Here is a 225,861-nt window from a genome sequence, read left to right on the forward strand (position 1 = left end):
AGCTCCGCGGTCGTCGGGGAGGAGAAGCCCCCGGAGATGCCGAGGTCGAAGTCCTCGCCGGCGAACAGACCCTTGGCCACCGCCGACGTCGCCAGCAGCGCCCCCGACCGCTCGGCGAGGGCGGTCAGCTCGGCGCGGGCGCCCCGGGCGCCGCGTCCCGCCACGAACACCGGCCGGTGCGCGGCGGCCAGCATCCCCGCCAGGCGCGCAGCGGCCTCGTCGTCCGGGCGCACCCGCGGGGCGGGCGGGAGCGCGGGCACCACGGCGCCCTCGGGAGCGGGGGCGGCCTGGACGTCGAGCGGGACGCTGAGCACCACGGTGCGGCGGTCGTTGCGGGCCCGGCGGACGGCCCGGGCGACGTCGGCCGCGGCGCTCGCAGGGGAGTGCACCCGGTCGGCCACCGCCCCCACCGCCAGGGCGAGGGCGTCCTGGTCGATCCGGAAGTTGGAGTGCACGGAGGCGGCCTGCGTGTCGGCGGTCAGCACGATCAGCGGGGTGCGGGACTTGGCGGCCTCGCCGATGCCGGTGGTCGCGTTGGTCAGCCCGCAGCCCTGGTGCGTGGTGACCACGGCGACGCGCCCGCTGGTGCGGGCCCAGGCGTCGGCCATGGTCGCGGCGCCGTTCTCGTGCCGGGCTGCCGTGAAGGGCACGCCCGCGGCGATCAGCGCGTTGGTGAGGTGGAAGTTCCCGCTGCCCACCACGCCGAAGGCGTGCCCGACCCCCAGCTCCGCGAGCGCACGGCCCACGAGCTGCGCGACCGTGCCGGTCACGTCCCGGTCCTCTCGACGAGGGCGAGAACCCGGGCGGGGCTGCCCGTGCCGCCCACGACCGGCAGGGGCGCGACCACGAGCTGCGCCCCGAGGACCGGCAGCCGGTCGAGACGGCGCAGCGAGGTCAGCCCGTACTTGTCGTGGCCCAGCAGGTGGTGGTGGGCGGGGAAGGGCGGGTCGAAGCCGCCGGCGACGCCCGCGTCGATGCCGACGGTCTCCACGCCGAAACCGCTGACGTGCGGATGGGCGGCGAGCCACTCGGCGGCGGCCACCGACGGACCCGGGGCGTGCAGGCCGTGCTCGTCGGCGTTGAGGAAGCGCTCGGGGTCGTCCCCGCGGGCGGACCAGCCGGTGCGCAGGAGCACCCAGCAGTTCTCGGGGAAGCGGCCGTGCTCGGCCTCCCACCGCTCGAGGTGCTCGGGCTCCAGCAGGGCGTCGGCGTCCGCCTCCGTCTCCGCGGTGAGGTCCAGGACGGCGGCCGGCCCCACGAGCCGCGCCGGCTCGATCCGGTCCACCGACCTCCCGTCCCGGCCGGTGATCCAGTGCACGGGCGCGTCCAGGTGCGTGCCGGCGTGCTCGCCCAGCGTCAGGTCGTTCCACGCCCAGACGGGCCCGGCATCGTCGAAGGCGCTCACCGGGGTCATGGACAGGCCCACCGTGTTGGCGAACGGTTCCGGCAGACGCAGGATCGGGGTGTTCCGGTCCAGGGGAGTGGTCAGGTCCACGACCTCCACGGTCCCGGCGGCCAGCGCCGCCCCCAGTTCGCCCAGCACGCTCATGATGTCACCCTCCGCAGTTCGGGAGCCCCGTCGGCGGGGCCCTGGCACATGCCTCGTCGCCCATTGTGCCCCGCGGCGGGCCCGGCCCCTCGGCGCCGGGCGGAAGCGTCGCCGCCGGGAGCAGGCCGCGGAACCGCCCGACCGGCGCCGCAGCAGGTGCGGCAGGAGCGCGTCCCCCGGCTGCGCCCCGGATCCGCTCCCACCTCGTGGCATTAGTGTTCACAGAGTGAGTGCGCAGAGGGTCTCGGGCGCCCTCCCGGTGTACTGTGATGGGCGTCCCAACGGCTCGTGATGCCCTCCCCGCAACCGGCAGCCGGTTCTGCTCCGAGGGCGGTCGGCGCAGCCGCGTCCTGCCCGCATCCCGCAAGGAGCCCTGCATGAGCACCACCTCCGAGTCCTATCTCGTGGGCCTGATCGGCGACGGCATCACCCGCAGCCTCACCCCGCCGATGCACGAGACCGAGGCCCGGAACCACGGCCTGCACTACCTGTACCGCCCGGTGGACCTCGAGGTGATCGGCCGCCCGGGCGAGGACGTCGGGGAGCTGCTGCGGGCCGGGCGCGACCTCGGGTTCAATGCCTTCAACATCACGCACCCGTGCAAGCAGCTGGTCCTGGCCCACCTCGACGAGGTCGCCCCGGAGGCGGCCGCGCTGAGGGCCGTCAACACGGTGGTGATCCGCGACGGGCGGTTCGTCGGCCACAACACCGACGTGTCCGGCTTCGCCGCGGGGTTCCGGGCCGTGCTCCCCGGCGCGGCCAAGGACCGTGTGGTCCAGGTCGGCACCGGCGGCGCCGGCTCCGCCGTGGCCTCCGCGCTGCTGAGCGCCGGCGTGCGGACCCTGCACCTGTTCGACGTGGACCCCGCCCGGGCGGCCGAGCGGGCCGCCGCCATGGCCGAGCTCTTCCCCGGGCAGCAGGTCGAGGCCGCCACTGCCGAGACCCTGCCGGAGCTGGTGCGCGCGGCGGACGGGGTGGTCAACGCCACCCCGGTGGGCATGCACCACCACCCCGGCACGCCCGTGGACCCCGGCCTGCTGGAGGCCCGGCAGTGGGTGGCCGACGTCGTCTACCTGCCGGTGGAGACCGAGCTCATCGCCGCGGCCCGGGCCCGGGGGTGCCAGGTGCTCGACGGCGGCCACATGGCCGTCGGCCAGGCGGTGGACGCGTTCCGTCTCATCACCGGTGTGGAGCCCGACCGGGCCCGGATGCGCGCCCACTTCCTCGACCTTCTCGGGGCCCAGCGGAGCTGAGCGCGCGCCCGCGTCCCGGCCGCCCCGGGAAGCCGGTGCCCGCCGGGCTCCGGCCCGCTCCGGCGGACGGGGTCACTGCCGCTCCTGCCGCGGGACGGCCGCGAGGTGCTCGGGCCGCACGGGCACGGCGTGCTGCTGGTGATCAGGGTGCTTGCCCAGCCACTTCTTGATGTAGGGGCACACCGGGACGACCGTCAGCCCGGCGCCGACGGTGTCGTCCAGGGCCCGGCGGGCCAGCACGGAGGCCAGGCCCTGCCCGCCGTAGGCGTCGTCCACGGTGGTGTGGTGGAAGATCCGCTGCGGCCCGCCGGCGCCCTCGAAGGGGACCCAGTGGGCCGTGCCGATGACGGTCTCCCCGTCGAGGAGCTCGTAGCGATGCCGGTCGGGGTTGTTCCGGACCGTGACGGCGGAAGTGTCCATGGTGATCTCCTGGGGACGGGCTCAGCCGCGGGGCCGCAGCTGGACGGTGGGCAGCGGCGGGGCCGGCAGCGGGGCGGGCTGCTCCGACGGGTAGGGCCCGAAGCGCGGGTACGGGGCGCCGTCGTCGTAGCTGCCGTCGGCGGGCGCGGGAGCCGGTTCGGCGTCGATCTCCGCCTGCCAGGCGGCGCGGTAGGCGACGATCTCCTCGTGGGTGCGGCCCACGAAGTTCCACCACATCACGATCTGCTCGCCCAGCGGCTCCCCGCCGATGAGCAGCAGCCGGACCGGGCCGAGACCGGCCTCCAGCACCACGGAGTCCTGCCCGACCGGGAGATAGGCGAGGTGGTCCACCGGCACGGGTGCGCCGTTGAGCGACAGGTCGCCGGTGTCCAGCAGCACGCCGTGCTCGAGGGCCGGGTCCAGCTCCAGCTCCAGCCGCGCGCCGGGCCGCAGGACGGCCTCGGCGGCCAGCAGCGGCGGCGTGAAGGTGTCCACCGGGGACGTGCTGCCGGCCAGGGAGCCCAGGAAGACGCGCAGCTCCGTGCCCTCGCCGACGACCGGCTCGGGGGCGTGGTGCTCGAAGGCCGGGGCCATGTGGCGGGTCGCCTCCGGCAGGGCGTACCACAGCTGGATGCCGTGCAGGAGCGTGGTGCCGGGGGTGGAGAACTCCTGGTGGGAGATCCCCCGCCCGGCGATCATCAGGTTGACCTCACCGGGCTGGACGATCGCGTCGTAGCCGGCCGAGTCCCGGTGGGCGATCCCGCCGGTGAACAGCAGGCTCACGGTGGCCAGCCCGGTGTGCGGGTGCCGGGCCACCCGCATGCCCCCGGACTCCGAGACCAGGTCGGGGCCGTAGTGGTCGACGAAGCACCACGCCCCGATGAGGCTGCGCTGCCGCTGGGGCAGGGTGCGGCGCACGGTCATGGCCCGGGGCCCGCCCAGGGGCACCTCGCGCGGGGCCAGCAGCTGCGCGCCCGCCCCGACGGCCTCGGTGCACAGGAGCTCCTGCGGGTCCACGTCCAGGTTGGTCACGCCGTGCCTCCCGCGACCGTTGACGGGGTGCGCGGCGCTTCCGCCACCGGCGCCTCCGCGGCCTGCTTCCCCGGTCCCTGGTCCTCCGGTGCCTGGTTCTCCCGGCCCTGGTCCTCCGGGGCGGCCCCACGGGGCCGGACCCGGTGGCGGGAGAGGACCGAGATCCGGTTGAAGGCGTTGATCGCCACCGCCGTCCACTGCAGCGCGGAGTACTGCTCGTCGGTCAGCTCCGCCCGGGCCACGGCCAGTTCCGCCAGCCGGGTCTCCTCGTCGGGCAGCAGGGCCACGACCTCCCCGATGGCCAGCGCGGCCTGCTCCAGGTCGTCGAACAGCTCCGTCTCGCGCCAGGCGGGGAGCACGGCCAGCTTCTGCGCGCTCACCCCGGCCTCCACGGCGTAGCCGGTGTGAAGGTCGAGGCAGTAAGCGCACCCGTTGAGCTTGGAGACCCTGACGCTGAGCAGCTCCACGAGCGCCCGGGACAGCCCGGCGTCCTCGGCCGCAGCGGCGACCTTGCGCGCCAGGCCGTTGAGCGCCCGCCAGCTGCCGGGATCCGCCTTGTCGAGGTAGAAGTGGTCGCCGGCGCTCATGGAGTCTCCTCGTGGTCGTCGCGGCGCCGCCGGGCGGCACCGCCGTGCTTCCAGCGAATACCCCCGGCGGGGCCCCGTCAAGTGCGGTGCCGCACTGCTCGTGGGCCGGCCGCAGGACATTGGGGGACGAAAAAATGCGCTATTCATCGTCGCTGGTGAGGCGCATCCTGGAAGAGCTTGTTCAGGCCGGGGCAGCAGGCTCCGGCCCGGAGTTCCTCCCGGAGGAGAAGTCATGGCCACCACCGAGTTCGTTCCCGTCTCCGACTGCACCGTGGGGCAGTGCTCGTTCAACCACGACCACGAGTGCACGGCCCACGCGATCACCGTGACCGGCAGCTCCGGCCACGCGCACTGCGGCACGTTCATCTCGCTGGGCCCGGACGGCGGCCTGCCCACCGTGCACGCGGAGGTGGGCGCCTGCCAGCGCGGGGAGTGCGTGCACAACTCCCGCCTGATGTGCACGGCCCACGACGTCAAGATCGGAGCCGGCGCCGACGAGGCCGACTGCCTGACCTACCAGGCCGCCTGACGCCCGCCGGCGGCCCCGTCCCCGGCCCCCGGGCACGTGCCCGAGGGCCGGGGTCTCCGCCTGCCCGGGCTCGGACGTGCCACGGCGCCCGGGGCGCGGGACAATGGAGGGGACCGGGCAGGAGCGCCGGAGCATCGAGAGGACGGTACGCCATGGACGAGGAGATCCGGCTCAGCGGGGCGGACCACCCGCACGTGCAGATCCCCCGGCTCGGGGAGCTCGACGCGGTCTGGGCCCGGCGGATCGTGCTCGCCCTCGTGTCGAGCCTGGTGGTCGGGCTGCTGGGCGGCATCGCGGCCGCGCTGCTGCTGGGCGGGGGCCGGCTGCTGAGCCCCGCCCAGTGGGGGCTCATGGTGGGCGGGGCGGCCCTGCTGGTCAGCGGCATCATCCTCTCGCTCACCCGCGCGGACGACGCGCCCCGCAACGACCTCATGGACGCCCGTGCACGCGCGAGCAAGGGGCTGCGGACCTCGGTGCGCCGCGGCGCCGTCCCGCGGGACCCGGTCCTGCGGGAGATGCAGGACTACATGGCGGTGGAGATGGTGCAGTACGCCTGGCCGATCCTGCTGACCGTCCCCGGCATGGCGCTGGTGGTGTGGGCGCTCTTCGTGCCCGTCCCGGCCGTGCTGGTGGCGCTGCTGCTCGTGCTGGTGTGGGCCGTGGTCCGGGTCAACGGGACCGTGGTGGGCCGGCGCTACTACAAGCTGCGGGGCCTGCTGTGAGCGGACGGGCCGGCGGCGCACGAACGGGTGGCGCCGGTCGAGCGGGGCCGGGCCGGCCGGGCGTCAGCGCCGCGGCAGCCGGACGAGCTCCACGTCGGTGAGCCGCCCGCCGTCGGCGACCGCCGTCAGGTAGGTGCAGTACGGCTGGCGCCGCCGGTCCGTGGGGGACCCGGGGTTGAGCAGCCGCAGACCCGCCGGGGTGGTGCTGTCCCACGGGATGTGGCTGTGGCCGAAGACCAGGACGTCGAGGCCGGGGAACGCCCGGTCCATGCGGGCCTCCCGCCCGGTGGCGGCCCCGGTCTCGTGGACCATGCCGAAGCGCACGCCCCCGAGCGTCGCGCGGGCCACCTCGGGCAGCCGCTCCCGCAGCCCCGGCCCGTCGTTGTTCCCCCAGACCCCCACGAGGCGCACGGCCCGCTCCTCGAGCCGGTCGAGGGTCGCGAGGTCGATCCAGTCGCCCGCGTGCAGCACCACCTCGGCGTCGTCGACGGCCCGCCACACTTCGGCGGGCAGGTCGCGGGCGCGCTTGGGGACGTGCGTGTCGGCGAGCAGGAGGAGTCGGACCATGATGATCAGCCTCGCACAGGGACCGGCCGTCCGTCGCGGCGGATCCGGTCCAGGCCCCGCGAGCCCAGCCAGACGACGCCGAAGAAGACGATCACGGCGATGCCGAGGAAGTCGAGGTCGACCGCCGCCACGAGAGCGAGCGCGCCGCCGGCCGGCTGCAGGAGCTCGGCGAGCACCGACAGCAGGCTCGTCCCGCCGATCACGAAGGCGATGACGACCGAGACCGTGGTCACCGTGACGTCGTAGTCCAGCTTGCGGCGGACGTCCCCCGAGGCCCAGCCGTAGACCCGGTTCATCAGGATGCCGTCGGCGCTGTCGAACATCGTCATGCCCGCGGTGAAGAGCACGGGCAGCACGAGCACCGCGTACCAGGGCAGCTCGGGGGCGAGCCCGCCGGCCGTGACGAACAGCCCGATCGAGGCCGCTGTGTCGAGGCCGAGGCCGAAGAGGAAGCCGACGGGGTACATCTTGGCCGGGCGGTCCACCGCGCGGGTCACGGGGTGCAGCACGCGGTGCAGCACGCCCCGGTCGGCGAGGTGGGCGTCCAGCTCGGCGGCCTCCAGGGCGCCGGTGCGCGCGGCGCGGCGGGCCCGGCGCAGCCGCAGCAGCACGGCGAGGTTGAGCACCCCGGCGGTGACGAGGAACAGCCCGGAGACGGTGCCGCCCCAGATCCCCGCGGCCTGCCGCAGCCCGGAGCCCTCGTCGGCGAGGCCGCCCGCGAAGGCCTCCAGGCCGAGGGCCAGCAGCAGCACGGAGACGAGGACCACCGACGAGTGGCCCAGGGCGAACCAGAAGCCGGTGGCCGCGGACTCCCGGCCGCGCGCCATCAGCGAGCGCGTCGCGTTGTCGATCGCGGCGATGTGGTCGGCGTCGAAGGCGTGCCGCACGCCCAGGGCGTAGGCGCTGAGGGCCAGCCCCACGAACAGTCCCGTGCTCCCCTGAGGGGTCTCGGTGGCCAGGACGAGGGTGAGCAGCGCGCCCCAGCCCACGAGGTGCAGGAGGACGACCGCGGCTCCGACCACGGTGACGCCGCGCCGCCCGGAGGCGGACGGGGGGACGGTGTGGGAGCTGCTCACGGCGGGCCTTTCGCTGGGTCGGGTCGGGTCGGGGCGGGGTCGGGGCGGGTTCGGGGAGGGACCGCGGGGCCGGGTGCGCGCACCCGGCCCCGCGTCGGCGTCAGCTCTCGAGCGGGACGCCGTCCTGCTCGGCCTCGTCGAACAAGGCGTCGACGTGGACCGCGTCCCGGCCCGCGCGCTCGAGCAGGCTGGCGGCCACGCCCGATCGGTAGCCGGAGCCGCAGTGCACCCACAGCCGGCCCGCGGGGACCTCGTCCATCCGGGTCAGCAGCTCGTGCAGCGGGATGTTGACCGCGCGGGGGAGGTGCGACTCCTCGTACTCGTCCACCCGGCGGACGTCCAGGACGGTCTCGTCCTCGGGCCGCTCGGCGAGCATGCCCTTCCAGTCGACGCGCGGATAGGAGGAGACGGCCGCGCCCGGGGCCAGCTGCCGCGGGTCCTCGCCCAGCGCCGCGTCGGGGGAGTCGATGCCGATGCGGGACAGGTCCCGGATCGCGTTCTCGACGTCCTCGCGGGAGCCGACGAGGGTCAGCTGACGGTCGTAGGGGAAGATCCAGCCCAGGAAGGTGGTGAAGCTCGAGCCGTCGCCGTACTCGAAGCTGATGGTCCCCGTCAGATGGGTGCTCGAGTAGGCCACGCGGTTGCGCAGGTCCACCACCCACTCGCCGGCCTCGAGGCGGGACCGGAGCTCTTGGGGGTCGAGGGAGTCGGGCACGGACAGGTCCGGCTCGGCGGGTCCGGCGGTGTTGGCCGGGCCCATGTGCGCGTAGTAGTTCGGGTACGCCGTGAGGTTGGCGATCAGCTCCCGGACGAAGTGCTCCTCGTCCGGGTCGGTGTAGACGTGATTGGTCTCGATCTGCTCGCCCAGGGTGGACTCGCTCGCGCCGGTGGCGGGGCCGGAGGAGCAGAAGGAGCCGAACCCGTGCGTCGGGTACAGGGCGGCCTTCTCCTCGGCCGCCTGCGCGAGGCGGCGGGCGGAGGCGTACTGGTCGTGGGTCAGGCCCACCATGTGCTCGCGGCCCAGCAGGTCGGTGCGGCCCACGGAGCCGTAGAGGACGCTGCCGCCGGAGAACACGGCCTGCTCGTCGCCGTGCTCCACCACGAAGGACAGGTGGTGGTGGGTGTGGCCGGGGGTGGCCACGGCCTTCACGGAGAGCTCGCCGACCCGGACGGTGTCGCCGTCGGCGATCGGGGCGCGCTCGAAGGAGACGTCGTCGGCGGCGTTGACGAGGTAGGCGGCGCCGTGCTTCTGGGCGTAGACGCAGCCGCCGGTCACGTAGTCGTTGTGGATGTGGGTCTCGGCCACGTGGGTGACCCGCACGCCGGCCCGCTCCACGGCGGCCTCGACGCGGTCGATGTCGCGCTGGGCGTCGATGACGAGGGCGACCTCGCCGTCGTGCACGAGGTAGCTGCGGTCCCCGAGCTGGGGGGTGTCGATGACGGTGACGTCCATGATGCGTTCCTCCTGGTGGGGCCTCGCAGCGCACCGCGGGGCGTTGTGACGGTATCGGCGGTCTGTTACGGGAGTGTTCCAGGGCCGGGGGGCGACGACGGAAGCGGTGTGCCGACGGTCCCCGTCGCGGCTCAGGCCTGCTGCCCGGCCTGCTGCCGGGCGAGCTCGGCGTGCACCTCGGCCATGTCGAGGCCCTTCACCGCGGTGATGACCTGGTCGAGACCGGCGGCGGGCAGGGCACCCGGCTGGGAGAACACGAGCACGCCCTCGCGGAAGGCCATCAGGGAGGGCATCGAGCTGATGCCCGCGGCGGCGGAGAGCGGCTGTTCGGCCTCGGTGTCGACCTTCGCGAAGACGACGTCCTCGTGCTTGGTCGACGCGGCCTCGTAGGTGGGGGCGAACATGCGGCAGGGGCCGCACCAGCTCGCCCAGAAGTCCACGAGGACGATGTCGTGGTGCTGGACGGTCTCGGCGAAGGTCTGCTCGGTGACGTCGACGGTGGCCATGGGGATCTCCTGATCGGTGTGCGGTGTGGCGTGGGGTATGCGGTGTGGCGGGGAGCGTGCGGTCAGGCGGTGAGGGGCGTGCGCAGGGGGCATCTCGGGACCGCGTACCAGCAGACGACCGCGGCGACGCCGGCGGCCGCCGCGGTGATCCCGACGGCGGGACCGGCCGCGCCGGGCAGCTCCTGGACCAGGACGAAGACGCCCATGACCAGGACGAAGACGCCGAAACTCTTGCGCAGTGCGGCCTCGGGGATGCGGCCGGCCAGGCGGGCGCCGGCGAACGAGCCGGCGACCGCGGCGACGGTCACGGCGCCGACCAGGGCCCAGCCCAGGGAGACCGTGGTGAGATAGCCGGCGAGCCCGGCGAAGGACTTCAGGGCGATGACCACCAGGGAGGTGCCCACGGCCACCGGCATGGACAGCCCGCCCAGCAGGGCCAGGGCCGGGACGACGAGGAAGCCACCGCCGGCGCCCACCAGACCGGTGACGAGACCCACGACGAGGCCCTCGGCGACGACCTTCAGGACCGGCAGCTCACCGTCGTGGGCCTGGGCGGGCCCGTTCCTCCGGCCGCGGATCATGGCGAGGGAGGTCGCGACCATCATCAGGGCGAAGGCGACCATCAGCACGGTGCCCGGGATGTAGCCCCCGGCCAGGCCCCCGAGGAAGGCCCCGGCCATGCCGGCTGCGCCGAAGACGAGGCCGGTGCGCCACTTCACGCGTCGGTTGCGGGCGTGGTTGACGGCGCTGACGGCGGAGGTCACCCCGACGACGAACAGGGAGGCCGCGATGGCCTCCCTGGGGTCCAGGCCGGCGACGTAGGTGAGGATCGGGACGGTGAGGATGGACCCGCCGCCGCCGAGGAGACCGAGCGAGAGGCCGATCAGCACCGACAGCAGGAGGGTCAGTACGAGGGTGACGGTCATGGTGCGTGTCCTTCTGCTCACCGGGGCGGGGCGAGGTGGTCGGATCGAGGAGGGTGCCGGGGGCCGTCCGGCGTTCGTCCCGAGTATGTCAGATACCCCCAGGGGTATTCAAGTACCCCAGGGGGTATCAGGGGCGGATCTCGGTATCGCCCAGCGAGAACCTGGCCGTTCCGCACTTCCCATTCCGCTCCCGGCGTGCCAACAGTGGAGTCCTGACCGTCAGATCCACCGACCGAGGAGACCTGTCATGACCACCGACATCACCGGCAAGAAGATCGCGTTCATCGCCACGAACGGCGTCGAGGAGCCCGAGCTCACCGAACCCTGGAAGGCCGTCCAGGAGGCCGGCGGCACCCCCGTGCTCCTCTCCCCGGAGCAGGGCAGCATCACGGCGATGCAGGGGGACTGGGACCGCGCCGGCAGCTACGACGTCGACGGCACCCTCGCCGCGGCGAAGGCCGAGGACTTCGACGCCCTGGTCCTGCCCGGCGGCACCCTCAACGCGGACAGCGTGCGCACGGACCAGGACGCCCTGCGCCTGGTGAAGGAGTTCGACGCCGCGGGCAAGCCGATCGCGGCCATCTGCCACGCGCCGTGGATCCTCATCGAGGCCGGGCTCGCGCAGGGCCGGCGCCTCACGTCCTACACCTCCCTCGCCACCGACCTGAAGAACGCCGGGGCGGACTGGGTGGACGAGGAGGTCGTCGTCGACGGCCGGCTCGTCACCTCCCGCAACCCCGGTGACCTCGAGGCCTTCAACCGGGAGACGCTGAAGCTCGTCGCGGGCTGACCCGCTCCCCGGCCACAGCCCAGCCCACCGCGGGGCCTCACGGCGCCGCGCGCCGAGGGGGCGCTCCCGGGCGACCGTCGTCCCCGACGCCGTCCGGGAGCGCCCCCTCGGCGGTGCCGGCCCGCCGGTTCAGGCCGGCAGGTCGCGGCGGCGGAACCCCGCGGCGGCCGCGGCCAGGAGCGCGAGCGCCAGCGCGGCGAGGCCCAGCAGGGGGGCCGCCTCCCAGTCCTCGGAGGGCACGAGCGGCGTCAGCTGCACCGGGGAGAGGTTCATCGCCGGATCGGGCAGGTCGAGCAGCAGGCCGAACCACGACACGAAGACCAGGTGGGCGACCACGACCCAGCTCAGCGCGGCGAACCGCGGGACGAGTCCCACCAGCGCGGCGGCGACCCCGGCCACGACCAGCACGGCCGGGAAGTAGGCCAGGGCCGCCAGGGCGAGCTCGCCGGTCCAGCGCAGGTCCCCGGTGGTGGCGGTGACCCCGGCGCCCAGCGCCGCCCCGGCCAGCAGCAGGGCCAGGAGGGACTCCACGACGACGACGGTGAGCCAGCCGAGCACCCAGCGCACCCGGTCGAGACCCGTGGAGAGGACGAGAGCCGTGCGGCCGGCCTCCTCCTCCGCGCGCAGCCGCAGCACACCCGAGACGGCGAACGCGACCACCCCGAGCACGAGGTAGGACAGCGTCGCGGCGGCGAAGGACTCGGTGAGGGCGTCGAGGTCCATCACGAGCCACTCGGTGATCGACGGGATGTCCGCGATGCTGTCCTCCAGGGAGTCGGCCAGCGAGCCGAAGGCCAGGCCGAAGAGGACGAGTCCCGCGGTCCACCCGAGGAACGTGCCGCGCAGCAGCCGCCGCGCCAGCCCGGTCGCGGAGAGCAGGGACGCCCCGGCCGTCGCGGGGCCCGGGCGTGCCTGCCGCAGCCCGGCGCCCAGGTCCCGCCGCTGGGCCAGGAGCACGGCCGTGACCAGCAGCACGGCCGTGAGCGCCCCCGAGAGCGCCAGCGGCCACCAGCGCAGGTCCACGTAGAGCCGGGTCTGCTGGGCCCACGCGATGGGCGAGAGCCAGGACAGCCACGAGCCGCTGGGCTCGATGACGTCCCCGATCCCGCGCACCAGGAAGGCCGCGCCGAGCACAGCCATCGCCGTGCCGGAGGCGGCCCGCGCGTGCTCGGTGAGCTGGGCGGTCACGGCCGCCACGGACCCGAACACCAGGCCCGTGAGGGCCGTGGCCAGTCCCCACGCCACGGCGTCGACCCCGCCCAGGCCCGCCGCGAGGAGCCCCGCCGTGATCCCCGCGCCGACCGCCGCGTCCGCCACGGCGACCGCCCCGAGAGCGGCCGCCGCCGGGGCGAAGCGGCCCACCGGCAGCGCGCGGACCACCTCGAGCCGCCCCGACTCCTCCTCGGCCCGCACGTGCCGGCTCGCGAGCAGGATGCTCATGATCGCGGTCGCCACGAGCACGGACAGGCTGAGCTCGTTGACCGTCATGGCACCCAGCGTGTAGTCGTCCGCGCCGAAGGCCGGGCCGGTCATCATCACGGCGGACGGGTTGTCCAGCAGCGCGGCCCGGGCCTGGCGGGCCTCGCCGTCCGGGAACGTCTCCTCCAGGGCGAGCACCGTCGCGTACACGGTGCCGGTCAGCGCGAGCACCCACACGAGGATCCGCACCCGGTCCAGGCGCAGGTTGAGCCGGAACAGGCGGCCGGTCGCGGCCCACGGCTCGGCGGTCCTCATCGGGGCGCCCGCACGTCCCGGACGGGGCCGCGCCCGGTCCCGTCCGGGGCCGCGGGGTCGGTCCCGTCCTGGGCGGCGGGTGCGGCCGGGCGGTCACCGTAGTGGCGCAGGAAGAGCTCCTCGAGCGAGGGCGGGGTCACGGTCAGGTTCTGCACGCCCAGGTCGGCGAGCGCCCGGAGCACCTCGGGGACCCGGGCGTCGTCGACGTCGAAGCTCAGCCTCCCGTCCTCGTGCACGAGGTGGTGCACGCCCGGCAGCCCGCCCAGGCGGCCGAGGCCGGCGGGAGTCGTGGCCGTGACGGCGGAGCGGGTCAGGTGGCGCAGCTGGGCGAGGGTGCCGCTCTCCACGTCCCGGCCGGTGCGGATGATGGTCACGGTGTCGCACAGCTTCTCGACCTCCGCCAGGATGTGGCTCGAGAGCAGGACCGTGCTGCCCTGCCCGCTCAGCCGGCGCACCTCGTCCGTGAACACGGCCTCCATGAGCGGGTCCAGCCCGGAGGTCGGCTCGTCCAGGACGTACAGCTCCGCCTCGGCGCTCAGGGCGGCCACCAGCGCCACCTTCTGTCGGTTGCCCTTCGAGTAGCTGCGGGCCTTCTTCGTGGGGTCCAGCTCGAAGCGCTCGATGAGCTCGTCGCGGCGGCGGCGCCGTCGTCGTCCGCCGCGGATGCCGGTGAGCAGGTCCACGATCTCGCCGCCGGTCAGGTTCGGCCACAGGTTCGTGTCCCCCGGGACGTAGGCGGTGCGGCGGTGGATCTCCACGGCGTCGCGCCAGGCGTCCAGGCCCAGGACCGTGGCCGTCCCCGCGTCCGCCCGGAGCAGGCCCAGCAGCACCCGGATCGCCGTGGACTTCCCCGACCCGTTGGGGCCCAGGAAGCCCGCGACCTGCCCCGGCGCCACGGTGAGATCGAAGCCGTCGAGGGCCGCGGTGGGACCGAAGGTCTTGACGAGCCCGCGGGCCTCGATGACCGGGGTGTCCATGGGTGCTCCTGACGGGTCGGGGCCGGCGGCGTCACACCCGCCTGCTCCTCACGGTAGGCACCGCCCGGGCGGCGGACAAGGCGGGCCCGGGTCGGCGCGAGCGTCGTCCCGGGCCCCGGGAACAGGGGTGTCCGGGTCAGCCCGGACGGGGCCCCTGCACGGCCGAGGAGGTCGGGCCCTGCACTCCGGCGGTGGGGAGCCGCCGGTCGGACCGGTCGCGGGGATCGAGCCACGCCTTCGCCCGCAGGGCGGGCTTCTCGACGAGCGTCCACGACAGCAGCGCCAGGGGCAGCGTCAGCGCGACGACGAGCAGGGAGTTGACGGCGACACCCCACGACGCCGTCCCGAGCAGCACGAGGAGCTGCTGCACCGGATACGCGTAGATGTAGACGCCGTAGGAGAGGTCCGTGCGCGTGGTCCAGTTGTGGGACGGGGCGGCGCCGAGGCCGAGGAGCAGCACGGCGAGCGGCAGCTGCCCGTACAGGTCCGCCCAGCCGAGGTCCGTCAGGACGGCGTAGACGACGGCCGCCCCCGCGGTGTGCACCCAGGTGGGGCGCCACGTCCCCGCCCAGGCCCAGACCGCCGCGCCCGCCAGGAAGTAGCCCATCAGCCGGGCGCCGTTGAGGTAGAGGTGGGTCGTGACGTCCAGCGGCCCCTCGACCAGGGGGCGGAGCACGAGCGCGGCGAGGAACATCCCCGGGAGCACCCACCGGGCGTGCCGCGCCGCGACGGCGAGGCTGAGGACGAGACCGAGGAGCACGTAGGCGAGGGCCTCGTAGAACAGCGTCCAGAGCGAGCCGTTCCAGGAGTCGGGAGCCGGGACCTCGGTCAGGGTCCCGTCGATGCCCCACTGCGAGATCCTCAGGTCGCCGTTGCTCAGCACGAAGCCGGCCGCGGAGCCGAGGTCGAGGGACGTGCCCTCGATGGCGGCGGCGAGCGGTGCGAGGACGACGGCCACCACGAGCAGGCTCACCAGGAAGGCCGGGTAGATGCGCAGGAACCGTCGCCAGAGGTACGGCACCAGGGTGGTCCGCACCCTGCTCTCGGCGATGAGGTAGCCGCTGAGGGCGAAGAAGCCGTTGACGGCCATGTCGGACAGGAGCTCGAGGCTCGGACCGTCCGCGCCGGTCAGCGGCCACGCGTGGCCGAGGATCACCACCGACGCCAGGACCAGGCGAACGACGTTGAGGCGGTTGTGGCGGTCGCCCAGGCGTTCCCGGAGAGTCGTGGCCAAGAGAGGTGCCTTCCGCAGAGTGGGCAGCGCGGCCGGGGGCGGTCAGCTGCTGGACGCGGGGCCGGTCCCCGGGGTGGGGAGCAGCCGTGACGCCGTGCCGTCACCCGTCCTGACCCAAGTTTAGGTATGCAAACACATGTTCTCGCCACTGTTCCGCCGAAGTGGGGACGGACGTCCGGGCGGGCCCGGCGCGCCGGTCGTCACAAAATGCCGTGCTGCCCGCGGTGCTAACGCCCAGGTCAGGAGCCGTGCCAGGCTGGCAGCAGAGCCGCTCGAGGAAGGGGAGTCCCGTGCTGGAGATCCGCAGTGCCGCCCAGGACCGGGGTGCGGGCGACGGGTGGCGCGGTGCCGCCCGCGCCGCGCCGGCGCGGCGCCCCGTCACGGCGCCGGTCGTGCTGGTCGGCCTCGGCGCGGCGCTCGTCGTCGTCGCCCTGGCGGCCGGACGGGTGTGGTCGGAGGTCCTCCTCGACGCCGGGGCCGTCCTGCTCACCGTGGGCGGCGTGGGTCTGCTCCTGGACGCCGGACTGGCGCGGTGGCGCGGGTCCTGGCCCGTCGAGGCGCAGCGTCCCCCGGTCCCCGCGCCGCCGGCGCCCCGCGACGACCAGCTGGGCCTCGTGGGGGTCCGCGAGGAGCTCGACGCGGTCGACGTGCTCCGCGGCGTGCGGCCCGGGCAGGAGCTGTGGTGGATGGACACCTTCCCGCTGACCCTGGCCGGTGACCTGGACGCCATCCACAAGGCGCTCGACGCCGGGGTCCGCGTCCGGCTGCTGGTCCTCGACCCCAAGTCGCCCGCGCTCGCGTCCCGGCTCCGCGAGATCCGCCACCACTACGGCCTCTCGCCCATGGACCTGCGGCGCAGCTTCGACACGCTGGTCCACCAGCTCCGGGCCCTGGGGGAGCTGGACCCCGTGGTGGCCGAGCGCCTGGAGGTGCGGGTCTACGACGGTCTGCCCGGAGCCCCGATCTACCTGGTGCTCGGGCCTCCCGCCGCGGCGGAGGACCCCGCGGCGGACCCGGGCGCGCCGCAGGTGCTCCGGGCGTTCAGCAGCTACTTCCTGCTCGACGCCAGCCAGGACATGCCCTACCTGGAGTGGCGGGACGGGTCCTTCGCCGCCCGGCTGCACTCCTACGCGCGGCACAAATGGGAGGAGGGGCACACGGTGTTCCCGACCGAGCCCGCCGACCGCTCGGCCTCGGCCTTCAACGTCGGGCCCGAGGCGGCACCGCGCGCGGCGCGGGACAACACTCAGGGCTCCTGACGCGCGACCTCCGCGTCCCGGGTGCTTCCGGGGCGTCGGAGCCTGTGGCGGCGAGATCGCAAGTCTGCTGAGATGGCGGCATGGACGTTTCGGATTTCAAGACCCTGTTCGGCGACGACATCCGGGCCTGGCTCGACTGGGACGCGCTCGACGACGAGAACTCCCGGATCGAGGACCTCGTGGTCTCCTCCGGGGAGGAGCTCGGCGGGCTCTACACGGTCTGGCACGTGGACCCCGAGGGCAATCCGGGGGAGTGGTCGCACCCGCAGCACCGGCCGCAGACCCTCGCCCAGGCTGCGGCGAAGCAGTGGCCGGAGGACCGGCAGGGAAAGATCGAGCACCTGCGGCAGGAGTTCTCGGCGGAGTCGGGGCCGGTCCAGCTCACCGTCCCGGCCTACCGGACCGAGGGGTCCCTCGTGGTCCTCGACTCCAACCACCGGCTCGTGGGCGCCTATCTCTCCGGGGCGGACCTGCGCGTGCTGCTGGTCGTGCTGGACGGGCCCTCGTCCTCCGTGATCCTCCCCGCCACGGCACAGATCGAGAACGACCAGGCGGACCGGATCTGAGACGCCCACCGCGGCCGGTCTACGCCGCGGAGAGCGCCAGAACCTCGCCCTGGCGCACGAGCCGGCCGTCGCGCGCCATCAGGTCGAGCACCTGCTCGTAGCGTTCCCGGATCTCACGGCCGGTCCGGTTGAACCCGAAGACGTCGTTGAGCGCCTGCATCACGTCCACGGCGGGGGACGGGCCGTCGGAGCGCAGCACGTCGAGCACCGCGTTGCCGATCTCCTGCGGGGCGATCTCGGTGACGCGCCGCTTCTCCCCGTCGGCCGGGGTCCTGCGGTAGCCGGTGTAGTCGTCCGGCGTCATGCCCTCGGGCCAGTAGAAGGTGCCGAGAACCGACCTGCTGCGCCGTTTCTTCGGCAGGCAGCCCAGGATGGTCTCCTGCCGCTGAGCCTGTACCCGTTGCAGTCCGAAGCGGTTGGCGAGCAGACGCGCCAGGCGCTGCGCCTCGATCGGGCCCTCCACGGCGACGATTTCCTCGAGGTGCTCGCGCACCAGCTGCTTGTTCGCCGAGGCCGTGATGGTGTCGAGCACGGCCCTTTCCCCGGCGACCCGGTGCGGAGCAGGCCGATAGGAGTCCTCCGCCGAAGCCGTGCCCGTGGACGGGCCCGGACTGACGCCGACCAGATCGTCGACCACGGCCGGATCGACCGGTGCCGGTGATGGCCTCGCGGCTGTCCCGGCCCTGCCGGCCACGAGGACGTGGTCCTCGTCCGGACGCGGTGCGGCGGCCGGTGCGCCGACGGGGACGAGCTCGCGGTCGGTCCCGCCGCCACCCTCGGCGGCATCGGGCAGGGTCCGCGGAGTGTCGGTTCCCTGCGCGTCCTCGGCGACGAGCTGTGCGGGCGGCTCGTCAGGCTGCCTGACCGCTCGCTGCGCGGCGTCCGCGATCTCCTGGACCACGGTGCTGCGGGAGCGGATCCACGCGGGCAGCCACACCCTCTCGAGGTGCCGCCACCCCATGGCGCCGGTCAGCACCTGGCTCGGGAGGGCGTCCCGGTCGGAGACGATGGTGCGCCGAGCCCAGGCTGGACCGTCGAGGAGGAGGCCGACCCACTCGTGCTCGGGGGACACGCGTGCGGCGAGGTCCACCCGGAAGTTCGACATGCCGATGTCCTCGGCGACCTCCAGGCCGGCTGCACGGAGGGCCGCCGCGACGTCCTGCCGGTGCAGGTCCCAGGACTCGCCGGTCGGGCGGTGGACGTCGTCGTGCCCGTGCTCACGCGCGAAGACCAGGTACTCCCGCAGGTGCCGCAGGCCCTCTGACGAGGTGCGCGCGAGATCGATGTCCTCCGGGCCGAACGAGCTGTAGATCTTGATGGCGCGGCGGGCACGGGTGATCGCCACGTTGAGCCGCCGCTGACCGCCGGCAGCCGTGAGCGGACCAAAGTTCAGGCGGAGCGTTCCGGTGTCCTTGTTCCGCGAGAAGGCGAGGGAGAACAGGATGACGTCGCGTTCGTCGCCCTGCACGTTCTCGAGGTTCTTCACGAACAACGGGTCCTCCGTGCGCACCAGGGCGTTCTGGACGACGCGCACGGTGGACTGCTCGAGCTTGTCGAGGACGAGGTCCCGCTGCTGGGTGTTGAAGGTGACCACGCCGATCGACGCGTCGGGGTCCTTGCGCAGCAGCTGGACGACCTCCTCGACGATCCGCTGCGCCTCGACCTCGTTGGTGCGGGTTCCGCCGGCGCCGCCGTCGTACTCGCCGTCCAGGCATTCCCAGCTGACGCCGAGGCCGGGCCGGGGCTCGGGCGGGGCGGGGAAGCTGGAGAGCTCCCCACGGTAGTAGCGGCGGTTGGAGAACGCGATGAGGGACTCGTCCTGGCTGCGGTAGTGCCAGGTCAGGCCGAGGCTCTGCACGTTCGAGTCGACGGCCTCGGTGAGGATGGAGTCCTGGTCCGCGACCGTGAGCCCATCCTCCTCGGCACCGGCGAGGTCGTCGTCGCCTGCTGTGGACGCGAACATCGAGCTGGGTGGCATCTGCTGGGAGTCGCCGACCACCACGACCGCCTTGGACCGGCCCATGGCCCCGATGGCGTCGGCCACACGGATCTGCGAGGCCTCGTCGAAGACCACGACGTCGAAGTCCACGGACCCCACCGGCAGGTACTTGGAGACCGAGTGCGGGCTCATGAGCAGGCAGGGCGTGAGGTCCAGCAGGACGGGCCCCGTCTTCTCCATGATCTCCCGGATGGACCCGCCGCGCTTCCGATGGATGAGGCGGTTGAATTCGACCTGCTCCTTCGTCAGCTTCTCGCCGTTGATGCCGGTGGCGGCGAGCACCTGCGCCGGCAGGTCCGAGCGCAGACGGCGGCGCACCTGTCCGGAGAGGTCGAGGTAGCTCTCCACCTGGCGGTCACGCACGGCGGCGTCGAAGGAGGTCAGGTTCGCCTCCTCGAGCGTGTCCGCCCGCACCTCGTACGCCACGGCACGCTGGAGCCGCTCGGTGAGTCCGGTGACCGGCATCGTGCCCGCCCGCAGGTCATGGGCCAGGCCGCCGAAGCCGGCGTGCTCCAGCTCCTGGAGCAGTGATTCCACGGCACGGTAGCTCCGCAGCCGCCGATCACGCTGCCGATCGACCTGGTCCTGCCACATGGGTGCCGTCGCCGCGAGCCGGTCGAGGACGGAGGTGTCCTTGCGCCACCGGGACACGGAGGCTTCCGTGGCGCCCAGGAAACCTGCGGCCGACGACCACGCCTCCACGAAGGCGGCTGTCGTCGGGCCGAGCTCGATCCGGGCGGTGGCACGGCCGGTGGTGGAACCGCCCGTCGTCGAGAACAGCGCGCTGAGGGCATCGTCCTGGTCCGGGAAGGAGTCCAGGACGGGCTCCAGTGCCTCGGCGAAAGCCAGGACGGAGGCCGGTACCGCGAGCGGGTCGGGCGCGGTCAGTGACCACTGGAGGTCGGCGGGCAACAGGGTTCCGATGCGGTACCGGAGGCCCTGCTCGGCGTGCTGCACGGCGTGGAGGGCGTCCAGGAAGGTGGAAGGGTCGTCCAGGCAGCTCGTGTCGGCCGAGACGACGAGGGGACGCAGACCGTCGACGACCGCTTGCACGGCCTTCCGCTTCCCGAAGAGCTTGCCCCGCGCTTCGGCCAGGGCCTGCCGGTGGGTGTCGAGGTCGGCGGTGAAGGCGGCCGGGTGCAGCGACCGCAGGAGCGGCTCGTGCTGGGCGAGCACCTTCCGGATGTCGTCGAGAGCCTGGTGCAGTTCCTGGTGCCACGTCACGGTGAACACCTCACGGTAGTGGGCCGGGGGCATCGCCCGGTTCGTGTCGACGTCCCGGAGCCAGGTGGCGAGGGCCCTCCAGCGGTCGACGTCGTCGGTCGTGCGCAGCAGCGCAGCAACGCGCTCGTCGAGGCCGTGGAGCGCCTCCAGGAGCTGCTGGACCGGCTGCAGCACCGGGCCGCCGTGCTCGTCGTCCGACGTCTCCTCCGGACCGGCCAGCGACCACTCGTCCTGGTCCGGGACGTGCCCGAGGTCGGGGAGCAGCTGCTCGAGGGCGCTCGCGGTGCGGAACACTGTCTCCGCGCGCTCGGGATCGGCCACCAGCGTGCCGGGAACGACGATGTCGTCCTGCACCCCGGTGTCCGCCGAGGAACCGGTGAGTGCGAGAACGTTCTGGTGGGCCTCCCAGACGCTGCGGCCACGGGTCGGCCGGTGCAGGGCGTGCGGGTAGCGGACGAGGTCCTCGACGGCGGCGGCGTGCTGGTCCCGGAGGACGCCGAACGCCGACGACGGTGTGCGGACCCGGGAGTCCCACGAGTCCACGAGCTGGCTCCGGACGCTCTTGATGCTCTGCTGCCTCCCGTGCAGCTCGAGGGTCAGAGGTCCGAGGCCGACCTTCTCGAGCCGCTCCCGGACGACCTGCAGCGCCGCCTGCTTCTCCGCGACGAACAGCACCTTGCGTCCTGCGGCGAGGCTGTCCGCGATCATGTTGGTGATCGTCTGCGACTTGCCGGTGCCTGGAGGGCCCTCGAGCACGAAGGTGCGCCCGGCCGTGGCCCAGGTGACAGCCTTCAGCTGCGAGCCGTCAGTGGGGACGGGCAGGTACCGGCGTGCTTCGTCGTGCTCATCGGTCTCGGGAGCCTCGATCGGGTCGTCGAACGGTGCCGTGGGGGTGTTCACGAGGTGCCCGACCAGGGGGTTGTCCAGGAAGGACTGCCAGTTCTCCGAGAGGTCTCGCCACATCTCGAGCGTCGAGAACTGCAGCATGGCCAGCCGGACGTCCGGCTCCACGGTGAACGGCAGGCTGTTCAGGGCCAAGGTCCGGCGGAGCTCCTCGAAGACGTAGGCCACGTCCATGCCGCTGTCGTCGGCCGGGGGCTCGGCGAGCACGGGGATCTCGAGGCCGTAGTCCTGCTTGAGCTTCTCGATGAGGCAATAGTTGGGCCGGGCCTCCGCGCCGTCCTCGACCTGGACGTGGAACGGCTGGTTCTTCCGGCCGGTGAGGGTGACGGGCAGCAGGAAGAGTGGGGCAAGGCCTTCTTTGTCCGTCCGGTCCTTCCAGGACAGAGCGCCGATGGTCACGAACAGGTTGTTGGCGCCGGTCTCCTCCAGGACGACCTTGGCCTTGCGACGCAGACCGTCCAGCGTCCCCTCGTGCCGAGATGCCGTGTGGTCGGTGTGCACGACCAGCTCATTGCGCAGCACCGCCTCGAGCATCTCCTCCGGCAGCTGTGCGGCAGAGTGCCGGCCCTGGGCGTTGTCGATCTCGGACAGGTCGTCGGCGGGACGCAACCGCAGCCGCTCTCCGCTGGCGAGGGTGTCCTCGAAGTCGGGCAGGGCACGCTCGGGCACGATGAAGGACACCGAGCCGGTCTTCTTCAGTTTCAGCAGCGGGTTGCGCATGCTCAGGTCCAGCAGCGCGGAACGCCACCGGGCCACCCGAGCCGGGTACACGGTGCGGTCGACGGCGGCACCCGTCCCACCCGCCGAGCGGCGTCCGGAACCGGCCCCCGGGAGCGGCGCCGCGGGGACGGTCTCGACCTCGACGACGATGGTGCCGCTCTCCACCCGCACCCGGGGCAGCGGCCGGATGCGGCGGTGCGCGGCGGCGACGTCGAGCACGTGCAGCACTTCACCGTCAGTACCCCAGTGTCGGGCGGTGGCCTGGCTGGCATCGTCGAAGCTGATGTCCTTGCCCTCGACCAGGGCCGTGGTCTCGACGGGCAGCAGGATGCCGCCGCGCACGAAGTTCTGGAGGAGGCCGCGGTCGGCGAGCGCCAGCTCCGGAAGCTGCGCCTCGGCGGTGAGGAACCCGGCGAAGGCGTGGCCGGGGACCCGGACGACGACGGGGTTCAGGCCGGCCTGCTCCAGCGCCGCGGCGTAGGCGACCGTCAGGTCGAGACACGTACCCCACCGCTCGGAGAGCATCCGGTCCACGGGGCGGATCTTCTGCCCCGTGGACTCGAAGGACGCCGGGGGCTCGGTGTAGCGGATTCCGAAGGAGGCGAGGGCATCGTAGACCGCGCGGCCGATCTCCACCGCTCGTTCGGGCCCGCCCTGGTAGCCGTCCAGTGAGGGATCACCGGTGCGCTCCCTCAGCAGATCGGAGGCGCGGTCGAGGACCTGCCGGACCGCCGGCGCGTTGGGCGTGATAAAGGCGGCCAGCAGCTCGGGGATCGACCGGGCGTACCACTCGTCCCGGGCCAGCAGCCGCACGCCCGTGGTCTCGGTGGCCACCGCGCCGTCGACCGTGGCGTTGATCCGCAACGACGCGGTCCGTGCCTCGTCGAGGGCGGCGAAGGCGGTGTGGTCCAGCGGCCAGGCGACGTCCGCGCCGTCGAGCAGGACCTCGCCGCCCGGGCCGACCGTCAGAGGCTCGAAGCGGCACGGAGTCCCCAGCCCCTCCGAGGAGTCGTCGAGGACCAGGACCAGCTGCTCGAGCACGTGCGGAGCGGCCTGGTCGGTGTTGCGAACCCGCACCTCCAACAGGGGGCTGACCCCGTTGTTGACCAGGGCGTAGTTGACGGCCTCGCGGAACAGGACGGTGACGGCCAGGGGCCCGGCCGTGACGGTCGCCGCGCGGGTGCCGGGCGGCAGGTCGTCCCGGTCCGCGAGGACACCCTCGTGCACATCCCGCGCGGACTCCTGCTCGATCGCCTGACCGCTGATCCGATCCGGAACGTTCCCGGCGGGCTCGTGCTCCCCGGCGCCCGCGGGCGTCCTCTCTACCGCGGAGGCACCGGTCTCCTCGGCCGCGGCGGGGGCCGCCAGGCCGAGACTCTCCAGCAGCAGACGCATGGTGTCGAGGGCTCGCTCTGCATCGGCCTCCGTGAGCGTCAGCGGCTCGTGGGCGCAGACGTTGAGGGAGTGCGTCAGCTCGCGCGCGTAGCTGCTCTGCAGGGGAGTGACCTGGTGGTCGAACTGCTTCCACTCCTGGATCAGCAGGCGCAGCAGGAAGCGGGGATCACCGAGGGTGTACCTCCGGAGGGGGCGGCCGTTGAGCTCGTCCGCGCGCTGCGCCTGCGTCACCCACGACTGCGGATCCCCCGGTTCGGGGGCGTGGCCCGCGACCCAGGGGCCGAGGGTGCGAGCCATGACCAGAGCGGCGCGCTGGATCGCTTCGGACGGAAGGGTTTCGGGCACGGTCCGGCTCCTCGAGGTGTGTGCAAAAGCAGATGCTTGAAAGTGTATGAGCGGCCCTTGCCGCATTCGCGGTCCGAGTCGTACGGCCTGTGGGCGAGTCGGCCCACAACGGGCCGCGCCTGCCCGCCGTCGCACCCCGCGACTAGCATGAGCCCATGAGCGACGACGCCCGTCCCGAGCCCCGCTGCCCCGTCCCGCACGGCGACCGGCGCAGGACCGCCCCGCCCGGCGAGCGCAGCGCGCCGCCGGTGGAGGTGCTCGACGGCGTCTGGCACGTCCGGTCCCTGCCGATGGTCCGCCAGGTGCTGCGGGAGGCCGACGGCACGGTGCAGGCCGGCTTCAGCGCGGAGACCGCCCGGCAGGGCCTGACCGGCGACCACCCGCCCGTGCTCTACGCGGACGGCCCCGAGCACCGGCGCCAGCGCACCGCCACCGCGAGGTTCTTCACCCCGGCCACGGTGAGCCGCCGCTACCGGGCCCTGATGGAGGAGCGCGCCGACGAGCTGGTGGAGCGGATCCGGCAGGACGGCGGGGCCGAGCTGTCCGCGATCACCCTGCGCTACTCCGTGGAGGTCGCCGCCCAGGTGGTGGGGCTGACGAACTCGGACATCGACGGGATGTCCCGGCGCCTGGAGCGCTTCTTCAGCGGCCCCGTCACCGGCTCCACCGGTTCTCCGCGGCGCCGCCTCCCGGCCCGGCTCGGCGCCGTCGCCGGGTCGCTGCGGCCGATGTGGGCGATGACCGCCTTCCAGCTCCGGGACGTGCGCCCGGCCGTCCGGGCGCGGCGCCGGCAGCCCCAGGAGGACGTCGTGTCCCACCTGCTCGCGGAGGGATGCACGGACCGGGAGATCCTCGTCGAGTGCCTCACCTACGCCGCCGCCGGCATGGCCACCACCCGCGAGTTCATCGCGGTGGCCGCCTGGCACCTGCTGGAGGACGACCGGCTGCGCGAGGAGTACCTCGCGGCCGACGAGTCGGCCCGGCACGGGATCCTGCACGAGATCCTGCGCCTGGAGCCGGTGGTGGGCCACCTCTACCGCAGGACCACCCATGAGCTGGTCCTGGCGGACGGCGACGAGCGCCACGAGGTGCCGGCCGGGGTCCTGCTCGACCTCTACGTCCGTCAGGCGAACACCGACGAGCAGGCGCTCGGGGAGGACGCCCGGCAGCTGTGCCCGGAGCGGCCCCGGCCGCGGGGGATCCGGCCCGAGGTGATGTCCTTCGGGGACGGAGCCCACCGGTGCCCGGGCGGATCCCTCGCGATCCAGGAGACCGACATCTTCCTGCAGCGCCTGCTGCGGCTGCCCCTGGCGTTCGCGCACCCGCCGCGGGTCTCCTGGGTGGAGCTGATCGCGGCCTACGAGGTGCGCGACGTCGTCCTGCGGACGGGCGCCGGTCAGGGGTGGCGCACGCCCTCCCCGGCGAGCACCGCCCGGTAGCCCTCCCGGTACGTGGGGTGGCGGAGCTCCACTCCGGCCTCCCGCAGCCGCCGGTTGGACAGCCGCTTCGAGCCCCGGTGCGGCGCGTCCGCCTCCGGGACGTCCTCGGGCCGGGGGACGCCGAGCTCCTGCGCCAGGAACTCCAGGACCTGGAGCTCGGGCACGGGCTCGTCGTCCGTGCCGAGATACAGCGTGAGCGGCTGGGCGTCCATGGTCAGCAGGTGCACGGCGGCCGCGGCGGCGTCGTCCCGGTGGATGCGGTTGGTCCAGGCGGCCCCGGCCGCGACGTCCCCGGAGCGCACCTTGTCGATCAGCCGGGTCCGGCCCGGACCGTAGATGCCCGACAGCCGCAGGACCGTGCCGTGCGGGAACTGCTCGTGGAACAGCTCCTCGGCCTCCAGCAGGATCCGGGCGGTGGGGGTCGAGGGGTCCGGCGGGGTGTCCTCGGTGACCTCCCCGCCGCCGGCGTCCCCGCAGACGGCGGTCGAGGAGACCAGCAGGGCACGCCGGGGGAGGGCCCCGGCGGTCCGCAGCCCGTCGGCCACGTGGCGCAGCCCGTCGAGGTAGGCCGCACGGTAGGCCTCGGGCGTCCGCCCGTCCGCGGCGGTGGCGACGACCAGCAGCTCGACGTCGCCCGGCAGCTCCGGCACCTCCGTGCTCAGGTCCACCGCGATCCCGATCAGGGGCGGCGGCACCAGCTCCGCACGGCGGCGCAGTCCCAGCACCTCGTGCCCCTGCTCGGCCAGCCGCAGTCCGATCTCCGTGCCCAGGTCTCCGCATCCCGCGATCACCACGCTCATGCCCCGATCCTCCCACGTCCTGCTCCGCGCACCACAGCGGCGCGGGCCGGTCCGGTTCCCCCGGCGTGCGCGGCACCGTAGGTTGGAGGTGGTGACCGGGCAGCCGAGGCGCACGGGAAGGGGACGCCGGTGGACTGGTACCGCAAGGACGTGGAGGAGCTCGCGCCCGAGGACTGCTGGGATCGGCTGCGGGCGGACGGCGTCGCCCGGCTGGCCGTGGTGGCGGACGGGGCGCCGGAGATCTTCCCGATCAACTACGTGGTCGACCGCGGCACGATCGTCTTCCGCTCGGGCGCGGGGACGAAGGTGAGCGGCGCGCTCGCGGGCCGGGCCGTGGCCCTCGAGATCGACGGGCACGATCCCGCGACCGCCACGGCGTGGAGCGTGATCGTCAAGGGCGACGCCGAGAGCGTCCGGCCCGGCCACGCCCTGATGGAAGCCCTGCAGCTGCCGCTGTTCCCGTGGCAGGAGGGCGTGAAGGACCGGTTCGTCCGCATCGTCCCGACCACGGTGACGGGCCGCCGCTTCACCATGGCCGACCACGAGGCGTGGAACTCCCCGGCCGCCGTCGGCCGCCGTACCCCCGGCGGATCCGCCCGCTGGACCGACGCAGGCTCCGGCGGGTCGTGACGCCCGGGGCCCGGCTCCCGCGGAGCGGGCCGTGTCGGGCCGGGGAGGCTTCCGTGCCCGGTCAGTAGGGTGGGGGCATGACCTCGCACACCGTCTACACCGTGGGCCACTCCACGCGCTCCGCCGAGGAGTTCGTGGAGCTGCTGCGCGAGACCGGAGTGCAGCGGCTCGTCGACATCCGCACGGTGCCGCGCTCGCGGACGAACCCGCAGTTCAACCTCGACGCGCTGCCGGGCACGCTCGCGGCGGCCGGCATCGAGCACAGCTACTGCAAGGGACTGGGCGGGCTGCGCCCCACCTCGAAGGACTCGGTGAACACCGCCTGGCGCAACGAGTCCTTCCGCGGCTACGCCGACCACATGCAGACCGAGGAGTTCCGGGCCGCGCTGGCCGAGCTCGAGCAGCTGGCCGAGGCCCTGCTGGTGCGCGGGCACGACGTGCAGCACATCATGGTCCCCAGCAAGCTGACCCCCGCGACGCTGCGGGACTTCGCCGTGGTCGACGGACACCGGATCACCTACCCAGGAGGATGACCATGCAGCACCTGAACGAGATCGCCCTGCAGCACCTGAACGAGGCACGCCACGCCCCGCACGGGCGCAGCGCCGAGCAGCTCCTGCACCAGAAGGTGCTGCGCCAGACCATCCTGGCCCTCAAGGAGGGCGCGGTGCTCGCCGAGCACAACGCCCCGTACGCCGGGAGCCTGCAGGTGCTGCACGGGCGGATCCGGATCAGCTCCCGCGAGGACCTGGTGCTCGAGGCCGGGCACCTGCACGTGATCCCCGCGGAGCGGCACTCGGTGGAGGCCCTGGAGGACTCGGTGTTCATCCTCACCGCGGTGACCGGCATCGAGGACGCCGCCGAGTAGCCGCGGCGCCGGAGCGGTCCCGGAAGAGAGCGGAGCGGCTCAGCGCCGGCCCAGGTGCTTCTCCCGGCGGTAGGCGATGAACACGCCGGACACCGCGATCATCAGCATCATCGCGGCGATGAGCGCGAGCGTCCACGCGCCGTCGATCAGGGCGACGACCAGCAGGACGAGGGCGATCGCGGACAGCAGGAACTGGAAGATCAGCACGGGGCGGCCTCCGGTAGGGGGCAGGGGTCCCGTCGAGGCTACCGGAGGCCTGGAGGGCCCCGGACGCCGGGGGCGGGCGCATTCCCGGTTTCGCCCTCCGCGTGAGCGGTGTCCCAGCGCCCGGGAGGGGGCTAGCGTCGAGGGAGAGCACCACGTCCCCCACGTCCCCTCTGCACCAAGGAGCACGAACATGACCCGCACAGCCATCATCGGCGGCCACGGCAAGGTCGCTCTCTCTCTCGCCCGGCTGCTCACGACCGGCGGCCAGGACGTCACGAGCATCTTCCGCAACCCGGACCACACGGAGGACGTCGAGAACACCGGCGCGTCCCCCGTGGTGGCCGACGTGGAGCAGCTGTCGGTCGCCCAGCTCGCCGACCTGCTCGAGGGCCAGGACGCCGTGGTGTGGAGCGCCGGCGCCGGCGGCGGCAGCCCCGAGCGCACCTACGCCGTGGACCGGGACGCGGCGGTCCGCACGATGGACGCGGCCGTGATGGCCGGCGCCAAGCGCTTCGTCATGGTCTCCTACCACGGGGCCGGCCAGGACCACGGCGTCCCCGAGGACGACCCCTTCCACGCCTACGCCCAGGCCAAGGCCGACGCCGACGACCACCTGCGCGCCTCCTCGCTGGACTGGACGATCGTGGGCCCCGGCGCCCTCACCGAGGACGAGGCGACCGGCAGGATCGACGTCTCCACGGGCGAGCGGGACGGCGAGCACCGGACCTCCCGGGCCAACGTGGCGCTCGTGGTCGCGGCCGTGCTGGACGACCCCTCGACCATCGGGAAGACCATCGAGTTCTCCGACGGCCACACGCCGATCTCCGACGCGCTGGAAGTGCAGCCGTGACCCTCTGAGCGCGCACCTCACGAGGGGCGGCCGCCGTGCACCGGGTCCCCGGTGCACGGCGGCCGCCCCTCGTCGCAGGCGCTCTCAGGCCAGGAAGTCGGCCGGTCCCAGGACCCGTGCGGGCGCGCCGGCTCCGGGCGTCTCCAGGGCGGCGATGCGGCGCTCGGCGATCCGCCAGCCGTCCGGGGTGCGCACGAACAGGTCCAGCTGGTCCCCGCCGTGCGCAGACCCGTCCGCGCACACCACCAGCCACTTGCTCCAGGCCCGCACGCGGTCCGGGGCGAGCCGGCGCAGCACGGTGTCGGTGACCAGGTGCGGGTCCCCGGTCTCGGCCAGTAGCCGCTCGGCGATCTCGGCCGGTCCGCGCGCCGTCCCGCCCGGGGACACGACCACGGCGTCCGCGGTGAACACCCGGTCCAGGTCCAGCCAGGCCCGGGCGTCCACCACCCGGGCGCACCGGCTCAGGACGGTGCCGATCTCGAGGGCATCGGCGGCGGGCACGCGGTCCCACCCCGAGCCCGGTGCGGGGCTCATCGGCGGGCCCGGCCGGCGGCCGCGAGCACGGCCTCGTCGAACATCGCGTAGGCGTACGGGTCCGGTGCGTATCCGCCCTCGGCGAGGGCCACGGAGGCGGAGTCGTTGCGGGGCGCCACGGTGCGCCGCTCGATCCGCCACCCGTCGGCGGTGCGGCGGAACGTGTCGATGTAGTCGCCGCAGGCCACCCTGCGGTCCCAGGTCAGCAGGAGCATCCTGGACCAGGCCACGGCGGTGTCCGCGTCCACGGCCTCCACGATCGAGTTCAGGGTGTGCGTGGCGGGGAAGCGGGCGAGCTCGGCCGTCTCGACGAAGCGCCGCACGCCCGCCGGGCCGTCGAACTCGCCCTGCGGCGCGCTGAGGCGGATCTCCGGCACGAACACCTCCCCGAACATGTCCCACTGGCGGTTGTCCAGCAGGTGCGAGGAGAAGCTCAGGATCTCGTTGATCTCGATCCGGTCCTGGGGGCTGATCGTCCCGGGGCCGCTCCCGGGAGACTGCGCCGCGGTCTGCGCGGTGGTGTTCTCAGCGGTCTGCTCCGAGACCTGTCGGTCGTCCATCTGCCTGCTCCGGTCCTCTCGGGGGTCGGCCGGACCGGACCGTTCCGGCCCGCCGGCGGATGCGCGGTTCCGCCCATGATGAATTCTCGGGCGCGGCCGTGCCACGAGGCCCGGTCGTTCTCTAATCTGACCACATGAACACCCACCAGGATGACATCCAGCACATCGTCGACTTCGTGAACCGCACCCGCGTCGGCATGCTCAGCACCCGTGAGGCCACCGGCAAGCTCGTCAGCCGCCCGATGACCGTGGTCGACGTCGCCCCGGGGGAGGACCTCAACTTCTTCACCAGCCGGGACACCTCCTCGGTCCGGGACGTGGCGGCCAACGACGCCGTCAACGTCGCGTTCGTGGGGGACCACGAGTGGATCTCGATCTCCGGCGCCGCCGAGGTGGTCGAGGACCGGCAGGTGCTCGAGGGGCTCTGGTCCGACGCGCTGAAGGCGTACTACCCGGAGGGGCCGTCCACCCCCGGCCTCGTGGTGCTGCGCGTCCGCACGGAGACCGCCGAGCACTGGCGCAGCCCCGGGACGGTGGCCACCGCGCTGCGCTGGGCGAAGGCCCGGGCCACCGGCGAGCAGGTCGACCCCGGCCGGTCCACGGTGGTGGACCTGTGAGCCTGCCTCCGATCCACCAGGGCGCCTCGGCCGGACGGGACCCCGACCGCCTGGACCTCGAGGAGGTCCTGCGCCTGACCGCCGTGGTGCACGGCTCCGTGCAGGGCGTCGGGTTCCGCTGGTGGACCGCGCGCCACGCCGAGCAGCTGGGCCTGCGCGGTTCGGCGGTCAACAACACCGACGGCACCGTGGGGGTGATCGCCGAGGGGCCCCGGCGCGCCGTGCGGGACCTGCTCCGGGCCCTCAACGGCGGCGGCGCGCCCGGCGTCGTGATGAAGGTGGACTCCCACTACGGTCCCGCCACCGGGGAGTTCCACGGGTTCGTCACCGGCTGAGCCACGCCGCCGTGCCCGAGCCCTGCGTTCTACGATGGAGGCATGGCTCACGACCACGCCGGGGACCGCGGGCGCGCGGAGGACGGGCACGACCACGGGCCCGGGCACTCGCACGCCGGTCCCGGGACCGACCGGTGGCGGATCGCCACCGCCTTCGGGATCACCGTGGCGCTGTTCGTCGTCCAGCTGGTCGGCGCCCTGTGGACGGGCTCCCTGGCGCTGCTCATCGACACCGCCCACGTGCTCACCGACGCGGGCGGGCTGCTGCTCGCGCTGATCGCCGCGCAGCTGACCCTGCGGCCGCCGAGCGCACGGCGCACGTGGGGCTGGCGGCGCGCGGAGATCGTGGCCGCGGCCCTGCAGGCCGGGGTGCTGCTGGCCGTCGGGCTGTTCGTGCTCGTGGAGGGCGTGCGCCGGTTCTTCGAGCCGCATCCGGTCGCCTCTGCCGAGATGCTGGTCTTCGGCGTCCTGGGCCTGGCCGGCAACCTCGTGGCGATGGCCGTGCTCTTCGGGGGCCGGCGCTCCAACCTGAACCTGCGCGCGGCGATGCTCGAGGTGCTCAACGACGCGCTGGGCTCGGTCGCCGTGATCGTCGCGGCCGTGGTCATCACCCTCACCGGCTGGATGCAGGCCGACGCCGTCGTGGCGCTGCTCATCGGAGCGCTCATCGTGCCCCGCACCATCCGGCTGCTCGTGGAGTCCCTCTCCGTGCTCATGGAGAGCGTGCCCCCCGGGCTCGACATGGACGACGTCCGCGGGCACATCCTCGAGCTGCCGCACGTGGTGGAGGTCCACGACCTGCACGCGACCCGGATCTCCTCGGACCTGCCCGTGCTCACCGCCCACGTGGTGCTCGAGGAGGAGTACTTCTACTCCGGCGGCTCGGCCGAGGCGCTCGGCCGGATCCAGCGGTGCGTGGCCGAGCACTTCCCGGTGTCCGTCCAGCACTCCACGATCCAGCTGGAGCCCGCGGACCACGACGAGCCGGAGGTCTGCGCGCCCCATGAGCACTGAGCCCCGGAGCACCGAGCACCACTGCCTGGTGGTGTTCGTCCCCGCCGCCCACGCCGAGCAGGTCCTGCAGGCCCTGGGCGACGCCGGGGCCGGACGATCCGGCCACTACTCCCACACCGCGTTCGTGAGCCGCGGCACCGGCCGGTTCACGCCGCTCCCCGGGGCGCACCCCACGATCGGGGAGGTCGGGACGCCGCAGGAGGTCGACGAGGTCCGCATCGAGACGCTGTATCCGGCGGCCGAGCGCGAGCGCGTGCTGCGGGCGATGGCCGGGGCCCACCCCTACGAGGTCCCGGCCTTCACCACGTTCCCGGTCCACGACCGGGGCCCGTCCTTCGACGAACAGGGCCGGCTCAGGAGACGGCCGGATCCTGCATGAGCGCCGAGCGGATCAGGAACCGCTTGCCCTCCGGCGCCTCCACCGAGAACCCGGAGCCACGGCCCTCCACCACGTCCACCGTGAGCAGGGTGTGCTTCCAGTACTCGAACTGCTCGCGGGACATCCAGAACTCGAGCTCGGCCGTGGCCGGGTCCCCGGGCAGCGCGAACACGCCCAGCAGCACGTCGGCCGGACCGGTGAGGAAGTCCCCGGCCGGGTAGCACATGGGCGCGGAGCCGTCGCAGCACCCGCCGGACTGGTGGAACATGAGCCGCCCGTGGAGCTCCCGCAGCGTCCCGAGCAGCTCCACGGCGGACGGCGTCAGGGCCACGCGGGAGAACGTCTCGCCCTCGACGGCGGGGGCGGACTCCAGGACGGCGGTGCTCCCGGTGGTGCTCTCGGCTGCGTTCTCGGTGGTGCTCACGGCGCGCTCCTCGGCTCGGGGGTGTGATCCACGCTACAGCCGCGCGAGCAGTTCCTCCAGGCCGAGGCCGTCCAGGACGCCCGCCGGGTGCGGTCCGGCCGCGGCGAAGGCGTCCGCCCACTCCCGGGGCAGGGCGCGGCGCCCGCCCACGAGGACCAGGTTGCCCGGGTAGCGGCCCGTGAGCAGCCGCTCCTCGGCCAGGCACCACACGTCGGCGAGCGCCTTTCGCAGGGCCCGCGCCTGCTCGGCGAAGAACACCAGCCCGGGGTCGTCGCCCACGTTGACGACCAGCACCCCGCCGGGCGCCAGCAGCCCGGCGGCCTCGGCGTAGAAGGAGACCTCCGTGAGGTGGGCGGGGGCGTCCCGGCCCGAGAAGACGTCGAGGACCACGAGGTCGGCGGTCCCGGGGGCGACGACGTCCGGCAGCGCCGCCCGGGCGTCGTCGACGACGACCCGCACGTCCGCGCCCGCGGGCAGGGGCAGCGCCTCCAGCACGAACGCGGGCAGCTCCCGCTCGAGCTCCACGGCGGCCTGCGCGGAGCCGGGCCGGGTCGCGGCCACGTACCGGGCGAGCGTCAGGGCCCCGGCGCCCAGGTGCACCGCGGTGACCGGCGCGCCCGGCGCCGCCACGACGTCGACGACGTTGGCGATCCGCCGGAGGTACTCGTAGAAGATCTCCTCCGGGTGGGCGAGGTCCACGTGGGACTGCTCGGCCCCGCCGATGGAGAGCACGAACCCGCCCTCGGTGAAGCCGTCCGGGGTGATCTCGGCGTGCACGCCGGCGTCCTTGAGGTATCTGCGCATGAGCCCATTGTCACTTCCCGGATGGGAATGAACCGGGGTCCGGGGCGGCTGCACCGGTGTATCACTGCTGCGTCCCGAAGGATCCCCCGCCCATGACCCCCGACGTCCCCGTGTCCGAGACCGTGCCGGTCCCCGCCCCCGCCCCCTCCGCCCGTGTCCCGGACACCGGCGGCCCCGCCGTCGTCGCGGACACCGACCACTCCGCCCGCAACCGTCTGGTCATCGCGCTGCTGCTGGTCTCCACCTTCGTGGTGATCCTCAACGAGACGATCATGGGCGTGGCGCTGCCCCGTCTCATGTCCGACCTCTCCGTCACGGCGGTCGCCGGCCAGTGGCTCACCACCGCCTACATGCTCACCATGGCCGTGGTCATCCCGGTGACGGGGTTCCTGCTGCAGCGCCTGCACACCCGGCCCGTGTTCCTGACCGCGATGACCCTGTTCAGCCTCGGCACGCTCGTCTGCGCGGCCGCGCCCGGGTTCGGGACGCTGCTCGCGGGGCGGGTGGTGCAGGCCTGCGGCACCGCCATCATGATGCCCCTGCTGATGACCACGGTCCTGACCCTGGTGCCGCCGGCCGGGCGCGGGCGGGTCATGGGCAACATCTCCGTCGTCATCTCGGTCGCCCCCGCCGTGGGGCCCACCATCTCGGGCGTCATCCTCAGCATGCTCGAGTGGCGGTGGATGTTCATCCTGGTGCTGCCGATCGCGGTGGGCTCCCTGCTGCTGGGCGCGTGGCGGATGCAGAACGTCACCGAGCCCCGCCCGGCGCCGCTGGACGTGGTCTCGGTGGTGCTCTCGGCCCTGGGCTTCGGCGGCCTGGTCTACGGCCTGAGCACGTTCGGCGAGGGCGGGGACGCCGCCGTCCCGGCGTGGGTGCCGCTCGCGCTGGGCGTGGCGGCGCTGGTCGTGTTCGTGCTGCGCCAGGCGCGGTTGCAGCGCGCGGACCGGGCCCTGCTGGACCTGCGGACCTTCCGCTCCCGGGTGTTCACGATGTCCACGGCGGTGCTCGCCGTCAGCATGATGGCCCTCTTCGGCACGCTGATCGTGCTGCCCATCTACCTGCAGACCGTGCACGGCCTCGATCCCCTGGGCACGGGCCTGCTGCTGCTGCCCGGCGGGCTCGTCATGGGCCTGCTCGCGCCCGTCGTCGGGCGGGTCTACGACCGTTCGGGGCCCACCGTGCTGCTCGTGCCGGGCTCCGTCCTGCTGAGCGCGTCCCTGTGGTACCTCGCCTCCACCTCGGGGGCCACGCCCGTCCCGATGGTGCTGCTCGCCCACGTGGTGCTCAGCACGGGCCTGGCCCTGATGTTCACCCCGTTGTTCACCGCCGGGCTGGGCTCCCTGCCGACACGGCTGTACTCGCACGGCTCCGCCGTGGTGGGCACCCTGCAGCAGGTGGCGGGGGCCGCGGGCACGGCCCTGTTCGTCACGGTGCTGACCCTCGCCGCCGCCGCCGCCACGGCCTCCGGGGCCCCGGGGCCCGAGGCCACCGAGGCGGGCGTGCGGAGCGCCTTCCTGTGCGGTGGGATCATCTCGCTGCTGGCGGTCGTCGGATCCTTCGGGGTGCGCCGCCCCGCCGCCGAGCGCGCGGACGGCTGAGGGGACGCGGGCCGGCCCGTCAGTCCTGGACGCGCTCGCGGATCCGCCGCGTGAGCTCCGCGGCGTCCTCCACGGCCTGCTCGCCCTGGGCCAGCCCCGCGCGCAGCTCGTCCCGGGTCGCGGCGTCCTTGAGGGAGCGGACGTTGATCTCGAGCGTGACCATGGCCGTGGCCACGGCGGCCCGGGCCGCCTCGGAGGCCGCCGCCAGGTCGCTGAGGACGTTGGGGTTGCACCAGCCGGTCAGCTCGCGCGCGAGCTCCACGACCTCGGCGCCCACCCCGATCAGCTCCCGCGGGGGCTGCGCGGCGCCGGCCGTGGCCTCCTGGACCGCCCGCGAGCGCTCCGTCTTCTCCTCGTCGGTGTCCTTCGGCAGGGTGTAGGCGGCCGAGAGCGCGCCGAAGGCCTCGGCGTCGGCGTCCGCCAGGCCCAGCGCGCGCGGGATCAGCTCCTCGGCGCGGTCGGCCGTGCGCTCGGCCCGGGCCGCGTGCTCGGCCCCCGTGGAGTAGCGGGCGGACATCGCGATCAGGGCCGCGCCCAGCGCCGCCTGCAGCGCTCCCGCGGCGCCGCCGCCGGGGGCGGGCTCGCCCGAGGCCATGCGCTCCACGTAGGCCCTGACGTTCTCCGAGTTGATCACAGCGGTTCCTTCCGGTGGCGGGACCTGTCGCCCGCCGCGGGGGCGGGCGCAGGCGTCGACGTCCGCACGAGCCTAGTCCTCCGCCGGTCCCCGTGGTGAGTCCCACAGTCCTCGCGGGACGAATGCACGGCCCGTCCACCGCACGGAAACGTGCCGGCCACATCCGCCGACGATCCTGGGAGTGTCCGAGGGCCCCACCCCGGACCCCACCCCGAGAGGAAGTGCCGCCATGACGATCCCCGACGCGACCACCGTCGACGCGACCACGGCTGACGCCTGGGTCCACGACCCCGCCCGGATCCGGCCCGGCGACCGGATCGAGGTGTGGGAGCAGGACCACCTCCGCCACGTCGGCACCGTGGGCCAGTGCGCGCCCCACCTCCGGCTCCTCTGGATCCTGGAGGCCGGCACCGGCTCCCGCCGGCTGATCCCCGTGCACGGCTACCGCCTGCGCCTGTCCCCGTCCGTCCGCGCCGCCTGAGGCCCCGGACTCCTCGCGTTCAGCCGCTGTTCGCCCGGGCCGACTACGGTCGGCGCTGACAGCCGGACCGACGAGGAGGATCATGGGGAGTCAGCAGATCGACGGAGCTCGCGACCGGGGTGCACCCGGCCGCGACCGCGGGAGGGAGCACGGCATGGTGGCGACCGCCCGGCAGGAGTGCGCCGGGCAGCTGCACGACCGGGTCTCGGCCCTCGTCGACGTGGTGCTCCGGGCCCGCCGGGCGGCCGTGCCGCAGCTCGAGCGCGTGAACCCCCGCCACCGCCGGTCCGCGCTGAACCTCGTGGACTACGTGGCCGTGCGCAGCCAGGACGTCCGGGACCTGCAGCGGGACCTCAGCGGCCTGGGCATGTCCTCCCTCGGACGGATGGAGGCCGGCGTCATGAGCCACCTGGGCGCCGTGCTGGAGACCCTCCGCGTGCTCGCCGGCCGGGCGGAGGAGGACGCCGAGGCGCCCGGCCCCGAGTCCGACGAGCCCGGCGAGCCCGGAGCGGAGATCCTGCGCCGCAACACCGCGGCCCTGCTCGGCCCGGGACGGGAGGGGCGCAGCACCCGGATCATGGTCACCTTCCCGTCCGAGGCCGCCGGGGACCCCCGGCTCGTCCAGGACATGGTCCGCGCCGGGATGGACGTGGCCCGGATCAACTGCGCGCACGACGGCCCGGAGCAGTGGGCGGCCATGATCGGCCACGTCCGGGCGGCCGAGCAAGCGCTCGACCGGGAGGTCCGCGTGGCCATGGACCTCGCGGGGCCCAAGCTGCGCACCGGGCCGATCGAGCCCGGTCCGCAGGTCGAGAAGATCAAGCCCACCCGGGACAGCAGCGGCCGGGTGACCGCCCCGGCCCGGCTCTGGCTGGGCGAGGCGGACCCGGCGGTCGACGACGACGCCCCGGCCGTTCCCGTGGCCGGCGCCGCCTGGACCGCGGCCCGCATCCCGGGGGAGAGGCTGCGGCTCAAGGACGCGCGCGGCTCCGGCCGGACGCTGCGGGTGCTCGAGGCCACCGGTCCCGGTGTGCTCGTCGAGTGCTCCAAGACGGTGTACTTCGCCACGGGGCTGGCCGTGCGGGCCGAGGACGGCACGGAGGGCGTGCTCGGCGAGCTGCCCGCCGTCGAGCAGTCCCTGCGCGTGCGCACGGGGGACACCGTGGTGCTGACCCGGGACCTCACCCCCGCCCCGGTCCGGGCCGAGGGGCCCTTCCGGATCGGCTGCTCGCTGCCCGAGGTGTTCACGGACGCCCGGGAGGGGCAGCCCGCGTGGATCGACGACGGGAAGATCCGCTGCCGGATCTCCTCCGTGGGGCCCGACGAGATCGCGCTGGAGGTGCTGCAGGCCGGCCCCGGCGGCACCCGGCTCAAGGCCGGGAAAGGCATCAACCTGCCCGAGACGGACCTGCGGATCTCCGCGCTCACCGAGGAGGACCGCTCGCACCTGCCGTTCGTGGCCGAGCACGCCGACATCGTCAACATGTCCTTCGTGCGTTCGCGGGAGGATGTGACCGACCTGCTGCGGGAGCTCGACCGGATCGGCAGCACCGCCCTGGACGTCAACCTCAAGATCGAGACCGTGGGCGGCTTCGAGTCGCTGCCTCCCATGCTCCTGGAGGCCATGCGGTGGCAGGACGTGGGGGTCATGATCGCCCGCGGGGACCTGGCGGTCGAGGCCGGGTTCGAGCGGATGGCCGAAGTGCAGGAGGAGATCCTGTGGCTCTGCGAGGCGGGGCACGTCCCGGTCGTCTGGGCCACCCAGGTCCTCGAGTCCCTCGCCAAGAAGGGCCTGCCCTCCCGGGCCGAGGTCACGGACGCGGCGATGGGCCAGCGCGCCGAGTGCGTCATGCTCAACAAGGGCCCGTTCGTGGTGGACGCGATCGAAGCCCTCGACGACATCCTCGTGCGGATGGAGGGGCACGCCCGCAAGAAGTCGGACATGCTCCGCCGGCTCAACGCGTGGGCGCCGCTCGTCGAGTGAGCCGTGGAGCCGGCCGTGGACCACCCCGTGGAGCCTTCGTGGAGCCCCCGTGGAGCGGACCGCCGAGCCGGCGGTGCCGTGGCCCGTGCCACACTGGGGGCATGGCCGCACGCGACACCGCCGTTCTCCGCTTCCTCGCCGCCCCGACCGACGCCGGGCGCACCGGCACCGTGGACGGCGGACGCGTCCTCGAGTGGATCGACAAGGCCGCGTACGCGTGCGCCGTGGGCTGGTCCCGGGCCTACTGCGTCACGGCGTACGTGGGCAACATCCACTTCGACCGCCCGGTGTGCGTGGGGGACATGGTGGAGGTCTCCGCCAAGATCGTGCACACCGGCCGGTCCTCGATGCACATCCGGGTGGAGGTGGCCTCCGCCGATCCCCGCGAGCACGGGGTGACGCTCAAGGACACGTGCCTGATCATCATGGTGGCCGTGGACGGGGACGGCCGGCCCACCCCCGTCCCGCAGTGGGCGCCCGAGACGGAGCACGAACGGCAGCAGTCGGCCATCACGCAGCGGCGGATCGAGCTGCGCAACAGCATCGAGGCGCTGATGGCCGAGCAGCGCTACACGGACGAGGGCACCGCCGAGGAGACCGTGCTGCGCTTCCTCGCCGCCCCCACGGACATCAACTGGGGCGGGAAGGTGCACGGCGGCACGGCCATGCGCTGGATCGACGAGGCCGCGTACGTGTGCGGGGCCCGGTGGGCGGGCCGCCCGGTCATCGCCGTCTACGCCGGGGGCGTCCGGTTCTACCGGCCCATGCACATCGGCCACCTCGTGGAGGTCCGGGCGCGGCTCATCCACACCGCGGCCCGCGGCCTGCACATCTCCGTCAACTGCTGGTCCGGGGACCCCGCGACCGGCGAGCTCGCGCTGACGACCAACTGCCTCATGGTCATGGTCGCCCTCGACGACCAGGGGCACGCCCTGCCGGCCCGGCAGTGGCAGCCGGTCAGCCAGGAGGACCGGGACCTGGACGCGTTCGCCCGGGAGCTGGTCCGGCTGCGCGCCGAGTTCCCGGACTCCTTCCAGCGGGTCGACCCCTCCGTCTCCCGGCTGCCTGGGAGCTGACCGGGCCCCGTCCTCCGCCGACGGCGAATCCCGGGACCCGATCAGCCTGCTGTGCATATAGTGGGCCGAGACCCACCGTCCCGGCACCCCACAAGGAGAGCACGCCATGGACCTGAATCCCCTGAACAACGCGTTCGACGACGAGGGCAGGCCGAAGCCCGCCATGAACAAGCTCCTCGACACCGTGCTGCGCGTCCAGCGGCCCGTGGTCCTGGGCTTCGTCCGGAAGGAGCGCGCCGACCACCCCGACGAGACGCCCGAGGAGATCGCCAGGCGGCTCGAGAAGATCTACGTCCGGTCCGTCACCATGGGCGGCGGGGCCGTCGGCGCCACCGCGGTGGTCCCCGGCATCGGCACCGTCGCGTCCCTCGGCCTGTCCTCCTTCGCGGTGGTCGGCTACCTCGAGGCCACCGCCCTGTACGCCCAGGCGATCGCCGAGCTGCACGGGGTGCACACCGAGGACCCCGAGAAGACCCGCACCATGGTCATGGCCCTCATGCTCGGCGAGGACGGCCGCCAGGTGATGAACCAGATCCTGGCCAGCGGCACCAAGGGCAAGGGCATGATGTCGTCCTGGGGCCTGATGATGGGCAAGGACGACTCCAAGGCCTTCGACGTCAGCCGGATCATCCGCAACATGTTCGTCAAGCGCTTCCTGCTCAAGCAGACCGGAGCCGTGTTCGGCCGCGCCCTGCCGTTCGGCGTGGGCGCGATCGTCGGCGGGGGAGCGAACCTGGCCATGTCCAAGCAGGTCATCTCCGCGACCCACGAGGCGTTCGGACCGCTGCCCACGACCTTCCCCGCGGAGCTCGGCCTCGAGGAGCGGGCCCCCCGCTTCGACGACCGGAAGTCCCGGAAGGGCAAGCGGGACCGGAAGGCCGACGCGGCCCACGGCGAGATCACCGGCGAGCAGTAGGCCCCGCGCCGCGCTCCCCGCTGCACTCCCAGCACGACGACGCCCCGCGCCCCGCGGGGCGTCGTCGTCGTTCACGACAGGTCCGCCGGGGCGTGGCCCCGCGTTCACCGCGTCTCCCTAGCGTGGTCCGTGAGCGGGGCCCACCGCGCCCCGACCGACAGCCGAGGGAGCGCCGTGCGGCCGATCGTCTACGCGCACCGGGGAGCCAGCGCGGCCTTCCCGGAGCACACCCGGGCCGCCTACGTGCAGGCGCTGCTGGACGGCGCCGACGGCGTGGAGTGCGACGTCCACCTCAGCCGCGACGGCCACCTCGTCCTGCACCACGACGCCCAGCTGGGCCGCACGAGCGACGGCCGGGGCCCCGTCTCCGCCCGCACGCTGGCCGAGCTGCGCCGCCTCGACTGGACCTCCTGGAAGGGCGTGCCCATCCCGCCGGGCCACGGGGCGCCGGACCGTCAGCTGCTCACCCTGCCCGAGCTGCTGGACCTGCTGCGGGGAGCGGGACGGCCCGTGGGCCTGGCCGTGGAGACGAAGCACCCCAGCCCGTTCGGCCACCGGCTGGAGGAGGAGGTCCTGGGCCTGCTGATGCGGGAGGGCTGGGACCCCGAGACCGGGCGGCTGGACGACGTCACGGTCTCGCTCATGAGCTTCCACCCCGACGCCGTCCGGCACTTCCTGGAGACGGTGCCCGCCCGGCACGTGTGCCAGCTGGTGGAGACGACCACCCGCCGCACGGTCCGGGACAGCCTGCGCGTGGGCCGCACGGCCGCGGCGGTGCTCCACGCCGGCATGCGGTTCGTGGTGCCGCCCGCGCTGCCCGTGATCTCGGCGGGTCTCGTGGACCTGGTGGGCCCGGGACTGGGCTTCGTCAGGGCCCGCCCCGACCTGGTGCGGCAGTGGCGGGCCGAGGGGCGCGTGCTGCGGGTCTGGACGGTCGACACGGCACGGGACGTGGACCTGTGCAGCGCACTCGGCGTCCAGCAGCTCACCACGAACCGGCCGGCCGACGTGCTGCGCTGGGCGGGTGCTCCGGCCGGGGTCCCGCTCCGCGTCCCGGCAGGGGTTCCGGCCGGCGTGGCGACCGGCGCGCCGGGACCGGTGACCGCCGCGGGCCGGTCCCGGTGCGCGGCGGCGACGGTCGGGTAACAGACGGTCACGTCACCGCGCGCCGGGACGCGGCGCGCGTATGCTCGTCAGCACCGGTCCGTGTCCCCCCGCACACCGTCGCCGCTCGCCTCTCCCCCCACCACCAGGAGACGGTCATGCCCACCCCGATCCCGCCCCGCGCCCCGGACGCCGGCGCCGTGCGCGCCCCCGTGCCGGACCTCCAGGCCGAGGCCGTCCGGCTGGCCGAGCGCGTGCGCCGGGAGGTCGCCGGGGCCGTCGCGCCCGAGCGCATCGACTCGGAGCTGTCCCTGCTGAACCGGTTCGCCGAGCACGAGGACGTCGACGTCGTCGTCGGGCCCGTCCTGGCCGGGATCATCGCGGCCGCCCTGCTCTCCGCCCGCCTCACGAGCGGGCTCGTCGACCCCACCACCGGCGCGGCGGCCTGGCGGGCCCTGGACGGGCTCGCCCCGCACCCGGCACCCGGCATCGGGCGCCTCGAGCTGGACGAGTCCACCCGGCGGCTGCGCATGGGCCGCGGCACGGTGCTCGACCTCGCGCCGGTCGCCGACGCGTGGGCGGCGGACCGCATCATCCAGGTCTTCGCGCAGGCGCACCCCGGTCACGCGCTGGTCGCCGAGGTCGGCGGAGCGTGCGCCGTGGGCGGGCCGCCCGCCGCAGCCGCCGCCCTCGTGGGCGCCGCGCCGACGGCACGGACCGCGTGCTCCCGGACCGGCGTGGAGCCCGGGGTCCGGGCCGCCCTCGTCGAGCGCGGCCGGCGGGGCCTTGCCGTGGTGGAGGGCCCCGGGAGCGCCGTGGTCAACCCCGTGACCGGTGCCGCCGCGGCCAGCCCGTGGGACCGGGTCGTGGTCGCCGCACCGAGCGCGGTCGAGGCCCACGCCTACGCCCGTGCCGCCCACCTGCTGGGACGGGACGCCCCCGGCTGGGTCGCGGCGTGCGGCGCCGACGGCGAGTTCACCGGTTCCCGGCCCGGCAGCACCCTCCGGCGCCGGCTCAGGACACCGGGCTGGCCCGGGCGGGCGGGCCACGCGGCGGCCTGAGCGGCGCCGGTAGCATGACCGCATGAGAATCGTCATCGTGGGCGGCGTCGCCGGCGGGATGTCCGCGGCCACCCGTCTGCGCCGACTGCTGGAGGACGCCGAGATCACGGTGTACGAGCGCAGCGGCCACGTGTCCTTCGCCAACTGCGGCCTGCCCTACCACGTGGGCGGCGTCATCGAGGAGCGCTCCGCGCTGCTCCTGCAGACCCCGCAGTCCCTGGGCGCCCGGTTCGGCCTCGACGTCCGGGTGGGCCACGAGGTCGTCGACGTCGACCGGGACCGGCACGTGCTGCGCGTCCGGGACCTCGCCTCCGGCCGGGAGGAGGAGCGGGGCTACGACGTCCTCGTCCTCTCCCCGGGCGCCGTCCCCGTCCGCCCGCCCGTGCCCGGCATCGAGCGCGCCCTCGTCCTGCGCGACATCGAGGACACCGACGCGGTCGTGGCGGCGGTCGAGGGCGCCCGCTCCGCCGTGGTCGTCGGCGGCGGCTACGTCGGCCTCGAGGTCGCGGAGAACCTCGTCCACCGCGGCCTGCAGGTCTCCCTCGTCGAGGCCGCGCCCCAGGTCATGGCCCCCCTCGACCCCGAGATGGTCGAGCCCGTCCACGCCCTGATGCGCGAGCACGGCCTCGACCTGCGGCTGGGGACCACGGTCACCGAGGTGGGGGAGCGCACCGTGACGCTCGACGACGGCACGGAGCTGCCCGCCGACGTGGTCCTCGCCGCGGTCGGCGTCCGTCCCGACAGCACGCTGGCCCGGGCGGCGGGGCTGGAGGTCGGCGAGCGCGGCGGCATCGTCGTCGACGAGCACCTGCGCACCTCCGACCCGGACGTCTACGCCGTGGGGGACGCCGTGCAGAAGCGCGACGCCCTCGACGGGTCCGCCACGCTCGTCGCCCTGGCCAACACGGCCAACCTCCAGGGCCGGCTGGTCGCCGACGTCATCGCCGGCATGGACGTCTCCGACCGGCCGGTGCTGGGCACCTCCGTGGTCGGGGTGTTCGGCCTCACGGCCGCGGCCACGGGCTGGAACGAGAAGCGGCTGCGCGCCGCGGGCCGGCCCTACCGCGCCATCCACACGCATCCCGCGAACCACGCCGGCTACTACCCCGGGGCGGAGGGGATGACCCTCAAGCTGCTCGTGGACCCGCAGGACGACGCGATCCTCGGCGCCCAGGGCGTGGGCGGGGCGGGCGTGGACAAGCGCATCGACGTCCTCGCCACGGCCATCACCGGCGGGATCGCCGCCGCCGACCTCGCCGGGCTCGAGCTGGCCTACTCCCCGCTCTACGGCTCCGCGAAGGACCCCGTGAACATGCTCGGCTACATCGACCGCAACCACCGGGACGGGCTCGTCGAGACCGTCCAGTGGCACGAGCTGGACGACCGCCTCGCCTCCGGCGCGACCCTGCTGGACGTCCGCACCCCGGGCGAGCACACGGCGATGCCGATCCCCGGCGGGATCAACATCGAGCTCGACCGGCTCCGGGACCGTCTCGACGAGCTGCCCGAGGGCGAGATCGTGGTGCACTGCCAGGCCGGCCTGCGCGGCTACCTCGCGGCCCGCGTCCTCGCGCAGCACGGGCGGGACGTCGTCAACCTCGACGGCGGCTACCTCACCTGGGCGGCCCGGCCGGACGGCGCGGCGACGACCCCGTCCGGCGACGACGAGGACCGTGGCTCCCCGGCCGGCTGAGCGGCCCCCCGGGACGCACCGCAGCACGAGGCCCCCGCGCGGGGACGGGACCGTCCGGTTCCTGCACCGCGCGGGGGCCTCGTGCGTGCCGGACCGTCCCCGCGAGCGTTCACGAAAGGTAACACGGGGGAGATCCCCTGTCCCCGGAGCTGTGGCCGGAGCGGTCGACCGGTCGACCGTCCCCCACGGCCGTCGCGCACGGACGCAGACCCCGCGACCGGGGCCGCCGGCCCAGGACCCGCGTGATTGCAGTCGAAAACGTCTCGCGGAGCGAGATGCGGGCTGTGATCTTCACCACTGTAAACCGACCGGGCGGTCGGCATCGCCCCTGGCAGCTCCGGAGACGAACGCATCGATAACGCGGGAATAACGCCAGCGTGACGGATCCGTGAGGAGGCCATAACGCCCCGCTCCGTAGAACGGACGTGCCGGTAACACCCGGTGTCCGTGCATCGAAAGGAGTTGGACATGACCTCAGTGCCACATCGCTCTCACCGTCGCGACCAGGCCGCGGCGGCAGAGCGCGTGCTGTGGGACGAGGCTGCGGCGAAGGGAGGCCCCGCGGGAGCGCTCCCGTGGACGGAGCCCTCGACCCGAGGCGTCCGGAGCACGGAGACCAAGCCCACCCGGCTGCACCACTTCTTCGAGCGCAGTTGCGATCTGACCCCCGACGCCCAGGCGCTGCACGCCGACGGCCAGGCCTACACCTACGCGGAGCTCGACGAGCTCGCCAACCGCCTCGCCCACCTGATCGCCGGCTACGGCCTCAGCGCGGGGGACCGCGTCGGGATCCTGCTCCAGCGCTCGACGATGCTCTACGCGTCCCTCCTGGCGATCCTCAAGACGGGCGCCACCTTCGTCCCGATCGACCCGAACCTGCCCGCGGACCGCGTGCAGTTCATCGCCGAGGACTCGGACCTGTCCCTCATGCTGACCTCCGCCGAGTTCGTGGCCCTGGTCGAGGACGCGCCCGCCGACGTCGTCGACGTCGGCCGGATCGGCGAGCGGCTCGAGGAGGCTCCCGCGCACCGCCCGGCGCTCCGCCACGAGGGCGACCCCACGTGCTACATCATCTACACCTCGGGCTCGACCGGCCGCCCCAAGGGCGTCGAGGTCGCGCACTCGAGCATCTGCAACTTCATCGAGATCGTGCCCGAGGTCTACGACGTCCGCCCCGAGGACCGCGTCTACCAGGGCATGACCATCGCGTTCGACTTCTCCATCGAGGAGATCTGGCCGACCTGGGCCGTGGGCGCCTCCCTGGTGGCCGGCCCCACCGACGACGCCCGACTGGGACAGGGCCTCGCCGAGTTCCTGCAGCGCATGGAGATCTCCGTGCTCTACTGCGTGCCGACCGTCCTGGCCACCCTGGAGCACGACCTGCCCCGCATCCGCAGCATCCTGGTGGGCGGCGAGGCCTGCCCCGCCGACCTCGTGGAGCGGTGGTCCACCCCCGAGCGCCGGATGCTCAACACCTACGGCCCCACCGAAGGCACCGTGACGGCCACGTGGGGCGAGCTGGCCCCCGGACGGCCCGTGACCATCGGCAAGCCCCTGCCCACCTACGAGGTGCGGATCCTCGACGAGGAGATGAACGAGGTCCCCGACGGCGATCCGGGCGAGATCTGCATCGCCGGCCCGGGCGTGGCCCGGGGCTACGTCAACCTCCCGCACGTCACCGAGGAGCGCTTCCGCCCGCACCCGGACGGACCCCGGGCCGGGCGGATCTACCGCACCGGCGACCTGGGCCGGTTCATGCCCGACGGCGAGATCGAGTACCTCGGCCGCGCCGACAGCGAGGTGAAGATCCGCGGCCACCGCGCGGACCTGCAGGAGATCGAGAACGTGCTGCGCCGGGAGGACGCGGTGGCGGACGCCGCCGTGAAGCTCACCTCCGGCGGCGACGACGTCGTGGCGTTCCTCACCCTGCGCGCCCCGGTGCGCGACGAGCGCGCCCTCTTCGAGCTGCTCCACGACTCCGTGGTCGCGGCGCTGCCGCCGTACATGGTGCCGTCCTTCTACGAGATCCTGCCCGCGATGCCGATGATGGTCAGCGGCAAGGTGGACCGGAAGAACCTGCCGGACCCCAGCACGCCCCGCTTCGTGACGACGATGGGCCTGGTCCCGCCGCAGACGGACACCGAGTGGGGGATCACGGAGGTGTGGTCGAAGGTCTTCCGCATCCCCGAGGACCAGCTCTCCGTCGAGGCGGACTTCTTCATGGAGCTCGGCGGGCACTCGCTGCTCGCCGCGACCGCCACGTCCGAGCTGCGCCGCGCGCACCCCGACCAGGACATCTCCATCGCGGACATCTACACCTACCCGACCGTCCGGGACCTGGCGCGCCAACTGGACGCCGCCCCGGCGGTCGTCCCCGCCGCGGCCGCCCCGGACGACCGCCCCGCGCCGCTGCACCACACCAGCGGACGCGTGGCGCTGTGCGGCCTCGCGCAGGTGACGACGATGGTCCTGGCGGCCATGCTCGTCGGCTCCCCGCTCGCCGCGGTCCTGTACTCCTACGGCGGACGGTTCAGCTACGCCCTGATGTGGGACATGCTCCTCGTCGGCGTCCTGGTCTCCGTGCTCGCCCGCTTCTTCCTGCCGTTCCTCGGCTCCCGGGTGCTGGGGCGCCTCGTCAGACCCGGGCACCACGCCCTCTGGGGCAGGCAGTACTTCCTGCTGTGGTGCATCGACGGGCTGACCCGGCTCTCCCCGCTCAACCTCCTGACCGGCACCCCGATGGCGGCCGTCTACCTGCGCCTGCTGGGCGCCAGGATCGGCCCGGACGCCCACGTGGGCACCGCAGCCATCGGCCTGCCCTCGCTCGTCACCATCGGCTCCCGCGCCAGCATCGGCTACAACTCCTCCGTGCAGACCGCCCAGGTCGAGGAGGGGTGGGTGACCATCGCGCCGGTGCACATCGGCGACGACGCGTTCGTGGGCGCCAACGCCCTCCTGCAGCCCGGTGCCCGGGTCGAGGACGGTGCCCGCCTGGCCGAGCAGTCCCTGGCCTCCCGCAACCAGACGATCCCCGCCGGCGAGCACTGGCTGGGCTCCCCGGCCCGGCCCGGTGACGGCGACGACGAGCTGCTCGAGCGGATGGAGCGGCGCCCGCTGCCCAGCGGCCGCTGGCCCGCCCCGCTCGCGGCCGGGCTGCTCCTGGGCTGGATGGTCCTCGAGCTGATGCCCTTCGTCCTGGTGCTCCCGTCCTTCCTGATGATCTGGATCGCGGCCCTCGAGTTCGGCCTCCCCGCGGGGCTCGCACTCACCCCGGCGGTCGGCATCGTCTACGTGCTCACCGTGTGCGCCGTGGTCGCGGTCGGCCGGAAGATCGTCCTGCGCCGGACGCCCACCGGCATCCACCCCGTGCGCAGCGGACTGGGCGTGCGCAAGTGGATGGCCGACCAGCTGCTCTCCACCAGCCTGGAGAGCACGAACGCCCTGTACGCCACGCTGTACACCGTGCCCTGGCTGCGCGCCCTGGGCGCCAAGGTCGGTCCCCGCTCCGAGGTCTCCACGGTCGGCCACATCGACCCGGACCTCCTCACCCTCGGCGAGGGAAGCTTCGTCGCGGACATGGCCAGCGTGGGCAGCGCCGTCTACCACCACGGCCACCTGTACATGGAGCGCACCGTGGTGGGCGACCGCTCGTTCGTGGGCAACGCCGCGTTCGTGCCCTCGGGCACCCGGATGGGCGAGGACTCCCTGGTGGGCGTCGCCTCGGTGCCCCCGGCCGACGTGCCGGACGGCACGTCCTGGCTGGGCTCGCCCGCCATGTTCCTGCCGCGCCGGCAGGACAGCGGCAACTACGACGAGAGCCTCACCTACCGGCCGAAGCGCGGCAAGGTGGCGGCCCGCCTCGTCATCGAGGCGCTGCGCATCACGGTCCCGCCGGCCCTGATCGGGCTGATCGGCTACCTGGGCCTGCTCGCGTCGGTGGCCCTGGTGCCCGAGCTGACGCTGCTCGGCTTCGTCGCGGTGCTGCCGCTCATCGCGCTGGCCACCGGCCTGACCGTGGTCCTCGCCGTCGTCGTCCTGAAGTGGGCGATCGTGGGCCGGTACCGCCAGCGCGTCGAGCCGCTGTGGGACAACTTCGTCCGGCGCAGCGAGTTCGTCACCGGCGTGTACGAGTCCGCGGCGGTCCCCGCCCTCATCGGCGGTCTCGTGGGCACGCCCCTGATCGGCCCGGTCCTGCGGCTGTTCGGCGCCCAGATCGGCCGGCGGACCTACATCGGCACCACCTACCTGACCGAGTTCGACCTCGTCCACATCGGCGACGACGCAGCCGTCTCGACGGACGTGTCGCTGCAGACGCACCTCTTCGAGGACCGCGTGATGAAGATGTCCCACGTGGAGATCCTGCCCGGGGCCAGCGTCGGGGCGCGCTCGATCGTGCTCTACGACACGACGGTCGGCGCGGGCGCCTCGGTGGACGCGCTGTCACTGGTCATGAAGGGCGAGCAGCTGCTGCCGCACACCGCCTGGCGCGGCATCCCGGTGCGGTCGGCGGCGGCCGCGCTGACCTCGGGACGATGACCCGGCCATGAACGCCGAGCCGGTGTCCCCGCGACCCGTTCCCGGGTCACGGGGACACCGTTCCTCCTCCGACCGGAACGCTCCGGGCGGGCGCGCGTCAGGCGCTGCGCATGTGGCCCATCAGCTGGGTGATCTGGGGGGAGGGCGGCGCTCCGAGCTCGTCGGCCATCGTGCTGCAGAAGCTGCGGAAGGTCTGCAGGGCCGGCGCGTTGTTGCCCAGGCCCAGGTCCGCCTCGATCGAGACGCGGACCGCGCTCTCCCGCAGGGGGTCGAGGGCCCGGACGTTGTCGGCGAGCACGTGGGCCCGGTAGAAGTGCCCGTGCTCCAGGGAGAGCCGGGCGAGGTGCTCCACGGCGTTGACGTACAGGGTCCGGAGCCGGTCCTGCTCGGCCATGACCCAGCCGTCGTACCAGCCGGGCAGCAGCTGCGCGCCATCGGGGGACAGGAACCAGGGGTCCTCTTTCACGGGTTCCGTGGCGGTGGCCGCCCGGTGCAGGGACTCGCGCAGCTCGTGCAGGTCCACGGTGACCCACTCCGCCAGCGCGATGTTGTTGCCGCGGGCCCCGACGGCCCCGGGCACCTGGCGGGAGATGTTGAAGACGGTGGTGCGGAGGCTGCCCATCGCCCGCTCCGCGGTCCGGTCGGGCCACAGCAGCTCGCCGAGGAAGCGGCGCGGCTTGGGACCGAGGACGGCGAGAGCGGCCAGCAGGCGCTGCTGCCGGTGGCCCAGGGCCAGCACGGTGCCGTCGAGCTCGACCTCGACGTTGCCGAGAAGCCGCAGCCTGATCGAGTGTTCCCCATCCATTGTCATGATCCCCCACTGTCATGATCATTTTCCCCGGTGCGCCCGGCGCCTGCCTTCCCCCGAAGGCCGTGGTCCGAGCACCGTCCTCTCCGGTCCCGCGGACCAGGATCCAGGTCCGCCGCGAGAGAGGGTTCAGGCACCGATGATCCCGGGCGACGGCCCGTGAGTCAAAAGCGAACGCCCGGAGGGCGTCAAAAGCAAACGAAGAACGCCGTGGCCGGCACGCGACCCTGCTGCAGGGTGGCGCGCAGGCCCACACAGTGGTATACGACTGATCCCCGGCCGGTGGCACCGGCCGGGGCACGAGTTCAGGAGTTCTGCCGATGACCGACCAGCGACCCGTCACGGGCGTCCGCACGGACCCCCTCGGGAACATCGTCGCGCTGTGCAATCCCGCCGAGGTGTGGTCCCCGCGGTCGACCACCCGGATCATCCGGGACATCGAGAGCGGGGTCCACCTCTACTACGTCCCGGGATCGTCGGGGCAGCTGCGCGTCCGCGTGGTGTCCGCCGGGTGCGAGAAGCGGCTGTGGGCCGCTTCGGAGGACACCGTCTGCAACAACCTGCACGACCTCCCGTCCGTCTGACCTGCGCGGTCCGGTCCCCGGGTCCGCGCCGCACGGCACGGAACCGGACGGACCGCACGGCACGGGACCGGACGGACCGCACGGCACGGACGGCTGCCTGCGGCACGGGGTGCCCGAGGACGGACGCGCTCCGGCACCCCGTGCCCGGGCCCCCCGTCGTCGTGCGGGGCGCGGGCTCAGAGGAAGCGCACGAGCTCCGCCGCGATGCCCGTGTAGGTGGCCGGGGTCAGCCCGGACAGGCGCCGCTCCGCGGCCGGGGACAGGCCCAGGCCCGCCACGAACTCCTGGAGGCGCGCCGCGTCCACCCGGCGGCCCCGGGTCAGGTCCTTGAGGCGCTCGTAGGGGTTGTCCATGCCCTCGACACCGGCGATCGCCTCGGCGCGCATGACCATCTGGACCGCCTCCGCGAGGACCTCCCAGTTCGCGTCGAGATCGGCGGCCAGGACCGCCTCCGCCACGTCCAGGCGAGCGAGCCCCTTGCTCACGTTGGAGACGGCGAGCAGGGAGTGCCCGAAGGCCACCCCGATGTTGCGCTGGGACGAGGAGTCCGTGAGGTCGCGCTGCCATCGCGACGTCACGAGGGTGGCGCCGAGGGCGTCCAGCAGGGCGTTGGAGAGCTCGAGGTTCGCCTCGGCGTTCTCGAAGCGGATGGGGTTGACCTTGTGCGGCATGGTGGAGGAGCCCGTGGCGCCCTCCACCGGGACCTGCTGGAAGTAGCCGATCGAGATGTAGGACCACACGTCGGTGCAGAAGTTGTGCAGGACCCTGTTGAACCGGGCGAGGTCGGCGTAGAGCTCGGCCTGCCAGTCGTGGGACTCGATCTGGGTGGTCAGCGGGTTCCAGGTCAGGCCCAGGCCCTCCACGAACTCGCGCGAGACCACCGTCCAGTCCGCGTCCGGGACGGAGGCGTAGTGGGCGGCGTAGGTGCCCGTGGCGCCGTTGATCTTCCCCAGGTACTCGGTGCGCTCGATCCGGGACAGCTGGCGGCCCAGGCGGTGGGCGACCACCGCCATCTCCTTGCCCAGGGTGGTGGGCGTGGCGGGCTGGCCGTGGGTGCGGGAGAGCATGGGGGTCTCGGCCGCGGACCCGGCCAGCGCCGCGACGTCGGCCACGAGCGCCCGGGCGGCGGGCAGCCACACGTCGGTCGTGGCGTCCTTGACGCCCAGGGCCCAGGCCAGGTTGTTGATGTCCTCGGAGGTGCAGCCGAAGTGCACGAGGGGGACGAGGTGCTCCAGCCCCAGGGCGGGCAGCCGGCGGCCGATGTAGTACTCCACGGCCTTGACGTCGTGGACCGTCACGGCCTCGATCTCCGCGAGCTCCGCGACCGAGTCGGTGTCGAAGTCCGTGACGATCCGGCGCAGCCCGGCGGTCTGCTCCTCGGTCAGGGGCGCGAGGCCCGGCAGCACCGACCGCTCGGCGAGGTGCACGAACCACTCGACCTCCACGTGCACGCGGTTGCGGTTGAGGGCGGCCTCGGAGAGGTGGTCGACCAGCGGCGCGACCACGGGCTGGTAGCGGCCGTCGAGGGGCCCCAGCGCGACGGGCGGGACGGCGGCGGCGAGCGCCGCGCGCCCTGAGGACAGGATGCGATCGGTGTTGGGCATGGGCACATTCTTCCACGGCGCCCGCGCGCCCCCGGGCGGACGAATTGTCGTCCGCCGCCAACTTTCGCGGAACCCGGTTGTAGCTTTCGCCCCGAAAAGCAGCGGGTCGTCCGGAGGGGCGTCATCCACCGGGAGAACCCCGGGGGTGCGGGGATAGCATGACCTCCATGAGTACCAGCGACGCTACCCGCACCCTGGCCGGCACCGCCCCGGCCTCGGGCCCGGCCACCGCCACCACCCCGGCGGTCCGGCCGCGCCCGGCTCTGTCCCGACTTCCCCGCTACGCGGCCGGCAAGCCTCCGGTCGTGGTGGACGGGCTCGTCTCCTACAAGCTGTCCTCCAACGAGAACCCGTTCGGGCCCGTGCCCGCCGTCAAGGAGGTCCTGGCCGACTGGGACGCGGTGCACCGCTATCCCGAGACGACCTCCGCGGAGCTGCGGGAGGTCCTCGGCGAGTTCCTCGGCGTGCCCGCCGAGGACATCGTCACCGGCGCCGGCAGCCTCGGCGCTCTCAACCAGCTGCTCGGCGCCTTCGTGGGCGCCGGCGAGGACGGCACCCCGGACGAGGTGGTGCACGCCTGGCGCTCCTTCGAGGCCTATCCGATCAGCATCGGGCTCTCCGGCGGACTGGGTGTCCCGGTCCCGAACCGCCGGGACGGCTCCCACGACCTCGAGGCCATGGCCGCCGCGGTCACCGGGCGGACGAAGGTCGTGCTGCTGTGCACGCCGAACAACCCGACGGGCCCCAGCCTCACCACCGCGCAGGTCGAGGAGTTCCTCGCCGCCGTGCCGCGCGACGTCGTCGTGGTGATCGACGAGGCGTACCACGAGTTCCAGCGCCGCGTCGACCTCGTCAACGGCGTCGACCTGTACCGCCGGCACCCCAACGTCGTCGTGCTGCGGACGTTCTCCAAGGCGCACGGGCTGGCCGGCCTGCGGATCGGCTACTCCGTGGCCGGCCAGGAGATCACCCAGTACCTGCGCCAGGCGTCCCCCGCGTTCTCCGTGACCGACCTCGCCCAGCGGGCGGCGATCGCGTCGGTGCGCCACTACGACCAGGTGGCCGAGCGCGTCCAGAGGGTCGTCGACGAGCGGGCGCGGGTCCTCGCCGGGCTCGACGAGCTCGGCTGGCCGTACCCGCAGACGCAGGCCAACTTCGTCTGGCTGAACCTGGGGGAGCACAGCGGGGGCTTCGCCGAGCTGTGCGACGCCCACGCCCTATCCGTGCGACGCTTCGGCGCCGAGGGCGTGCGCGTGACCATCGGGGAGCCGGAGGCCAACACCCGGTTCCTGGAGCTGTGCGCGCAGTTCCCCCACCCGCCCGTGCTCTGATCCGCGGCCGCGCCGGCCCGGCTCCCTCCCGAGCAACCCGAAAGGACGTCCTGCCCATGGATGCCGCTCCATCGTCCCCGGCCGACCCCGTGCCGGCCCGCACCGTGCCGACACCGGAGGTGCGCACGCGCCTGGTGCGGCTCCTCGACCGGGACGGCCGCCTGAGCGAGGACCCGGTCCTGTCCCCGTACGTGCGCGACATCGGCGCCGGGGAGCTGCGCGAGCTGTACCGCTCGATGGCGCTGGCCCGGCGCTTCGACGAGGAGGCGACCAACCTCCAGCGGCAGGGGCAGCTGGTGCTGTGGGCGCCGATGCGCGGGCAGGAGGCCGCCCAGGTGGGCTCCGCCCGCGCGCTGCGCCCGGCCGACCACGTGTTCCCGACGTACCGCGAGCACGCGGTGGCCATCGAGCGGGGCGTCGAGCCCGCGGAGCTGCTCACCGTGTTCCGCGGGCACAGCGCCGGTGGCTGGCGGCCGAGCCGGCACCACATGAACGTCTACTCGATCGTGCTCGGCTGCCAGGTCCCGCACGCCGTGGGCTACGCCATGGGCATCGACCTGGACCGGCGGACGGCCGAGGCGGAGGGCCGTGAGGCCGAGCCGGCGGCCGCGGTCGTCTACTTCGGGGACGGCACCTCCACCCAGGGCGAGGTCCACGAGGGCATGGTCTTCGCCGCGTCCTACGACGCCCCGGTGGTCTTCTTCGTGCAGAACAACCAGTGGGCCATCTCGGTGCCCTTCAGCACCCAGTCCCGCGTGCCCCTGGCCGAGCGTGCCGCGGGGTACGGCTTCGAGGGGATCCGCGTGGACGGCAACGACGTCCTCGCGGTCCTGGCGGCCTCGCGGTACGCGCTCGAGAAGGCCCGGGCCGGCCAGGGCCCCGTGCTCGTGGAGGCCGAGACCTACCGGCTCGGCGCCCACACCACCGCGGACGACCCCACGAAGTACCGCCGGCGGGAGGACGAGCACCACTGGAGCGAGCTCGACCCGCTGCTCCGTCTCGAGGCGCACCTGCGCGAGGCCCACGGCACCGGCGACGACTTCTTCGCCGACGTCGCGGCCGACGCCCAGGCGTTCGCCGACCAGGCCCGCGCCCTCGTGCTGGCCATGGACCCGCCGGCGTTCGAGGACTTCTTCGACCGGCCCTACGCCGAGCCCCACTCCCTCGTGGAGGAGGAGCGCGCCTGGTACGCGGCCTACCAGGCCGGCTTCGACGACACCGACACCCGCACCGACGACGACGCCGCCGGGCCGGGCACCGCCGGGCCGGACCGGGGCACGCAGGCCGCGGGACTGACCGTGGCCGCCGACCCCGTGGCCGGGGCCCCCGACCCGCGGACCGCCGGCACCCAGGAGGACCTCGCATGAGCACCGCCCCCGACCTGACGATCGCGAAGGCGGTCAACGCGGGCCTGCGCCGGGCCATGGAGGAGAACCCCCGGGTGCTGCTCATGGGCGAGGACATCGGCTCCCTGGGCGGCGTCTACCGCGTCACCGAGGGGCTCAAGGCGGACTTCGGCGCCCACCGGGTGATGGACACCCCGCTGGGGGAGGCCGGGATCGTGGGCACCGCCATCGGGCTCGCCCTGCGCGGCTACCGGCCCGTGTGCGAGATCCAGTTCGACGGCTTCTCCTTCCCGGCGTTCAACCAGATCACCACGCAGCTGGCGAAGATGCGCAACCGCACCAACGGGGACGTCACCGTCCCGGTGACGATCCGCATCCCGTACGGCGGGGTCATCGGCTCGGTGGAGCACCACTCGGAGTCCCCCGAGGCCCTGTTCGCGCACACGGCGGGTCTGCGCATCGTCACGCCGTCCAACGCCCAGGACGCCTACTGGATGACCCAGCAGGCCATCGCGTGCGAGGACCCCGTCATCGTCTTCGAGCCCAAGCGGCGGTACTGGCTCAAGGGCGCGGTGGACGTCGAGCGCCCGACCGCCGACCCGTTCTCCGCGCAGGTCGTCCGCCCGGGCGAGGACGCCACCGTGGTGGCCTGGGGTCCCCTCGTGCCCGTCGCGCTCGCGGCGGCGGAGGCCGCTGAGGAGGACGGCCGCAGCGTCGAGGTGATCGACCTGCGCTCGCTGTCGCCCATCGACTTCGACACCCTCGAGGACTCCGTGCGACGGACCGGCCGCCTCGTCGTCGCCCACGAGGCCCCGACCTTCGGCGGTCTCGGCGGGGAGATCGCCGCCCGCCTCACCGAGCGGGCCTTCTACTCCCTCGAGGCACCGGTGCTGCGGGTGGGCGCCTTCCACCTGCCGTACCCGGTGGCCGCCGTCGAGGACCGGTACGTGCCGGACCTCGACCGGATCCTCGAGGCCCTGGACCGGTCCTTCGCCTACTGATTCCGCCGACCCGGTCGCCGGACCCCGGGTCGGCGGCACCGCCGCCGACCCGGGTGCCGCGCGAGAGAGGAAGTACTGACATGCCCCAGATCTTTAACCTGCCCGACGTCGGCGAGGGCCTGACCGAGGCGGAGATCCTCGCGTGGAAGGTCGCACCCGGGGAGACCGTCACGGTCAACCAGGTGCTCGTCGAGATCGAGACCGCGAAGTCCGTGGTCGAGCTGCCGTCCCCGTACGCCGGCACCGTCCTGGACCTGCTGGCCGCCGAGGGCAGCACGGTCGAGGTCGGCACCCCCATCATCGCCGTGGGCTCCCCGGGCGAGTCACCGGAACCCGCGCCGGCCTCCGGTGTCCCCGGGGTGCTGGGGGAGGGCGGGGCGCCGGGCGCCGGTGCGGACCGACCGCTCGTCGGCTCCGGGCCCAAGGCCGACCCGGTGCGCCGGCGCCGCCGGGCGGCCCAGCCCCCGGCGCCCGAGGCCGAGCCGGAGTCCCCGCGTCCGGCGGGCTGGACGGAGAAGCTGTCCCGGGGCCCACTGGGGGGTGGGATCGGCACGGCGGCCCAGGGCATCGCCGGGCGCGCCGCCCGGCTGGCCGAGGACAGCGGCGTCTGGCGCCGGCCCGCTCGGGGCGAGGGACCGGCGCCCACGGCGGTCGAGAGCGTCCCGCGCCGACCCGCGCTGGCGAAGCCTCCCGTGCGGAAGGCCGCACGGGACCTGGGCGTCGACCTCGCCGACGTTCCCGCCACCGGCGCCGCCGGGCAGATCACCAAGCAGGACCTGCTGGCCCACGTGGCGCGGCTCGGCGAGGCCGGGGAGCGGCGCCGCCCCGCGGCCCCGGAGGAGCGGATCGAGCGGATCCCCGTCAAGGGCGTGCGGAAGGCCACGGCGCAGAACATGGTGCGCAGCGCGTTCAGCGCCCCGCACGCCTCGGTCTTCGTGGAGGTCGACGCCACGCGCACCATGGAGTTCGTCCAGCGGCTCAAGTCCGCCCCGGACTACGAGGGCGTCAAGGTCACGCCCCTGCTGGTGCTCGCGAAGGCCGTCCTGTGGGCCGCGGCCCGCAACCCGATGGTCAACGCGACGTGGACGGACGAGGAGATCCTCGTCAAGCACTTCGTCAACCTGGGCATCGCGGCGGCCACGCCGCGCGGGCTCATGGTCCCGAACGTCAAGGACGCCCAGGACCTCTCGCTGCGCGAGCTGGCCGTGGCCCTCGATGAGCTCTCGCGGACCGCCCGGGCGGGACGGACCCAGCCGGCGGACATGCAGGGCGGCACCCTGACCGTGACCAACATCGGGGCTCTCGGCCTCGACACCGGCACGCCGATCATCAACCCCGGCGAGGTGGCGATCATCGCGTTCGGGAGCATCAAGCAGAAGCCGTGGGTCGTGGACGGCGCCGTGGTGCCCCGCTGGGTGACCACGCTGGGCGGCTCCTTCGACCACCGCGTGGTCGACGGGGACCTCGCGGCCCGCTTCACCGCGGACGTCGCCCGGATCCTCGAGGAGCCGGCGCTGCTGGTGGAGTGAGCCCCGGCCCGTGCGGTCCGCGGCACGGCAACGGCCCCGCACCGATCGGTGCGGGGCCGTGTGCTGCGTCGTCGACGCGCGTGCCGCCACGTCCTGTGGCTCTCCCCGCCGGGCCGTGGCCCGACGCCGCACCGACGTGGAACAGGGCGGTTGCTTCCCGTGCCCGGCGTCCCATCTGCTGCGGACCCGTGATTGAAATCCCCCCAGACACAATCACACATCTCATTCACGATGGATCACTCGTGCGACGCCGGCCGCGGTGGCAACCTGCCCGTCGGTCCCCGGCACTGCTGCCGGAGACCTGTCCCCCCACGCCCGGAGCGCCGCCTCAGTGCGACCTCCTGACGTCCAGGACTGGGACCAGTATTGCGGAGGTCTGGACAAAAGTCTGTCCCCCGAAGTGCGCATGACGGGGCATGACCGCGGTCGGGCGGGCCACGCCGCCCGTAGGCTGGGCGCATGCCTGCGCACCTGCCGCCCCGTCCCTCGGCACGCTCCGCGGTGCCGCCGTTCCGGGTGATGGAGATCCTCGCCGACGTCGAGCGCCTGCGGGCCGCCGGCCGGGACGTCGTCTCGCTCTGCGCGGGCGAGCCCTCCGGCGGCGCCCCGGGCCCCGTGGCGCGGGCGGCCGCCCGGGTGCACGCCCGCAACGAGGGGCTGGGCTACACCCCCGCCCTCGGGATCGAGCCGTTGCGCCGGGCGGTGGCCGGCCACTACGCCCGGTGGTACGGACTCGACGTCCGTCCCGAGGACGTCGCGATCACCACGGGGGCCTCGGGGGCGCTCGTGCTCTCCTTCCTGGCGGCGTTCGACGCGGGGGACCGGGTGGCGGTGTGCCGCCCGGGCTACCCGGCCTACCGCAACACCCTGGCCGCCCTGGGCGCCGACGTGGTGGAGCTCGACTGCGGGGCGGCGACCCGCTTCCAGCCCACGCCCGGGATGCTCGACGCCGCGGTCGCCGCGCACGGGCCGCTGCAGGGCCTGGTGGTGGCGGGTCCGGCGAACCCGACCGGCACCGTGCTGGAGCCCGCGGAGCTGGCGGCGCTGGCCCGGTGGTGCGCCGCGCACGGCACGCGCCTGATCAGCGACGAGATCTACCACGGGATCGTGCACACCGCCCCGAAGGACGGTGCTCCCCGCGACGGCGGGCCGTACCGGGGCACCAGCGCGTGGGAGCACGACCGCGACGCCGTGGTGATCTCCTCCTTCTCCAAGTACTGGGGCATGACGGGATGGCGGCTGGGCTGGGCCCTGCTGCCCCGGGACCTCGCGGCCGCGGTCGACGCGCTGGCCGGCAACCTCAGTCTCTGCCCGCCCGCCGCCGCGCAGCTCGCCGCCGTGGAGGCCTTCACCCCGGACGCCTGCGCCGAGGCGGACCGGGCGGTGGAGCAGTTCGCCCGGTCCCGGAGCCTGCTCCTGGACGCGCTCCCCGCGCTCCGGTGGGGGGAGGTCGCGCCGGCGGACGGGGCGTTCTACCTCTACGCCGACCTCGGGGAGCAGCTCGAGCGGCACGGCAGCTCCCTGGAGTGGTGCCGGCGGCTGCTGGAGGCGGAGGCCGTTGCCGTGGTGCCGGGCCTGGACTTCGACGCCGCGCGAGGCCACCGCACGGTCCGGCTGTCCTTCGCCGCGGGGCCCGACCGGGTGGAGGAGGCCCTCACCCGGATCCTCCGGTTCCAGTCGCGGCTCTGAAGCACCCGGCCAGGTGCCCGGGGAGCACCCCGGTGCGGAGCAGGAACCGGTGCGCTGTGGTGCGACCCACGAACACGAGTCCCAGCTCCTTGAGCCGCGCGGCCAGATGGTCCCCCTCCGGGGAGCGGCGGGACTCCTCCAGCACGGTCGGCGGCGGCTCGGCGACGCCCGGCCGGAGGTCCCCGACCTGCTCCGCCCAGTTCTCGGACCCGAGTCCGCGGCAGGCGCGGGCGTTGTGCACCACGGCCTCGATCTTGACCCGGTTGCGGATGACCGCGGGATCCAGGAGCAGCTCGTCGACGTCGTCCTCCGTCATCCGGGCGATCTCCTCGGGGACGAAGCCCCGCAGCGCCCGGCGCAGACCCTCCCGGCGCTGGGCGATGCTCCAGCGGGCCAGGCCCGCCTGGAAGATCTCCAGGCTGAGGGCCTCGAACCAGCCGGCGGAGTCCGCGGGCAGTGCGCCCCAGCGCCGGTCGTGCTCCTCGAGGGCGGCCGGGCCCGTGGGGGCCCAGGGGCAGCGGCGCAGGCCGTCCCCGCAGAGCACGGCACGGAAGGCGTCGGCGGGTGAGCAGGGGTCGGCGGGCGGGCGGTCGTCGGTGTCGGGCGAGTGCCGGGCGTCGCCCCGGACGGCGGTGTCGGGCGGGCGGTCGTCGGTGCCCGGGGAACGGTGGTCGGCGGGCGGGCGGCCGCCGTCGGGGGAGGAGCGGTCGTCGGCGGGGTGCGGGTCGTGCCCGGCGGAAGCGGTGTCCATGGGGCCACGGTAGGAACGCCGGGACGGCGGGCCGGGGGGCGCGCGGCCCCCTGTGGACGGTGCCGACCGTGCCCGGGGCGCCGGCTCGCGGGTGCAGTGCGGGCGCCCGCACCGTGCGCGGTGCAGCCGGTCAGAACCGGGAGACCTCGCCCGTGGTGTCGGCGATCTCGATGGCCACGGGCTCCTCGTCCCCGGCGTTGCCGTCGTGCACGATGAACACCGCGGCGGGCTCTCCCTCCGGGAAGGCGCGGATCGTGACCGACCCCGAGGTCGCGGCGTTGAGCACCTCCATGGCCTGGCGGGTGGCCGCGCGCAGCACCGCCGTGGGCAGGGGCTTGCCCCGTTCGTCCAGGATGTCCACCAGCACGCCCCGGGCCCGCGCCGCCCGCGTGACCTCGAGCAGGTAGGGGGTGGCGATCGAGCGGCCCCGGATCGAGTCCCGCAGCTGGGCCTCGGTCAGCCGGAACTGCTCGATCTCGTACTCGGAGACCGGGGAGGGGTCGTGCGCGATCCGCTCGAGCAGCCCGCCCGCGAGGCGGCGCACCTCGTGCACGCGCTGCACGGAGGCGTTGACCGTGTCCTGCTCGGCCTCGTCGTGGGAGCGCGCCGAGATCACCATGTCCCGGGCCTCGGCGAACGCGGCGGAGGCGCGGTCGTACTCCCGGGCGATGAGCTGGCTCGCGAGCAGCAGGGCCGCGGCCGCCGCGTTCGTCAGCGCCGCGTCCCACAGGCCCAGGGCGGAGCGGGCGCCCCACGTCATGGACACGGCGACCGCGATGACGAGCGTGGCCCAGCCCCACCCGGCGCGGCGCCGGATGCCGAGGACCACGAGAAAGCCGTCGAAGCCCAGCGTGAACCACTGGCCGCCGAACAGCTCCGCCTGGGGGTTCAGCGCGTCGTAGGAGCGCTGGATCGACACCAGCATGAGGAGCACGCCCAGGGCCGCGGGCAGGTCCGGCAGGCGGCGCTGCCCGTACGGGTACACGACCAGCGCCACCGCGATCACATAGGTCATGAGCGCGGCCTGCATGAGGTCCGGCTTGTCCATGCTCTTCGTCTGCAGGATCCCGAGCACCACGGGGATCAGGAAGAACACCGCGGCGGCCACCAGGCTCAGGGGATGGAAGAGCGTGCGGGAGATCACGGTTGCGCGTCCCGGGGCCAGAGGATCGTGACGCGGGTGCCCCGGCCCGGTGCGCTGTCGACGTCCACCGCGCCGCCCACGTGGCGCACGTTGCCCAGGATGGACACGCGCACCCCGAGCCGCCGGGAGTCGATGCTGCGGACCTGGAAGCCGCGGCCGCGGTCCACCACCTGGAAGCGCAGGAAGAAGCCCTCGGGGTTGAGGGGGGTGGGCGGGCACACGCCGCCGTCCATGGTCACGAAGGTGACCTCCGTGCCGGCGTGGCGGGCGCTGTTGGAGACCGCCTCGGTGACCGCCTGCACGAGCGCCTGCGCCGTCTCCACGGGGATGAGGGGCCGCGGCTGGCCGGGGGGCCTGATGTAGGGGGTGATGCTGTTGAAGCGCACGCGGTTGCGCCACGGGGACAGGGACTCGAGCAGGTCGTCCAGCAGGGTGTGCACCATGGTGGTGCCCTTGCCCTCGGCGCGGCGCTCCTCGAAGGCGAGGACCTCCAGGGCCCGCTGGGCCAGCTCCCGGGTGCGCCGCTGGACGGGCCCCGGGGCCCGTCCGGCGTCGAGCAGGGCGGCCATGACGTTGTCGTGGATCAGGCGGTCCAGCCGCTCCTGCTCCTCGGCCTGGGAGCGGGAGCGGTTCAGCTGCAGCTCCTGCGCGATCGCGGCCGCGTAGACCTGGTCCGCGTTCTGCCCGCCCTTGTAGACCAGGCTGATCAGCACCACGAGGACCACGCCGAAGGCGATCCGACTCGTGGCGTCGAACAGCACGCCCATCACGTCCGCCGACTCCGTGGTGCGCACCATGACCAGGACGTAGAAGACCGTGACGGACGCCAGGTAGGCCACGGCCAGCTCGATGCTCCACGCGACCACGGTGGCGGCGGCCGCGAGCAGGATGAACGGCTCCACCCACGGGTCCTGCGGCGGAGGGGCGCCCGTCCAGGCGAGCGGGAGGGTCAGGACCGCGAGCGCCACGAGCACCGGGGCCGCGAGCACCGGCCACATCCGCACCTGCCGCCTGACGCCCTGGAGGAGCATGGCGCCACCGTTGGCCAGGAGCGCCAGCAGGAACACCAGGTGCCACCGCTCGAAGGCGCGCAGCTGGTCCCCGACGATGGTGAGGGCTTCCAGGGACAGCGCGACGACGACCAGCCCGTGGCAGATGTTCGCGAGCAGGTGGATGCGGTAGGAGTTCATCCCCAGCTCCTGCGGCGAGGTCGGCACCAGGAGGTTGCTGCGGCGCCTTCGGGCGGGGACCTTCCGGTAGGCGAGCGGGGGCCCGGGCGCGGCGTGGCTCACGGAGCGGTGGTCCTCACCGCGGCGAGGGGCGGATCACAGATGCTTCTCCGCCGTGGTGATGTCCGCCGTGGGCTCCACGAGACCGTCCTCGATCGCCCGGATGCGCAGGTCGATCTTCGTGGGCGCCGGGCGCCCGACGCGCGCGTACTTCTCGCGGATGCGGTCGATGTTGGTCTTGACCGCGCTCTGCTTGATCCCCATCCGGCGGGCCACCTGGACCTGGGCGAAGCCGGAGGCGTAGAGCCGCAGGGTCTCCTGCTCCCGCGGGGAGAGGCTGGCCCGGGAGAACTCGACGTCCCCGTCGATCGCGGCGGCGAGCTCCTTCGTGATCACGGGCTTGCCCTCGGCGATGTTGCGGGCCTCCTCGATCGCGTGCTCGAGCGGGTCCGACTTGCGCACCAGGCCCAGCGCGCCGGCCCGCAGCGCCTCACGGATCAGCGCGGCGTTCTCGCCGATGCTGAAGATGAGCACCTTCATGCCGGCGGCACGCAGCAGCTCCACGTTGGTGGCGGGACGGGACATGTCGTCGAGGGACAGGTCCAGGAGCACGACCTCGCACTCGATCCGCTTGGCGCCCTGGGCGGTGAGGGCGGGGTTCTCGGGGTCCCGGCCCAGCTGGTCGAGGAGGCCGGGGACGCTGGAGGCCGATCCGACGAGCTTCACGTCCGCCTGCGAGGTCATGGAGACGAGGCGGACGCCCTCCCGGACGACCTCGTGGTCATCGACGACGGCGACAAGGGTGGACGGCATGGGTGGTTCCTCCGGGTGCTGCTCGATGGGCCGGTCCGCAGATTTCTGCGTGGGGGTGACGGATCTCACCGAGGTGCTCTGATTGTCCCCCCTTTTGTGGTCGGATGCGAACCCGACACGGTGCCGGGACGCAAAGTTACCGGGCCCGGTCCCCCCAGTCGTCCCCCCAGCGATCGACCCTGCGGTGGTAGCGGACGCCCCACAGCCCGCCGAGCACCGCCGCGAGCAGATCGACGACGAGCACGGCCAGGACCGCGAGCAGGCCCGGGACCAGCAGGTCGCCGATCAGCGCCTGGGCGGAGACGCCCACGGGCGCCAGGCCGACGGTGTCGGCCCACACCAGTCCCGCGACGGTGGCCACGGAGCGGCCGAACAGGGACCACAGCCACACGGACACGCCCTGCCGGGCCCCCGAGAAGCGTGCCATCCGCCCCGCGGCGTATCCGCCGCCCAGGAACGCGAGGAACTCGGCCAGGCCCAGGGCCGCCGCGCCCGTCCAGGCCGTCGCGGACCCGGCGGCGAGGTCGTCGACCACGCCGCCCACCCCCTCCACGAGCCGCAGCCCCAGCGCGGCCGCGGTGAGACCTGCCAGCGCGAGCAGCAGCCAGGTCAGGGCCATGGCGCTGAGCCAGCCGAAGAAGCCGGGGACCAGCTGGAGGCCCCCGAACTCCTCCCGCTGCCGGGCGAGACGGCTCGCGGCGTCGGCCGGGGCGCCGGTCGGGGCGCCGGGCCCGGGATCGTGGGGTCCGTGGGCGGACGGGACGGTGCCGTACCCGGCTGCGGGCGCGGCGCCGGGGGCCCCGACCGCGGGAGCCGGGTCCGTGCGCGGCCCCGGGTCCTCCGGGACCGGGCGCTGGGCGGTCACCGCCGGCAGCGGCCGGGTGTGCTGGTCGTCCTCGTCGTCGTACCAGGTCCAGTCCTCGGTCCCGCCGCTCCCGGCGCCTCCGTCCGGGGCGTCGTGCGGCGAGCTGCCGCCGGCCGGGGCGGCGAACCGGCTGACCGGGGGCAGCGGCCGGGTGGCGTCCGAGGAGTCGTGCGGACCGGTGTCCGACCAGGGCATCGGGTCGTCAGGGGAGGGCGAGCCGGGTGTCGAGGAGGGCGTCATGGCACCGGAGTCTACGGCCGGTCCCCGGGGCGGGCCCGGTGGGCCGTCCCGCCCGGCACGGGGTGTCGCCGGGCGGGGCGGCCGGAGGACGCCGCCGAGTAGGGTCGGGGTCAAGCCTGTCGACACCGTGCGCGAGTTCCTGCGCGCCCGTCCCTGGACCGCCAGCTACGACCCCGGCGTCCCTGCGGACCTGGAGCTGCCGGAGACGTCCCTGGTGCACATGCTCGAGCGCTCCGTCGCCCGCCACGGCGCGAGCACCGCGTTCGAGTTCTTCGGGGCCACGACGTCCTACGCCGCCCTGGGCCGGCAGGTCGACCGCGCGGCCGAGGGCCTGCGCCGGCTGGGCGTGCGCCGCGGCGACCGGGTCGCGATCGTCCTGCCCAACTGCCCGCAGCACGTCGTGGCGTTCTACGCGGTGCTGCGCCTGGGTGCCGTCGTCGTCGAGCACAATCCGCTCTGCACGGCTCCGGAGCTGCGCCACCAGTTCGAGGACCACGGGGCGCGCGTGGCGATCGTCTGGGACCGGGCGGCCGACCGGGTGCGCTCGTTGCCCGCGGACCTGCGGGCCGACGCGGTCGTGTCCGTGGACATCACCGCCGCGATGCCGCGCGCGCAGCGGCTGGCCCTGCGCCTGCCGCTGCCGAGGGCACGCGCCTCCCGCGCGCAGCTCACCGGCCCCGCCCCGGGCACGGTCCCCTGGCGGGATGTCCTGGCCGCCGACCCGATCGCCGTGGACCACCCGCGGCCCGCCGCCCACGACCTCGCGCTGCTGCAGTACACCTCCGGCACCACCGGCCTGCCCAAGGGGGCGATGCTCACGCACCGCAACCTCGAGTCCAACGCCCTCATGGGCCGGCACTGGCTCGGCTCCGGCGAGCACGAGGTGGTGCACGGGGTGCTGCCCCTCTTCCACGCCTTCGGCCTGACCCTCGGCGTGACGTTCGCGATGTCCCTCGGGGCGAGGCTCGTGCTCTTCCCGACCGTGCGCGCGGACCTCGTCCTCGGGGCGATGAAGCGTGCGCGGCCCACGGTCCTGCCCGCCGTGCCGCCGGTGTACCAGAAGCTCCTCGACGCCGCGCCGGGGCAGGGCGTCGACCTGCGCGGCATCCCGGTGGCCGTCTCCGGGGCCATGAGCCTGCCGGTCCCGCTCGTGGAGCAGTGGGAGCGGGCCACCGGGGGGATCCTGATCGAGGGCTACGGGCTGACCGAGTGCTCCCCGCTGGTGGCCTGCAATCCGCTCAACGACTCACGCCGGACGGGCTCCATCGGGGTCCCGTTCCCGTCCACCGAGGTCCGGCTCGTCGACCCGGACACCCTCGAGGACGTCCCCCGGGACCACCCGGGGGAGCTGTGGGTACGCGGCCCGCAGGTCTTCCACGGGTACTGGAAGCGCCCCGACGAGACCGCCCGGACGCTGACGGAGGACGGGTGGCTGCGCACCGGCGACGTCGTCACGGTCGACGACGCCGGGTTCCTGCGGGTGGTCGACCGGCTCAAGGAGGTCGTGATCACGGGAGGATTCAACGTGGCCCCCAGCGAGGTCGAGAACGTGCTGCGCCAGCACGACGCGGTGGAGGACGCCGCGGTGGTGGGGCTCGCCGACCCCGGCGGCAGCGAGGTGGTCGTCGCCGCCGTGACCCTCGTGCCGGGGGCCGAGCTCGACGAGGCGGCCCTGCGCGAGCACTGCTGGGCGGGACTCGCCCGCTACAAGGTCCCCCGGCGGATCGTGGCCGTCGAGGAGCTCCCGCGCACGATGCTCGGCAAGATCCAGCGCCGGGAGGTCCGCGAGCAGCTGCAGCGGGCGGGAGTGCGGCTGTGAGCCCGGGGCCTCAGGGCAGGTCCGCGTCCGGGGCGACGTCCCGGTAGGGAACCCGCCGGACGGACCGGATCCGCCCCAGCTCGCCCCATTCGTCGCGCCCGAGCCGCGCGATCGGCCGCAGCGCCCCCACCACGGGGCCCCGCTCGTCCATGGCCCGCTCGTCCACCACCACGTGGGTGACGGCGCCGAGGACCAGGAAGCTGTCACCCACCGGGATGGGGTCCGCGTGCAGCCGGCACTCGATGGCGGCGGGGGACTCGGCCACGCGGGGGGCGGCCACGGTGAGCGAGGGCTCACGGGTCAGTCCTACGGCGTCGAACTCGCTGAGCTCGGGAGGGTAGTCGGTGCCGGTCGCGTTGATCTGCTGGAACAGCTCCGCGGGCGCGAAGTTGACCACGAACTCCCGGCTCTGCCGGATGTTGCGGAGGCTGTCCTTCTCCCCGACGGAGACGAACTGGACGATCGTGGGCCGCTCCGAGGCCACCGTGAAGAACGAGTGCGGGGCCAGGTTGTCGACCCCCGCGGCCGAGAGGGAGCTGACCCACGCGATGGGGCGGGGGAGCACGAGGGACTTGACCGCCCGGGCGAAGGAGCCGTGCCGGTCGGCGGTGATGTCGGTGCGCATGGGCCCATTGCACCACCTCCACCGGTTCCGGTCACGGCGCACGGCCACCGAGTGCACGGTGACATCCTCTCCGATTGGAGTCCTTGGATGTCCTAATGAGGCGATTTCGGTGTACTCTGTGGATCAATACAGGGGAAGGTGGTCGACGACGACCCCTCCGACCGAGTGGAAGGACCAGGGTCCACGATGGAGATCCGGCAGCTCAACTACTTCATCGCCGTGGCCGAGGAGCGCCACTTCGGCCGCGCCGCCAAGCGCCTGCACATGGCCCAGCCGCCGCTGTCCCAGCAGATCCGCCAGCTCGAGGAGCAGCTCGGCGTGCGCCTGCTGGACCGGACCACCCGGCGGGTGGACCTCACCGCCGCCGGCCAGGTGCTCCTGGACCGGGGACGGCGGATCATCAACGAGATCGAGGCCCTCAAGGCCGACGTCTACCAGGTGGGCCAGGGCGCCACGGGCGTGCTGCGCGTCGGCTTCTCCGGCTCGGCGACCTACGGGGTGATGCCGCAGGTGGTGCGGCGGGCGAAGGAGGCGATGCCGGGGCTGTCCCTGGCGCTGCACGGCGAGATGCTGACGCCCGCCATGGAGGCGGGACTGCGGGACCACACCCTCGACGCCGCCCTGCTGCGCCCGCCCGTGGCCTCCGCGGACGTCGAGTACCGGGTCGTCGCGCGGGAGCCGCTCGTGGTGGCGCTGCCCTCCTTCAGCGCCCTCGCCATGGACCTGCCCGTGGCCGTGCACGAGCTGCAGGACCAGGACTTCATCACCTACCCGCCCGACTCCGTGCTCTACCGCACCGCGGCGGACCTCTGCCGCCAGGCCGGCTTCCAGCCCCGGATCGCCCAGGTGGCCGGGGAGACGTCCACGCTGCTGTCCTTCGTGGCCGCCGGCGGCGGGGTGGCCGTGGTGCCCGCCGGGGTGCGCGCCTTCCAGCTGGAGGGCGTCGTCTACCGCGACATCGAGCACTCGCCGCAGATCGAGCTCGCCGTCGCGTGGCGGCGCGAGGACCGCTCCGCCCTGCTGCACAACTTCATCGACGTCGTCGTCGACGCCCAGGCCGCCCCCGGATCCCCCGGCGGCGAGCCCGTCCCGTCCGCCCAGGAAAGGCCCGTCCGCCCATGAAGATCGCGACCGTCGAGGCGATCCCCTACTCGATCCCCTACGTCCACCCGCTGCACTTCGCCTCGGGCGCGGTCCACGCGGCGGACCACGTGCTGGTGCGGATCACCACCGACGAGGGGATCGTGGGCACGGCGGACACCCCGCCGCGGCCCTACACCTACGGTGAGACCCAGAAGTCCATCGTGGCCGTCGTGGAGGACCTCTTCGCCCCGCAGCTGGTGGGACTGGACGTCTTCGACCGCGAGAAGGTCCAGGCCGTGCTGGCCCGCACCATCCACAACCAGACCGCCAAGGGCGCGGTGGACATCGCGCTGTGGGACGTGATCGGCCAGGCCCTCGGCCGGCCGGTGACCAAGCTGCTCGGCGGCTGGACCGACTCGATGCGGGTCTCGCACATGCTCGGCTTCCAGCCCGCCCAGGAACTGCTGGACCTGGCCCTGGAGTTCCGCGAGACCTACGGCATCACCACGTTCAAGCTCAAGACCGGCCGGCACCCGGTCGGCCTCGACGTCGAGGCCGCGAGGGTGCTGCGCGAGGGCCTGGGCGAGGACGCCGAGCTCTACATGGACGCCAACCGCGGCTGGTCCGCCAACGAGGCCATGGAGGTCCTGCGCCGCACGGGCGACCTGGGCCTGCAGTTCCTCGAGGAGCCCGACGACGCCCGCGAGGTGCTCGGCCGCCGCCGCCTGGTGGAGAAGTCCACGATCCCCATCGCCGCCGACGAGTCCGCCCCGAACCTGGGGGAGGCCGCGAAGGAGATCCTCACCGGCGGGGCGAACCTGCTGGCCGTGAAGACCGCCCGCTCCGGGTTCACCGAGGCCGCCAAGATCGTCGGCATGGCCGAGGGCATGGGCGTGGACGTCTACGTGGGCAACCAGATCGACACCCAGGTCGGCACCGTGGCCTCCGTGGTCTTCGGCGCGGCCCTGGCCCACACCTCGAAGCGGGCCGGGGAGCTGTCCAACTTCCTGGACATGGCCGACGACCTCCTCGCCGAGCCCGTGGTCATCGCCGACGGCCGGATCCGCGTGCCGGACGTGCCCGGGGTGGGCACCGCCGTGGACGAGGACAAGCTCGCCCACTACCGCACCGACCGGTAGACCCGGCTCCGTGCCGCACTCCCCGCCCGAGGACCCGGATCCCGGATCCGGCCCGAACATCCAGCCCGACAACCCCGCCCGAGAACCCGGCCCGACGGAAGGACACACCGTGAAGTACCTGGTCCACATGGACATCGACCTCCCCACCGACATGCCCGCCGAGGAGGCCGCGGAGATCAAGGCCACCGAGAAGGCCTACTCCCAGGAGCTGCAGCGCTCCGGGAAGTGGCCCGAGATCTGGCGCGTGGTGGGCGAGTACGCCAACTACTCGGTCTTCGACGTCGAGTCCCACGACGAGCTGCACGACATCCTGCAGAACCTGCCGCTGTTCCCCTACATGGACATCACCGTGGTGCCGCTGGCCAAGCACCCCTCCGACGTGAAGTAGTGCCGTGACACAGTGCCGTGACGCCGCGGCATGACGCAGCGGCGTGAGGCGGGACGGCGCCGCCCCGCGCGAGGTGGCGGCCGACGGCGACCCGGCCACGGGTGCCGCCGTCGGCCGCCATCTCGCGGTCGTCCGGGGGCAGTGGTCGTCCGGGGGCAGTGGTCCTCCGGGGGCAGCGGTCCGGGGGCAGCGATCCGGGGGAGCGGTCATTCGGGGGAGCGGTAGCGGGCGGCGAGCTCGCTGCGGGAGCGGATCCCCAGCTTCCCGTAGATGCGCGTCAGGTGGTACTGGACGGTCTTCTCCGCGAGGAACAGGGCCCGCGCGGTCTCCTTGTTGGTGGCCCCGCCCGACACGAGCTCGGCCACGGCCTGCTCCTGGGCGGTGAGCTGCACTGCGGTGCGGCCCACGGCGGCGAGCACCGGGTCGGAGGGGTCGGGCAGGTTCCCGACGTCGAGCCCGGTCGCCTTGAGCTCGCGGTCGCAGCGCTCCACGTAGGTGGCGGCGCCCAGCGAGTCGTAGAGGTCCCGCGCGGTCCGCAGCACGGTGGACGCCAGGCGCCGCTTGCCCGCACGGCGCATGCTCTGCCCGAAGGCGAAGCTGATCCGGGCGCGCAGGTACGGGCGGTTGAGCCCGCCCAGGTGGCCCAGGGCCGCCTCGAAGTGCTCCCGCGCCGTGTCCGGATCCCCCTGCGCGGCGAGGATCCGCCCCCGGGCCCAGAACGTGCGGGCCTCGTCGGAGGGGATCCGCCGCTCGCGGCGCACGCGCTCGAACGCGGTGAGGAAGGCGTCCGCGTCCTCGAGCCGGTCGGTCATGACGAGGGCGTTGACGTAGGTGTCCTGCCACGGCCAGAAGGAGACCCGCTCGTCGGTCCACGGATCGATGTCCGTGAGCGGCTGCAGCACCCCCAGCGCGCTCTCGTAGTCGGCGCGGGCCTCGTGGAAGCGGGCCCGGGCGAGGCTGGCCGGGACCTGCATGGCCCGGTAGGTGCCCGGCTGCACGGCGGCCTGGGAGACGTAGTGGCGGGCCCGGTCCCAGTCCCCGCGCATCGACCACAGCTCCGCGGCGGTCCAGTACAGGAGCGGGCGGATGAGCGGCATCTGCGCGGTCTCGAGGCGCACCGAGGCGCGGGAGACCGTGGCCGCCGCGGCGTCCCAGTCGCCCAGCACCAGTTGGGTGCGGGCCAGCCAGGCCTCCGCCCACAGGGAGATCCGCAGGGACCCGCCCCGGTGCTCGGTGGGGACGGCCGCCTGGAAGCTGACGAGCGCCGTCTCGACGTCGTCGGCGCGCAGGGCGAGCCACCCGGCGCCCATCTGGAGGCGCTGCTTCTGGGCGTTCTCCGCCGCGTGCTCGAAGGCCCGCTCGTAGGACGCCTCGGCCTCCCGCACCCGGCCCTGGGCGAAGAGGCCCAGGCCGTAGATCGCCTCGGACTCGATGTGGGCGGGGGTGCCGGGAGCGGTGAGGGACATCGCGGTCTCCGCCCACCGGGTGATGACGGGCCCGTCCCAGGAGGCCACGCCGTGCAGCACGAAGCGCTGGGCAATCTGCGCGGCGGCCGCGGGGTCCCGCTGCCGGTTGCTCGTGCGCCACGCCATCTCGAGCTGGGTCTGCGCGCTGCGGTTCTGTCCCGACACCGTGGAGAGGTAGCCGAGCACCGACGAGCGCAGGGGGGAGGACGGCATGGCGTCCACGGCGGCCGCCCACATGCCGGCCTGGGCGATGTTGCCCGAGCCGACGAGGGCGTCCACGGCCCGGAGCAGACGGTCGTTGCGGGCGCGCGTGTCCGCGGAGAGCCGGGACGCCGAGAGCAGGGCCGTGGCGACGTCCTGCCAGGCCCCCACCATCGCCTGCCGCCCGGCGAAGGCCTCGAGCTCCACGGCCAGCGCCTCGTCGGGCCCCGGGGTGGCGGACACGCGGTGGCCGAGCCGCTCGCCCTCCTCGTGCACGGCGGTCGCGGACCGCCGGTGGAGCTCGATCCGCCGGCTCGGCACGATCAGCCCGTAGACGGCCTCCGCGGCGCCCGGCTCGAAGAACTGCACGACCGAGCGGGCCTGGTCCACGGACAGGTCCAGCAGCCCGGCGCGGTGGCCCTCGTCGAGCGCCTCCATCAGGGCGTCCACCCCGCTGACGTGGGCCACCTCGGACAGTCCCGCGCTGCGCCCCAGCACGGAGACGGCCTCGGCCGTGCGGACCAGGTCGGGGGAGGCCTCGGCGAGGACGCTGCGCACGCGGGCGCGCACCCGGGAGCTCGCCGGCAGGTCCGCGAACCAGGAGTGCCAGGTGTCCTCGGGCTGCTCGCGCAGCAGCTCGAGCACCTGCTGGGGGAGCCCGCCGGTGTGCCGGACGAGCCGGTGGGCGGCGGTCGCGCCGAGGTCGAGGCCGAAGTGCTGCCGGGCCGCGGCGCGGACCTCCTCCGCCCCGAGCGGCTCGAGGGGGATGCGCTGCACCTGGTGACCGGTGAGGAAGTCGAGCACCCCGGCCGGGACGTGCCAGGCCTGCGCGGGGTCGAGGGTCAGGACGAACATGACCCGCTTGCCGTGCAGCCGGCGCATCACGAACACCAGGATCCGCAGGGTCTGCTCGTCCAGCCGGTGGGCGTCGTCCACGGTGACCACCACGCTGCCGCGGGTCTGCAGGCTCTCGAGGTGGGTGCTCAGGGTGGCGGCGTAGTTCACGGCCTGCGCGGGGCTCAGGTCGGCGACCGGGGCCGAGGGCGGCGCGGGCTCACCGTCGAAGCCCCTGGACGAGCGCAGCGGCGTGGCGAGCATGAGCTGGCTGTACCCGGCCAGGGCGAGCTGGGACTCCCACTCGTCGCCGGTGGCGCTGAGCACGCGGACGCCTCGCGCGGCGGAGCGGCAGTGGTCGAGGAACAGCTCGAGCAGGGCCGTCTTGCCCGAGCCCAGCGGGCCGTCGAGCACCACCGTGCGGACGTGGCCCCTGCGCACGGTCCGCAGGACCTCGAGGAGCTCCTCCAGCGCGGCGGCCCGCCCGACCAGCGGGAACTCCTCCCCGGGTTCTCCGTGGTGCAGGCCCGCCGTCATGGCCGCGAGTCTACCCGGGGGCAGGGCGCGGCCACGCCGGCGGGCGTGCGCCCGGACGCGGCTCAGCCGAGGTCCCCGCCGGCGACCGGCAGGACGCTGCCGGTGACGTAGGAGGCCTCGTCGGAGGCGAGGAACACGATGGGCGCGGCCTGCTCGTCGAGCGTGCCGTAGCGCTTCACGAGCGACGACTCCACGGTCTGGTCCACGATCACCTGGTACCACGCCTTCTCGGTGGCGGACTCGGCCTCGGGCCCGCGCCTGACGCGGCGGGGCGGGGCCTCGGTGCCGCCGGGGGCGGTGGCGACCACGCGGATCCCGCGGCCGGCGACCTCCATGGCCAGGGACTGGGTCAGGGCGTTGACCCCGCCCTTCGCCGCGGCGTAGGGCACCCGGTGCATCCCGCGGGTGGCCACCGAGGAGACGTTGACGATCGTGCCCGAGCCCTGCTCCAGCATGGCCGGGAGCACGGCGCGGCAGGACCACAGCGTGGGGAAGAGGGAGCGGCGGATCTCCTTCTCGATCTTCTCCTCGTCGTACTCCTCGTAGGGCCGGGCCCAGATGGTGCCGCCCACGTTGTTGACGAGCACGTCCACCCGGCCGTGCGCGGCGTGCGCGGCCTCCACGGCGTGCTGGGCCCCGGCCCAGGTCTCGAGGTCGGCGGTCACGGACGTCGCGGAACCGCCCGAGCCCGAGGCCTCGGAGGCGCGGGTGATGCCCTGCGCCACGTCGTGCACCAGTTCGGAGCGGTCCACGAGGACGACGGCGCCGCCCTCGGCGCCGATCCGCTCGGCCACCTTCTGTCCGATGCCCTGCGCGGAGCCGGTCACGACCGCCACCTTGCCGGCGAAGCGGCCCGGGGTGAGGAACTGCCCCGCGTACGGTGCGCCCATCAGCGACCGGCCTCCTTGGCGTCGATCGCCGTGGACATGGTCTCCTTGGCGTCGCGGGCGTGGGCCATGATCACCTCGCGGGCGCGCTCCTTGTCGTTGCGCTCGAAGGCCTCGACGACGTCCAGGTGGTCCTGGGCGACCCCGGCGAAGATCTCCGTGCCCCGTTCGAAGGTCGCGGCCATCTGCGCGCGCACGTCGAGCCGGCGGTAGGACTCCAGCAGCGTGGGGTTGTCGCAGACCAGGAAGAGGTACTCGTGGTACTCCTCGTTGGTCCGCACGTACTCCTCGGGGTCCTGGACGGTGCCCGCGCCCACGGAGCGCGTGGTGGCCTCGGCGAGGCGCCGGAACTGCTCCAGCTGCTCCTCCGTCAGCCGGCCCATCACGAGCTCGGTGACGGCGAGCTCGAGGCCCATGCGGGCGTCGAGGTGGGCGAAGCTGTCCTCCTTGCGGAACTCCAGCCGGCCGGTCTCCAGCGAGGAGAGCGCCTCGGAGCGGGTCATGGTGTCGCCCTCGGCGGCGATCGTCTCGGGGGAGGGCGGGGCGCCGGTCTCGGCGTCGCCGCCGGTCGTCTCCTTCGGCGCGAAGCGCTCGAAATAGAAGTTCGCGGGCTCGATCCCCTCGGAGTCCAGCCACGCGGAGACGGCGTTGACCATGGGCGGCGGACCGCACAGGTAGACGTCCACGTCGCCGTCGTTGAGGTGGGACGGCTCGATGATCTGCGTGACGTAGCCGGTGTGCGGGGCGGAGGTGCCCGCCTCGGAGGCGATGTAGTCCCAGGTGAACGCCGGCAGCCTCTCCTCGTAGGCACGGAGCCGGTCGAGGCCAACGATGTCGGCCTCGCGGGTCACGCCGTAGACCAGGTGCACGGGGCTGCCGGGCGGGTTCTCGGAGAGCTTCTCCAGGATCGACAGGAGCGGGGCCAGGCCGGTGCCACCGGCGAGCAGCAGCATCGGGCGCTTGGGCTCGCGCAGGAAGAACGAGCCGTAGGGGCCGCTGAACTCGACGGTGTCGCCGACCTGGGCGCGGTCGCGCAGGTACTCGGACATCGCGCCCTGGGGGGTGATGCGCACCATGAAGCCCGCGCCCTCCACCTCGGGGCCGCTGCTGAAGGAGTAGGAGCGCTCGGCGTCGGTGCCGGGCACCTTGATGTTGACGTACTGGCCGGGCAGGAACGCGAGGTCCTCCCGCTTCTCGACGTCGAGGGTGAAGGAGATCGTGGTCTCGGAGTGCTTGTCCAGCTCCTGGAGCGTGGAGGTGTACGTGGCGGCGGAGGTCTTCGCGGACTCGGCGGTCGCCGGGATCTGGATGGCCATGTCGGACTCCGGGACCGCCTGGCAGGTGAGCAGGTAGCCCTTCTCGAGCTCGTCCTCGGTCATGGCGTCGTCGATGAAGTCCCCGGGGTCGAAGGAGCCGGAGTCGCAGAAGGCCTTGCAGGTGCCGCAGGCGCCGTCCCGGCAGTCCGCGGGAATGTTGATGCGCGCCTTGTAGGCGGCGTCGAGGACGGTCTCGTAGTCGCCGACCTTGACGACCTTCGTGACGCCGTCCTCGAAGCTGAGGGCTACCTGGTGGCCCATGATTTCCTCCTGGGTGGGGGCCGCGTCCTCGCGGCCCGCGAAAAGTCTGTGGGGTGCTCGGTGAGCACGGGATGGCTCGGTGAGCACGGGGTGCCGACGGTCCGTCGTGGTCGGCCCCGGCACGGAGCCGACCACGGCAAGCGTCAGATCATGTAGACGTCCACAACGTGGTGGATGTAGTCGTTCTTCAGGACGACCTTCTTCTTCAGGATCACCGGCTCGTCGCCCGAGAGGTCGATCGTGTAGAAGCTGGTGCCGAAGTAGGTGTCCGTCGTGTTGTAGCGGAAGTACAGCGTGAACCAGTTGAAGCGGACCTGCACCCGGTCGCCGTCGTGCTCGAGGACCTCCACGTCGGTGATGTTGTGCCCGGTGCGGGGGTCCGGCAGGGACGTGGCGGAGGAACGGTCCGTCTTGATGCGGAACACGCGGTCCTCGATGCCGCCGCGGTTGTCGTAGTAGATCAGGGAGATCTCGTTCTGGGGGTCCTCGGTCAGCTGGTCGTCGTCGCCCCAGGACGGCATCCAGAACTCGGAGTCCGGGTGGTAGCACTCGAGCCACTCGTCGAACCGGCGGTCGTCCAGCAGGCGCGCCTCCTTGTAGAGGAAGGAGCGCACGGTCTCGAGGGTCGCGATCTCCTCGGCGGTCTTCAGCGCCGTCACGGGGTTCAGCAGGTTGGCCATGGTGTTCTGCACTCTTTCTGTGGTTCGGGGGGAGTCCGGGTCAGACGGTCACGGGAGCGGGTTGCGCGGCGGCGCGCTCCTCCGCGGCCAGGCCCTTGTCCATGACGTCCTTCCAGAAGCCGTGCTGGATGGGGTACAGGCCCTCGTCCTCGGTGCGCACGCCGGACGCGATGACCTTGGTCATGCCGAGGGCCCGGGCCTGCTCGTCCGGCCCCTGGATCTCGTGGGCGGCGCCGCGGGACATGTCGTTCCACGGGGCGGAGGTGGCCCAGTAGGTCTTGTTGCAGGAGCGGAACTCCTCGAGGTCGTCCGGGGTCGCCATGCCCGTCGCGTTGAAGAAGTCCTCGTACTGGCGGATCCGCTTGGAGCGGTTCTCCTGGGACTCGCCCTTGGGGGCGATGCAGTAGATGGTGACCTCGGTCTGGTCCGCGGAGATCGGCCGGAAGTGGCGGATCTGCGAGGAGAACTGGTCCATGATGTACACGTTCGGGTACAGGCACAGGTTGCGCGAGATGTTGATCATGAAGTTCGCCATCTCCTCGCCGTACTTGTCGACGAGCTCCTCGCGGCGGTCCCACAGCGGTCGGTCCTGCGGGTTGGTCCACTCCTGCCACAGCAGCAGGTGGCCGTGCTCGTAGGAGTAGAACCCGCCCTTGACCTTGCCCCACTTGCCGGCGTCCATGGCCTTGGTCTTGTTCGCGGAGTCGCCGGCGGTGCGGCGGGCGGTCGTCGCGGCGTAGTTCCAGTGCACCGAGGTCACGTGGTAGCCGTCGGCGCCGTTCTCCGCCTGGACCTTCCAGTTGCCGTCGTAGGTGTAGGTCGAGGCGCCGCGCAGGACCTCGAGGCCCTCGGGGGACTGGTCCACGATCGAGTCGATCACCGTGGTGGCGTCGCCCAGGTGCTCCTCCAGGGGGAGCACGTCCGGGTTGAGGGAGCCGAACAGGAAGCCGCGGTAGGACTCGAAGCGGGCGACCTGGGTCAGGTCGTGCGAGCCCTCCTTGTTGAAGTTCTCCGGGTAGCCGCCGTTGCGGCCGTCCTTGACCTTGAGCAGCTCGCCGGAGTTCTTGAACGTCCAGCCGTGGAAGGGGCAGGTGAAGGTGGTGCGGTTGTCCGTCTTGCGCCGGCACAGCATCGCGCCGCGGTGGGAGCACGCGTTGACGATGCAGTTCAGCTTCTCCTCCTTGTCGCGGGTGATGACCACCGGGGTGCGACCGATGTAGGTGGTGAAGTAGTCGCCCACGTTGGAGACCTGGGACTCGTGCGCCAGGTACACCCAGTTGCCCTCGAAGATGTACTTCATCTCCAGCTCGAAGACCTCCTCGTCGGTGAAGATCTCCCGCTTGGCCCGGATGAGGCCGTTCTCGCGGTCGTCCACCACGGCGTCGGAGAGGACCTCGCGGACGTGGGTCAGGTTCTCGGTCATGACGTGCTCCTTCTGGTCAGGATGTCTGGGGCGGGACGTCTGCTCGGGACGTGCGGGCCGGGGCCGCGACCGGCTCCTGCCGGACGGTACAGAGCCAGTCTGGTGCGCCGTGACTCCGCTCACATCAGGCAAACCCCTAGGAGTAACCCAGGGTGGTTTTATGCCGTATTGGGTACACAAAAGTAGCCCAATCAATATTTGTCGCGTCCTGATCGCACCCCTAGGCTGAAGGAGACGTCGACGTGTCCGGAGTCACAACCGGAGGCCTCGAGCTGGGGGCCGCGAACTGCATCGGGAGCGACGGGCACGACGGGCGTCCCTGATCACCGTTCAACGAGAAATGTGGAGAACACCATGACGGAGACCCGTGCGGCAACGCGCAAGGAGAACGAGGGCACCGCGGTCGAGGCCGGGTCCAAGGCGACCGAGCGGTTCACCGCCTCCGGCAAGCTGGCGAAGCTGGCCGTGCCGAAGGAGCGGGTGTCCCTGCTGGCCGGCGCGGCGATCAAGGCGATCAACGACATCGCGGTCGAGCACCAGGTCACCTACGAGGAGTACAACGCGCTGAAGGCGTGGCTGATCAAGGTCGGCACCGACGGGGAGTGGCCGCTGTTCCTGGACGTGTGGCTGGAGCACACCATCGAGGACGTCAACTCGCAGGAGCGCCCGGGTGCGGTGGGCACCATCGAGGGCCCCTACTACGTGCCGGACTCCCCGGTACTGCCCACTCCGGCGACCCTGGAGATGCGCGCCGACGAGCCGGGCACTCCGCTGCTGTTCAAAGGCCGGTTCACCGACACCGACGGCAACCCCCTGCAGGGTGCCCAGGTGGAGATCTGGCACGCCGACGCCAACGGCTTCTACTCCCAGTACGCCCCCGAGCTGCCCGAGTGGCTGTTCCGCGGCACCGTGAAGGCCGACGAGAACGGCTTCTTCGAGATCAACACCAAGCGCCCGGCCCCGTACCAGATCCCCACCGACGGGGCCTGCGGGCAGTTGATCTCCGCGGCCGGCTGGCACGCGTGGCGTCCGGCGCACATCCACATCAAGGTCTCCGCGCCCGGGCACCAGCTGGTCACCCAGCAGCTGTACTTCCCCGGCGACCCGCACAACGAGGACGACATCGCCTCGGCGGTCAAGCCCGAGCTGATGCTCGACCCGAAGCCGCGCACCGACGGCGGCGAGGGGGAAGAGGTCGTCTACGACTACGTCCTCGCCAAGGAGGGTCAGACCAAGTAGGGACCCCACGCGCGGGCGCGACAGCCGTGGTGGACCCGGGAACGCCCCCGTCGGCCGAGGCCGACGGGGGCGTTCCCGTGCTCGGGGCGGGCCGGACGGGCGCGGTGCCGAGCACTCCCGCGGCCGTCTCCGGGGCCACCAGGACCGTCGAGGACACAAAACGCACAGGCGGCTTGCTCATGCAGATCACTGGGTCTAAGGTAAATCTGTCGTCGGCGTTGGCCCGGAGGTGATCCCCCCATCTGCCTCCGGATGATTCCTGCCGACGTGTGGTGTCCCATTCCCCCGATCGGGATGCCGGACAGGCCCTGCCGATCCCCCCATGCGGCAGGGCCTGTCCCCTGTCCGGGGGCAGTCCTGGATCCGGGCGGGCCCCGGCCGGTGGGCGGCTCAGGGGGCCGGTGTCAGCACAGCCCCAGTTCCTCGAGGCGGGGAAGCACCTTGCCGGACACGGACAGCAGCGCGTCCATCTCCTCCCGGGTCAGGTGGTCGATGAGCGCCGCCCGCACCAGCTCGAGGTGACCGGGGGCGGAGGCCTCGATGGCACGCCGCCCCTCCGGGGTGATCCGCACGTCGAGTCCGCGCGCGTCGCTGTCGCACGGCAGCCGCTCGAGCAGCCCGCGCCGGGCCATGCGGGAGAGCAGGTGGGACAGGCGGCTGCGCTCCCAGCCGAGCTCGTGGAGCAGGTCGCGGGAGCGGACCACGCCGGCGCTGCTCTCCGACAGCTGCACGAGGACCTCGTACTCCGAGCCGGACAGTGCGCTGTCCCGGGACAGCTGCCGGTCCACCGCGGTCTGCATGCCGCGGCTCAGGGCCAGGAAGCCGCGCCACACGCGCTGCTCCTCGTCCGACAGCCAGTTGACCTCGTCGGTCTCCGGGTGGCTCATGTGGCGGTCCTCTCGTGGCGCGGGAAAACCCCCACTGTAGATTGACATGTCAACAAATGTCAACTGCCCGGCACGTCCTCCGGCGGGGTGTCGCGCAGGTCGGGTCGGTCACCGGTCCCGAGGCCGTACCGCGTCGGACGGCGGTGGATCCACTCCGAGTCGTAGTGGTCCCCGGGGTCGTGCACGGGCCGCCGGAGCCGTTCGGCGTACCCGGTGGGGCGCAGGGGGGAGTCGTCGTCGTCGACGGGCGTGAAGGAGGTCATGGCCACGAGGCCGAAGCCCAGGCCCGCGGCGACCACCAGGGTCATCCCCGAGACGACCAGGACGCTGACGTACTCGTCGGCCAGGTGCGCGCCGGTGGTGCCCGCCAGCAGCGGCTGGACCGCGAACACCCCGGCGAGGGGCAGCAGGCCGAGCAGCAGCAGGGCGGAGGGGATGAGCCACAGCTTCGAGCGGCTCCGCAGCGGGGGCACCGAGGCGTCCCGGAAGGCCGGGTGCAGCTGGGCCTGGACGGCGGCGAATCCTGCGAGACCGGGCAGGACGAGCAGTGCTCCGACGGCCCAGCTCCACGCGTGACCGACGGCGGTCAGCCCGCCGCCCAGCAGGAGGCCCAGCATCACGAGCGTGAAGGAGAGTCCCCGCGTCATCCGGCGCGCGGCCCGCGGGGAGGCCGCGCCCCTGTGGTCCGCCCGGAGCGGGGCGTGCTGCGGGGGGAGTCGCTGGCCGTATTCGGGCTCGTTGCCGTGGGTGCTCATGAGCGGGCTGTTTCCGTGGTGGGAGGGTGCTGGACGCCTCTACTGTAGACCTCGCCTCCGACGGGACCTCCTCTGGCGCCCCTCCCGTGATTGACATATCATCAAAACCGGGGGGCGGGAGGTGCGGCCGTCCCGCTGCCGACCACCGTCCGGCCGGTGGCGTCCCGTCCCGCCGCACCTCGAGGAGCCACCATGTCACAGCGCAGCACCCAGCCGTCTGAGCACAGCACCGCCGGCGCCTACGTGCATCCCGGCGAGGAGTTCAGCCGGGACACCGCCTACATCGAGGACCGGATCGTCCGCGACCCGGCGCGCGCCGACGTGCCCGAGGGGGCGCGGGCGTGGCCCGTCGAGGCCGGCCGCTACCGGCTCGTCGCCGCGCGGGCCTGCCCCTGGGCCAACCGGACCCTCATCGTGCGGCGGCTCCTGGGGCTCGAGGACGCCCTGTCGGTGGGACTGCCCGGTCCCGTCCACGACGTCCGCTCGTGGACGTTCGACCTCGACGCCGACGGCAGGGATCCGGTGCTGGGCATCGAGCGGCTCCAGGAGGCGTACTTCGCCCGCTACCCCGACTACCCGCGGGGGATCACCGTGCCGGCGGTCGTGGAGATCGCGAGCGGCCAGGTGGTGACCAACGACTTCCCCCGGATCACGGAGGACCTCGCCAAGGAGTGGGGCGCCTTCCACCGCGAGGGCGCACCCGACCTCTGGCCGGCCGACCTCGAGGACGAGATGCGCGAGGTCATGCAGCGCGTCTACACCGAGGTCAACAACGGGGTCTACCGGTGCGGCTTCGCCGGCTCCCAGCGGGCCCACGAGAAGGCCTACGAGCGGCTGTGGGCCGCCATGGACTGGCTCGAGGACCGCCTCGCGACCCGTCGCTACCTCATGGGCGAGCACATCACCGAGGCGGACGTGCGGCTGTTCACCACCCTGGTGCGCTTCGACCCGGTCTACCACTCGCACTTCAAGTGCTCGCGCAACAAGCTCACGGAGATGCCCCACCTGTGGGGCTACGCACGGGACCTCTTCCAGACGCCCGGCTTCGGCGACACCGTGGACTTCGAGCAGATCAAGCAGCACTACTTCGTGGTCCACGAGGACATCAACCCCTCGCAGATCGTGCCCGTGGGCCCCGACCTGGACAACTGGGTGTCCGCGCACGGCCGGGAGGCCCTCGGCGGCTCGCCCTTCGGCGCGGGGACCGCGCCGGGTCCCGTGCGGCTGGAGGAGAGGGTTGACGGACGTCACACGCCCCTGACCGTCTGAGCGTTCCGCAGAGTCGGCGCGCCGCCTAGACTGGACAGCTCCTACGGCCCGGGCCCGCCCGCGGGATCGGGCGCCCAGGGGCCTCCCGTCCCCGCCGCCTCCTCTCGGAAAGGACCCTCCCATGGCCCCCTACCGCAACCAGCGCGCCGCCGCGCTGCCCGCCCGCCTGTCCCGCTCCTGGCTGCTGACGTCGGCCGCCGACCCCTCCGTCTTCCCGGCGGCGCTCGCGTCCGAGGCGGACTCCGTCGTGTTCGACATCGAGGACGCCATCCCCGCCGACGGCAAGGACCAGGCCCGGCGGAACGTCGTGGAGGCCTTCGAGGCCGGGGCCAGCGCGTGGGTGCGGATCAACGACATCACGACCCCGTACTGGGAGCAGGACCTGGCCGCCCTCAGCCGGGTCGGCCACCTGCGCGGGATCATGCTGGCCAAGACGGAGCACCCCGACCACATCACCAAGACGGCCATGATGGCCCCCGCCGGCACCCCCGTCGTGGCGCTCATCGAGTCGGCCGTGGGGATCATGAACGCCAACGACATCGCCCGCGCCCCCGGGGTGTTCCGGCTCGCCTTCGGGGTCGGCGACTTCCGCCGGGACACCGGTGTCAGCGCGGACCCCATGGCGCTGGCGTTCGCGCGCTCGAGCCTCGTCGTGGCCTCCCGGGTGGGGGAGCTGCCCGGTCCCATCGACGGACCGACCCTGGGCGCCTCGGAGGAGGGGCTCGCCGAGGCGTGCGCCGTGACGCAGTCCATGGGCATGACGGGCAAGCTGTGCCTGGACCCGCAGCAGACGGACGGGATCAACCGCAACCTCGCCCCGAGCGAGCAGGAGATCACCTGGGCGCGCGAGCTCATCACGCAGCACGACTCCGGGCACGTCGTGGGCGACGGCAGCTACCTGCCGCGCCTGGCTCGGGCCCGCAAGGTCTCCGAGCTGGCGCAGACCTACGGGATCTGGAACCACTGAGCGGCCCGGGCGCTCAGCCCAGCCAGCGGGTCATGAGCTCCCGGAAGGCGGGGTCCGTCAGCGCCGCCGCCCGGTGGTGCGCGGGCACGGGGTCCCCGTCCGGGACCGACGGCACGGCCACGACCACCAGCCCTGCCGCCACGGCCGAGGTCGCACCCACCACGGAGTCCTCCACGGCCAGGGCCTCTCCCGGGGCGAAGCCCAGCCGCCGCACGGCCTCGGCGTAGATGTCCGGGGCCGGCTTGCCGCGCGGCACGTCCTCGGAGGACACCCACGTGCTGAGATGGGGGACGAAGCCGGCCTGCTCGAGCTTCACGCCCAGGATCGTGCTCGTGGAGTTGCTGGCCACCGCCACGGGCAGTCGCTCCGCGAACGCGCGCACCGTCTCGAGCGCGCCCGGAAGGGGCACGATCTGCCCCCTCAGCGTCTCCTCCTCGGTGCGGAGCACGTCGGCGTAGACCGTGGCACGGTCGGCCTGCGCGGCCTCCGCGATCGCCGTGGCGACGTCCGCCGCGGACCAGCCCATCATCCGGCGCTCCAGGGCCTCGGTGTACTCCAGCCCGTAGCTCTCGGACACGAGTCGCTGGACCTGCGCCCAGTTCGCCTCCGTGTCCATGAGGATGCCGTCGCAGTCGAAGACCACGCACGCCGGGGTCCAACCCGGTCCGGGCGCGGTCAGCTCGTGGGCGGGCGTGGGCGGGGAGGGGACGGGGGCCGGGGAAGTCGTCATGCTCCCATGGTGCCCCACCCGGGTCCGGTCGTGGCGGGCGTGTGAGCAGGGCAACTCCCAGGAGCACGCCCGGAATAACGAGCCCGGCCCGGGGTGTTGCCGCCACCGAACCCCAACGTGTCCTCCCGACGGAAGAAGCCCAGCCCTTGCCCGCCACGCCCCGCGTCCCGCTGTCCGCCCTCGACCTCGTGCCCCTGTCGGAGGGCCGCTCCGCCGCGGACGCCCTCCGCGAGGCGGTGGACCTCGCCCGCCGGCTCGACGCGTCCGGCTACACGCGCCTGTGGTACGCCGAGCACCACAACACGGAGGCGTTCGCGTCCTCCGCCACGGCGGTGCTCATCGGGCAGGCGCTCGCCGCCACGGAGCGCCTGCGTGTGGGCTCCGGTGGGATCATGCTGCCCAACCACGTCCCCCTGACCGTCGCCGAGGCCTTCGGCACGCACGCCAACCTCTACCCCGGCCGCGTGGAGCTGGGCCTGGGCCGCGCCCCGGGCACCGACATGCGCACCGCCCTCGAGCTGCGGCGGGGGCACGCCGGCCACGACACCTTCGAGGCCGACGTGCGCCGTCTGGTGCGGCTGTTCGGCGGCCAGGAGCAGGAGGTCGTCCGGGCGTCCGTGGCCCGGGGGACGGACGTTCCCCTGTGGATCCTCGGCTCCTCGACGGGCGGTGCGGAGGTCGCCGCCCGACTCGGCCTGCCCTACGCCTTCGCCTCCCACTTCGCCCCGGCCATGATCATGGACGCCATCGCCCTGTACCGGCAGCGCTTCGACCCCGACGCACCCACGGCCACGGTCGAGCGCCCGCACGTGATGGTCGCGGCGAACGTCCTCGCCGCCGACACCGACGAGGAGGCGCGGCGCCAGTTCAGCACCCACCAGCTGCTGGTCCGCGGGATCGCCCGCAACGACCGCCGGCCGCTCCAGCCGCCCGTCGAGCGCGTCGAGCTCACCGCGGCGGAGGCGGGCATGGTGCAGGAGCACCTCGCCGTCTCGGCGGTCGGCACGCCCGAACAGGTGGTCGCCGACCTCGAGCAGATCGTGGAGATCACCCGCGCCGACGAGCTGATGCTCAACAGCTACGCCCACGACCCCGAGGTGCGCGCCCGGTCCTACGAGCTCGTCGCCCGGGCCTGGTGAGCGCACCGGCCCGGCGCCGGCCGTCCCGACCGCACGACCGCCGCCCCGCGATCTCCGCCGGGCGGCAACCGCACCACGACAGGAGCACCCCCATGACCACCACCGTCCCCGCCCTCGAGGCCGTCTCCGCCGACTCCGGCTTCCGCCGCACCACGATCGAGCGCCGCCCGGTCGGCCCCCAGGACGTCGCGATCGAGATCCACTTCGCCGGCATCTGCCACTCCGACATCCACGTCGCGCGCGACGAGTGGAGCGGCACGCACTACCCCGTCACCCCGGGGCACGAGATCGTCGGCCGCGTCAGCGCCGTCGGGGAGGCCGTGACCGGCTTCGCGCCCGGCGACACGGTGGGCGTCGGCTGCTTCGTCGACTCCTGCGGCCGGTGCGAGCACTGCACCGACGGCCGGGAGCAGTTCTGCACGGAGGGCGTGACGGCCACCTACAACACGCCCCAGGCCGACGGCGCCGCCACCAAGGGCGGCTACAGCGGCGCGATCGTGGTCGACGAGCGCTTCGTCCTGCGGGTCCCCGAGGCCCTGGACCCCGCCCGGGCCGCCCCGCTGCTGTGCGCCGGGATCACCACGTACGCCCCGTTCAAGCGCTGGGGCGCCGGGCCGGGCCGGCGGGTCGCCGTCCTGGGCATGGGCGGGCTCGGCCACGTGGCCGTGAAGATCGCCGCGGCCATGGGCGCCGAGGTCACCGTCCTGAGCCAGAGCCTGTCCAAGCAGGAGGACGGCCTGGCGTTCGGTGCGACCGACTACTGGGCGACGAAGGACCCCGAGACCTTCGAGCGCAACAAGGGCCGCTTCGACCTGATCCTCAACACCGTCTCCGCGGACCTGCCCATCGAGCAGTACCTGTCCCTGCTGCGGGTCAACGGGGTGCTGTGCTCCGTGGGACTGCCCACCGAGCCGTACAGCGTCCGCCCCGGCGCCCTGATCGGCCCGCAGCGCGTGCTCACCGGGTCGATGGTCGGCGGGCTGCCCGAGCACCAGGAGATGCTCGACTTCTGCGCGGAGCACGGCGTGGAGTCCGAGATCGAGCTGATCGGCGCCGACGACGTCGACACCGCCTACGACCGGGTGGTCGCCTCGGACGTGCGGTACCGCTTCGTCATCGACGTCGCCCGCACCCTGGCGTAGCCGCGCGGATCATCAGCAGCCTGCGGCTCCGGCCGCGCTGATGGCTAGAGTGGGGGCCATGGCCGAAATCACCACCACCGACGGCGCGCTGCGCCGGCTCGCCGAGGACTACCGCGTCTCCACGACCTACGCCGGGTTCGACGGACAGGAGCGGGAGGTCCCGGAGCCGACGCTGCGCGCCGTGCTCGACGCGCTGGGCGCGGACGCCGGCGACGACGCCGCGATCGAGGCGTGCCTCGCCCAGCGGGAGCTGGCGCCCTGGCGGCGCGTCCTGCCGCCCGTGGTCGTCGCCGTCGCCGGGGAGCGCACCCGCTTCGCGGTGCACGTCCCGCACGGCTCCACGGTGCGCGTGACCCTCGTGGCGGAGGACGGCGCACGGGCCACCGCACCCCAGGTCGACAACTGGCGCTCCCCGCGCGACGTGGACGGCGTCCTCACCGGCCAGGCCACCTTCGAGGTGCCCGAGAGCCTCGCCGTGGGCTGGTACGAGGTCCGCGCCGAGTGCCCCGACGTCGACGGCGGACGCGCGGTCACGACCCCGCTGGCCGTGACCCCGCGGCGCCTGTCCAGCACCGACCGGCTGCACGGCCGGCACCGCTGGGGCTACATGGCGCAGATCTACTCGGTGACCTCCGGGCGGTCGTGGGGCGTGGGCGACGCCTCGGACCTCGCGAGCCTCGCCGCGATCTCGGGGGAGCAGGGGGCGGACTACCTGCTGGTCAACCCGCTGCACGCCGCCGAGCCCGCCCCGCCGGTGGAGCCCTCGCCGTACCTGCCGACCAGCCGCCGCTTCTTCAACCCCCTCTACCTGCGCATCGCCGAGGTCCCCGAGTACGCCTACCTGCGCCCGGCCGACCTCGAGGTGGTCAACACGCTGGCCGCGATCCAGCGCAAGGACAACCTCGACACCAGCACCATCGACCGGGACAAGGCCTACGCGGCGAAGCTGAAGAGCCTCGAGCTGCTGTTCACCGTCCGCCGCTCCCCGCACCGCCAGCAGCAGCTGCGCCGGTTCGTGGCCGAGGGCGGGCAGGGCCTGCAGGACTTCGGCCTCTGGTGCGCGCTGCGGGAGGAGCTCGGCGAGGACGCCCCCGAGTGGGACGACGTCGCGGCGGGCCCGGACGACCCGTTCGCGGTGGAGGCGCGGACCCGGCTGTCCGGCAGGATCGACTTCCACGTGTGGATGCAGTGGCTGCTGGACGAGCAGCTGGAGGCCGCCCAGCGCGCGGCGCACCTGGCCGGGATGGACATCGGCGTGATCCACGACCTCGCCGTGGGCGTGCACAAGCGGGGCGCCGACGCGTGGACCCTCCAGGACGTGCTGGCCCTGGGCGTCAGCGTGGGCGCGCCCGCGGACATGTACAACCAGAAGGGCCAGAACTGGTCCCAGCCCCCGTGGCACCCCGAGCGCCTGGCCGAGGCGGGCTATCTGCCCTGGCGGGACATGCTGCGCACGATCTTCCGGCACGCCGGCGGCATCCGGGTGGACCACGTCCTGGGCCTGTTCCGGCTGTGGTGGATCCCGGACGGCCAGGAGGCCTCGGAGGGCGCCTACGTCTACTACGACCACGAGGCGATGGTCGGCATCCTCGCGCTCGAGGCGGAGCTCGCCGGGTCTGTGGTGGTCGGGGAGGACCTGGGCACCCTCGAGCCGTGGGTGCGGGAGTACCTCGCGGATCGCGGCGTGCTGGGGACGTCGATCCTCTGGTTCGAGGTGGACGGCGACGAGCCCCTCCCGCCGGCGCAGTACCGGGAGCTGAGCATGGCCTCGGTCAGCACCCACGACTTCCCGCCCACGGCGGGCTTCCTGGAGGGCGTGCAGGTGGACGTGCGCGAGGAGCTCGGCCTGCTGGCCCGGCCCGTGGAGGAGGAGCGGGCCGAGGCGCGCCGGCAGCTCGACACGTTCTTCGCGGCCGTCGCCGCGGACGGGCTGCTCCCCGACGGGGACGCCACGGACGAGCAGGGCCTGGTCGAGGCGCTGCACCGCTACCTCGCGCAGTCCCCGGCGCTGCTGTTCAACGTCTCCCTCGTGGACGCCGTCGGCGAGCGCCGGATGCAGAACCAGCCTGGCACGGGGGACGAGTACCCCAACTGGCGCGTCCCCCTGGCCGACCAGTCGGGCAATCCGGTGCTGATCGAGCAGCTGCCGGACAACCCCCGGGCGAACTCCCTGGTGCGCGCGGTCAACGAGGCGCTCGGCAACCGGTCCCGCTTCCGGCCGGTCGGGGAGCCGGAGCAACCCCGGCACACCGACCGCACGGCGCCCTGACCGGACCCAGGGCGACCGCGCCCGCGGCATTCCCCTGCCCGGAACCGAGAGGACACCGCATGACGGAGCCGACGACGTCCCGCCCGGCCGCCGTGCCGCTCGGACCGCCCGTCCGCTACGTGGCCCTCGGCGACTCCATGACCGAGGGCGTGGGCGACCCCGACCCGGCCCGTCCCAACGGGGTGCGCGGCTGGGCCGACCTCGTGGCCGAGCAGCTGACCGCGGTCCACCCGGACACCCGCTACGCGAACCTGGCGGTCCGGGGGCGGCTGCTCCGCGGGATCGTCGAGGAGCAGCTGGAGGCGTGCCTGGCCCTGGAGCCGACCCTGGTGAGCCTCTACGCCGGCGGCAACGACATGCTGCGCCCCCGGGCGGACGTGGACGCCCTCATGGAGGTCTACGAGCAGGCGGTCGCCCGGCTGCGGGGCTCCGGCGCCCAGGTGGTGGTGTTCACGGCCTTCGACCCCGGCCGGGACGCCCCCACGTCCTGGACCCGTCCTCGGCAGGCGCTCTACAACGAGCACGTCCGGGAGATCGCCGACCGGCACGGGTGCCTGGTCCTCGACTACTGGCGGATGCGCACCCTGCAGGACTGGCGCTACTGGGCGGTGGACCGGTTGCACATGTCGACCGCGGGGCACGTGCACGTGGCCGCCGGAGTGCTCGAGCTGCTGGGCGTGGAGCACGCCCTGGAGCTGCCGCCCACCGACCGGCTGCCGGTCACGGCGAGCCCGGGCGTGCTGAAGGAGGACCTCTACTGGGCCCGCGAGTACCTGCTGCCCTGGATCGGGCGGCGGTTGCGCGGGACCTCCTCCGGGGACACGGTCGCCGCCCGCCACCCGGGGTACACGACGCTGCTGCCGCGCCCGGTGCTCCCCGCCGGTCCCGAGACCCGCCACGAGGCGGTGGCACCCGCGCAGGGGATGCGCGCGTGAGCCCGCTGGGCGCGGTGGACCCCGCCGGCGGCGCGGACCCCGCGCCCCGCACCCCGTCCCGGCCGGGCGCCACCACTGGTGCACGGCGATCGACGGCCGGCACCCGGTCGCCCGCGACCCCGGCACCGGGCCGCTCCGGCGCGGCTGATCGGGGAGTCCCCCGGTTTGCGGGGGTCCGGGGAGCCGGTAGACTGACCCGGAGCTGGTCACACCTGACGTCAGGTTGCGGGGAAGTCCGTCCGGGCCTAGACTTCAAGGCTGTCGTGTGGTGGAGTCCACCTTCCGGCACCTTGATCTTCACCGTCTTCATCGTGGCGAGGCCTTCGCCGGTTCCGGCCGCGGGCCTTACGAGAGGGCCCGGTTGGCGAACGGTGGCAATTCTGAAGGTGGCGGGACGCCCGTTGCCGCAGCTGAGTGATCATCTGCGGCACCCACTGCGTGCCGTCATTTCGTCAACATTGGAGGAGAACACTATGGCAGCGCACTGCCAGGTGACTGGAGCTCAGCCGGGCTTTGGGCACAGCATTTCGCACTCGCACCGCCGTACCAAGCGCCGGTTCGACCCGAACATCCAGAAGAAGCGGTACTGGGTGCCGTCGTTGCGCCGCAGCGTGACGCTCAACGTCAGTGCCAAGGGCATCAAGGTCATCGACGCCCGTGGCATCGATTCCGTCGTGACCGACATTCTCGCACGTGGGGAGAAGATCTAGCATGGCCAAGGACAAGGACGTTCGTCCCATCATCAAGCTGAAGTCCACCGCCGGCACCGGTTTCACCTACGTGACCCGCAAGAACCGTCGCAACGACCCGGACCGCATGGTGCTCAAGAAGTACGACCCGGTCGTCCGCAAGCACGTCGATTTCCGCGAGGAGCGCTGAATCCATGGCCAAGAAGTCCAAGATCGCCAAGAACGAGCAGCGCAAGGTCGTCGTCGCGCGCTACGCCGCGAAGCGTGCCGAGCTCAAGAAGACCCTCGTCGACGAGAACGCCACCGACGAGGCCCGCGAGGAGGCCCGCCTGGGCCTGCAGAAGCTGCCCCGGGACGCCTCCCCGGTCCGGCTGCGCAACCGGGACCAGATCGACGGCCGCCCCCGCGGCACCCTCCAGAAGTTCGGCATCTCCCGCGTCCGGTTCCGCGACATGGCTCACCGCGGCGAACTGCCCGGCATCACCAAGTCCAGCTGGTAATTTCTGACGCAGGAGCGCGATCGGTCCCCCGTGCCGCGCTTCCCCACGACCCCAAGTCCAGGAGGACATGAACATGGCTAAGAACCGCAGTGAACTCGTCGCAGAGGTCGCCGAGAAGGCCGGCACCACCAACGCCGCCGTCAACGGCGTCCTGGACGCGATGTTCCAGGTCTTCGAGGAGTCCGTCTCCGCCGGCGAGAAGATCACCATCCCGGGCTGGCTGGCCGTCGAGCGCACCGACCGTGCCGCTCGCACGGGCCGCAACCCCCAGACCGGCGAGACCATCGAGATCCCGGCCGGCCACGGCGTCAAGCTGACCGCTGGTTCCAAGCTCAAGGCGGCTGTGTCCAAGAAGTAAGGACACCCGCGGGTCCGTTCCGGACCCTGTCCCATGGCTTCGTCCGAAGGGGCGGCCCCCGCGCAGGGGCCGCCCCTTCGGCGTCCCCGGGTCCTGCGCGGGAGGCGCCGAGCCCCCGGGCGTGACCGTGAGCGTGCCCGCGGGGGCGCAATTGGTCCGGCGCCGGGGGCCGTGCGCATAATGGGAGCACCGAGCCGAGCGGCCGGCGACGAGACGGGAGGTGCGGCGTGAGCCCACGTGCACGGCGCCTCGCCCGCGGCTGGGCCGGAGCGTCCATCGCCACCTCGGCCGCCGTGCTCTCCCATGCGGCCGCCGGCGGGCAGGCCCCGCCCGCGGTGCTCGTCCTCCTGTCCCTGACCCTGTCCGGGCCGCTGTGCATGGCCCTCGCCGGCCGGGTGCTGTCCCGGTCGTCCCTGCTGCTGGGCGTGCTGCTCAGCCAGTCCGTGCTGCACGCCCTGTTCGCGGGCTCCGGAGGCGTCGGCACGGTGGCCGGCACGACCCACCCCTCCCTGCACCACACCGCTCAGCACGGGGGCGGTCCCGCTCTCGTGCTGGAGGTCCAGTCCCACGCCGGGCACGGCGGGACCGCGATGCTCGTCTCCCACGTGCTGGCCGCGCTGGCCGCCTACGTGCTCATGCGCCACGGAGAGGTCGCGGCCGTGGTCCTGCTGGAGGCGCTCCGGCTGCGCGTGCGCCGCCGGTGGCAGCTCCCGCCGGCTCCCGTGGTCGTCGGCCGGCCGCGCGCCGTGCGGGCCGGGCGCCCGCACGTGCTGACCGATCAGACGCTGCTGCGTCCCGTGCGCTCCCACCGCGGGCCGCCGCGCGCCCGCCGTCGACCCCTGCTGCCGGTCCTCTTCCCGGGACCCGCCACGCTGCCCGCCGGCTGAGCCGGCCGGTCGCGGGGCGCCGACCGGGGCGCGAACCCCGGCAGGAGGTCCGACGGCCCGAGCACGCCGCCCGGCCGTCCCGGCCCGGCGGCCCGGCCCACCGCCGCCCGGCCCCCGAGGAGACCTCATGCCCATGCCCACCATCCGACGCACCGCCGCCCTGCTGGCCGCCGGTGCTCTCACGGTCCTGCCCCTGCTGCCCGCCTCTGCGCACGACGAGCTCACCGCCGTCTCGCCCGAGCCCGACTCCGTCCTGACCACCGCGCCGGAGGAGCTCGAGCTCACCTTCTCCGGCGAGGTCATGGACATCGGCCACCAGGTCCTGGTCACCGACTCCGAGGGGCGCTCCGTGACGGAGGGCCCGCTCGAGCCGGAGGGGAACCGGATCGTCCAGCCCCTGACCGGCGCGGGGACGGAGGACGAGACCTACCGCGTCGTCTGGCGCGTCGTCTCCAGCGACGGGCACCCCATCGAGGGGACGTTCAGCTACGACGTCGGCTCCGGCGGCGAGCCCACGGCGGAGCCGAGCGCCGCGGTGGAGGACTCCGCCCAGCGCGCCCAGGACGCCGCGGACCGTGCCTCGTCCGGGGACGTCCCGCTCTGGCTCGTCGCCGTCGCCGGCGGGGCCGTGGCCCTCGCCGTGCTCGGCCTGGTGAGCCTCGTCTCGCGCCGGCGCCGCAAGGGCTGAACCGGCGGGGACCGTCCCGGTCCTGCACCGTCCGACCCGCCACCCGCCGGGCGCTCGCTGCGCCCCCCGGGGCCGCCGCGCACCCCTCTTCGCGCGCCTTGCGCCGCGCACCCCTCTTCGCGCGCCTTGCGCCGCGCACCCCTCTCCGCGCGCCTTGCGCCGCGCACCCCTCTCCGCGCGCCTTGCGCCGCGCACCCCTCTCCGCGCGTCCTTCGCCGCGCGCCCTCTTCCCACGATCCCAGGAGCACCCGTGCCCACCTCCCTGTCCAGATCCCTGCCCATCTCCCTGCCCATCGCACTGCTGCGGGCCACCACCGTCCTCGCCGTCGGCGCCATCGCGCTCACGGGGTGCACGTCCTCCGCCCAGGAGGTGGCACCGGCCGCCGCGTCCACGTCCGCCTCCGGCAGCCCGTCCCCGCACGACGCCGGGGGCACCGTCGCGCAGGAACCGCTCACCGTGGAGCAGCCCTGGGCGAAGGCCGGCTCCGCCGGGGGCATGACCGGGGTCTTCGGCACCCTCGTCAACGAGGGCGACGCCCCGGTCGTGCTCACCGGCGCGTCCGCCGCGGGTGTCGCCGGTGCGGTCGAGCTGCACGAGACCGTGCTCGACCCCGAGACCGGCAGCACGGTCATGCAGCGGATGCAGGACCCGGTCGGCATCGCGCCGGGGGAGTCCTACGCCCTCGAGCCCGGGGCGGACCACATCATGCTCCTGGACCTGCGGTGCGAGATCCGTGCCGGGGACGAGCTCGAGCTCGTCCTCCGCTTCGAGGGCGGGGCCGAGCAGACGCTCACGGCGGCCGTCCGCGACTACGCGGGCGCCCAGGAGGAGTACAACCCGGGCCACGGCGAGGGCCACGGCGAGGGCCACAGCCAGGGTGACAGCGGGGGCGACAGCCAGGGTGACAGCGGGGGGCACGCCGGGGACCACAGGACCGGGAGCGGCACGGGGCCGTCCGCAGGGCCCGTGCCGGCGGCGGACCTGCCGGGCTGCCGTGGGTGAGGCCAGTGGCCTGAACCGGCGGCGCCTGCTCGTGGCGGGCGGCGCCGCCGGCGTCGGTGCCGCCTCGGCCCTGGGCCTGGAGTCGGCCCGCCGCGCCGGGGCCCTCGCCCCGGCGCCGCAGGCGGAACGGGCGACACCGCAGGGGCACGGGCAGGCAACCGAGCCCTTCCACGGGCCCCGGCAGGCCGGGGTGGCGACCGCGCCCCAGGCGTTCGCCGCCTTCGTGGCGCTGGACTTCCACCGGGACACCACCCGGGACGCGGTGCGGCGCCTGCTGCGGGTGCTCTCCGAGGACGCCGCCGCCCTGACCCGGGGCAGGGCTCCGGTCGCCGACCAGGAGCCGTGGCTCGCCGTGAACCCCGCGCGGCTCACGGTCACCCTCGGCTTCGGGCCGCGGCTGCTCGGACTGGCCGCCCCGGACCGAGCGCCGGCCTGGCTGCGCCCCCTGCCGTCGTTCTCGATCGACCGGCTCGAGGAGCGGTGGAGCGACGGCGACCTGCTGCTGCAGCTCTGCGCCGACGACCGGCTGACCGTCGCGCACGCCCAGCGGGTGCTGCTCAAGGCCTCGCGCTCCTTCGCCGCCGTGCGCTGGGTGCAGGACGGCTTCCGGCACACCGTGGGCTCCGTCCCCGACGGGCAGAGCATGCGCAACCTCTTCGGCCAGGTGGACGGCACCGTCAACCCCCGGGCCGGCAGCGAGGAGTTCGAGCGGGTGGTCCACGGCCGGGACGGCTTCACGCCGTGGATCCAGGACGGCACGGCTCTGGTCGTCCGCCGGATCGCCATGAACCTGGACACCTGGGACGAGGCGGACACACCGGCGCGCGAGGACGCCGTCGGGCGGCGCCTGCGCGACGGCGCCCCGCTGACGGGCGGCGCCGAGCACGACGAGCCGGATCTCGCGGCGCGGGGCCCGCTGGGCTTCCCCGTCATCGCCGACTACGCCCACGTGCGCCGCTCCCGCTCGGAGGACCCCCGGGAGCGGATCCACCGGAGGGTCTACAACTACGACCTGCCCGTCGCGGACGCCTCGGGCGCGCGGGGACGGGGCGCGACCACCGGAGGGGTCAGCGACGCGGGGATGGTCTTCGCGGCGTACTGCTCGGACGTCGACCGCCAGTTCGTCCCGATCCAGCGCCGGCTCGACGAGCTGGACATGCTCAACGCCTGGACCACGCCAGTGGGGTCCGCGGTGTTCGCCGTGCCCCCGGGCTGCGCCGAGGGAGGGTTCGTGGGGGACGTGCTCTTCGGGGACTGAGACCCGCCCCTGTGGGGTCCGGCACACGCGCACGGGCGAGCGCGCGCGGAGAGGGACAATGGAGACGGGCCGCCCCGTCGTCGTGGGGCGGATGAAGGAGACTGATCATGAGTTCGAGGACGGCCGAGCGCGCCGACCACGGCACCGCCGCCCGGCCGGGCGGCCGGGGGATCGACCCCTGGTGGCTCGCGGCCGTGCCGGTCGTGGCCCTCACGTCGCTCGTCGTGGCGATGCTGTGGACCGGGTCCGGCGCGGCCCGGCTCGCCGCCGACCCCGGGGCACTGGTCCGCTGGGGGCTGCCCGCCGCCGAGCTCGCGCACAACGGCGCGCTGGTGGTGGTCATGGGCGCCCTGCTGTTCGCGGTGGGCGTCGTGCCGACCACCCTCGACGGGCGCCGCCGGGGCGCCCGGGACCGGGCGGCCGCCCCCGAGCACCCCCTGTTCGGCAGCACGATGCGCCTCGCCGAGGCCGCGGCCGTGGTCTGGACCGTGGCCGCCGTGGCCGTGCTCGTCCTGTCCTACTCCGACGTCGCGGGCGTGCCCGTGGGCGGGGACGGGACCTACACCCAGCAGCTGCTGCACTACACCACGGACATCCCCACGGGGCAGGCCCAGGCGGCGATCGTGGTGGTGGCCGCCGTCGTGACCACCCTGGTCTTCGGGATCCGGTCGCTGCTCGGGCTGCTGCTGACCCTGGCCCTGTCCTGCGCGGCCCTCGTCGCCATGGCCCTCAACGGGCACTCCGCCGGTGGCAACGACCACATGGGCGCCGTCAACTCCCTGGGCCTGCACCTGCTCGGCGCGGGGCTGTGGACGGGAGGGCTCGTGGTGCTCGCCTGGCTCTCCCCGCAGCTGAGCGCTCCGGACGCCGGCACCGGCACCCTGCCCGAGGGCGCCGTCCGGGGCCGTCCGTCGGCCGGTTCGCGGCGGCGCGTGCCGATCGCGGCGGTGGTCCTGCGCCGCTTCTCCGCGGTCGCCCTCGGCGCCTTCCTCCTCGTCCTGTTCTCCGGGACGGTCAACGCGGCCGTGCGCATCGGCTCCTGGGAGCAGCTCTTCAGCGGCTACGGGTGGCTCGTGCTGGTCAAGGCCGTCCTGACGCTGGGTCTGGGCCTCGCGGGCCTCGCCCACCGCCGGTGGCTGGTGCCCGCGCTCGAGGCCGGCCGGCTCACGGCCCGCCGCGCCGTGTGGCAGCTCGTGCTGGGGGAGCTGCTGGTGATGGGCGCCGTCATGGGCGTCGCGGTGGCCCTGTCCCGGACGGCCCCGCCGGTGCCCGAGGAGATCGCCCCGGACGCCTCCCCGGCGCTGATCCTGACCTGGTACGAGCTGCCGCCCGAGCCCACCGCGGCCTCGTGGTTCACCACGTGGCGCGTCGACTGGCTGTGGCTCGCGGTGTGCGTGTTCCTCGCGGTCGTCTACCTGTGGGCGTTCGCGCGCGTGCGCGGGCGCCGGGACTCCTGGTCCGTGCTGCGCACCCTCTCGTGGCTCACCGGGCTCGGGGTGCTGTTCTACGTCACCTCGGGCGGGTTCGCCGTCTACGGTCGCGTCCTGTTCTCGGCGCACATGGTCGAGCACATGGCGCTGACCATGGTCGTGCCGATCTTCCTGGTCCTGGGCGCGCCGATCACCCTGCTGCTCAAGGCCCTGGAGTCCCGCCCGGACGGCACCCGCGGGCCCCGCGAGTGGATCCTGCGGCTCGTGCACTCCGGGTTCGGCAAGGTCGTGACCCACCCGATCTTCGCCGCCGTGAACTTCGCCGGGTCCATCGTGGTCTTCTACTTCACCCCGCTGTTCCACTTCACGCTGCACTACCACGTGGGCCACGTGCTCATGGTCGTGCACTTCCTGATCACCGGGTACCTGTTCATGCTCGTGCTGATCGGCGTGGACCCCATCCCGTACCGCCCCGGTCACATGATGCGGCTCGTGCTGCTGCTGGCCACGATGGTCTACCACGCCTTCGTGGGGGTGGCGCTCATGGGCTCCGACACCCTGCTGCAGGCCTCCTGGTTCGGCAACACCGGCCGGGACTGGGGGCGCACCGCGATCGAGGACCAGCAGGTCGGCGGAGCCCTCATGTGGGGGATCGGCGAGTTCCCCACCGTCGTCGTCGCCGTCGTCGTCGCGATCATGTGGGCGATGGAGGGCACGAAGGAGAACCGCCGTGCGGACCGCAAGGCCGACCGCACGGACGACGCCGAGCTCAAGGCCTACAACGAGATGATGGCCGGGCTCGCGGAGCGCGACGACCGCGCCGCCCGGCGCTGAGCCCCGGCCGCCCGTCCCACCTCCCGGCCCGATCCGGCCCTCCCGGTCCCGCTCCCGCTCCACACCCTCCTGCTCCGCCCCGTCCCGCTCCGCCCCGAAAGGATCCCCACCCATGCGCCTCACCTCCCGCGTCCGCGCCTCCGAGCTGCAGGGCCGCGCCTGGCTCAACACCGGCGGCAAGGACCTCGACCTCGCCGCCCTGCGCGGCAAGGTCGTGGTCCTGGACTTCTGGTCCTTCTGCTGCATCAACTGCCTGCACGTGCTCGACGAGCTGCGCCCCCTCGAGGAGCGCTTCTCCGACGTCCTCGTCACGGTGGGCGTGCACTCCCCGAAGTTCGAGCACGAGGCCGACCCGGACGCACTGGCGGCCGCCGTGGACCGCTACGAGGTCCACCACCCCGTGCTCGACGACCCCGAGCTGACCACCTGGGACGCCTACACGGCCCGTGCGTGGCCCACCCTCGTGGTCGTGGACCCGGAGGGCTACATCGTGGCCCACCTCTCGGGGGAGGGACACGTCCAGGGCCTCGTCCCCCTCGTGGAGGAGCTCGTGGCCGAGCACGAGGCCCGGGGCACCCTGCACCGCGGCGACGGGCCGTACGTGCCCCGGCCCGCGCCCGAGGGGGACCTCCGGTTCCCGGGCAAGGTGCTGCCCCTGCCGGACGGCTCGTTCCTCGTCTCCGACACGGGCCACCACCGCCTCGTCCAGCTGGACAACGACCTCGAGACCGTCCGGCGGGTGATCGGCGCGGGGAAGGGCCACGCGGACGGCGACCCGGGGACAGCGCGCTTCACCGAGCCCCAGGGGCTCACCCTGCTGCCCGAGGAGGTGCGCGCGGCGGCCGGCTACGACGTGGTCGTGGCCGACTCCGTCAACCACCGGCTCCGCGGTGTGGACCTCGCCACCGGGCAGGTGCGCACGGTGGCCGGCAACGGGGTGCAGCGGCTGCTGGACGAGGAGCGCGCCCGCGGGGCGGAGCCGAACCACATCGACCCCGACGCCGACCCGCTGGACGTGGCGCTGTCCTCCCCGTGGGACGTCGTGTGGTCCGCGCGGGCCGACCGGCTCGTGGTGGCCATGGCGGGCACCCACCAGCTGTTCTCCTTCGACCCGCGGACCGGCCGGCTCGCCGTGCTCGCGGGCACGGGTGACGAGGGGCTCAAGGACGGGCCGGCCGCCGAGGCATGGTTCGCGCAGTCCTCGGGGCTCGCGGAGGACCACGAGGGCAACGTGTGGATCGCCGACTCGGAGACCTCCGCCCTGCGCGTGCTGCGGTTCGACGACGACGGGGCCGTCGCGGTCGAGACCGCCGTGGGCGAGGGGCTGTTCGACTTCGGCTTCCGCGACGGCGACGCCGGCGGGGCCCGCCTGCAGCACTGCCTCGGCGTGGCCCAGCTGCCCGACGGGTCGGTGGCCGTGGCGGACACCTACAACGGCGCCGTGCGCCACTACGACCCCCGGACCCGGCAGGTGGCCACCCTGGCCCGCGGCCTGGCCGAGCCCTCCGACGTGCTGCTGGACGTGTCGGGGGAGGAGCCGCTGCTCGTCGTCGTCGAGGCCAACGCCCACCGCCTGGTGCGCGTGCCGATCCCCGCCGCCGCCCAGCGCGTCGACGAGGGGGCCGCGCGGACCCAGCGCGCGCGCACGAAGCTGGCCCCGGGCGCGCTCGCGATCGAGGTGCGCTTCGCGGCGCCGACCGGACAGAAGCTCGACGACCGGTGGGGCGACCCGACGCAGCTGAAGATCTCGTCCTCGCCCGAGGCGGCGCTCGTCGAGGGCGCCGGCACGGCCCAGGGCCTGCGCCGGCAGCTCGTGCTGGCGGACGGCGTCACCGAGGGCGTCCTGCACATCACCGCGCGCGCCGCGGCGTGCGACGGCGAGCCGGGCGGGGAGATCCCCGACCACGCGGCGTGCCACCTCTACCAGCAGGACTGGGGCATCCCCTTCGTGCTGGACGCCGAGGGGGAGGCCGAACTGGTCCTGGACCTGCGCGGCGTCAACTGAGCGGGTCGACCGGGCCCGGCCGGCGGAGCGGTGCCGACAGAGCGGCAACGGCGGAGCAGGGCCGACCGGGTGGCGACGGCTCGACGAGGTCGACAGGGCGGCAACGGCGGAGCAGGGCCGACCGGGCGGCGCCGGCCGACGGAGGGCGACCGGGCGGTGCCCCGTGCGGCGGGCTCAGCCTCGCGGGACGACCCGCACCGTCGAGCCGTCGATGGTGAGATCGGCGGCGACCTCGAACGGCACGGTGCGCTCGAGCCGTTCGACGTCCCCGGTGAACAGGTCGAGGGAGTCGAAGGCGATCCGCGCGGTGCCCCGCGCGGGCTCCAGGGCCCAGCCCCTGCCGCCCTCGGAGCCCACGACGATCTCCGGGTCCGGGTAGGACTCGATCGTCCACTCCACGTCCCCGGCGACCCGCCCGTCGAACTCGAAGGAGAACGGGCAGCCGGACGGGAAGAGGCTGCTCTGCCCGGCGCAGCCGTCGAGGTGCTCCTTCAGCTGCCGGTCCACCTCCTGCTCGAGGGCCTCGGTCGGCCGGGCCTCCAGGACGATCTCCGCCTGCTGGCCCGGATCGGTCAGCACCGTGCGCACCGGTTCGGCCGCCACGAGCTCGGACGTGTAGGAGGCCGTGTAGGCGCCCGGGAAGAACGCGGAGAACTCCCCGGAGGACTCCGGCAGAGCCACGGACATACCGTTCACGTCCACCGAGGTGGCCCCCGGCAGGCTGACCGTCACCGTGGGCAGCGGGGTCTCGTCGAACGCCCACACGGTGAAGAAGCCCCACTGGGTGTCCACGGGGTGCAGGGCGAACTCGGAGCTGTGCCGCTCGCCGTCGAGGGTGTAGTCCGCGCGCACCACGGCCCGCTCGCCGTCGTCCGAGACGGTGGAGACCTCGAGGTCCTCGAGGTCCTCGGCCGAGGCCTCCAGCGGCTCGCCGTCGAGCATCGCCGCGTTCGCGTCCGGGACGCGGGCGTTGAGCAGCCCCAGGGCCTCGCCCCCGTCCCCGTCCCGCAGGTCCTCGAAGTAGGCCCGCACGTCCGTCTCCGGGCCGTACATGTACTTGTTGACCAAGGCGATGGTGACGGCGGCGGCCGCCACCCCGAGCAGCACGAGGAACAGCCAGGCCCCGAGGGCCTTCAGCACGCGGACGTTGGACTCCATCCGATCACGCTAACCGATCGGCTCCCGGCCTGCGCGTGCACCGGGCCGGAGGAGCCCGCCCGGAAGGCACGGGTCGTCCCGGACGGGTACGCTTCGTGCCGCACCCCTTCCCGCATCCGATCCCGTTCCCGTCCCTGTTCCCGTTCCCGTCTGGAGCTGACTCCCCATGGCCGACTCCGTCCGCCAGGTCCCCGAGAAGTACGGGCCCGTCCGTGCCGTGCTGCGACCCCGGCTGGGCTCCTACGGCCGGCGCCTCCTCTCCTGCGTGGGCCCGCTGCTGGTGGGCGCAGTGCTCGTGCTGTTCCTGTGGGCGCGGCGGCCGGCCACCGGCGTCGCGGTGGTGGTGCTCGCGCTCGTGCTCCTCGCCGCCGCCGCGTGCTGGGTCCGGCTGCGTCCCGTGCTGGTCGTCCGCACGGACAGCCACGTCCTGCGCTCCCGGACCGTGGGCTTCGCCGCGACGCCGCTCGCGGAGGTGGAGCACGTCGTCACGGTCGGGGCTCTGCACCGGTCGGCCGGCGCCCCGCGAGCGGGGAACCGGCCCCACCTGTGGGTCGCGGGCCGCTCGGGCCGTCGGGTCCTGGGCCTCGACGGCGCGGTGTGGGACGCCCGCTCCCTCGAGGACGTCGCCGTGGCGCTGGGCGCGCCCCGGACCCACCTCGAGCGCGCGACGGCGCGGGAGGCCGCGGACCGCTGGCCCCGGCTCGTGCCCTGGGGCCTCCGGCACCCTCGGCTGCACTCCGCCGCGTCCTCCGCAGGTCTGATCGCCGTCCTCGCCCTCGTGGCGTGGTTCTCGCTCGGCCTGCCGGGCGTCGACTGAACCCCGGACACCTGCTCACCCCCCCCCGGGCACCGGTCGACCCCGGTACCGGTCGACCCCCGGACACCTGCTCACCCCGGATACCGGTCGACCCACACCCGGGCGCCGGCCGAGGTCCCGGCCCGGCGCGCGGGCCCGCCGCCGGCACCGTGGTCGTGGCTCCGGCACCGGAGCCACCGCTCCGGCGCACCGGTCCGTGGTCCGCCGCCGGAGCCCCCGCACGCGCGGGAGCCCGCCGCCCCGGGAACGGGCGGCGGGCTCCTCGAGCGCCGGGCGGAGCGCCGGGTGCTCAGCCGGCGGCGGCCAGCTCCTGGCGGGCCCGCTCGATCTCGGCCTTGCGCTCCTCGACGGCCTCGCGGGTCAGCTCGGCACCGGCCTCCTCGTCCCGGGTCAGGTTCGCCCCGGTCTCGGGATCGAAGACGTGCATCCGGCGGGTGTCGACCCAGATCCTGCCCTTCGTCCCCCCGCGGATCCGGGAGGTGGCGTCCAGGGAGACGACGATCTGCGGGTGCATCTCGTCCCCGTCCAGCTCCTGCGCCAGCTCGTCGAGCTTCGCCTTGACCGAGTCGTCCTGCCGGTAGTTGATGTAGCCGTACTGCTCGTTGCCCATCCACTCCGTGTGGGTGAACTCCGTGTCGAAGACGGTGCCGCGGGAGGCGATCGCCTCGTCCACGAACTTGGCGTCGTTGAAGTGCTCGGGACGCAGCCCGAGCAGCACGATCGATCCGTCCGCGGGCAGCTTCCCGGCGGCCTTCTCGGGGACCGGGATGTCGCCCAGCGGGGTGTCGAACACGTTGCCCTTCACGTGCGCCGGGAGGAAGTTCATCGACGGGGAGCCGATGAACCCCGCCACGAACAGGTTGGCCGGCTGCTCGTAGAGCTCCCGGGGCGAGGCGATCTGCTGCAGGATGCCCTTCTTGAGCACCGCCACGCGGTCGCCGAGGGTCATGGCCTCGGTCTGGTCGTGGGTCACGTAGACCGAGGTGATGCCCATCCGGCGCTGGAGCTGGGCGATCTCCGTGCGCATCTGGCCGCGCAGCTTCGCGTCCAGGTTGGACAGGGGCTCGTCGAACAGGAAGGCGTCGGCGTCCCGCACGATCGCCCGGCCCATGGCCACGCGCTGCCGCTGACCGCCGGAGAGGTTGGCCGGCTTGCGCTCGAGGTGGTCGTCGAGGTCCAGGGTCGACGACGCCGTGCGCACCTTGCGGTCGATCTCCTCGTCGGAGAACTTGCCTTTGGACAGCCGCAGCGGGAACGCGATGTTCTCGTACACGGTGAGGTGCGGGTAGAGCGCGTAGTTCTGGAACACCATGGACAGGTTGCGCTCCCGGGGCTCCTTCTCGTTGACCCGCTGCCCGTTGATCAGGAGGTCCCCGGAGGTGATGTCCTCGAGGCCCACGATCATGCGCAGCAACGTGGACTTGCCGCAGCCGGAGGGGCCCACGAGGATGAGGAACTCGCCGTCGGCGATGTCGATCGACACGTCGTTGACGGCAGGGAAGCCGTCACCGTACTTCTTGACGAGGTGATTGAGGGTGATGGATGCCATCTGGAACTCAGTCCTTCGGTCGGTTCGGGAAGATGCGGGAGGCGGGGCGGGCTCAGCCCTTGACCGCGCCCTGGGTGAGGCCGGAGACGATCTGGCGCTGGAAGAGCAGCACCAGCAGCACCACCGGGATGGTGACGATGATGGCCGCCGCGGAGATCGCGCCCGCCGGATCCTCGAACTGCGAGGCGCCGGTGAAGAACGCGAGCGCCGCCGGGACGGGCCGGGCCGCCTCGGTGGAGGTGAGGCCGATGCCGTAGACGAAGTCGTTCCACGCGATGAAGAACGCGATGATCGCGGTGGTGAACACCCCCGGCAGGGCCAGCGGCACGATCACCTTGGTGAACGCCTGCCAGGTGGTGGCGCCGTCGACCTGGGCCGCCCGCTCGAGGTCCCACGGGATCTGCTGGAAGAACGCTGTCAGCGTCCAGATCGAGATCGGCAGGGTCAGCGAGAGATAGGGGATGATCAGGCCGGGCCACGTGTCGTACAGCCCGATCTGGCGCCACAGGTTGAACAGCGGCGTCACGATCGAGACGACGGGGAACATGGACACCGCCAGGGCGACCGTCAGGATCATCTTCTTGCCGGGGAAGTCCAGGCGGGCGATCGCGTAGGCGCACAGCGTGGCCAGGATCACGGCGATGGCCGTGGCGATCAGGCAGATGCCGATCGAGTTCCGCAGCGAGGGCAGGAACAGGTCGCGGGCCGAGCCCACGAAGAGCGACGAGTAGTTCTCGCCGACCCAGTCGGTGGGCAGGAACTTCCCGGAGGTCAGGTCCGCCGGCGCCTTGAAGGACGTCATGAGGATCGAGAGGACGGGGAACAGGGCGTAGATCAGGACCAGGACCGAGACGACGGCCCAGCCGACCTTGTGCTTGGTGGACATGGGCGGTTACCTTCCCTTCCCGGCGCCGGCGAGGTCGACCTTGAACACCTTGATGGCGAGGAAGGCGATCAGCAGCACGCAGACGAACAGGATCACGGAGATTGCCGAGCCGAGCCCGATCTCCAATCGGCCGATGGACGTGCGGTAGGCCAGCAGGGACAGCGTCTCCGTGCCGTACTGGCCCTGGGTCATGATGAAGATGTTGTCGAAGATGCGGAAGGCGTCCAGGGCGCGGAACACGACCGCCACCATGATCGCCGCCTTCATGTTGGGCAGGATCACCCGGGACATCCGCTGCCACCAGGTGGCGCCGTCCACCCGGGCGGCCTCGGTGTACTCGCTCGGCACCTGGGCCAGGCCGGAGAGCAGCAGCAGCGAGATGAACGGCGTGGTCTTCCAGATCTCCGAGGCCATGATCACGAACAGGGCCGACCAGGTGTTGGAGAACCAGTTGAAGTCCGGGCCGATGCCCGGGACCCAGGAGAACCAGTTGTTGATGTAGCCGGTCGTGATGTCGAACGCGTAGAACCAGGCGAAGGCCGAGACCACGGTGATGATGCCGTAGGGAACCAGGATCGCGGTGCGCAGCAGGCCCCGGGTGTTGCGGATCGCGTTGTTCATCACGAGGGCCAGCGCGAAGCCCAGGACGAGCTCGACGACGACGGTGACGACCGTGATGAGCACGGTCACGCCCAGGTCTCGCCAGAACACGATGTCGGAGAGGACCGTGGCGTAGTTGCCGAGGACGACGAACTCCTTGTTCCCCGGGTCGGTGAGTCGGAAGGAGAACAACGAGTCCCACAGCGCCTGCAGGATCGGGTACATGGTGACCAGCAGCATCACGATGAACGCCGGCCCGGCGAGCATCCAGCCGAGCTTGCGCTCCGAGCGGGCGCGGTCGGACATCGCCGGCTTGGAGCTGCGGCGCCCGGTCACGGGAGCGGGTGCGACCTCCCGGGGGCCGGTGCCGGGAGCGTTGGGGTTGACGACGGTGCTCATAGCAGCTGGTCTCCCTTCAGGACGGCCTCGATGAACTCGGAGGTCTCACGGGGCGTGTTCTCGGTGACGGAGGCCGGCGGGGTCCATTCCTGCTGGATGGCCGTGGAGACCTCGTTGTAGTAGGGGGTCTGCGGGCGGGGCGCCGCCTGGTCGAGGGACTCCCGGATGGTCTCGTACATCGGGAAGGCCTCCCGGACCTCCGGGTCCTCGTAGGCGGCCTCGGACGCCGCCGGGTTGCCGTTGCTCACGAAGTAGTACGCCTGGTTCTCCGGCTGGACGATGCACTCCACGGCCTCCCACGCCAGCTCCTGGTGCTCGGACGTGGCGCCCACGCCCAGGTTGATCCCGCCCAGCGGGGGAGCGGAGGGCTGGTCGGCGTCCACGCGCGGCCACAGGGCCCAGCCGATGTCGTCGAACATGGACTGCTCGACCGTCCCGCCCTCCACGGCCGCGGCGGTGGCCGCGTAGATGAAGGGCCAGTTGACCATGAAGGACCCGTCGTCGGACTGGAACTGGGCCATCGTCGAGCCCTCGTCCGAGGTGGGCAGACCGGGCCCGCCGAGCCCGTCCCGGCCGATGGTGCCGACGATCTCCGCGGCCTTGGCCGCGGCCTCGGAGTCCATGCCGATGACCACCTCGTCGGCCGGGGCCTCGGGGTTCTCGATGATGTCGCCACCGGCGGACTTGATCAGGCCGTTGACCCACACGGTCATCGACTCGGCCGACGTGCCCTGCACCCCCAGGTACTTGTCCTGCTCGCGGGCGGCGTCCATGATCTGCTCCCAGGTCACCGGCTGGTCCATGTTCAGGCCGGCGGCCTCCGCCACGGACTCCCGGTACCAGAGCAGCTGCGTGTTGGCCCAGAACGGCACCGAGACGAGCTCGTCCTTCCACTTCGCGCCCTCGAGCGGCCCGGCCAGGACGTCCTGGGTCGTGGCCTCCTCGACGTCACCGGGCACGGGGGTCAGGAAACCCGGCTCGGCCAGTTCGGGGATGAAGGGCGGGTCCAGGCTCATGATGTCCATCGACTTGTCCCCGGCGGCGAGCCGCCGGGCGAGCTGCTCGCGCTGCGACGCGGCGTCGCGCGGGAGCAGCGCGGTCTCGATGTTGTACCGGCCGCCGGACTCCTCGGAGCACCGCTGGGCGAGTTCCGTCTGGCCGCCGGCGTCGGGGTTGATGTACCAGGTCAGGGTCGGGGTGCCGCCGGCATCGGCGTCACCGCATCCCGTCATGAGCAGGGCGCCCACAGCACCGAGCGCTGCGGCGGTGCTGAGCCGCCGCCTGCCCGGTGCCCTGTGGGGGTGTGAGGTGGTGGTCAACGGTCGTTCCTCCCCTTCGGCGATGTGGCGGTCCGCGAGGGGCGTCGAGGGGATCCTGTGGGACCCGGTCGGCGGGAAGGTCGGCGACGGGTGCTGCCGGTCGACCACCCCTGCACGGAGCCTTCAGTCTATGAGTGGTCTACCTCACAGGCCAGTAACCTGACGGTGTGCCCCTGCGCGCCTCGGCGTGTCCCGGCGCGTCCGTCCGCTCCCGTCCGGCAGGGCCGGGACCGGTCCCGGCGCCGGGGAGGATCAGGAGAGCAGCAGGGCCACTCCGGCCATGGTCAGCATGGCGATCACCGTGGTGACGAGCACCGTGTCCCGGCACAGCTGCTCCGCCCTGCCGTAGCGCACGGCCGCCACGTAGATGTTCTGGGCGGTGGGCAGCGCCGCCATCACCACCACGGCGTAGAGGAGGTGCCCGTCCAGGCCCAGCACGAACCGGGCGAACAGGAACGCCAGCGCGGGGTGGAGCAGCAGCTTCAGCGTGCTGGCCAGCGCCACGTCCCGGCGCGGCCCGGCACCCCGCTGCAGGGGAGAGGCGCCCACCAGGGAGATCCCGAAGGCCATCAGCATCGCCGGGATGGAGGCCCCGGCCACCAGCTCCACGGGCTCGTGCACCACCTCCGGCAGCCGCCAGCCGGTGACGGCGAACAGGATCCCCAGTCCGGAGCCCACGATCATCGGGTTGGTCACCACGTTGCCCAGGACGCTGCCCAGGCTCGGGCGGCGGCCGTCCGTGAGGGTGTCCATGATCGTCAGGTAGACGGGGGTGTTGAGCGCCAGCTGGAACAGGATCACGGGCACCACCTGGGACGCGTCCCCGAGCACGAAGACGGCGATCGGGATGCCCAGGTTGGCCGAGTTCACCTGGGAGGCGGCCTGGGCGCCCATCAGGGTGGTGGCCGCGTCCCGGCGGAGCACCCACCGGGCGATCGCGGCGTAGACGAGGGTGGTGGCCACGGCGGACACGGCGGCCACCAGCAGCGGCGCCGAGAGGATCTGGGCGATGTCCGCCTCGGAGATGGTGAGGAACAGCAGCGGCGGGCTCGCCACGTAGAAGGCGAACTTGCTCAGCACGAGCTGTCCCTGGGGGCCCAGGACGCCCCGCCGACCGACGGCGTAGCCGGTGAGGATGACGGCCCAGACGATGAAGAACCCCGAGAACACTCCGGTCACGGGACCCTCCCTCGCGCTGCTGCGGGTCCGCGTCCGCGAGCCCCTACAGTTCTATCCCATCGCCGGCCCGTCCGCGGTCGTGCCGGGACGGGTCACGCGGCGGGCAGGTCGGCGCGGGCGGCGGCCAGTGTCCGGGAGTGCGGAGGGCAGGCGACGCCGTCGAGCAGGGCCTCGGCGGGGTCCGTCCCGAGGTCGACGATCCGGTTGTCCGCGTCCACGTGGACCACGGACGGCACGTGGGCGCGGGCCTCGGCGTCGTCCATCTGCGCGTAGCTGATGAGGATGACGAGGTCCCCGGGGTGCACGAGGTGGGCGGCGGCCCCGTTGATCCCCACGACGCCGGAGCCGCGCTCGCCGGCGATCGTGTAGGTCTCCAGCCGGGCGCCGTTGGTGACGTCCACGATGGAGACGAGCTCGCCGGGGAGGATGTCGGCGGCGTCGAGCAGGTCCTGGTCGACGGTGACCGAGCCGACGTAGTGGAGGTCGGCCTGGGTCACGACGGCACGGTGGATCTTGGCCTTGAACATGGTGCGCAGCATGACGGGAGATGTGCTCCTCGTGAGCGGGATGCGGGTGGCTTGCGCTGGGCCCGGGTGGTCCTCCGGGCGGTCGCCGCCCCGGGGCAGGGGCGGGGCGCGGGAACATCCTACCGCGCGGTCTCCGGCGACGACGAACGCCCCGGCCGGGTGGGCTCGGGGCGTTCGGTGCGAGAGCGGCTGACGGGAATCGAACCCGCGTATCAGGCTTGGGAAGCGTGCGCTCTACCATTGAGCTACAGCCGCGCATCCACAGTTCGTCCGGCGCGTGCGCCGGACGAGGACAGCACCCACTCTACACCACCCGCCGGGGCGGGGCCCGGCACGGGGCGGTCGCGCAGCACGGTCCGGCGGCCGGGCGTGCGATATCTTGGGGACCGTGCTGATCTCTGACCGCGACATCCGCCGGGAGCTCGACGGCGGCCGGGTCGTCCTCGAACCCTACGATCCCGCCCTGATCCAGCCCGCCAGCATCGACGTGCGGCTGGACCGCTGGTTCCGGCTCTTCGACAACCACAAGTACGCGCACATCGACCCGTCCGTGGAGCAGCCCGAGCTCACGCGGCTCGTGGAGGTCGACCCGGACGAGGCCTTCGTGCTGCACCCGGGGGAGTTCGTGCTCGGCTCCACCTACGAGAAGGTGACCCTCCCGGACGACATCGCCGCCCGCCTCGAGGGGAAGTCCTCGCTGGGGCGCCTGGGTCTGCTGACCCACTCCACGGCGGGGTTCATCGACCCGGGCTTCTCGGGGCACGTCACGCTCGAGCTGTCCAACATGGCCACGCTGCCCATCAAGCTGTGGCCGGGCTCCAAGGTGGGTCAGCTGTGCTTCTTCCAGCTCTCCTCGCCCGCGGATCACCCGTACGGGTCCGGCGCCTACGCCAACCGGTACCAGGGGCAGCGCGGTCCCACCGCGTCTCGCAGCCATCTCGGGTTCTCCCGCACCCGCATCTGACGGTGCACCGTCCGGCCGCCCGATGCCGGCGTGCCCGCGTCCGACGGTCCACCGCGCGACAGCTCACGGCCCGGAGGGCTCCGCGGGCGGCGGTGCCGCGGTCGGCGCCGCCGTGGTCTTCGGGTCGCGCGCGCGCAGCAGCAGGAGCAGGCCGGCGCCGATCACCAGGAGGATCCCGAGGATGCCCCAGCGCTGCGCGCCGAGCACGGAGACGAACACGGCGAACAGGGTCGGCGCCAGGAAGCTCACGGCCCGGCCCGTCGTGGCGTAGAGACCGAACAGGGCGCCCTCCTCCCCGGTCCGCGTGAGCCGGCCGAGGAACGTGCGGGAGGCCGACTGCGCGGGTCCCACGAACAGGCACAGCAGCAGCCCGCAGACCCAGAACGCGGCCGTGCCCTCGAGGACGAGCAGCGGGGCCCCGGCCAGCAGGATGCCGACCAGGGACACCACGATGACGCGCTTGGGTCCCACCCGGTCGTCGAGCCGGCCGCCCACGAGGGCGCCCGCCCCCGCGGCCACGTTGCCGACGATCGCGAAGACGATGACCTCGGTCAGGGTGAAGCCGAACGTGCCGGCCGCGATGACGCCGCCGAAGGTGAACACCGCGTTGAGCCCGTCCCGGAACACGGCGGAGGAGAGCAGGAACCACAGCGTCTGCGGGGCGTCCCGGTACAGCTCCCGGAGGGTCTGCCACAGCTGGCGGTAGGAGCGGGCCACGGACGGGCGCGGCCCCCGGCGGGTCGGGCGGATCTCGGGCACCACCAGCAGGACGGGGATCGAGAACAGTGCGATCCACAGCCCCGAGAACAGGGCCACGGCCCGCACGTTGAGGGCGTCCTCCTCCGGGATGCCGAGCAGGCCCGGGGTGATGAACCCGAACAGCACGATCGTCAGGGCCACGATCCCGCCGAAGTAGCCCATCGCCCAGCCCTGGCCGCTCACCCGCCCGATGTGCTCGCGGCCGGCGATCCCCGGCAGCATCGCGTTGTAGTTGACCACCGCGAACTCGTCGAAGACGTTGGCCAGCGCCAGCAGGCCCACGCCGAGGTAGAGGAACGGCTGGTCGGGATAGACCAGGAAGCACAGGGCCGTGAGCAGCGCCGTGAGCATCGTGTTGATGCCGAGCCACAGCTTGCGCCGGCCCGCGCCGTCGCTGCGCTGCCCCACCACCGGGGCCAGCAGTGCCACGACGACGCCGGCGGCGCCGATCCCGTAGCCCAGCACCTCCGAGGCGTGGTCCTCCCCGCCGAACGGGTCGCTCGTGAGGTAGACCGTGAACACGAACGTGGTCATCACGGCGTTGAAGGCGGCGGATCCGGCGTCCCACAGGCTCCACGCCCACACGTGCGAGCGGCGCGGCACGAACGGCGTCGCGGGAAGGGTGGGTGAGGGGGCCGGGGGGCCGGGGGGCGTGGCGTCCATGGCAGTCATGCTAGGCCCGAGGTGCCCGGTGCGGGGCGTCGGCCTCGCCGACACCGGGCACCGGAAATCCCGGCCCCGCCCAGGCAGCCGCCCCGGAACGTGCAGGATGTGCACAGGTTGGGCCGGACGCGAGGCCACGGGGCGGCAGCACCGCTTTGATAAGGTGGTTTCCCCGGGCGCGCCCCGGCCCTCCCGTGCTCGCACAGGTCCTCCGTGCCCGCGTCCGGGTTCCACGACGCCCGCCCGCCGATCCCTTCCCCGACCTCCGGAGGCGCCTGATGACCGCTGTGCTCCTGCTCCACGCAGTGGTGGCCGCGGTCGCGCCCCTGCTGTTCGCGCGGATGGGACGCAGCGCCTTCTACCTCCTGGCGGCGGTCCCGCTCGCGGGCTTCCTGTGGCTGCTGGGCTCCGCCCCGCAGGTCTACGGCCCCGAGGGCGGCTGGACCGAGGGCGGCGCGTGGATCCCGTCCCTGCACCTGGACCTGGTCCTGCGGATGGACGCCCTCTCGTGGACGATGTCCCTGCTCGTGCTCGGCGTGGGCTCGCTGGTGCTGTTCTACTGCGCCCGCTACTTCAAGTCCGACGCGAGCGGCATCGGCGGCTTCGGCGCCCAGCTGCTCGCCTTCGCGGGCGCCATGTTCGGCCTCGTGACCGCCGACGACATGCTGGTGCTGTTCGTCTTCTGGGAGATCACCACCGTCCTGTCGTTCCTGCTCATCAGCTACAGCCGCACCCGCCTGTCCGCCCGGCGGGCGGCCCTGCAGGCCCTGGTGCTCACCACCGCCGGCGGCCTGGCCATGCTGGTCGGCATCGTGATGCTGGGCCAGGCCGCCGGCACCTACCGGATCTCCGAGGTGCTCGCGGCGGCCCCCGAGCTGGCGCAGCGCGGGACCGTGGTGGACGTGGCCGTCCTCCTGCTCCTCGTGGGGGCCGTGACGAAGTCCGCGCTGATCCCGCTGCACTTCTGGCTGCCGGCCGCGATGGCCGCGCCCACCCCGGTGTCCGCGTACCTGCACGCCGCCGCGATGGTCAAGGCCGGCGTCTACCTGGTGGCCCGCTTCGCCCCCGGCTTCGCCGAGACGGCGCTGTGGCAGCCGACCGTCACGGTGCTCGGTCTGGGCACCATGCTCTTCGGCGGCTGGGCGGCCCTGAAGCAGTACGACCTGAAGCTGATCCTCGCCTACGGCACCGTCAGCCAGCTCGGCTTCCTCGTGGTGATCGTGGGCCGCGGCTCGGCGGACACGGCGCAGGCGGGCCTGGCCATGCTCCTCGCGCACGGGCTGTTCAAGGCGACGCTGTTCCTCGTGGTCGGGATCATCGACCACCGGGCGGGCACCCGGGACATCCGCCGCCTGTCCGGGCTCGCCGGCCGCGTGCCGGTGCTGTTCGCCGTCTCGCTCGTCGCCGCGGCGTCCATGGCGGGCCTGCCGCCCCTGGCCGGGTTCGTGGCCAAGGAGTCCGTGCTGACCGCGTTCGCCCACGACGTGGACAGCGCGGCGGGGATCACGGTGCTCGCCGGACTCGTGCTCGGCTCCGTCCTGACCTTCGCCTACAGCGCCCGGTTCGTGTGGGGCGGGTTCGCCCAGAAGTCCGCCGAGTTCTCGGAGCTCGACGCCGGGGTCGGCGGCAAGGCCGTGATCAGCGACATGCAGCGGGTCGAGCCCGCGTTCCTCGCCGCACCCCTCGTGCTGTCCGTGCTCACCGTGGTCTTCGGCCTGTGGCCCCAGCCGGTCAACGCCATGCTGCAGCCCTACGTCGACCAGTTCCCGGCCACGGAGGAGTACGAGTTCTACCTGGCCCTGTGGCACGGGCTCACCCCCGCCCTCGGCCTCTCCGCCGCGATCATCGCGGCCGGGCTCCTGCTCCACCTCTTCCGCCGCCGGGTCGCCGACCTGCAGCGGGCCCTGCCGTCCCTGCCCGCGGGCGAGCTCGTCTACCGGCGGGCCGTCAACGTCCTGGACCTGGTCGCCGTGTGGATCACCGGCCGCACCCAGCGCGGTTCGCTGATGTTCTACCTCTCGGTCATCCTGATCACGGCGATCGTCGTGCCGCTCGTGGCCCTGTTCATCGAGGAGACCCCGCCGCTGGGGACGCTGCGGGTCGCCGACAGCCCGGCCCAGCTGATCGCGGGCGCGGCCATGGTCGTGGCGGCCCTGCTGGTGCCACTGGCCACCAAGCGCTTCCTCGCGGTGCTGCTCGTGTCGGTCACCGGCTACGGGCTGGCCCTCATCTTCGCCCTGCAGGGCGCGCCCGACCTCGCCCTGACGCAGACGCTCGTCGAGACCGTGCTGCTGGTGGCGTTCGTGCTCGCCCTGCGCTCGCTGCCCGCCCCGCTGTGGCACCGCAACCCGGCCGGGCGACGCCTGCTGCGCGGCACCATCGCGGTGACCTTCGGGCTGTTCATGATGGCGCTCGCGGCGTTCAGCATCTCCTCCCGCACGGCCGACCCGATCTCCCTGGAGCTGCCACGGATGGCCTACGAGCTCGGTGACGGCCAGAACGTGGTCAACGTGATCCTCGTGGACATCCGCGCGTGGGACACGTTCGGGGAGATCTCGGTGCTCGTGCTCGCCGCCACCGGCGTGGCCTCGCTGATCTTCGTCACGGGCCGCGGGGACCGCATCGTCCGCTCCGGGGACGATCCCACGACCGACCAGCTGCGGGTGATCCGGCGGCGCAACGCCGCGGCCGTCTCGCCCGGCGGCGAGCCCCTGGACGTGGGCCTCGCGCGCCGCGACGACGACCTCGAGGACCCCTACCTGCTCGCCGGGAGGACCTTGGCCCCGGAGCGGCGCTCGATCGTCTTCGAGGTGGTCACCCGGCTGCTGTTCCACACGTTCATGATGGTCTCGCTCTACCTGCTGATCGCCGGGCACAACGACCCCGGCGGCGGCTTCGCGGGCGGCCTCATGGCCGGTCTCGCCCTGACCGTGCGCTACCTCGCGGGCGGGCGCTACGAGCTCGAGCTGGCCACCCCGATCAACGCGGGCACGATGCTCGGGACCGGCCTGGCGCTCGCCGCGCTCTACGCCGTCACCCCGGTGTTCCTCGGCGGATCGGTGATGCAGAGCTACACCTTCGAGGCCGAGCTGCCGGTCTTCGGGGCCGAGAAGTTCGTGACCGCCCTGGTCTTCGACGTCGCGGTCTACCTCATCGTGGTGGGGCTCATCCTCGACATCCTGCGCTCGCTCGGCGGGCGGATCGACCAGCGGATCGAGGAGGACGCCGTCCGGCGGCGCCGGCGCACCCCGGGGCGCGGCACGCGCATCCGCGTCACGCGGCAGCGGAAGGTGGCCGCCGGCGCCCCCGCGGGAGCGACCGCGGTGTCGTCCGCCACATCGCCCATCCCGACCCCCCGCACCGGCCCCGACGGAGGGAGCGAGCACCGATGACCGTGAACCTGACCCTGCTGGTCGTGATGGGCGTGCTCTACGCCGTGGGCGTGTACCTGCTGCTCGAGCGCTCGCTCACCCGCGTGCTGCTCGGGCTGATGCTGCTGACCAACGGCACGAACCTGCTGATCCTGCACGCCGGCGGGGCCGCCGGGTCAGCGCCCCTGTACGACGGGTCGATCGCCGCGGAGGACTACAGCGACCCGCTGCCCCAGGCACTGATCCTCACCGCCATCGTGATCTCCCTCGCGGTCACCGCGTTCCTCCTGGGCATGATCTACCGCTCCTGGGTCCTCGGGCGCCGGGACGAGATCCAGGACGACGTCGAGGACCGGCGCGTGGCGCGGCAGTCCTCCTACGACGTGGAGGACGACGCCGACGTCCCCGCCGACACCACCGAGTTCGACGAAGCCCCCCGGCGCCAGGACCCCGGTGAGTCCCTCGAGACGCCGGGGGTCCGCGGCATCGAGAAGTGGGGAGGGAACCGGTGACCGTCAACTTCGCCCAGCTGGCCCCGCTGGCCGTCATCATCCCGTTCCTGGGCGCGGCCCTGAGCCTGCTGCTGCTGCGGCGCAACGCCCTCCAGCGGACCGTGGCCATCGGCTCGCTCGTGCTCACCCTCGCGATCGAGGCCCTGGTGCTCGGGTCCACGTGGAACCTCGGTCCGCAGGCCGTCCACCTCGGCGGCTGGGAGGCGCCCTGGGGCATCGTCATGGTCGTGGACCAGCTCTCGTCGCTGATGCTCGTGGTCTCCACGGTCGTCTCCCTCGCCGTGCTCGTCTACGCGAGCGGGCAGGGCGTGGCCGACGGCGACGAGGAGGGGCCGATCTCGATCTTCCACCCCTCCTTCCTGATCCTCGTGGCGGGGGTGTCGAACGCCTTCCTCGCCGGGGACCTGTTCAACCTCTACGTGGGCTTCGAGATCCTGTTGACCGCGTCCTACGTGCTGATGACCATGGGCGGGACCGTCCAGCGGATCCGCACCGGCGTGACCTACGTCGTGGTCTCGGTGATCTCCTCCGTGCTGTTCCTGATCACCATCGCGATGATCTACGCGGCCACGGGGACCATCAACATGGCCGACCTCTCGGTCAAGCTCGAGGGCCTGCCGGTGGGCACCCAGATGCAGCTGCACCTCATGCTGCTCATCGCGTTCGGCATCAAGGCCGCCGTCTTCCCGCTGTCCTTCTGGCTCCCGGACTCCTATCCGACCGCCTCCGCGCCCGTCACCGCCGTGTTCGCCGGCCTGCTGACCAAGGTGGGCGTGTACTCGATCATCCGCACCGAGACCGTGCTCTTCCCCGGGGAGCGGCTCGACGACCTCCTGATGTGGGTCGCGCTGCTCACCATGGTGGTCGGCATCCTGGGCGCGCTCGCGCAGATCGACATCAAGCGCATGCTCTCCTTCACGCTGATCAGCCACATCGGGTACATGATCTTCGGCGTGGCCGTGGGCACCCAGGAGGCGCTCTCCGCCACGGTCTACTACGTGGCCCACCACATCGTGATCCAGACAAGCCTGTTCCTCGTGGCCGGGCTGATCGAGCGCCGCGGCGGTTCCACCAACGTGGACCGGCTCGCGGGAATGGCCAAGATCTCCCCGCTGCTCGCGCTGCTCTACCTCGTGCCCGCGCTCAACCTCGGGGGGATCCCGCCGTTCTCGGGCTTCCTGGGCAAGACCGGTCTGCTGCAGGCCGGCGTCGACCAGGGCGACGGGCTGGCCTACGCCCTCGTCGCGGGGTCCGTGGCGGTGTCCCTCCTGACCCTGCTCGCCATGATCCGGGTGTGGAACCGCGTGTTCCTGCGCGCGCCGGAGGACGCGGAGTACCCGGACCCGATCCTGCTGGCCCCGGTGCCCGCCGGGTCCCGGTTCCTGCTCACCTCGGGCGCCGTCGACGACCAGGCGGGCCGGTTCGCAGGCAAGGGCGACGTGCGCCTCATGTCTCCCTCGATGCTCGGCGGGGCCTCAGCCCTCGTCGCCGTGGGGGTGGCCCTGACCGTCTTCGCCGGGCCGCTGTTCCAGCTCGCGGACAACGCCGCGGAGAACCTCGTCCGCCCCGAGCGCTACGTCGAGGCCGTGCTGGATCCCGCGTCCGCGCCGCGGCCCGTCGTGGAGGAGGCACCGTGACCCGCCCCAAGAACTCCCTGCTCGTCGAGCTGCCGCTGCTGGTGTGGCTCGTGGTCGTGTGGGGCGCCCTCTGGGGCGACTTCGGCCCCGGCAACCTGCTGGTCGGGCTGGTCCTGGCCCTGCTGGTGACGTGGGTGCTCTACCTGCCGCCCGTGCAGCTGTCCGGCCGGTTCAACCCGTTCCAGTTCGCCGTCTTCGCCGTGACCTTCGTGTGGCAGGTCGCCAAGGCGAGCTTCGAGGTGATGCTCATCGCGATCCTCGTGGGGCCGCGCGCGCGCAACGCCGTGGTCGGCGTCCAGCTCCGCACCCGCTCCGACCTGCTCCTGACGGCCACCGGCCACACCATGACCCTGATCCCCGGCTCGCTCGTCGTGGAGGTGGACCGTGCCGCCGGCACGCTGTACTTCCACGCGCTCAACGTCCGCAGCGCCCAGGAGGCCGAGGACTTCCGCCGGTCCGCGCTGCAGGTGGAGGCCGCCTGGATCCGGATCATGGGCACGCCGGAGGAGCTCGCCGCCCTGCGGGCCGAGGGCCGCCGCGGAGGAGCCTACGACGCGGACCGGCGTGACAGCGCCGCGATCGGCTCCCCGGTCACCGCGAGCCAGCAGATCGTAGGCCGCCGCCGGCACGAGGTCCCCGACGACGTCCCGGCCGGCACCCCGACCGACGCCCCCGAGGAGGACCGCTCGTGATGCAGATCGCCGTGGCCGTCGCGGCCGTGCTGCTCAGCGCGGCCGCCGCGGGCACCCTCTACCGCCTCGCCAAGGGCCCGTCCCTGCTGGACCGCGTGGTGGCCACGGACGTGCTGCTGGCGATCGTCGCGGCCGCCCTGGCCGTGGAGATGGCCTACCACGGCCACCTCAACAACCTGATCCTCATGGTGATCGTCTCGCTGGTCGGGTTCATCGGATCCGTGACCGTGGCGCGCTTCGCCACCCAGACCGCCGAGCACGGGCGGTGAGCGCCGTGCTGGACACCGTCCTGGACGCCGCCGCGGCCGTGTGCCTCGTGGGCGGCGCGCTGATGTCCCTCGCCGCCGCGATCGGCCTGGTCCGCTTTCCGGACCTGCTGACGCGCATGCACGCCGGCACCAAGCCGCAGGTCTTCGGGCTGCTCCTCATGCTCACGGCCGTCGCCCTCGAGAACCGCGAGCCCGTGATGATCCCGCTCATCGCCCTCGGCTGGATCTTCCAGCTGCTCACCGTGCCCGTCTCGGCGCACATGGTGGGCCGCTCGACCTACCGGACCAAGCACCTGAACCGCACCACGCTGACCCAGGACGACCTGCAGAAGGTGCTCGACCGCGCCGCGGAGGGCAGCGGAGAGGGCACCGGGGAGGGCATCACCGCAGGACCTCCGGTGCCGAGCCCGGACGGCCGGCGAGCGGACGGACAGCAGACTGACGGATCGGCGACAACGCGTTAGGCTGGGCAGGATCGACAGGGCGCACCCGCGTCCCCCCTGACGACAAGGAGCAGCACTCCATGAACACCAAGGTCCTCGAACTCGTGGGCACCGGCCTCTCGCTCGGCGGCGTGGCGCTCTCGCACAAGGTGCTCGGCGCCGCGTGGACGCGCATCACCGGCGACCCGCCCCCCGCCCGGAACCCGGACCCGGACGAGGCCTGGACGGGCATCATCATCTGGTCGCTAGTGACCGGCCTCGTGGGCACCGTCATCAAGGTCGCCATCTCCCGCCAGATCGCGAAGATGGAGAACAAGCCGCAGGAGAACCCGAAGGCCTCGAGCCAGGCCGAGGTCTGAGGCCCGGCGGGCACCTCGCGAGGGGGCCCGTCCGGTCGGACACCGCACCGGTGTCCGACCGGACGGGCCCCTATTCGTGCGGTGGACGTGCGGCGGGGAACGTGCCGCGGGAGACGTTTGGCGGGCGTGCGTGGAACGTGCCGCGGGGGACGTGCTGCGGGAACGCCGTGCGGGAACGCCGTGCGGGCGCAGCCGGAGCTCCGGCCCCGCGGGCGCAGCCGGGGTCCCGGGCGTGCACGGAGCGGGCGACGGAGGGGTAGACTCGGTGCCACTGAACGACAGGGGAGCGTCCCGCCGGTGAGACCGGCGCGGCGCTGAGAGTGCGGATCGCCGCAGACCCTCGAACCTGCTCCGGTTAGCACCGGCGAAGGGAGTCGAGCATCTCAGGGGTGTTCCCCGGGAGAGCGCCACCGGCGCGGCCCGCGGAACCCCGTCCCCTCCTGGCACCGACGGCTCGCTGAGCCCAGGAGGAACGCACCGTGAACACCACCACCCACCGTCCCGCCGGCCGCCCCGGCACGTCCCGCACGTCGTCCTGGCGCGTTGTCGACATCGTCGTGGCCGCCGTCCTCGCCGCCGTGTGCGCGGTCGTCTTCTGGGCCTGGTCGAACCTGCTCTACCCCGTGGTCGGCACGGCGGCGGTCGCCTACCCGCCCGCCGTGGGACTGATCGCCGGCGGCTGGCTGGTGGCCGGCGTGCTCGGCGGCCTGATCATCCGCAAGCCCGGCGCCGCGCTGTTCTGCGAGCTGCTCGCAGCCGTGATCGAGAGCTTCCTGGGCACCCATTTCGGTCTGCTGGTCATCCTCTCCGGACTCGTCCAGGGCATCGGCGCGGAACTGGCCTTCGCCGCCTTCCGGTACCGCCGGTTCGACGCCCTCGCGGCGGCCGTCGCGGGGGCTGTGAGCGGGATCTTCCTCGGCGTGCACGAGAACATCGTCTACAACTACGAGTGGGCGCTGGGACACCAGGTGGTCTACGTGGTCCTGGCCGCCGTCTCCGGGGCGGTGCTCGCGGGCCTCCTCATGCAGGCCGTGGTGCGGGCCCTCGCGGCCACCGGCGTCCTGCAGGGTCTCGCCTCGGGGCGGGCCGTGCGCCGATGACGGCCCCCACGGTCCGGCGCCCCGCCGTGCCCGCGGCCCGTGGGGCGCGCGTCGAGGCCCTCGGCTTCGGCTGGCACCACCCCGGGCGGGAGACAGCGGCGCTGCGCGGTGTCGACCTCGTGGTGGAACCGGGGGAGCGGGTGCTCCTGCTGGGGCCCAGCGGGGCGGGCAAGTCCACCTTCCTGCACGCCCTGGCAGGCGTCCTCCACGACGACGACGGGCAGTCCGGCTCCGGCGAGCTGCTGCTCGACGGCACGCCCCCGGAGCAGGCGCGCGGCCGGGCCGGGCTCGTGCAGCAGGACCCCGAGTCCCAGGTGGTGCTGTCCCGGATCGGCGACGACACCGCGTTCGGCCTCGAGAACCTCGCGGTGCCCCGCGAGCAGATCTGGCCGCGGGTGCGCGCGGCGCTCGACGCCGTGGGCCTGGACCTCCCGCTCGACCACTCCACCGCAGCCCTGTCCGGTGGGCAGAAGCAGCGCCTGGCCCTCGCGGGCGCCGTGGCCATGAGCCCCGGGCTGCTGCTGCTCGACGAGCCGACGGCCAACCTGGACCCTGCCGGCGTGCGGCAGGTCCGCGACGCCGTGGTGTCCTGCCTCGACCACGGCGGGGCCACGCTCGTGGTCGTGGAGCACCGCGTCGCCGTGTGGGCCGAGGTCGTGGACCGCGTCGTCGTGCTCGGCCGCGACGGGGGGATCACCCACGACGGGGCCCCGGGACAGGTGCTCGGTGCAGCGGCCGACGAGCTGAGCCGGGCGGGGGTGTGGGTCCCCGGCCGGGTGCCGGCCACGCGTGCGCCCGCCCGCCCGGCCGCGGGGCATGCCGAGGGTTCTGCCGGAAGCCCGGTCGAGGGTTCTGCCGGGAGTCCTGCTGCGGGTCATGGGGGGAGTCCTGCTGCGGGTCCTGCGGGGAGTCCGGCCGCGGTCGGCGGCCCCGGGGCGGACGGCGAACCGCTGCTGAGCGCCACCGGTCTGGGCGTCTCGCGCAGCCAGCCCTCGGCGCGGCAGCTGCGCGCCCGGCGGCGGGCGCGGCGCCGCGGCGGCCCGGTGGACGACGCCGCCACGGGCCGGGACCTCCCCACGGCGGTGGCCGGCGTGGACCTGTCCCTGCGCCGCGGCCGCGCGCTCGCGCTGACCGGGCCCAACGGCGCCGGCAAGTCCACGCTCGCGCTGACGCTGGCGGGCCTGCTCGCCCCCGTGCGCGGCACGGTGCGCGCCCATCCGAGCCTCGATCGCGGTGCGGGCCCCGACCCTCTGGAGTGGCGCGGCCGGGAGCTCGTGGCCCGTGTCGGGACGGTCTTCCAGGAGCCCGAGCACCAGTTCCTGTGCGCCACCGTGCGCGCCGAGCTCGAGCTCGGCCCCCGGCTGGCGGGCACGCCGGCGGCCGAGCGGGAGCGACGCACGGACGAGCTGCTCCGCCGGCTGCGGCTCTCCCACCTGACCGACGCCAACCCGTTCACCCTCTCCGGCGGCGAGAAGCGGCGGCTGTCCGTGGCCACGGTGCTCGCCACGGACCCGGACGTGCTGGTGCTCGACGAGCCCACCTTCGGCCAGGACGCCCTGACGTGGGCGGAACTCGTCGACCTGCTCGTGGAGCTCGTCGACGCCGGCACGTCGGTCCTCGCCGTGACCCACGACGAGGACTTCGTGCGGGCGCTCGGCGCCCAGGTGCTGGCCCTGGGAACGCCCCCGGAGCGGGACCGCGCCACTCGCGCGGCCCCGGCGGCGCGAGAGTCCCTGGCCGCGCCGGTCGCGCCGGCAGCGCCAGTCGCTCCCGCCGCGCCGGCAGCGCCAGTCGCTCCTGCCGTGCCGGCCGCGTCAGCCGTTCCGGTCGCTCCCGCTGGGACGGCAGCGCCGGTCGCTCCGCCCGTCCCGGCCCGGCGGGAGCCCGTCCGGTGAGCGCTTCCGCGATCGCGCCGTCGGCCCGGACCTCCCTGCTGGGGCGGGCCGACGCGGTGGTCAAGCTGGCCGGGGCGCTGCTGCTGACCGTCGTCCTGCTGCTCAGCGCGGACCCCGTGACGTCGGGGACCGTGCTCCTGGGCGAGGTGCTCCTGCTGGCACTCGCCGGTCAGCGCCCGCTCGCGCTGCTGCGCCGGGCGTGGCCGGTGGTCGTGGCGGCCCTGGTGAGCGGGTGGGGCACGGCACTGCTCGCCGAGGACTCCGGGCCGGTGCTGCTCGACCTGGGGGTCACCGGGATCTCGACCGGCTCGGTGGCCGCGGGCGCGGCGATCGCCCTCCGCGGGCTGGCACTGGCCCTGCCCGGGCTGATGCTGGTGCTCACCACGGACCCCACGGACCTCGCCGACGGCCTCGCCCAGACGCTGCGCCTCCCGGCCCGCTTCGTGCTCGCGTCCCTGGCCGCGCTGCGGCTGGTGGGCGTGATGGTCTCCGAATGGACCACCCTCGCGATGGCGCGGCGGGCGCGCGGCGCGGGGTCCGGGCACGGACCGGTGGGCGCGCTGCGGGAGTTCGGCGGCCAGGCGTTCACGCTCCTGGTGCAGTCCCTGCGCCGGGCCACCCGGCTGTCGGTCACCATGGAGGCGCGCGGCTTCGGCGCGGGTCCGCGCACGTGGGCCCGCGTGCCGGGGTACTCCTGGCGGGACGCCGCGGTCCTCGCAGGCTGCGCGGCGGCCGCGGCGTCGGGCCCGGCGGTGTCCGCCCTGCTCGGGACGCACCGGTTCATCTGGGCCTGAGCCCGGAATCATGCCTGCGAGACCCAGCTCGTGACGAGCCGCGTCAGGTCCGGGTCCACCGGCAGCGGCTGGTGGTCGAGCCGGCGCACCGGCACCGCGAGCCGGACGCTGGAGACCAGCCACACGGCGTCGGCCTCCATGAGGTCCGCCGGGTACAGCGGCCCGTAGCCGAGCTCCCAGCCGTCCCGGCGGGCGGCGGCGAAGATCTTGGCCTGCGTGGTGCCCGGCAGGATCCCGTGCGAGGGCTCCGGCGTCAGCAGGGTGCGGCGGCCGGCGCGCACGCGGGCGCAGACCACGGAGGACGTCGCGCCCTCCAGGACCCTGCGGCCCTCCGTGGTGAAGACCGCCTCGTCCGCGCCGAGGGAGCGGGCGTGGCGCAGGGCGGCCATGTTGATCGCGTAGGAGAGCGTCTTGGCCCCCGGGAGCAGCCACGGGTACCCGGCGTCCTGGGCGGGGTCGTGGCCGCGCGGCAGCAGCACCGCGGTCACGCCCTCCCGCCGCTGCCGGAACGTGGTCTCCGGCACGGGGTTCACCACGATCCAGGACCACGGGCCGTTCTCCGGGGTGCCGCGGCTGATCACGACCTTGACCGCGTGCTCGGCGCCCAGGCCGCCGTCCCCGCCGGGCGCGGCGTGGGCGAGCGCCAGCTCCACCGCCCCGCGCAGGTCCCGCGCCGACGGCACGGGCAGCTGCGCCAGCCGCGCGGAGGCCGACAGCCGCTGGTGGTGGGCCTCGAACTTCTGCACGGTCCCGTCGACGGCGCGCATGGTCTCGAAAACGCCGTCCCCGCGGGTGAGACCCTGGTCGTCGATCCGCACGAGCGGCACGGACGGATCGGCGAGGACGCCCGCCGGGTGGGCGGCGTCGAGGACGACGACGGTGCTGGTCACGGATTCTCCTGTCGGTGCGGCCGAGGTGCTCAGCAGACCGGGCCGGGGTGCAGGATGTCCACCAGCTCCCAGACGTGGTCCTCCGCCAGGTAGGCGTCCTCCTGGGCGGCCCAGCGGTCCCAGTGCTCGGCGTAGTATGAGCCGTCACGGCTCAGCGCGCGGTCGTAGCGCAGGGCGGTGGGCAGCTCGACCCACACGGAGACGTCCAGCAGCTCCCGCGCGTCGGCGCTGCACGCGCCGACACCCTCCAGGATCACGACCTCCGCCACGCGGGTCAGCCGAGGGGTGCCCGGGGAGTCGGTGACCCAGTCCCAGGCGCTCCACTCCGCGTCGCGGCCCTGGTCGAGGGGAGCGAGGACCTCGTCCACGTAGGTCCGCCGGCCGGGTCCGAGCCCGTCCCAGCCCGGGTAGAGGTCCTCGAGGTGGAAGAGCGTCACGTCCCGCACCGGGCGCAGCACGGCGGCGAGCTGCTCGGCGAGGCTGGTCTTGCCGGCGCCGGAGCGCCCGTCGATGCCGATGAGGTACGGGCGGCGGGTGGGGGAGGGGAGCAGCCGCGCCAGGTTGGTGCCGGCGGGGTGGGCCGCGGCGAGGGACGGGTCCAGCTCCAGCTCGATGTCGATCACGCGCGTCCGGCGTCCTGCGCGGAGCCCCGGTCGGCGCCGAGCTCCCGGGCGACGGCGCGGACGACGCCCGGCACGGCTGCGGCGATCATGCCGTAGGTGGTCTCGAAGTCCTCCGGGCCCCCGTACCAGGGGTCGTAGATCCCCAGGTCGTCGTGCTCGAGGTCCTCGACGGCGGGGTCGAACTCCCGCAGCAGCCGCACCTTGGCGGCGGCGGACCCGTCCGGTGCGAGCGCTCTGAGACGGCGCCAGTGCACGACGTCCAGGGCGAGCACGAGGTCGCGGTCGTCGAAGCGGACGGGGTCGAAGACCTGGGCCGCGTGCCGGGAGGCGTCGAGCCCCTCGCGCCGCAGGAGGTCGCCGGCGCGGGGGTCCACGGGGTTGCCGAGCTCCTCGTCGCTGACGCCCGCCGAGTCGATCCGCACGCGCTCGGCCAGTCCTGCGGCCTCGAAGGCGCGGCGCAGGGCGAACTCCGCCATGGGCGAGCGGCAGATGTTGCCGGTGCACACGGCCACGATCGAATACATAGCGGGCAGTCTAAGCCGTCCGGTCCCGGCACGAGAAGTGCGGCCGCCGCCCGGGGGCGGCGGCCGCACTCGGCACCGGGACGTCAGGCCCGGTCGCCGGCCGGATCGAGCGCCCGCTCAGGGTTCTGCTCGGGGCTCCGTGCCGGGGCGGATCCGGTGGAGAGGTCGATCTCCTCACCGTTCTCGTCGACCCGCCGGTACCAGTCCGTCACGTCCGGGTGGTGCGAGTCGAACGTCTCGCCGGCGGCGCGGGCCCCGGGGGCGTGCTCCACCTGCAGGGCGAAGTCGTCGCCGTGCTCCTCGATGCCGTGGATCACGGCCTTGCGGACGGCCGTGAGGGCGAATGCGTGGCGGATCGTGGCCGGGTCGCTGCGCAGGTCCTTGTAGAAGGCGACCATCAGGAAGGCGACGACCACGGCGAAGGGCAGGGCCGAGACGGTCACGAGGTTCTGCATGCCGGTCAGGGCGTCGTCACCGCCCACGAGCATCATCACGGCCGCGATGCCGCCGAGGCACAGACCCCAGAAGACGACGATCGGCCGGTTCGGCTCCGGCTGGCCGCGCTGGGACAGCGTGCCCATGACGATGGACGCGGAGTCCGCGCTGGTCACGAAGAAGATGGCGATGACGACCATGGCCAGCACCGAGGTGACCGCGCCCAGGGGCAGGGCGTCGAGCATGCCGAACAGCACGGCCTCCTGGCCGCCGGCGGCCGCGAGGTCGGTCCCGGTGCGCTGCAGGTACATGGACGTCCCGCCGATGACCACGAACCAGAGCACGCACATCGAGGAGGGGACCACGAGCACCACGGTCACGAACTGGCGCAGCGTGCGGCCGCGGGAGATCTTGGCGATGAACATCCCGACGAACGGGGACCAGGACAGCCACCACGCCCAGTAGAAGACGGTCCAGCCGCCGGCGAAGGCGGTCGCGTCCTCGCCCCAGCCGCCGGTCTGCCCGGTCATCCACAGGTACTCCTGCAGGTACGTGCTGAACACCGCGGGGACCAGGTCGAGGATCAGGACGGTGGGACCGGCCACGAACACGAACAGGGCCAGCAGGAAGGCCAGCAGCAGGTTCGTGTTGGAGAGGTAGCGGATGCCGCGGGCCACGCCGGAGACGGCGGACACCACGAAGGCGGCCGTGAGGACGGCGATGATGGCGATGAGGCCCCCGTTGCTGATCGGCCCCCAGCCGGCGACGATCTCGAGACCCCGGGCGATCTGCAGCGCGCCGATCCCCAGGGAGGCCGCGGTGCCGAAGAGGGTCGCGAAGATGGCGAACACGTCGATGAGCCGGCCGAGGCCGCCCTCGGCGCGCCGCTGTCCGATCAGCGGCACAAAGATCCGGCTGATGAGCGGGGGCCGCCCGCGGCGGTAGGCGCCGTAGGCGACGGCCGCGCCGACCACGGCGTACATGGCCCAGGGGTTGAGGCCCCAGTGGAAGGCCGTCTGGACGAGGGCGTAGACGGTCATCTCCTCGGAGGCGGGCTCCGCTCCGAAACCGGGCACGCCCGCGCCGAAGTGGCTCAGGGGCTCGGAGGCGCCGTAGAACATCAGGCCGATGCCCATGCCGGCGGCGAAGAGCATGGCGAGCCAGGAGAAGAAGGAGTACTCGGGCTTCTCGTCGTCCATGCCCAGGGGGATCCGGCCGGTGCGGCTGAAGCCGACGACGAGCATGAACAGGACGGCGGCCGTGGACAGGGCCGTGAAGAACCAGCCGGTGTTGCCGGTGACCCAGCCCAGGGCCGCCGTGGAGGCGGCCGTCAGGGAGTCGGTGGAGAGCACGCCCCAGGCGATGAACGCGACGATCAGCGCGGCGGTGACGAGGAAGACGACCTTGTCCGTGCCGTAGCGCAGCTTCTGGTCCTCGACGGCGATGCCGGGGACCAGGGCGGGGTGGATGCCGTGCGGGTAATTGATCTCGCGGAGCACCTCCCGGGGCTTCGGCCGGCGGGAGGGCTGGGCCGGGCTCGGCGGTTGCGGCGAATGGGGTGGCGTGCTGCTCACAGAGGCTCCTGGAGTGTCGGGGTGCGTGCGGTGTCGTGTCGGTGCGTGCGGTGGCGTGCGGGGCGGACCCGGGGGTGTCGAGGGCGGCCCGCGAGAACGGGCACAAACACACCACCGTAGCCGACGCCCTGCCGCAGGGGGCGGGGTTGCGGGGAGTCTCACATCCACTGACACTCCTGGGTTGAGTCGATGTGGCTCAAGTTAAGTTGACATCAGTGGCTCACGTGGCAGACTTGAGCCAGGAAAACTCAAGAAGTGAGACCTCCGGGACCCCAACGGGGCCACCACGGCCCGCCCGGTTCAGCTCGACCCGAAGGAGAACACACCCATGTCTCGTGCAGTAGGAATCGACCTCGGCACCACCAACTCCGTGGTGTCCGTGCTGGAGGGCGGCGAGCCCACCGTCATCGCCAACGCCGAGGGCAACCGGACCACGCCGTCCGTCGTCGCCTTCTCGAAGGACGGCGAGACCCTGGTCGGCGACATCGCCAAGCGCCAGGCCGTCACCAACGTGGACCGCACGATCGCCTCGGTGAAGCGCCACATGGGCACCGGGTGGTCCACCGACATCGACGGCAAGAAGTACACGCCGCAGGAGATCTCGGCGCGCATCCTCATGAAGCTCAAGACCGACGCCGAGTCCTACCTCGGCGACAAGGTCACCGACGCCGTGATCACGGTCCCGGCGTACTTCAACGACGCCGAGCGCCAGGCCACCAAGGAGGCCGGTGAGATCGCCGGCATGAACGTGCTGCGCATCGTCAACGAGCCCACCGCCGCGGCGCTCGCCTACGGCCTGGAGAAGGGCAAGGAGGACGAGCTCATCCTCGTCTTCGACCTCGGCGGCGGCACCTTCGACGTCTCCCTGCTGGAGGTCGGCAAGGACGAGGACGACTTCTCCACCATCCAGGTCCGCTCGACCGCCGGTGACAACCGGCTCGGCGGCGACGACTGGGACCAGCGCGTGGTCGACTGGCTGCTGGCGCAGGTGCGGTCGAAGACCGGCGCGGACCTGTCCAAGGACAAGATCGCCCTGCAGCGCCTCAAGGAGACCGCGGAGCAGGCCAAGAAGGAGCTGTCCTCCGCGACCAGCACCAGCATCTCCCTGCAGTACCTGTCCGTGACCCCCGAGGGCCCGGTGCACCTGGACGAGCGCCTCACCCGCGCCAAGTTCGAGGAGCTCACCCGCGATCTGCTCGAGCGCACCGAGAAGCCGTTCAAGGACGTCATCGCCGAGGCCGGCATCTCCGTGTCCGACATCGACCACGTGGTGCTGGTGGGCGGCTCGACCCGCATGCCCGCCGTCGCGGAGACCGTCCAGCGCCTGGCCGGCAAGGAGCCCAACAAGGGCGTGAACCCGGACGAGGTCGTCGCCGTCGGCGCCGCGATCCAGGCCGGCGTGCTCAAGGGCGACCGCAAGGACGTGCTGCTGATCGACGTGACCCCGCTGTCGCTGGGCATCGAGACCAAGGGCGGCGTGATGACCAAGCTCATCGAGCGCAACACGGCCATCCCCACCAAGCGGTCCGAGACCTTCACCACCGCCGAGGACAACCAGCCGTCCGTGTCCATCCAGGTCTTCCAGGGCGAGCGCCAGTTCACCCGGGACAACAAGAACCTGGGCACCTTCGAGCTGACCGGCATCGCCCCCGCCCCGCGCGGGATGCCCCAGATCGAGGTCACCTTCGACATCGACGCCAACGGCATCGTGCACGTCTCCGCGAAGGACAAGGGCACCGGCACCGAGCAGTCGATGACCATCACGGGCGGGTCCTCCCTCTCCAAGGAGGACATCGACCGCATGGTCAAGGACGCCGAGGCCAACGCCGAGGCGGACCGGGTGCGCCGCGAGGCGGCCGACCTGCGCAACAACGCGGAGCAGCAGGCGTACTCCGTCGACAAGCTCCTGAAGGACAACGACGAGAAGCTCCCCGCGGACGTCAAGTCCGAGGTGCAGGCCGACGTCGACGCCCTGAAGAAGGCGCTCGAGGGCGAGGACGACGACGCCGTGAAGACGGCCTACGACAAGCTGCAGCAGTCCCAGACCAAGCTCGGCGAGGCCCTCTACGCGCAGTCGCAGACCGAGGGCGCCGAGGGCGCTCCGGGTGCAGGCGCCACCGGTGCCACCGGTGACGAGGACATCGTCGACGCCGAGGTCGTCGACGACGAGGACGAGAAGAAGTGAGCATGCCCGACCCCACGCCAGGACCCGACGAGAACGCGGACGACCACGGCACCGGGAACGTCCCCGGCGACCCCGCCGCGCACCCCGGCGAGCAGCGCGCGCAGGACTCCGGCGACGGCCCGCGCGAGGAGGCCGGGCCGGAGGGACTGACGGTGGACGACATCCTCTCGACGCCGCAGTCGACGGACGCGGAGGCCGGGGACGCCGCCCCTGCGGCGGCCGCGGGGGAGGACTCCCCGGCGGCGGCCCTCGCCGAGGAGCGGCTGGAGGAGCTGCGCCGGCTGCAGGCCGAGTTCGTGAACTTCAAGCACCGCACGGCGCGCGAGAAGGAGCAGCTCCGGACCTTCGTGACGGGCGACCTCCTCCAGACGCTGCTGCCGGTGTTCGACGACATCGACGCGGCCCGGCAGGCGGGCGACCTCACCGACGGCCCGTTCGCGGCGATCGCGAACAAGCTCGAGGAGACCCTCGTGCGGCAGGGGCTCGTGCGCATCGGGGAGATCGGGGAGAAGTTCGACCCGAACGTCCACGAGGCGGTGCTGCAGCAGCCCACGAGCGTGGTCGAGCCGGACCAGATCTCGATGGTGCTGCGCTCCGGCTTCCGGATCGGCGAGCGCGTGGTGCGGCCGGCCCAGGTCGCCGTCGCGGTCGCCGAGTGAGGCCCGTCCCGGCCTGATCCCGGCGACGGCAGGGGAGGTCCGCCGGCGGACCTCCCCTGCCCCGTCCACCCGTCCCCGGCGCCGCGGCGCCGGGGACGAGGACCACCACGGGGCTCTGCCCCGCAGGACCCCGACCGGCCCCACAGAAAGGAGGCGTCATGGCCAGCCAGGACTGGATCGACAAGGACTTCTACAGCATTCTCGGCGTGTCCAAGGACGCGTCCGCCGCCGACGTCAAGAAGGCCTACCGCAAGCTCGCCCGCCAGCACCACCCGGACCAGAACCCGGGCGACGCGGAGGCCGAGCAGCGGTTCAAGGACATCACGGAGGCAAACTCCGTGCTCTCCGACCCCGAGGAGCGCAAGCAGTACGACGCGATCCGCGCGATGGGCTCCGGGGCGCGCTTCACCGCCGGGGGCCCGAGCGGCGCCGGCGGCTCGGCGAACTTCGAGGACCTCTTCGGCGACATCTTCGGCGGGAGCGGCGGAGGGCGCCGTCGCCGCACGACCTACTCCACGGGCGGGTCAAGCGGTCCCGGCGGCCCGGGCGGGTTCGAGGACCTGTTCGCCCAGTTCGGCGGCCAGACCGGGTACGGGGCGCCGGGCGGCTACGGCGGGTACCAGGCCCCGCCGGCGCGCGGGGAGGACATCCGCACGGAGACGACCATCCCGTTCCGCTCCTCAGTGCACGGCACCACCATCAAGCTGCGCCGGGGCAACGGCCAGGAGACCACGGTGCGGATCCCGCGCGGCGTGCGCGACGGGCAGAAGCTCAAGCTCGCCGGCAAGGGCCACTCGGGTGCCGGCGGGGCCGGCGACCTCTACGTCACCGTCCACGTGACGCCGCACTCCTTCTTCCAGCGCGTCGAGGGCACGGACGACGTCGAGGTCACCGTGCCGATCACGTTCCCCGAGGCGGCCCTGGGCGCCACGATCGAGGTGCCCGTGCTGGACGGCGGCACCGTGCGCGTGAAGGTGCCGGCGGGAACGTCATCGGGCCGGCGCTTCCGCGTCAAGGGGCGCGGGTTCAGCACGGCCAAGGGCACGGGCCACCTGATCGTGACGGTCGAGGTGCACGTGCCGGCGGTGCTGGACGAGCAGGCGCAGGCCGCCGTCCGGGCGTTCGCCGAGGCGACCGCGGCCGATGACCCCCGGGCCGGCCTGGCCGAGAAGGCACGGGTGTGAAATGGCACTGGACGCCGACCAGCCGCTGTTCGTGATCTCCGTGGCCGCGGAGATCGCGGAGATGCACCCGCAGACGCTGCGCCAGTACGACCGGCTCGGCCTCGTCAAGCCGTCCCGCGCCCCCGGCCGCGCCCGCCGCTACTCCCAGCGCGACATCGAGAAGCTGCAGCAGATCCAGGTGCTGTCCCAGCAGGGCGTGTCCCTCGAGGGGATCCGGCGCATCCTCCAGCTGGAGAACCAGGTCGCGGCCCTGCGGTCGAGGGTGGCGGAGCTGTCCCAGGAGCTCGAGGTCGCCCGGGACCGGGCCGAGGAGTCCTCGCGGATCTTCGCCGCCGGTGTCGGCGGGGACGTGGTGCGCATGGCCCGCGGCGCCCGTCCCCGGGCCCGCAAGATCTCGCAGGCCGTGGTGCTGTACCGGCCCCCGCGCCAGCAGGAGCGCTGAGCAGCACCGGTTGCCCGACCGGTGCGGGTCAGGGCAGGTGCTTCTCGAAGCCCACGTCGTACGCGCCGCCCGCATAGACCCGGGCGGTCCCGGGCAGCGGGACGTACCCGCTGCTGCGGTACAGGGCGGAGGCCTCCGGCTGACGGCTGCCCGTGGTGAGGTAGACGCGCCGGTAGCCCGCCGCGGCGGCGAGCCGCTCGAGCTCGGCCAGGACCCGCCGCGAGATCCCCCGCCGGCGGCGCGCCGGGGCGGTCCACACCCGCTTGAGCTCGGCCGTGGCGTCGTCGTACCGGCGGAACGCGCCGCCGGCCACCGTCACGCCGCCCTCGAGCAGGAGCAGAAGCCCCCCGGTGGGAGCGGTGAAGTCGGCCACGGGGTGGTGCGCCATCTCCTCCGCCCCGATCTCGGGGCCGTAGCGCTCCACGTACTCGAGGTGCAGGCCCTCGAGCAGCGGCTGCGTGCGGGGATCGCCCGGGAGCACGACGACGAAGCCGTCGCGCTCCGCGCCGGGGACGGCGCTCACGCCGTCCGGCGGTAGACGAGGTCGCGTGGGACGCGGCCCGCCTCCCGCGCCTTGCGCTCGAAACTCGTGAGGACCCGTCCCTCCCAGCGGGGGGCCCAGCCCGTGTCCGGGTGCTCGTCGTCGGCGAGGGGTCCCGGGTGGACGTTCTCGAAGTGGGGGGACGCGTCGAGGACCTCGCGCATCACCAGGGCGTACTCCTGCCAGTCCGTGGCGAGCCGCCACAGCCCGCCCGGCGCGAGCACCCGGGCCGCGAGCTCGGCGAACGCGGGGGAGACCAGGCGCCGCTTGTGGTGGCGGGTCTTGTGCCAGGGGTCGGGGAAGAACACCCACAGCTCGTCGACCGAGGCCGGGGCGAGCATGTGCTCCAGGACCTCGGGCGCGTTGGCCTGCACCACACGGACGTTGTCCACGCCGGCCTGGCCCGCCTTGAGCAGCAGGTCCGCGATCCCGGGCTTGTACACCTCGACGGCGAGGAAGTTCCGCGCGGGGTCCTGGGCGGCGGCGTGCACGACAGCCTCCCCGAGCCCCGAGCCGACCTCCACGACCAGGGGCGCCTCGCGCCCGAAGGCCGCGGCCGCGTCGAACTCGTGGTCGGGGTGGACGGAGGTGTCCGTGCGCACGCGCGGGACGTCGAGCACCCGGGAGGGCGCCCAGTCGTCCCAGGCCTTCTGGCGGCGGGCGGTGAGGCGATCACCGCGGCGCACGAAGGAGTACGGCCGGCGGTGGAACGCCTCGGGGACGGGACCCTGCTCAGGGCCCTCGGCGGGGGAAGGGGTGTGCTCGCTCATCGCCCTACATCCTAGGGCCAGGGCGGGCCACCGGCGCGCCGGCGCCGGGGACGGGCGGCTCGGACCAGCGACGGCGCGGCGCCTCCCACACCGCGAAGCGGGCGAGCAGCCCGTCGGCGTCCCGGGCGACCACGGCGGCGTCCCGGTACTCGGGGCGCACGAGGCCGGCCGCGGACATCGAGGCCACCGCGTCCAGCAGGGGCCTCCAGTAGTCGGCCACGTCGAGGAAGCCGACCGGCTTGGCGTGCACTCCGACCTGCAGCCATGTCCACGCCTCGAAGATCTCCTCGAGGGTGCCCAGGCCGCCGGGCAGGGCCACGAACCCGTCGGCGAGCGCGGCCATCTCCGCTTTGCGCTCGTGCATCGTCCGGACGATCCGCAGCTCGGTCAGCCCCGTGTGGGCCGTCTCGTCGTCCACGAGGGACTGCGGCATGACCCCGACCACCTCGCCCCCGGCGGCCAGCGCGGCGTCGGCGACGACGCCCATCAGCCCCACGTGGCCGCCGCCGTACACGACGCCCACGCCGCGGCGGGCAAGGGCGGTGGCGAAGGCGCGGGCGGCCTCGGCGAACAGGGGGTCGGAGCCGAGGGAGGCCCCGGTGTACACGGCGAGTCTCATGGGAACATTGTCGCGGTAGTCGTCGCGGTAGTCGTCGCGGTAGTCGTTTCCCTCCTCGTCGCGGTCGTCGTCACCGTCCTCGTCGCGGTCGTCGTCACCGTCCTCGTCACCGTCCTCGTCGCGGTCGTCGTCACCGTCCTCGTCGCGGTCGTCGTCACCGTCCTCGTCGCGGTCGTCGTTCCCGTCCTCGTCGCGGCGTCGATAGCATGAGTCGCGCCCCGCGCTCGCCCCGCAGAACCCTGCCGAAGGACCTCCCGTGAGCTCACCGCCGCCCGACGACCGCGTGCGGTCCCGCCTGCGCCTCTCCGGCGGCAAGGACCGGGTGGTGCTGGTGGCGGCCCTGGGGATCCTCAGTGCGGTGAGCCCGATGGCCACGGACATGTACCTGGCCTCGATGCCGGCGATGGCAGGACACTTCGGGGCGTCGGCCTCCGCGGTGCAGCTGACGCTGACCACGTACATGGTCGGCATGGCCCTGGGGCAGTTCGTGCTCGGGCCGGTGTCCGACGTGCTGGGCCGGCACCGCCTCATGGTGGCCGGCAACGCGCTGTTCCTGCTCAGCTCCGTCGCCGTGGTCCTCGCCCCGAGCATCGGAACGGTGCTGGTGCTGCGGGCGGTCCAGGGCCTCGCCGGGGCGGCCGGCGTGGTGATCGCCCGCGCCGTCGTCTCGGACATCACCTCCGGCCGCGGGGCGGCCAAGCTGTTCTCGATCCTCGCGACCATCACGTCCCTGGCCCCGGTGGTGGCCCCGCTGCTGGGCGGGGTGATCGCCACGGTGGCCCCCTGGCAGACCGTGTTCTGGGCGCTCGCGGCGTTCGGGCTGCTGATGCTGACGTGCTCCGTGCTCGTCGTCCCGGAGACCCTGCCCGCGCACCGGCGGCACCGCGGCGGGGTGGGCGCGGTGGTCACCGGGTCGTGGCAGGTGCTGCGCACCCCGTCGTTCATGGCCTACGCGCTGGCCTTCGGGCTCGCGTTCGGCGCCCTGTTCTCCTACATCTCCGCCTCGTCCTTCGTGCTGCAGAACGTGCTCGGCTACTCGGCGCTCGGCTACTCCGTGGTCTTCGCCGTCAACGCGGGCGGCTCGATCCTGGGCGCGGTCGTCAACACCCGCCTCGTCGACCGGGTCGAGCCCGGCACGATCCTCCGCACCGCGATCGTGGTCATGGCGACCGTCAACGTGGTGGGCCTGGGCTTGGTGCTGGCCGGGATCACCGGGTGGACCACGCTGGCGCACCTCTTCGTGAGCCAGACCTGCATCGGCTTCGTCATGGGCAACGCCGTGGCCCTCGCCCAGGGCCGGGTCCCGGGCCGGGCGGGGGCCGGATCGGCGGTGCTCGGGCTGGTCCAGTTCCTCCTGGCCGGGCTCGTGAGCCCGCTGACCGGTCTGGCCGGTCAGCACACCGCGGTGCCGATGGCCGTGTCCATGGCCGTGTGCTCGCTGCTCGCCACGGGCGCCGTGCTCCTCGCCCGCCCGCTCTCGCGGCGGGCACCGGAGGACCTCGCCGCCCCGCCAGGGCCGTAACCGGGCGGAAACGGTCCGGGGCCACACTGTGGCCGAGCCACCGGTCCCTGACGGGAGGACCGGCTGACCTGTGATTAGATGCCTTCTGCCGAGACAGAGGTCACAGTCCCGTTCCGGCCCGCTTCCTCATCCACCCGACACCCACGGGAGATCACATGCTCCAAACCATCGAGACTGCCCTCGGCGAACTGGGCGGCATCATCTGGGGGCCCTACGTCCTCATCCCCCTGCTGCTGCTCACCGGTCTGTACCTGACCGTCCGGCTGGGCGGACTGCAGTTCCACAAGCTGGGCCCCGCATTGCGACTGGCCCTGTTCGACCGCAAGGACGCGGACGCCCGCGGCGGTGACGTCTCCCAGTTCCAGGCACTGACCACAGCGCTCGCGGCCACCGTGGGGACCGGCAACATCGTGGGCGTGGCCACCGCGATCTCGATCGGCGGACCCGGCGCCCTGTTCTGGATGTGGGTCACCGGCCTGCTCGGCATGGCCTCCAAGTACTCCGAGGCCTTCCTGGCCGTGCGGTTCCGCACCACGGACGCCAAAGGGGAGATCTCCGGCGGACCCCAGTACTACCTGGAGCGCGGCATCCGCAACGGGTTCGGGAAGTTCCTGGCGATCTTCTTCGCCATCGCCGCCGCGCTGGCCGCCTTCGGCATCGGCAACATGACCCAGGGCAACTCCATCGCCTCCAACCTGGAGAGCTCCTTCAGCGTCCCCACCTGGATCACCGGTGCCGTGCTCGCCGTGCTGACGCTCGCCGTGCTCGTGGGCGGCATCAAGTCCATCGGGAAGGTGACGGCGAGCTTCGTTCCCGTCATGATCCTCTTCTACGTCCTGGGCGCCCTGTTCATCCTCATCGTCAACGTCGCGGCCATCCCGCAGGCGATCGTCCTGATCTTCACCGACGCCTTCTCCGGCACCGCGGCGGTCGGCGGGTTCGCCGGATCGGCCATCATGCTCGCCGTGCAGATGGGCGTGGCCCGCGGCATCTTCTCCAACGAGTCCGGCATGGGCTCGGCCGCGATCGCCGCGGCGGCGGCCCAGACCACCCATCCGGTCCGCCAGGGCCTGGTCTCCATGACCCAGACCTTCATCGACACCATCATCGTGGTGACCTGCACGGGACTCGTGCTCATCACCACCGGGGTCTGGGAGCAGGGGGCGGACTTCGCCGCGACCATGACCGGCGACGCCTTCAGCCAGGGCCTGCCCGGGCAGTGGGGGCACTACGTGGTCACCGTCGGGCTCGTGATGTTCGCCTACTCGACGATCCTCGGATGGGCCTACTACGGCGAGCGCTGCATGGAACGGCTCTTCGGCAGGGCGGCCGTGATGCCCTACCGGGTCGTGTTCTCCCTGATCGTGTTCGTGGGCTGCACCGTGCCACTGGCGGTGGTGTGGAACTTCGCCGACGTGATGAACGGCCTCATGGCGCTGCCCAACCTCCTCGGGCTGCTGCTCCTTTCGGGGCTGGTCGTCCGCGAGACGAAGCACTACCTGAACCACGACCCCAAGCTGCGGGCGGACGGCCGGCAGGTCGACGCGTTCATGGAGGGCCACCCCGGAGCGATCGACTCGTACGAGCGCACCGGCGTCTGACGGCTGCCGGTCCACGAGGGCCCGGCCTCTCGACGGCTGCCGGTCCACGAGGGCCCGGCCTCCTGACGGGGGCCGGGCCCTCCGTCTAGCCTGAGGGGCATGAGCCAACTTCCCGAGCCCCGCCCGTTCTCCTGCGCGGACGCCACCGGCGCCGTCTACGACCAGGGCGCGCACGTGACCGACTGGATCCCCACGGGCCACGCCCCGGTCCTGTGGCTGTCCCCGAGCACCGCGCTCGAGACGGGCAGCCCCGTGCGCGGAGGTGTCCCGATCTGCTTCCCGTGGTTCGCCAACGGGGCGGAGGGCGGACGCGAGCCCAAGCACGGTTTCGCCCGCACGCTCCCGTGGCACGTCGAGTCGCGCGAGTCCTCCGACCACGAGGCGATGGTCGTCTATCGGCTCTCGGACGCGGACGTCACCGATCCCGCGCACCGGGAACAGTTCCCGCACCCGTTCGAGGCGTACTTCGTGGTGCGCTTCGGCACCGAGCTGTCCCTCGAGCTGAGCGTCACGAACACCGGTGAGCGCCCGTTCGACTTCGAGGAGGCTCTGCACGCCTACCTGGTGGTGGGGGACGTGCGAAAGATCCGGGTCGAGGGCCTGGCCGGCGCCTCCTACCGCGACAAGGTCCTGGAGCAGGAGGACTGCGTGCAGGAGGGGGAGCTCCGGTTCGACGGAGAGACGGACCGGGTGTACCGCTCGACCGGCGACGTGGCCGTCGTGGATCCCGTGCTGGGGCGGGTGCTGCGGATCCGGAAGAAGAACTCCGGCACCACCGTGGTGTGGAACCCCTGGGCGGAGAAGGCGGCCGCGATGTCCGACGTGGGGCCGGACGGCTGGACGGACTTCGTGTGCGTGGAGGGCGGCAACACCCACGCCGACGCGGTGCACCTCGAGCCGGAGGAGACCCACAGCATGGGCTACCGGCTGTCGGTGGAGACCACGGCGGAGGACCCGGGCCGGCCTCACGCCTGAGGCCCAGGACCGTCCGGCGGTCGGCACGGCCGGAGAGCTCGACCGGCGCACGGGTCCCGCGGCGGCACCGGCCGGGATGCCGCACGTCCCGCATCATCCGTACCCTCTGTCCGACTGCTCCGTCCGACTGCTCCGTCCGGCGGTCAGAACGGGGGAGGGTCGGCGTCCTCCGGTACGGGTCCGTTCATCGCGCGCCCGTCCTGCACCGCTCGGTCCGGCACCCAGCGGTCCGGCACCCAGCGGTTCGGACCTATACGGTCCGGCGCCCCGCCGTCCGAGACCGGTCCGCCGGCCGTGGACCCGGCCGAGGGATCCGGCACGGTGCGGTAGGTCCTCCCGGCCGGTGACGTCCACTCGAGCACTCCGCCGGTGGGCGCCGGCCCGAGCTGTCGCACCGACCAGCGGCCGAGGACACCGTTGCGGTGCTTGACGAGGTGGTGGTGGCGGCACAGGTGGGCCAGGTTGTCCGCGGCGGTCCGACCTCCGTCCTGCCACGCCACCGTGTGGTCGAGGTCGCAGCGCTCGGCACGCCGGCGGCACCCCGGAAAACGACAGGTCCCGTCGCGGAGCCGCAGTCTGCGGCGCAGATCGGCGGGCACGGAGTAGGTGGTGCGGTCGTGGTCGAGGACGGCGCCGGTGACGGGATGCGTCAGTACGCGCTGCCACGAGGACGCACCGGCGGCCAGCTCCCGCGCGGCCTCCGCGCTGATCGGGCCGTGACCCGCGAGCACCGGGGCATCCGTGGGCACGCCGGCGGCCGGGCCTTCGGGGCGGCACCCCAGCAGCGTGAGCACGGGGACCGTCACGCAGACCTGGCCCCGCACACCGCGCGGGAACGCGGGGTCGTCGGCGACCTCCCCGGCCAGCAGGAGGTCGCCGAGGACGTCCGCCCGCAGCTGCGCCTCGGTCCGGACAGCAGCGGCCCCCGCGGCCCCTGTCGGCTCGAACTCCCCCGGGTCACGGTCCGCCACCGCGCCGGCAGCCGCCTCCGCGGGCCCGAGGAGCGCCACGAGCGCGTCGATCCGGTCCTGGACCGCGAGCGCCGTGGGCGCGTCCAGCAGGGCGTGCAGCCACGCCATGCCGTCCTCACCGTGCTCGACCCACACCCGGCGTCCGGCACGGGCTGCCCGGTGCCTCGCCTCCTGCGTCTCGGCCAGCAGCGCCGCCCGCCGCCGCCGGGCCCACGCGCGCAGCTGCGCCACCGTGCAGTGCGGGGCCCGCTCCACCAGCTCGGCGGCGAGCTGCTGCACGACGTCGGGGGGCGCCTCCTGGCCCGCCGGGGCGTCCTCGACCAGCTCGCGCCACTGGTCGGCGATCACCGAGGCGTGGCGGGCGCTGAAGCGGCCCGCCTCCAGCGCCTCGAGGGTCTCGGGCAGATGGAGTCCGAGCACCAGTGCCTCGCGGACACGCTCGAGGGCCGTGGCCGCGGGCAGGTGGAGCGCCGGGCCGATCTCGTCGGCGAGGTCGCGCACCATCTGGTCCTCGGTCTCCAGGAGGGAGCACACGAGCTCGTCGGCCTCGTACGGCATCAGCCCCGCGGAGGAGACCCAGTCGATCTCGCGGTCCTCCCAGGCCAGCAACCACAGCCGGTGGATGCAGCGCAGCTGGCGTCCCGCTTCCCGCGCCTGCGCGGCCGCCGAGTCGACGAGCTCCCCGACGACCGTCCGCACCTCGGCCCGGACACCGGGGTCCAGCACCCTCTCCCCAACGGGAGGGGCTCGGTGCGGACCCGGAGCAGGACGGGCCCGGCGGTGCGCCGTCGTCGTCATGGGCCCATTCTCCCGGGCGCCTCGGACGTCCTAGGAGGCCCGTCCGTCCGGAGGGCGCCGTGCCGCGCGGCCCACGGCCGGGGAGAGGAAACGGGTGCCGCCCGTCCGTGCGGACGTGCGGCACCCGTGGGGCTCCTGCGGGGGCGTGCCTACTTGGAGACCACCAGAGCCGCGGCGATCGCGGCCAGGAAGGCGTCCTTCGAGAGGCCCGTGCCGGCCTCGGTCGGGCGGATGCCGTCCTCCTGGGTCATCTCGGGGTTGCGGAAGTACAACGAGAGCAGTCCGGCGGAGAACGCGCCGAGGGCAAGACCCGCGAGACGCTTGTTGACGAACGGCGTCAGCAGGGCGGCGCCGATGCCGATCTCCGAGTAGGCCACGAACTTGCCGAAGGTGTCGGGGTCCCACTCCTTGAACTGGGGGACGCCCGTGGCGGCGAACTGCTGGAGACCCGCGGCGGCCTCCGTGGGGAGGTCCTTCTTGCCGTAGCCGGACTGCAGCAGGTAGGCGCCGGAGACGCCGCGCAGGATCGCGTTGGAGAGGCTCATGGTCGGTCCTTTCAGGAGGGCGAACAGGGTTATTGAGTCGTCAACGACCCTATCAGGGGAGGCCTCGCGCCCTCCGCGCGGGACGGGCCGGGAGCGAACACCCGCGCCGGGGGCGGCCCGTGGAGCCTAGGCTGGCCACCAGCCGGCGGGACGCCCTCCGCGTCCTGCCACCCGACGGAAGGACAGACATGGACATCGAGACCATGAAGAAGGTTCTGCTCGTTCTCACCAGCCACGACACCCTCGGCGACACGGGGGAGCCGACCGGCTACTTCGTCGGCGAGGCGGCGCACCCGTGGAAGGTGTTCCGGGACGCCGGGTACTTCGTCGACTTCGCCTCGATCGCCGGCGGGCAGCCCCCGCAGGACGGCAAGGACGAGGAGGACGAGGTCCAGCGGCAGTACCTCGAGGACGAGACCGTGCGGGCCTCCCTGTACAACACCCCGCGGATCAGCGTGGTCGACCCGGCCCAGTACGACGCCGTCTACCTCGTGGGCGGTCACGGCACCATGTGGGACTTCGCCGGCAACGCCGACCTGCAGTCGCTGGTGGCCGCCGTGCACGACGCCGGGGGAGTCGTCGGCGCCGTCTGCCACGGGCCCTCCGGTCTCGTCGACGTGGAGCTCTCCAACGGTCTGCGCATCGTCGAGGGACGCAGAGTGGCCGCCTTCACCAACGCCGAGGAGGACGAGGTCGGCAAGTCGGACGTCGTCCCGTTCCTGCTCGAGGACAAGCTCGTCGAGCAGGGCGCGGACGTGCGGACGGCGCCGAACTGGACCGAGAACGTCGTCGTCGACGACCGCCTCGTCACCGGGCAGAACCCGCAGTCCGCGGCCGGCGTGGCCAAGGAGATGACCAAGCTCCTGACCGCGGTGGTGCGCGAGCAGAAGGCGGCGCAGGAGGCGGACTCCGCCGCGCTGCGCCGGGCGCACGACGCCGAGAAGTCCGAGGACGACCAGGGCTGAGCCCCGACCACCCCGCGCGAGGGGCGGCGCGGGCGGAAACGCCCGCGTCGCCCCTCGCGGGTCCCGCCGTTTCCGGACAGACTGGGAGCATCGGGCCGCCCGGTCCGGCCCAGCGGACACACGGCAGGAGAACCACATGGCTGACCTCAGGGACAAGGTCGCGCTCGTCACCGGCGCCGCCTCCGGCATCGGCGAGGCCTGCGCCAAGGACCTCGCGGCGCAGGGCGTCAAGGTCGTCGTCACGGACATCGACACCCGGCGGATCGACGACGTCGTCCAGTCCATCATGGCCGCCGGCGGGAACGCCGCGGGCTTCCGGCAGGACGTGGCGAAGCCCGAGGACTGCGAGGCCGCGGTCGAGTTCGCCCAGCAGACCTACGGCGCCCTGCACCTGGCGGTGAACAACGCCGGGGTCGGCGGCACGGCGGACGCCGTGGGCGAGTCCAACCTCGACGCGTGGGTGCGCACCGTGCAGATCGACCTGCACGCCGTCATGTTCGGCATGCGCTACCAGCTGCCCGCCATCGAGCAGGCCGGCGGCGGGGCGATCGTCAACATGGCCTCCATCCACGGCACCGTGGCCACAGCGGCGGGCAACAGCGCATACACCGCCGCCAAGCACGGCGTGGTCGGGCTCACCAAGCAGGCCGGTGTGGAGTACGGCCTGCGCGGGGTGCGGATCAACGCCGTCGGCCCCGCCTACATCGACACCCCGCTGCTCCGGACCGCGTCGGCGGCCGTCCTCGAGGGACTCGCCGCCAAGCACCCGCTCGGCAGGCTGGGCCGCGCCGAGGAGGTCGCCGCCCTGACCACGTTCCTGCTCTCGGAGAAGGCCTCCTTCATGACGGGCGGGTACTACCTGGTCGACGGCGGCTACACCGCCCTGTAGGCCGTCCTCGCGCCGCCGAGATCACCGCACCGGTGCGAGAAGAGCGCATGTGCCGCCGCCTCTCGCGCCGGGGGGAGGCGGACGGCCGAGGCCGTGCCCTCCGCCACATCCGGGTGGTGTCGTGCCGCCGATGCTGTAGGGTGAGTCGTATTGCATATGGCACTGCTCCCCGTCCCCGGGTGAGCAGGCAGGCGTCGAGCACCCCGTTCTTCTTCCAGCGTGGCACCGTTCCAGACGGTCTCAGCCCGCTCGCAGGGGCTCCAGGAGTCATTCGGCGCAACCCGGCGCGCTACCCCCTTGCCGGGACATCCGATCGAAAGACGTATCCCAGTTTTGGCTACTTTCACCGACCTTGGCGTGCCCAAGGCCCTTTCCGCCGTCCTCGCCCAGCAGGGCATCGAGCAGGCGTTCCCCATCCAGGAGAAGACCCTCCCCGACTCGCTGGCCGGCCGCGACGTGCTCGGCCGCGGCAAGACCGGCTCGGGCAAGACCGTGGCGTTCGCGCTGCCGCTCGTGTCCCGGCTCGCCGGGCTGACCGGCAACGGCGCCCGCGCCGCGCGGCGGGCCAACCGGCCCACCGGCCTGGTGCTGGCCCCCACCCGCGAGCTGGCCACCCAGATCGACCGTGCGATCGCCCCGCTGGCCGAGGCCGCCGGACAGACGACCACCGTCATCTTCGGCGGGGTCTCCCAGCGCAACCAGGAGAAGGCGCTCGCCAAGGGCGCCGACATCGTCATCGCCTGCCCCGGCCGGCTCGAGGACCTGCTGAAGCAGAACGTCCTCACGCTCGACGACGTCCGCGTGACGGTCATCGACGAGGCCGACCACATGGCCGACATGGGCTTCCTGCCCGTGGTGACCCGCATCCTCAAGCGCACCCCTCAGGGCGGCCAGCGACTGCTGTTCTCGGCGACGCTCGACGGCGGCGTGGACAAGCTCGTCAAGCAGTTCCTGTCCAACCCCGTCAAGCACTCCGTGGACGCCCCGCAGGCGTCCGTGTCCACCATGGACCACCACGTGCTCGTCGTGGACGCGGACGAGAAGCAGGAGCTCATCGAGGCCCTGGCCTCCGGCACGGGGCGCCGCGTGATGTTCACGCGCACCAAGCACCGCGCCAAGAAGATGGCCCGCAAGCTCAGCCAGATGGGCATCCCCGCCGTGGATCTGCACGGCAACCTGTCCCAGAACGCCCGTGACCGCAACCTGGCCCAGTTCTCCGCCGGTGACGTGCGCGTGCTCGTGGCCACCGACGTCGCCGCCCGCGGCGTGCACGTGGACGAGGTCGAGCTGGTCGTGCACATCGACCCGCCCACCGAGCACAAGTCCTACCTGCACCGCTCCGGGCGCACGGCCCGCGCCGGCGCCTCCGGCTCCGTGGTCACGGTGGCCACCAAGGAGGAGCGTCGTGAGGTCACGCAGCTCATGAAGGCCGCGGGCGTCACCGCGAACTTCGACACCGTGACCGTCGGCTCCCCGGCCGTCGCGGCGCTCGTGGGCGAGCTCGCCGACAAGGTCGCCTATGTGCCGCAGCCCGTCCAGGCCCAGGGCCGTCCGGCGAGCGGTCAGCGCTCCGGCGGCGGCCGTGTGGGCTCCGGCGGCAACCGTGGCCGCGGCGGGCAGAACCGATCCGAGCAGGGACGCAGCGGCTCCCGCGACCAGCGCGGGGAGACCGGCAGCCGCGGCGGCTCCCGCCCCGGCAACGGCTCGGCCTCCCGCTCGGCGGCACCGGCACGCTCCGCGGCGCCCACCCGCTCCGCGGCACCCGCGTACTCGACCGAGTCCGCACCGGACCGCTCCACCCAGGCCGCGGCCCGTCGCCGCACCCGGAGCCCGCGCCGCGCGTCGTCCCCCCAGGGCACCGCGACCCGCTGAGCCCCAGCACGTCCCACGAGGGCCCGTTCCCTGCCGTTCCGCATCCCGCGGACCGGCGAGGAACGGGCCCTCGTTGTCGTTGCCGTGGTCAGTCGGTCGGAGCCAGCCCGCGCAGGAACTGCAGGGTGACGTCCGCGTGGGCGTCCACGAGCACGAAGCCGGGCGCGGGCTCCACCGGCAGCTCACCGGGCACCACCACCACCGGCATCCCGGCGGCCGCCGCGCTCTCAGCCCCCGTCTGCGAGTCCTCGACCGCCACGCACCGCGCCGGGTCCACGCCCAGCCGCCGCGCCGCGAGCAGGTAGGGCTCCGGGTGCGGCTTGGCGTGCTCCACGTCCTCCTGGGAGACGACCACCCGCAGCACCTCGGGCGCCCCGGACGCGGTGCCCTCCGCGACCACGGTCAGGGCGTTCGTCACGACGGCCCCGGGGATGCCGGCCCGTTCGAGCTCGGTCAGCAGGTCGCGCATGCCGGGCAGGAACGGGACCTCGCCCGTGAGCGAGGCCGCGACCTCCCGTCCGAGCTCGGCGGTGATGGCCTCGACGGTCCCCTCGGCGCCGCGCTCGACCATCAGCCGCGCCGACGTGGGCACCGTCCTGCCCAGCGTGGCGAGGTCGTCCTCGGTGCTCCAGCCGACGCCGTACCGGCCGGCCACCGCCCGCTTGGCCACGGCCCACTGCGGTTCGGAGTTCACGAGGGTGCCGTCGTGGTCGAACAGGACGGCGGCGGGGAAGCCGGGGGAGCTCACGGGCGGGTCTCCTGCACGGGGTGGAAGGGCGACGACGGGGACTGCGGGTCCAGCGAGCGCAGCAGCTCCAGGGTCAGCTCCCGGTGGGATTCCACGTGCAGCAGTCCGGGGCCGCGCTCGACCCTCAGCTCGCCGGGGACGACCACCGTGGGGATGCCCGCCGCGACGCCCGCGGCGGCCCCGGCGGGGGAGTCCTCCACCACGACGCACCGGGCGGGGTCCACCCCGAGGCGGCGCGCCGCCGTGAGGTAGGCGTCCGGGTCCGGCTTGGGGCGGACCCCCTGCGCGTACTCGTCCGTGCCGATGATCACCCGGAACAGGCCCTCCGGCGCCGTGCTCGCGGTGTGGCGGCCCATCGCCGAGCTCGCGTTGGTGACGATCGCCGCGGGGATCCCCGCGGCAGAGAGCTCCTCGAGAAGCACCTCGATCCCGTCGATGAACGTCAGCTCGGTGTCCTCCAGGACGCGGACGCTGTGCTCGAAGACCGCCCGGAACAGCTCGTCCTCGCCGAGCGGTACGCCGACCTGCTGCATGCGCTCGATCGTGGCGTCGACCGGCCGGCCCAGGGTCGCGAGCGAGTCCTCGGGGGTCCAGAGCAGTCCGTGCTCGGCGGCGAGGTTCTGCTTGGCACGGTCCCACAGCGGCTCGGTGTCGACGAGGGTCCCGTCGTGGTCGAAGAGGACGGCGTGCGGAAATCCGGGGGAGGGCATGCGCTCCAGCCTACCGGGACGGCCGGGGCCGGGCCTGCGGCGGGACGCCCGCCGACAGACTGGCGGGCGTGGAAACAGCCCTCGACCGCGTCCCGCACCGGCCCACCGCCCTTCAGCGCGCCGTGCCCGTCCTGGGCGTCCCGGCGGCACTGCTGCTCGGGACGTGGGTCGCCGTGGGGCGCGGCCTCGCCGGAGCCGCCGGTGACCTGGTGCCGCTCTACACCCTGACGCTGGCCCTGCCGCTGACGGCGCTGCTCGTGGTGGCGGGCGTCCTGCTGCGCCGGGACGCCCGCGCCCACGTCCCGCGCGGGGCGTCCCTGCGGTCCTCCCTGACGATGCCCGCCGCGTGGGCCGTGCTCCTCGGCTTCGGCGCCGTCCTCCCGGACCGCGTGGACGGCGCCGGCGCCTCCGCGCTGACCCCGTCCACCTGGGCCTGTCCGCAGGGTTCGCCAACACCCTCGGCATCCTCTCGTTCGTCCTGGCGACCGCCACCGTGGTGCTCGCGGCCACCGACCTGCGCCGGACCCGCCGGATCCAGCGCGGGGAGCCGCTCAGCGAGGACGAGATCCTGGACCGGCAGGGGCTCTGACCCGCCCGGCCCGCCACAGGACCTCGCAGCACCCGGGGGGCCCGGGTACATTGACCGCATGAGCACCGAGCGCCCCGGCACCCCCGACACCTCCCCGGTCCCCCCGGAGACCAAGGACTGGACCGTGGTGCTCGACCAGGGCTGCCCCGACTGCGGGTTCGACCCGGACTACGACGTCACGACCACGGGGGAGCGCGCGCGGGCCACGGTCGAGCGCTGGGCGACGGTCCTCGACCGGCTGGGCATGACGGACCGGCCCCGCCCGGGGACGTGGTCCCCGCTCGAGTACGCATGCCACGTCCGGGACCTCTGCCGGGTCTTCCGCGAGCGACTGCGGCTCATGCTCGACGAGGAGCACCCGGTCTTCGCGGACTGGGACCAGGACGCCGCGGCGGTCGAGGAGCGGTACAACCTCCAGGACCCCTACGAGGTCTCCGGGGAGCTCGCGCAGGAGATCCGCGCCACCGCGGACGCCTTCGACGCCGTGGCCGAGGAGGAGTGGGCCCGGACCGGCCGGCGCGGGGACGGCAAGGACTTCACCGTGGCGAGCTTCGCGGCGTACTTCCTGCACGACGTCGAGCACCACCTGCGCTTCGACGTCCGCGGCTGACCCGGTCGCCCCGGATCCGTCCGGCAGCCGACCCGTCCGCGGCTGGTCCCGGCCGCTGTGCAGCCTCTGGGAACGGACAGGAGCGGGCCGAGGCCGGTCAGCCGAGGCGCACGGTCCCGTCGTCGTCGACACGCCATCCCGGGTTGTGCGCGATCTCCCACACCACGCCGTTGGGATCCGCGACGTGCGCGTGGAAGACGCCCCCGAAGGCACCCGGTTGCGGCGCCGTGAGCACGGTGCCGCCCGCGGCGCTCATCGCGTCGACGCTCGCGCGCACCGCGGCCTCGCTGTCCACGTTGTGCGCGAGCGTCAGGCCCTGGGCCGGGGACGCCGCCGGGAGGCCGAGGTCCTCGGCGAACTTCCCGGCGTCGAAAAGGCCCAGCACCGTCCCAGGAGCGATCTGGAAGAAGAGGATCTCCCCGGGGACGTCGAGCAGCGGCTCCCAGCCGAGGCCCTGCGCGTAGAACTCCCGCGCGGCGCCGAGGTCCGGGGTGGACAGGGTGAGAAAGTGCACGCGCGGGTCCACGGCGGCCTCCTGGGGTCCGGGGCGGGAGCGGCCCGCCTTCACCGGTCCAGCGTAGACGTCAGCCGCTCCCCGGTGTCAGGGGTCGGCGTGGCCCCGCGGTCCGAGGGGACCTGGTCGAGATCCCGGTGGGCGTCGACGGTGCCGGTCCTCGAGGAGCACCCGTCCCCGGTGCGGCGCCGGTCCGTGCGGTCATCGAGGTGCCCGTGCGGGGCGACGTCATCTGCCGGGCCGTCGGCACCGAAGGGATAGTCTCGGTGGCAGCACCAACGGGCGCGGGATGCTCGCCCGGAGCGCCGGAGGACGGGACGAGCACATGGCACAGCAGCACCAGGACGCGGTCGAGCCGGCGGAGTCGCCGTACTACGACCGCGTCCTCACGGTGCCCAACGTCGTCTCGGTGGTGCGCTTCGCGCTCATCGTCCCCGCCGTGCTGGCCGTCCTCGACATCGACGAGCGGCCGGTGCGCGCACTGGTCCTCGTCGCCCTCTTCTCCCTGACGGACTGGGTCGACGGCGCCCTGGCCCGGGCGCTCCAGCAGCGCAGCCGGGTCGGCGAGGTCATGGACCCCATCGCCGACCGGCTGGGGACCGTGGCGATCGCCGTGGCCGCGAGCATCGTCGGGCTCTTCCCCTGGTGGGTGCTGATCGTCATCGCGGTCGTCGACGTCGTGGTGGGGATCGCCACCCTGGTCCGGAGGTCCCTCGGCACGCTGCGGGTCACGACGGTCGGCAAGGCGAAGACCGCTCTGCTCATGGTGGGGACCGTGCTCGTCCTGGCGGGACCCGCCTGGTCCAGCCCCGAGGTGACGGACGTCGGCCGGGTCATGGTCCAAGTGGCGGCCGTCCTGCACGTCCTGGCGGGCGTGCAGTACTTCCGTCAGGCACTCCAGGGTCAGGTCATCGCCGGAGGCACGGCGAGGTAGGCGTGCCGGGCGGCGCCGATGATGCCGGCCGCGTTGCGCAGCTCGGCCGGGATGACGCGGGTGTCCAGGCGCAGGCGGGGCAGGAAGTCCTCGTGCCGGGCGGAGATCCCGCCGCCGACCACGATCAGGTCCGGGGAGAAGAGGAACTCCAGGTGCGCGAAGTACTGCTGGAGACGCTCGGCGTAGTCCGGCCAGTCCAGTCCGTCCCGCTCCCTGGCCACCGCCGAGGACCGCACCTCGGCGTCGACCCCGTCGAGCTCCAGGTGGCCCAGTTCGACGTTGGGCACGAGCTTGCCGTCCACGAACAGCGCTGACCCGATGCCGGTGCCCAGGGTGATGACCAGGACGGTGCCGGTGCTCCCGCGCCCGGCGCCGTAGCGGAGCTCGGCCAGGCCCGCCGCGTCGGCGTCGTTGAGGACGTGGACGGTGCGCCCCAGCCGCTGCGTGAGGTACCGGTGGACGTCCAGCCCGATCCACGCGTCGTCGATGTTCGCGGCGGAGCGCGCCACGCCGTGGCGGATGATCGCGGGGAGCGCCACTCCGACGCTGGCCTCGGGGTGCGGGGCCCCGGGGCCCGCGGAGAGCTCCTGCACGATGAGCACGAGCTGCTCCGCGAGAGCCTCCGGCGTGGCGGGGGCAGGGGTGGGGCGCTGGAGGACCGGGGTGGTCAGCTCGCCGTCGGCCATGTCCACGGCCGCGTACTTGACCAGGGTGCCGCCGACGTCCACCCCGATGTGGTGCCGGTGCAGGGTCGACCAGCCGGTCGGTGCGGGGGGCGGAGGGGTGCGGGGCGAGGGGTGGGCCATCCGACATCCTAGGGTCGAGGTGGGGAGCGCAGGGACGACGACGGGCGTGCTGCGGCAGGCTCGACGCGACCGGCCGGGCGCGAGCCGTCGTCGGGGCCGGCACCCCGGACCATTCTGCCATCGAGGCTGCCGCAGCCGTGGCGGAGGCGCTGTGCGCGAGGCGCTGCACCGGAGGCGCTGCTCCGGAGGCGCTGGAGTGGAGGCGCTGCTCGGGAGGTGCCGTGGAGAAGGCCCTCGTCAGGATTCGCTGCGGTGGAGGGGCAGGCTCAGCCGCGCGGCCCGGTGCCCGGCGTGCTGCCGAGGTCGTGCGGCCCGGCGTCGTCCCGGGAGGCCGCGATCTCCCAGGAGAAGGGGACCCGGGCGACGGGGGCGCCCTCGACGAGTCCGTTGACCGCGCGTGCGACCAAGTTGCGGTGGGTGGCCGGCAGGCTCAGGCATCCGTGCAGGTACGCGTCGACCTCCAGCATCCCGGCCTCGCCGCCGAGCTGGAAGTAGTGCCACCACAGCCGGGTCAGGTCGAGACCGGTGCGCTCGACGGCATACCGGGCGAGGCGAGCCTGCACGGCTCCGAGCCTGTTGTCGTCCACGGTTCCCCCCACTGTGGTGCTGCGGTCCGAGGACGGTCCCGGACCGGGCGCGACGCTGCGCAGCGGTCCGGGACCGTCCGTGGCGGTGCGGTGACACCGCCGCCCCCATCATGGTTCCGAGCCGGGCACGAAGTCACCATCCGACGCCCGGTCGCGTGCGTTTTCCGGATCGCCGGTGCTTCCTCCGGACGTCCGGGCCCGGCCGGCACGACCGCCACAGTGGTCGCTGCTGTCGCTGCTGTCTATGCCGGCACGGCCGGCACGGGCGCTGGAACGGGCCTCGGGAATGCTGGTGCGGATGTCGCCGACGCGCAGAAGGGGAGCGGGGCGGCCCCCCAGCCGGCCCCGCTCCCTGCTGCTCCCGCGCCCGGACCGGGTGCTTGTCGCGCCCCCGGAGCCGGGAGGCGGCGCGCTGTCGGTCGACGGTGCGGGAGCCGGGGGATGATCCTTGCCGGACCACAGAATCCCCTGGTGAGAAGCAAGAATGCTCGATTCCGCAGGGATCGGCAAGGGCCGGGGTGTGACCCAGTTCACATGCAGAAACAAAGGGTTGTGATCGCAAATACGCTGACCCCCCCCCGTGCGTGCCGGCGGGTCAGCGCGTCGGGGCGGCGCGTCGGGTCAGTGCCCGGTGTTGAGCATCCCGCCCAGGCGCACCCGCATCCGGCGGCTGGCCTGGTTCAGCCCCACGATCTCCACGTCCTTGCCGTAGTGGGCGTACTTGTCGGTCACCGAGTCGAGTGCCGCGACCGTGGAGGCGTCCCACAGGTGCGAGTCGGAGAAGTCGATGACCACCCGCTGCGGGTCCCCGGCGTAGTCGAACATCGTGTAGAGGTCGTTGGAGGAGGCGAAGAACAGCTCCCCGTGCACGGTGTAGACCGCCGTCTCCCGGCCGTCGCCCCGCTCGAGCACGCGGTCGACGGTGACGAAGTGGGCCACCCGGCGGGCGAAGGCGACCATCGCCACGAGCACACCCACGATCACGCCGAGGGCGAGGTTGTGCGTCCACACGGTCACGGCCACGGTGGAGAGCATCACCAGGGTCTCCGGGACCGGCATCCGCGACAGGGTCGAGGGGCGGACCGAGTGCCAGTCGAAGGTCGCCCAGGACACGAAGATCATGATCGCCACCAGCGCGGCCATCGGGATGACCGCCACGACCTCGCCCAGGGTGACGACGAGGATCAGCAGGAAGACCCCGGCCAGGAAGGTGGAGATGCGGGTGCGGGCCCCGGAGGCGCGCACGTTGATCATGGTCTGGCCGATCATGGCGCACCCGCCCATCCCGCCGAAGAAGCCGGTCACGATGTTGGCCGCGCCCTGCGCCCAGGACTCACGGGTCTTGTTCGAGTGCGTGTCGGTGATGTCGTCGACGAGCTTGGCCGTCATCAGCGACTCCAGCAGGCCCACCAGCGCCATGGTCAGCGCGAACGGGGCGACGATCCGGAAGGTCTCCAGGTCCAGCGGGACGTCGGGGAAGAACAGCGAGGGCAGGGAGTCCGGCAGCTCGCCCTTGTCGCCGACGCTGGGCACGTCCATGCCCATCGGCACCACGATCGCGGTGATCACCACGATGGCCACCAGCGGGGCCGGGACCACGCCGGTCAGCCGGGGGAACAGGAACACGATGGCCAGACCCAGGATCGTGAGGGGGTAGACGGCCCACGGCACGCCGATCAGCTCGGGGATCTGGGAGCTGAAGATCAGGATCGCCAGGGCGTTGACGAAGCCCACCATGACCGACCGCGGAATGAAGCGCATCAGCCGTGCCGCGCCGACCAGGGCCAGGACCACCTGGAAGACCCCGGCCAGGATCACTGCGGCGATGAAGTGGTCCAGGCCGTGGGAGGCCACCAGCGGGGCGATCACCAGCGCCACCGCACCGGTGGCCGCGGAGACCATCGCCGGCCGCCCGCCCAGCACGGCGGTGGTCACGGCCATGGTGAAGGACGCGAACAGGCCCAGACGGGGATCCACCCCGGCGATGATCGAGAAGGCGATCGCCTCCGGGATGAGCGCCAGGGCCACCACGAGCCCGGCCAGGACCTCGGTCTTGAGGTGGCGGGGGGACCGGAGGGTCAGGCGCACCGACTGGCGCTGCTCGGGCGTGAGGTGGTCGGCTGCGGGGCCGGCTGTCGTGGTGGCCAAGGAGGCTCCGTTCGCAGGGGAGGAGGTCGGGAGAGAAGGGCGGAGGAGGTCGGAGAGAGGGCGGAGAAGGCCAGGACGGAAGAGCTGAGGCACTCCGGTGGCGTGCGTGCGTGCGGGTGGGCGCGGCGTCGCGCGAGAGGTGCGGCGTCCGGGCGCGGAGGCGCGCCGGTGGAGGCCGCGCCCCAACCCTACCCTGGCGTCAGGGTAGGGTCCTCGGTCTCGGCCCGGAGGAGACGCAGCTCATGCTCGTCCCAGGGCCGCCAGCAGGCGCGCCTCGACGTCGGGGACCAGTGTCTCGCCGTAGGCGGACGTGACGTGGTCGAGGTCCATGTATACCTGGATGTTGCCGACGACCCCGGGGCAGGTGGTCTCGGTGCACAGCCGGTCGGTGAGATCGATGCTGTGCAGGTCCTCGTGCCGGGCGGCCAGCTCCTCCAGGGGGTTGACCGGGAGCAGCGACTCGGAGCGGGGGACGTTGCAGCGGTCGCGGCCGGGTCCGTAGGTCTCCACGCACTCGAACATGTCGTAGGGGAAGCGCGGGTTGTCCCGGAAGGCCACCACCGGGATCCCGGCATCCAGGAACGGGGTGACCCCGTCCTCGTAGCCCTCGACGAGCTTCTCGTGCGGGGCCTCGGAAAGGCTCAGGGTGCCGACGGTCAGCACCGCGTCGGGGCCGGCCTCGAGGGCCGCCTGGCGGGCGGCGGCGTTGAAGTCGTTGCACTCGGCCTGGTAGTTCTCCGACGGGGCGGTGTAGCGGCAGGCCATCCGCAGGTAGGAGACCACCGTCCAGCCCTGGGCGTCGGCGACCCGGTGGATCGGGGTGAGCAGCTGCCGGGCGTGGGAGTCCCCGAGCACCACCAGGGTCCGCCGGGAGCCGGTGCCGCGGGCGCTGCCGTTGCTCGTGCCGGTGTCGGCGCTGTCAGCACCGTCGTCGCGGTGGCCGTTGCTCGTGCCAGCACCGGTGCCGGTGCCGGTGCCGCTGCCGGGATCGGTGCCGGGGCCGGGGGCGGGGTCGGGGGTGATGATCCAGCACTCGCCGCCCAGCTCCTCGATGCCTGCCGGGGTCTGCTCGGGGGCGCAGGGGTCTCCGGTGTCGCCCCACTCGTACCCGCGTTCGGAGTAGGTGGGGATGATCGGCACGTCCGGGACCTCGGTCGCCTCGTCGCGCAGCACCGCGGCCCCGGGATAGTTCTCCGCCGTGCGCTCCACCCCTGCGGTGGGGTTACGCAGGATCGTGTACTGGTGGGCGCCGGTGAGGGGGACCGCCACGAGCAGGGCGGTGGCGACCAGCCGGATCCCGCTGCCCGCCCGGACCCCGGGCAGCGCCCGCCAGCCGGTCAGCAGCAGCGCGGTGACTCGGGTGAGGACCACGGACGCGGCCAGGATCCCCAGCCCGGCCGGCACGGGCACGGTGTCGCGAGCGGTGATCAGCAGATAGGTGATGAGCAGCGGCCAGTGCCACAGGTAGATGCCGTAGGCGCGGTCCCCGAACCACTGCAGCGGGCCCAGCGCGAGCACCCGGCCCACCCCGTGGGGTGCGTCGGGGGCCAGGGTGCCGCCCGCCAGCACCGCGGCCGCCCCCAGGGTCGGGGCCAGGGCGACGGTGCCGGGGAAGCGGGTCTCGGCCCCGACGAGGAAGGGGGTGGCGAGGATCGCGGCCAGCCCGGCCCAGCCCAGCACCACGCCCAGTCCCACCCCGGGGCTCACGCCGGGGGTGCCGCCCGACGGCCGGACCACCACCGGGGGTGCGGCGCCCGGCGCGGCGGCCCGCGGCCTGGCGGCAGTGGTGAGGGCCAGGGCGGTGAGCGAGCCCAAGGCGAACTCCCACAGCCGGGTGAGGGTGCTGAAGTAGGCGGCCTCGGGCCCGGCCGCGGTGGCGACCACCGACCAGGCCAGCGAGCCGGCGAACACCGCGCCGAACACCGTCCAGGCCACCGGGCGGACCCGCAGAGCCGTTCGCCGGGCCACCCATGCGCAGCCGGCCAGCAGCAGCGGCCAGACCAGGAACACCTGGCCCTGCACCGACAGCGACCACATGTGCTGCAACGGGGTGGTGGCCGCGGAGTTGCCGGCGTAGTAGTCCACGGCCTGGTCCGCCAGCACCCAGTTCACCGTGTAGAACAGCGACCCCCAGGCCTGGGTCAGCAGCTCGGGCCACCGGCTGGGCGGGAACCAGAGGAACACCGCGGCCAGCACGGCCAGCAGCATCACCGCCACGGGCCCGAGCAGGCGGGCGAAGGTCCGGGCCCAGTAGGCGGGCAGCGCCGGTGGCTTGCCGTGCTCGATCCGACGCAGGAAGGAACCGGTGAGCAGGAAGGCGGAGAGCACGAAGAACACGTCCACCCCGCCGGAGACCTTCTCGGTCCACACGTGGAAGACCACCACGAGCAGCACCGCCACTCCGCGCAGACCCTGCAGGTCCTGGCGGTGCCGGACCCGCGGGGCGGGAGTGGACGGCGCGGTGTCCGGAAGCACCGGGGCGGTCGCGGTGGGGAACGTCATGGGGTGCAGTGCCTGTACGGGTCGGTGGCGGGCGGCCGAGTGCAGCTCGGCGACCGGCACGTCGCTGCCGCGGCGACCGTGCCCGTCGCCCTCCGGAGCCGGACGGCCCCGGAGGGAGCATCCTCCGGGCGGAGGCCCCAGCAGTCGATCACGACTGCCTGGAGGTCTCCTGCGTGGACGGGCTGGGGAGTGCCGCCACGAGCGCGGCACCGCACCAGGTGGAGCGGTCGCTCATCGCTGGAGCCGCTGCTCCAGCATCGCGATGAATTCGTCCGCCTGGGCCAGTTTCCTGGCCAGCCGGTCCCGCTCCGGATGGGCCCGGGCGAGGTAGTCGGCCAGTCGGGCCCCGGCGGGCTCGTCGGCGCCGAGCAGCTCGAGCAGCTCGGCCATCTCCTCCAGGGAGAAGCCGAGCGGCTTCATCCGCTTGATGTGGGTGAGCCGTTCCACGTCCCGCTCCGTGTACACGCGGAAGCCGCCCTCGGTGCGCGAGGCCGGCAGCAGGCCCACCTCGTCGTAGTGACGGATGGTGCGCAGGGACAGCTCGGTCCGCTCGGCGAGCTCGCCGATCTGCATGGTGCCTCCACGGACGCGCTGCGGCATCGAACGACCTCCAGAGATCAGGGGACCCCGAGTCTACCAACCGAACGGTCCCGGTCCCGGGGCAGGCACCGCACGACCCGCCCGGCCCCGGGGTGGGGGCCGGGCGGGTCGTGCGGCTCAGGCGTCGACGACGACGACCGTCACCAGCGGGGCCCGCCGGTAGGCGCGCTCGAGGTGTCGGCTGACGGTGTCGGCGATGATCGACTCGAGCTTGTCGAGGTCGGCGACCTTGGAGGTGTCCGGGCGCGCCAGGGCGTTCTTCACCTTGTCGGCGGCCCCGTCGAAGATGTGCTCGTCGTGGACGAAGCCCTTCGCGAGGAACTCGAGGGGCTCGGCGAGCGCGTTGGTGTCGGCGTCGACGATGGCCACGACCGTGACCACGCCGCCCTCCTGCAGCAGCCGGCGCTCGACGAGGGTCTCCTCGGTGACCTTGCCCACGGTGTGGCCGTCGACGTAGACCAGCCCGGCCTCCACCTGCCCGGAGATCCGCGCCCGGCCGTCGACGAGGTCGATGACGGTGCCGTCCCGGCCGATCAGCACGTTCTCCGGATCGACACCGGTGCGGATCGCGAGTTCGGCATTGGCGTGCAGGTGCTTGGACTCCCCGTGCACGGGCAGCACGTGGGTGGGCTTGACGATGTTGTAGCAGTAGACCAGCTCCCCGGCCGAGGCGTGGCCGGAGACGTGGACCTTGGCGTTGCCCTTGTGCACCACCTTCACCCCGAGGTCGGTGAGCTTGTTGATGATCCCGTAGATCGCGTTCTCGTTGCCGGGGATCAGCGAGCTCGCCATGAGCACCGTGTCCCCGGCGTTGAGCTGGATCTGGTGCGTCTCGCTGGCCATGCGCGAGAGCGCGGCCAGGGGCTCGCCCTGGGACCCGGTGCACACCAGGGTGACCTTGGCGTCGGGCATGGACTGGAGCTTCTTGAAGTCGACCACCAGCCCGCGCGGGATCTTCAGATAGCCCAGGTCCCGGGCGATGCCCATGTTCTTGACCATGGACCGGCCCACGAAGGCGACCTTGCGCCCGTGCGCGTGGGCCGCGTCCAGGACCTGCTGGATCCGGTGGACGTGGCTGGCGAAGCTGGAGACGATGATCCGCTTCGGCGCGGTGGCGAAGACCTGGTTGATCGCCGGCGTCAGCTCCTGCTCCGAGGTGGTGAAGCCGGGGACCTCGGCGTTGGTGGAGTCGGTGAGGAACAGGTCCACCCCCTCATCGCCCAGCCGCGCGAAGTGGCGCAGGTCGGTGATCCGGTCGTCCAGCGGGAACTGGTCCATCCGGAAGTCCCCGGTGTGCAGCACCAGCCCGGCGTCCGTGCGGATCGCCACGGCCAGACTGTCCGGGATCGAGTGGTTGACCGCGACGAACTCGCAGTCGAAGGGACCCGCCTGGTGCCGGTCGCCGGCCTCGACGTGGACCGCCTTCGGGGTGATCCGGTGCTCCTTGAGCTTGGCGGTGATGAACGCCAGGGTCAGCTCGGAGCCGATCACCGGGATGTCCGGGCGCTCCTTGAGCAGGTACGGCACGCCCCCGATGTGGTCCTCGTGGCCGTGCGTGAGCACGATCCCCACCACGTCGCCCAACCGGTCCCGGATGGAGGTGAAGTCGGGCAGGATCACGTCGATGCCCGGCTGGTGCTCCTCGGGGAAGAGCACGCCGCAGTCGACGACGAGCAGCTTGCCGGCGTGCTCGAAGACGGTCATGTTCCGTCCGATCTCGCCGAGACCCCCCAGCGGGGTGATCCGCAGGCCCCCGGAGGGCAGCGGGGGCGGGGACTTGAGCTTGCGGGAGGAAGTGGTCAAAGGATTTCGCTTTCATCGTGGGTTCAACGTGGGGTGGTGCAAGGTCGTGCGGTCGGCTCTCGTCGAGCCGGGGCCGCGTGCGGGGCCGGATTGCCCCGAGAAGTCTGGAACAACTCTAACGTCGGGTCAGGGTCACCGCGGACCGTCGGGCGGCGCGGACGCGGAACGAACCGCTCCGGCGGGGGTCCGGAGGAGGGGGAGGCCGGTCACCGCCTGCGCGGGAAGGGGACCCGGTCCAGGTCCTCCGCGGCCAGCACGGTCGCTCCGCCGGCGCGGTCGCGGGCCTGTCCGGCGAGCCGGGAGACGTCGGGATACCGCGACGAGAAGTGGGTGAGGACCAGTGTGCCGGCGCCGCCGGTGGCGGCCAGCGCGCCCGCCTGACCGGCGGTGAGGTGGCGGTGCCGCGCGGCGAGGGCGGCGTCGTCGTCGGCGAACGTGGACTCGGCCACGAGCAGGTCGGCGCCGTCGGCGAGCTCCTCGGCGCCCGGGCAGGGCGCCGTGTCCATGACGAGGGCGAAGCGCTGCCCCGGCCGCCGCGCGCTCACATCGTCGAGGCGCACCCCGTCCAGGCGCCCCTCCCGCTGCAGCCGCCCGACGTCCGGGCCGGTGATCCCGGCCGCCGCGAGCCGGTCGGGCAGCATCGTGCGGCCGTCGGGCTCCGCGAGCCGGTAGCCGTAGGTCTCCACGCGGTGGTGCAGCGGCCGCACCTCCAGGCCCGGCGCCACCGTCCCGCCGCTCCCGTGCGGGTGCATCCGCAGGTCCGTGCCGGGAGCCGCGAGGGACACGAGCGCACGGACCACGTCCTCGCCGGAGGCCGGGTAGTGCAGGTGGACCGGGTGCGGCACGCCGTCGAGGGCCATGCGGGAGAGCACGCCGGGCAGTCCGTAGCAGTGGTCGCCGTGGACGTGGGTGAGGCAGATGCGCGTGATCCCGGAGGCGGGGACGCCCGCACGGGTCATCTGCCGCTGCGTGCCCTCGCCCGGGTCGAAGAGCAGGCCCTGGCCGTCCCACCGCAGCAGGTACCCGTTGTGGTTGCGGGTCCGTGTGGGGACCTGGGAGGCGGTGCCGAGGACGACGAGCTCACGCATGGGACCGAGTGTGCCACCCCCGCCCGCGGCTGCTCGGGGCGCGCGCACCGCAGGACGGGGAGCGCCGGGTCGTCGGGGCGGGCATCAGCTCAGCGGGACGTCGAGGCACTGCTCGTCGTCCTGCCACGTGCACCGCGTGCCCAGCGCGGCGCTGAGCCGCTCCATCCGCCGCGCGACGGCCCGGGCCTCGACCGTGGCCGTTCTCGCCCGGAGGTCCTCGATCACCGTGGGGTGCAGGCGCAGGCGGCGGGGCAGGCCGTCCCGGACGTCGAGCAGGAAGACGAACGACTGGTCGTTGCGCTCGTCGGACCGGACGGCGTAGTCGTCGACGAAGTCCCCGGCGCTGTAGACCACCGGCCGGCCGCGGTGCACCTCCACGCCCCGGAAGACGTGCGCGGAGTGGCCGAAGACCACGTCCGCGCCGGCCTCCACCAGCGCGTGCGCGAACGCGCGGTGGTCCCGTGGTACCGCGGCGCCCCAGTTGGGCCCCCAGTGGGCGGAGACGACGAGGAGGTCGGTGCGCTCCCGGGTCTGCCGGACGAGCTGCAGGAGGTCCCGCGCGCGCCCGTCCGTCGGCCGGACGGGCACGTGGTGGACGCCGGGGGAGCGGGGCCCTGCCGCCCAGCCCGGCTCGTTGTCCGTGAAGGCGAGAAAGCCCACCGCGGTCCCGGCCCGGGTGCAGACCGCGGGACGTCGGGCCGCCTCCGCGTCCGGGCCGGCCCCGGTGTGCAGGATGCCCTGCTCGTCGAGCAGGGGGAGCATCTCCCGCAAGGCTTCCGCACCGTGGTCGAGCACGTGGTTGTTGGCCAGCGATACGACGTCGACCCCGGCGGCCTTCAGGCTCGCGACGTTCTTGCGGTCCGAGCGGAAGTGGAACCTCTTGCCGGGCCAGGGCGGGCCGTCGTCGGCGAGCACGCACTCGAGGTTCGCGAAGCGCAGGTCCGCCTGCTCGAGCAGGTGGAGGACGTCGCCCCACGGGAAGGCGGGGTGCTCGCGGCGCAGCCGGTCGTTGACCAGCCGGCCGAGCATGACGTCGCCGACCAGCGCGATCCGCATGAGCCGCCTCCTGTCCGGACGCTCCCATCGTGGCCCACGGCGTGCGGGGCGGACAAGAGCGACCGGTGGACGCAAGCCTGGCCGCGAGGAGGCGGGGGCGCCGCGGCTCCGCCGGTGCCGCCTGCCCGGAAGGCAGGGAGCGCCGGCGGCCACCAGTCACCGGCCGAGATCGGCCCAGCTGGTCATCCGGGCGCTGTTCGCCAGGACCGGGCGCGGCTGCCCGGGCTCCGGCAGGAGCACGGACAGGTCGGAGACGGCCTGGTAGGCCCAGGAGGGCCCGGTGCGGACGGGCGAGGAGGCGGGGACTCCCCCCGTCCGGTGCAGGCGGGTCGCGTAGCCCAGGATGAGCAGGCCGGCCACGGCCAGGCCGACGCCCACCCAGGCGGGGGAGCGGTAGCCCCAGCCGGCGGAGATCACGATCCCGCCGAGGAAGGCGCCCATGGCGTTGGCCAGGTTGAACGCCGCGTGGTTCATGGCGGCGGTCAGGGACGGGGCGTCCTTGGCCTCGCGCAGCAGGCGCATCTGCAGCGCAGTGCTGAAGAGCGCGCCCATGGCGCCGATCCACAGCACGCCGAGCACGGCCGCGACGGCGGAGTGGGCGAACAGGCCGAAGAAGGCCAGGGCCACGCCGGAGACGGCCCCCGCGCCGAGGGCGGTCTTCTCGATGGAACGGTCCAGCAGGGGGCCCGCCAGCAGGGAGCCCGCGGTCATGCCCACCCCGTACACGGCCAGCACCCACGGCACCGCCGAGAGGCCGAGACCGCTGAGCTCGGTCAGGATCGGGGAGATGAACGTGTAGACCGCGAACATGCCGCCGAAGCCGACCGCTCCGGCCAGCAGGGTCAGGGTCACCTGGGGGCGGCCCAGGGCACGGATCTCCTGGGCCACGGAGACGCCGCCGCCGTTGCGGGTGCGCGGCACCCACAGGGCGAGGGCGGTGACGGTCAGCAGGCCGATGGCCACCACGAGCCCGTAGCCGGAGCGCCAGCCCAGTGTCCCGCCGAGCACGGCGGCGAGGGGGACGCCCACGATGTTGGCGACCGTCAGGCCGAGGGCCACCCGGGCCACGGCCGTGCCGCGCCGCTCACGCGGCACCAGGGAGGAGGCCACCACCGCGGCGACCCCGAAGTAGGCGCCGTGGGGCAGGCCGGAGAGGAACCGCGCCACGTACAGCCACTCGAGGGAGGGTGCGGCCGCCGACAGGACGTTGCCCACGGTGAACGCGCCCATGAGCCCGAGCAGGAGCGTCTTGCGCTCCACCCGGGAGGTCAGGGACGTGATGAGCGGTGCGCCGACCACCACGCCCAGCGCGTAGAGCGCGATGGCGTGCCCGGAGGCGGGGATCGAGGCGTCGAGGTCCTCGGCGATGAAGGGGAGCAGACCCATCGAGGCGAACTCGGTGGTGCCCACGCCGAAGCCGCCGAGGGCGAGGGCGAAGAGTGCGAGTCGAGTGCCGGTGCGGTCCGGGGCGTTGATCACCTGGAGCACGGCAGTGCGCGGTGCGGACATGGCAGATCCTTCCGTGTGGAACGAGGGGGAGTGGAAGGCGCGTCGTCGGGCCGAACAGGTTGAAACCTCGATGCTACGGACGATGTCGGGGGCATCCAACAGTTCGGGCCTGTGATCTTGGACAAATTGGTTCGTCGTGTGATATAGCTCGCGGCCCGTTCCGGCGGGCCGTGGAGCGGTCCGGGACCTCGGGCGGCTGCCGTGCCGGGTGAGCGGTGTCATCCGGCGGTGGGACCTGGTCGCCCGGTGTCCGCGTGACCTAGAGTCGCAGGTGATCAGCACACTGCTGAAGGACGGCACGGGCGCGGCCGGCGCTGAGGCACCGGGAGATCGTCCTGCCGCCCGCAGAACCGGGAACCACGACTTCAAGGAGGCGCGTCTCATGACCGACACCCACGCAGCGGGACCGGGCACGGATGTCATCGACATCCTCACCACCGACCACCGGGAGATGCTCGAACTGCTCGGCCAGATCGAGAGCGCGCCGGACGCCGCCCGGCGCCGGGACCTGGCCGACACCGTGATCGCGGAGGTCATGCGCCACGCCGTCGCGGAGGAGATGCACGTCTACCCGGTGATGGCGAAGCACCTGCCCGGCGGTGCCGAGGAGGTCGAGCACGACAAGAAGGAGCACGACGAGCTCGTGCAGGTCATGAAGCAGGTGGAGGGCGTCGACGCCTCCGAGCCGGCGTTCATGGAGCTGATCCGTGAGATGCAGGCGCAGCTGCGCCACCACATCGAGGACGAGGAGTCCGACCAGTTCCCGAAGCTGCGGGCGCACATCCCGGCCGAGGACCTCGTGGAGCTGGGGGAGAAGGTGCAGAGCGCCAAGAAGGTGGCGCCGACCCGGCCGCACCCGTCCGCACCGCACTCGGAGCTGTTCCACAAGACCATCGGGCCCGGCGTCGGCATGGTCGACCGCCTCCGCGACAAGCTGACGGGCCGGAGCACCGGATAGGCCGGCGGGAGGTCCGTACGACCCGCACCGCACGGACCCCTGTCGGGCGAGCCCCTCGGAAGGCTCTCCCGACAGGGGTCCGCGCTGTTCCGCGGGCCCGCCGAGGGCGGCAGAGGGGCGCTGGGGGCCACTGCGGGCCATCGGGCGCGGGGAGGGCAGGAATAGGCGCTGTCGAACAAGGGTTGAGTGGAGTAGACTCAGGTTAGCTGAATCGACCGGCCGCACTCGCAGGAGAACAGTGCCGGGTCGGTTCGTCCCCGATCGTCCCTCGTGAAGGAGCCGCAGTGGAGACCAAGTTCACCACCAAGTCCCAGGAGGCGCTCTCCGCCGCCTCGACCAACGCCTCGACCGCGGGCAACCCGCAGGTCGAGCCCGCTCACCTCCTCAAGGCCCTCATGGACCAGCGGGAGGGCGTGGCCGTCGCCGTCCTGAAGGCCACCGGGGCCGACATCGACGCCGTCTCCGCGCAGGCCAGCGCCGCCATCAAGGCCCTGCCCTCCGCGTCCGGGTCCTCCACGGCCCAGGCCCAGTTCAACCGGGGCTCGCTGCAGGTCATCCAGGCCGCGGAGCAGTTCGCCCAGTCCCTCGGCGACGAGTACATCTCCACCGAGCACCTCCTGTACGGCCTCGCCCAGCAGGACGGGAAGGCCGGGGACATCCTGCGGGGCGCGGGCGCCGGACCTGAGCAGCTGAGGACCGCCGTCCCGTCCGTGCGAGGAGACCGCCGCGTGACCACCGCCAACCCCGAGGGCACGTTCCAGGCGCTCGAGAAGTTCGGCGCCGACCTGACCGCCATGGCCCGCGAGGGCAAGCTGGACCCCGTCATCGGGCGGGACTCCGAGATCCGGCGCGTGGTGCAGGTGCTGTCGCGCCGCACCAAGAACAACCCCGTCCTGATCGGTGAGCCCGGCGTCGGCAAGACCGCCGTCGTCGAGGGCCTCGCCCAGCGCATGGTCGCCGGGGACGTCCCCGAGTCGCTGCGCGGCAAGACGCTGATCTCCCTGGACCTCGGGTCCATGGTGGCCGGCGCCAAGTACCGCGGCGAGTTCGAGGAGCGGCTCAAGGCCGTGCTCGAGGAGATCAGGGACTCGGAGGGGCAGATCGTCACCTTCATCGACGAGATCCACACCGTGGTCGGCGCCGGCGCCGCCGAGGGCTCGATGGACGCCGGGAACATGCTCAAGCCCATGCTGGCCCGCGGCGAGCTGCGCCTGATCGGCGCGACCACCCTGGACGAGTACCGCGAGAACATCGAGAAGGACGCCGCCCTGGAGCGCCGCTTCCAGCAGGTCTACGTCGGCGAGCCCTCCGTGGAGGACACCGTGGCGATCCTGCGCGGCCTCAAGGAGCGCTACGAGGCCCACCACAAGGTGCAGATCGCGGACGCCGCGCTCGTCGCGGCGGCCACGCTGTCCAACCGGTACATCCCGGGCCGGCAGCTGCCGGACAAGGCCATCGACCTGGTCGACGAGGCCGCCTCGCGGCTGCGGATGGAGATCGACTCCGCGCCGGAGGAGATCGACCAGCTGCGGCGCGCCGTCGACCGCCTGACCATGGAGGAGCTCGCGCTCGAGCGCGAGACCGACCCCGCGTCGGTGGAGCGCCTCGCCGTGCTGCGCCAGGAGCTGGCCGACAAGAAGGCGGACCTGGACGCTCTGAACGCCCGGTGGGAGGCGGAGAAGGCCGGTCTGAACCGTGTGGGCGACCTCAAGGAGCGGATCGACAACCTGCGCTCGCAGGCGGAGATGGCCCAGCGCCAGGGCGACCTCGGCGAGGCCTCCCGGCTGCTCTACGGGGAGATCCCCGCCCTGCAGAAGGAGCTCGACGCCGCCCAGGAGCAGGAGGGCACCTCCGCCCCGCACGACACCATGGTCTCCGAGGAGGTCACGGCCGACGACGTCGCCGAGGTGATCTCGGCCTGGACCGGCATCCCCGCCGGTCGCATGCTCCAGGGCGAGACCGAGAAGCTGCTGCACATGGAGGAGCTGCTCGGGAAGCGGCTCATCGGCCAGCGCCGGGCCGTGCAGGCCGTCGCGGACGCCGTGCGCCGCTCGCGCGCCGGCATCTCCGACCCGAACCGGCCGATCGGCTCGTTCCTGTTCCTGGGACCCACCGGCGTGGGCAAGACCGAGCTCGCGAAGTCCCTGGCGGAGTTCCAGTTCGACGACGAGCGCGCGCTGGTGCGGATCGACATGTCCGAGTACGGGGAGAAGCACACGGTCTCCCGGCTGGTCGGTGCCCCTCCGGGCTACGTCGGCTACGAGGAGGGCGGCCAGCTCACCGAGTCCGTGCGGCGCCGCCCGTACTCGGTGGTCCTGCTCGACGAGATCGAGAAGGCCCACCCGGACGTCTTCGACATCCTGCTGCAGGTGCTCGACGACGGGCGGCTCACCGACGGGCAGGGGCGCACGGTGGACTTCCGCAACGTGATCCTGATCCTCACCTCCAACCTGGGCAGCCAGTTCCTGGTGGACCAGACCATCGATCCGGAGGCGAAGAAGCAGGCGGTGATGAACGTGGTCAACGCCTCGTTCAAGCCGGAGTTCCTCAACCGGCTCGACGACGTGATCCTGTTCGACCCGCTGTCCACGTCCGACCTGTCGAAGATCGTGGACATCCAGGTCGCCCAGCTGGCCGAGCGCCTGGGCCAGCGCCGCCTGGGCCTGGAGGTCACCCCCGCGGCCGCCGAGTGGTTGGGCATCACCGGCTACGACCCGGCCTACGGTGCCCGGCCGCTGCGCCGGCTGGTGCAGCGGGAGATCGGGGACAAGCTCGCGAGGGCGATCCTCTCCGGGGCGGTCGTGGACGGCGACGCGGTCCGGGTGGACGTCAACGCGGACGTCGTGGCGGACGGGCTCACCGTCACCGCCGTGTCCGAGCAGGCGCACGCCGCGAGCTGAGGTGCGGGGCGTGCCGCCGGCCGAGCGCCGGGGCGCGCCGCGAGCAGCGGCGGGCACGGCCCAGGTCGGGCGGCGGGCCGTCGTCGGGGGACCCGGCGACGGCCCGTCACGGCCCGTCCCGGACCGGGTTCCGTCCGTCTCCCGTGAGGTTGCCGACAGTCCACCGCGCCGGTCCCGGGCCGGGCGCAACGGGCTGACAAACCATGTACCCTGGTCTCACGAACCATTCATACGACATTTCCGGGGCCGTACTCTGTGCCTGAGTGCCGCCGTCCGGACCAAGAGACAGAGGGGGTCACGCCATGGGGCGCGGCCGTCAAAAGGCGAAGGCGACACGGCAGGCGCGGGAGATCAAGTACTTCAGCCCGCAGACCGACCTCACGGCACTCCAGCGGGAACTGCGCGGCAGCGAGCAGCTGCCCCCGCTGCGGGAGCCGGTCGAGGAGACCGTCGAGAAGGACGAGGACGAGTACTCGGCCTACGTCGACAAGTACGCCGACGACTACGACGAGGACTACCGCCGGTAAGCACCGGGAACTCCGCTCGTCTCCACCGCATGACGCAACGAGGTGCCCGTCCAGGACGAGCACCTTCTTCGCGTTCCCGCGAACGACGAACGCCCCGCCGGCCGGTGGGGCGTTCGTCGTCTCCCCGGCGGTCCCGCCGGGCGGGATCCGCCCGCGTAAGCGTTGACCACCCGCCGGGCGGGATCAGCCCGCGTAGGCGTTGACCATGCGCACCGCGCCGCCGTCCACGCCCTTCGCGCCCTGCACCCAGTCCGGTCCGCCGTGGTCGGCGTCAGGGTCGATCTCGGCCACCGTGCCCATGACCCACGAGGGCAGGCCGCGGGCCGTGAGGTGGGCGACGGCGTCGTCGGCCACCGCCGGGTCGACGATCGCGACCATGCCCACGCCGAGGTTGAGGGTCCGCTCGAGATCGGGCAGGGGGACGTTGCCGAGCTGGCTGATCAGCTGGAAGACGGCGGGCAGCTCCCAGGTGCTCCGGTCCACCGTGGCCTCGAGCCCGCCGGGCAGCACCCGGGCGAGGTTCGCGGCGAGGCCGCCGCCGGTCACGTGGCTGAAGCCGCGGACACCGCGTCCCGTGGTCCGGTCGGGGCCGTTGACGGGGAAGGCGGCGGCGAGGTCGAGGACGTCGGCGGCGTAGACGCGGGTGGGCTCCAGCAGCTCCTCGCCCAGGGTGCGGCCGAGCTCGGAGACCTGCCGGTCCAGCGACCACCCGGCCACGTTGATGACCTTGCGGACCAGGGAGTACCCGTTGGAGTGCAGCCCGGAGGAGGTCATGCCGATGACCACGTCGCCGGCGCGCACGCGGTCCGGGCCCAGCAGCTCGTCGGCCTCGATCACGCCGGTGGCGGCCCCCGCCACGTCGTACTCGTCCGGGCGGAGCAGCCCGGGGTGCTCGGCGGTCTCGCCGCCGACCAGGGCGGTGCCGGCCTGCTCGCAGGCCGCGGCGATGCCGCGCACGATGTCGGCGATCCGCTCGGGCACCACGCGGCCCGTGGCGATGTAGTCGGTCATGAACAGGGGCTTGGCGCCCACCACCACGATGTCGTCGACGACCATGCCCACGAGGTCGAAGCCGATCGTGTCGTGCACGTCGAGGGTCTGGGCGATCGCGACCTTGGTGCCCACGCCGTCGGTCGAGGTGGCGAGGTAGGGCTTGCGGTAGGCGAGCAGCTCCGACACGTCGAACAGTCCCGCGAACCCGCCGACCCCGCCGATCACGCTGGGGGTGTGCGTGGCCCTGACCGCGCTCTTCATGAGCTCGACGGCGCGGTCTCCCGCCTCGACGTCCACGCCCGCGCTGGCGTAGGTGACGGTGCGGTTCGTGGAGGAGGGGGGCTGGGCCATGTCAGGCGTCCTTCGCGGTCTCGTGCTGGGCGGCGTGCTGGGATCCGGGCCGGGCGGCGGGCCCGGTGGTCGTCCGAGCGGCGGGTCCGGCGGGGACCCGGTCCTCGGGCAGGATCAGGTCCTCGAGGTCGGCGTCGGGCCCGGGGTCGCACCCGGTGGAGGTCTCCTGGACGCCGGGGTCATCGTCGGAGATGCTGGTGCGCTCGGCGGGCCGGCGCGAGACGCCCTCGGCGGCCGAGGGGCGGGTGTCGATGGACACGGCCGAGGCGTGCTCGGGCCGCTGCGCCACGGACGGTGCGCCCGGGCTCCGGCGGGGCGAGGAGTCCACGGGCACACGGGTCTCGAAGACGTTCTTGCCCAGCTTGTCCGCGTCCGGCAGCCGGGTGGGGTACGTCCCGGAGAAGCACGCGGTGCACAGCTCGGCGCGCTCCTGCAGGGTGGCCGCGATCATCCCGTCCTCGGAGATGTAGCCGAGGGAGTCCGCCCCCAGGGAGGCCCTGATCTCCTCGACCCCGAGCCCGTTGGCGATCAGCTCCGCGCGGGAGGCGAAGTCGATGCCGTAGAAGCACGGCCACTTGATGGGCGGGGAGGAGATCCGCACGTGGATCTCGGCGGCCCCGGCCTCCCGCAGCATCCGGATGAGGGCGCGCTGGGTGTTCCCGCGCACGATCGAGTCGTCGATGACCACCAGCCGCTTGCCCGCCACCACGGACTTCAGCGGGTTCAGCTTGAGCCGGATGCCGAGCTGGCGGATGGTGTCCGAGGGCTGGATGAACGTTCGTCCCACATAGGCGTTCTTGACCAGGCCGTTGCCGAAGGGGATGCCGGACTCCTCGGCGTAGCCGATGGCGGCCGGGGTCCCGGACTCGGGGGTGGGCATGACGAGGTCCGCGTCGATGCCGTGCTCCCGGGCCAGCCGGCGGCCCATCTCCACGCGGGACTCGTACACGGAGCGGCCGTTGATGGTGGTGTCCGGCCGGGCCAGGTAGACGTACTCGAACACGCACGCGGCGCGGCGGGTCTCGGCGAAGCGCTGGGAGCGCAGGCCGTGCTCGTCGATCACCACGAACTCGCCGGGCTCGATCTCCCGCACCAGCGAGGCGCCCACGATGTCCAGCGCGGCCGTCTCGGAGGCCACCACCCAGCCGCGCTCCAGCCGGCCGAGGACCAGCGGGCGGATGCCCTGCGGGTCGCGGGCGGCGTAGAGGGCGTTCTCGTCCATGAAGGCCAGGCAGAAGGAGCCCACGAGCTGGGGGAGCAGGTGCATGGCGGCGTCCTCGAGGGAGCCGTGCGTGTGCTCGGCCAGCAGCGCGGTGACCAGCGCGGTGTCCGTGGTGTTGCCCTGCGCCATCTCCCCCTGGGAGGGGAAGCCGGACTTGTCGATCAGCTTCTCGTACAGCTCGGCCGAGTTGGTGAGGTTGCCGTTGTGCGCGAGCGCCACGGTCCCGTGCGGGGTGGCGCCCAGCGTGGGCTGGGCGTTGGCCCAGTGGGACCCGCCCGTGGTCGAGTACCGGCAGTGGCCCACGGCCAGGTGCCCGGTCAGGGTGGTGAGGGTCGCCTCGTCGAAGACCTGCGAGACGAGGCCCATGTCCTTGTACACCGCGATGCGGTTGCCGTCGCTCGCGGCGATGCCGGCGGACTCCTGGCCGCGGTGCTGCAGGGCGTAGAGGCCGTAGTAGGCCAGTTTCGCGACCTCCTCGCCGGGAGCCCACACGCCGAACACACCGCACGCGTCCTGGGGGCCCTTCTCTCCGGGGAGCAGGTCGTGGCTGAGTTGTCCATCAGGGCGAACCACGTCGATCAGCCTTCTCTCGAGCTTCGGGGGTCGGTGGGCCGGGGGGCGTCCGCCGGCGCGCCGGAGGGGGCGTCGTCGTCCCCGTCCACGACCTCGGTGGTGACGGCCCGCGCCCGGGCCACGGAGACCCGGTCCAGCACGAGGGCCAGCACGGCGCCGGCGGCGAGCCCCAGGACCGTGCAGACGGAGACCATGAACAGGGTCACGGCTCCCTGGGTGAACTCGGCGCTGCCCCCGCCGGACAGCCCCACGAGCACGCCGGCCACGGCGCCGAGGACGCCGCCGAGCAGGACGAAGGCCCAGATGTTCGGGGCCCGGCGCAGGGTCATCTGCTGGCTGCCGGAGACGGCCAGCGGCACGGCCGTCCGCTCCCGGCGGCGCCGGCGCGGGACCTTCCGCGGAGACGGGCGCGCGGAGGGGGAGGAGGGAGTGGAGCTCATGTCTCCAAGGCTACCGGGGAAACAGGGGGAGGGCGTCCGCGAGATCGGTCCTTGTGCCCGAGGCCACAGCGGCGCCCGAGGCGACGGCCTCCGGCCAGGTGACGGCGCCCGTCACCAGGCCGAGCCACGTGCGGGCGTCGGTCTCGACGACGTTGGGCGGGGTCCCGCGGGTGTGCCGGGGCCCGGCCACGCACTGGGTCACGCCGAAGGGAGGGACGCGCACCTCCACGCTGTTGCCGGGCACCCGGGCGGCAAGCTCCTCGAGCGAGTAGCGCACGGCGGTGGCCACGGTCCGGCGCGGGGTGCCGTCCGGGTCCGCGCGCCAGGCGCTCAGGGCCAGGGTCCCGTCCGCGGGGTCGACGCGGCGGCGGGCCACGGACTAGTCCTGCCCGAGCGCCCGGACCAGCTCCGGCCCGAGCAGCTCCAGGAGGGGGTCCGCCAGGCGGAGCCGGCCCACGGGACGGGACCCGCCCATGATCGGGCGCACCACCCGCCCGATCACCGCGGCGGCCGCCGGGGCGGGCACGGCCCCGGCCTGGGCGAGCAGGCTCAGGCCGATGAGCGCGTTGGCGCGGGAGCCGCCGTCGAGGACCTTGAGCGCCACCGACCAGCCGGTGCGGGTGCCGAGGGCGAGCACGCCCTCCGCCCCGAGCTTCGCCACGACGTCCAGCTCCTCCATGACCACGGTGTTGTACCTGCCCGGCCCGTGCACGAGCTCGGGGTAGTCGAGCATGCACTGGGAGACCGTCGCGGCGCGCGCGTCGGCGTCGAGATTGCCCGCGGCCCGGCCCAGGGTCGAGTACGCCCGGGCGAGGCCGGTCAGGGAGATCGCCGCGAGGGGGGCGCCGCACCCGTCCACGCCCACGTGCGCCACGCGCTCGCCGGAGAACTCCTCGACGGTCTCCAGCACGGTCCGCTGCAAGGGGTGCTCGGGATCCAGGTAGCTGTCCGTGGGCCAGTCGTTCTCGGTGCAGGCCCACAGGAACGCGGCGTGCTTGCCGGAGCAGTTCATGCAGATCCGGGCCTTGCCGCGCCCGGCGCGCACGAGCTCCGTGCGGACCTCCTCGTCCTCGGGCCAGTCCGGAGGGCACTGGAGCGCGTCCTCGGTCAGGCCGGCGGCGTCCAGGATCGAGCTCACGGCGTCGAGCTGATCGAAGGAGCCGATGTGGGACGCGGAGGCGATGGCCACCTGGGCCCCGCGCAGCGGGACACCGGCCTTCATGGCGGCGATGGTCTGGAACGGCTTGAGCGTGGACCGGGGGAAGATCGGGGTGCCGATGTCTCCCAGTTCCACCGCCACGGCCCCGTCCGGGTCCAGGACCACGGCGGAGCCGCGGTGGCGGGACTCGACGAAGCCGCTGCGCTCGAGCACGGCGAGGTCCACGGCACGGTCCGAGGTGAAGGTCTGCATCGCCCCAGTATGTCAGCGGGGCCGGGAATGCCCGGCGGCGCCCGGAGCCGCCGAGGGCCGTGCCCGCATGCCGGGAACGATGTGCCACTTCCCGGTGCCGCCAACTAGCCTGAGGGCGTGAAGGTTCTGGTACTGGGCCCCGGAGGCCGCGAACACGCAATCATCCGCGCACTGCTGGCCGATCCCGAGGTCGAGCAGGTGCACTGCGCGCCGGGCAACGCCGGGATCGCGCAGCTCGTCCCGGTGCACGCCGTGGACGCCGACGACCCCGCCGCGGCCACCGCGCTGGCGCGCGAGCTCGCGGTGGACCTCGTCGTCGTCGGCCCGGAGGCCCCCCTGGTGGCCGGTGTGGCCGACGCCCTGCGCGAGGCGGGCTTCCTCGTCTTCGGTCCCTCGCGGGCCGCGGCGCGGCTCGAGGGCTCCAAGGCGTTCGCCAAGGAGGTCATGGCCTCCGCCGGGGTGCCCACCGCCATGGCGCGGGTCGCGACCACGGAGGAGGAGGCCGCCGACGCCCTCGACACCTTCGGCGCCCCCTACGTGGTCAAGGACGACGGGCTCGCCGCCGGCAAGGGCGTGGTCGTCACCTCCGACCGGGCGGCCGCCCTCGAGCACGCCGACGCGTGCTTCGCCGCGGGCGGGAGCGTGGTGGTCGAGGAGTTCCTCGACGGGCCCGAGGTGTCCCTGTTCGTGCTCACCGACGGCTCCCGCGTGATCCCGCTGAGCCCCGCCCAGGACTTCAAGCGGATCCACGACGACGACGAGGGCCCCAACACCGGCGGGATGGGCGCCTACACGCCGCTGACGTGGCTGCCGCAGGGCTTCGTGGACGAGGTCGTGGAGCGCGTGGCCCGTCCCACGGTCGACGAGATGCGCCGCCGCGGCACCCCGTTCGTGGGCGTGCTGTACTGCGGGCTGGCCGTGACGACCCGCGGTCTGCGGGTCATCGAGTTCAACGCCCGCTTCGGGGACCCCGAGACCCAGGCCGTCCTCGCCCGGCTCACCACCCCGCTCGGGCGGCTGCTGCACGACGCCGCGGCCGGGCGCCTCGACGAGGCCGAGCGGCTGCGCTGGCGGCCCGAGACGGCCGTCGCCGTGGTCGTCGCCGCGCAGGACTACCCGGACAGCCCCCGGAAGGGCGACCCGATCGGCGGGCTGGAGGACGCCGAGGCGCTCGAGGGCGTGCACGTGGTCCACGCCGGCACCGCGGTGGCCCCCGAGGGCGAGCACGCCGGGCGGATCGTCTCCGCCGGCGGGCGGGTGCTCGCCGTCGTCGCCCTCGGGGCGGACCTCGACGACGCCCGCGAGCGCGCCTACCGGGGTGTGGGGCTCGTGGCGCTCGAGGGCTCGCAGCACCGCACCGACATCGCGCTGAAGGCCGCCCGGGGGCTGGTCACCGTTCCCGGCGCCTCCGATCCCCGTCCCCGTCAGGAGCAGCCATGAGCGAGCAGGGCATCGTCACCACCCCTCCCGAGATCCCCGGGTGGAGGCACATCTACTCCGGCAAGGTCCGGGAGCTCTACGTCCCCGACGAGTCGCGGCTGCGCGCCACGGGCGTGGCCATCTACGACGACGCCGAGTACCGGGCCGGCTCGGTCCTGGTGCTGGCCACGGACCGGATCAGCGCCTTCGACGAGATCCTCCCCACGGAGATCCCGGACAAGGGCAAGATCCTGACGCAGCTGTCCCTGTGGTGGTTCGAGCAGCTCGCGGCCGTGCCCAACCACGTCCTGTCGACCGACGTGCACGAGTCCGTCCGCGGGCGGGCCATCGTCTGCAAGAACCTCTCGATGTTCCCCGTCGAGTGCATCGCCCGCGGCTACCTGACCGGGTCGGGGCTCAAGGACTACCGGGAGACCGGCGAGATCTGCGGGATCGAGCTGCCCCCGGGGCTCGTGGACGGCTCCCGGCTCGCCGAGCCGATCTTCACCCCGACCGGCAAGGCGGAGGTGGGCGAGCACGACCTGCCCATCACCTTCCAGGAGATGGCCGACGGTGTCGGCCACGCGGTGGCGGACCGGCTGCGCGAGCTGACCCTGGAGATCTACACCGCCGCCGAGCGGATCGCCCGGGAGCGCGGGATCATCGTGGCGGACACCAAGGTGGAGTTCGGCCTGGACTCCTACCGCGGCGCGATCACCCTCGGGGACGAAGTGCTCACCCCCGACTCCTCCCGCTTCTGGGACGCCGAGACCTACGAGCCGGGCAGGGCCCAGCCCTCGTTCGACAAGCAGTACGTGCGGGACTGGCTGCGCTCGGACGAGTCCGGCTGGAACGGGACCGGCCCCGTGCCCCCGCTGCCGGAGCAGGTGGTGGAGCGGACCCGCGCGCGCTACGTCGAGGCGTTCGAGCGGCTCACCGGCCGGACGTTCGACCCGGACGGCAGTTTCTTCGAGGTGGCGGGCCCGCTCGACTACTGAGCACGGACACCACCGAGCTCGGACCTCTGGTCCGGACACCGATCCTGGTTCCCGGGTCCCGACACCGGGCCGGAGCGCGCAGCGTGCGCAGTGCACGGGATGCACGGAGCGGGTGCGCCGAGCAGCGTCAGCCGCCGGGGGAGTCCGGGGTCCACAGGGCGCGGTCCATGTCCACGCGCACGAGGTGCCGGTCGTCCTCCCGCAGGGGCGTGCCCTCCTCCCGGTACCGGTCCCGTGCCTCGGCCTGCAGGTGGTCGGCGAGGGTGCCCTGCACGGTGACCACGCGCCACCACGGGAGCTCCTCGCCGGTGGGGTTGCGCGCCATGACCGTGCCCACCACGCGCGGGGAGCGGCACTCCACCAGCTCCGCGACGTCCCGGTAGGACAGCACCCGCCCCGGGGGGATGGCGGCCACCACGTCCGCCACGCGCCGCGCCAGGCCGGGATCCGGCTCGGCCCGGCGGATCACAGGGCGTCCCGGCCGTCCACCGGCAGGCACACGTCCAGGACCCACTGGTCGTCCGCGGTACCGCTCTCGGCGTGGCCGCCGAGCAGGGAGACGCGCTCGGCGATGCCCCGCAGGCCGAGCCCGGAGGACATCTCGGAGGAGTGGGCGCCCGTGCGCTGGGCGCTGCGGGGCATGGGGTTGGCCACGCGCAGGCGCAGCTCCTGGTCGTTCGCCGTCACCTCGATCCGACAGCGGGACCCGGCGGGGGCGTACTTGATGATGTTGGTGACCGACTCCTGCAGGATGCGGGCGGCCGTGCCCCGCACGGTCGTGGGCATGGCCTCGAGGTCGCCCGTGACGACCACCTCGGGCTCGAAGCGCAGGTCCCGCAGGCTCGCGGCGAGGGACGTGACCACTTGCTCCAGGCTCCCGATGGCCAGGCCGGCGCCGGTGACGTCCCGAGGATGGTCCCCTTCGTTCTCGTCGCGCAGCAGCCGGAGCATGACGCGCAGCTCGTGCAGGGCCGAGCGCGCGGCGTCCTCCACGGTCTCGAGGACCTGGTGCAGCTGGCCGACGTCCCCGGAGCGGCGCCGGCTCATGGTCTGCATCGTGATGAGGGTGAGCTCGTGGGCGACGACGTCGTGCAGGTCGCGCGCCAGCGCCCGCCGCTCGGCCTCCCGGAGACGCTCGTTGAGGATCTCCAGGTCCCGGACCTGCTGCTCGTTCCTCCGCCGCTGCTGGCTGAAGTAGCGGAGGGCCGCGCCGACGAGGAAGGAGATGAGCAGCACGGCGACCAGCCCCCAGAACACCGAGGGCTGATCCGGACGTCGCCACCAGGCCATCACGACCCACAGCGCGTAGATGATCAGGTGAACCTTCACGAACGCTGTCGTGGCGGTGGCCAGGACAGCTATGGTCACCACGACCACCGCTGTGTTGACCGAGCCGTAATCACCCAGGATCAAGGACAGCAGGAGGCAGCTGCCGGAGAAGATCGACGCCCAGGTGGACCGCCAGGCGACCATTGCCAGTGCGCCGTAGGTCAGGATCGCGTTGATCGCGTACCAGACGTTGACCAGCTTTCCCTGGCTGAACTGCACGGCCAGGGCGCGGATGTCTGCGGCGAACCAGACCACGGCGCACAGGATGATCACCACGCACAACCATCGAGCGACAGGCTCGGCGTCGAAGAACGACGTGGGTCCGGTGGTGCGTGGTGGTCGGCGCATGGGTGCAATTACATCATTCACACCCGCAGGTCCGGCTCAGCGGCAGAAGGAGGACCACCAGTTGCACCACACGTAACGGCTGAACTGGGGGGTCTGGACCATCGCGCCGGCGTTGGCGGGGGCCACCGGGCCGACGATGAAGGACGCGGCGAGGGCGGCAGAGGCAACGGCGGTGGCAAGCTTCTTCTTGGACATGGGGGGCTCCTTGGATCACGAGGGCAGCACCGGATCGGGGGGATTGCGACCGGGGTGGGGGAGAGATCTCCCGGTCACGAGGGGGTTGTGCTGCCCTGGTATCCCCATTTTGCCAACGTTAACCGAACGGACCTATTGACCTTTGTCCAGACCATTTGTGACTTTTGTCGAATATGACGTGTTGCACTTTGGGGGACAGGAAAAAATAGACTGTGCGGGTGACTGATTGCAGAGTGCTTGTCGTGGACGACCAGCCGTTGATGCTGGAGGCCCTGAAGTCCTTCTTCTCGGCCGAGCCGGGGTTCGAGGTCATCGGGACGGCGGCCAACGGTCGTGAGGCTGTCGACCGATGTCTGGCGATCGACCCGGACGTGGTCCTGATGGACATGAAGATGCCCGTGATGGACGGGATCGAGGCCACCCGCGAGATCACCTCGCGAAGTCCTCGATCCAAGGTGCTGGCCCTCACGACGTTCTCCACGCTGGAGTTCGTGGTACCGGCCCTGCGCGCCGGTGCGGCCGGCTACCTGGTCAAGGACGCCCGGCCCGACGAGATCATCGACGCCGTCAACCAGGTGCGCAACAACGAGATCGCCCTCTCCCCGGCGATCGCCCGCGCGCTCGCGGACAACGTCATCTCCGTCCCGGACCAGCAGCAGCCGGTGCGGTCGGCGGACAGCGGCCTGCGCTCCCTGCTGACCGATCGGGAAATGGAGACCGTGACGCTCCTGGCGCAGGGATTGAGCAATCGGGAGATCGCCGAGCAGATGCACGTCTCCGAGGGCAGTGTGAAGGCCTACCTCGGGCGGGTCTGTGAGAAGTTCGGCGTCCGCGACCGGGTCCAGGCGCTCATCAAGGCGTACCAGAGCGGACTCGTGGACCCGCAGCTGCGCGATCTCTGAGTCTCACGCTGCCCCGTGGTCCAGGACCCGGACGGAAGTCCAGTCCATCTGTAGACGAAAGTGTATTCATCTGCATTAGCAAACCCGGCATGATCAGTAGTGCGAGCAGAGAAGAAAAGTCGGTGGATGAGTGAGAGACATCCCCCCGGCGCACGGCCCAACCCCCCATGTGGCCGAGCCCCGGACCGGATGGTTCACCGACCTGCTCACGGTAGGGGGCCGCCCCGGGACAGTCCCCCCTGGACCCGGGATGTGGCCGCGCAAGGCCTGGATCACCTTGCACCCCCTCGGCCGATGGCCCCCTACCGTGCAACATCTGCTCCGCAGACCTGACGACGCGAACGGCCCCACCGGAACCGGTGGGGCCGTTCGCGTTCGTCGACGAGTTCGTCCGGTCAGGTCCGCGGGCCCTGGACCTCCCGGGCGGCGGCGCTGTGGCCGAAGAACCAGGTGATGTGCTCCCGCAGCGCGGCGGCCGCGTCCTCGCCCCGGCGCTCCTGGAAGGCGCGCAGGATCTCCCGGTGCTGCTCCTGCAGAGTGCGGCGCACCTGCGGCCAGTCCTCGAGGCCGGCGACGGTCTCCTGGACGTACCCGATGGTGGCCTGGCGCAGCGAGGCCATGATCGTCTCGACCACCACGTTGCCGGCGAGGGAGGCGAGCAGGATGTGGAACTGTGCGTCGTCGGCGTGGAAGCGCTCGTCCGGCAGGTCCGGGTCCTCCATGGCCGCCACGAGCTCCGCCGCGCGCTCGAGCACCGCCGACCGCCCCGGGGTCTCCGCCGCGCCGGCCGCCTCGTGGGCGGACTGGGTCTCGAGCAGGAGCCGGGTCTGCACGAGGTCCCGCACCGGCAGGGACCGGTTGGCCACGTGCATCCGCAGCGCCCACCCGAGCGCCGCCGAGGGCTCCGCGATCACGATCGCCCCCGCGTTCGGCCCGGACCCGGTCGAGGAGCGGACGAGCCCCATGGCGTCCAGGATCCGGATCGCCTCCCGCACCGAGGCCCGGGAGATGCCGAACTCCTCGGCCAGCTGGCGCTCCCCGGGCAGCTTGTCGCCCACCGAGATCTCGCCCGAGCGCAGGCGCTCCTCGAGCCAGTCGAGGACGACGGTGTACATGCGGGCGGCTGCGGGCACGGGGACTCCTCAAGGGATGGGCGGGACGCGGACCAGTCTAGGGAAGTGCGGTGTCCCGCCGGGCGGGGCACCTCGCCCCCTGGCCGGGGCCAGGGGGCGAGGCGCACGGCGGTGCCGTCGTGCGCCGGATCAGACCCGGCTCCGCTCCTCCACCGGCACGTTCCGGCGCGACAGCAGGCGAGCGATGACGGCCAGCCCGGCGACGAGCAGGACCAGCATGAGCGTGCCCAGGTTGAGGCCGACGCCGTGGATGAAGAGGTACGCGACCGCACCGCCCGCGAGGCAGCAGTACGTGGTCACGATGACGGTCTTGCGCAGCAGGTCCCCCTCGCGCCCGAGCAGCCCCACGGTGGCGGAGGCCGCCACGATGTTGTGGATGGCGATCGGGTTGCCGCCGGCGCCGCCGACGGCCTGGGCGGAGACCACGAGCTCGGGCGGCACGCCGATCTGGGCGCCCGTGGAGAACTGGAACTGGGAGAACGTCAGGTTGGACACGGTGTTCGACCAGGCCACGAATGCGCCCAGCGCGCCGATCCAGGGGGCGATCACCGGCCAGGAGCCGCCCGAGATCGCGGCGGCACCCTCGGCGAGGGTGACCGGCATGCTGGAGAGTCCCGACTCGTTGAGGGCCGGACCGGACTGGATGAGCACGCGCACCAGGGGCACGGCGAAGAGCAGCGCCGCGGCCGTGCCCGCCAGCTGGCGACCCGAGACCTCGAACGTCTCGGCGATCTGCCGCCCGTTCATGCGGTGGACGGCGTCGGCGAACAGCGAGGCGAGGATCAGCACGAACCCCGGCAGGTAGAACGGCTGCACGGTGGTGGTGATCCCGGTGCCCAGGATGTTCTCGAACGGGACCGCGAGGCCGGTCAGGAACTCCTTCAGCGGGGCGATGACGCGGCTGGCCACCAGCAGGGCCGCCATCACGGCGTAGGGTGCCCAGGCGCGGACCACGCTCATGTGCGTGGAGACGTCCGTGGCCTCGGCCGGCTCGAGGGTGCCCACGATGCCGTGCATGGCCGCGGTGTAGAAGCCGATCGAGTTGATGAACTCGGGCATGGTGAGTCCGAGGACGCTGACGCGCTCGGCGACCGCGGGATCGCCGCCCAGGCCGTTGGCGACACCGACGAGGATGGGAGTGCCGACCGCCCCGAAGCTGACCGGCGTGCTCTGCACGATCAGCCCCACCATGACGGCGGCCATCGCGGGGAAGCCCATGGCCAGCAGGAGGGGGGCCACCACCGCGGCGGTGGTGCCGAAGCCCGAGACGCCCTCGATGAAGGAGCCGAACAGCCAGCCGATGATGATGGCCTGCACCCGCCGGTCGGCCGAGATGGAGTTGAAGCCGGCGCGGATGGTGGCCATGGCCCCGCCCACGGTGAGGGTGGAGAGCAGCAGCAGGGCGGCGAAGACGATGTACAGCATGGTGACGGCCACGATCAGGCCCTCGAGGGTGGCCGCCAGGACGCCGGCGAAGCTCATCCGCCACACGACCAGCGCCACCACGACGGCGACGACGTAGCCCACCGGCATCGCGAACTTGGCGGGCCAGCGGAACCCGGCCAGGAGCACCCCCACCACGAGGAGAGGCAGCAGGGCCAGGAGGCTCAGGACAGCAAGATGGTCCACGGAGAGATCCTTTCGGGCCCCTCGGAGGGGCGGGGTGAGGAGAGAGGACGAGTGCGCGCGGTGGGTCGGCCCGCAGGACGGCGCAATGGTCTGACCACAATGGTCTGACCACGAGGGGTAGACGACCCAGATCACGTCCCCCCTCTGTGGCGGGGGACGAATCCGGCGGCACCGGCGTTCGTTGTGGCGCGCATCTCGCTCGACTACTATGGTCAGACCACATGTGGCAGGCCGTCGCCGTCGCCCCTCACCTTTCCGTTCCCCGGAGGTCCCATGAGAATCGCCCTGTTCGCCACGTGCATCGTGGACGCGATGTACCCCCGGGTCGCGCTGGCCACCGTGCGGGTGCTCGAGCGGCTCGGCCACGAGGTGGTGTTCCCGCCGGGCCAGGGCTGCTGCTCCCAGATGCACGTCAACAGCGGCTACTTCGACGACGCCCTGCCCGTGGTCCGCAACCACGTCGAGGCCTTCTCCGCCGCGGACCACGACGTGGCCGTGGCGCCCTCCGGCTCCTGCGTCGCCTCCCTGGGCCACCAGCAGCCGATGGTCGCCCGCGCCGGCGGCGACGAAGCCCTCGCCCGCGGCGCCGAGGCGGTCGCCGCGAACACCTACGAGCTCTCCCAGCTGCTGACCGACGTGCTCGGCGTGACGGACGCGGCCGCACAGCTCGGCTCCTGGTTCCCCCACCGGGTGACCTACCACCCGTCCTGCCACGGGATGCGGCTGCTGCGCCTGGGGGACCGGCAGAAGGACCTGGTCGCCTCGGTCGGCGGCCTCGACTTCGTCGAGCTGCCCGACGCCGAGGAGTGCTGCGGGTTCGGCGGGACCTTCTCCTTCAAGAACCCGGACGTCTCCGCGGCGATGGCCGAGGAGAAGATCGGCAACATCGTCTCGACCGGTGCCGAGCTGTGCACCGGGGGCGACGCCTCCTGCCTGATGCACCTGGGCGGGGCCATGAACCGCCGGGATTCCGGGCCGGCCACCGTCCACTTCGCCGAGATCCTCGCGTCCACCCGCGAGAACCCGCTCGAGGTCTCCGGGCCGGTCGAGCTGTCCATCCCGGGCCCGGGGGCGCGCCGCACGGCATCGTCGTCGACCCCCCGCACGACCGGAGGTGCCCGATGAGCCGCACAGCCCTGGGCATGCCCGCCGTCCGCCCCGTCCACGGCCAGGGGAACCTGCACGCGCAGACCGCGTTCCCCGCCGCCGCGAAGGCCGCGATGGGCAACACGCAGATGCGCGCCAACATCCGCCACGCCACCCACACCATCCGCGGCAAGCGCGCCAAGGTGGCGGGCGAGCTGCCCGACTGGGAGGAGCTGCGCTCCGCCGGCTCCGCGATCAAGGCCCACGTCATGGCGAACCTGCCGGAGCTGCTCGAGGAGTTCGAGCGCAACCTCACGGCCCGCGGCGGCACGGTGCACTGGGCGCGCGACGCCGCCGAGGCCAACCGGATCGTCACCGAGCTCGTGCAGGCCACCGGGTCCACGGACGTCATCAAGATCAAGTCCATGGCCACCCAGGAGATCGGCCTCGAGGAGCACCTGGCCGGCCACGGGATCACGGCCACGGAGACGGACCTGGCCGAGCTGATCGTCCAGCTCGGCCACGACAAGCCGTCCCACATCCTGGTCCCGGCCATCCACAAGAACCGGCACGAGATCCGTGACATCTTCCTCGCCGGGATGGCCGAGACCGACGAGACGCTCACGTCCGAGCCGCGCGACCTCGCGGAGGCCGCCCGCACCCACCTGCGGGAGAAGTTCCTCTCCACCTCCGTGGCGGTCTCCGGGGCCAACTTCGGCGTGGCCGAGACCGGGACGCTGACCGTGGTGGAGTCCGAGGGCAACGGACGCATGTGCCTGACCCTGCCCGAGACCCTGATCACCGTGATGGGCATCGAGAAGATCGTGCCCACGTTCCAGGACCTCGAGGTGTTCCTGCAGCTGCTCCCGCGCTCCTCCACCGGGGAGCGGATGAACCCCTACACCTCGATGTGGACGGGCGTGACACCGGGGGACGGCCCGCAGGACGTGCACGTGGTGCTGCTGGACAACGGCCGCACCGCGGTGCTCGACGACCCCGCCGGGCGCTCGGCGCTGCACTGCATCCGCTGCTCGGCGTGCCTGAACGTGTGCCCCGTCTACGAGCAGGCCGGCGGTCACGCCTACGGCTCCACCTACCCGGGGCCCATCGGGGCGATCCTCTCCCCGCAGCTGACCGGCATCGGCTCCGAGCAGAACGCGTCCCTGCCCTACGCCTCCTCGCTGTGCGGGGCCTGCTACGACGTGTGCCCGGTGAAGATCAACATCCCCGAGATCCTCGTGCACCTGCGCGACGAGGACGTGCGCACCCGGCACGGCGAGCGCTCCGACGACGGTGCCGCCGCGGCACCGGCCCGGACCCGGCGTCTCCCGCAGGCCCCGTCCGAGATGGACCTCATGATGAAGGGAGCGTCCTTCGTGATGTCCTCCGGCAAGCGCATGGCGCTCGCCGAGAAGGCCCTGCCGCTGGGCCGGGCGGTCGCGGGCAAGGACCGGGCGATCAGCTGGCTGCCCGGGGCGGCCGGCGGCTGGACCGACGAGCGGGACGTCCCCGCCCCGCCGAAGGAGTCCTTCCGCAACTGGTGGGCCGAGCACGCCGACGAGACCCGGCAGCGGGTGGCCGCCGACGGCGGCCCCGCTCCCGACGGGACTGCCGGCACCACCGGCACTGCCGACGGCCCACAGGACGGGTCCTCGGACGACACTCAGCACGACGGGGGAGCGCGATGACCGACGCCAGGACCGAGATCCTCCACCGGATCCGGGGGGCGCTGCACGACACGCCCGCGCCCGCACCGGCGGAGCGCACCTACCGCCGCACCTCGGACCGGCCGCGAGAGGAGGTCGTCGAGATGCTCGAGGACCGGCTGGTCGACTACAAGGCGGCGGTGCACCACGAGACTCCCGAGTCCCTGCCCGCCCGGATCGCCGAGCTGCTGGGCGCCTCCGCCCGCTACGTGGTGCCGGAGGGCCTGGACCGCTCCTGGCTGCCCGAGGAGTCCGGCATGCGGCGGGTCATCGTGGACCCCAACGACGCCCGGGCGGCCTCCGCCCTCGGGGTGCGGGAGCTCAACGCCGTGGACGCCGTGGTGACCTCCTCGACCGTCTCCTGCGCCGAGACCGGCACGATCTTCCTCACCGGCCGCCCCGACGAGGGCCGCCGGGCGATCAGCCTGGTCCCCGACCACCACATCTGCGTGGTGCCGCTGGACTCGGTGGTCGAGCTGATCCCCGAGGCCCTCGCCCTGGTGGAGCCCACGGCCCCGGTCACGATGATCTCCGGGCCGTCCGCGACCTCGGACATCGAGCTCGAGCGTGTGGAGGGCGTGCACGGGCCCCGGACGCTGGACGTGATCCTGCTCGGCTGAGCACCCCGCCCTGTCGCGCACTGGTCCCTGTCGCGCACTGGTCCTCCGCCGCGCGCCTCCTGCTCCGTACAGTGGAGGTGGTGAGACGGACGAGGAGCGGGGCCCGGGACCTCCCGAGGGAGGGCCCGGGCCCGTACGTCATGGAAAGGACGGCGACGATGCGGGTTCTGGGCAGCCCTGTCGACGAGCAGACGCGGTGCGTGCACTACCGGACGGCGCTGGATGTGATCGCCGTCAAGTTCTGGTGCTGCCGGGAGTACTACCCTTGTCATCTGTGCCACGAGGAGACCGCCGGCCACCCGGCGGCGCAGTGGCCGGCCGAGGAGCAGGACGCCGAGGCCGTGCTCTGCGGGGTCTGCGGCCACGAGCTCTCCGTGCGCGAGTACCTGGCGGTGGAGGGCTGTCCGCGGTGCGCGGCACGGTTCAACCCGGGTTGCGCCCTGCACGCTGACCTGTACTTCGAGCCGGCACCGCCGGACTGAGACACTGCGGACCGCGACGTCCCGGGACGGAGACCCCTCGGGACGGAGACGTCGCGGGACAGCGGCATCGCCTCCGGGACCCACCGGGCGTGGTGCGGCAGCGTCCGCGGACCGGTGAGCACGACGAGGAGAGGAAGGCTTCCACGGTGTCGATCAAGCATCCGCTGCGGGACCGGTCCCGCCGGGCGGAGCCTTCGGCCGCGCCGGGTCCGCCGGGGTCGCAGCGCTCGGACATCCGGCTGACGGGCGTCTCGGTCACCCGGGAGGGCCAGGACGTCCTGCGGGACATCGACCTGGTGATCGAGGAGCAGCGCGTGGCGGTGATCGGGCTCAACGGCTCGGGCAAGTCCACCCTGGTGCGCCTGTTCAACGGTCTGCTGCTGCCCACCCGGGGCGCGGTCCAGGTGGGCGGGCTGTCCACCGTGAAGGACGCCAAGCTCATCCGCCGCCAGGTGGGGTTCGTGTTCCAGAACCCGGAGAACCAGATCGTCATGCCGCTGGTGGCCGAGGACCTCGCCTTCGGGGCGAAGAACCTGGGCCTGCGCGGGGCCGAGCTCACGGCTCGGGTCGACGAGGTCCTGGAGCGGCTGGGCATCGGCCACCTGCGCGAGCGGGAGTCCTACGCCCTGTCCGGCGGCGAGAAGCAGCTGGTGGCCCTGGCCTCGGTGCTGGTCATGGAGCCGGCCACGATCGTCTTCGACGAGCCGACCACGATGCTCGACCGGCGCAACCGGCGACGGCTGCAGGCCACGATCGACGACCTCGACCAGCGGGCCGTCGTGGTGACCCACGACCTGGAGCTGATCGGCGGCTACCAGCGCGTCCTCGTGGTGCACGAGGGCCGGATCGCCTTCGACGGCGCTCCCGCCGCCGCGGTCGAGTTCTACTGCCGGATCAGCGACTGATGGGCGCGGCCCGGCGGCAGGACGCCCGCAGCGGTGCTGATCGGCACGACGCCGCCCGGGCGCGGGGCGGTGGAGGGCACGGCGCCGGCCCCACCGGCGTGCTGGCCCGGATCCCCGCCGGATACAAGTTCGCGTTCCTGTTCGCCGCCAGCCTCGGCATCTACGCCGTGGGGAGCCTGGCCGTCCAGGTCGTGGTCTTCGCCCTGGCCGTGGCCGCGGCAGTGCTCACCCGCACCCCGTTCGCCCGCCTGGTCCGGATGCTGGCGGGGCTCGTGGTCATCGTCGGGATCGTGTTCCTCACCCTGGGGCTCACCACGACCTGGGAGGCCGCGGCGGTCTCGGCGCTGCGACTGCTCAGCCTGTGCCTGTTCGCCTGGGCGGTGAGCCTGAGCACCACGTTCGGCGAGATGCTCGCCCTGTTCGAGCGGCTGCTGGCACCGACCCGGCACCTGGGGCTGAACCCGGCCCAGATGAGCCTGGCCCTGTCGATGACGATCCGGTTCATCCCGCAGATCCGCACCCAGTACCTCGAGGTCCGGGAGGCGCAGTTCGCCCGCGGTCTGCACAACAGCCCGGTGGCCGTGCTGGTGCCCCTGCTGGTGCGCACCCTGGAGTCGGCCCAGGAGATCGCCGCGGCCCTCGACGCCCGGTGCTACGATTCCGCGGCACCACCACGGCGCGCCGTCCCGTCCGCCACCGACTGACATCTGTCCCACGTCTTCGTTCCCGCCCCGCACGCCCGCGCCCCTCCGCTCGTCCCCGCTCCCAGCAGCCCGACCCGAAGGACCCCATGGCCACCGACACCTCGCAGACCACCCAGAACACCGTCCTCGTGGCCGTGTTCGCCGCCCTCATCGCCGCCCTCGGGCTGGTGCCGCCGATCACGGTCGGGATCATCCCGGTGCCCATCACCCTGCAGACCCTCGGGGTGATGCTCGCCGGTGCCCTGCTCGGGCCGGTGCGCGGCATGCTCTCCGTCGTCGTCCTGCACGCCCTGGTGCTGGCCGGTCTGCCGCTGCTGGCCGGGGGCCGGGGCGGGCTCGGGGTGTTCCTGGGCCCGACCGGCGGCTACCTGATCGGCTGGATCCCGGCGGCCCTGGTCATCGGTGCGCTGGTGCAGCACTGGGCGATCCGGCGCACCGGCCGCGCGGCCCGTTTCACCGCCGTGCTGCTCAGTGTCGTGGTGGGAGGGATCGTGGTGATCTACGCCTTCGGCATCCCGTGGACGGCCGTGGTCACCGGGCTGCCGCTGTCCACCTCCGCCCTGGGCTCCCTCGTCTTCATTCCCGGGGACCTGCTCAAGGCGGTCGTGGCGACCCTGGCCGCGATCAACGTCCACCGCAGCTACCGCCGGCTCCTGGGCGGGGTGCAGACCACCGCCCGCTGACCACCCGGGAGCGCTCCCCACGGAACGAGCCACCACCACCGAGGACGAGGACATGCCCTTTCTGGACCGCCTGAACCGCTGGGCCGAGGAGCGCCCGCAGGAGCCCGCCGTCGTCTGCGGGAACGACCTGCTGAGCTGGGGCGGGCTGCGCGCCGCGGCCGCGGCCCTGGCCGCCTCGGGCGAACCCACGGGGATCCTGCGGCGGCCCAACGGCACGGGCTTCGCCGTCCGGTGGGCCGCCGGAGTGGCCGAGGAGCGCGTGTGCGCCGTCCTGGACCCGTCCTGGCCGGAGGAGGTGGCCGAGCGAGTGCAGGACCACTGCGCGGCACGACTCCCCGTCGATCCCGCTCCCGCGCGGCTGCGCGACGGCGACCCCGCCTCGGCGTTCCTGATCGGTCTCACCTCGGGCACCACGGCCCTGCCCAAGGGCTTCCGCCGCAGCCGCGGCTCCTGGCGGCGCTCCTTCGAGGCCTCCGTCGCGCACTTCGGGCTGGGACCGGAGGACCGCGTGCTGGCTCCCGGCCCGCTGACGTCGAGCCTGAACCTGTACGCCCTGTCCGAGTGCCTGTACGCCGGGGCCGCATTCGTCACCCTGCCGGGCTTCGGCGTCGCCGCCGCCCACACCGCGATCACCGGCCACGGAGTGACCCGCCTGGTGCTCGTGCCCACCATGCTGCGCGTCCTCGCCGAGCGCGGCCTGGCCGCCGGCGTCGACGCGAGCGGTGTCACGGCGATCGTGTGCGCCGGGCAGAAGCTGGACGCCACCACGCTGGAGGCGGCCCGCCGCTGGGCCCCGCACGCCGCGATCTGGGAGTACTACGGCGCCGCCGAGCTCGGCTTCGTCGCCGCCCGCCGCCACCGCCCGGGCGAGCCCGCCGACGAGCCCGCCGACGAGGCTGCTGAGGAGGCCGCTGAGGAGTTCACCGAGATGTCCGCAGACCTATCCGGCACCGCGGTGGGCGCTCCGTTCCCCGGCGTGGAGGTGGCCGTCCTGGACGAGGACGGCCGTCCCGTGCCGGAGGGGGAGGTCGGCACCATCGGTGTCCGCTCGGAGCTGGTCTGCGACGGCTACCTCTGGGGCGACGACGGCCAGGCCTTCGGCCGGCTCGGCGGCCTGGCCACGGTCCGGGACCGGGGCGTCCTGTGCGACGGGCAGCTGCACGTGCTGGGACGGGCCTCGGAGATGATCAACACCGGAGGGCTCAACGTCTATCCGCACGAGGTCGAGGCGGCCCTGGCCATGGTGCCCGGAGTGGCCGACGTCGTCGTCGCCGGTCTCCCCGACGCGGCGCGTGGAGAGCGGATCGTGGCCGGCGTCCTCACCACCTCCGGCGAACCGGACCGGGAGCGGCTCCGGGCCGGCCTGGAGCACCGGCTGGCTCCCACCAAGCGACCGCAGGAGTACTGGGAATTCCACGAACTGCCCCTGACCGCGAGCGGCAAGCTCAGCCGCGCGCTGTTCCGCGACTGGATCCTCGAAGGAGATGCCCGTGTCCGTCCGCTCGGCTGATGCCCCCGTGCTGGTGCTGGCCCGGCGCACGCCGCTGGCGCGCGCCGGGACCCTGCTCGACGGCGTGCCCGTCCACCGGCTGCTGGCCCCGGTGCTCCGCTCCCTCCTGGCGGACTCGGGCCTGGACCCCGCCCAGCTCGCGGACGTCGTGGTCGGCAATGCGGTGGGGGCCGGCGGCAACCTGGCCCGGCTCGCCGCCCTGGAGGCGGGTCTGCCCCTGTCCGTGCCGGGCCTGACCGTGGACCGGCAGTGCGGCTCCGGCCTGGACGCCGTGGTGCTGGCCTGCCGGCTCGCCCAGGGCGGGGCCGGCCGGGCCTTCCTCGCCGGCGGGGCGGAGAGCATCAGCACCGCACCGCTGCGCGGACGACGACGCGAGGACGGGACGGTCGAGTTCTACCGCCGCGCCCAGTTCGCCCCGGAGCACCTGGGCGATCCCGGCATGGGCGAGGCCGCAGAGACCGTCGCCCGCGAGCACGGGGTCGACCGGGAGCGGCAGGACGCCTACGCCCTGCGCAGCCACCGGCGCGCCCTGGCCGCCGTCGAGGCGGGGGCGTTCGAGGCCGAGCTGGTGCCCGTGACGGGGCCGCGCGGTGAGGTGCGCGCAGACAACGGCCCCCGCCGGAATCTGACCGCCGGGCTGCTGGCACGGTTCCCGCCGGTGTTCGCGACCGGCGGGTCCGTCACGGCCGGCAACTCCTGCGGGGACGCCGACGGCGCGGCCGCCGTCCTCGTCACGGACCCGGCCACGGCACGGGGACTGGGGCAAACGGAGGGACTGGCGTTCCGCGGCGCGGCCACGGTCGGGGTGGACCCGGCACGGCTGGGCATCGGCGCCGCCGTGGCCGCCCGGCAGCTGCTGGCGGAGCAGGGCGTGGCCGTCCAGGAGCTGGCGGCGGTCGAGTTCAACGAGGCCTTCGCGGGGCAGGTGCTGGCCTGCACCGACCTGCTCGGTCTCGACGAGGAGGTGCTCAACGCCGAGGGCGGCGCCCTGGCCCTGGGCCACGCCTACGGTGCCTCCGGGGCGGTGTCCGTGGTGCGCCTGCTCGCCAGGTCACAGGCCCTTCCTCCCGGAAGTCTGCTGCTGGCCATGATCAGCTCCGCCGGGGGCATCGGCACAGCAGCCCTTTTCGAGAAGGTCGCGTTCTGACCGGAGCGCCCGGCCGTTCTTGTGCCCCTCAGCGCGTCCGCTGCGCCGTCGGTCCCTCGGCACCGTCCAGGGCCGGGTAGGACGGACCGTGCTCCCCGAGCACGGTGACCCCGCGCCGCACGTTGTAGTACACGTCCCGCAGCGTCCAGCTGCGCAGATCCGTGCGCTCCCGCCGCGGAACGGACTGCCGGCCCACGGTGGCGAACACGAGGAGCAGCGCCAGGAGGTAGAGTCCGCCGACCATGAGGAACTCCTTCTCGCGACCATCGTCGCGTAAGGGTCTAACCTGATGATGACACTCACGTTAGCCGTGGAAAGGGTAAGTAGTCAAGTGCATTTTGCCTATGACACCGAAGACGTGCTCGAGTCCGACGTGGCACTGATGAACACCGCGCCGGGCGCCTCCCGCTCCGGGGAGGACGAGCTTGTCACCACTGCGCAGCTGCGGGCTCTCCTCCAGGAGCACGGCTGGTCGGGGCGCTTCGACCGCGACGAGCAGGAGCTGGCCGAGGTGCGCGAGGTGCGCCGCGAGCTGCGGCGGGTCTGGGCCCTGGACCGGGACGCCATGGTGGAATCGGTCAACGCCGTGCTCGACACCACCGAGCTCGCTCCGCACCTGGCCCGGCACGACGGGAAGGACTGGCACCTGCACGCCTCGCCCTCGGAGGCCCCCCTGGCCGCCCGCCTGCGCCTGGAGACGGCGTTCGCCCTCGTGGACGTGATCCGCGCCGACGAGACGGACCGGCTGCGGGAGTGCGGAGCCGAGGACTGCGACGGGGTGCTCCTGGACCTCTCCCGCAACCGCTCCAAGCGCTTCTGCAGCCAGCGCTGCGCCAATCGCACCAACATGACCGCCTACCGCCGGCGCCAGGCCGGCGACACCGACGATCGCCCGGACGAGGGCGCCGGGGCGTGAGCCGGCCCGGCTGACCGGCCGGTGCGGCGGACGGAGCGTCGTCGTCGTTCGTCACGGACCGCGCCGCCGGACGCCTATTTCCATGATTTTCTATCGAGTGCTTCCTAGGCTGAGCGAGTGAAGGAATCCTCGCTCATCGCCGTCGTGTTCGTCGCCGCCCTCGCCCTGGGCAGCGGCACCCTCGCGGCCCAGATCGCATCCCAGTCCGACGAGGAGGTCCAGGCGGCGCCACTGCCCTCGTGCACCGTCCTCGACCGGTCCGAACTGGTCCCCGGGACCGGCGCCCTCTACGGCGTGAACCTCGACTGGGAGGACAAGCCGCTGGCCGACTACGTCGAGCGGCTGGGCCACCGGCCCGCCGTGTCCGTGTCCTTCACAGGATTCCCCTACGACGAGCGCGGGCACGACTACCTGCGGATGGCGGCCGACCAGGTCCGGGCCGACGGCCAGATGCTGCTGCTGACCCTCGAGCCCGAGGGCGGGCTCGCAGAGGTCACCGACGACGCCGTGCGGCAGCTGACCACCGACCTCGCGGCGATCAACGACTCCGGGGTGCCGGTGGTCGTGCGCTTCGCCCACGAGATGAACGGCTCCTGGTACGCCTGGGGCCACCAGCCGACCGCCTACGTGGAGGCCTATCGGCGGGTGGCCAACGCGGTGCACGAGCACGCCCCCGGCTCGGCAATGATGTGGGCCCCGAACTACGGGGGCGGCTACCCGTTCGCCGGCGGGCAGCACGAGGCCGAGCCCGGCAGCGCCGACTTCGCGGCCCTCGACACCGACGGGGACGGCGCGCTGACCATGGCCGACGACCCGTACGCCCCCTACTACCCGGGGGACGACGCCGTGGACTGGGTGGGCATGTCCCTGTACCACTGGGGCGACGCCCACCCCTGGGGCGAGAACGAGCTGCCCGAGCCCGGCAAGTTCGCCGCCCAGCTCACCGGCGCCTACTCCGGCGCTGGCGGCGACGACCGCGCCGTGCCCGACTTCTACGCCGAGTACGGGCAGCGGCGCGGCAAGCCCGTGGCCATCCCGGAGACCGCAGCCCTGTACAACCCGGCGGTGGGCGGTGCCGACGAGCTGGCGATCAAGCAGGCGTGGTGGGGCCAGGTCTTCGACGAGTCGATTCCCCAGGTCTTCCCGCAGCTGAAGATGATCAGCTGGTTCGAGTGGAACAAGCACGAGGTCGAGATCGACGGGCCCGTGGACTGGACGACCACCAACACCCCCGCCGTCCGGGACGCCTTCACCGCGGATCTGCCCGACTGGCTGCGCTGGGGCCCGGAGGAGAGCTGCACCGCGCCCGGTTCCTGAGCGCCTGCGATCCGGGCGCGGCAGGAGCACACTGGGTCCATGAGGATGATGCTGCTGACCGCGGGCACCCGCGGCGACGTGGAACCGTTCGCCGCCCTCGCCCGTTTCGCCGCCGGCCACGGCCACGAGGTCCGCCTGGGCCTCCCCGACTCCTCCGGCGTGGACCTGTCCGGGCTCGACACCGTCAGCCTGGAAGTGGACTTCCACCGGCTGGTCCAGGAGCACGGGATCTCGCCGTGGACGGCCGTGCGGCACCTCCGCACCGAGGTGGGACCCGGCATGCGCCGGATGCTTTCCGCCGCCGTGCGGGAGACGGTCGCGTTCGCGCCGGACGTGGTGGTCCATCACCCCAAGGTGCTCACCGCGCCGGCGGTGGCGCAGGCCCTCGGCGTCCCGCACGTGGTGGTCGAGGCCGTTCCCGTGCTCACCCCCACCCGGCAGTTCCCGGCGCCCGGCGTGGTGAACCGGGACCTCGGCCGGTTCAACCGCGCCACCTACGCGGCCGTCCGGGGCGCCGAGCGGATGTTCCGCCGGGACATCGACCGGGCGTGCGCCCAGCTGCCCGACGGCCGGCCAGCCTCCGTTGCCGCCCCCGCCGCCACCCTGCTGTCGATCAGCCCGCAGCTGCTGCCGCGCCCGGACGACTGGCCGGCCTCCGTGCACCTCACCGGGTCCTGGCACTCCGGTGCCCCGGTGCCGGAGCCCGATGCCACCGTGCTCGAGTTCCTCCGGGGCGGGCCCTACCTGGTGGCGACCTTCGGCTCCATGGCGTCCGGAGATCCGATGGCCCGGGGGAGGGCCGTGGTGCAGAGCGCCCGCGCCCACGGGCTGCGCACCCTGCTGCTCACCGGGTGGGGCGGCCTCGCCCTGCCGGACGATGTTCGGGGCGACCTCCGGGACGACGACGTGCTCGCCGTGCCGTCCCTGCCGCTCGACGCGGTGCTGCCCGGTGCGGCGCTCGCCGTCCACCACGGCGGGGCCGGGACCGTCCACACCGTGGCCCGGGCCGGCGTCCCGCACGTGGTGGTGCCGTTCCTGGCCGACCAGCCGTTCTGGGGCCGGCAGCTCCACGGACTCGGCCTCGCTGCCGCGCCGATCCCGCAGAAGAAGCTCACGGTGGAGCGGCTCACCGCGGCGATCGACGACGCCCTCGGCTGTCGTTGCGCTGCGGAACGAGTGGGCCTTGAAGTGCGGAGGGAGCGCGGGCTGCAGAGCGCGTTGTCCGTGCTCGCCTCCTGCTGACCTCCGAAAGGCACCAAGTCGGTGTAGTTTGCCTTTGGAAATACAATGCTGCCCGGCGTCCGGCCCGGTGCACCGAAAGGCAAGGACACGCATGGGCGGCGACGAGCAGGCGGAGCGCACCACAGTGGTGGAACGGCTGCGCGGCGTGGCCCGAGCAGACGCACGGGACGGGGTCGAGGGGACTCAGGAACTGGAGCGCGCCCTGGAGTTCCTCGGGGAGCTCGACCTCCGGACGCTGCGGGAGATCGAGCGGGAGCTCGCCCGTCCCGACAGCATGATCGCCAGCCCGGCCATGGGAGCCCACGGGGGCCTCACCGCGTTCCTGGGCACGCGCTACGCCGCGGCCTTCCCCGCCTCCCGCTACCACCCGAGCACACCCGTCCCGCAGATCCGGGCCCGGATGCTGGACACCCTGGTCTTCCGGGACGTCCGGATCGCCCATGGCGGCACGATGTTCGACCGTTCCGTGCGAGGAGTCCAAGGAGCTCTGGGACTGCCTCCGCGCGACAGTCTCGCGGAGACGGGCTTCCCCGAGTACGGGGCGGCGAGCGTGTTCCTGCTGCTCGACGTCGCGGCGTCCTTCGCGACCGTGCAGCTCAGCAAGACCTCCGCCCACATCACCGCCTCCATGGGCTACTCGGGCATGGACGCCTATGCGGACGCCCTCGACGCCTGTCACTTCATGACCGCCGCGTTCGCCAAGCACCTCCTGCGGTCCCGGCCGGACCCCGAGAAGCTGGTGGCCATGGCGGCGCGCGGCCGGCTGGACGCCTTCGGGATCTCGCCCACCGATGTCGACGGCGACCGTCTGCTCGCCGAGCTCTCGAAACTCCGGGACCGGTTGCCGGAGTTGAGCGATGCGTACTCCTCCTGGAACCCCGCGGGGGACGCCGTCCGGCGACAGCCCCCGGCCACCGCGGGACGGGAGGACGAGATCCGGACATCCTTCGTCGTCTCCCGGCGCCCGGGGCGGCCGCGGACCGCCGGTGAGGCCGAGCAGCACCACCTGTCCCGCAAGGACTGGTCCTGGTGGGTGCGCGGGCACCGGGCTCAGCTGGCGACGGTGCTGGCGATTGCCGCGATCGCGATCTTCTGGTGGTCGGCACGGGCGTCCGCACTGGAGCTCTCGGGCAGGCTCATCGTGCTCGCGGGCCTGATGGGAGCCGTCGCGGCCGCCGCTCTGGCCGCTCTGCTCGACTCCCGGGCGCAGGCCTTTTTCCGGGCGGCCGAGGGGCTCAGCAGGTACACCGTGCTGCAGGGGCGGCGCGACGCGCAGTTTCTGGACGCTCTGCACGCACTGCGCCCGGACCTCTTCGCCGGTGCCCGGCACGCCGGCCTTCCCCGGCTCGTCACCGTGGTGGTCGAGCGCAACGGCGTGCTGTTCCTGGGTCGCGGCGCGCGTCCTCCTGTGGTCGCGGCGTTCCACTGGTTGCACGTCCCGCGGATCATTGTCCCCGAGGACCCACCCGGGACACCCCGCCGGCGCGCGCACCGGGTGGCCTTCGTCGTCCGCAAGGATGGGTCCGATGTGGTGCTCGGCCTCCCGCTCGAGTGGGCGAAGGTGGCCTGGACGCAGCGCAACTACCTCGGGAACAAGCCACTGGAAGCGGTGCTCGCGCTCGTGCAGGGCCTGCGGCACACCTGGGCACTGCCCCCGCTCGGCGCACGCAATCACGGTGACAATGAGGACACCTCCGAGCGCCTGCGCCTGCTGAGCGGCGCCGACGAGCTGGCCGGCACCCGCTGGGAGCAGGAGGCCCTCGACTGGGAGTTCGCATCCCGTCCGCCACTGGAGCTCGCGGGTGCCCCCGCGGTACGCCGGGAACAGGTCGTGCTGGCAGCGGTCGTCGTGGTCATGGCACTCGGGTGCGTCTTCGTCCCGCCTGTGCTGTCCTGGCTCGTCAGCTGACCTGGAGGTCCACCGGCCGAAGGGCTCAGCCACCTCGGACCGAGTTTTGCCCTGCCACCACGATGGAGAACAAGCCGGTGCTTCTGGGCGCTGTTATTTCTCGAGAATTCCGGTCGGGGCTTTTCGAACTGAGAGCGTGAATTCCGCAATGGCCGATTGACGTGCCTCAACACCGGGAGAGTCGATTGCTCGGTTATTCTCTGATCCGGACACGACCCCTGAATGGGGGATAGTCGCACACCCGGGCGTCAGCCGAAGCGCCCACGGACCGGAGGAGCGCCTTCGTGGAGCCCATGCTCGAAACAGCACCCCTCTGGTTGGTACTCACCGCTGGTCTCATCGGCGCTGTTGTGGGGTGGTTCCTACCCCGAGTGGTCCTCCGCTACAGCCCCGTCACGGACGAGACTGCTTCTACGCCTTCTCGTCCACTGCTGGTGGTTGCGACGGCCGCGCTCTTCGTTCTCGTCGCTTCGTACTTCGGGCTGAGTTGGCAGCTACCGGCGTACTTTTTCTTTGCGGCGGTCGCTGTGGTTCTCACAGTGATCGACCTGCGCCACCACCTCTTGCCCAACGCTGTGGTCCTGCCGGCGCTGGGCATCGGCTTCGTGCTGCTGGCGCTCGCCGCCACAGGGGAGAGCACCTGGGGCGCACTGCTGCGTGCCGTGCTGGGCGCTCTAGTGCTCTTCGTCCTCTACCTCGTGCTGGCGCTCATCTCGCCGGCCGGACTCGGCATGGGCGACGTGAAGCTCGCCGCCGTGCTCGGGCTGTTCCTCGGGTTCCAGGGGTGGGGAGCCCTGTTCGTCGGGGCGGTGCTGGCGTCCGTGGTCGGCATGGTGGGGGGGCTCGCCGTGCTGGCATCCCGCCGCGGCGGCCTGCGCAGCGACGTCCCGTTCGGCCCGTCGATGCTCGCCGGCGCGCTGGTGGCCGTCGTCTGGGGAGAGCTGCTGGCGCGGGAGTACCTGCTCCCGGGCCTGTACTGACCCCGTTCGGGGGACAGGCGCGCCGAAGCTGGAGTAGATGTAGATCGATACACTCCACCACTAGGCATTACGTCCGTTTTTGACGTCCCCCAAAGTGTATGCATCTGAATGCTTGTGTCTTTGCTGGAGCAAAGTCTAATCTTCTTACAGGTCAGTAGCCCGGTACGGGGAGAAGCCGCAAGGTGAATACCGACAGAGCTGACGACCCTTTTCCATCACCCCCCCTTTCATCAAAGGATCCTGCCATGCTGCCTCTGCTCATCACCATCCAGAACGTCTTCTTCAACGCCACCGACCGCCTCAAGAAGGACGAGAAGGGTGCCACCGCCGTCGAATACGGTCTCATCGTCGGCGTTGTTGCAGTTGCGATTCTGGCCGCGCTCATGTTGCTTGACGGGCAGCTCGAGGGCCTGCTCGACACTGTCGTCGCTGACGTCGCGGCTGGCTGACCATTTCTACCCTGCGCCGTGGCACTCTTCGCTGGGTGCCACGGCGCACCTCATTGCAGGAGCCGGGAATAGGCATGTTTAAGTGGCGATCGGAGCGGGGAGCCGTGGCTGTTGAATTTGCGCTCATAGTGCCCCTCTTGCTCCTGATTCTGTTAGGGATCATAGAGTTCGGTCGGGCGTACAACGTCCAGATCAGCCTCACGCACTCGGCCCGGGAGACGGTGCGCAACATGGCCATCCACCAAGAGTGGGACGATGCGGTTTCGAAGGGAATCGCATCCGCTCCATCGATCGGTCTCGATGTTTCTCACTTCACCTTGTCCGCGAACAGCTGTACAACAGAACCCGACGCCGGGGTCACCATCCGCTACCCGTTTGAGACGCTCACCGGTATCGCCGGTGACATGGTGCTCGAAGGAAAGGCGACCATGCGATGCGGCGGTTGATCAACCACCTTCAAGTCGCCCGAGACGTTCACCGCATCGATGGCGAGCGCGGTGCCATCGCCGTCGTCACAGCGGTGTCACTGGTAATCCTCCTCGGTTTCGCAGCGATTGTCATCGACGTCGGCATGCTGTATCAGAAGCGCGCAGAATTGCAGTCCGGGGCGGACGCGTCTGCACTCGCCATTGCTCAAGACTGCGCGGTGGGACTCGCCGACTGCGACATGCCGGCTGACACTGCTCAAGCACTGGCGAACGCCAACACCAAAGGCGGTGCTGCAGCGGTCGTCGAGGCCGACGTAGATAAGATTGAGCAGAGCGTCGACGTGCGGCTCGCCACCGGCGACGAGACTAGCGTCGGTTCCTTATCCCTCTCCTTCGCCCGCTTTCTGGGGCGCGACTCCGCCACGGTCGGCGCCTCGTCGGGGGCGCAGTGGGGCGCGGTCAAGAAGGGACCGGCTCAGCTGTCCATCGCCTTCGCCCAGTGCGAGGTGGACGCGAAGTTCGACGACGGTCCTGTCGTGATCGGCATGCAGGACAACAAAAACTCACAGGCGTGCCCCTCCGGCACCAACGGCTCCGCGGGCGGCTTCGGGTGGTACAAGCTCCAGAAGAACGACAAGGACCCTGCCTGTGGAGCGACGGTCGCCGTCTCCGTCGTCGTGGCCGCGGACACCGGCGCCAATCTGCCGACCCTCTGCGAGAATGTTCTGCTCGACATCAAGAACAACTTGATCGACAACACGCTCTTGTTTCCGGTGTACAGCACTGTCACCGGCACGGGCGCAGGCGCGGAGTACACCATCTCGGCGTGGGTCGCCTTCGAAGTCTTGGGTTGGGACCTGCCGGGTACGCCCCCGCATAACTTTCCCGTGTGTGAGGCCAAGCCCACTGAATGCAACAAAGGCATTTACGGGCAGTTCGTCGAGTACGTGACACTCGGCGACTACGAGCTGTCCAAGCAACCGCCCTCCAACGGACTCGCCGTCGTCGAGCTCACCGACTGACACTTTCTCCTTCTCCACCACTCACCCCGTGAGGATGACTCTCTCGTGAAGATCCGTATCATCGCCGGCGCGGTGATGGCCCTCCTGGCCCTCGCCGGCCTGGCCATCATCAGCACCTACGTCGGCACCGCCGACGCTCGCGCCCTGGACGACCAAGAACCCCGTGAGGTCTACCTCGTCACCGCCCCCATCCTCGAGGGCACCCCCGTGGAGGAGTTCGGCGAGTCCGTCACGCTGCACACCGTGCCGGCCGCGATCGTGCCTGACGGCGCCGTCACCGAGCTCGCGAATCACTCCGGCTCGGTCGCCGGGGTGGACCTGCAGCCGGGCGAGCAACTCCTCGGCTCGCGACTCGTCGATCCTCAGGCTCTCGAAGAACCGGGCACCGTTCCGGTTCCGGACGGGCTCCAGGAGGTCACCATCCAGCTCGACGCACCCCGAGTGGTCGGGGGACAACTGGCCGCCGGGGACACGGTTGGCTTCTTCGTCTCCTTCGAGGGGGAGGAGGACCGGGAGTCGAAGACGGCGAAGGATCTGCACAAGGTCCTGGTCACCTCCGTGCAGGGCGCGCCGAGCTCGACCGCACCGGCCGAGACAGAGGGGTCGGAGACCTCCGGCAACGGGGCACCAGCCGTGCCCGAAGGATCCATGTTGGTCACCTTCGCCGTGAACGCCGACACTGCCGAGAAGATCGTCTACGCCTCCGAGTTCGGTCGCATCTGGCTCTCCCTGGAACCGGAGGAGGCCATGGAGAACGACAACGGCGCCACGAGGGGTGACTTCGAATGAGTCGTGTCCTGCTGTTCACAGGGGACCCCGAGTACGGCACACGATTCCGCCAGGCAGTCCACGGCCGGCTGCCCGGCGAGGTGCAGACCGTTCTCGACGACGCTCTGCCGGCCACTCCGGATCAGCTGCTGGGCCGTTCTGTAGGGGAGATGCCCACCGTGGTTGTGTTCGGGCCCGGCCTGGACCTCTATGCGTCTATGCGCCTGGCGGGCGTCTTCGACATCCAGCGCCCTGAGATTTCCCTGGTGCTCGTCGTGCCGTCCGACATGTCCCTCGCAGTGGCGGCGCTGCGTGCTGGGTTCCGTGATGTCCTAGACTTGGACGCCGCTCCCGACGGCATCCTTGGCATGCTCAGCCGCGTGTGCGACACCGCAGAGTCCCGCCGACGGGCCCTGCCACAGGGCGCCCTCTCCAGCGGGGGTGCCTACCTCATCCCGTCAGAGCGTCGGGACGACAGCCGCGTCATCATCGTCACCTCGCCCAAGGGAGGCGTCGGCAAGACCACCATTGCCACCAACTTGGCCGTCGGCCTGGGCGCCATCGCCCCGATGAACACGGTGATCGTGGACCTGGACGTCCAGTTCGGCGACGTGGCGACCGCGCTGCGCCTAGCCCCGGATCACTCTCTGACGGACGCGGTCACCGGCCCCGCCGTCGACGACGCCCTGGTCCTCAAGACGTTCCTGACCGTCCACCCTGCCTCGATCTACGCCCTCTGCACGCCAGCGAACCCGGCTGAGGGCGACTTGATCGGTGCCGCCCAGATCACTCACTTGCTCGAGCAGCTATCAGGGCAGTTTCAGTACGTCGTCGTCGACACCGCACCGGGAATGGGCGAGCACGCACTGGCTGCCCTCGAAGCAGCTACCGACGCCGTCTTCGTCACCGGTATGGACGTCCCCGGCGTGCGCGGACTGCGTAAGGAACTCGACCTGCTCGGCGAGCTGTCTCTCGTCCCCGAGAATGTCACGGTGGTGGTCAACGCTGCGGACCGCAATACCGGCTTGTCCGTGCAGGACGTGGAAGCCACGATCAAAACTCCGGTCGACTTGGTGATTCCGCGCTCTCGGATGGCGGCCTACGCCACCAATCGCGGGGAACCCCTGCTGCAGCACGCGCCGAAGGACAAGGCTGCCCGGCAGCTGCATGCCCTCGTGGCCTTGTTCGCCCCCGACCGCCTCATTGCCCGACGCGGCATTCACCGGAAGGCCCTGGCCCGACCATGAAACTCGCAGAACGTCTCGCCGCTGCCCGCGGCGAGACTCTTTCCCCGACAGCCGATCTTTCCGACGTCGTCGATTCCGTTCCGCGGCTTGTCGTCTCAGACCCCCTCGAAATGCCCGGGGAGGTGAGCTTCGAGGACGACGGAGTCTCGGGCGATGCGGCCGACACTTCTGGTCTCGACTCGCTTGTATTCGCCGCTTCGGAGCCGGCGGTACCGGCAGAGTCCGCGCCGCGCACGCATGTGGGAAAGCTCGACGCTCTCGCTGGGCTCAAGCAGCGCGTGAAGCAAGAGCTGCTGGACCGCATCGGCTCGCGCCAGTCCGACTCCAGCCTCTCCGACACGCAGATCAAGGACTTCGCCACCAAGGAGCTCACCCGCATCGTCGCCGAGGAGAAGGTGCCGATGTCCTCCGAGGAGCGGATCCGGCTGATCCGCTCCGTCAGCGACGATGTGCTCGGCTACGGACCGCTCCAGGTCCTGCTGGACGACGACACCGTCACCGAGATCATGGTCAACGGCCCCGACCAGATTTTCGTGGAGCAGAAGGGCAAGGTCACACTCGCGGACGCGACTTTCGGCTCCGAGCAGGACCTGCGCCACGTCATCGAGAAGATCGTCACCCAGGTGGGCCGGCGCATCGACGAATCGTCGCCTCTGGTCGACGCACGCCTCCCAGACGGCTCGCGCGTCAATGCGGTCATTCCCCCGTTGGCGGTCAAAGGCTCCTCGCTGACCATCCGGAAGTTCGCCAAGGACCCGCTCACCATCGAGGACCTCATCCGCTTCGGCTCCGTGTCCCCGCAGATGGCTGACCTGCTGCGGGCCTGCGTCGAGGCGCACCTCAACATCCTGGTCGCGGGCGGCACCGGCACGGGCAAGACCACGATGCTCAACGTCGTCTCCTCCTTCATTCCGCACGGGGAGCGCATTGTGACGATTGAAGACGCTGTGGAACTCCAGTTGCAGCAGGAGCACGTCGTCCAGCTCGAGTCTCGCCCCGCCAACATCGAGGGCAAGGGCGAAATCTCCATCCGGGACCTGCTGAAGAATTCCCTCCGCATGCGACCCGACCGCATCGTGGTGGGGGAGTGCCGGGGTGGCGAGGCGCTGGACATGCTCCAGGCCATGAACACCGGTCACGACGGATCTCTGTCCACCATCCACGCCAACTCTCCGCGCGATACCATCTCGCGCCTGGAGACTCTGGTCATGATGGCCGGCATGGACCTGCCGCAACGGGCGATCCGTGAGCAGATCGCCTCGGCTATTCATGTGGTCGTACAACTTTCACGCCTCAGGGACGGCACACGCCGCGTAACTCACATCACGGAGATCCAGGGCATGGAGGGTGAGACCGTGACCCTCCAGGACGCCTTCCTCTTCGACTGGGACGCCGGGGTAGATCCCAGGACCGGACGGTTCCGGGGCACGACCCGGTCCACGGGAGTGCGGCCGCGGTTCGTGGACAAGTTCGAGGACTACGGCATCAAGCTCCACCCCTCGGTCTTCGACCCGGGGCGGCGATGATGTCCTCTCTGCTGCTTGGTGTCGGTCTTCTTGTACTGGCTGGTTTCCTGGGATTGTTCATCGTCTTTCGGTCCCGCACGCCCCGCCTGCCGATGGACCGGCGACGGCTCCCGCGCACGACACAGGAGCAGGGCCCGTCTCAGTTGTCACGCCTCAGCGGCGTTACCACCGAAGCGATCAGCGAGTTCCTGGAGCAACGCGGATGGACTCGGCGCGTTGCTGCAGCGCTTGAGGATGCCGGGATTAAGTCCTCTCCAGCGGACTTCCTCGTGCTTGTAGCTGCGGGTGCCGTTGTGGCTGCGGCGGTGGGCGCCATTGTCGGTGGGAAATTTTTAGGAGTGATTTTCTTCCTTGCCGCACCCTTGGTGGTCAAGGTCGCCGTCGGTATCCTCACGACCCGACGCAAACGGATTTTCGCAGACCAACTGGACAACACCCTCCAGCTCTTTGCCGGGTCCTTGCGAGCCGGACACTCGCTTCTGCGGGCCATAGACGCGGTGGCGAAGGAGTCTCAGGCTCCAACTTCCGAGGAGCTTACTCGGGTGGTGAACGAAACCCGTCTGGGAATGGATCTCGATGAATCCCTCCATCAAGCCGCCAATAGGATGGAGTCTGAGGACTTTTCCTGGGTTGCCCAGGCTATTGGCATCCACCGCGAGGTCGGTGGGGATCTCGCCGAGGTGTTGGACCGTGTCGCCGAAACTATCCGCCAACGAAATCAAATTAAGAGACAGGTTCGGACGCTCTCGGCTGAGGGGAAAATGTCGGCATACATCCTTATGGCAATTCCATTATTAATTGCTAGCGTACTGGCCTTAATCGCGCCTGAATATATTTCTCAGTTTACTAGCAGCGGCATGCTCGGCTACGCCATGATCGGCGTAGCGCTGGTTATGTTTGCCGTCGGAGGATTTTGGATGTCCCAGGTCATTAAAATCCGCTTCTGATGTTCTTCCACTTGTCCAGCTTGACCCTTAAAGGACGATTTCCATGCAACTGACGACCCTGCTCTTTGGTCTCTTTAGCCTGGCTGCAGCCGCGGCCCTGGCCATTTGGCTCGCTGTCGGCGTGCACTGGGGCGGGGATCGGCTCGTTCGCCGGAATTTGGGAATCGGCTTTGGCCCAACTGAGGCGGAGTCCAACCATAATGTTCCGAATTTTGATTGGGCTCACCGATTCACCACCGGGAACGGTCGCGACCGGCTTGAGGGCCTGTACTCGAAGGCGGGCCGACCCGCAAAGTGGCCAGTTGCCCGGCTCCTGGCATGTAAAATCTACACGCTGTCCGGGGCGGTGCTCTTCGGGTTCCTATTCCTGATGCTGACGAGCGGCAACGGCATGATGGTCGTCATCACGGCCGTTACGCTACCAATCTCGTACTTTCTTCCAGAGCTGCTGCTGTACTCACGTGGCATCGAACGACAGAATGCGATCGGCCTGGAGCTGGCCGATACCCTAGATCAGATGATGATCGCGGTCGAGGCTGGCCTGGGGTTTGAGTCGGCCATGGCCCGGGTCGGATACAACGGCAAGGGCCCACTCGCGGAGGAACTCGTGCGCACGCTGCAGGAGATGCGGGTGGGCATTCCTCGTCGCGACGCCTACCTTGCCCTTGAGCAACGCACGGATGTGCCTGACCTACGGCAGTTTACTCGCGCCGTCATCCAGGCTGACGCCTACGGCATCTCGATTGCTTCCGTGCTGCGCACTCAGGCTGACGAGATGCGCATCAAACGCCGTCAGCGGGCGGAAGAGGCAGCGCAAAAAATTCCGACAAAAATCGTCATTCCTCTCATGTTGTTCATTTTGCCGGTGCTTTTTCTCACCGTTTTGGGGCCTGCTGTGCTCAATGTTCTTAAGATGTAGTTGGATTATGCTGAAGAAATGTGTGCAATTCTCGTCGACACTGGACGTCGGGCGCGCTGTGCTATCCGTCCTTCTAGCTATGGTGTCGCTCGCCGCCCTCGGCCTTCTATTCCTTTCCTGGATGACTGACACTGCGGTTGCCGGTTTCGGTGGGGAGATCCAGCACAGTCACCCTGCCTCGGTGAGCGCTCCTGGTCCAGTAAGCGTGTCTACGCTCCAGACGGACGACGCCCGGGCGGCCGGTGACCCAGGAGCGCACCGCGCGGTGCGGGGACCGGAGACCTGCGGGGACCTGTTCGCCCGGGCCCGTGTCTGCTCCCCGTCGATCGGTATCGACGCGGCGCTCGAATCCATGGGGACGGATGCGGCCGGGAACATGGCGGTGCCCACGCACGAGGACCGCTCGGCAATCGGCTGGTACTCGGCATCCGCCCCGATCGGCGGTGAGCGGGGCAATGCGGTGCTGGCCGGCCACGTGGACTATCCGTACAACACTCCCGCACTGGCCACGCTCTACACGGCGCAGCCCGGGCAGAGGCTCTGGATCTCCGACGGGACCGGGGGAGTGTTCTCCTACACCGTGACCACGGTGCGGGAGCCGACCCCTCGAGACGCCCCGCCGCGGGACATCTTCGAGCTGACCGGGGATCCAGGACTGTCCCTGGTTACCTGTTCGGGCGACTACGTCCAGCCGGACGGCGCGCCGTCCTGGTCTTACACGAACAACCTCATCGTCGACCTGGCCCTCGATCCTGAGACGGCCCCCGTCCCGTGACGCAGCCGGGCTGCCCGTCCCCTCTTGTGCACACAGCCGGCGTCGCACAGTGACTTCCCCGGACAGCACCCCCTCCATGCAATTACATTAGTAAAGATCGGTCGGCCGCCCACCGGCCTGCCGATCCCCACACGATCCCCAGGAGTTCCCATGCCCTCCCCCCTCCCCGCCCGCCGTGCGCAGCTCCTCGCGGTGGCGGCTCTTGCCAGCACCACCGCGGTGACCGGGACACTGGTCGCTGCGGCGCCGGCCGTCGCCGTGCCCGTGGCGATCGCGGAGTACCTCGTCGAGGTCCCGGAGGGGAGCCCAAACACCGGCGCGGAGTCGTTCTACACGCCGGTGGCGCTGACCAACACCGACATCGCCTACGGCATCCACGAGGACCAGCCCCTGGCCCCCGTCGGGGAGCTCGTGCTCGACGACGAGGGTTACGCAGTGGCCGAGCATTTGAACGACGCGGCGGCCGGGTGGGAGGACGTGGTGGGCGAGAAGGTCGGCGACAGCCCGGTCTACTGGGAGACGGAGAACGCCGCCCTGGCCGGCTACATCCTCTCGGTCTTCGGTCCCACCGACGATCCGGACGAGGCGCTGGCGGTGCAGTGGGCCGTGCGCTCTCTGTCGACCGCGGAGCTGCCGCAGCCGGCCGGCATCGAGCAGTCGCACCTGGACCGGGCCGAGTTCCACATCCAGGACGCGCGCAACAACGTCCCTGCCCTCGCCCCGCAGGACGGCTACCGGGTCTCCGTGTCCTTCGAGCCGGACGGTCGACCCGACACGCTGCTCGTCACGATGCCGGAGGCCTACTACGCCACGACCGTCACCCTGTCCGGGCCCGTCACCTTCGCCGACGGGACGACGACGCAGACCTTCACCGGCGGGGACCGGGACAAGTACCTCGAACTGGCCGTGCCCGCCGGGGTCACCGAGGGCGAGCTGACCGCCGACCTGACGGCGACCATGCCCTCGACGGATCTCACCGTCCTGGCCGACGACCAGTACCGCGACCTGCTCATCGCGGGTCAGGAGCGCACGGTCGACTGGAGCGCGAGCGCCGAGTTCGAGATCGCAGCCCCGACCGCGCCGGAGGAGGAGGTCCCCGACGAGGAGACCATGCACCCGGACGACGACGGCACCGGGGACGCGCCCGTCGATCAGGACACCCCCACCGGCAACGACACCGACGAGGACGGAATCGGCGGCCCCGGCAGCGATACAGGCTCCGGCAACGGCGCGACTGGACCGGATGCCGAGCCGGCGGTCCAAGATCGCGGTGCCCCTGTCCTCGAGATCGTGACCGACGCCGACGCCGACGCCGAGCAGAAGCTCACGGCAACCCTCGAGGCCTTCGTCCTATTCGACGAGCAGACCACCACCTCCACGGAGGTCGTCACGCAGACCACCATGACGGCCGGGGGAGCTGCGTACGCCGAGTCGGCCATGGCCAACACCGGGATGGGTGCAGCCTCTGCGGCCGGTGAGCGCAGCGCGATGACCTCGGTGATCCTCGTCGTGGTCGCCGTCGGCGCCGGCCTCGGCGGCTGGTTGCTGCGCCGACGCCCGACCGTCACCTCGGACCGGTCCGCCTGATGTTCACCTCCGTCCCAGTTCTCCGGGAGATCTCGATGAGCCGCACCACTCGCACCGTCGTCGTCGCGTCCCTCGCGCTCGCCGCCCTCACCGGCTGTGGCGGTGCCGCGGCCGAGGCGAAGGGTGCGCACACCTACGAACCGCTGCCGCCGCTCAGCACCGCGACGCCGACCACGAGCCCGGCGCCGCAGCCGACGTCCCCGGCGGCGCCCAAGTCCTCTCCCGCGCCGACAGCAGAGGCCTCCGCAAACCCTGCCGCCCCTGCCGGAGGGACGGCCCAGGTCGCCGCCCCGGTCGGCGGCACGGCAGGCACGAGCATTTCCGGGCAGGCACCCGCTGCCGGGTCGTCATCCGCCCTCGGGCAGGCACCTGCCGCTATTGCGGGTCCCGTGGGTGGTGGCATGCCGGTCCAGGCGACGGAGCGGACATCGACCAGCACCACGACGACCACCTCGACGACGGTCGAGGCCGGTCTCAAGCTCGTGGTCACCTGCGAGGGACTGTGCATGCTGGACGACCTCTCCACGCCGGAGCTGACGGGGCAGGACGGAGCGTTCTCCGAGGACCTCCTGCGGCAGGCACTCGAGGAGGAGCTGGGTAGGCAGGGCGGCGATCAGCAGCAGCTGACCGACGAGCTGCTCGAGCAGCTCATGCAGGGTCAGTGGGCTCTGGCCGAGCGGGATCTCGAGGGCGGGGACGAGAAGCTGATCTTCTCCTCGGCCCGGAGATAGGTCCGTTGCGGCCGGAGCGCGGTCAATCGGCTGGACGGTGCGGCCTGCGCCCGGCGTGTGCTGTGCCATGACGCAGAGGCCGACTCATTGGATACGTGTCCTTCGCCGTGCAGGGCTCGGCTCGAGAGGCTGTACATATCGCAGCCGCCGCCCTGGCGAGGTGTAGCGGGTCGTAGTCCGGACGTCGATCGCCGTAGGACGAGAAGACCCGTTGCTTCCCACCCCATACAAGGAGAGCCCCCGTGAGCGCTGTGCCCGGGTTTGATCCTACGGCTGCTGGTGCTCCAGCATCCGCTGCGGAGGATGCCGCGGAGGAGGCCCCGCAGAGATTTGAGGGCATCCTGTCCCTGGGACACCGCCCAGGGGAGGCGGCGCTGGAACCGCCACGGTGCCTTGGCGAACCGGTCGACGATGCCGTCCTCCTCCTGGGCCACCCCGACGTCGTCACCGCTCGTGGGAAGCTGGCTCACTGGACAGGGCAGGCGGGCGACATCGGGACGCGGCTACTGGGGCTCGACGACGCCGAGTACAACGGTCGGTGCCACCGGCCATTGCCGCTGGAGTGCACTCAGTGAACGCCTCACGACGGCGGAGGGTACAGCAGGTCGCAGTCCGTGCCCTGGCGCTGATCATTGTATTCGCAGTGGCCTACGCGGCGGCCGTGGCCTCCGGGATCGCGACGTCTCTGCCCCTCGACCCCGCGTACTCGCCGCTGTTGGTCGGCGTCGGGGCGGTTGCAGCGCTGACCTGTGCGTGGGCTTTTGAGGATGGACGGCGGCTGGACTCGGTCCCGAACCCGGTGCAGCTGTGGGCCGCCGTGTCCTTGGTGTCCGCGCTGGTGGTGACCGCCCTGGTGTCTGCACTGTGGGTCTTCCTCGCGGCGGCGATGGGCGGTTCGGTGGTGGCTGGGGAGCTGCCTTGGATCATCGCGGCCGCACTGGTGGCTGCCGTCCTGGCCGCCGTGGTGGGCACGGCGGTGGCCGTTGCGGTCGTGCGCGCCGCACGAATGCGAACCTCCAGGCGTCGCTGAGGCGACGAGCGGATTCCCGGACGGCTCCGCGCACATGGTGTCCATGACGGACGCCACCGGACGCGGCGCCGCTTGTGGGGGCGCCACCAAGCGAAGCCGCGTTCGACCACCCAGCGGTCCTGACCGAGTCGGAACCGTGAGCGAGCAGTTCGCGGGGCAACCGGTTCCAGCCGATGCCGGTCTCCAGGACGAACATGATGCCGGCCAGGGCGACCCGGTCATCAGCCGGCCTGCGCCCGGGGTAGCGGTACGGCCGAAGCGGGCGGGCAGTAGCGGCTCGACTCGTTCTCACCACGAGTCCGGTACGAGATCCCCCATCATGCTCACCAGGGTCGTCAGAGACCATGGCGGCATTCGGGAGCTACGACCAGCTTCTTCTGAAACTACCTCCTATGCGGGAATGGCCGCCCAGTGCACGGCGAAGCACGCGGTGGCGGCCATGGAGTAGAGCCACACGGAGGCCTCGCGGGTCCACGGAACCTTCTTGGTCACGGCGGAGCTGATGACCGCCGCGATGACCAGACCGATGCCTATCCACAGGGACCAGTCCGTGAACAGCTGGAGGACGGCGCCCAGTACGCCGGTGCCGGCGTGGTCGAGAACGCGACCGATGTCAAGATTGATGATGAGAACTCCCCCCGAAGCGAACGACTGTGTCCGGGCGCCCCCATGACGCCCGTGACGACAGGGGTGCGGCACCGACGGCGGGGAGCGGACGATCGGTCGATCCCGAGGCCGCCGGGCAGGCACGCCCTGACGCCTACGAGCATATTCCATGAATTTGCAAAGGCATCAAGGTGGGGCGTCGCTTCTTGCGGGGACAGTCGGCCGCATGCGGGATGCGGCCCGGGCATGCGAAAGGCCCCGAACCGACTGGTCCGGGGCCTTTCGCTGGTGGTCGGGATGACAGGATTTGAACCTGCGACCTCGTCGTCCCGAACGACGCGCGCTACCAAGCTGCGCCACATCCCGTGAAGCGTCCGGTCTCCGCCGGAAACAACTGCTCCATCATAGCCATCCGGCCGCGCGGGTGGGAAATCGGGCTCCGCGCGCCGTGTCGAAACGGATGGAAGTTCTTCTCCGGACCGTTGACCGGACGTCCGGCCCGTGTTTGCCTGAATGAACATTGCCGTCGGCCCGCTGGGACGTCCGCTCAGGGCAGGGGCGGTCCTGAGTTCCCGGGAGGCGTCGTGCGTCGACGAGCGTCCAGCAGAGGGCTCGCCGGGGCCGTGCCGGCGGTGGTCCTCTCGCTCACGGCCGGTGGCCCCGCCGCGGCGCTCCCGGCAGGGCCGGACGGTGCCGCCGCGACGGAGGAGATCGTCCGGGCCGTCACCGCCGAGCAGCTGGAGGGGCACCTGCGGGCGTTCCAGGAGGCCGCGGACGCTCACGGCGGCAACCGCGCCGCGGGCACCGCCGGCTACCGGGCGAGCGTCGATTACGTCGTGGAGCGACTGCAGGCCGCCGGCTACGACCCCCGGGTGCAGGTCTTCACGGTCCCCGACGAGCACCACGACGAGCACCACGACGAGCACCACGACGAGTATGACGACGAGGAGTACGGCGAGGGCACGGCCGCGGGCCCCCGTGTCACGTACAACGTCCTGGCGGACACGCCCACGGGCGACCCGGGCAGCACCGTGGTGGTCGGCGCGCACCTGGACAGCGTGCCGGAGGGGCCGGGCCTCAACGACAACGGCTCCGGCGCCGCGGGTGTCCTCGCGGCGGCCGAGGCTTTGGCCGGCACCGACACGCGGAACAGGGTGCGCTTCGCCTGGTGGGGCGCGGAGGAATTGAACCTCAACGGCGCCGACCACTACGTCTCCGACCTCCGGGCCAACGACCCCGGGGCGTTCGAGGACATCGCGATGTACCTGAACTTCGACATGATCGGCTCCCCGAACTACGGCCGCTTCGTCTACGACGGCGACACGTCCGGGGGTGGCTGGCACGACGATGCCGTCGAGGCCCCGGCCGGATCGGACGCCATCGAGGTGGCGTTCGAGGGCTACTTCGAGTCCGAGGCGGTGGCTTTCGACGAGGTGCCGATCGACGACGGCAGCGACCACCTCGTGTTCGCCGAGGCCGGGATCCCCGTGGGCGGGCTCTTCACCGGCGACACGGGTGAGAAGACGCGCCAGGAGGCCGCCCGGTACGGCGGGGAGGCCGGGGTGGCCTACGATCCCTGTTACCACGCCGCCTGCGACGACCTGGACAACGTCGATCGACAGGTCCTGGAGGAGATGAGCGACGCCATGGCCGCGGTCGTCCTCGGCTTCGCGTCGTCCACGCTCGACGACGGGACGCCCCTGGATCCTCCGGACGGGTGGCCACGCCGCGGAGTGCTCGAAGAGCTCGGGCCGGTCCTCACGGGCCTCGCCGTCGGGAGCGTGGTCGCCGCCGTGGCCGTCGCGGTCGCCGTCGGCGTGCGGCGCCGCGCCCGCGGACGCCGGTGAACCCAGCCTGCCGTAGTTGTGGGCCAAGTAGTGGACAAAAGTTGTTGACTGGTCGGTAACTCATTTGTGAGCATGTGCAAATCCGAGTCATCCCTCGATGACTGTGAACCGCGTCACGGCCGGGCTACCTCCCGGCCGCCGCTCACCTGGAGGTTCCATGCCCGTCCGCAAGCCCAGCCACTGGATCACCGCGGCCGCCCTGGCCGGCGCCCTGACCCTCACGGCGACCAGTGCCGTCGCGGCCCCCACCCGCGACAACAGCAACAACAACACCACCCACAAGATCACCCAGGCCGTCTCCGAGCAGAAGCTCACGGGGCACCTGAACGCCTTCCAGTCGATCGCGGAGGCCAACGACGGCAACCGCGCCTCCGGCACCTCCGGCTACCGGGCGAGCGTCGACTACGTGGTCGAGAAGCTGCGGGCCGCCGGCTACACCCCAGAGGTCCAGGAGTTCACGTTCCCGTTCTTCCAGGAGCGCTCTCCCGCCACGGTCAGCGCGGACGGCACCCAGCTCGCCGCCGCCGACGTCGCGGTGATGACCTACTCCGGCACGGGCACGGTCAGCGGCACGGTGCAGGCCGTCGACACCACCGGGGCCCGGGTGGGCAGCACCAGCGGCTGCGAGGCCGCGGACTTCGCGGACTTCGTGCCGGGCAACATTGCTCTGCTCCAGCGCGGCACGTGCTCCTTCGCGGTCAAGGCCGCCAACGCGGAGGCCGCCGGCGCGAGAGCCGTGCTGATCTTCAACACGGGTCTGCCGAACGCCGAGGGCGTCGTCGCCGGCACCCTGGGCTCCCCGGAGGCCACCACGCTGCCGGCGGTCGGGCTCAGCTACCAGGCCGGCGTGGACCTGCTGGACGTCGCGGAGGTCACGGTCGCCACGAACACCGTCTCGGCGACCCGCACCACCTACAACGTCCTCGCCGAGACCGGCACGGGCGACCCCGAGAACACGGTGATGGTCGGCGCGCACCTGGACGGCGTGCTCGAGGGCGCCGGCATCAGCGACAACGGCACCGGGTCGGCGGGCATCCTCGCCATCGCGGAGGCCATGGCCAAGACGAAGACCGAGAACAACGTGCGCTTCGCCTGGTGGGGTGCGGAGGAGCTCGGCCTGCTAGGCGCCGAGCACTACGTCACCGATCTGCAGGAGAACGACCCGGGCGCGCTCGAGGACATCGCGCTGTACCTGAACTTCGACATGATCGGCTCCCCGAACTACGGGCGCTTCGTCTACGACGGCAACGCCTCCACCTTCGACCCCGGCGACACCAACGTCCCCGAGGGCTCCGCCGCGATCGAGGCGGCGTTCCACGAGTACTTCGCCTCGGTGGGACTGGCTTCCGGCGACACCGAGTTCAGCGGTCGCAGCGACTACGGGCCCTTCATCGAGGCCGGCGTGCCCTCCGGCGGCCTGTTCACGGGCGCCGAGGGCGTGAAGACCCCGGAGCAGGCCGAGCTGTTCGGCGGCCGGGCCGGTGTCGCCTACGACGCCTGCTACCACTCCGCGTGCGACGACATCACGAACGTCAACCTCCAGGGCATGGAGGAGATGTCCGACGCCGCCGCGGCCGTCGTCCTGCGCTACGCGATGTCCACCCACGACGTCAACGGCGAGGGCGAGCCCTACAGGCAGAAGGGCAAGGGCGCCGTCGGCCACCCGAAGGGCAAGGACCGGGGCCACGGCCCGCACTCCGAGCACGGTCGTGGCCACGGGCACGGCCACGACAAGGCGGCCGCCTGACCGTCCTGACGCACCGGTGCTCCACGGCCCCGCCCCCGGCAGTTCGTGCCGGGGCGGGGCCGTTCTCTCTGCCACAATGCGCACGGTCGTTGTGCCGCCGCCCGGGAGCTGGGATTCTGTGCGTATCGCTCCATCAGCTCGATGAAGCCGCTGTCCAGGTCGAGCCCCCGATCGGCCCCTGCCCCGGGAGATCCCATGCGCCACCGCACCCATCACCACCGGACCGTGGCCGCCGCGGCGGCCTTCACATGGTCGAGCACCAGCGCCCAGAGCGACGACGACGTCCCCGCCGCCGCGGGGCCGACCGCACCGGGGTGGTCGCTGTGACCGCGGCGGCGGTCCCTCCCGCCAAGGTGCTGGAGCACCTCGAGGTGTTCCAGGCCATCGCGAACGCCAACAACGGCAACCGTGCCTCGGGCACGTCCGGCTACCGGGGCAGCGTGGACTACGTGGTCGGCAGGCTGCGCGCCGCCGGCTACGCCCCGCGGGTCCAGGACTTCACCTTCCCCTTCTTCCAGGAGGTCGCCCCGGCCACGGTCAGCGCGGGTGGCCGGCAGCTCGCCGCGGAGGACGTCGCGGTCATGACCTACTCCGGTTCGGGGACCGTGACCGCACCGGTGCAGGCCGTGGGAACCACCGGAGAACCGGCGGCGAGCACCAGCGGGTGCGAGGCCGAGGACTTCGCCGACTTCGTGGCCGGGAACATCGCGCTGCTCCAGCGGGGCACGTGCGCCTTCGGGGTGAAGGCCGCCAACGCGGCGGCCGCCGGGGCGTCCGCGGTGCTGATCTTCAACACCGGACTGCCGGGGTCGGAGGGCGTGGTCGCGGGCACCCTCGGCGAACCGGGGGCGACGACCATCCCCGTGGTCGGTCTCAGCTACGCCGCCGGCAAGGCGCTGCTGGGCGGGGGCGAGGTGACCGTCAGCACGCAGACCGTCTCCGAGAGCCGGGAGACCTTCAACGTCCTCGCCGAGACCCGCACGGGCACCCCGGAGCGCACGGTCATGGTGGGCGCCCACCTGGACAGCGTCCCGGAGGGCCCGGGAATCAACGACAACGCCTCCGGCTCCGCGGGGATCCTGGCCATCGCCGAGGCGCTCGCGGGCACCGAGACGGCCAACGCCCTGCGCTTCGCCTGGTGGGGCGCGGAGGAGTTCGGCCTGCTCGGCTCCCGCCACTACGTGGCGGACCTCAAGGCCAACGATGCCGCGGCGCTCGAGAACGTCGCCCTGTACCTGAACTTCGACATGATCGGCTCCCCGAACCACGGCCGCTTCGTCTACGACGGCGACGCCTCGGCCTTCGGCCCGGAGGACGGCTCGGTGCCCGCCCCTGCGGGGTCGGCCGCGATCGAGGCGGCCTTCCACGAGCACTTCGGCTCCGTGGGACTGGCCTCCGGCGAGACCGAGTTCAGCGGCCGCAGCGACTACGGGCCGTTCATCGCGGAGGGCATCGCCTCCGGCGGCCTCTTCACCGGCGCCGAGGGGATCAAGACCGTGGAACAGGCCGCGCTGTTCGGCGGACGGGCCGGCATCGGCTACGACTTCTGCTACCACGCGCGGTGCGACGACCTCAGCAACATCGACCTCCGGACGCTGGACGAGATGACCGACGCGGCCTCCGCCGTGGTCCTGCGCTTCGCCAACTCCACCCTGGACCTCGAGGAGGAGGGCCGGCGGCTGCGCACCGCAGTGGGGCCCATTCCCGCCGCCACGGTCGACCAGGGCCACGGCCCGAGCAACGCCGCCGACGAGAGGCAGTCGCAGTGAGGCCGGTGCGATGAGACCGGTGTCCTGAACCGGAGCCACGGACACGACGAGGCGGCCGCCCGCCGGTCCTGGCGCACACGTGCCGAACGGCCCCGCCCCGGCAGTTCCACGCCGGGGCGGGGCCGTTCACTTTCCCAAAATCTGTCGGGTTATTGTGCCTCTGACCTGGGGCTGGGATTCTGTGCACAGTGCTCCACCTGTTCGATGGAGCCGATGACGGACACGGTCGAGCCCCTGATCGGCCCCCGGCCCCGGGAGGACCCATGCCGCACCGCACACCCAGCCGTTGGACCGTGGCCGCCGCCCTGGCCGGCACCCTGGCGTTCTCGGTGCCGGGAGCCGTCGCGGCGCCGCCTGGGGAGAGCGACCGCGCCGGAGCGGCCGCCGGGACGGCCACGGCCGTTCCACCGGAGCAGGTGCTGGAGCACCTCGAGGTGTTCCAGGCCGTCGCCCACGCCAACAACGGCAACCGTGCCTCGGGCACGCCCGGCTACCGGGGCAGCGCTGACTACGTGGTCGGCAGACTGCGGGCCGCCGGCTACGCCCCGCGGGTCCAGGCGTTTCCGTTCCCCTTCTTCCAGGAGGTCGTCCCGACGACGGTGGCCGTGCCCGGACCGGGCGGTGTCCCGCGGACCCTGACCGCCGCGGAGGCGGCCGTGATGGTCTACTCCGGCTCCGGCACGGTAACCGCACCGGTGCAGGCCGTGGACACCACCGGTGCCCCGGCGGCGGGCACCAGCGGCTGCGAGGCCGAGGACTTCGCCGGATTCACGGCGGGCAGCGTGGCCCTGCTCCAGAGGGGCACGTGCACCTTCGGAGTGAAGGCCGCCAACGCGCAGGCCGCCGGGGCGTCCGCCGTGCTGATCTTCAACACGGGACTGCCCGGCGAGGAGGGCGTGGTCGCCGGCACGCTGGGGGAGCCCGGTGGCACGACCCTCCCCGTGGTCGGTCTCAGCCACGCGGCTGGGACCGCTCTGCTGGGCGGGGGCGCGGTGACCGTGACGGCGCAGACCGTCTCCGAGAACCGCCAGACCTACAACGTCCTCGCCGAGACGAGCACGGGCGACCCCGGGAACACGGTGATGGTCGGCGCCCACCTGGACAGCGTGCCCGAGGGCGCGGGGATCAACGACAACGGCTCGGGCTCCGCGGGGATCCTGGCCATCGCCGAGGCGCTCGCGGGCACGGAGACCGCCAACACCGTGCGCTTCGCCTGGTGGGGCGCGGAGGAGTTCGGCCTGCGCGGGTCCCGGCACTACGTCGCGGATCTGAAGGCGAACGATCCCGGGACGCTGGAGGACATCGCGCTGTACCTGAACTTCGACATGATCGGCTCCCCGAACTACGGGCGCTTCGTCTACGACGGCGACCACTCCGCGTTCCCGCCCGTACAAGGTCCCGACGGTCCCGTGACGGCCCCGGAAGGCTCCGCCGCGATCGAGGCGGCGTTCCACGAGCACTTCGGCTCCGTGGGACTGGCCTCCGGCGAGACGGAGTTCAACGGCCGCAGCGACTACGGGCCGTTCATCGCCGAGGGCATTCCCTCCGGCGGTCTCTTCACGGGCGCGGAGGGGATCAAGACCGCCGAGCAGGCAGCCCTGTTCGGCGGCCGGGCCGGGGTCGCCTACGACTTCTGCTACCACGGCGCGTGCGACGACCTCGCCAACGTCGACGTCCGGGGCCTGGCCGAGATGACCGACGCGGCGGCCGCCGTGGTCCGGCGCTTCGCGGCCTCCACCCAGGACCTCGACGGCGCGGGCGGACAGCAGGGAAGCCGGGAGCTCCCGCTCGGACCCGCCACCGTGGACCAGGGCAACGGCCCGGGCAACGCCGCCGAGGACGCACCGGACCAGTGACCGGAAGGATCCCGGAGCCGTCCGGCCGGAACCCCGCCACCCATTGCTCCCCCGGCCACCGGGTGGAAGGGTGAGGCCATGACTCCTCCCCGGACCCCCGACTCCTCCGCGCCGGCCAGGCGCGGCGTCCTCTTCGACGTCGACGGCACCCTCATCGACTCGAGCTACCTGCACACCGTCGCCTGGTGGCACGCCTTCAACCAGGCCGGCCACGACGTGCCCATGCACCGCATCCACCGGCTCATCGGCATGGGCTCGGAGCAGCTGATCGACGAGCTGCTGCCCGCGGACCGGGACAAGGACGAGGACGACGCCATCGGTGACGCCCACGGAGCCCTGTTCTCCGTGCACTGGCCGGGGCTCAAGCCCACCCGCGGCGCGGCGGAGCTGCTGCGCCGCTGCGCCGACGCCGGACTCGTGGTGGTGCTGGCGTCGTCGTCGAACGCCACCGAGGTGGCCGCCATGCGGGAGACCCTCGGCTCGGACGACCTGCTCACGGCGGTCACCACCGCCACGGACGCCGAGCACAGCAAGCCCGCCCCGGACATCTTCGCCGCGGCGCTGGAGGCCGGGAACCTGCGCCCCGGGGACGCGATCGTGGTGGGGGACGCCCGCTGGGACGTCGAGTCCGCGTGGAAGCTCGGCCTCGACGCCGTGTGCCTGACGAGCGGCGGGATCAGCGAGGCGGAGCTGCGCGAGGCCGGGGCCGTGGCCGTCTACGCGGACCCGCAGGCCCTGCTGGACGACTTCGAGAACAGCCCCCTGGGCCGGCTCGTCCCGGCGGGCTGAGCGCTCCCCGCCGGCGCCCGCGCGGACTACGCTGTGCACCACCGCGAACGGAAGGCCCCGCCATGACCACCGACGACAGACCCGTCCTCGTGTTCGACGTGAACGAGACCCTCTCGGACCTGGGACCCCTGCACCACGCCTTCGAGGAGGTGGGCGTGCCGGGGGAGCTGGCGGCCACGTGGTTCGCCTCCGTCCTGCGGGAGGGCTTCGCGCTGGCCGTGCACGGCGAGGCCCAGCCGTTCTCCGTGCTGGGGCAGGAGGTGGCGCGCGCGCTCTTCACCCTGCACCCGCCGACCGGGGGCGTGGAGCACGCCGTGGCCCACGTCCTGGAGGCCGTGCAGCAGCTGCCCGCCCACGCCGACGTCCCGGACGGGGTGCGGTCCCTGGCGGAGGCCGGGTTCCGGCTCACCGCCCTCACCAACGGCTCCGCGGCCACCGCCGAGGGCCTGCTGGAGCGCGCGGGCGTCCGGCAGCACTTCGAGCACGTCCGCTCCGTCGAGGAGGCCCCCTGCTGGAAGCCGGCGTCCGAGGCCTACACCTGGGCGAGCGGGGCGTGGGGCGTGCCTCTGGAGCAGATGCTCATGATCGCGGTGCACCCGTGGGACCTGCACGGCGCCGCCAGGGCGGGGATGCGCACGGCCTGGATCGACCGGTACGGCTCTCCCTATCCCCAGTATGCGCGCACCCCGGACATCAGGGTGTCCGGGGTGCGGGAGCTCGCCGCGCGGCTGAACGCCGGCGGCGCCGCTCTCACAGCCTGACGACCATCTTCCCGGTGTTGGCCCCGGCGAGCAGGTCGATGAACGCCTGCGGGGCGTCGTCGAGCCCCTCGCGCACGGTCTCGTCCCACTGGATCTCGCCGGCCGCCAGCCAGCCCGCCATCTTCTCGCGGAACTCCGGGCCCAGGTCCTGGTGACCGCTCACCAGGAAGCCCTGCAGGCTCAGCATCTTGCCGATGGCCAGCGCCAGGTTCCTCGGCGCCGCCGGCGGCTCGGTCGCGTTGTACTGCGAGATCGCTCCGCACAGGCACACGCGGCCGTGCGGGTTCAGCGCGGAGATCGCGGCCTCCAGGTGCTCGCCGCCCACGTTGTCGAAGTACACGTCGATGCCCTCGGGCGCCGCGCGCCGCAGCTGGGGGAGCACCGGGCCGTCGTGGTAGTCGAAGGCGGCGTCGAAGCCGAGCTCCAGCAGGCGGGCGACCTTCTCCGGGGAGCCGGCGCTGCCCACCACGCGCGCGGCGCCGCTGAGCTTCGCGATCTGGCCGACGAGCGAGCCCACGGCCCCGGCGGCGCCCGAGACGAACACCGTGTCCCCGGGCCGGAACCGTGCCGCCGCCATGAGGCCGGCGTACGCGGTGAGCCCCGGCATGCCGAGCACGCCCAGGTAGGCGGACTCCGGCGCGGCCCCGGGGTCCACCACGGTGGCGGAACCGGCGTCGACCACCGCGTGCTCGCGCCAGCCGGCGCCGTGCAGCACGGTGGTGCCCACCGGCAGCTCCGGCGCGGCGGAGGCGACGACCTCGCCCACGGCGGCGCCGTCGAGCGGGCGGTCCACCTGGAACGGCGGGACGTAGGACTTCACGTCGTTCATCCGGCCGCGCATGTACGGGTCCACGGACATCCAGCGGTTGGCGACCACGACCTGTCCGGGGCCGGCCCCGGGCAGCGCCGTCTCCTCGAGCCGGAAGTTCTCGGGCGAGGGGGTGCCCTGGGGACGGGAGGCGAGCACGATCTGACGGGTGCTGGTGGGCGGGGTCATCGGTTCTCCTGGGGGTGGAAGGTCTGCGCGGCGTGGAAGGGGGCGGGGGAGCAGGGGATCAGTCCTCGGCGACGGTCACGCGGACGTCGACGTTGCCGCGGGTGGCGTTCGAGTACGGGCACACCTGGTGGGCCTTGTCGGCCAGGGACTGGGCGGTGGCCTGGTCCAGGTCCGGAAGCACGACCTCCAGGTCCACCTCGAGGCCGAAGCCGCCCTGGCCGTTGTCGCCGATGCCCACGCGGGCCCCGACGCTGGAGTCGCCGAGCCTGACCTTCTCCTGCCGGGCCACCATCTGCAGGGCGGAGTGGAAGCAGGCGGCGTAGCCGGCGGCGAAGAGCTGCTCCGGGTTCGCGCCGTCGCCGGAGCCGCCCATCTCCTGCGGGACGGCCAGGCCGAGGTCGATCCGGCCGTCGGTGGTGCGGGTGCGGCCGTTGCGGCCGGCGCCGGTGGCGAGGGCCTCGGCGGTGTAGACGGTGTCCATGCTGGTCACTCCTGGGTGTCGGTGGTGGTGTTCGCCCCGGTCGGGTTCGGTCCGGTGCTGTTCGTGGTGCTGTTCGTGGCGTCGGCGGGCGCGCCGATCCTGCGGGCCAGTGTCCGCAGCGTCTGCATCTCGGCGGCGGTGAGCCCCGAGGCCTCCAGGACGCGCTGCTGCACGGCCGGGGCGCGCTCGCGCAGCCGGTCCCCGGCCGGCGTGAGGTGGACGGTGACCCGCCGCTCGTCGTCGTGGCCCCGGCGGCGCTCGAGGAGGCCGCCGGTCTCCATCCGTTTCAGCAGCGGGGAGAGGGTGCCGCTGTCCAGGCGCAGGCGGGCGCCGAGCGCCGAGACGGTCTGGCCGTCCTCCTCCCACAGCGCGAGCAGTGCGAGGTACTGCGGATAGGTCAGGCCGAGCTCCGCGAGCGGCTCGCGGTAGGCCGCGGTCGTGGCTCGCGAGGCGGCGTAGAGCGCGAAGCACAGCTGTGCGTCGAGCCGGAGATCTGCGTCCATGCCCCCAGGGTGGCACAGAGATCGGTTGCACACAACTCAGTTGTGCGCAATGGATAAAGCGGGGCGGCTCAGCGGGTCGCCTCCTCCAGGTGCTCCAGCACGTGCCGGTACGGGTGTCCGGTGGCCTCCGTCATGCCCTGCTCGCACGTGCGGTTGAGCGACGCGTAGGCGTCGAAGCGGCGGCCGGTGACCTCGCGGGCCTCGGCCGCGGTGGCCGAGGCCGTGAACTCGGGGTGCAGCATGCCGCGGTCCCCGGCGTAGGCGCAGCAGCCCCAGGCGTTGGGCACGACCACGTCCTCGCTGATCGCCCGGGCCAGCGTCTCGAAGGCGCCGGTGATGCCCAGGTGCACGCTCGAGCACGTGGGGTGCAGCGCCATCGACCCGATCGGGCGGCTGACGGACAGCCGCCCCAGCACCCGGTCGGCCACGAACTCGACCGCGTCCACGAACCGCAGCGCGTGGTACCGGCTGGAGGCCGCCGCCGGCCCGGCCATGGTCTCCAGGCCCTCGGTGCAGGACGCGGCGTCGCAGACGACCGGCAGCTCGCCCTGGCGGGTGGCCTCCCACAGGGCCGGCAGCGTCCGCTCCGACATCGTGGCGTACCCGGAGGGCAGCCCCTTCGACTTCCACGGCGTCCCGCAGCACAGGCTGCCGATGCCCTCCGGGACGGTGACGTGCACCCCGGCGCGGTCGCACAGCGCCAGGAAGGCCTCGGAGGCGGTCAGTCCCGTGCCGTCCCCGGGGCGCGCGGCCGTGCCGAACATCGAGTTGATGCACGCCGGGAAGAACACGGCCTCCGCGGCCGGGTCCTGCCGATGCGGCCGGGGCGGGCCGCCCGCGGGCAGCTCGTCCTTGTACTGCGGCACGTGCTCGGCGCCGAGCACGGCCCGCGCCGCGGCGGTCGCGGCCGCCGGCAGCGCGGTGGGCAGGACCTTCGCGGCGGTCAGGCCGAGCCCCGCGCCCGTCGTCGTCGCCCCCCACACCTTCGCGGCGGCGCCCCAGCCGGCGTCCGCGACCCGGCTGTGGTCCTCAGCGCGCAGCCGGCGCACCAGGTCCCCCGTGTTGATGAGCACGGGGCAGGCCGTCACGCACATCCCGTCCACGGCGCACGTCTGCAGGCCCTCGTAGTCGTACTCGGCGCGCAGCCGGGCGGCGAGCTCCGCGTCCCCGCGATTCTCGGCCGCGGCGATCTCCCGGCGGCCCACGATGCGCTGCCGCGGCGTGAGGGTGAGGTCCTTGGACGGGCACACCGGCTCGCAGTAGCCGCACTCCACGCACCGGTCCACCTCCTGCTCGACCGTGGGCGCGGTCTTGAGGTCCCGCACGTAGACGGTGGGGTCCTCGTTGAGCAGCACGCCCGGGTTCAGCAGCGCGCCCGGGTCCACGAGCCGCTTGAGCTGGACCATGACGTCGTAGAGCTCGTCCCCGTACTGCCGGCGCACGAACGGCGCCATGTTGCGGCCGGTGCCGTGCTCGGCCTTCAGCGAGCCGTGGTGGTCGAGGACCAGGGCGACCATGTCCTCGGTGAAGCGCTCGTAGCGGGCCAGCAGGTCCGGGCGGTCGAACTGCTCGTTGAGCATGAAGTGCACGTTGCCGTCCTTGGCGTGCCCGAAGATCACGGAGTCCCGGTAGCCGTGGGCGTCGAAGAGCTCCGTGAGCTGCTCGCAGGTCTCGCCGAGCTCCGCGACGGGGACGACGACGTCCTCGAGCAGCGCGTTGGACCCGCTCGGCCGGGCCCCCGCCACGGTGGTGTAGAGGCCCTTGCGCACGGTCCACAGCGCGGCGCGGGCGGCGGGGTCGTCCGTCAGGGCGGGCGGCGCCGCGAGGTCCAGGGTGCGGAACAGCCCTGCGGCGGCCGCAGAGAGCTCCTGTTCCTCCTCGCGCGTGCGTCCCTGGTACTCGACGAGCAGCGCCGCGTGGTCGCGGACGCCGATGTCCAGGATCTGCGCCGGGGCCAGCCCCGTGCGCTGGGAGACCCTCAGGGACGTGGCGTCGAGCAGCTCGACCGTGGCGGAACGGACCGCCACCAGGGCGGGGACCGTGCGGGTGGCCGCGGCCAGGTCCGGGAAGACCAGCAGCCCCGTGGAGGCGAAGGGCAGGATCTCCACCGTGCGGAGGACCGCCTGGGCCACGAAGCCCAGGGTGCCCTCGCTGCCGATCAGCAGGTGCTCGAGGATCCGCACCGGCTCGTCGTGGTCCAGGAAGGAGTTGAGGCCGTAGCCCATCGTGTTCTTCATCGAGAACTGCCGCTCGATCGTGCGCACCGACGCCGGGTCCTGGCGCACGCGGTCCCGCAGCCGCAGCAGGCCCTCGTGCAGGGCGGGCTCGAGCTCCCGCAGCCGCCGGTCGGCGTCCGGGGCCGCGGTGTCCACCCGGGTCCCGGACGGCAGGACGAACACCATGGACTCCAGCGTCCGGTACGTGTTGGCCTCGGTCCCGCAGGCCATCCCCGAGGAGTTGTTGGCCACCACGCCGCCGATCGTGCACGCGGCCTCGCTCGCCGGGTCGGGCCCGAGCTTGTGCCCGTACGGGGCCAGCCGGGCGTTGACCTGCCGCACCGTGGCCCCCGGCTGCACACGGACCCGCCGGCCGCCGTCCAGCACCTCGATCCCCCGGAAGTTCCGCCGCACGTCGACCAGCACCTGGTCCGTCACGGACTGCCCGGACAGCGACGTCCCGCCGGAGCGGAAGGTCAGACCGAGGCCGTGACGGGCGACCGCGCGGAAGAGGTGGCCCATGTCCGCGGCCGAGCGCGGGCGCACCACCGCCGCGGGCTGCAGCAGGTAGTGGGAGGCGTCGTGGGCCAGCGCGCGGTGCTCGAGCTCCGAGTCCACGACCGCGTCGCGGCCGCACGAGGTCCGGAGGTCCTCCAGCAGGGCCTCGGGGACGGGGGCGCGGTGCGCGCTGGGAGCGGTCATGGGATCTCCTGACGGGGAGTCGGGGCGGCCGGCGTGGTCCACGCCACATCCTATGGTGCGACCACAGGCGCCGGCCCGCTCCGCCCCGCCCTCTCGTGCCCTCCGCTCGTGCCCGCCCAGCGGCCCGGGGCGTGCGGGGGATTGTGGGCGGCGCCGTTTTGGGGGAAGCTCGGGCCACGGGCCCGCCGGCCCGCGAGCCGACCCTGGAGGAGACCACCATGGACCCCATCTGCCCGTCCTGCGGCGGACCCCTGCGCCAGATCCCCGAGGACCAGTGGCCCGAGGGCGGTCCCGTGCCCGAGGGCACGGTCGAGATGTACCTGTGCGACAAGACCAACCACCGGATCATCGTGGCGGTCCCCGAGATCTCCGGGTGAGCGCCCCCGAGCCGGACGTCCGCCGCGTTGTGGTGGTGCACGGCTACGACGCCGCCCCCGACCAGCACTGGTTCCCGTGGCTGCGTGAACGGCTCACCGCCGAGGGCGTGCGGACGGTCGTCGTGGAGCTGCCGGAGCCGTCCTTCCCGGAGGCCGGGGCGTGGCTGGCCGCGGTGGCGCGGGCGGTGGGCGAGCCGGACCGGCACACCCACCTGGTGGGCCACAGCCTGGGCTGCATCACCCTCCTGCGCCACCTCGCCGGTCTGCCCGAGCCCTGGACGCTGGGCGGGCTGGTGCTCGTGGCCGGCTTCACGGGACGGCTCGAGGGCGTGCCGCTCCTGGACGAGTTCCTCGCCGAGGACGTGGACGTCTCCGCGGTGCGCGCCAACGTCCGGCGCCGGCTGGTGCTGCGCTCGGACGACGACCCGACCGTGCCCCCGGCCGCCACCGAGGCGCTCGCCGAACGCCTCGGCGCCCCGGTGCGGGTGGTGCCGCGGGCCGGGCACTTCTGCGGCTCCGACGGCGTCACCCGGCTGCCCGCCGTGCTCGACGCCCTGGTGCCACCCGGCGGCTCCGGGGCGTGGGCGTCCGGGGGAGACCCGTTCAGTCCGTGAGCGTCAGGAGCACGGCCTCCGGCGGGCAGAACAGCCGGATCGGGGCGAAGCGGGACGTCCCCAGGCCCGCCGAGACGTTGACCGGCACCCCGCCCTGGGTGATGAGGCCCTTGCAGCGCTCCGGCTCGAGATCGCAGTTGCTCACCAGCGCCCGCCCGCCCGGCAGGCACACCTGCCCACCGTGCGTGTGCCCGGCCAGCACCAGCTGCGCGCCGTCCTCGGCGAAGCGGTCGAGGGTCCGCAGGTAGGGGGCGTGGGCCACCCCGAGGCGCAGGTCCGCCGTCGCGGGGTCCCCGAAGCCGGGGTGCCGGTCGTAGCCCAGGTGCGGGTCGTCCACCCCGGACAGGTCCAGGGTCAGGCCCGCGACCTCCATCCGGGCGGAGCGGTTGATCAGCGGCGTCCAGCCCGCGGCGTCGAACGCGTCGTGCATGTCCTGGGTGGGCAGCAGGGGCACCTCGTCCCGGCCCTCCCCGGAGGTGTCCCGCCACAGGTACCGGAACGGGTTCTTGGGCCGCGGCGCGAAGTAGCAGTTGGACCCCGGGACGTAGGCCCCGGGGAAGCGGAACAGCGGCTCCAGGATCTCCAGCAGCCACGGCAGCGCCCCGGGGTGGGAGAGGTTGTCCCCGGTGTCCACCACGAGGTCCGGCTCCAGCGCCGCGAGCGAGTGCACGAACTCCCGCACCGCGCGCTGGCCGGGCCAGACGTGCAGGTCCGACAGGTGCAGGATCCGCAGGGGCGCGCTGCCCTCGGGCAGCAGGCGGAGCCGTTCCGTGCGCAGCTGGAAGCGGCGGCGCTCGACGACGACGCCCCACGCACCGAGGCCCGCCGCCGCTCCGGCACCGGCCGCCGTCACGGCGGCCGCGGTCCGCAGGGCGGGCGCGACGGCGCCCCGGGGGGTGTGGACGTGGTTCATTCCCGGTCCGGCCTCAGCCGGGCCGCGAGGTGCCGTTGCGGCCCTCGAGCACGTCGTCGTCGGGCTCCTCGAACTTGTCGGTGTCGTAGTCCCGGGCGACCTCGCGCATGAACTTCTGCCACTGGCCGCCGGCGTAGGTGGAGCCGTCCACCCAGTCGTCGCCCTCGGTGCGCTCCCCGCCGATGGACAGCCCGTTCAGGGACCGGGAGCCGAACTCGTAGTTGCCGACCCAGGACGCGGTGGCCAGGCCCTGGGTGTAGCCGACCATCCAGGTCTGGGTCGAGTTGTCCGTGGTGCCGGTCTTGGCGGCGGAGGCGCCCGGCAGGCCGATCTCGCGCTGCCAGCCGGAGCCCCGGATCAGGGTCTGGTTGAGCGCGTAGTTCACGCCGTCGGCCACGTCCTCGCTGATCACGCGCTCGCAGGACGTCTCGGGGATCTCGTACTCCTTGCCGGTGTAGTCCACGACCCGCTCGAGGGCGCGGGGCTCGCACATCTCGCCGCGGTTGGCGAACGCGGAGTACGCCCGGGCCATGGTCATGGGCGAGATGTCCACGGAGCCGCCCAGCAGAGACGCCAGGACCGTGGTGTCCACGGGCTCGCCGTCCTTGCCGTTGACGATGCCCAGGGACTCGGAGATCTCGCCGATGTCGCACAGGTCGAGGTCCTCCGCCATCGCGTAGATCGCGGTGTTGATCGAGTTGTACAGGCCGAAGTCGGCCTCCATCTGCCGGGTGTAGCCGGACTCGGCGTTCTGGATCTCGAAGCCCTCGCCGTTGTTGCCGGGCTCGATCTTGTACCCGCGCTCGAGGCACGAGGCCTTCCACCGGTGGTCGGCGGGCCACCGGGTCTGCGTGGCGTCGATCGTGTCCTCGGCGCCGTTGCCGGCGTCGATCCAGGCGGCGTACGTCAGCGGCTTGTAGGTGGAGCCGACCTGGAAGCCGCCGGCCCCGCCCATCCACGAGTCCACATTGAAGTTGTACGTGGTGTTGGAGGCGCCCTCGCCGGTCGAGTAGTAGGTGTTCTGCGCCATGGCCACGATGTCCCCGTTGGTGGGCTCGAGGGACACGAGCGCGGTGGAGACGTTGTCCGGGTTGTCGTCCCGCGGCTGGGTCTCGTTGACTGCCTTCTCGGCCGCGCGCTGCGCCTCGACGTCGAGCGTGGTGGTGATCGTGAGCCCGCCGAGCTGCAGGGTCTTGAGCCGCTCCTCGGGCGTCTCGCCGAACGCCGAGTCCTGGAGGATGGAGTTCTCCACGTAGTCGCAGAAGTAGGGGGCGACCTCGGCGGCCGTGCACCCGGAGTTCGTCGGGTTGGGTTTCACCTCGATGGGCTCGGCGGCCGCGGCCGCGTGCTCCTCCTCGGTGATGGCCCCGGTGCCGAGCATCGTGTCCAGCACGATGTTGCGCCGCTCCGTGGCCGCCGCCGGGTTGGCGGCGGGGTCGTAGTAGTTGGGGGACTGCACCATCCCGGCCAGGACGGCCGACTGGGAGATGCTCAGGTCGGACGCGGGGATGCCCCAGTAGTACTGGGCGGCCGCCTCCACGCCGTAGTTCTGCCCGCCGAAGAGCACCATGTTGAGGTAGCCCTCGAGGATCTGGTCCTTGCTCAGCTCCTGCTCCATGGACAGGGAGAGCTTGATCTCCTTGATCTTGTCCGCGTACCCCTTGTCGGCGCCGATGGTGGTGGCCTCCTCGCCGGCGCGGACCTGGGAGTCGATGATCAGGTTGTTCACGTACTGCTGCGTGATGGTCGACGCGCCCTGGCGGGCGTCCGGGCGGATGATGTTGTTGCCCAGGGCACGCAGGATGCCGCCGAGGTCCACGCCGCCGTGCTCGTAGAAGTCGCGGTCCTCGATCGCGAGGATCGCGGCCTCCATGTGCGGGGACATCTCGTCCAGGGAGACAGGGGTGCGGTTCTGCGCGTAGAACGAGGCGATCTCGGTCCCGTCCCGCGCCACCACGGTGGACGCGCGCGACATCGGCCCCGCCTCCATCTGGGCCGGGAGGTCCTTGAACCACCCGATGGAGGCGTTGGCGGCGAGGCCCGTGGCGGCTGCGGGGGGGACCAGGAGACCAGCGGCCACGATGCCGGCAACGATGCTCGTGGCGATGAACGCCACGACGTTGCCCAGGGCTGACGGTGCCTGCGCGGCAGGGTTCTTGCGGGAAGCCATTCGGACAGTCTACAAGCGCGAACCTGGCCGCGACCGGTGTGCGACCCGTCACGGCGGAGCGCGTCCCGGCGTTCGTGGCTACGCTGGGGCCATGACTACCTGGGAATACGCCACCGTGCCGCTCATGATCCACGCCACCAAGCAGATCCTCGACAACTGGGGCGACGACGGATGGGAGCTCGTGACCGTGCTGCCCGGCAGCACCCCCGCTGACGTCCCGGCGGGCAACGTGAACGCCCCCGTCCAGACCAACCCCATCGCCTACTTCAAGCGCCCCAAGGCCTGACGGCCGGACGCCGCGCCCCGAGAACCCCGGAGGACTTCCATGAGCAACGGCTCCGCCGTCGAATCCCGCATCGCCGAGCTCGGCCTCGAGCTCCCGGCCGTCGCGGCCCCCGTGGCCGCCTACGTGCCCGCCGTGGTCACCGGCTCCTGGGTGCACACCTCGGGCCAGTTGCCCTTCGTGGACGGGCAGCTGCCCGCCACCGGGAAGGTGTCGGCGTCCGGGGCGGCGGGCACCGTCTCCCCGGAGGACGCCCACGAGCTCGCGGCCCGCGCCGCCCTCAACGCCGTGGCCGCGGTCAAGGAGGCCGTCGGGGACCTGGACCGGGTGGTCCGGGTCGTCAAGGTCGTCGGTTTCGTGGCCTCCGACCCGGGCTTCACCGGCCAGCCCGGCGTGATCAACGGCGCCTCCGAGCTGCTGGGCCGGATCTTCGGCGAGGCGGGGGTGCACGCCCGCTCCGCGGTGGGCGTCGCGGTCCTGCCGCTGGACGCGCCGGTCGAGGTGGAGCTCGTTGCCGAGTTCCGCTGAGCCGCAGGCCCCGCGGCCGGGCCGCCCGCCGGCCGTGCGCTGGTTCGAGATCCCGGAGGGCCAGCGCGGGGCCGCGCAGGCCTGGCTCGAGCGGGGTGCCGGCATTCCCGGCAGCGCTCCCTCGCCCGCCGCCGCGGTCGTGTTCGTGCGGGACGGCGACCACGGCGTGGAGACCTACCTCAAGTACCGGCCGGGCAACTCACCGCTCGGCACCGTCGGGTTCCCCGGCGGCACCCTCGAGCCCCACGACGACGACCCCCTCGACTGGGCCGGGCCCGGTTCCGCCGACTGGGCCCGCAAGCTCGGCGTCGGGGACGACCTCGGCCGGGCGCGGCGCACCGTGGTCGCCGCGGTCCGCAAGGCGTTCGAGGAGACCGGTGTCCTGCTGGCGGGGTCGGACACGATGAGCACCGTGGAGTCCGTGGAGGGCGCCGAGTGGATGCGCTCCCGGGAGTCGCTCGCCGTGGGGGAGGTGTCCCTCGCCCAGGTGCTGGGCCGGCGCCGGCTCGTGCTGCGCTCCGACCTGCTCAAGCCCCTCGCGCACTGGATCACCTCCGACTTCGCCCACCGCCGCTACGACATCCACTACTTCACCGCGGTGGTCCCCGACGGGCAGGCCCCGTCCGTGCTGGGGTCGAAGAGCGTCTGGGGCCGCTGGGTGGACGCCGCGCAGGCCGTGGCCGACCCCGGCGGCAGCTGGCTCGGGGACCTCGTGGGGCAGGAGGACACCGTGGGCCGCACGATCGACGACCTCTCCTCGCCCGGAGTCCAGTGCGTGCTGGAGTCGGTCGCCGAGTGCTCCTCGGCCATCGCCTTCCTCGCGAAGAAGCGGGCCGTGGTGGCCCGCAACCCGGTGCTCGAGGTGCGCGACGGCCGGCCCGTGCTGCGCCTCGACCTGGCCTGAACCACCCCGCACCCGGGTGCCGTCCCGGGCCGGAGGCGGTTCCGGACGCCGCCCTGCGCGGAGGCGGCCGGACGGGCAACGGCCCGGTCACCCTTGCGGGTGACCGGGCCGTTGCCCGTTCGGGCGGGACTCAGCGGCTGCGCTGCTTGAGCCGCTGCAGGTCCAGGATCACCACGGCGCGCGCCTCGAGCCGGATCCAGCCGCGCTGGACGAACTCGGCCAGCGCCTTGTTCACCGTCTCGCGGGAGGCGCCGACGAGCTGCGCCAGCTCCTCCTGGGTGAGCTCGTGGGCCACGAGGATGCCGTCGGTGGCGGGCCGGCCGAACCGGTCGGCCAGGTCCAGCAGCGCCTTCGCCACGCGGCCGGGCACGTCGGAGAAGACCAGGTCGGCGAGGCTCTCGTTGGTGCGCCGCAGCCGGCGGGCCAGGGCCTGCAGCAGCTGCGCGGAGACGTCGGGGGAGCGCTCGATGACCTTCTTGAGGTTCTCGTGCTTGAGCCCGGCCAGGCGCGTCTCGGACACGGCGGTCGCGGACGTGGAGCGCGGGCTCGGGTCGAACAGCGCCATCTCGCCGAACAGCTCGCCCGGGCCCATGATCGCCACGAGGCTCTCGCGGCCGTCCGGAGCGGTGCGGCCGAGCTTGATCTTGCCCGAGATGATGAAGTACAGCTGGTCGCCCGGATCGCCCTCGTGGAACAGCGTGGAGCCGCGCGAGAGGTCGACCTCGGTGAGCTCCTCGGTGAGGGCGGCGAACGCCTGGTCGTCCAGGGACGCGAACAGGGGAGCGCGGCGGAGGACGTCGATATCCATGGTTCTCCTCAAGATGTGCCGCCGCCGGGCCGTGGCCCGCGGCGGCCGATGTCAGCGGGAGTCGCCCGCACCTGCGTGTGAGCGACCTAACGTACCTGACGTTCACTGTAGTGTCTCCGGCCCGCGAATCCCAAGGACGGGCGCGGCGGGCCCGGGGGTGGTGGCAGGCCGGCTCCACGGATCTCCCAGCCGCGCTCCCTATGCTGGTGGCTCGCCCCCGGCCCCCGGTCCCACAGAACCCGCAGAGGAACCCGATGTCTCCGTCCTTCAACCTGCTCGACGTCCTGCTGGCCGTCGTGCTGCTGGGCTACCTCTTCTACGGGTTCAGCCGCGGCTTCTTCAACTCCCTGTTCTCCCTGGCCGGGCTCGTGCTCGGCGGCGTGGCGGCGTTCTCCGCCGCCCCGTGGGTCAGCGCGCAGGTGGACCCGCAGTACCGGGTGGGCGCCGTGCTGGCCACGGTCCTGGTCCTGCTCGTGGTGGGCCAGATGCTGGGCGGGCTGCTGGGCCGTGCCCTGTCCGCCGTCACCGAGCGCATGCGCCTGGGCGCGCTGAACCGGATCGCCGGAGCGGCCCTCGACGTCGCCGTCGCCGCGCTCGTGCTCTCGCTGCTCGCCTCGCTCGTCGGCCAGCTGGGCATCCCGGCCGTGTCCCAGCAGGTCGCGTCCTCCACGGTGCTGCGCACGATCGACGAGCACACCCCCGGGCCCGTGCGTGAAGCGGTGACCGGGGCGCGGGACGCCGTGGGCGGCGCCACCGGCATCCGTCAGCTCGACGCACTGCTGTTCCCCGCGGAGGAGGCCCCCGACGAGAGCGTGAGCACGCCCGTCCTGGAGGAGACCGGGCAGTCCGTGGTGCAGGTGTACGGCATGGCGGTGGAGTGCAGCCAGAACCAGACGGGCTCGGGCTTCGTGACCGCCGCCGGGCAGGTGGTGACCAACGCGCACGTGGTGGCCGGGGTGGGCGAACCCGTGGTGCAGACCCGGGACGGCGAGGTGCACACCGCCGACGTCGTCCACTACGACCCGGCCTCCGACCTCGCCGTCCTCTCCGCGCCGTCCCTGCCGCTGGCCCCCCTGCCGCTCGGGGAGGACCCCGTGGCCGGGGACCTCGTCGCCTTCATGGGGTACCCGCTGGGCGGGCCGTTCGCCGCCGGGCCCGCCACCGTGCAGGGCACGGCGCTCGCGCCCGTGCAGGGGACCGGCGGGACCATGGAGATCATCCAGTTGGCCGGCCAGGTCCAGCAGGGCAACTCCGGCGGCCCGCTCGTGGCGCAGGACGGCTCCGTCGTCGGCGTCGTCTTCGCGAAGGCCCTCGAGGGGCAGGTCGGCTACGCCCTCACGCTGGACGAGCTGCGCGGGGCGCTCGACGCCACCGCGGGCAGCGCCCAGGCCGTGGGATCCGGCTCCTGCGCGGCCTGAGCCGCTAGCCCTCCAGGGTCCGTAGCAGGTGCTCGACCGCCATCTCGTAGCCGAAGGCCCCCGCCCCGGCGATGACCACGTCCGCCTGCAGGGACACGTAGGACGTGTGCCGGAACGACTCGCGCCGGTGCACGTTGGACAGGTGCACCTCGACCACGGGCAGCTCCGCCGCCTCGAGCGCGTCGTGGATCGCGATCGAGTAGTGCGTGAAGGCCGCGGGGTTGATGACGATCGCCGCGCCCTCGGTGCGGGCCTCCTGGATCCGGTCCACCAGGACGCCCTCGTGGTTGGACTGGTGGAACTCGACGTCCCACCCGCCCGCGGCGGCCCGGGCGCGCACGGCCTCTTCGATGTCCGCGAGCGTCGTGGTGCCGTACACCTCCGGGCGCCGGACGCCGAGGAGGTTGAGGTTGGGGCCGTTGAGGACGTAGATCGGTCTGCGCGTGGTGGTCATCCCCGCATCCTCTCACTCCGGTGCGAGCGTGGCCGGGGCCCGTGCCGGGACGCCGCAGCGCCCCCTCGCACGGCGGGGGCGAGGGGGCGCTGCGGAGCACAGGGCGCGGACTACTTGGCCAGCGAGTCCACGATCTGCTGCATCACGGTCTGGTCCGCGAGGGTCGAGACGTCGCCGACCTCCCGGTCCTCCGCCACGTCCTTGAGCAGTCGGCGCATGATCTTCCCGGAGCGGGTCTTGGGCAGCTCGGGGACGATGAGCACCTTCTTGGGCTTGGCGATCGGGGAGATCTCCTTGCCCACGTGGGCCCGCATCTCCTCGGCCAGCTCGGTCTTGTCCCGGCCCTCGGCGTCGGCCTGGTCGGACAGGATGACGAACGCGATCACGGCCTGGCCGGTGGTCTCGTCCGTGGCGCCCACCACCGCGGCCTCCGCCACGGACGGGTGGGACACCAGCGCGGACTCGATCTCCGGGGTGGAGAGACGGTGGCCGGAGACGTTCATGACGTCGTCGACGCGGCCGAGGATCCACACGTCCCCGTCGGCGTCGCGCTTGGCGCCGTCGCCGGCGAAGTACATCTCGCCGAACCGGGACCAGTACGTGTCCACGTAGCGGTCGTCGTCGCCCCAGATGGTGCGCAGCATCGCGGGCCACGGCTCGCGCAGCACGAGGAAGCCCGACGTCTCGTTCTCCACGGCCTGCCCGTTGTCGTCCACGACGTCGACCTTGATCCCGGGCATCGGCACCTGGGCGGAGCCCGGCTTCGCGACGGTCACGCCCGGCAGCTGGGAGATCATGATGGCGCCGGTCTCGGTCTGCCACCACGTGTCGACGATCGGGCAGCGGCCGCCGCCGATGACCCGGTGGAACCAGGTCCACGCCTCGGGGTTGATGGCCTCGCCCACGGTGCCGAGCACCCGCAGGGAGCCGAGGTCGTACTCCGCCGGGATGTCCTCGCCCCACTTCATCATGGTGCGGATCGCGGTGGGGGAGGTGTACATGATCGTCACCCCGTACTTCTGCACGATCTCCCAGAACCGGCCGCGGTGCGGGGAGTCCGGGGTGCCCTCGTAGATCACCTGGGTGGAGCCGTTGACCAGGGGCGCGTAGGCGACGTAGGAGTGGCCGGTGACCCACCCGACGTCGGCGGTGCACCAGTAGACGTCCGTCTCCGGCTTGAGGTCGAAGACGTACTTGTGGGTGAACGCGCCCTGGGTGAGGTAGCCGCCCGTGGTGTGCATGATGCCCTTGGGCTTGCCGGTGGTCCCGGAGGTGTAGAGGATGAACAGCGGGTCCTCGGCGCCCTGCTCGGACGGGGTGTGCTCCGCGGAGGCGGCCTCGACGGCCTCGTGCCACCACACGTCCCGGCCCTCGGTCATCTCGATGTCGGCCTCGTTGCGGCGGACCACGAGCACGTGCTCCACGGTGGAGCCGCCGCGGGAGAGGGCGTCGTCGACGGCCGGCTTGAGCATGGAGGGCTTGCCGCGGCGGAAGGTCCCGTCCGCGGTGACCACGAGCTTCGCCTCGCCGTCCTCGACGCGCGAGAGCAGCGCGTCGGCGGAGAAGCCGCCGAAGACCACGGAGTGGATCGCGCCGATGCGGGCGCAGGCCAGCATCGCGATGACGGCCTCGGCGATCATCGGCAGGTAGAGGGCCACGCGGTCGCCCTTGGTCACGCCGAGGCTCTCCATGGCGTTGGCGGCCTTCGACACCTCGTCCTTGAGCTGGGCGTAGGTGTAGCTGCGGCTGTCGCCGGGCTCGCCCTCGAAGTGGATGGCCACCCGGTCCCCGTTGCCGGCGTCCACGTGGCGGTCCACGGCGTTGTAGCAGGCGTTGAGGGTGCCGTCCTGGAACCACTTCGCGAACGGCGGGTTCGACCAGTCGAGGACCTCGGTGAACTCCTTGTCCCAGCTCAGCAGCTCGCGTGCCTGGCGGCCCCAGAAGTCGACGCCCTCCTCCTCGGCCTGCCGGTAGAGCTCGGCGGTGGCATTGGCCTGAGCCGAGAACTCGGGGCTCGGCGCGAAGGTCCTGATCTCGGCGGGCGTGGTCTCTGAAGCCATGTGGTCTTCCCTTCTCGTGGCACACCGCGCACGGACCCCCGATGGCACCGGACGTCCGTGTCACAGCTCACATAGTGTCGTTTTCACCCTAGACGATCGGTGCACCCGGTTCCACAGGGGCCACGCCGCACCGAGTCACGGAAGCCCTCCGTGCGCGCCGCCTAGAATCGGGGCATGGTCCTCCCCGCCGTGCCCCGCCCGCCCGCCCACCTGCGCGTCGTGGACCCCGCGAGGGCCCGCGCCGGTGCCGCACGCCGCCGCCGGACGGGCGCCCCGGAGTCCCCGCTGGCGCGCAAGCGGAGGGCCCGCCGGATCAACGCGGTGCTCGCCGAGGCGTACCCCTACGCGGTCGCCGAGCTGGACTTCCGCTCCCCGTACGAGCTGCTCGTGGCCACGGTGCTCTCCGCCCAGACGACCGACGTGCGCGTGAACGCGACCACGCCCCGCCTCTTCGCCGCGTGCCCCACGCCGCGGGCGCTCGCCGAGGCGGACGAGGCCGAGATCCAGGAGATCATCCGCCCGCTCGGCTTCTACCGGGCCAAGACCCGGGCGATCCGGACCCTGGCGCAGAAGATCGTGGACGACCACGACGGCGAGGTGCCCGGGCGGCTGGAGGACCTCGTCACCCTGCCCGGCGTGGGCCGCAAGACCGCCAACGTGGTGCTCGGCAACGCCTTCGGGATCCCCGGGATCACCGTGGACACCCACTTCGGCCGGCTCGCCCGCCGCTTCGGCTGGACGGAGGAGGAGGACCCGGTCAAGGTCGAGCGGGACGTTGCCGCCCTGTTCGAGCCCCGGGACTGGACCGACCTGTCCCAGCGGCTCGTCTACCACGGGCGGCGCATCTGCCACTCCCGGCGGCCCGCGTGCGGTGTGTGCCCCGTCGCGGACCTCTGCCCCTCCTACGGCGAGGGACCCACGGACACGGCCCAGGCGGCGGCCCTGCTCAAGTACGAGTTCGCCCCGGGCCGCGAGGAGCTGCTGGAGCTGTTCCTCGCCGGACGCACCCGGGCCCAGCTGCAGGCCGACGGCTGGCCGCTGAGCTCGTGAGCGGCACCGACCAGCGAGGAGGACGACCCATGGGCGACGCCTACCAGGACCTGCTGCGCGTGGCCCGCAACGGCCGGCAGCTGCGGATGGAGGACCGCGAGCCGTGGCGGATCGGGCAGATCGACGAGAACTACCGCCGCTCGGCGGTGCTCATCCTCTTCGGGGCGCTCGACGACCAGCCCTCGCGCGCCACCGAGCACGCGGAGGGCGTGGGCCGGGACCTCGACGTGCTGCTGGTCCAGCGGGCCGCGACGCTGCGCTCCCACCCCGGCCAGGTCGCCTTCCCGGGAGGCCGCCTGGACCCGGAGGACGGGGACCTGCACGAGGTGCTGTCCGTGCCCGGGGGCGAGGTCAGCGCCGCCCACGTGCGCGCGGCCGTCCGCGAGGCCGAGGAGGAGACCGGGCTGGACCCGCGCGGGGTGGAGGTGCTCGGCGCCCTCGCCCCGGTGCCGCTGCCCGTCTCCAACCACCTGG

General features: G+C 72.7%; 210 protein-coding genes, 2 tRNA genes, 1 pseudogene and 1 riboswitch (2 of these 214 cut by a window edge). Of the genes and pseudogenes, 124 read left to right on the forward strand and 89 right to left on the reverse strand.

Annotated features, from left to right (window positions below; translation table 11 throughout):
- Positions 1-770 carry the 5' portion of a thiamine pyrophosphate-binding protein gene (locus ACFYE3_RS01335; protein ID WP_387605519.1) on the reverse strand. The gene continues 949 nt to the left of window position 1, outside the view, so 770 of the gene's 1,719 nt are visible here — the first part of the coding sequence; its start codon is at positions 768-770; its stop codon lies beyond the left edge, outside the window.
- Positions 767-1,549, reverse strand: a complete 783-nt coding sequence (locus tag ACFYE3_RS01340; protein WP_387605517.1) for a cyclase family protein — start codon at positions 1,547-1,549, stop codon at positions 767-769. Before ACFYE3_RS01340 ends, ACFYE3_RS01335 begins: the two co-directional genes overlap by 4 nt.
- Positions 1,550-1,926: 377 nt before the next feature.
- Between ACFYE3_RS01340 and ACFYE3_RS01345 the strand changes: the two genes are divergently transcribed.
- Positions 1,927-2,802 carry a shikimate dehydrogenase gene (locus ACFYE3_RS01345; RefSeq protein ID WP_387605515.1) on the forward strand — a complete coding sequence of 292 codons (876 nt, stop codon included), beginning with the start codon at positions 1,927-1,929 and terminating at the stop codon, positions 2,800-2,802.
- A 72-nt stretch (positions 2,803-2,874) separates the two neighbouring features.
- Here the strand turns inward: ACFYE3_RS01345 and ACFYE3_RS01350 are convergent, their stop codons facing one another.
- From ACFYE3_RS01350 to ACFYE3_RS01360, 3 genes are read right to left on the reverse strand one after another with little or no spacing between them, the layout of a single operon-like run.
- A complete protein-coding gene (locus ACFYE3_RS01350) occupies positions 2,875-3,222 on the reverse strand; it encodes a GNAT family N-acetyltransferase (protein WP_387605513.1) in 348 nt (115 codons plus the stop codon).
- A 21-nt stretch (positions 3,223-3,243) separates the two neighbouring features.
- Positions 3,244-4,254 carry a pirin family protein gene (locus tag ACFYE3_RS01355; protein ID WP_387605511.1) on the reverse strand — a complete coding sequence of 337 codons (1,011 nt, stop codon included), beginning with the start codon at positions 4,252-4,254 and terminating at the stop codon, positions 3,244-3,246.
- Positions 4,251-4,841, reverse strand: a complete 591-nt coding sequence (locus tag ACFYE3_RS01360) for a carboxymuconolactone decarboxylase family protein (protein WP_387605509.1) — start codon at positions 4,839-4,841, stop codon at positions 4,251-4,253. Before ACFYE3_RS01360 ends, ACFYE3_RS01355 begins: the two co-directional genes overlap by 4 nt.
- A 232-nt stretch (positions 4,842-5,073) precedes the next feature.
- On the opposite strand from ACFYE3_RS01360, the gene ACFYE3_RS01365 reads away from it, so the two are divergent.
- Both ACFYE3_RS01365 and ACFYE3_RS01370 read left to right on the forward strand, forming a co-directional pair.
- On the forward strand, positions 5,074-5,370 hold the full coding sequence (locus ACFYE3_RS01365) for a DUF1540 domain-containing protein (protein ID WP_387605508.1): 297 nt from the start codon (positions 5,074-5,076) through the stop codon (positions 5,368-5,370).
- A gap of 152 nt (positions 5,371-5,522) precedes the next feature.
- Positions 5,523-6,092: a hypothetical protein gene (locus tag ACFYE3_RS01370; protein ID WP_387605506.1), complete on the forward strand. Its 570-nt coding sequence runs from the start codon at positions 5,523-5,525 to the stop codon at positions 6,090-6,092.
- 63 nt (positions 6,093-6,155) lie between these two features.
- Here ACFYE3_RS01370 and ACFYE3_RS01375 read toward each other — a convergent pair whose 3' ends face one another.
- From ACFYE3_RS01375 to ACFYE3_RS01395, 5 genes are all read right to left on the reverse strand, one after another.
- Positions 6,156-6,659: a metallophosphoesterase family protein gene (locus ACFYE3_RS01375; protein WP_387605505.1), complete on the reverse strand. Its 504-nt coding sequence runs from the start codon at positions 6,657-6,659 to the stop codon at positions 6,156-6,158.
- A gap of 5 nt (positions 6,660-6,664) precedes the next feature.
- Positions 6,665-7,735: a HoxN/HupN/NixA family nickel/cobalt transporter gene (locus tag ACFYE3_RS01380; RefSeq protein WP_387605503.1), complete on the reverse strand. Its 1,071-nt coding sequence runs from the start codon at positions 7,733-7,735 to the stop codon at positions 6,665-6,667.
- 100 nt (positions 7,736-7,835) lie between these two features.
- Complete coding sequence (locus tag ACFYE3_RS01385; protein WP_387605501.1) at positions 7,836-9,188, reverse strand: MBL fold metallo-hydrolase; 1,353 nt, start codon at positions 9,186-9,188, stop codon at positions 7,836-7,838.
- Positions 9,189-9,319: 131 nt separating this feature from the next.
- The gene (trxA, locus tag ACFYE3_RS01390) at positions 9,320-9,694 is read right to left on the reverse strand and encodes a thioredoxin (RefSeq protein ID WP_387605498.1); all 375 of its coding nucleotides are present in this window, start codon (positions 9,692-9,694) and stop codon (positions 9,320-9,322) included.
- A 62-nt stretch (positions 9,695-9,756) separates the two neighbouring features.
- Complete coding sequence (locus ACFYE3_RS01395) at positions 9,757-10,620, reverse strand: sulfite exporter TauE/SafE family protein (RefSeq protein WP_387605496.1); 864 nt, start codon at positions 10,618-10,620, stop codon at positions 9,757-9,759.
- 247 nt (positions 10,621-10,867) lie between these two features.
- Here ACFYE3_RS01395 and ACFYE3_RS01400 point away from each other — a divergent pair, with 247 nt between their 5' ends.
- Entirely contained in the window at positions 10,868-11,410 is a 543-nt protein-coding gene (locus ACFYE3_RS01400) for a type 1 glutamine amidotransferase domain-containing protein (protein WP_387605494.1), read from the forward strand.
- Positions 11,411-11,539: 129 nt separating this feature from the next.
- On the opposite strand, the gene ACFYE3_RS01405 is transcribed toward ACFYE3_RS01400, so the two are convergent.
- From ACFYE3_RS01405 to ACFYE3_RS01415, 3 genes are all read right to left on the reverse strand, one after another.
- Complete coding sequence (locus ACFYE3_RS01405; protein WP_387605492.1) at positions 11,540-13,144, reverse strand: ABC transporter permease; 1,605 nt, start codon at positions 13,142-13,144, stop codon at positions 11,540-11,542.
- Positions 13,141-14,121 carry an ABC transporter ATP-binding protein gene (locus ACFYE3_RS01410; RefSeq protein WP_387605491.1) on the reverse strand — a complete coding sequence of 327 codons (981 nt, stop codon included), beginning with the start codon at positions 14,119-14,121 and terminating at the stop codon, positions 13,141-13,143. The genes ACFYE3_RS01405 and ACFYE3_RS01410 overlap by 4 nt, the downstream gene beginning before the upstream one ends.
- A gap of 136 nt (positions 14,122-14,257) precedes the next feature.
- The gene (locus ACFYE3_RS01415) at positions 14,258-15,355 is read right to left on the reverse strand and encodes an acyltransferase family protein (RefSeq protein WP_387605489.1); all 1,098 of its coding nucleotides are present in this window, start codon (positions 15,353-15,355) and stop codon (positions 14,258-14,260) included.
- A 290-nt stretch (positions 15,356-15,645) separates the two neighbouring features.
- Between ACFYE3_RS01415 and ACFYE3_RS01420 the strand changes: the two genes are divergently transcribed.
- Together ACFYE3_RS01420 and ACFYE3_RS01425 are read left to right on the forward strand one after the other, a co-directional pair.
- Complete coding sequence (locus ACFYE3_RS01420) at positions 15,646-16,614, forward strand: DUF5919 domain-containing protein (RefSeq protein ID WP_387605487.1); 969 nt, start codon at positions 15,646-15,648, stop codon at positions 16,612-16,614.
- 80 nt (positions 16,615-16,694) lie between these two features.
- A complete protein-coding gene (locus ACFYE3_RS01425; protein ID WP_387605485.1) occupies positions 16,695-17,180 on the forward strand; it encodes a hypothetical protein in 486 nt (161 codons plus the stop codon).
- Between the two features lie 19 nt (positions 17,181-17,199).
- On the opposite strand, the gene ACFYE3_RS01430 is transcribed toward ACFYE3_RS01425, so the two are convergent.
- Positions 17,200-23,766, reverse strand: coding sequence for a DUF3320 domain-containing protein (locus tag ACFYE3_RS01430; RefSeq protein ID WP_387605483.1), 6,567 nt, complete (start codon positions 23,764-23,766; stop codon positions 17,200-17,202).
- Between the two features lie 155 nt (positions 23,767-23,921).
- On the opposite strand from ACFYE3_RS01430, the gene ACFYE3_RS01435 reads away from it, so the two are divergent.
- Entirely contained in the window at positions 23,922-25,205 is a 1,284-nt protein-coding gene (locus ACFYE3_RS01435; RefSeq protein ID WP_387605480.1) for a cytochrome P450, read from the forward strand.
- Here ACFYE3_RS01435 and ACFYE3_RS01440 read toward each other — a convergent pair.
- Positions 25,163-26,005 (reverse strand): SDR family oxidoreductase, encoded by an 843-nt coding sequence (locus ACFYE3_RS01440; protein ID WP_387605479.1) that lies wholly within the window; start codon positions 26,003-26,005, stop codon positions 25,163-25,165. The genes ACFYE3_RS01435 and ACFYE3_RS01440 overlap by 43 nt on opposite strands.
- Positions 26,006-26,134: 129 nt before the next feature.
- On the opposite strand from ACFYE3_RS01440, the gene ACFYE3_RS01445 reads away from it, so the two are divergent.
- The 3 genes from ACFYE3_RS01445 to ACFYE3_RS01455 all read left to right on the forward strand — a co-directional run bounded on the left by ACFYE3_RS01445 (position 26,135) and on the right by ACFYE3_RS01455 (position 27,503).
- Complete coding sequence (locus tag ACFYE3_RS01445; protein ID WP_387605476.1) at positions 26,135-26,635, forward strand: pyridoxamine 5'-phosphate oxidase family protein; 501 nt, start codon at positions 26,135-26,137, stop codon at positions 26,633-26,635.
- A gap of 77 nt (positions 26,636-26,712) precedes the next feature.
- Positions 26,713-27,168 (forward strand): DUF488 domain-containing protein, encoded by a 456-nt coding sequence (locus tag ACFYE3_RS01450; protein WP_387605474.1) that lies wholly within the window; start codon positions 26,713-26,715, stop codon positions 27,166-27,168.
- Between the two features lie 2 nt (positions 27,169-27,170).
- On the forward strand, positions 27,171-27,503 hold the full coding sequence (locus ACFYE3_RS01455) for a cupin (protein ID WP_387605472.1): 333 nt from the start codon (positions 27,171-27,173) through the stop codon (positions 27,501-27,503).
- A 39-nt stretch (positions 27,504-27,542) separates the two neighbouring features.
- Here ACFYE3_RS01455 and ACFYE3_RS01460 read toward each other — a convergent pair whose 3' ends face one another.
- Positions 27,543-27,710, reverse strand: a complete 168-nt coding sequence (locus ACFYE3_RS01460) for a hypothetical protein (RefSeq protein ID WP_368830697.1) — start codon at positions 27,708-27,710, stop codon at positions 27,543-27,545.
- A 190-nt stretch (positions 27,711-27,900) separates the two neighbouring features.
- On the opposite strand from ACFYE3_RS01460, the gene ACFYE3_RS01465 reads away from it, so the two are divergent.
- A complete protein-coding gene (locus ACFYE3_RS01465) occupies positions 27,901-28,560 on the forward strand; it encodes an SDR family oxidoreductase (RefSeq protein ID WP_387605470.1) in 660 nt (219 codons plus the stop codon).
- An 84-nt stretch (positions 28,561-28,644) separates the two neighbouring features.
- On the opposite strand, the gene ACFYE3_RS01470 is transcribed toward ACFYE3_RS01465, so the two are convergent.
- Positions 28,645-29,094: a nuclear transport factor 2 family protein gene (locus tag ACFYE3_RS01470; RefSeq protein WP_387605468.1), complete on the reverse strand. Its 450-nt coding sequence runs from the start codon at positions 29,092-29,094 to the stop codon at positions 28,645-28,647.
- The gene (locus ACFYE3_RS01475) at positions 29,091-29,654 is read right to left on the reverse strand and encodes a nuclear transport factor 2 family protein (RefSeq protein WP_387605465.1); all 564 of its coding nucleotides are present in this window, start codon (positions 29,652-29,654) and stop codon (positions 29,091-29,093) included. The genes ACFYE3_RS01470 and ACFYE3_RS01475 overlap by 4 nt, the downstream gene beginning before the upstream one ends.
- Positions 29,655-29,788: 134 nt before the next feature.
- On the opposite strand from ACFYE3_RS01475, the gene ACFYE3_RS01480 reads away from it, so the two are divergent.
- Genes ACFYE3_RS01480 through ACFYE3_RS01495 form a run of 4 tightly spaced genes read left to right on the forward strand, consistent with a single transcriptional unit; the run spans position 29,789 to position 31,999 of the window.
- Positions 29,789-30,271 (forward strand): pyridoxamine 5'-phosphate oxidase family protein, encoded by a 483-nt coding sequence (locus tag ACFYE3_RS01480; RefSeq protein ID WP_387605463.1) that lies wholly within the window; start codon positions 29,789-29,791, stop codon positions 30,269-30,271.
- Positions 30,268-30,606, forward strand: a complete 339-nt coding sequence (locus ACFYE3_RS01485; RefSeq protein WP_387605460.1) for an acylphosphatase — start codon at positions 30,268-30,270, stop codon at positions 30,604-30,606. The genes ACFYE3_RS01480 and ACFYE3_RS01485 overlap by 4 nt, the downstream gene beginning before the upstream one ends.
- Positions 30,607-30,648: 42 nt before the next feature.
- Positions 30,649-31,620: a cation diffusion facilitator family transporter gene (locus ACFYE3_RS01490; RefSeq protein WP_387605458.1), complete on the forward strand. Its 972-nt coding sequence runs from the start codon at positions 30,649-30,651 to the stop codon at positions 31,618-31,620.
- Complete coding sequence (locus ACFYE3_RS01495) at positions 31,610-31,999, forward strand: hypothetical protein (RefSeq protein WP_387605457.1); 390 nt, start codon at positions 31,610-31,612, stop codon at positions 31,997-31,999. Before ACFYE3_RS01490 ends, ACFYE3_RS01495 begins: the two co-directional genes overlap by 11 nt.
- Here the strand turns inward: ACFYE3_RS01495 and ACFYE3_RS01500 are convergent.
- Positions 31,974-32,423 (reverse strand): DUF779 domain-containing protein, encoded by a 450-nt coding sequence (locus ACFYE3_RS01500; protein ID WP_387605454.1) that lies wholly within the window; start codon positions 32,421-32,423, stop codon positions 31,974-31,976. The genes ACFYE3_RS01495 and ACFYE3_RS01500 overlap by 26 nt on opposite strands.
- 33 nt (positions 32,424-32,456) lie before the next feature.
- Positions 32,457-33,227 (reverse strand): spermidine synthase, encoded by a 771-nt coding sequence (locus ACFYE3_RS01505; protein ID WP_387605452.1) that lies wholly within the window; start codon positions 33,225-33,227, stop codon positions 32,457-32,459.
- 92 nt (positions 33,228-33,319) lie between these two features.
- Here ACFYE3_RS01505 and ACFYE3_RS01510 point away from each other — a divergent pair, with 92 nt between their 5' ends.
- The gene (locus tag ACFYE3_RS01510) at positions 33,320-34,828 is read left to right on the forward strand and encodes a DHA2 family efflux MFS transporter permease subunit (RefSeq protein ID WP_387605449.1); all 1,509 of its coding nucleotides are present in this window, start codon (positions 33,320-33,322) and stop codon (positions 34,826-34,828) included.
- A 19-nt stretch (positions 34,829-34,847) separates the two neighbouring features.
- On the opposite strand, the gene ACFYE3_RS01515 is transcribed toward ACFYE3_RS01510, so the two are convergent.
- Positions 34,848-35,462, reverse strand: coding sequence for a cyclodeaminase/cyclohydrolase family protein (locus tag ACFYE3_RS01515; protein ID WP_387605447.1), 615 nt, complete (start codon positions 35,460-35,462; stop codon positions 34,848-34,850).
- A 229-nt stretch (positions 35,463-35,691) separates the two neighbouring features.
- On the opposite strand from ACFYE3_RS01515, the gene ACFYE3_RS01520 reads away from it, so the two are divergent.
- From ACFYE3_RS01520 to ACFYE3_RS01555, 8 genes are all read left to right on the forward strand, one after another.
- A complete protein-coding gene (locus ACFYE3_RS01520; RefSeq protein WP_387605444.1) occupies positions 35,692-35,943 on the forward strand; it encodes a hypothetical protein in 252 nt (83 codons plus the stop codon).
- Positions 35,944-36,097: 154 nt separating this feature from the next.
- Positions 36,098-37,927, forward strand: coding sequence for a pyruvate kinase (locus ACFYE3_RS01525; RefSeq protein WP_387605442.1), 1,830 nt, complete (start codon positions 36,098-36,100; stop codon positions 37,925-37,927).
- 101 nt (positions 37,928-38,028) lie between these two features.
- Positions 38,029-39,003, forward strand: coding sequence for an acyl-CoA thioesterase (locus tag ACFYE3_RS01530; RefSeq protein ID WP_344124375.1), 975 nt, complete (start codon positions 38,029-38,031; stop codon positions 39,001-39,003).
- Between the two features lie 106 nt (positions 39,004-39,109).
- Entirely contained in the window at positions 39,110-39,919 is an 810-nt protein-coding gene (locus tag ACFYE3_RS01535; protein ID WP_387605440.1) for a di- and tripeptidase, read from the forward strand.
- A gap of 129 nt (positions 39,920-40,048) precedes the next feature.
- Positions 40,049-41,065 (forward strand): glycerophosphodiester phosphodiesterase, encoded by a 1,017-nt coding sequence (locus ACFYE3_RS01540; RefSeq protein WP_387605437.1) that lies wholly within the window; start codon positions 40,049-40,051, stop codon positions 41,063-41,065.
- 116 nt (positions 41,066-41,181) lie between these two features.
- Entirely contained in the window at positions 41,182-42,084 is a 903-nt protein-coding gene (locus ACFYE3_RS01545; protein ID WP_387605435.1) for an FAD:protein FMN transferase, read from the forward strand.
- Positions 42,085-42,106: 22 nt separating this feature from the next.
- Positions 42,107-43,777 carry an FAD-dependent oxidoreductase gene (locus ACFYE3_RS01550; protein ID WP_387605432.1) on the forward strand — a complete coding sequence of 557 codons (1,671 nt, stop codon included), beginning with the start codon at positions 42,107-42,109 and terminating at the stop codon, positions 43,775-43,777.
- A 468-nt stretch (positions 43,778-44,245) separates the two neighbouring features.
- Positions 44,246-48,313 carry a Pls/PosA family non-ribosomal peptide synthetase gene (locus tag ACFYE3_RS01555; RefSeq protein ID WP_387605429.1) on the forward strand — a complete coding sequence of 1,356 codons (4,068 nt, stop codon included), beginning with the start codon at positions 44,246-44,248 and terminating at the stop codon, positions 48,311-48,313.
- A gap of 97 nt (positions 48,314-48,410) precedes the next feature.
- Here ACFYE3_RS01555 and ACFYE3_RS01560 read toward each other — a convergent pair whose 3' ends face one another.
- Positions 48,411-49,118, reverse strand: a complete 708-nt coding sequence (locus ACFYE3_RS01560) for an AfsR/SARP family transcriptional regulator (protein WP_387605427.1) — start codon at positions 49,116-49,118, stop codon at positions 48,411-48,413.
- 323 nt (positions 49,119-49,441) lie between these two features.
- Between ACFYE3_RS01560 and ACFYE3_RS01565 the strand changes: the two genes are divergently transcribed.
- The gene (locus ACFYE3_RS01565) at positions 49,442-49,705 is read left to right on the forward strand and encodes a hypothetical protein (protein WP_387605426.1); all 264 of its coding nucleotides are present in this window, start codon (positions 49,442-49,444) and stop codon (positions 49,703-49,705) included.
- A 176-nt stretch (positions 49,706-49,881) separates the two neighbouring features.
- Here ACFYE3_RS01565 and purB read toward each other — a convergent pair whose 3' ends face one another.
- On the reverse strand, positions 49,882-51,309 hold the full coding sequence (purB, locus tag ACFYE3_RS01570) for an adenylosuccinate lyase (protein WP_387605424.1): 1,428 nt from the start codon (positions 51,307-51,309) through the stop codon (positions 49,882-49,884).
- Between the two features lie 167 nt (positions 51,310-51,476).
- On the opposite strand from purB, the gene ACFYE3_RS01575 reads away from it, so the two are divergent.
- The 5 genes from ACFYE3_RS01575 to ACFYE3_RS01595 all read left to right on the forward strand — a co-directional run bounded on the left by ACFYE3_RS01575 (position 51,477) and on the right by ACFYE3_RS01595 (position 58,205).
- Positions 51,477-52,640, forward strand: coding sequence for a histidinol-phosphate transaminase (locus tag ACFYE3_RS01575; protein ID WP_387605422.1), 1,164 nt, complete (start codon positions 51,477-51,479; stop codon positions 52,638-52,640).
- A 56-nt stretch (positions 52,641-52,696) separates the two neighbouring features.
- The gene (locus ACFYE3_RS01580) at positions 52,697-54,007 is read left to right on the forward strand and encodes a thiamine pyrophosphate-dependent enzyme (RefSeq protein ID WP_387605421.1); all 1,311 of its coding nucleotides are present in this window, start codon (positions 52,697-52,699) and stop codon (positions 54,005-54,007) included.
- Complete coding sequence (locus tag ACFYE3_RS01585) at positions 54,004-54,987, forward strand: alpha-ketoacid dehydrogenase subunit beta (RefSeq protein WP_368830676.1); 984 nt, start codon at positions 54,004-54,006, stop codon at positions 54,985-54,987. The genes ACFYE3_RS01580 and ACFYE3_RS01585 overlap by 4 nt, the downstream gene beginning before the upstream one ends.
- Before the next feature lie 80 nt (positions 54,988-55,067).
- Positions 55,068-56,516: a dihydrolipoamide acetyltransferase family protein gene (locus ACFYE3_RS01590; protein WP_387605418.1), complete on the forward strand. Its 1,449-nt coding sequence runs from the start codon at positions 55,068-55,070 to the stop codon at positions 56,514-56,516.
- A 459-nt stretch (positions 56,517-56,975) separates the two neighbouring features.
- Positions 56,976-58,205, forward strand: coding sequence for an aminotransferase class I/II-fold pyridoxal phosphate-dependent enzyme (locus tag ACFYE3_RS01595; RefSeq protein ID WP_387605416.1), 1,230 nt, complete (start codon positions 56,976-56,978; stop codon positions 58,203-58,205).
- Here ACFYE3_RS01595 and ACFYE3_RS01600 read toward each other — a convergent pair.
- The 5 genes from ACFYE3_RS01600 to ACFYE3_RS01620 all read right to left on the reverse strand — a co-directional run bounded on the left by ACFYE3_RS01600 (position 58,171) and on the right by ACFYE3_RS01620 (position 63,247).
- Entirely contained in the window at positions 58,171-58,956 is a 786-nt protein-coding gene (locus ACFYE3_RS01600) for a DNA-3-methyladenine glycosylase I (RefSeq protein ID WP_387605414.1), read from the reverse strand. The genes ACFYE3_RS01595 and ACFYE3_RS01600 overlap by 35 nt on opposite strands.
- Before the next feature lie 130 nt (positions 58,957-59,086).
- On the reverse strand, positions 59,087-60,100 hold the full coding sequence (locus ACFYE3_RS01605; protein ID WP_387605411.1) for a hypothetical protein: 1,014 nt from the start codon (positions 60,098-60,100) through the stop codon (positions 59,087-59,089).
- On the reverse strand, positions 60,097-61,392 hold the full coding sequence (locus ACFYE3_RS01610; RefSeq protein WP_387605409.1) for a sensor histidine kinase: 1,296 nt from the start codon (positions 61,390-61,392) through the stop codon (positions 60,097-60,099). Before ACFYE3_RS01610 ends, ACFYE3_RS01605 begins: the two co-directional genes overlap by 4 nt.
- 33 nt (positions 61,393-61,425) lie before the next feature.
- A complete protein-coding gene (locus ACFYE3_RS01615; RefSeq protein WP_017832665.1) occupies positions 61,426-62,142 on the reverse strand; it encodes a LuxR C-terminal-related transcriptional regulator in 717 nt (238 codons plus the stop codon).
- A 136-nt stretch (positions 62,143-62,278) separates the two neighbouring features.
- The gene (locus tag ACFYE3_RS01620) at positions 62,279-63,247 is read right to left on the reverse strand and encodes a hypothetical protein (RefSeq protein WP_387605407.1); all 969 of its coding nucleotides are present in this window, start codon (positions 63,245-63,247) and stop codon (positions 62,279-62,281) included.
- Between the two features lie 127 nt (positions 63,248-63,374).
- Between ACFYE3_RS01620 and ACFYE3_RS01625 the strand changes: the two genes are divergently transcribed.
- Positions 63,375-65,066 (forward strand): long-chain-fatty-acid--CoA ligase, encoded by a 1,692-nt coding sequence (locus tag ACFYE3_RS01625; protein ID WP_387605405.1) that lies wholly within the window; start codon positions 63,375-63,377, stop codon positions 65,064-65,066.
- 10 nt (positions 65,067-65,076) lie between these two features.
- Here the strand turns inward: ACFYE3_RS01625 and ACFYE3_RS01630 are convergent, their stop codons facing one another.
- On the reverse strand, positions 65,077-65,691 hold the full coding sequence (locus ACFYE3_RS01630; protein WP_387605403.1) for a flavin reductase family protein: 615 nt from the start codon (positions 65,689-65,691) through the stop codon (positions 65,077-65,079).
- A 186-nt stretch (positions 65,692-65,877) separates the two neighbouring features.
- Here ACFYE3_RS01630 and ACFYE3_RS01635 point away from each other — a divergent pair, with 186 nt between their 5' ends.
- From ACFYE3_RS01635 to catC, 3 genes are all read left to right on the forward strand, one after another.
- A complete protein-coding gene (locus ACFYE3_RS01635; RefSeq protein WP_387605401.1) occupies positions 65,878-66,813 on the forward strand; it encodes a LysR substrate-binding domain-containing protein in 936 nt (311 codons plus the stop codon).
- Positions 66,810-67,913, forward strand: a complete 1,104-nt coding sequence (locus ACFYE3_RS01640) for a mandelate racemase/muconate lactonizing enzyme family protein (protein ID WP_387605400.1) — start codon at positions 66,810-66,812, stop codon at positions 67,911-67,913. The genes ACFYE3_RS01635 and ACFYE3_RS01640 overlap by 4 nt, the downstream gene beginning before the upstream one ends.
- 109 nt (positions 67,914-68,022) lie before the next feature.
- On the forward strand, positions 68,023-68,301 hold the full coding sequence (gene catC, locus ACFYE3_RS01645; protein ID WP_368821274.1) for a muconolactone Delta-isomerase: 279 nt from the start codon (positions 68,023-68,025) through the stop codon (positions 68,299-68,301).
- A gap of 206 nt (positions 68,302-68,507) precedes the next feature.
- Here the strand turns inward: catC and ACFYE3_RS01650 are convergent, their stop codons facing one another.
- From ACFYE3_RS01650 to benA, 5 genes are all read right to left on the reverse strand, one after another.
- On the reverse strand, positions 68,508-71,339 hold the full coding sequence (locus ACFYE3_RS01650) for an AAA family ATPase (RefSeq protein WP_387605398.1): 2,832 nt from the start codon (positions 71,337-71,339) through the stop codon (positions 68,508-68,510).
- 62 nt (positions 71,340-71,401) lie between these two features.
- Entirely contained in the window at positions 71,402-72,229 is an 828-nt protein-coding gene (locus ACFYE3_RS01655) for a 1,6-dihydroxycyclohexa-2,4-diene-1-carboxylate dehydrogenase (protein WP_387605395.1), read from the reverse strand.
- The gene (gene benC, locus ACFYE3_RS01660; protein WP_387605392.1) at positions 72,229-73,803 is read right to left on the reverse strand and encodes a benzoate 1,2-dioxygenase electron transfer component BenC; all 1,575 of its coding nucleotides are present in this window, start codon (positions 73,801-73,803) and stop codon (positions 72,229-72,231) included. The genes ACFYE3_RS01655 and benC overlap by 1 nt, the downstream gene beginning before the upstream one ends.
- 143 nt (positions 73,804-73,946) lie before the next feature.
- Positions 73,947-74,483: a benzoate 1,2-dioxygenase small subunit gene (benB, locus tag ACFYE3_RS01665; RefSeq protein WP_387605391.1), complete on the reverse strand. Its 537-nt coding sequence runs from the start codon at positions 74,481-74,483 to the stop codon at positions 73,947-73,949.
- Positions 74,484-74,523: 40 nt separating this feature from the next.
- A complete protein-coding gene (gene benA, locus ACFYE3_RS01670; protein WP_387605389.1) occupies positions 74,524-75,906 on the reverse strand; it encodes a benzoate 1,2-dioxygenase large subunit in 1,383 nt (460 codons plus the stop codon).
- 354 nt (positions 75,907-76,260) lie between these two features.
- Here benA and catA point away from each other — a divergent pair, with 354 nt between their 5' ends.
- Positions 76,261-77,145, forward strand: coding sequence for a catechol 1,2-dioxygenase (gene catA, locus ACFYE3_RS01675; RefSeq protein WP_387605387.1), 885 nt, complete (start codon positions 76,261-76,263; stop codon positions 77,143-77,145).
- 404 nt (positions 77,146-77,549) lie between these two features.
- Here the strand turns inward: catA and ACFYE3_RS01680 are convergent, their stop codons facing one another.
- Together ACFYE3_RS01680 and ACFYE3_RS01685 are read right to left on the reverse strand one after the other, a co-directional pair.
- A complete protein-coding gene (locus ACFYE3_RS01680) occupies positions 77,550-78,032 on the reverse strand; it encodes a MarR family winged helix-turn-helix transcriptional regulator (RefSeq protein WP_368821281.1) in 483 nt (160 codons plus the stop codon).
- A gap of 59 nt (positions 78,033-78,091) precedes the next feature.
- Entirely contained in the window at positions 78,092-78,787 is a 696-nt protein-coding gene (locus ACFYE3_RS01685) for a hypothetical protein (RefSeq protein ID WP_387605385.1), read from the reverse strand.
- 192 nt (positions 78,788-78,979) lie between these two features.
- Here ACFYE3_RS01685 and ACFYE3_RS01690 point away from each other — a divergent pair, with 192 nt between their 5' ends.
- Both ACFYE3_RS01690 and ACFYE3_RS01695 read left to right on the forward strand, forming a co-directional pair.
- A complete protein-coding gene (locus ACFYE3_RS01690; protein ID WP_387605384.1) occupies positions 78,980-80,056 on the forward strand; it encodes a glutathione S-transferase family protein in 1,077 nt (358 codons plus the stop codon).
- A 121-nt stretch (positions 80,057-80,177) separates the two neighbouring features.
- On the forward strand, positions 80,178-81,023 hold the full coding sequence (locus ACFYE3_RS01695; protein WP_387605382.1) for an HpcH/HpaI aldolase/citrate lyase family protein: 846 nt from the start codon (positions 80,178-80,180) through the stop codon (positions 81,021-81,023).
- 13 nt (positions 81,024-81,036) lie between these two features.
- On the opposite strand, the gene ACFYE3_RS01700 is transcribed toward ACFYE3_RS01695, so the two are convergent.
- Positions 81,037-81,753: an HAD family hydrolase gene (locus ACFYE3_RS01700; protein WP_387605381.1), complete on the reverse strand. Its 717-nt coding sequence runs from the start codon at positions 81,751-81,753 to the stop codon at positions 81,037-81,039.
- A 146-nt stretch (positions 81,754-81,899) separates the two neighbouring features.
- On the opposite strand from ACFYE3_RS01700, the gene ACFYE3_RS01705 reads away from it, so the two are divergent.
- From ACFYE3_RS01705 to ACFYE3_RS01770, 14 genes are all read left to right on the forward strand, one after another.
- Positions 81,900-82,892, forward strand: coding sequence for an LLM class flavin-dependent oxidoreductase (locus tag ACFYE3_RS01705; RefSeq protein WP_387605378.1), 993 nt, complete (start codon positions 81,900-81,902; stop codon positions 82,890-82,892).
- A gap of 92 nt (positions 82,893-82,984) precedes the next feature.
- Entirely contained in the window at positions 82,985-84,034 is a 1,050-nt protein-coding gene (locus ACFYE3_RS01710; protein ID WP_387605377.1) for an NAD(P)-dependent alcohol dehydrogenase, read from the forward strand.
- Positions 84,035-84,092: 58 nt separating this feature from the next.
- Positions 84,093-86,303: a 4-alpha-glucanotransferase gene (malQ, locus tag ACFYE3_RS01715; RefSeq protein WP_387605375.1), complete on the forward strand. Its 2,211-nt coding sequence runs from the start codon at positions 84,093-84,095 to the stop codon at positions 86,301-86,303.
- 59 nt (positions 86,304-86,362) lie between these two features.
- On the forward strand, positions 86,363-87,238 hold the full coding sequence (locus tag ACFYE3_RS01720) for an SGNH/GDSL hydrolase family protein (protein ID WP_387605373.1): 876 nt from the start codon (positions 86,363-86,365) through the stop codon (positions 87,236-87,238).
- Positions 87,239-87,711: 473 nt separating this feature from the next.
- Positions 87,712-87,948, forward strand: coding sequence for a 50S ribosomal protein L28 (gene rpmB, locus ACFYE3_RS01725; protein ID WP_017832643.1), 237 nt, complete (start codon positions 87,712-87,714; stop codon positions 87,946-87,948).
- Position 87,949: 1 nt separating this feature from the next.
- Entirely contained in the window at positions 87,950-88,117 is a 168-nt protein-coding gene (rpmG, locus tag ACFYE3_RS01730) for a 50S ribosomal protein L33 (protein WP_017832642.1), read from the forward strand.
- Positions 88,118-88,121: 4 nt separating this feature from the next.
- Positions 88,122-88,427 (forward strand): 30S ribosomal protein S14, encoded by a 306-nt coding sequence (gene rpsN / locus ACFYE3_RS01735; RefSeq protein ID WP_368821291.1) that lies wholly within the window; start codon positions 88,122-88,124, stop codon positions 88,425-88,427.
- A 73-nt stretch (positions 88,428-88,500) separates the two neighbouring features.
- Complete coding sequence (locus ACFYE3_RS01740; protein WP_031282576.1) at positions 88,501-88,785, forward strand: HU family DNA-binding protein; 285 nt, start codon at positions 88,501-88,503, stop codon at positions 88,783-88,785.
- A gap of 227 nt (positions 88,786-89,012) precedes the next feature.
- The gene (locus ACFYE3_RS01745; protein ID WP_387605371.1) at positions 89,013-89,672 is read left to right on the forward strand and encodes a hypothetical protein; all 660 of its coding nucleotides are present in this window, start codon (positions 89,013-89,015) and stop codon (positions 89,670-89,672) included.
- 133 nt (positions 89,673-89,805) lie between these two features.
- Positions 89,806-90,360, forward strand: coding sequence for a copper resistance CopC family protein (locus ACFYE3_RS01750; RefSeq protein ID WP_387605369.1), 555 nt, complete (start codon positions 89,806-89,808; stop codon positions 90,358-90,360).
- Between the two features lie 250 nt (positions 90,361-90,610).
- Positions 90,611-91,363 carry a copper chaperone PCu(A)C gene (locus tag ACFYE3_RS01755; RefSeq protein ID WP_387605366.1) on the forward strand — a complete coding sequence of 251 codons (753 nt, stop codon included), beginning with the start codon at positions 90,611-90,613 and terminating at the stop codon, positions 91,361-91,363.
- Complete coding sequence (locus ACFYE3_RS01760; RefSeq protein ID WP_387605364.1) at positions 91,356-92,621, forward strand: Dyp-type peroxidase; 1,266 nt, start codon at positions 91,356-91,358, stop codon at positions 92,619-92,621. The genes ACFYE3_RS01755 and ACFYE3_RS01760 overlap by 8 nt, the downstream gene beginning before the upstream one ends.
- 107 nt (positions 92,622-92,728) lie before the next feature.
- Positions 92,729-94,885 carry a cytochrome c oxidase assembly protein gene (locus ACFYE3_RS01765; protein ID WP_387605362.1) on the forward strand — a complete coding sequence of 719 codons (2,157 nt, stop codon included), beginning with the start codon at positions 92,729-92,731 and terminating at the stop codon, positions 94,883-94,885.
- 112 nt (positions 94,886-94,997) lie between these two features.
- Complete coding sequence (locus ACFYE3_RS01770; protein ID WP_387605360.1) at positions 94,998-96,890, forward strand: NHL domain-containing thioredoxin family protein; 1,893 nt, start codon at positions 94,998-95,000, stop codon at positions 96,888-96,890.
- Between the two features lie 174 nt (positions 96,891-97,064).
- On the opposite strand, the gene ACFYE3_RS01775 is transcribed toward ACFYE3_RS01770, so the two are convergent.
- Entirely contained in the window at positions 97,065-98,048 is a 984-nt protein-coding gene (locus ACFYE3_RS01775) for a hypothetical protein (RefSeq protein ID WP_387605358.1), read from the reverse strand.
- Between the two features lie 166 nt (positions 98,049-98,214).
- On the opposite strand from ACFYE3_RS01775, the gene ACFYE3_RS01780 reads away from it, so the two are divergent.
- Positions 98,215-98,865, forward strand: a complete 651-nt coding sequence (locus tag ACFYE3_RS01780; protein ID WP_387605356.1) for a hypothetical protein — start codon at positions 98,215-98,217, stop codon at positions 98,863-98,865.
- 289 nt (positions 98,866-99,154) lie between these two features.
- Here the strand turns inward: ACFYE3_RS01780 and ACFYE3_RS01785 are convergent, their stop codons facing one another.
- The 7 genes from ACFYE3_RS01785 to ACFYE3_RS01815 all read right to left on the reverse strand — a co-directional run bounded on the left by ACFYE3_RS01785 (position 99,155) and on the right by ACFYE3_RS01815 (position 105,579).
- The gene (locus tag ACFYE3_RS01785) at positions 99,155-100,414 is read right to left on the reverse strand and encodes an ABC transporter ATP-binding protein (RefSeq protein WP_387605354.1); all 1,260 of its coding nucleotides are present in this window, start codon (positions 100,412-100,414) and stop codon (positions 99,155-99,157) included.
- Positions 100,415-100,466: 52 nt separating this feature from the next.
- Entirely contained in the window at positions 100,467-101,300 is an 834-nt protein-coding gene (locus ACFYE3_RS01790) for a carbohydrate ABC transporter permease (RefSeq protein ID WP_368830638.1), read from the reverse strand.
- A gap of 6 nt (positions 101,301-101,306) precedes the next feature.
- Complete coding sequence (locus ACFYE3_RS01795) at positions 101,307-102,299, reverse strand: carbohydrate ABC transporter permease (protein WP_387605352.1); 993 nt, start codon at positions 102,297-102,299, stop codon at positions 101,307-101,309.
- Complete coding sequence (locus tag ACFYE3_RS01800) at positions 102,296-103,618, reverse strand: extracellular solute-binding protein (RefSeq protein WP_387605351.1); 1,323 nt, start codon at positions 103,616-103,618, stop codon at positions 102,296-102,298. The genes ACFYE3_RS01795 and ACFYE3_RS01800 overlap by 4 nt, the downstream gene beginning before the upstream one ends.
- Positions 103,619-103,870: 252 nt before the next feature.
- The gene (locus ACFYE3_RS01805; protein ID WP_387605348.1) at positions 103,871-104,797 is read right to left on the reverse strand and encodes an AEC family transporter; all 927 of its coding nucleotides are present in this window, start codon (positions 104,795-104,797) and stop codon (positions 103,871-103,873) included.
- Between the two features lie 92 nt (positions 104,798-104,889).
- Positions 104,890-105,336, reverse strand: coding sequence for an aspartate 1-decarboxylase (gene panD / locus ACFYE3_RS01810; protein WP_387605345.1), 447 nt, complete (start codon positions 105,334-105,336; stop codon positions 104,890-104,892).
- A 172-nt stretch (positions 105,337-105,508) separates the two neighbouring features.
- Positions 105,509-105,579 (reverse strand) — tRNA-Gly (locus ACFYE3_RS01815).
- A gap of 133 nt (positions 105,580-105,712) precedes the next feature.
- Here ACFYE3_RS01815 and dcd point away from each other — a divergent pair.
- Positions 105,713-106,288: a dCTP deaminase gene (gene dcd / locus ACFYE3_RS01820; protein WP_387605344.1), complete on the forward strand. Its 576-nt coding sequence runs from the start codon at positions 105,713-105,715 to the stop codon at positions 106,286-106,288.
- A gap of 63 nt (positions 106,289-106,351) precedes the next feature.
- On the opposite strand, the gene ACFYE3_RS01825 is transcribed toward dcd, so the two are convergent.
- Positions 106,352-107,710 carry an MFS transporter gene (locus ACFYE3_RS01825; RefSeq protein ID WP_387605341.1) on the reverse strand — a complete coding sequence of 453 codons (1,359 nt, stop codon included), beginning with the start codon at positions 107,708-107,710 and terminating at the stop codon, positions 106,352-106,354.
- Positions 107,711-107,988: 278 nt separating this feature from the next.
- Between ACFYE3_RS01825 and ACFYE3_RS01830 the strand changes: the two genes are divergently transcribed.
- The 10 genes from ACFYE3_RS01830 to ACFYE3_RS01875 all read left to right on the forward strand — a co-directional run bounded on the left by ACFYE3_RS01830 (position 107,989) and on the right by ACFYE3_RS01875 (position 118,782).
- Positions 107,989-111,102 (forward strand): Na+/H+ antiporter subunit A, encoded by a 3,114-nt coding sequence (locus ACFYE3_RS01830; protein WP_387605339.1) that lies wholly within the window; start codon positions 107,989-107,991, stop codon positions 111,100-111,102.
- Positions 111,099-111,593: a Na(+)/H(+) antiporter subunit C gene (locus ACFYE3_RS01835; protein WP_368821308.1), complete on the forward strand. Its 495-nt coding sequence runs from the start codon at positions 111,099-111,101 to the stop codon at positions 111,591-111,593. The genes ACFYE3_RS01830 and ACFYE3_RS01835 overlap by 4 nt, the downstream gene beginning before the upstream one ends.
- Positions 111,590-113,230 carry a Na+/H+ antiporter subunit D gene (locus tag ACFYE3_RS01840; protein WP_387605336.1) on the forward strand — a complete coding sequence of 547 codons (1,641 nt, stop codon included), beginning with the start codon at positions 111,590-111,592 and terminating at the stop codon, positions 113,228-113,230. The genes ACFYE3_RS01835 and ACFYE3_RS01840 overlap by 4 nt, the downstream gene beginning before the upstream one ends.
- A complete protein-coding gene (locus tag ACFYE3_RS01845; RefSeq protein ID WP_387605334.1) occupies positions 113,227-113,922 on the forward strand; it encodes a Na+/H+ antiporter subunit E in 696 nt (231 codons plus the stop codon). Before ACFYE3_RS01840 ends, ACFYE3_RS01845 begins: the two co-directional genes overlap by 4 nt.
- Positions 113,919-114,191: a monovalent cation/H+ antiporter complex subunit F gene (locus ACFYE3_RS01850; RefSeq protein WP_368821311.1), complete on the forward strand. Its 273-nt coding sequence runs from the start codon at positions 113,919-113,921 to the stop codon at positions 114,189-114,191. Before ACFYE3_RS01845 ends, ACFYE3_RS01850 begins: the two co-directional genes overlap by 4 nt.
- Positions 114,188-114,655, forward strand: coding sequence for a monovalent cation/H(+) antiporter subunit G (gene mnhG, locus ACFYE3_RS01855; protein ID WP_387605332.1), 468 nt, complete (start codon positions 114,188-114,190; stop codon positions 114,653-114,655). Before ACFYE3_RS01850 ends, mnhG begins: the two co-directional genes overlap by 4 nt.
- 59 nt (positions 114,656-114,714) lie before the next feature.
- Positions 114,715-114,993, forward strand: a complete 279-nt coding sequence (locus tag ACFYE3_RS01860; protein ID WP_368830629.1) for a DUF4235 domain-containing protein — start codon at positions 114,715-114,717, stop codon at positions 114,991-114,993.
- A 270-nt stretch (positions 114,994-115,263) separates the two neighbouring features.
- Positions 115,264-115,383: riboswitch (TPP riboswitch) on the forward strand.
- An 89-nt stretch (positions 115,384-115,472) separates the two neighbouring features.
- Positions 115,473-116,093, forward strand: coding sequence for an ECF transporter S component (locus tag ACFYE3_RS01865; RefSeq protein WP_368830628.1), 621 nt, complete (start codon positions 115,473-115,475; stop codon positions 116,091-116,093).
- Positions 116,090-117,988, forward strand: a complete 1,899-nt coding sequence (locus ACFYE3_RS01870; RefSeq protein ID WP_387605330.1) for an ABC transporter ATP-binding protein — start codon at positions 116,090-116,092, stop codon at positions 117,986-117,988. The genes ACFYE3_RS01865 and ACFYE3_RS01870 overlap by 4 nt, the downstream gene beginning before the upstream one ends.
- A complete protein-coding gene (locus ACFYE3_RS01875) occupies positions 117,985-118,782 on the forward strand; it encodes an energy-coupling factor transporter transmembrane component T family protein (RefSeq protein ID WP_387605328.1) in 798 nt (265 codons plus the stop codon). Before ACFYE3_RS01870 ends, ACFYE3_RS01875 begins: the two co-directional genes overlap by 4 nt.
- Before the next feature lie 8 nt (positions 118,783-118,790).
- Here the strand turns inward: ACFYE3_RS01875 and ACFYE3_RS01880 are convergent, their stop codons facing one another.
- From ACFYE3_RS01880 to ACFYE3_RS01895, 4 genes are all read right to left on the reverse strand, one after another.
- Complete coding sequence (locus ACFYE3_RS01880; protein ID WP_387605326.1) at positions 118,791-119,672, reverse strand: aminotransferase class IV; 882 nt, start codon at positions 119,670-119,672, stop codon at positions 118,791-118,793.
- Positions 119,673-119,701: 29 nt separating this feature from the next.
- A complete protein-coding gene (locus ACFYE3_RS01885; RefSeq protein ID WP_387605324.1) occupies positions 119,702-120,295 on the reverse strand; it encodes a uridine kinase family protein in 594 nt (197 codons plus the stop codon).
- Positions 120,292-120,819, reverse strand: coding sequence for a low molecular weight protein-tyrosine-phosphatase (locus ACFYE3_RS01890; protein ID WP_387605323.1), 528 nt, complete (start codon positions 120,817-120,819; stop codon positions 120,292-120,294). The genes ACFYE3_RS01885 and ACFYE3_RS01890 overlap by 4 nt, the downstream gene beginning before the upstream one ends.
- Before the next feature lie 83 nt (positions 120,820-120,902).
- Positions 120,903-122,828 (reverse strand): BCCT family transporter, encoded by a 1,926-nt coding sequence (locus tag ACFYE3_RS01895; protein WP_387605321.1) that lies wholly within the window; start codon positions 122,826-122,828, stop codon positions 120,903-120,905.
- Between the two features lie 328 nt (positions 122,829-123,156).
- Between ACFYE3_RS01895 and dnaK the strand changes: the two genes are divergently transcribed.
- The 4 genes from dnaK to ACFYE3_RS01915 all read left to right on the forward strand — a co-directional run bounded on the left by dnaK (position 123,157) and on the right by ACFYE3_RS01915 (position 127,298).
- The gene (dnaK, locus tag ACFYE3_RS01900) at positions 123,157-125,013 is read left to right on the forward strand and encodes a molecular chaperone DnaK (protein ID WP_368821321.1); all 1,857 of its coding nucleotides are present in this window, start codon (positions 123,157-123,159) and stop codon (positions 125,011-125,013) included.
- Entirely contained in the window at positions 125,010-125,672 is a 663-nt protein-coding gene (locus ACFYE3_RS01905) for a nucleotide exchange factor GrpE (protein ID WP_387605320.1), read from the forward strand. Before dnaK ends, ACFYE3_RS01905 begins: the two co-directional genes overlap by 4 nt.
- 158 nt (positions 125,673-125,830) lie before the next feature.
- Positions 125,831-126,856 (forward strand): DnaJ C-terminal domain-containing protein, encoded by a 1,026-nt coding sequence (locus ACFYE3_RS01910; protein WP_387605318.1) that lies wholly within the window; start codon positions 125,831-125,833, stop codon positions 126,854-126,856.
- 1 nt (position 126,857) lies between these two features.
- Positions 126,858-127,298, forward strand: a complete 441-nt coding sequence (locus tag ACFYE3_RS01915; protein ID WP_387605316.1) for a heat shock protein transcriptional repressor HspR — start codon at positions 126,858-126,860, stop codon at positions 127,296-127,298.
- Between the two features lie 28 nt (positions 127,299-127,326).
- On the opposite strand, the gene ACFYE3_RS01920 is transcribed toward ACFYE3_RS01915, so the two are convergent.
- From ACFYE3_RS01920 to ACFYE3_RS01930, 3 genes are read right to left on the reverse strand one after another with little or no spacing between them, the layout of a single operon-like run.
- On the reverse strand, positions 127,327-127,821 hold the full coding sequence (locus ACFYE3_RS01920; protein WP_387605314.1) for a GNAT family N-acetyltransferase: 495 nt from the start codon (positions 127,819-127,821) through the stop codon (positions 127,327-127,329).
- A complete protein-coding gene (gene trmB / locus ACFYE3_RS01925; protein ID WP_368821326.1) occupies positions 127,818-128,609 on the reverse strand; it encodes a tRNA (guanosine(46)-N7)-methyltransferase TrmB in 792 nt (263 codons plus the stop codon). The genes ACFYE3_RS01920 and trmB overlap by 4 nt, the downstream gene beginning before the upstream one ends.
- 4 nt (positions 128,610-128,613) lie before the next feature.
- Entirely contained in the window at positions 128,614-129,216 is a 603-nt protein-coding gene (locus ACFYE3_RS01930) for an LOG family protein (protein ID WP_387606014.1), read from the reverse strand.
- Here ACFYE3_RS01930 and ACFYE3_RS01935 point away from each other — a divergent pair.
- The 4 genes from ACFYE3_RS01935 to ACFYE3_RS01950 all read left to right on the forward strand — a co-directional run bounded on the left by ACFYE3_RS01935 (position 129,106) and on the right by ACFYE3_RS01950 (position 133,326).
- On the forward strand, positions 129,106-129,438 hold the full coding sequence (locus tag ACFYE3_RS01935; protein ID WP_387806050.1) for a hypothetical protein: 333 nt from the start codon (positions 129,106-129,108) through the stop codon (positions 129,436-129,438). The two genes, ACFYE3_RS01930 and ACFYE3_RS01935, sit on opposite strands and share 111 nt — an antisense overlap.
- Before the next feature lie 46 nt (positions 129,439-129,484).
- A complete protein-coding gene (locus ACFYE3_RS01940; RefSeq protein ID WP_387605312.1) occupies positions 129,485-130,750 on the forward strand; it encodes a multidrug effflux MFS transporter in 1,266 nt (421 codons plus the stop codon).
- Positions 130,751-130,905: 155 nt separating this feature from the next.
- Positions 130,906-132,351 (forward strand): alanine/glycine:cation symporter family protein, encoded by a 1,446-nt coding sequence (locus ACFYE3_RS01945; RefSeq protein WP_387605310.1) that lies wholly within the window; start codon positions 130,906-130,908, stop codon positions 132,349-132,351.
- Between the two features lie 99 nt (positions 132,352-132,450).
- Positions 132,451-133,326 carry a D-hexose-6-phosphate mutarotase gene (locus ACFYE3_RS01950; protein WP_387605309.1) on the forward strand — a complete coding sequence of 292 codons (876 nt, stop codon included), beginning with the start codon at positions 132,451-132,453 and terminating at the stop codon, positions 133,324-133,326.
- A 143-nt stretch (positions 133,327-133,469) separates the two neighbouring features.
- Here the strand turns inward: ACFYE3_RS01950 and ACFYE3_RS01955 are convergent, their stop codons facing one another.
- Together ACFYE3_RS01955 and ACFYE3_RS01960 are read right to left on the reverse strand one after the other, a co-directional pair.
- Positions 133,470-135,023, reverse strand: coding sequence for an HNH endonuclease signature motif containing protein (locus ACFYE3_RS01955; RefSeq protein ID WP_387605308.1), 1,554 nt, complete (start codon positions 135,021-135,023; stop codon positions 133,470-133,472).
- Between the two features lie 221 nt (positions 135,024-135,244).
- A complete protein-coding gene (locus ACFYE3_RS01960) occupies positions 135,245-135,640 on the reverse strand; it encodes a hypothetical protein (RefSeq protein ID WP_368821332.1) in 396 nt (131 codons plus the stop codon).
- Positions 135,641-135,828: 188 nt separating this feature from the next.
- On the opposite strand from ACFYE3_RS01960, the gene ACFYE3_RS01965 reads away from it, so the two are divergent.
- From ACFYE3_RS01965 to ACFYE3_RS01975, 3 genes are all read left to right on the forward strand, one after another.
- Positions 135,829-136,605 (forward strand): type 1 glutamine amidotransferase domain-containing protein, encoded by a 777-nt coding sequence (locus ACFYE3_RS01965; RefSeq protein ID WP_387605306.1) that lies wholly within the window; start codon positions 135,829-135,831, stop codon positions 136,603-136,605.
- Positions 136,606-136,741: 136 nt separating this feature from the next.
- Positions 136,742-137,494 (forward strand): SDR family NAD(P)-dependent oxidoreductase, encoded by a 753-nt coding sequence (locus tag ACFYE3_RS01970; RefSeq protein WP_387605304.1) that lies wholly within the window; start codon positions 136,742-136,744, stop codon positions 137,492-137,494.
- Positions 137,495-137,851: 357 nt separating this feature from the next.
- On the forward strand, positions 137,852-139,366 hold the full coding sequence (locus tag ACFYE3_RS01975) for a DEAD/DEAH box helicase (protein ID WP_387605303.1): 1,515 nt from the start codon (positions 137,852-137,854) through the stop codon (positions 139,364-139,366).
- An 88-nt stretch (positions 139,367-139,454) separates the two neighbouring features.
- Here ACFYE3_RS01975 and ACFYE3_RS01980 read toward each other — a convergent pair whose 3' ends face one another.
- Both ACFYE3_RS01980 and ACFYE3_RS01985 read right to left on the reverse strand, forming a co-directional pair.
- Positions 139,455-140,114, reverse strand: coding sequence for an HAD family hydrolase (locus ACFYE3_RS01980; RefSeq protein ID WP_387605301.1), 660 nt, complete (start codon positions 140,112-140,114; stop codon positions 139,455-139,457).
- Positions 140,111-140,824 (reverse strand): HAD family hydrolase, encoded by a 714-nt coding sequence (locus ACFYE3_RS01985; RefSeq protein ID WP_387605299.1) that lies wholly within the window; start codon positions 140,822-140,824, stop codon positions 140,111-140,113. The genes ACFYE3_RS01980 and ACFYE3_RS01985 overlap by 4 nt, the downstream gene beginning before the upstream one ends.
- Positions 140,825-141,170: 346 nt before the next feature.
- On the opposite strand from ACFYE3_RS01985, the gene ACFYE3_RS01990 reads away from it, so the two are divergent.
- Together ACFYE3_RS01990 and ACFYE3_RS01995 are read left to right on the forward strand one after the other, a co-directional pair.
- On the forward strand, positions 141,171-141,413 hold the full coding sequence (locus ACFYE3_RS01990) for a hypothetical protein (protein ID WP_387605298.1): 243 nt from the start codon (positions 141,171-141,173) through the stop codon (positions 141,411-141,413).
- Between the two features lie 58 nt (positions 141,414-141,471).
- Positions 141,472-142,023, forward strand: a complete 552-nt coding sequence (locus tag ACFYE3_RS01995; protein ID WP_387605296.1) for a DinB family protein — start codon at positions 141,472-141,474, stop codon at positions 142,021-142,023.
- A gap of 97 nt (positions 142,024-142,120) precedes the next feature.
- On the opposite strand, the gene ACFYE3_RS02000 is transcribed toward ACFYE3_RS01995, so the two are convergent.
- Positions 142,121-142,591, reverse strand: a complete 471-nt coding sequence (locus tag ACFYE3_RS02000; RefSeq protein WP_387605295.1) for a VOC family protein — start codon at positions 142,589-142,591, stop codon at positions 142,121-142,123.
- A gap of 271 nt (positions 142,592-142,862) precedes the next feature.
- On the opposite strand from ACFYE3_RS02000, the gene ACFYE3_RS02005 reads away from it, so the two are divergent.
- Positions 142,863-143,471, forward strand: coding sequence for a CDP-alcohol phosphatidyltransferase family protein (locus ACFYE3_RS02005; protein WP_387605292.1), 609 nt, complete (start codon positions 142,863-142,865; stop codon positions 143,469-143,471).
- Here ACFYE3_RS02005 and ppgK read toward each other — a convergent pair.
- From ppgK to ACFYE3_RS02050, 9 genes are all read right to left on the reverse strand, one after another.
- Complete coding sequence (ppgK, locus tag ACFYE3_RS02010) at positions 143,441-144,277, reverse strand: polyphosphate--glucose phosphotransferase (RefSeq protein WP_387605289.1); 837 nt, start codon at positions 144,275-144,277, stop codon at positions 143,441-143,443. The two genes, ACFYE3_RS02005 and ppgK, sit on opposite strands and share 31 nt — an antisense overlap.
- Positions 144,278-144,543: 266 nt before the next feature.
- Positions 144,544-144,864, reverse strand: coding sequence for a hypothetical protein (locus ACFYE3_RS02015; RefSeq protein WP_387605287.1), 321 nt, complete (start codon positions 144,862-144,864; stop codon positions 144,544-144,546).
- A gap of 621 nt (positions 144,865-145,485) precedes the next feature.
- Positions 145,486-147,012 (reverse strand): SulP family inorganic anion transporter, encoded by a 1,527-nt coding sequence (locus ACFYE3_RS02020; protein ID WP_387605286.1) that lies wholly within the window; start codon positions 147,010-147,012, stop codon positions 145,486-145,488.
- A gap of 240 nt (positions 147,013-147,252) precedes the next feature.
- A complete protein-coding gene (locus ACFYE3_RS02025; protein ID WP_387605285.1) occupies positions 147,253-149,514 on the reverse strand; it encodes an acyltransferase family protein in 2,262 nt (753 codons plus the stop codon).
- 231 nt (positions 149,515-149,745) lie between these two features.
- Entirely contained in the window at positions 149,746-150,114 is a 369-nt protein-coding gene (locus ACFYE3_RS02030; RefSeq protein ID WP_368830600.1) for a MerR family transcriptional regulator, read from the reverse strand.
- Between the two features lie 117 nt (positions 150,115-150,231).
- On the reverse strand, positions 150,232-151,917 hold the full coding sequence (locus ACFYE3_RS02035; RefSeq protein ID WP_387605282.1) for a ribonuclease J: 1,686 nt from the start codon (positions 151,915-151,917) through the stop codon (positions 150,232-150,234).
- Positions 151,918-152,123: 206 nt separating this feature from the next.
- Positions 152,124-153,005 carry a ribonuclease Z gene (locus ACFYE3_RS02040; RefSeq protein ID WP_387605280.1) on the reverse strand — a complete coding sequence of 294 codons (882 nt, stop codon included), beginning with the start codon at positions 153,003-153,005 and terminating at the stop codon, positions 152,124-152,126.
- An 84-nt stretch (positions 153,006-153,089) separates the two neighbouring features.
- Positions 153,090-154,061, reverse strand: a complete 972-nt coding sequence (locus tag ACFYE3_RS02045) for a CapA family protein (RefSeq protein WP_387605278.1) — start codon at positions 154,059-154,061, stop codon at positions 153,090-153,092.
- A 156-nt stretch (positions 154,062-154,217) separates the two neighbouring features.
- Positions 154,218-155,570: an MFS transporter gene (locus ACFYE3_RS02050; protein ID WP_387806036.1), complete on the reverse strand. Its 1,353-nt coding sequence runs from the start codon at positions 155,568-155,570 to the stop codon at positions 154,218-154,220.
- A 382-nt stretch (positions 155,571-155,952) separates the two neighbouring features.
- Here ACFYE3_RS02050 and ACFYE3_RS02055 point away from each other — a divergent pair, with 382 nt between their 5' ends.
- From ACFYE3_RS02055 to ACFYE3_RS02065, 3 genes are all read left to right on the forward strand, one after another.
- Positions 155,953-156,528 (forward strand): hemerythrin domain-containing protein, encoded by a 576-nt coding sequence (locus tag ACFYE3_RS02055; RefSeq protein ID WP_387605274.1) that lies wholly within the window; start codon positions 155,953-155,955, stop codon positions 156,526-156,528.
- A gap of 284 nt (positions 156,529-156,812) precedes the next feature.
- Entirely contained in the window at positions 156,813-159,428 is a 2,616-nt protein-coding gene (clpB, locus tag ACFYE3_RS02060; RefSeq protein WP_387605272.1) for an ATP-dependent chaperone ClpB, read from the forward strand.
- A gap of 302 nt (positions 159,429-159,730) precedes the next feature.
- Entirely contained in the window at positions 159,731-159,955 is a 225-nt protein-coding gene (locus tag ACFYE3_RS02065) for a DUF3073 domain-containing protein (protein WP_387605270.1), read from the forward strand.
- A gap of 183 nt (positions 159,956-160,138) precedes the next feature.
- Here ACFYE3_RS02065 and purM read toward each other — a convergent pair whose 3' ends face one another.
- The 5 genes from purM to ACFYE3_RS02090 are packed head-to-tail and all read right to left on the reverse strand — an operon-like array spanning position 160,139 to position 164,945.
- Positions 160,139-161,299 carry a phosphoribosylformylglycinamidine cyclo-ligase gene (gene purM / locus ACFYE3_RS02070; protein ID WP_387605269.1) on the reverse strand — a complete coding sequence of 387 codons (1,161 nt, stop codon included), beginning with the start codon at positions 161,297-161,299 and terminating at the stop codon, positions 160,139-160,141.
- 1 nt (position 161,300) lies between these two features.
- A complete protein-coding gene (gene purF / locus ACFYE3_RS02075) occupies positions 161,301-163,094 on the reverse strand; it encodes an amidophosphoribosyltransferase (protein ID WP_387605268.1) in 1,794 nt (597 codons plus the stop codon).
- Positions 163,095-163,099: 5 nt separating this feature from the next.
- A complete protein-coding gene (locus ACFYE3_RS02080) occupies positions 163,100-163,534 on the reverse strand; it encodes a hypothetical protein (protein ID WP_387605265.1) in 435 nt (144 codons plus the stop codon).
- Positions 163,535-163,544: 10 nt separating this feature from the next.
- Positions 163,545-163,910: a sterol carrier family protein gene (locus ACFYE3_RS02085; RefSeq protein WP_368821357.1), complete on the reverse strand. Its 366-nt coding sequence runs from the start codon at positions 163,908-163,910 to the stop codon at positions 163,545-163,547.
- 3 nt (positions 163,911-163,913) lie between these two features.
- On the reverse strand, positions 163,914-164,945 hold the full coding sequence (locus tag ACFYE3_RS02090) for an asparaginase (RefSeq protein ID WP_368830590.1): 1,032 nt from the start codon (positions 164,943-164,945) through the stop codon (positions 163,914-163,916).
- Between the two features lie 117 nt (positions 164,946-165,062).
- Here ACFYE3_RS02090 and purD point away from each other — a divergent pair, with 117 nt between their 5' ends.
- Both purD and ACFYE3_RS02100 read left to right on the forward strand, forming a co-directional pair.
- Positions 165,063-166,385, forward strand: a complete 1,323-nt coding sequence (purD, locus tag ACFYE3_RS02095; RefSeq protein ID WP_387605263.1) for a phosphoribosylamine--glycine ligase — start codon at positions 165,063-165,065, stop codon at positions 166,383-166,385.
- Positions 166,382-167,362 (forward strand): phosphoribosylaminoimidazolesuccinocarboxamide synthase, encoded by a 981-nt coding sequence (locus tag ACFYE3_RS02100; protein WP_387605261.1) that lies wholly within the window; start codon positions 166,382-166,384, stop codon positions 167,360-167,362. Before purD ends, ACFYE3_RS02100 begins: the two co-directional genes overlap by 4 nt.
- Positions 167,363-167,489: 127 nt before the next feature.
- Here the strand turns inward: ACFYE3_RS02100 and ACFYE3_RS02105 are convergent, their stop codons facing one another.
- From ACFYE3_RS02105 to ACFYE3_RS02115, 3 genes are read right to left on the reverse strand one after another with little or no spacing between them, the layout of a single operon-like run.
- Positions 167,490-167,831: an MGMT family protein gene (locus ACFYE3_RS02105; RefSeq protein ID WP_387605259.1), complete on the reverse strand. Its 342-nt coding sequence runs from the start codon at positions 167,829-167,831 to the stop codon at positions 167,490-167,492.
- On the reverse strand, positions 167,828-169,039 hold the full coding sequence (locus tag ACFYE3_RS02110; protein ID WP_387605257.1) for a sensor histidine kinase: 1,212 nt from the start codon (positions 169,037-169,039) through the stop codon (positions 167,828-167,830). Before ACFYE3_RS02110 ends, ACFYE3_RS02105 begins: the two co-directional genes overlap by 4 nt.
- A 36-nt stretch (positions 169,040-169,075) precedes the next feature.
- Entirely contained in the window at positions 169,076-169,234 is a 159-nt protein-coding gene (locus ACFYE3_RS02115; RefSeq protein ID WP_172604378.1) for a hypothetical protein, read from the reverse strand.
- A 218-nt stretch (positions 169,235-169,452) separates the two neighbouring features.
- Between ACFYE3_RS02115 and ACFYE3_RS02120 the strand changes: the two genes are divergently transcribed.
- Entirely contained in the window at positions 169,453-170,136 is a 684-nt protein-coding gene (locus tag ACFYE3_RS02120; protein WP_387605256.1) for a response regulator, read from the forward strand.
- 395 nt (positions 170,137-170,531) lie between these two features.
- On the opposite strand, the gene ACFYE3_RS02125 is transcribed toward ACFYE3_RS02120, so the two are convergent.
- Both ACFYE3_RS02125 and ACFYE3_RS02130 read right to left on the reverse strand, forming a co-directional pair.
- On the reverse strand, positions 170,532-171,251 hold the full coding sequence (locus tag ACFYE3_RS02125; protein ID WP_387606012.1) for a FadR/GntR family transcriptional regulator: 720 nt from the start codon (positions 171,249-171,251) through the stop codon (positions 170,532-170,534).
- A gap of 147 nt (positions 171,252-171,398) precedes the next feature.
- Complete coding sequence (locus ACFYE3_RS02130; protein WP_387605254.1) at positions 171,399-172,898, reverse strand: L-lactate permease; 1,500 nt, start codon at positions 172,896-172,898, stop codon at positions 171,399-171,401.
- A 273-nt stretch (positions 172,899-173,171) separates the two neighbouring features.
- Between ACFYE3_RS02130 and ACFYE3_RS02135 the strand changes: the two genes are divergently transcribed.
- The 9 genes from ACFYE3_RS02135 to ACFYE3_RS02175 all read left to right on the forward strand — a co-directional run bounded on the left by ACFYE3_RS02135 (position 173,172) and on the right by ACFYE3_RS02175 (position 181,741).
- Positions 173,172-174,023, forward strand: coding sequence for a (Fe-S)-binding protein (locus ACFYE3_RS02135; RefSeq protein WP_387605252.1), 852 nt, complete (start codon positions 173,172-173,174; stop codon positions 174,021-174,023).
- On the forward strand, positions 174,020-175,672 hold the full coding sequence (locus tag ACFYE3_RS02140) for a lactate utilization protein B (RefSeq protein ID WP_387605249.1): 1,653 nt from the start codon (positions 174,020-174,022) through the stop codon (positions 175,670-175,672). Before ACFYE3_RS02135 ends, ACFYE3_RS02140 begins: the two co-directional genes overlap by 4 nt.
- Positions 175,669-176,310, forward strand: a complete 642-nt coding sequence (locus ACFYE3_RS02145; protein WP_368830580.1) for a LutC/YkgG family protein — start codon at positions 175,669-175,671, stop codon at positions 176,308-176,310. The genes ACFYE3_RS02140 and ACFYE3_RS02145 overlap by 4 nt, the downstream gene beginning before the upstream one ends.
- A 158-nt stretch (positions 176,311-176,468) precedes the next feature.
- Entirely contained in the window at positions 176,469-176,792 is a 324-nt protein-coding gene (locus tag ACFYE3_RS02150; RefSeq protein ID WP_387605247.1) for a CHY zinc finger protein, read from the forward strand.
- Between the two features lie 146 nt (positions 176,793-176,938).
- A complete protein-coding gene (locus ACFYE3_RS02155) occupies positions 176,939-177,697 on the forward strand; it encodes an energy-coupling factor ABC transporter ATP-binding protein (RefSeq protein WP_387605245.1) in 759 nt (252 codons plus the stop codon).
- The gene (locus tag ACFYE3_RS02160) at positions 177,697-178,401 is read left to right on the forward strand and encodes an energy-coupling factor transporter transmembrane component T family protein (RefSeq protein WP_387605243.1); all 705 of its coding nucleotides are present in this window, start codon (positions 177,697-177,699) and stop codon (positions 178,399-178,401) included. The genes ACFYE3_RS02155 and ACFYE3_RS02160 overlap by 1 nt, the downstream gene beginning before the upstream one ends.
- An 86-nt stretch (positions 178,402-178,487) precedes the next feature.
- Entirely contained in the window at positions 178,488-179,084 is a 597-nt protein-coding gene (locus ACFYE3_RS02165) for a biotin transporter BioY (protein ID WP_387605240.1), read from the forward strand.
- A 52-nt stretch (positions 179,085-179,136) separates the two neighbouring features.
- Positions 179,137-180,594: a class I adenylate-forming enzyme family protein gene (locus ACFYE3_RS02170; protein WP_387605237.1), complete on the forward strand. Its 1,458-nt coding sequence runs from the start codon at positions 179,137-179,139 to the stop codon at positions 180,592-180,594.
- Positions 180,569-181,741, forward strand: a complete 1,173-nt coding sequence (locus ACFYE3_RS02175) for a thiolase family protein (RefSeq protein WP_387605235.1) — start codon at positions 180,569-180,571, stop codon at positions 181,739-181,741. Before ACFYE3_RS02170 ends, ACFYE3_RS02175 begins: the two co-directional genes overlap by 26 nt.
- 28 nt (positions 181,742-181,769) lie before the next feature.
- Here the strand turns inward: ACFYE3_RS02175 and ACFYE3_RS02180 are convergent, their stop codons facing one another.
- Entirely contained in the window at positions 181,770-181,985 is a 216-nt protein-coding gene (locus tag ACFYE3_RS02180; RefSeq protein ID WP_387605233.1) for a hypothetical protein, read from the reverse strand.
- An 87-nt stretch (positions 181,986-182,072) separates the two neighbouring features.
- On the opposite strand from ACFYE3_RS02180, the gene ACFYE3_RS02185 reads away from it, so the two are divergent.
- From ACFYE3_RS02185 to ACFYE3_RS02265, 17 genes are all read left to right on the forward strand, one after another.
- A complete protein-coding gene (locus ACFYE3_RS02185; protein WP_387605231.1) occupies positions 182,073-182,657 on the forward strand; it encodes a CGNR zinc finger domain-containing protein in 585 nt (194 codons plus the stop codon).
- A 117-nt stretch (positions 182,658-182,774) separates the two neighbouring features.
- Positions 182,775-183,974 (forward strand): glycoside hydrolase family 26 protein, encoded by a 1,200-nt coding sequence (locus ACFYE3_RS02190; protein WP_387605229.1) that lies wholly within the window; start codon positions 182,775-182,777, stop codon positions 183,972-183,974.
- A 39-nt stretch (positions 183,975-184,013) separates the two neighbouring features.
- Positions 184,014-185,216 carry a glycosyltransferase gene (locus ACFYE3_RS02195; RefSeq protein ID WP_387605226.1) on the forward strand — a complete coding sequence of 401 codons (1,203 nt, stop codon included), beginning with the start codon at positions 184,014-184,016 and terminating at the stop codon, positions 185,214-185,216.
- Between the two features lie 91 nt (positions 185,217-185,307).
- Entirely contained in the window at positions 185,308-187,125 is a 1,818-nt protein-coding gene (locus ACFYE3_RS02200; RefSeq protein WP_387605223.1) for a hypothetical protein, read from the forward strand.
- A gap of 434 nt (positions 187,126-187,559) precedes the next feature.
- Positions 187,560-188,105 carry a prepilin peptidase gene (locus tag ACFYE3_RS02205; RefSeq protein ID WP_387606010.1) on the forward strand — a complete coding sequence of 182 codons (546 nt, stop codon included), beginning with the start codon at positions 187,560-187,562 and terminating at the stop codon, positions 188,103-188,105.
- Positions 188,106-188,350: 245 nt separating this feature from the next.
- Positions 188,351-188,554, forward strand: coding sequence for a Flp family type IVb pilin (locus ACFYE3_RS02210; protein ID WP_387605221.1), 204 nt, complete (start codon positions 188,351-188,353; stop codon positions 188,552-188,554).
- 104 nt (positions 188,555-188,658) lie between these two features.
- Positions 188,659-189,000, forward strand: a complete 342-nt coding sequence (locus tag ACFYE3_RS02215; RefSeq protein ID WP_387605220.1) for a TadE/TadG family type IV pilus assembly protein — start codon at positions 188,659-188,661, stop codon at positions 188,998-189,000.
- A complete protein-coding gene (locus ACFYE3_RS02220) occupies positions 188,988-190,004 on the forward strand; it encodes a TadE/TadG family type IV pilus assembly protein (protein ID WP_387605218.1) in 1,017 nt (338 codons plus the stop codon). The genes ACFYE3_RS02215 and ACFYE3_RS02220 overlap by 13 nt, the downstream gene beginning before the upstream one ends.
- Before the next feature lie 45 nt (positions 190,005-190,049).
- Positions 190,050-190,793, forward strand: a complete 744-nt coding sequence (gene cpaB, locus ACFYE3_RS02225; protein ID WP_387605216.1) for a Flp pilus assembly protein CpaB — start codon at positions 190,050-190,052, stop codon at positions 190,791-190,793.
- Positions 190,790-192,019 (forward strand): AAA family ATPase, encoded by a 1,230-nt coding sequence (locus tag ACFYE3_RS02230; protein WP_387605214.1) that lies wholly within the window; start codon positions 190,790-190,792, stop codon positions 192,017-192,019. The genes cpaB and ACFYE3_RS02230 overlap by 4 nt, the downstream gene beginning before the upstream one ends.
- Positions 192,016-193,545 carry a CpaF family protein gene (locus ACFYE3_RS02235; RefSeq protein ID WP_387605213.1) on the forward strand — a complete coding sequence of 510 codons (1,530 nt, stop codon included), beginning with the start codon at positions 192,016-192,018 and terminating at the stop codon, positions 193,543-193,545. The genes ACFYE3_RS02230 and ACFYE3_RS02235 overlap by 4 nt, the downstream gene beginning before the upstream one ends.
- Positions 193,542-194,492 (forward strand): type II secretion system F family protein, encoded by a 951-nt coding sequence (locus ACFYE3_RS02240; RefSeq protein ID WP_387605212.1) that lies wholly within the window; start codon positions 193,542-193,544, stop codon positions 194,490-194,492. The genes ACFYE3_RS02235 and ACFYE3_RS02240 overlap by 4 nt, the downstream gene beginning before the upstream one ends.
- A gap of 49 nt (positions 194,493-194,541) precedes the next feature.
- A complete protein-coding gene (locus ACFYE3_RS02245; protein WP_387606008.1) occupies positions 194,542-195,411 on the forward strand; it encodes a type II secretion system F family protein in 870 nt (289 codons plus the stop codon).
- A 205-nt stretch (positions 195,412-195,616) separates the two neighbouring features.
- The gene (locus ACFYE3_RS02250; RefSeq protein ID WP_387605211.1) at positions 195,617-196,186 is read left to right on the forward strand and encodes a class F sortase; all 570 of its coding nucleotides are present in this window, start codon (positions 195,617-195,619) and stop codon (positions 196,184-196,186) included.
- 150 nt (positions 196,187-196,336) lie between these two features.
- Positions 196,337-197,773: a hypothetical protein gene (locus tag ACFYE3_RS02255; protein WP_387605210.1), complete on the forward strand. Its 1,437-nt coding sequence runs from the start codon at positions 196,337-196,339 to the stop codon at positions 197,771-197,773.
- Positions 197,774-197,808: 35 nt separating this feature from the next.
- Positions 197,809-198,504 (forward strand): hypothetical protein, encoded by a 696-nt coding sequence (locus ACFYE3_RS02260; protein WP_387605209.1) that lies wholly within the window; start codon positions 197,809-197,811, stop codon positions 198,502-198,504.
- Between the two features lie 571 nt (positions 198,505-199,075).
- Positions 199,076-199,534, forward strand: coding sequence for a hypothetical protein (locus tag ACFYE3_RS02265; RefSeq protein ID WP_387606032.1), 459 nt, complete (start codon positions 199,076-199,078; stop codon positions 199,532-199,534).
- A gap of 142 nt (positions 199,535-199,676) precedes the next feature.
- Here the strand turns inward: ACFYE3_RS02265 and ACFYE3_RS02270 are convergent.
- Positions 199,677-199,790 (reverse strand): annotated as a pseudogene (locus ACFYE3_RS02270) (IS5/IS1182 family transposase); the annotation flags it as partial.
- 639 nt (positions 199,791-200,429) lie between these two features.
- Positions 200,430-200,506, reverse strand: a tRNA-Pro gene (locus ACFYE3_RS02275).
- Positions 200,507-200,724: 218 nt separating this feature from the next.
- Here ACFYE3_RS02275 and ACFYE3_RS02280 point away from each other — a divergent pair.
- From ACFYE3_RS02280 to ACFYE3_RS02310, 7 genes are all read left to right on the forward strand, one after another.
- Positions 200,725-201,987, forward strand: a complete 1,263-nt coding sequence (locus tag ACFYE3_RS02280) for a M28 family peptidase (protein WP_387605208.1) — start codon at positions 200,725-200,727, stop codon at positions 201,985-201,987.
- 157 nt (positions 201,988-202,144) lie between these two features.
- Positions 202,145-203,734 (forward strand): M20/M25/M40 family metallo-hydrolase, encoded by a 1,590-nt coding sequence (locus ACFYE3_RS02285; protein WP_387605207.1) that lies wholly within the window; start codon positions 202,145-202,147, stop codon positions 203,732-203,734.
- Positions 203,735-203,929: 195 nt separating this feature from the next.
- Positions 203,930-204,061 (forward strand): hypothetical protein, encoded by a 132-nt coding sequence (locus tag ACFYE3_RS02290; protein WP_387605206.1) that lies wholly within the window; start codon positions 203,930-203,932, stop codon positions 204,059-204,061.
- Complete coding sequence (locus tag ACFYE3_RS02295; RefSeq protein WP_387605205.1) at positions 204,049-205,503, forward strand: M28 family peptidase; 1,455 nt, start codon at positions 204,049-204,051, stop codon at positions 205,501-205,503. The genes ACFYE3_RS02290 and ACFYE3_RS02295 overlap by 13 nt, the downstream gene beginning before the upstream one ends.
- Positions 205,504-205,766: 263 nt before the next feature.
- On the forward strand, positions 205,767-207,359 hold the full coding sequence (locus ACFYE3_RS02300; RefSeq protein ID WP_387605204.1) for a M28 family peptidase: 1,593 nt from the start codon (positions 205,767-205,769) through the stop codon (positions 207,357-207,359).
- Between the two features lie 78 nt (positions 207,360-207,437).
- On the forward strand, positions 207,438-208,148 hold the full coding sequence (locus ACFYE3_RS02305; RefSeq protein ID WP_387605202.1) for an HAD family hydrolase: 711 nt from the start codon (positions 207,438-207,440) through the stop codon (positions 208,146-208,148).
- A gap of 62 nt (positions 208,149-208,210) precedes the next feature.
- Complete coding sequence (locus ACFYE3_RS02310) at positions 208,211-208,909, forward strand: haloacid dehalogenase type II (protein ID WP_387605200.1); 699 nt, start codon at positions 208,211-208,213, stop codon at positions 208,907-208,909.
- Here ACFYE3_RS02310 and ACFYE3_RS02315 read toward each other — a convergent pair.
- The 4 genes from ACFYE3_RS02315 to ACFYE3_RS02330 all read right to left on the reverse strand — a co-directional run bounded on the left by ACFYE3_RS02315 (position 208,899) and on the right by ACFYE3_RS02330 (position 213,808).
- Positions 208,899-209,906, reverse strand: coding sequence for an NADP-dependent oxidoreductase (locus ACFYE3_RS02315; protein WP_387605199.1), 1,008 nt, complete (start codon positions 209,904-209,906; stop codon positions 208,899-208,901). The genes ACFYE3_RS02310 and ACFYE3_RS02315 overlap by 11 nt on opposite strands.
- A gap of 58 nt (positions 209,907-209,964) precedes the next feature.
- Complete coding sequence (locus tag ACFYE3_RS02320; RefSeq protein ID WP_387605198.1) at positions 209,965-210,387, reverse strand: organic hydroperoxide resistance protein; 423 nt, start codon at positions 210,385-210,387, stop codon at positions 209,965-209,967.
- Between the two features lie 5 nt (positions 210,388-210,392).
- On the reverse strand, positions 210,393-210,890 hold the full coding sequence (locus tag ACFYE3_RS02325; protein ID WP_387605197.1) for a MarR family winged helix-turn-helix transcriptional regulator: 498 nt from the start codon (positions 210,888-210,890) through the stop codon (positions 210,393-210,395).
- Positions 210,891-210,958: 68 nt separating this feature from the next.
- A complete protein-coding gene (locus ACFYE3_RS02330; protein ID WP_387605196.1) occupies positions 210,959-213,808 on the reverse strand; it encodes an FAD-binding and (Fe-S)-binding domain-containing protein in 2,850 nt (949 codons plus the stop codon).
- Positions 213,809-214,026: 218 nt separating this feature from the next.
- Here ACFYE3_RS02330 and ACFYE3_RS02335 point away from each other — a divergent pair, with 218 nt between their 5' ends.
- The gene (locus ACFYE3_RS02335) at positions 214,027-214,185 is read left to right on the forward strand and encodes a hypothetical protein (RefSeq protein ID WP_165979625.1); all 159 of its coding nucleotides are present in this window, start codon (positions 214,027-214,029) and stop codon (positions 214,183-214,185) included.
- The gene (locus ACFYE3_RS02340; RefSeq protein ID WP_387605194.1) at positions 214,182-214,799 is read left to right on the forward strand and encodes an RBBP9/YdeN family alpha/beta hydrolase; all 618 of its coding nucleotides are present in this window, start codon (positions 214,182-214,184) and stop codon (positions 214,797-214,799) included. The genes ACFYE3_RS02335 and ACFYE3_RS02340 overlap by 4 nt, the downstream gene beginning before the upstream one ends.
- Here ACFYE3_RS02340 and ACFYE3_RS02345 read toward each other — a convergent pair.
- Positions 214,789-215,712, reverse strand: coding sequence for a metallophosphoesterase (locus ACFYE3_RS02345; RefSeq protein ID WP_387605193.1), 924 nt, complete (start codon positions 215,710-215,712; stop codon positions 214,789-214,791). The genes ACFYE3_RS02340 and ACFYE3_RS02345 overlap by 11 nt on opposite strands.
- A gap of 13 nt (positions 215,713-215,725) precedes the next feature.
- Complete coding sequence (locus ACFYE3_RS02350) at positions 215,726-217,882, reverse strand: transglycosylase domain-containing protein (RefSeq protein WP_387605192.1); 2,157 nt, start codon at positions 217,880-217,882, stop codon at positions 215,726-215,728.
- A 91-nt stretch (positions 217,883-217,973) separates the two neighbouring features.
- On the opposite strand from ACFYE3_RS02350, the gene ACFYE3_RS02355 reads away from it, so the two are divergent.
- From ACFYE3_RS02355 to ACFYE3_RS02365, 3 genes are read left to right on the forward strand one after another with little or no spacing between them, the layout of a single operon-like run.
- Positions 217,974-218,168 carry a hypothetical protein gene (locus tag ACFYE3_RS02355; protein WP_133409226.1) on the forward strand — a complete coding sequence of 65 codons (195 nt, stop codon included), beginning with the start codon at positions 217,974-217,976 and terminating at the stop codon, positions 218,166-218,168.
- A 39-nt stretch (positions 218,169-218,207) separates the two neighbouring features.
- Positions 218,208-218,693, forward strand: a complete 486-nt coding sequence (locus tag ACFYE3_RS02360; protein WP_368821402.1) for a RidA family protein — start codon at positions 218,208-218,210, stop codon at positions 218,691-218,693.
- Entirely contained in the window at positions 218,677-219,597 is a 921-nt protein-coding gene (locus tag ACFYE3_RS02365; protein ID WP_387605191.1) for an NUDIX hydrolase, read from the forward strand. The genes ACFYE3_RS02360 and ACFYE3_RS02365 overlap by 17 nt, the downstream gene beginning before the upstream one ends.
- Positions 219,598-219,727: 130 nt before the next feature.
- Here the strand turns inward: ACFYE3_RS02365 and ACFYE3_RS02370 are convergent, their stop codons facing one another.
- On the reverse strand, positions 219,728-220,405 hold the full coding sequence (locus ACFYE3_RS02370) for a Crp/Fnr family transcriptional regulator (RefSeq protein ID WP_017832519.1): 678 nt from the start codon (positions 220,403-220,405) through the stop codon (positions 219,728-219,730).
- 254 nt (positions 220,406-220,659) lie between these two features.
- Between ACFYE3_RS02370 and ACFYE3_RS02375 the strand changes: the two genes are divergently transcribed.
- Positions 220,660-221,823 (forward strand): MarP family serine protease, encoded by a 1,164-nt coding sequence (locus tag ACFYE3_RS02375; protein WP_387605190.1) that lies wholly within the window; start codon positions 220,660-220,662, stop codon positions 221,821-221,823.
- Between the two features lie 4 nt (positions 221,824-221,827).
- Here ACFYE3_RS02375 and aroQ read toward each other — a convergent pair whose 3' ends face one another.
- Both aroQ and acs read right to left on the reverse strand, forming a co-directional pair.
- Positions 221,828-222,277, reverse strand: coding sequence for a type II 3-dehydroquinate dehydratase (gene aroQ / locus ACFYE3_RS02380; RefSeq protein WP_387605189.1), 450 nt, complete (start codon positions 222,275-222,277; stop codon positions 221,828-221,830).
- A 110-nt stretch (positions 222,278-222,387) separates the two neighbouring features.
- On the reverse strand, positions 222,388-224,337 hold the full coding sequence (gene acs / locus ACFYE3_RS02385; RefSeq protein WP_387605188.1) for an acetate--CoA ligase: 1,950 nt from the start codon (positions 224,335-224,337) through the stop codon (positions 222,388-222,390).
- 174 nt (positions 224,338-224,511) lie between these two features.
- Between acs and nth the strand changes: the two genes are divergently transcribed.
- Positions 224,512-225,387 (forward strand): endonuclease III, encoded by an 876-nt coding sequence (gene nth, locus ACFYE3_RS02390; protein ID WP_387605186.1) that lies wholly within the window; start codon positions 224,512-224,514, stop codon positions 225,385-225,387.
- A 29-nt stretch (positions 225,388-225,416) separates the two neighbouring features.
- Positions 225,417-225,861: the 5' portion of an NUDIX hydrolase gene (locus ACFYE3_RS02395; RefSeq protein WP_387605185.1), read on the forward strand. Its footprint extends 302 nt past the window's final position; 445 of the gene's 747 nt are visible here — the first part of the coding sequence; its start codon is at positions 225,417-225,419; its stop codon lies off the right edge, out of view.

It is taken from the genome of Kocuria arenosa (genome assembly GCF_042879215.1).
Lineage (GTDB): Bacteria > Actinomycetota > Actinomycetes > Actinomycetales > Micrococcaceae > Kocuria > Kocuria arenosa.

Excerpts from the sequence above, each read along its gene's own strand:
- nth (WP_387605186.1), top strand. The coding sequence starts at position 224,512 with ATGGTCCTCCCCGCCGTGCCCCGCCCGCCCGCCCACCTGCGCGTCGTG.
- ACFYE3_RS02355 (WP_133409226.1), top strand. The coding sequence starts at position 217,974 with ATGACTACCTGGGAATACGCCACCGTGCCGCTCATGATCCACGCCACC.
- ACFYE3_RS02165 (WP_387605240.1), top strand. The coding sequence starts at position 178,488 with ATGGCCACCGACACCTCGCAGACCACCCAGAACACCGTCCTCGTGGCC.
- ACFYE3_RS02160 (WP_387605243.1), top strand. The coding sequence starts at position 177,697 with ATGGGCGCGGCCCGGCGGCAGGACGCCCGCAGCGGTGCTGATCGGCAC.
- acs (WP_387605188.1), bottom strand. The coding sequence starts at position 224,337 with ATGGCTTCAGAGACCACGCCCGCCGAGATCAGGACCTTCGCGCCGAGC.
- ACFYE3_RS02315 (WP_387605199.1), bottom strand. The coding sequence starts at position 209,906 with ATGACCCCGCCCACCAGCACCCGTCAGATCGTGCTCGCCTCCCGTCCC.
- rpmB (WP_017832643.1), top strand. The coding sequence starts at position 87,712 with ATGGCAGCGCACTGCCAGGTGACTGGAGCTCAGCCGGGCTTTGGGCAC.
- ACFYE3_RS01435 (WP_387605480.1), top strand. The coding sequence starts at position 23,922 with ATGAGCGACGACGCCCGTCCCGAGCCCCGCTGCCCCGTCCCGCACGGC.
- ACFYE3_RS01555 (WP_387605429.1), top strand. The coding sequence starts at position 44,246 with ATGACCTCAGTGCCACATCGCTCTCACCGTCGCGACCAGGCCGCGGCG.
- ACFYE3_RS01440 (WP_387605479.1), bottom strand. The coding sequence starts at position 26,005 with ATGAGCGTGGTGATCGCGGGATGCGGAGACCTGGGCACGGAGATCGGA.
- ACFYE3_RS02090 (WP_368830590.1), bottom strand. The coding sequence starts at position 164,945 with ATGCAGACCTTCACCTCGGACCGTGCCGTGGACCTCGCCGTGCTCGAG.
- ACFYE3_RS02125 (WP_387606012.1), bottom strand. The coding sequence starts at position 171,251 with ATGTACACCGTCGTCCTCGACTGGCTCGAGGAGCGCCTGCGCTCGGGC.
- ACFYE3_RS01465 (WP_387605470.1), top strand. The coding sequence starts at position 27,901 with ATGACCCGCACAGCCATCATCGGCGGCCACGGCAAGGTCGCTCTCTCT.
- ACFYE3_RS02050 (WP_387806036.1), bottom strand. The coding sequence starts at position 155,570 with ATGTCCGCACCGCGCACTGCCGTGCTCCAGGTGATCAACGCCCCGGAC.
- ACFYE3_RS01530 (WP_344124375.1), top strand. The coding sequence starts at position 38,029 with ATGGCCGCACGCGACACCGCCGTTCTCCGCTTCCTCGCCGCCCCGACC.
- ACFYE3_RS01545 (WP_387605435.1), top strand. The coding sequence starts at position 41,182 with ATGCCCACCCCGATCCCGCCCCGCGCCCCGGACGCCGGCGCCGTGCGC.
- ACFYE3_RS01830 (WP_387605339.1), top strand. The coding sequence starts at position 107,989 with ATGACCGCTGTGCTCCTGCTCCACGCAGTGGTGGCCGCGGTCGCGCCC.
- ACFYE3_RS01635 (WP_387605401.1), top strand. The coding sequence starts at position 65,878 with ATGGAGATCCGGCAGCTCAACTACTTCATCGCCGTGGCCGAGGAGCGC.
- ACFYE3_RS01505 (WP_387605452.1), bottom strand. The coding sequence starts at position 33,227 with ATGCGCAGATACCTCAAGGACGCCGGCGTGCACGCCGAGATCACCCCG.
- ACFYE3_RS01450 (WP_387605474.1), top strand. The coding sequence starts at position 26,713 with ATGACCTCGCACACCGTCTACACCGTGGGCCACTCCACGCGCTCCGCC.
- ACFYE3_RS01655 (WP_387605395.1), bottom strand. The coding sequence starts at position 72,229 with ATGGGCGCACCGTACGCGGGGCAGTTCCTCACCCCGGGCCGCTTCGCC.
- ACFYE3_RS02240 (WP_387605212.1), top strand. The coding sequence starts at position 193,542 with ATGATGTCCTCTCTGCTGCTTGGTGTCGGTCTTCTTGTACTGGCTGGT.
- ACFYE3_RS01365 (WP_387605508.1), top strand. The coding sequence starts at position 5,074 with ATGGCCACCACCGAGTTCGTTCCCGTCTCCGACTGCACCGTGGGGCAG.
- ACFYE3_RS01750 (WP_387605369.1), top strand. The coding sequence starts at position 89,806 with ATGCCCACCATCCGACGCACCGCCGCCCTGCTGGCCGCCGGTGCTCTC.
- ACFYE3_RS02110 (WP_387605257.1), bottom strand. The coding sequence starts at position 169,039 with ATGCGCCGACCACCACGCACCACCGGACCCACGTCGTTCTTCGACGCC.
- ACFYE3_RS02065 (WP_387605270.1), top strand. The coding sequence starts at position 159,731 with ATGGGGCGCGGCCGTCAAAAGGCGAAGGCGACACGGCAGGCGCGGGAG.
- ACFYE3_RS01575 (WP_387605422.1), top strand. The coding sequence starts at position 51,477 with ATGAGTACCAGCGACGCTACCCGCACCCTGGCCGGCACCGCCCCGGCC.
- ACFYE3_RS02210 (WP_387605221.1), top strand. The coding sequence starts at position 188,351 with ATGCTGCCTCTGCTCATCACCATCCAGAACGTCTTCTTCAACGCCACC.
- ACFYE3_RS01340 (WP_387605517.1), bottom strand. The coding sequence starts at position 1,549 with ATGAGCGTGCTGGGCGAACTGGGGGCGGCGCTGGCCGCCGGGACCGTG.
- ACFYE3_RS02360 (WP_368821402.1), top strand. The coding sequence starts at position 218,208 with ATGAGCAACGGCTCCGCCGTCGAATCCCGCATCGCCGAGCTCGGCCTC.
- ACFYE3_RS01585 (WP_368830676.1), top strand. The coding sequence starts at position 54,004 with ATGAGCACCGCCCCCGACCTGACGATCGCGAAGGCGGTCAACGCGGGC.
- ACFYE3_RS01950 (WP_387605309.1), top strand. The coding sequence starts at position 132,451 with ATGAGCCAACTTCCCGAGCCCCGCCCGTTCTCCTGCGCGGACGCCACC.
- aroQ (WP_387605189.1), bottom strand. The coding sequence starts at position 222,277 with ATGACCACCACGCGCAGACCGATCTACGTCCTCAACGGCCCCAACCTC.
- benA (WP_387605389.1), bottom strand. The coding sequence starts at position 75,906 with ATGACCGAGAACCTGACCCACGTCCGCGAGGTCCTCTCCGACGCCGTG.
- ACFYE3_RS01525 (WP_387605442.1), top strand. The coding sequence starts at position 36,098 with ATGGTGGCGACCGCCCGGCAGGAGTGCGCCGGGCAGCTGCACGACCGG.
- ACFYE3_RS01870 (WP_387605330.1), top strand. The coding sequence starts at position 116,090 with ATGACGGCCCCCACGGTCCGGCGCCCCGCCGTGCCCGCGGCCCGTGGG.
- ACFYE3_RS01890 (WP_387605323.1), bottom strand. The coding sequence starts at position 120,819 with ATGTATTCGATCGTGGCCGTGTGCACCGGCAACATCTGCCGCTCGCCC.
- ACFYE3_RS01690 (WP_387605384.1), top strand. The coding sequence starts at position 78,980 with ATGTCACAGCGCAGCACCCAGCCGTCTGAGCACAGCACCGCCGGCGCC.
- ACFYE3_RS02195 (WP_387605226.1), top strand. The coding sequence starts at position 184,014 with ATGAGGATGATGCTGCTGACCGCGGGCACCCGCGGCGACGTGGAACCG.
- ACFYE3_RS01580 (WP_387605421.1), top strand. The coding sequence starts at position 52,697 with ATGGATGCCGCTCCATCGTCCCCGGCCGACCCCGTGCCGGCCCGCACC.
- ACFYE3_RS02310 (WP_387605200.1), top strand. The coding sequence starts at position 208,211 with ATGACCACCGACGACAGACCCGTCCTCGTGTTCGACGTGAACGAGACC.
- ACFYE3_RS02350 (WP_387605192.1), bottom strand. The coding sequence starts at position 217,882 with ATGGCTTCCCGCAAGAACCCTGCCGCGCAGGCACCGTCAGCCCTGGGC.
- ACFYE3_RS01825 (WP_387605341.1), bottom strand. The coding sequence starts at position 107,710 with ATGGACGCCACGCCCCCCGGCCCCCCGGCCCCCTCACCCACCCTTCCC.
- ACFYE3_RS02220 (WP_387605218.1), top strand. The coding sequence starts at position 188,988 with ATGCGGCGGTTGATCAACCACCTTCAAGTCGCCCGAGACGTTCACCGC.
- ACFYE3_RS01425 (WP_387605485.1), top strand. The coding sequence starts at position 16,695 with ATGGACGTTTCGGATTTCAAGACCCTGTTCGGCGACGACATCCGGGCC.
- ACFYE3_RS01405 (WP_387605492.1), bottom strand. The coding sequence starts at position 13,144 with ATGAGGACCGCCGAGCCGTGGGCCGCGACCGGCCGCCTGTTCCGGCTC.
- rpmG (WP_017832642.1), top strand. The coding sequence starts at position 87,950 with ATGGCCAAGGACAAGGACGTTCGTCCCATCATCAAGCTGAAGTCCACC.
- ACFYE3_RS02330 (WP_387605196.1), bottom strand. The coding sequence starts at position 213,808 with ATGACCGCTCCCAGCGCGCACCGCGCCCCCGTCCCCGAGGCCCTGCTG.
- ACFYE3_RS01860 (WP_368830629.1), top strand. The coding sequence starts at position 114,715 with ATGAACACCAAGGTCCTCGAACTCGTGGGCACCGGCCTCTCGCTCGGC.
- ACFYE3_RS01780 (WP_387605356.1), top strand. The coding sequence starts at position 98,215 with ATGGCCGACTCCGTCCGCCAGGTCCCCGAGAAGTACGGGCCCGTCCGT.
- ACFYE3_RS01475 (WP_387605465.1), bottom strand. The coding sequence starts at position 29,654 with ATGGACGACCGACAGGTCTCGGAGCAGACCGCTGAGAACACCACCGCG.
- ACFYE3_RS02375 (WP_387605190.1), top strand. The coding sequence starts at position 220,660 with ATGTCTCCGTCCTTCAACCTGCTCGACGTCCTGCTGGCCGTCGTGCTG.
- ACFYE3_RS02260 (WP_387605209.1), top strand. The coding sequence starts at position 197,809 with ATGAGCCGCACCACTCGCACCGTCGTCGTCGCGTCCCTCGCGCTCGCC.
- ACFYE3_RS01560 (WP_387605427.1), bottom strand. The coding sequence starts at position 49,118 with ATGGATGGGGAACACTCGATCAGGCTGCGGCTTCTCGGCAACGTCGAG.
- ACFYE3_RS01375 (WP_387605505.1), bottom strand. The coding sequence starts at position 6,659 with ATGGTCCGACTCCTCCTGCTCGCCGACACGCACGTCCCCAAGCGCGCC.
- ACFYE3_RS01615 (WP_017832665.1), bottom strand. The coding sequence starts at position 62,142 with ATGCCGTCCACCCTTGTCGCCGTCGTCGATGACCACGAGGTCGTCCGG.
- ACFYE3_RS01795 (WP_387605352.1), bottom strand. The coding sequence starts at position 102,299 with ATGAGCACCGTCGTCAACCCCAACGCTCCCGGCACCGGCCCCCGGGAG.
- ACFYE3_RS02150 (WP_387605247.1), top strand. The coding sequence starts at position 176,469 with ATGCGGGTTCTGGGCAGCCCTGTCGACGAGCAGACGCGGTGCGTGCAC.
- benC (WP_387605392.1), bottom strand. The coding sequence starts at position 73,803 with ATGGGCCACCAGGTAGCCCTCAGCTTCGAGGACGGCGTCACGAAGGTC.
- ACFYE3_RS02230 (WP_387605214.1), top strand. The coding sequence starts at position 190,790 with ATGAGTCGTGTCCTGCTGTTCACAGGGGACCCCGAGTACGGCACACGA.
- ACFYE3_RS02115 (WP_172604378.1), bottom strand. The coding sequence starts at position 169,234 with ATGTCCAAGAAGAAGCTTGCCACCGCCGTTGCCTCTGCCGCCCTCGCC.
- ACFYE3_RS01650 (WP_387605398.1), bottom strand. The coding sequence starts at position 71,339 with ATGACGGCGGGCCTGCACCACGGAGAACCCGGGGAGGAGTTCCCGCTG.
- ACFYE3_RS02345 (WP_387605193.1), bottom strand. The coding sequence starts at position 215,712 with ATGAACCACGTCCACACCCCCCGGGGCGCCGTCGCGCCCGCCCTGCGG.
- ACFYE3_RS02325 (WP_387605197.1), bottom strand. The coding sequence starts at position 210,890 with ATGGACGCAGATCTCCGGCTCGACGCACAGCTGTGCTTCGCGCTCTAC.
- rpsN (WP_368821291.1), top strand. The coding sequence starts at position 88,122 with ATGGCCAAGAAGTCCAAGATCGCCAAGAACGAGCAGCGCAAGGTCGTC.
- ACFYE3_RS01640 (WP_387605400.1), top strand. The coding sequence starts at position 66,810 with ATGAAGATCGCGACCGTCGAGGCGATCCCCTACTCGATCCCCTACGTC.
- ACFYE3_RS01600 (WP_387605414.1), bottom strand. The coding sequence starts at position 58,956 with ATGGACACCGCTTCCGCCGGGCACGACCCGCACCCCGCCGACGACCGC.
- ACFYE3_RS01455 (WP_387605472.1), top strand. The coding sequence starts at position 27,171 with ATGCAGCACCTGAACGAGATCGCCCTGCAGCACCTGAACGAGGCACGC.
- ACFYE3_RS01785 (WP_387605354.1), bottom strand. The coding sequence starts at position 100,414 with ATGGCATCCATCACCCTCAATCACCTCGTCAAGAAGTACGGTGACGGC.
- ACFYE3_RS01765 (WP_387605362.1), top strand. The coding sequence starts at position 92,729 with ATGAGTTCGAGGACGGCCGAGCGCGCCGACCACGGCACCGCCGCCCGG.
- ACFYE3_RS02320 (WP_387605198.1), bottom strand. The coding sequence starts at position 210,387 with ATGGACACCGTCTACACCGCCGAGGCCCTCGCCACCGGCGCCGGCCGC.
- ACFYE3_RS01520 (WP_387605444.1), top strand. The coding sequence starts at position 35,692 with ATGACGATCCCCGACGCGACCACCGTCGACGCGACCACGGCTGACGCC.
- ACFYE3_RS01770 (WP_387605360.1), top strand. The coding sequence starts at position 94,998 with ATGCGCCTCACCTCCCGCGTCCGCGCCTCCGAGCTGCAGGGCCGCGCC.
- ACFYE3_RS01535 (WP_387605440.1), top strand. The coding sequence starts at position 39,110 with ATGGACCTGAATCCCCTGAACAACGCGTTCGACGACGAGGGCAGGCCG.
- ppgK (WP_387605289.1), bottom strand. The coding sequence starts at position 144,277 with ATGGCCCACCCCTCGCCCCGCACCCCTCCGCCCCCCGCACCGACCGGC.
- ACFYE3_RS01945 (WP_387605310.1), top strand. The coding sequence starts at position 130,906 with ATGCTCCAAACCATCGAGACTGCCCTCGGCGAACTGGGCGGCATCATC.
- benB (WP_387605391.1), bottom strand. The coding sequence starts at position 74,483 with ATGGCCAACCTGCTGAACCCCGTGACGGCGCTGAAGACCGCCGAGGAG.
- ACFYE3_RS01470 (WP_387605468.1), bottom strand. The coding sequence starts at position 29,094 with ATGAGCCCCGCACCGGGCTCGGGGTGGGACCGCGTGCCCGCCGCCGAT.
- ACFYE3_RS01835 (WP_368821308.1), top strand. The coding sequence starts at position 111,099 with ATGACCGTGAACCTGACCCTGCTGGTCGTGATGGGCGTGCTCTACGCC.
- panD (WP_387605345.1), bottom strand. The coding sequence starts at position 105,336 with ATGCTGCGCACCATGTTCAAGGCCAAGATCCACCGTGCCGTCGTGACC.
- ACFYE3_RS02175 (WP_387605235.1), top strand. The coding sequence starts at position 180,569 with ATGCCCGTGTCCGTCCGCTCGGCTGATGCCCCCGTGCTGGTGCTGGCC.
- ACFYE3_RS02080 (WP_387605265.1), bottom strand. The coding sequence starts at position 163,534 with ATGAGCTCCACTCCCTCCTCCCCCTCCGCGCGCCCGTCTCCGCGGAAG.
- ACFYE3_RS02005 (WP_387605292.1), top strand. The coding sequence starts at position 142,863 with ATGGCACAGCAGCACCAGGACGCGGTCGAGCCGGCGGAGTCGCCGTAC.
- ACFYE3_RS01995 (WP_387605296.1), top strand. The coding sequence starts at position 141,472 with ATGAGCACCGAGCGCCCCGGCACCCCCGACACCTCCCCGGTCCCCCCG.
- malQ (WP_387605375.1), top strand. The coding sequence starts at position 84,093 with ATGGCCGAAATCACCACCACCGACGGCGCGCTGCGCCGGCTCGCCGAG.
- ACFYE3_RS02300 (WP_387605204.1), top strand. The coding sequence starts at position 205,767 with ATGCCGCACCGCACACCCAGCCGTTGGACCGTGGCCGCCGCCCTGGCC.
- ACFYE3_RS01550 (WP_387605432.1), top strand. The coding sequence starts at position 42,107 with ATGAGAATCGTCATCGTGGGCGGCGTCGCCGGCGGGATGTCCGCGGCC.
- ACFYE3_RS02170 (WP_387605237.1), top strand. The coding sequence starts at position 179,137 with ATGCCCTTTCTGGACCGCCTGAACCGCTGGGCCGAGGAGCGCCCGCAG.
- ACFYE3_RS02290 (WP_387605206.1), top strand. The coding sequence starts at position 203,930 with ATGCGCCACCGCACCCATCACCACCGGACCGTGGCCGCCGCGGCGGCC.
- ACFYE3_RS02055 (WP_387605274.1), top strand. The coding sequence starts at position 155,953 with ATGACCGACACCCACGCAGCGGGACCGGGCACGGATGTCATCGACATC.
- ACFYE3_RS02200 (WP_387605223.1), top strand. The coding sequence starts at position 185,308 with ATGGGCGGCGACGAGCAGGCGGAGCGCACCACAGTGGTGGAACGGCTG.
- ACFYE3_RS01565 (WP_387605426.1), top strand. The coding sequence starts at position 49,442 with ATGACCGACCAGCGACCCGTCACGGGCGTCCGCACGGACCCCCTCGGG.
- ACFYE3_RS01495 (WP_387605457.1), top strand. The coding sequence starts at position 31,610 with ATGAGCACTGAGCCCCGGAGCACCGAGCACCACTGCCTGGTGGTGTTC.
- ACFYE3_RS02025 (WP_387605285.1), bottom strand. The coding sequence starts at position 149,514 with ATGACGTTCCCCACCGCGACCGCCCCGGTGCTTCCGGACACCGCGCCG.
- purB (WP_387605424.1), bottom strand. The coding sequence starts at position 51,309 with ATGCCCAACACCGATCGCATCCTGTCCTCAGGGCGCGCGGCGCTCGCC.
- ACFYE3_RS01700 (WP_387605381.1), bottom strand. The coding sequence starts at position 81,753 with ATGACGACTTCCCCGGCCCCCGTCCCCTCCCCGCCCACGCCCGCCCAC.
- ACFYE3_RS02140 (WP_387605249.1), top strand. The coding sequence starts at position 174,020 with ATGAGCCGCACAGCCCTGGGCATGCCCGCCGTCCGCCCCGTCCACGGC.
- ACFYE3_RS02370 (WP_017832519.1), bottom strand. The coding sequence starts at position 220,405 with ATGGATATCGACGTCCTCCGCCGCGCTCCCCTGTTCGCGTCCCTGGAC.
- ACFYE3_RS01385 (WP_387605501.1), bottom strand. The coding sequence starts at position 9,188 with ATGGACGTCACCGTCATCGACACCCCCCAGCTCGGGGACCGCAGCTAC.
- catA (WP_387605387.1), top strand. The coding sequence starts at position 76,261 with ATGACGGAGACCCGTGCGGCAACGCGCAAGGAGAACGAGGGCACCGCG.
- ACFYE3_RS01775 (WP_387605358.1), bottom strand. The coding sequence starts at position 98,048 with ATGGAGTCCAACGTCCGCGTGCTGAAGGCCCTCGGGGCCTGGCTGTTC.
- ACFYE3_RS01345 (WP_387605515.1), top strand. The coding sequence starts at position 1,927 with ATGAGCACCACCTCCGAGTCCTATCTCGTGGGCCTGATCGGCGACGGC.
- ACFYE3_RS01910 (WP_387605318.1), top strand. The coding sequence starts at position 125,831 with ATGGCCAGCCAGGACTGGATCGACAAGGACTTCTACAGCATTCTCGGC.
- ACFYE3_RS01400 (WP_387605494.1), top strand. The coding sequence starts at position 10,868 with ATGACCACCGACATCACCGGCAAGAAGATCGCGTTCATCGCCACGAAC.
- ACFYE3_RS02040 (WP_387605280.1), bottom strand. The coding sequence starts at position 153,005 with ATGCGTGAGCTCGTCGTCCTCGGCACCGCCTCCCAGGTCCCCACACGG.
- ACFYE3_RS01915 (WP_387605316.1), top strand. The coding sequence starts at position 126,858 with ATGGCACTGGACGCCGACCAGCCGCTGTTCGTGATCTCCGTGGCCGCG.
- ACFYE3_RS01965 (WP_387605306.1), top strand. The coding sequence starts at position 135,829 with ATGGACATCGAGACCATGAAGAAGGTTCTGCTCGTTCTCACCAGCCAC.
- ACFYE3_RS02045 (WP_387605278.1), bottom strand. The coding sequence starts at position 154,061 with ATGCGGATCGCGCTGGTCGGCGACGTCATGCTCGGCCGGCTGGTCAAC.
- ACFYE3_RS01510 (WP_387605449.1), top strand. The coding sequence starts at position 33,320 with ATGACCCCCGACGTCCCCGTGTCCGAGACCGTGCCGGTCCCCGCCCCC.
- ACFYE3_RS01720 (WP_387605373.1), top strand. The coding sequence starts at position 86,363 with ATGACGGAGCCGACGACGTCCCGCCCGGCCGCCGTGCCGCTCGGACCG.
- ACFYE3_RS01710 (WP_387605377.1), top strand. The coding sequence starts at position 82,985 with ATGACCACCACCGTCCCCGCCCTCGAGGCCGTCTCCGCCGACTCCGGC.
- trxA (WP_387605498.1), bottom strand. The coding sequence starts at position 9,694 with ATGGCCACCGTCGACGTCACCGAGCAGACCTTCGCCGAGACCGTCCAG.
- ACFYE3_RS01590 (WP_387605418.1), top strand. The coding sequence starts at position 55,068 with ATGCCCCAGATCTTTAACCTGCCCGACGTCGGCGAGGGCCTGACCGAG.
- ACFYE3_RS02030 (WP_368830600.1), bottom strand. The coding sequence starts at position 150,114 with ATGCCGCAGCGCGTCCGTGGAGGCACCATGCAGATCGGCGAGCTCGCC.
- ACFYE3_RS02180 (WP_387605233.1), bottom strand. The coding sequence starts at position 181,985 with ATGGTCGGCGGACTCTACCTCCTGGCGCTGCTCCTCGTGTTCGCCACC.
- ACFYE3_RS01410 (WP_387605491.1), bottom strand. The coding sequence starts at position 14,121 with ATGGACACCCCGGTCATCGAGGCCCGCGGGCTCGTCAAGACCTTCGGT.
- ACFYE3_RS01985 (WP_387605299.1), bottom strand. The coding sequence starts at position 140,824 with ATGCCCTCCCCCGGATTTCCGCACGCCGTCCTCTTCGACCACGACGGG.
- ACFYE3_RS02335 (WP_165979625.1), top strand. The coding sequence starts at position 214,027 with ATGGACCCCATCTGCCCGTCCTGCGGCGGACCCCTGCGCCAGATCCCC.
- ACFYE3_RS02285 (WP_387605207.1), top strand. The coding sequence starts at position 202,145 with ATGCCCGTCCGCAAGCCCAGCCACTGGATCACCGCGGCCGCCCTGGCC.
- ACFYE3_RS02145 (WP_368830580.1), top strand. The coding sequence starts at position 175,669 with ATGACCGACGCCAGGACCGAGATCCTCCACCGGATCCGGGGGGCGCTG.
- purM (WP_387605269.1), bottom strand. The coding sequence starts at position 161,299 with ATGGCCCAGCCCCCCTCCTCCACGAACCGCACCGTCACCTACGCCAGC.
- ACFYE3_RS01685 (WP_387605385.1), bottom strand. The coding sequence starts at position 78,787 with ATGAGCACCCACGGCAACGAGCCCGAATACGGCCAGCGACTCCCCCCG.
- ACFYE3_RS01370 (WP_387605506.1), top strand. The coding sequence starts at position 5,523 with ATGGACGAGGAGATCCGGCTCAGCGGGGCGGACCACCCGCACGTGCAG.
- ACFYE3_RS01480 (WP_387605463.1), top strand. The coding sequence starts at position 29,789 with ATGAACACCCACCAGGATGACATCCAGCACATCGTCGACTTCGTGAAC.
- ACFYE3_RS01630 (WP_387605403.1), bottom strand. The coding sequence starts at position 65,691 with ATGCGCACCGACATCACCGCCGACCGGCACGGCTCCTTCGCCCGGGCG.
- ACFYE3_RS01595 (WP_387605416.1), top strand. The coding sequence starts at position 56,976 with ATGCCTGCGCACCTGCCGCCCCGTCCCTCGGCACGCTCCGCGGTGCCG.
- ACFYE3_RS01360 (WP_387605509.1), bottom strand. The coding sequence starts at position 4,841 with ATGAGCGCCGGCGACCACTTCTACCTCGACAAGGCGGATCCCGGCAGC.
- ACFYE3_RS02135 (WP_387605252.1), top strand. The coding sequence starts at position 173,172 with ATGAGAATCGCCCTGTTCGCCACGTGCATCGTGGACGCGATGTACCCC.
- ACFYE3_RS02235 (WP_387605213.1), top strand. The coding sequence starts at position 192,016 with ATGAAACTCGCAGAACGTCTCGCCGCTGCCCGCGGCGAGACTCTTTCC.
- ACFYE3_RS01790 (WP_368830638.1), bottom strand. The coding sequence starts at position 101,300 with ATGTCCACCAAGCACAAGGTCGGCTGGGCCGTCGTCTCGGTCCTGGTC.
- ACFYE3_RS01350 (WP_387605513.1), bottom strand. The coding sequence starts at position 3,222 with ATGGACACTTCCGCCGTCACGGTCCGGAACAACCCCGACCGGCATCGC.
- ACFYE3_RS01740 (WP_031282576.1), top strand. The coding sequence starts at position 88,501 with ATGGCTAAGAACCGCAGTGAACTCGTCGCAGAGGTCGCCGAGAAGGCC.
- ACFYE3_RS01680 (WP_368821281.1), bottom strand. The coding sequence starts at position 78,032 with ATGAGCCACCCGGAGACCGACGAGGTCAACTGGCTGTCGGACGAGGAG.
- ACFYE3_RS02305 (WP_387605202.1), top strand. The coding sequence starts at position 207,438 with ATGACTCCTCCCCGGACCCCCGACTCCTCCGCGCCGGCCAGGCGCGGC.
- ACFYE3_RS02255 (WP_387605210.1), top strand. The coding sequence starts at position 196,337 with ATGCCCTCCCCCCTCCCCGCCCGCCGTGCGCAGCTCCTCGCGGTGGCG.
- ACFYE3_RS01970 (WP_387605304.1), top strand. The coding sequence starts at position 136,742 with ATGGCTGACCTCAGGGACAAGGTCGCGCTCGTCACCGGCGCCGCCTCC.
- ACFYE3_RS01620 (WP_387605407.1), bottom strand. The coding sequence starts at position 63,247 with ATGACGCCCTCCTCGACACCCGGCTCGCCCTCCCCTGACGACCCGATG.
- ACFYE3_RS01695 (WP_387605382.1), top strand. The coding sequence starts at position 80,178 with ATGGCCCCCTACCGCAACCAGCGCGCCGCCGCGCTGCCCGCCCGCCTG.
- ACFYE3_RS01960 (WP_368821332.1), bottom strand. The coding sequence starts at position 135,640 with ATGAGCCTCTCCAACGCGATCCTGCGCGGCGTCTCCGGCGCCTACCTG.
- trmB (WP_368821326.1), bottom strand. The coding sequence starts at position 128,609 with ATGAGCGAGCACACCCCTTCCCCCGCCGAGGGCCCTGAGCAGGGTCCC.
- ACFYE3_RS02100 (WP_387605261.1), top strand. The coding sequence starts at position 166,382 with ATGAGCGAGCAGGGCATCGTCACCACCCCTCCCGAGATCCCCGGGTGG.
- ACFYE3_RS01490 (WP_387605458.1), top strand. The coding sequence starts at position 30,649 with ATGGCTCACGACCACGCCGGGGACCGCGGGCGCGCGGAGGACGGGCAC.
- ACFYE3_RS01395 (WP_387605496.1), bottom strand. The coding sequence starts at position 10,620 with ATGACCGTCACCCTCGTACTGACCCTCCTGCTGTCGGTGCTGATCGGC.
- dnaK (WP_368821321.1), top strand. The coding sequence starts at position 123,157 with ATGTCTCGTGCAGTAGGAATCGACCTCGGCACCACCAACTCCGTGGTG.